General features: G+C 71.2%; 192 protein-coding genes, 10 tRNA genes, 1 other RNA gene, 2 pseudogenes and 1 riboswitch (1 of these 206 running past the window's edge). Of the genes and pseudogenes, 107 read left to right on the top strand and 98 right to left on the bottom strand.

The annotated features are described in order from the left end of the window. Nucleotides 1-70 precede the first annotated feature (70 nt). Together speD and ABZ842_RS13470 are read right to left on the bottom strand one after the other, a co-directional pair. The gene (gene speD / locus ABZ842_RS13475) at nt 71-451 is read right to left on the bottom strand and encodes an adenosylmethionine decarboxylase (RefSeq protein WP_361536361.1); all 381 of its coding nucleotides are present in this window, start codon (nt 449-451) and stop codon (nt 71-73) included. 692 nt (nt 452-1,143) lie between these two features. Continuing rightward, nucleotides 1,144-3,027, bottom strand: a pseudogene (locus tag ABZ842_RS13470) (BTAD domain-containing putative transcriptional regulator); the annotation flags it as partial. A gap of 316 nt (nt 3,028-3,343) precedes the next feature. On the opposite strand from ABZ842_RS13470, the gene ABZ842_RS13465 reads away from it, so the two are divergent. Then, nucleotides 3,344-3,544, top strand: a complete 201-nt coding sequence (locus ABZ842_RS13465; RefSeq protein ID WP_361536359.1) for a hypothetical protein — start codon at nt 3,344-3,346, stop codon at nt 3,542-3,544. A 125-nt stretch (nt 3,545-3,669) separates the two neighbouring features. Here the strand turns inward: ABZ842_RS13465 and ABZ842_RS13460 are convergent, their stop codons facing one another. Continuing rightward, nucleotides 3,670-4,677, bottom strand: a complete 1,008-nt coding sequence (locus tag ABZ842_RS13460; RefSeq protein ID WP_361536357.1) for a hypothetical protein — start codon at nt 4,675-4,677, stop codon at nt 3,670-3,672. A gap of 339 nt (nt 4,678-5,016) precedes the next feature. After that, nucleotides 5,017-5,089, bottom strand: a tRNA-Ala gene (locus ABZ842_RS13455). A gap of 201 nt (nt 5,090-5,290) precedes the next feature. Between ABZ842_RS13455 and ABZ842_RS13450 the strand changes: the two genes are divergently transcribed. Together ABZ842_RS13450 and ABZ842_RS13445 are read left to right on the top strand one after the other, a co-directional pair. After that, nucleotides 5,291-5,839: a DNA-binding protein gene (locus ABZ842_RS13450; protein WP_361536355.1), complete on the top strand. Its 549-nt coding sequence runs from the start codon at nt 5,291-5,293 to the stop codon at nt 5,837-5,839. 135 nt (nt 5,840-5,974) lie between these two features. Then, nucleotides 5,975-7,303 (top strand): serine/threonine-protein kinase, encoded by a 1,329-nt coding sequence (locus ABZ842_RS13445; protein ID WP_361536353.1) that lies wholly within the window; start codon nt 5,975-5,977, stop codon nt 7,301-7,303. A gap of 128 nt (nt 7,304-7,431) precedes the next feature. Here the strand turns inward: ABZ842_RS13445 and ABZ842_RS13440 are convergent, their stop codons facing one another. Beyond that, nucleotides 7,432-7,572 (bottom strand): DLW-39 family protein, encoded by a 141-nt coding sequence (locus tag ABZ842_RS13440; protein ID WP_361536351.1) that lies wholly within the window; start codon nt 7,570-7,572, stop codon nt 7,432-7,434. Between the two features lie 268 nt (nt 7,573-7,840). On the opposite strand from ABZ842_RS13440, the gene ABZ842_RS13435 reads away from it, so the two are divergent. After that, complete coding sequence (locus ABZ842_RS13435; protein WP_361536349.1) at nt 7,841-8,272, top strand: DUF2000 domain-containing protein; 432 nt, start codon at nt 7,841-7,843, stop codon at nt 8,270-8,272. Between the two features lie 167 nt (nt 8,273-8,439). Here ABZ842_RS13435 and ABZ842_RS13430 read toward each other — a convergent pair whose 3' ends face one another. Next, nucleotides 8,440-9,666 carry an amidohydrolase family protein gene (locus tag ABZ842_RS13430; protein WP_361536347.1) on the bottom strand — a complete coding sequence of 409 codons (1,227 nt, stop codon included), beginning with the start codon at nt 9,664-9,666 and terminating at the stop codon, nt 8,440-8,442. A gap of 136 nt (nt 9,667-9,802) precedes the next feature. On the opposite strand from ABZ842_RS13430, the gene ABZ842_RS13425 reads away from it, so the two are divergent. Next, entirely contained in the window at nt 9,803-10,255 is a 453-nt protein-coding gene (locus tag ABZ842_RS13425; RefSeq protein WP_361536345.1) for a DoxX family protein, read from the top strand. A 122-nt stretch (nt 10,256-10,377) separates the two neighbouring features. Then, nucleotides 10,378-11,145, top strand: coding sequence for a fumarylacetoacetate hydrolase family protein (locus tag ABZ842_RS13420; RefSeq protein ID WP_361536343.1), 768 nt, complete (start codon nt 10,378-10,380; stop codon nt 11,143-11,145). Nucleotides 11,146-11,163: 18 nt separating this feature from the next. Here the strand turns inward: ABZ842_RS13420 and ABZ842_RS13415 are convergent, their stop codons facing one another. After that, a complete protein-coding gene (locus tag ABZ842_RS13415) occupies nt 11,164-12,438 on the bottom strand; it encodes a Twin-arginine translocation pathway signal (protein ID WP_361536341.1) in 1,275 nt (424 codons plus the stop codon). Nucleotides 12,439-12,605: 167 nt separating this feature from the next. On the opposite strand from ABZ842_RS13415, the gene ABZ842_RS13410 reads away from it, so the two are divergent. Then, nucleotides 12,606-12,923 carry a DUF6415 family natural product biosynthesis protein gene (locus ABZ842_RS13410; protein ID WP_361536339.1) on the top strand — a complete coding sequence of 106 codons (318 nt, stop codon included), beginning with the start codon at nt 12,606-12,608 and terminating at the stop codon, nt 12,921-12,923. A 261-nt stretch (nt 12,924-13,184) separates the two neighbouring features. On the opposite strand, the gene ABZ842_RS13405 is transcribed toward ABZ842_RS13410, so the two are convergent. The 9 genes from ABZ842_RS13405 to dnaA all read right to left on the bottom strand — a co-directional run bounded on the left by ABZ842_RS13405 (nt 13,185) and on the right by dnaA (nt 26,148). Continuing rightward, nucleotides 13,185-13,258, bottom strand: a tRNA-Ile gene (locus ABZ842_RS13405). Between the two features lie 174 nt (nt 13,259-13,432). After that, entirely contained in the window at nt 13,433-14,062 is a 630-nt protein-coding gene (locus ABZ842_RS13400) for a DUF3566 domain-containing protein (RefSeq protein ID WP_361536337.1), read from the bottom strand. A gap of 3 nt (nt 14,063-14,065) precedes the next feature. Next, nucleotides 14,066-16,726 carry a DNA gyrase subunit A gene (gene gyrA, locus ABZ842_RS13395; protein ID WP_361536335.1) on the bottom strand — a complete coding sequence of 887 codons (2,661 nt, stop codon included), beginning with the start codon at nt 16,724-16,726 and terminating at the stop codon, nt 14,066-14,068. A 41-nt stretch (nt 16,727-16,767) separates the two neighbouring features. Continuing rightward, nucleotides 16,768-18,828, bottom strand: a complete 2,061-nt coding sequence (gene gyrB / locus ABZ842_RS13390) for a DNA topoisomerase (ATP-hydrolyzing) subunit B (RefSeq protein WP_361536333.1) — start codon at nt 18,826-18,828, stop codon at nt 16,768-16,770. A gap of 367 nt (nt 18,829-19,195) precedes the next feature. Beyond that, entirely contained in the window at nt 19,196-19,816 is a 621-nt protein-coding gene (locus tag ABZ842_RS13385) for a DciA family protein (protein WP_361536331.1), read from the bottom strand. Continuing rightward, on the bottom strand, nt 19,813-21,048 hold the full coding sequence (gene recF / locus ABZ842_RS13380; RefSeq protein ID WP_361536329.1) for a DNA replication/repair protein RecF: 1,236 nt from the start codon (nt 21,046-21,048) through the stop codon (nt 19,813-19,815). Before recF ends, ABZ842_RS13385 begins: the two co-directional genes overlap by 4 nt. 31 nt (nt 21,049-21,079) lie before the next feature. After that, nucleotides 21,080-21,958, bottom strand: coding sequence for a phosphogluconate dehydrogenase (NAD(+)-dependent, decarboxylating) (gene gnd / locus ABZ842_RS13375; protein ID WP_361536327.1), 879 nt, complete (start codon nt 21,956-21,958; stop codon nt 21,080-21,082). 131 nt (nt 21,959-22,089) lie between these two features. Next, nucleotides 22,090-23,220 carry a DNA polymerase III subunit beta gene (gene dnaN / locus ABZ842_RS13370; RefSeq protein WP_361536325.1) on the bottom strand — a complete coding sequence of 377 codons (1,131 nt, stop codon included), beginning with the start codon at nt 23,218-23,220 and terminating at the stop codon, nt 22,090-22,092. 1,056 nt (nt 23,221-24,276) lie between these two features. Continuing rightward, on the bottom strand, nt 24,277-26,148 hold the full coding sequence (gene dnaA, locus ABZ842_RS13365) for a chromosomal replication initiator protein DnaA (RefSeq protein ID WP_361536323.1): 1,872 nt from the start codon (nt 26,146-26,148) through the stop codon (nt 24,277-24,279). Between the two features lie 414 nt (nt 26,149-26,562). Here dnaA and rpmH point away from each other — a divergent pair, with 414 nt between their 5' ends. The 9 genes from rpmH to ABZ842_RS13320 all read left to right on the top strand — a co-directional run bounded on the left by rpmH (nt 26,563) and on the right by ABZ842_RS13320 (nt 33,512). Continuing rightward, a complete protein-coding gene (gene rpmH / locus ABZ842_RS13360) occupies nt 26,563-26,700 on the top strand; it encodes a 50S ribosomal protein L34 (RefSeq protein WP_003956500.1) in 138 nt (45 codons plus the stop codon). An 18-nt stretch (nt 26,701-26,718) separates the two neighbouring features. After that, nucleotides 26,719-27,090, top strand: a complete 372-nt coding sequence (gene rnpA, locus ABZ842_RS13355; protein ID WP_361536321.1) for a ribonuclease P protein component — start codon at nt 26,719-26,721, stop codon at nt 27,088-27,090. Next, on the top strand, nt 27,087-27,452 hold the full coding sequence (gene yidD, locus ABZ842_RS13350; RefSeq protein ID WP_361536319.1) for a membrane protein insertion efficiency factor YidD: 366 nt from the start codon (nt 27,087-27,089) through the stop codon (nt 27,450-27,452). The genes rnpA and yidD overlap by 4 nt, the downstream gene beginning before the upstream one ends. Before the next feature lie 3 nt (nt 27,453-27,455). Beyond that, entirely contained in the window at nt 27,456-28,811 is a 1,356-nt protein-coding gene (yidC, locus tag ABZ842_RS13345; RefSeq protein WP_361536317.1) for a membrane protein insertase YidC, read from the top strand. A 16-nt stretch (nt 28,812-28,827) separates the two neighbouring features. Then, a complete protein-coding gene (locus ABZ842_RS13340; protein WP_361536315.1) occupies nt 28,828-29,337 on the top strand; it encodes a R3H domain-containing nucleic acid-binding protein in 510 nt (169 codons plus the stop codon). Nucleotides 29,338-29,451: 114 nt separating this feature from the next. Next, nucleotides 29,452-30,168: a 16S rRNA (guanine(527)-N(7))-methyltransferase RsmG gene (rsmG, locus tag ABZ842_RS13335; RefSeq protein ID WP_361536313.1), complete on the top strand. Its 717-nt coding sequence runs from the start codon at nt 29,452-29,454 to the stop codon at nt 30,166-30,168. A gap of 242 nt (nt 30,169-30,410) precedes the next feature. Beyond that, a complete protein-coding gene (locus ABZ842_RS13330; protein ID WP_361536418.1) occupies nt 30,411-31,487 on the top strand; it encodes a ParA family protein in 1,077 nt (358 codons plus the stop codon). Continuing rightward, nucleotides 31,484-32,590, top strand: a complete 1,107-nt coding sequence (locus tag ABZ842_RS13325; protein WP_361536311.1) for a ParB/RepB/Spo0J family partition protein — start codon at nt 31,484-31,486, stop codon at nt 32,588-32,590. The genes ABZ842_RS13330 and ABZ842_RS13325 overlap by 4 nt, the downstream gene beginning before the upstream one ends. 304 nt (nt 32,591-32,894) lie before the next feature. Then, nucleotides 32,895-33,512 (top strand): GNAT family N-acetyltransferase, encoded by a 618-nt coding sequence (locus ABZ842_RS13320; RefSeq protein WP_361536309.1) that lies wholly within the window; start codon nt 32,895-32,897, stop codon nt 33,510-33,512. 113 nt (nt 33,513-33,625) lie between these two features. Here ABZ842_RS13320 and trxA read toward each other — a convergent pair whose 3' ends face one another. The 7 genes from trxA to ABZ842_RS13285 all read right to left on the bottom strand — a co-directional run bounded on the left by trxA (nt 33,626) and on the right by ABZ842_RS13285 (nt 43,811). Next, entirely contained in the window at nt 33,626-33,955 is a 330-nt protein-coding gene (gene trxA, locus ABZ842_RS13315; RefSeq protein ID WP_361536307.1) for a thioredoxin, read from the bottom strand. A gap of 51 nt (nt 33,956-34,006) precedes the next feature. After that, nucleotides 34,007-34,981, bottom strand: a complete 975-nt coding sequence (gene trxB, locus ABZ842_RS13310; RefSeq protein ID WP_361536305.1) for a thioredoxin-disulfide reductase — start codon at nt 34,979-34,981, stop codon at nt 34,007-34,009. A gap of 127 nt (nt 34,982-35,108) precedes the next feature. Next, a complete protein-coding gene (locus ABZ842_RS13305) occupies nt 35,109-36,086 on the bottom strand; it encodes a zf-HC2 domain-containing protein (protein WP_361536303.1) in 978 nt (325 codons plus the stop codon). Continuing rightward, the gene (gene sigM, locus ABZ842_RS13300; RefSeq protein WP_361536301.1) at nt 36,083-36,787 is read right to left on the bottom strand and encodes an RNA polymerase sigma factor SigM; all 705 of its coding nucleotides are present in this window, start codon (nt 36,785-36,787) and stop codon (nt 36,083-36,085) included. Before sigM ends, ABZ842_RS13305 begins: the two co-directional genes overlap by 4 nt. A gap of 179 nt (nt 36,788-36,966) precedes the next feature. After that, on the bottom strand, nt 36,967-38,853 hold the full coding sequence (locus ABZ842_RS13295) for a protein kinase family protein (protein ID WP_361536299.1): 1,887 nt from the start codon (nt 38,851-38,853) through the stop codon (nt 36,967-36,969). A gap of 120 nt (nt 38,854-38,973) precedes the next feature. Beyond that, nucleotides 38,974-41,307 (bottom strand): murein biosynthesis integral membrane protein MurJ, encoded by a 2,334-nt coding sequence (murJ, locus tag ABZ842_RS13290; protein ID WP_361536297.1) that lies wholly within the window; start codon nt 41,305-41,307, stop codon nt 38,974-38,976. A 44-nt stretch (nt 41,308-41,351) separates the two neighbouring features. Next, on the bottom strand, nt 41,352-43,811 hold the full coding sequence (locus ABZ842_RS13285; protein WP_361536295.1) for a DUF6049 family protein: 2,460 nt from the start codon (nt 43,809-43,811) through the stop codon (nt 41,352-41,354). Between the two features lie 185 nt (nt 43,812-43,996). On the opposite strand from ABZ842_RS13285, the gene ABZ842_RS13280 reads away from it, so the two are divergent. Further along, complete coding sequence (locus ABZ842_RS13280; protein ID WP_361536293.1) at nt 43,997-45,442, top strand: CCA tRNA nucleotidyltransferase; 1,446 nt, start codon at nt 43,997-43,999, stop codon at nt 45,440-45,442. A gap of 112 nt (nt 45,443-45,554) precedes the next feature. Here the strand turns inward: ABZ842_RS13280 and ABZ842_RS13275 are convergent, their stop codons facing one another. The 3 genes from ABZ842_RS13275 to ABZ842_RS13265 form a co-directional block, all read right to left on the bottom strand. Then, nucleotides 45,555-46,838 carry an MFS transporter gene (locus tag ABZ842_RS13275; protein WP_361536291.1) on the bottom strand — a complete coding sequence of 428 codons (1,284 nt, stop codon included), beginning with the start codon at nt 46,836-46,838 and terminating at the stop codon, nt 45,555-45,557. Between the two features lie 131 nt (nt 46,839-46,969). Continuing rightward, nucleotides 46,970-48,052 (bottom strand): inositol-3-phosphate synthase, encoded by a 1,083-nt coding sequence (locus ABZ842_RS13270; protein ID WP_361536289.1) that lies wholly within the window; start codon nt 48,050-48,052, stop codon nt 46,970-46,972. 59 nt (nt 48,053-48,111) lie between these two features. Then, on the bottom strand, nt 48,112-48,825 hold the full coding sequence (locus ABZ842_RS13265; protein ID WP_361536416.1) for a PadR family transcriptional regulator: 714 nt from the start codon (nt 48,823-48,825) through the stop codon (nt 48,112-48,114). Between the two features lie 360 nt (nt 48,826-49,185). Here ABZ842_RS13265 and ABZ842_RS13260 point away from each other — a divergent pair, with 360 nt between their 5' ends. Beyond that, nucleotides 49,186-51,855, top strand: coding sequence for a transglycosylase domain-containing protein (locus ABZ842_RS13260; RefSeq protein ID WP_361536287.1), 2,670 nt, complete (start codon nt 49,186-49,188; stop codon nt 51,853-51,855). A gap of 128 nt (nt 51,856-51,983) precedes the next feature. Beyond that, complete coding sequence (locus ABZ842_RS13255; RefSeq protein WP_361536285.1) at nt 51,984-53,600, top strand: glycosyltransferase 87 family protein; 1,617 nt, start codon at nt 51,984-51,986, stop codon at nt 53,598-53,600. Between the two features lie 39 nt (nt 53,601-53,639). Here the strand turns inward: ABZ842_RS13255 and ABZ842_RS13250 are convergent, their stop codons facing one another. The 3 genes from ABZ842_RS13250 to ABZ842_RS13240 form a co-directional block, all read right to left on the bottom strand. Then, nucleotides 53,640-54,671: an alanine racemase gene (locus ABZ842_RS13250; protein ID WP_361536283.1), complete on the bottom strand. Its 1,032-nt coding sequence runs from the start codon at nt 54,669-54,671 to the stop codon at nt 53,640-53,642. Between the two features lie 169 nt (nt 54,672-54,840). Continuing rightward, nucleotides 54,841-55,959: a peptidoglycan bridge formation glycyltransferase FemA/FemB family protein gene (locus ABZ842_RS13245; protein ID WP_361536281.1), complete on the bottom strand. Its 1,119-nt coding sequence runs from the start codon at nt 55,957-55,959 to the stop codon at nt 54,841-54,843. A 148-nt stretch (nt 55,960-56,107) separates the two neighbouring features. Next, the gene (locus ABZ842_RS13240) at nt 56,108-56,416 is read right to left on the bottom strand and encodes a hypothetical protein (RefSeq protein ID WP_361536279.1); all 309 of its coding nucleotides are present in this window, start codon (nt 56,414-56,416) and stop codon (nt 56,108-56,110) included. Nucleotides 56,417-56,729: 313 nt separating this feature from the next. On the opposite strand from ABZ842_RS13240, the gene rpsF reads away from it, so the two are divergent. The 4 genes from rpsF to rplI all read left to right on the top strand — a co-directional run bounded on the left by rpsF (nt 56,730) and on the right by rplI (nt 58,470). Then, a complete protein-coding gene (gene rpsF / locus ABZ842_RS13235; protein ID WP_003956532.1) occupies nt 56,730-57,020 on the top strand; it encodes a 30S ribosomal protein S6 in 291 nt (96 codons plus the stop codon). Nucleotides 57,021-57,093: 73 nt separating this feature from the next. Beyond that, a complete protein-coding gene (locus ABZ842_RS13230) occupies nt 57,094-57,690 on the top strand; it encodes a single-stranded DNA-binding protein (protein ID WP_361536277.1) in 597 nt (198 codons plus the stop codon). Nucleotides 57,691-57,768: 78 nt separating this feature from the next. Next, nucleotides 57,769-58,005: a 30S ribosomal protein S18 gene (gene rpsR, locus ABZ842_RS13225; RefSeq protein WP_005315025.1), complete on the top strand. Its 237-nt coding sequence runs from the start codon at nt 57,769-57,771 to the stop codon at nt 58,003-58,005. 18 nt (nt 58,006-58,023) lie between these two features. Then, nucleotides 58,024-58,470, top strand: a complete 447-nt coding sequence (gene rplI / locus ABZ842_RS13220) for a 50S ribosomal protein L9 (protein WP_361536275.1) — start codon at nt 58,024-58,026, stop codon at nt 58,468-58,470. A gap of 175 nt (nt 58,471-58,645) precedes the next feature. On the opposite strand, the gene ABZ842_RS13215 is transcribed toward rplI, so the two are convergent. After that, a complete protein-coding gene (locus tag ABZ842_RS13215; protein ID WP_361536273.1) occupies nt 58,646-60,007 on the bottom strand; it encodes an MATE family efflux transporter in 1,362 nt (453 codons plus the stop codon). A 425-nt stretch (nt 60,008-60,432) separates the two neighbouring features. Between ABZ842_RS13215 and dnaB the strand changes: the two genes are divergently transcribed. From dnaB to ABZ842_RS13195, 4 genes are all read left to right on the top strand, one after another. Next, a complete protein-coding gene (dnaB, locus tag ABZ842_RS13210) occupies nt 60,433-61,935 on the top strand; it encodes a replicative DNA helicase (protein ID WP_361536271.1) in 1,503 nt (500 codons plus the stop codon). 340 nt (nt 61,936-62,275) lie between these two features. Continuing rightward, complete coding sequence (locus tag ABZ842_RS13205; protein ID WP_361536269.1) at nt 62,276-63,097, top strand: hypothetical protein; 822 nt, start codon at nt 62,276-62,278, stop codon at nt 63,095-63,097. 182 nt (nt 63,098-63,279) lie between these two features. Then, nucleotides 63,280-64,554 (top strand): MFS transporter, encoded by a 1,275-nt coding sequence (locus ABZ842_RS13200; RefSeq protein WP_361536267.1) that lies wholly within the window; start codon nt 63,280-63,282, stop codon nt 64,552-64,554. 173 nt (nt 64,555-64,727) lie between these two features. Next, complete coding sequence (locus ABZ842_RS13195) at nt 64,728-67,034, top strand: NACHT domain-containing protein (protein ID WP_361536265.1); 2,307 nt, start codon at nt 64,728-64,730, stop codon at nt 67,032-67,034. Nucleotides 67,035-67,070: 36 nt separating this feature from the next. On the opposite strand, the gene ABZ842_RS13190 is transcribed toward ABZ842_RS13195, so the two are convergent. Next, nucleotides 67,071-67,775, bottom strand: coding sequence for a class I SAM-dependent methyltransferase (locus ABZ842_RS13190; protein WP_361536414.1), 705 nt, complete (start codon nt 67,773-67,775; stop codon nt 67,071-67,073). A 6-nt stretch (nt 67,776-67,781) separates the two neighbouring features. Then, nucleotides 67,782-68,210, bottom strand: a pseudogene (locus tag ABZ842_RS13185) (GNAT family N-acetyltransferase); the annotation flags it as partial. Nucleotides 68,211-68,366: 156 nt separating this feature from the next. Between ABZ842_RS13185 and ABZ842_RS13180 the strand changes: the two are divergent. Continuing rightward, nucleotides 68,367-69,752 (top strand): serine hydrolase domain-containing protein, encoded by a 1,386-nt coding sequence (locus tag ABZ842_RS13180; RefSeq protein WP_361536263.1) that lies wholly within the window; start codon nt 68,367-68,369, stop codon nt 69,750-69,752. Nucleotides 69,753-69,865: 113 nt separating this feature from the next. Here ABZ842_RS13180 and ABZ842_RS13175 read toward each other — a convergent pair whose 3' ends face one another. The 6 genes from ABZ842_RS13175 to ABZ842_RS13150 form a co-directional block, all read right to left on the bottom strand. After that, nucleotides 69,866-70,321: a GNAT family N-acetyltransferase gene (locus tag ABZ842_RS13175; RefSeq protein WP_361536261.1), complete on the bottom strand. Its 456-nt coding sequence runs from the start codon at nt 70,319-70,321 to the stop codon at nt 69,866-69,868. A 76-nt stretch (nt 70,322-70,397) separates the two neighbouring features. After that, on the bottom strand, nt 70,398-71,255 hold the full coding sequence (locus ABZ842_RS13170; protein ID WP_361536259.1) for a GNAT family N-acetyltransferase: 858 nt from the start codon (nt 71,253-71,255) through the stop codon (nt 70,398-70,400). A gap of 5 nt (nt 71,256-71,260) precedes the next feature. Next, nucleotides 71,261-71,806: a DUF2269 domain-containing protein gene (locus ABZ842_RS13165; protein WP_361536257.1), complete on the bottom strand. Its 546-nt coding sequence runs from the start codon at nt 71,804-71,806 to the stop codon at nt 71,261-71,263. Between the two features lie 143 nt (nt 71,807-71,949). Continuing rightward, nucleotides 71,950-72,429 (bottom strand): NUDIX hydrolase, encoded by a 480-nt coding sequence (locus ABZ842_RS13160; protein WP_361536255.1) that lies wholly within the window; start codon nt 72,427-72,429, stop codon nt 71,950-71,952. A gap of 139 nt (nt 72,430-72,568) precedes the next feature. Then, entirely contained in the window at nt 72,569-73,459 is an 891-nt protein-coding gene (locus ABZ842_RS13155; RefSeq protein ID WP_361536253.1) for a LysR family transcriptional regulator, read from the bottom strand. A gap of 260 nt (nt 73,460-73,719) precedes the next feature. Continuing rightward, nucleotides 73,720-74,847, bottom strand: coding sequence for a cystathionine gamma-lyase (locus ABZ842_RS13150; RefSeq protein WP_361536251.1), 1,128 nt, complete (start codon nt 74,845-74,847; stop codon nt 73,720-73,722). 192 nt (nt 74,848-75,039) lie between these two features. Between ABZ842_RS13150 and ABZ842_RS13145 the strand changes: the two genes are divergently transcribed. The 4 genes from ABZ842_RS13145 (at nt 75,040) to ABZ842_RS13130 (ending at nt 77,527) form a co-directional block, all read left to right on the top strand. After that, nucleotides 75,040-75,357 carry a cupin domain-containing protein gene (locus ABZ842_RS13145; protein WP_361536249.1) on the top strand — a complete coding sequence of 106 codons (318 nt, stop codon included), beginning with the start codon at nt 75,040-75,042 and terminating at the stop codon, nt 75,355-75,357. 232 nt (nt 75,358-75,589) lie between these two features. Then, nucleotides 75,590-75,808, top strand: a complete 219-nt coding sequence (locus ABZ842_RS13140; RefSeq protein WP_361536247.1) for a DUF5326 family protein — start codon at nt 75,590-75,592, stop codon at nt 75,806-75,808. A gap of 263 nt (nt 75,809-76,071) precedes the next feature. Further along, complete coding sequence (locus ABZ842_RS13135) at nt 76,072-76,851, top strand: helix-turn-helix domain-containing protein (RefSeq protein ID WP_361536245.1); 780 nt, start codon at nt 76,072-76,074, stop codon at nt 76,849-76,851. Between the two features lie 238 nt (nt 76,852-77,089). Then, on the top strand, nt 77,090-77,527 hold the full coding sequence (locus tag ABZ842_RS13130; protein ID WP_361536243.1) for an SsgA family sporulation/cell division regulator: 438 nt from the start codon (nt 77,090-77,092) through the stop codon (nt 77,525-77,527). A gap of 16 nt (nt 77,528-77,543) precedes the next feature. Here the strand turns inward: ABZ842_RS13130 and ABZ842_RS13125 are convergent, their stop codons facing one another. Continuing rightward, complete coding sequence (locus ABZ842_RS13125; protein WP_361536241.1) at nt 77,544-78,932, bottom strand: YibE/F family protein; 1,389 nt, start codon at nt 78,930-78,932, stop codon at nt 77,544-77,546. A gap of 71 nt (nt 78,933-79,003) precedes the next feature. Next, a riboswitch (TPP riboswitch) is annotated at nt 79,004-79,176 on the top strand. Here ABZ842_RS13125 and thiC point away from each other — a divergent pair. After that, the gene (gene thiC / locus ABZ842_RS13120; RefSeq protein ID WP_361536239.1) at nt 79,171-80,964 is read left to right on the top strand and encodes a phosphomethylpyrimidine synthase ThiC; all 1,794 of its coding nucleotides are present in this window, start codon (nt 79,171-79,173) and stop codon (nt 80,962-80,964) included. Its footprint overlaps the riboswitch before it by 6 nt. A gap of 116 nt (nt 80,965-81,080) precedes the next feature. Here the strand turns inward: thiC and ABZ842_RS13115 are convergent, their stop codons facing one another. The 3 genes from ABZ842_RS13115 to ABZ842_RS13105 all read right to left on the bottom strand — a co-directional run bounded on the left by ABZ842_RS13115 (nt 81,081) and on the right by ABZ842_RS13105 (nt 84,713). After that, the gene (locus ABZ842_RS13115) at nt 81,081-81,932 is read right to left on the bottom strand and encodes a hypothetical protein (protein WP_361536237.1); all 852 of its coding nucleotides are present in this window, start codon (nt 81,930-81,932) and stop codon (nt 81,081-81,083) included. Nucleotides 81,933-82,079: 147 nt separating this feature from the next. After that, nucleotides 82,080-83,387, bottom strand: coding sequence for a metallophosphoesterase (locus tag ABZ842_RS13110; RefSeq protein WP_361536235.1), 1,308 nt, complete (start codon nt 83,385-83,387; stop codon nt 82,080-82,082). Between the two features lie 213 nt (nt 83,388-83,600). Further along, nucleotides 83,601-84,713 (bottom strand): LacI family DNA-binding transcriptional regulator, encoded by a 1,113-nt coding sequence (locus ABZ842_RS13105; RefSeq protein ID WP_361536233.1) that lies wholly within the window; start codon nt 84,711-84,713, stop codon nt 83,601-83,603. A 478-nt stretch (nt 84,714-85,191) separates the two neighbouring features. On the opposite strand from ABZ842_RS13105, the gene hisC reads away from it, so the two are divergent. The 6 genes from hisC (at nt 85,192) to ABZ842_RS13075 (ending at nt 96,258) form a co-directional block, all read left to right on the top strand. Continuing rightward, a complete protein-coding gene (hisC, locus tag ABZ842_RS13100; RefSeq protein WP_361536231.1) occupies nt 85,192-86,271 on the top strand; it encodes a histidinol-phosphate transaminase in 1,080 nt (359 codons plus the stop codon). A gap of 290 nt (nt 86,272-86,561) precedes the next feature. Continuing rightward, entirely contained in the window at nt 86,562-88,070 is a 1,509-nt protein-coding gene (locus ABZ842_RS13095) for a cytochrome ubiquinol oxidase subunit I (protein WP_361536229.1), read from the top strand. A gap of 22 nt (nt 88,071-88,092) precedes the next feature. Further along, nucleotides 88,093-89,094 (top strand): cytochrome d ubiquinol oxidase subunit II, encoded by a 1,002-nt coding sequence (gene cydB, locus ABZ842_RS13090; protein ID WP_361536227.1) that lies wholly within the window; start codon nt 88,093-88,095, stop codon nt 89,092-89,094. Between the two features lie 73 nt (nt 89,095-89,167). Further along, entirely contained in the window at nt 89,168-92,842 is a 3,675-nt protein-coding gene (gene cydD, locus ABZ842_RS13085; protein ID WP_361536225.1) for a thiol reductant ABC exporter subunit CydD, read from the top strand. A 69-nt stretch (nt 92,843-92,911) separates the two neighbouring features. Beyond that, nucleotides 92,912-94,786 (top strand): GAF domain-containing protein, encoded by a 1,875-nt coding sequence (locus ABZ842_RS13080; protein WP_361536223.1) that lies wholly within the window; start codon nt 92,912-92,914, stop codon nt 94,784-94,786. A gap of 173 nt (nt 94,787-94,959) precedes the next feature. Next, the gene (locus ABZ842_RS13075; protein ID WP_361536221.1) at nt 94,960-96,258 is read left to right on the top strand and encodes a peptidoglycan DD-metalloendopeptidase family protein; all 1,299 of its coding nucleotides are present in this window, start codon (nt 94,960-94,962) and stop codon (nt 96,256-96,258) included. A 94-nt stretch (nt 96,259-96,352) separates the two neighbouring features. Here ABZ842_RS13075 and ABZ842_RS13070 read toward each other — a convergent pair whose 3' ends face one another. The 6 genes from ABZ842_RS13070 to ABZ842_RS13045 all read right to left on the bottom strand — a co-directional run bounded on the left by ABZ842_RS13070 (nt 96,353) and on the right by ABZ842_RS13045 (nt 102,802). Beyond that, nucleotides 96,353-97,192: a Cof-type HAD-IIB family hydrolase gene (locus ABZ842_RS13070; RefSeq protein ID WP_361536219.1), complete on the bottom strand. Its 840-nt coding sequence runs from the start codon at nt 97,190-97,192 to the stop codon at nt 96,353-96,355. A 308-nt stretch (nt 97,193-97,500) separates the two neighbouring features. Further along, nucleotides 97,501-98,406: an LLM class flavin-dependent oxidoreductase gene (locus ABZ842_RS13065; protein ID WP_361536217.1), complete on the bottom strand. Its 906-nt coding sequence runs from the start codon at nt 98,404-98,406 to the stop codon at nt 97,501-97,503. 10 nt (nt 98,407-98,416) lie between these two features. Continuing rightward, nucleotides 98,417-98,962: an RNA 2'-phosphotransferase gene (locus tag ABZ842_RS13060; RefSeq protein ID WP_361536412.1), complete on the bottom strand. Its 546-nt coding sequence runs from the start codon at nt 98,960-98,962 to the stop codon at nt 98,417-98,419. Nucleotides 98,963-99,085: 123 nt separating this feature from the next. After that, entirely contained in the window at nt 99,086-100,039 is a 954-nt protein-coding gene (locus ABZ842_RS13055) for a MerR family transcriptional regulator (protein ID WP_361536215.1), read from the bottom strand. After that, nucleotides 100,036-101,850 carry an SDR family oxidoreductase gene (locus ABZ842_RS13050; RefSeq protein WP_361536213.1) on the bottom strand — a complete coding sequence of 605 codons (1,815 nt, stop codon included), beginning with the start codon at nt 101,848-101,850 and terminating at the stop codon, nt 100,036-100,038. The genes ABZ842_RS13055 and ABZ842_RS13050 overlap by 4 nt, the downstream gene beginning before the upstream one ends. A gap of 91 nt (nt 101,851-101,941) precedes the next feature. Further along, nucleotides 101,942-102,802 (bottom strand): M24 family metallopeptidase, encoded by an 861-nt coding sequence (locus ABZ842_RS13045; RefSeq protein WP_361536410.1) that lies wholly within the window; start codon nt 102,800-102,802, stop codon nt 101,942-101,944. 478 nt (nt 102,803-103,280) lie between these two features. On the opposite strand from ABZ842_RS13045, the gene ABZ842_RS13040 reads away from it, so the two are divergent. The 4 genes from ABZ842_RS13040 to ABZ842_RS13025 all read left to right on the top strand — a co-directional run bounded on the left by ABZ842_RS13040 (nt 103,281) and on the right by ABZ842_RS13025 (nt 107,031). Further along, complete coding sequence (locus tag ABZ842_RS13040; protein WP_361536408.1) at nt 103,281-104,417, top strand: ABC transporter ATP-binding protein; 1,137 nt, start codon at nt 103,281-103,283, stop codon at nt 104,415-104,417. Beyond that, nucleotides 104,414-105,316, top strand: coding sequence for an ABC transporter permease (locus ABZ842_RS13035; RefSeq protein WP_361536211.1), 903 nt, complete (start codon nt 104,414-104,416; stop codon nt 105,314-105,316). Before ABZ842_RS13040 ends, ABZ842_RS13035 begins: the two co-directional genes overlap by 4 nt. 67 nt (nt 105,317-105,383) lie before the next feature. After that, nucleotides 105,384-106,295, top strand: a complete 912-nt coding sequence (locus tag ABZ842_RS13030) for an ABC transporter ATP-binding protein (protein ID WP_361536209.1) — start codon at nt 105,384-105,386, stop codon at nt 106,293-106,295. Between the two features lie 16 nt (nt 106,296-106,311). Beyond that, entirely contained in the window at nt 106,312-107,031 is a 720-nt protein-coding gene (locus tag ABZ842_RS13025; protein ID WP_361536207.1) for an ABC transporter permease, read from the top strand. Between the two features lie 426 nt (nt 107,032-107,457). Here the strand turns inward: ABZ842_RS13025 and ABZ842_RS13020 are convergent, their stop codons facing one another. The 9 genes from ABZ842_RS13020 to ABZ842_RS12980 all read right to left on the bottom strand — a co-directional run bounded on the left by ABZ842_RS13020 (nt 107,458) and on the right by ABZ842_RS12980 (nt 117,519). Beyond that, entirely contained in the window at nt 107,458-108,273 is an 816-nt protein-coding gene (locus ABZ842_RS13020; protein WP_361536205.1) for an HAD family hydrolase, read from the bottom strand. After that, complete coding sequence (gene serS, locus ABZ842_RS13015) at nt 108,270-109,547, bottom strand: serine--tRNA ligase (RefSeq protein ID WP_361536203.1); 1,278 nt, start codon at nt 109,545-109,547, stop codon at nt 108,270-108,272. Before serS ends, ABZ842_RS13020 begins: the two co-directional genes overlap by 4 nt. 585 nt (nt 109,548-110,132) lie before the next feature. After that, a complete protein-coding gene (pheA, locus tag ABZ842_RS13010; protein ID WP_361536201.1) occupies nt 110,133-111,068 on the bottom strand; it encodes a prephenate dehydratase in 936 nt (311 codons plus the stop codon). Between the two features lie 73 nt (nt 111,069-111,141). Continuing rightward, nucleotides 111,142-112,353, bottom strand: a complete 1,212-nt coding sequence (efeB, locus tag ABZ842_RS13005; protein ID WP_361536199.1) for an iron uptake transporter deferrochelatase/peroxidase subunit — start codon at nt 112,351-112,353, stop codon at nt 111,142-111,144. A gap of 99 nt (nt 112,354-112,452) precedes the next feature. Next, nucleotides 112,453-114,462, bottom strand: a complete 2,010-nt coding sequence (locus tag ABZ842_RS13000; protein ID WP_361536197.1) for a copper resistance protein CopC — start codon at nt 114,460-114,462, stop codon at nt 112,453-112,455. A 19-nt stretch (nt 114,463-114,481) separates the two neighbouring features. After that, a complete protein-coding gene (locus tag ABZ842_RS12995) occupies nt 114,482-115,033 on the bottom strand; it encodes a copper chaperone PCu(A)C (protein ID WP_361536195.1) in 552 nt (183 codons plus the stop codon). Next, nucleotides 115,030-115,680: an SCO family protein gene (locus ABZ842_RS12990; RefSeq protein ID WP_361536193.1), complete on the bottom strand. Its 651-nt coding sequence runs from the start codon at nt 115,678-115,680 to the stop codon at nt 115,030-115,032. Before ABZ842_RS12990 ends, ABZ842_RS12995 begins: the two co-directional genes overlap by 4 nt. A gap of 97 nt (nt 115,681-115,777) precedes the next feature. Further along, nucleotides 115,778-116,533, bottom strand: coding sequence for a YcnI family protein (locus ABZ842_RS12985; protein WP_361536191.1), 756 nt, complete (start codon nt 116,531-116,533; stop codon nt 115,778-115,780). Nucleotides 116,534-116,670: 137 nt separating this feature from the next. Next, entirely contained in the window at nt 116,671-117,519 is an 849-nt protein-coding gene (locus ABZ842_RS12980; RefSeq protein WP_361536189.1) for a hypothetical protein, read from the bottom strand. 192 nt (nt 117,520-117,711) lie between these two features. Between ABZ842_RS12980 and ABZ842_RS12975 the strand changes: the two genes are divergently transcribed. Beyond that, a complete protein-coding gene (locus ABZ842_RS12975; RefSeq protein WP_361536187.1) occupies nt 117,712-118,275 on the top strand; it encodes an ATP-binding protein in 564 nt (187 codons plus the stop codon). A 36-nt stretch (nt 118,276-118,311) separates the two neighbouring features. Here ABZ842_RS12975 and ABZ842_RS12970 read toward each other — a convergent pair whose 3' ends face one another. Further along, nucleotides 118,312-119,769, bottom strand: coding sequence for an aminopeptidase P family protein (locus ABZ842_RS12970; RefSeq protein ID WP_361536185.1), 1,458 nt, complete (start codon nt 119,767-119,769; stop codon nt 118,312-118,314). Between the two features lie 229 nt (nt 119,770-119,998). Next, nucleotides 119,999-121,618 carry a PP2C family protein-serine/threonine phosphatase gene (locus tag ABZ842_RS12965; RefSeq protein WP_361536406.1) on the bottom strand — a complete coding sequence of 540 codons (1,620 nt, stop codon included), beginning with the start codon at nt 121,616-121,618 and terminating at the stop codon, nt 119,999-120,001. Nucleotides 121,619-122,449: 831 nt separating this feature from the next. Between ABZ842_RS12965 and ABZ842_RS12960 the strand changes: the two genes are divergently transcribed. Beyond that, the gene (locus ABZ842_RS12960) at nt 122,450-123,133 is read left to right on the top strand and encodes a bifunctional DNA primase/polymerase (protein WP_361536183.1); all 684 of its coding nucleotides are present in this window, start codon (nt 122,450-122,452) and stop codon (nt 123,131-123,133) included. A 1,341-nt stretch (nt 123,134-124,474) separates the two neighbouring features. Here the strand turns inward: ABZ842_RS12960 and ABZ842_RS12955 are convergent. From ABZ842_RS12955 to ABZ842_RS12945, 3 genes are all read right to left on the bottom strand, one after another. Then, entirely contained in the window at nt 124,475-125,476 is a 1,002-nt protein-coding gene (locus ABZ842_RS12955; RefSeq protein ID WP_361536181.1) for a DUF5926 family protein, read from the bottom strand. A gap of 190 nt (nt 125,477-125,666) precedes the next feature. Next, on the bottom strand, nt 125,667-126,239 hold the full coding sequence (locus ABZ842_RS12950) for an ATP-binding protein (protein ID WP_361536179.1): 573 nt from the start codon (nt 126,237-126,239) through the stop codon (nt 125,667-125,669). Nucleotides 126,240-126,459: 220 nt separating this feature from the next. Then, a complete protein-coding gene (locus ABZ842_RS12945) occupies nt 126,460-127,269 on the bottom strand; it encodes a glycerophosphodiester phosphodiesterase (protein ID WP_361536177.1) in 810 nt (269 codons plus the stop codon). Nucleotides 127,270-127,518: 249 nt separating this feature from the next. Here ABZ842_RS12945 and ABZ842_RS12940 point away from each other — a divergent pair, with 249 nt between their 5' ends. The 4 genes from ABZ842_RS12940 to ABZ842_RS12925 all read left to right on the top strand — a co-directional run bounded on the left by ABZ842_RS12940 (nt 127,519) and on the right by ABZ842_RS12925 (nt 130,757). Beyond that, complete coding sequence (locus ABZ842_RS12940) at nt 127,519-129,123, top strand: trypsin-like peptidase domain-containing protein (protein ID WP_361536175.1); 1,605 nt, start codon at nt 127,519-127,521, stop codon at nt 129,121-129,123. A gap of 524 nt (nt 129,124-129,647) precedes the next feature. Continuing rightward, the gene (locus tag ABZ842_RS12935) at nt 129,648-130,001 is read left to right on the top strand and encodes a DUF4333 domain-containing protein (RefSeq protein ID WP_361536173.1); all 354 of its coding nucleotides are present in this window, start codon (nt 129,648-129,650) and stop codon (nt 129,999-130,001) included. A gap of 117 nt (nt 130,002-130,118) precedes the next feature. Next, nucleotides 130,119-130,203: transfer RNA gene (locus ABZ842_RS12930), tRNA-Ser, on the top strand. Between the two features lie 167 nt (nt 130,204-130,370). Next, on the top strand, nt 130,371-130,757 hold the full coding sequence (locus ABZ842_RS12925; RefSeq protein ID WP_361536171.1) for a hypothetical protein: 387 nt from the start codon (nt 130,371-130,373) through the stop codon (nt 130,755-130,757). A 519-nt stretch (nt 130,758-131,276) separates the two neighbouring features. Here ABZ842_RS12925 and ABZ842_RS12920 read toward each other — a convergent pair. Continuing rightward, entirely contained in the window at nt 131,277-131,765 is a 489-nt protein-coding gene (locus tag ABZ842_RS12920) for an N-acetylmuramoyl-L-alanine amidase (protein ID WP_361536169.1), read from the bottom strand. Nucleotides 131,766-132,171: 406 nt separating this feature from the next. On the opposite strand from ABZ842_RS12920, the gene ABZ842_RS12915 reads away from it, so the two are divergent. After that, nucleotides 132,172-133,056 (top strand): GNAT family N-acetyltransferase, encoded by an 885-nt coding sequence (locus tag ABZ842_RS12915; protein ID WP_361536167.1) that lies wholly within the window; start codon nt 132,172-132,174, stop codon nt 133,054-133,056. Here ABZ842_RS12915 and ABZ842_RS12910 read toward each other — a convergent pair. Continuing rightward, a complete protein-coding gene (locus tag ABZ842_RS12910) occupies nt 133,026-133,637 on the bottom strand; it encodes a GNAT family protein (protein ID WP_361536165.1) in 612 nt (203 codons plus the stop codon). The two genes, ABZ842_RS12915 and ABZ842_RS12910, sit on opposite strands and share 31 nt — an antisense overlap. Nucleotides 133,638-133,829: 192 nt before the next feature. Here ABZ842_RS12910 and ABZ842_RS12905 point away from each other — a divergent pair, with 192 nt between their 5' ends. Then, the gene (locus ABZ842_RS12905; protein ID WP_361536163.1) at nt 133,830-134,630 is read left to right on the top strand and encodes a VOC family protein; all 801 of its coding nucleotides are present in this window, start codon (nt 133,830-133,832) and stop codon (nt 134,628-134,630) included. On the opposite strand, the gene ABZ842_RS12900 is transcribed toward ABZ842_RS12905, so the two are convergent. Beyond that, on the bottom strand, nt 134,593-138,276 hold the full coding sequence (locus tag ABZ842_RS12900; RefSeq protein WP_361536161.1) for a hypothetical protein: 3,684 nt from the start codon (nt 138,274-138,276) through the stop codon (nt 134,593-134,595). The two genes, ABZ842_RS12905 and ABZ842_RS12900, sit on opposite strands and share 38 nt — an antisense overlap. Nucleotides 138,277-138,556: 280 nt before the next feature. Beyond that, nucleotides 138,557-139,546: a bifunctional DNA primase/polymerase gene (locus ABZ842_RS12895; RefSeq protein ID WP_361536159.1), complete on the bottom strand. Its 990-nt coding sequence runs from the start codon at nt 139,544-139,546 to the stop codon at nt 138,557-138,559. Between the two features lie 430 nt (nt 139,547-139,976). On the opposite strand from ABZ842_RS12895, the gene ABZ842_RS12890 reads away from it, so the two are divergent. The 8 genes from ABZ842_RS12890 (at nt 139,977) to ABZ842_RS12855 (ending at nt 148,677) form a co-directional block, all read left to right on the top strand. After that, nucleotides 139,977-140,285, top strand: a complete 309-nt coding sequence (locus ABZ842_RS12890; protein ID WP_361536157.1) for a hypothetical protein — start codon at nt 139,977-139,979, stop codon at nt 140,283-140,285. Nucleotides 140,286-140,534: 249 nt separating this feature from the next. Beyond that, nucleotides 140,535-141,776: an acyl-CoA dehydrogenase family protein gene (locus tag ABZ842_RS12885; RefSeq protein ID WP_361536404.1), complete on the top strand. Its 1,242-nt coding sequence runs from the start codon at nt 140,535-140,537 to the stop codon at nt 141,774-141,776. Nucleotides 141,777-141,880: 104 nt separating this feature from the next. Continuing rightward, the gene (locus ABZ842_RS12880) at nt 141,881-142,939 is read left to right on the top strand and encodes an OB-fold domain-containing protein (protein ID WP_361536402.1); all 1,059 of its coding nucleotides are present in this window, start codon (nt 141,881-141,883) and stop codon (nt 142,937-142,939) included. 1 nt (nt 142,940) lies between these two features. After that, the gene (locus ABZ842_RS12875) at nt 142,941-143,981 is read left to right on the top strand and encodes an acyl-CoA dehydrogenase family protein (RefSeq protein WP_361536155.1); all 1,041 of its coding nucleotides are present in this window, start codon (nt 142,941-142,943) and stop codon (nt 143,979-143,981) included. Beyond that, on the top strand, nt 143,978-144,688 hold the full coding sequence (locus tag ABZ842_RS12870) for a MaoC/PaaZ C-terminal domain-containing protein (protein ID WP_361536153.1): 711 nt from the start codon (nt 143,978-143,980) through the stop codon (nt 144,686-144,688). The genes ABZ842_RS12875 and ABZ842_RS12870 overlap by 4 nt, the downstream gene beginning before the upstream one ends. Then, entirely contained in the window at nt 144,685-145,851 is a 1,167-nt protein-coding gene (locus ABZ842_RS12865) for a lipid-transfer protein (RefSeq protein ID WP_361536151.1), read from the top strand. Before ABZ842_RS12870 ends, ABZ842_RS12865 begins: the two co-directional genes overlap by 4 nt. Nucleotides 145,852-146,278: 427 nt before the next feature. Beyond that, nucleotides 146,279-146,863 (top strand): SigE family RNA polymerase sigma factor, encoded by a 585-nt coding sequence (locus ABZ842_RS12860; RefSeq protein WP_361536149.1) that lies wholly within the window; start codon nt 146,279-146,281, stop codon nt 146,861-146,863. A 161-nt stretch (nt 146,864-147,024) separates the two neighbouring features. Next, nucleotides 147,025-148,677: a long-chain fatty acid--CoA ligase gene (locus tag ABZ842_RS12855; protein WP_361536147.1), complete on the top strand. Its 1,653-nt coding sequence runs from the start codon at nt 147,025-147,027 to the stop codon at nt 148,675-148,677. A 127-nt stretch (nt 148,678-148,804) separates the two neighbouring features. Here the strand turns inward: ABZ842_RS12855 and ABZ842_RS12850 are convergent, their stop codons facing one another. Together ABZ842_RS12850 and ABZ842_RS12845 are read right to left on the bottom strand one after the other, a co-directional pair. Next, the gene (locus tag ABZ842_RS12850) at nt 148,805-152,905 is read right to left on the bottom strand and encodes a PAS domain-containing protein (RefSeq protein WP_361536145.1); all 4,101 of its coding nucleotides are present in this window, start codon (nt 152,903-152,905) and stop codon (nt 148,805-148,807) included. Nucleotides 152,906-153,078: 173 nt separating this feature from the next. Continuing rightward, complete coding sequence (locus ABZ842_RS12845) at nt 153,079-153,585, bottom strand: SSI family serine proteinase inhibitor (RefSeq protein WP_361536143.1); 507 nt, start codon at nt 153,583-153,585, stop codon at nt 153,079-153,081. 352 nt (nt 153,586-153,937) lie between these two features. Here ABZ842_RS12845 and ABZ842_RS12840 point away from each other — a divergent pair. Both ABZ842_RS12840 and ABZ842_RS12835 read left to right on the top strand, forming a co-directional pair. Beyond that, nucleotides 153,938-154,028 (top strand) — tRNA-Ser (locus ABZ842_RS12840). Nucleotides 154,029-154,262: 234 nt separating this feature from the next. Next, a tRNA-Arg gene (locus ABZ842_RS12835) sits at nt 154,263-154,335 on the top strand. A gap of 62 nt (nt 154,336-154,397) precedes the next feature. On the opposite strand, the gene ABZ842_RS12830 is transcribed toward ABZ842_RS12835, so the two are convergent. Further along, on the bottom strand, nt 154,398-155,552 hold the full coding sequence (locus tag ABZ842_RS12830; RefSeq protein WP_361536141.1) for a protein-L-isoaspartate(D-aspartate) O-methyltransferase: 1,155 nt from the start codon (nt 155,550-155,552) through the stop codon (nt 154,398-154,400). Between the two features lie 446 nt (nt 155,553-155,998). Here ABZ842_RS12830 and ABZ842_RS12825 point away from each other — a divergent pair, with 446 nt between their 5' ends. Beyond that, nucleotides 155,999-156,763, top strand: coding sequence for a helix-turn-helix domain-containing protein (locus tag ABZ842_RS12825; RefSeq protein WP_361536139.1), 765 nt, complete (start codon nt 155,999-156,001; stop codon nt 156,761-156,763). After that, nucleotides 156,760-157,233 carry an NUDIX domain-containing protein gene (locus tag ABZ842_RS12820; protein ID WP_361536137.1) on the top strand — a complete coding sequence of 158 codons (474 nt, stop codon included), beginning with the start codon at nt 156,760-156,762 and terminating at the stop codon, nt 157,231-157,233. The genes ABZ842_RS12825 and ABZ842_RS12820 overlap by 4 nt, the downstream gene beginning before the upstream one ends. Here the strand turns inward: ABZ842_RS12820 and ABZ842_RS12815 are convergent. Both ABZ842_RS12815 and ABZ842_RS12810 read right to left on the bottom strand, forming a co-directional pair. Then, nucleotides 157,221-157,802 (bottom strand): HD domain-containing protein, encoded by a 582-nt coding sequence (locus ABZ842_RS12815; protein WP_361536135.1) that lies wholly within the window; start codon nt 157,800-157,802, stop codon nt 157,221-157,223. The genes ABZ842_RS12820 and ABZ842_RS12815 overlap by 13 nt on opposite strands. A gap of 131 nt (nt 157,803-157,933) precedes the next feature. Further along, nucleotides 157,934-158,281 (bottom strand): VOC family protein, encoded by a 348-nt coding sequence (locus tag ABZ842_RS12810; RefSeq protein WP_361536133.1) that lies wholly within the window; start codon nt 158,279-158,281, stop codon nt 157,934-157,936. A 140-nt stretch (nt 158,282-158,421) separates the two neighbouring features. Between ABZ842_RS12810 and ABZ842_RS12805 the strand changes: the two genes are divergently transcribed. Further along, the gene (locus ABZ842_RS12805; RefSeq protein WP_361536131.1) at nt 158,422-159,198 is read left to right on the top strand and encodes a GNAT family N-acetyltransferase; all 777 of its coding nucleotides are present in this window, start codon (nt 158,422-158,424) and stop codon (nt 159,196-159,198) included. Between the two features lie 18 nt (nt 159,199-159,216). Here ABZ842_RS12805 and ABZ842_RS12800 read toward each other — a convergent pair whose 3' ends face one another. Further along, entirely contained in the window at nt 159,217-159,729 is a 513-nt protein-coding gene (locus ABZ842_RS12800) for a hypothetical protein (RefSeq protein WP_361536129.1), read from the bottom strand. A 45-nt stretch (nt 159,730-159,774) separates the two neighbouring features. Beyond that, a complete protein-coding gene (locus ABZ842_RS12795) occupies nt 159,775-161,217 on the bottom strand; it encodes an RICIN domain-containing protein (RefSeq protein ID WP_361536127.1) in 1,443 nt (480 codons plus the stop codon). Between the two features lie 199 nt (nt 161,218-161,416). On the opposite strand from ABZ842_RS12795, the gene ABZ842_RS12790 reads away from it, so the two are divergent. From ABZ842_RS12790 to ABZ842_RS12780, 3 genes are all read left to right on the top strand, one after another. Further along, a complete protein-coding gene (locus tag ABZ842_RS12790; protein WP_361536125.1) occupies nt 161,417-162,265 on the top strand; it encodes a class I SAM-dependent methyltransferase in 849 nt (282 codons plus the stop codon). A 139-nt stretch (nt 162,266-162,404) separates the two neighbouring features. Further along, nucleotides 162,405-163,817, top strand: a complete 1,413-nt coding sequence (locus ABZ842_RS12785; protein WP_361536123.1) for an MBL fold metallo-hydrolase — start codon at nt 162,405-162,407, stop codon at nt 163,815-163,817. Further along, the gene (locus ABZ842_RS12780) at nt 163,814-164,608 is read left to right on the top strand and encodes a sulfite exporter TauE/SafE family protein (protein ID WP_361536121.1); all 795 of its coding nucleotides are present in this window, start codon (nt 163,814-163,816) and stop codon (nt 164,606-164,608) included. The genes ABZ842_RS12785 and ABZ842_RS12780 overlap by 4 nt, the downstream gene beginning before the upstream one ends. Nucleotides 164,609-164,726: 118 nt before the next feature. On the opposite strand, the gene ABZ842_RS12775 is transcribed toward ABZ842_RS12780, so the two are convergent. Beyond that, the gene (locus ABZ842_RS12775) at nt 164,727-165,014 is read right to left on the bottom strand and encodes a metal-sensitive transcriptional regulator (RefSeq protein ID WP_361536119.1); all 288 of its coding nucleotides are present in this window, start codon (nt 165,012-165,014) and stop codon (nt 164,727-164,729) included. 161 nt (nt 165,015-165,175) lie between these two features. Between ABZ842_RS12775 and ABZ842_RS12770 the strand changes: the two genes are divergently transcribed. Next, the gene (locus tag ABZ842_RS12770) at nt 165,176-165,820 is read left to right on the top strand and encodes a rhodanese-like domain-containing protein (RefSeq protein ID WP_361536117.1); all 645 of its coding nucleotides are present in this window, start codon (nt 165,176-165,178) and stop codon (nt 165,818-165,820) included. A 158-nt stretch (nt 165,821-165,978) separates the two neighbouring features. Here ABZ842_RS12770 and ABZ842_RS12765 read toward each other — a convergent pair whose 3' ends face one another. After that, on the bottom strand, nt 165,979-166,758 hold the full coding sequence (locus ABZ842_RS12765; RefSeq protein WP_361536115.1) for a TetR/AcrR family transcriptional regulator C-terminal domain-containing protein: 780 nt from the start codon (nt 166,756-166,758) through the stop codon (nt 165,979-165,981). A gap of 236 nt (nt 166,759-166,994) precedes the next feature. On the opposite strand from ABZ842_RS12765, the gene ABZ842_RS12760 reads away from it, so the two are divergent. Continuing rightward, nucleotides 166,995-168,521 (top strand): MFS transporter, encoded by a 1,527-nt coding sequence (locus ABZ842_RS12760; RefSeq protein ID WP_361536113.1) that lies wholly within the window; start codon nt 166,995-166,997, stop codon nt 168,519-168,521. Nucleotides 168,522-168,644: 123 nt separating this feature from the next. On the opposite strand, the gene ABZ842_RS12755 is transcribed toward ABZ842_RS12760, so the two are convergent. After that, entirely contained in the window at nt 168,645-169,448 is an 804-nt protein-coding gene (locus ABZ842_RS12755) for a lipase family protein (protein ID WP_361536398.1), read from the bottom strand. Nucleotides 169,449-169,691: 243 nt separating this feature from the next. Between ABZ842_RS12755 and ABZ842_RS12750 the strand changes: the two genes are divergently transcribed. Continuing rightward, nucleotides 169,692-171,071, top strand: a complete 1,380-nt coding sequence (locus tag ABZ842_RS12750; RefSeq protein WP_361536111.1) for a DUF1266 domain-containing protein — start codon at nt 169,692-169,694, stop codon at nt 171,069-171,071. A gap of 13 nt (nt 171,072-171,084) precedes the next feature. Here ABZ842_RS12750 and ABZ842_RS12745 read toward each other — a convergent pair whose 3' ends face one another. Next, nucleotides 171,085-172,593, bottom strand: a complete 1,509-nt coding sequence (locus ABZ842_RS12745; RefSeq protein ID WP_361536109.1) for a DUF2252 domain-containing protein — start codon at nt 172,591-172,593, stop codon at nt 171,085-171,087. Nucleotides 172,594-172,878: 285 nt separating this feature from the next. On the opposite strand from ABZ842_RS12745, the gene ABZ842_RS12740 reads away from it, so the two are divergent. The 4 genes from ABZ842_RS12740 (at nt 172,879) to ABZ842_RS12725 (ending at nt 178,378) form a co-directional block, all read left to right on the top strand. After that, complete coding sequence (locus ABZ842_RS12740; protein WP_361536107.1) at nt 172,879-174,120, top strand: helix-turn-helix transcriptional regulator; 1,242 nt, start codon at nt 172,879-172,881, stop codon at nt 174,118-174,120. A gap of 111 nt (nt 174,121-174,231) precedes the next feature. Next, the gene (locus ABZ842_RS12735; RefSeq protein ID WP_361536105.1) at nt 174,232-175,020 is read left to right on the top strand and encodes a toll/interleukin-1 receptor domain-containing protein; all 789 of its coding nucleotides are present in this window, start codon (nt 174,232-174,234) and stop codon (nt 175,018-175,020) included. Between the two features lie 74 nt (nt 175,021-175,094). Next, complete coding sequence (locus ABZ842_RS12730) at nt 175,095-176,966, top strand: hypothetical protein (protein WP_361536103.1); 1,872 nt, start codon at nt 175,095-175,097, stop codon at nt 176,964-176,966. Continuing rightward, the gene (locus tag ABZ842_RS12725) at nt 176,963-178,378 is read left to right on the top strand and encodes a hypothetical protein (protein ID WP_361536101.1); all 1,416 of its coding nucleotides are present in this window, start codon (nt 176,963-176,965) and stop codon (nt 178,376-178,378) included. The genes ABZ842_RS12730 and ABZ842_RS12725 overlap by 4 nt, the downstream gene beginning before the upstream one ends. A 51-nt stretch (nt 178,379-178,429) precedes the next feature. Here the strand turns inward: ABZ842_RS12725 and ABZ842_RS12720 are convergent, their stop codons facing one another. From ABZ842_RS12720 to ABZ842_RS12710, 3 genes are all read right to left on the bottom strand, one after another. After that, a complete protein-coding gene (locus ABZ842_RS12720) occupies nt 178,430-179,326 on the bottom strand; it encodes a phosphorothioated DNA-binding restriction endonuclease (RefSeq protein ID WP_361536396.1) in 897 nt (298 codons plus the stop codon). Nucleotides 179,327-179,359: 33 nt separating this feature from the next. Beyond that, the gene (locus ABZ842_RS12715) at nt 179,360-180,607 is read right to left on the bottom strand and encodes an MFS transporter (RefSeq protein WP_361536394.1); all 1,248 of its coding nucleotides are present in this window, start codon (nt 180,605-180,607) and stop codon (nt 179,360-179,362) included. Between the two features lie 684 nt (nt 180,608-181,291). Further along, nucleotides 181,292-182,776, bottom strand: coding sequence for an MFS transporter (locus ABZ842_RS12710; protein ID WP_361536099.1), 1,485 nt, complete (start codon nt 182,774-182,776; stop codon nt 181,292-181,294). A gap of 142 nt (nt 182,777-182,918) precedes the next feature. Here ABZ842_RS12710 and ABZ842_RS12705 point away from each other — a divergent pair, with 142 nt between their 5' ends. Further along, nucleotides 182,919-183,728: a TetR/AcrR family transcriptional regulator gene (locus ABZ842_RS12705; RefSeq protein WP_361536097.1), complete on the top strand. Its 810-nt coding sequence runs from the start codon at nt 182,919-182,921 to the stop codon at nt 183,726-183,728. On the opposite strand, the gene ABZ842_RS12700 is transcribed toward ABZ842_RS12705, so the two are convergent. After that, a complete protein-coding gene (locus ABZ842_RS12700; RefSeq protein ID WP_361536095.1) occupies nt 183,685-184,779 on the bottom strand; it encodes a helix-turn-helix transcriptional regulator in 1,095 nt (364 codons plus the stop codon). The genes ABZ842_RS12705 and ABZ842_RS12700 overlap by 44 nt on opposite strands. Before the next feature lie 225 nt (nt 184,780-185,004). On the opposite strand from ABZ842_RS12700, the gene ABZ842_RS12695 reads away from it, so the two are divergent. From ABZ842_RS12695 to ABZ842_RS12680, 4 genes are all read left to right on the top strand, one after another. Continuing rightward, complete coding sequence (locus tag ABZ842_RS12695; protein WP_361536093.1) at nt 185,005-187,380, top strand: glycosyl hydrolase family 18 protein; 2,376 nt, start codon at nt 185,005-185,007, stop codon at nt 187,378-187,380. 449 nt (nt 187,381-187,829) lie between these two features. Then, on the top strand, nt 187,830-188,201 hold the full coding sequence (locus ABZ842_RS12690; protein ID WP_361536091.1) for a hypothetical protein: 372 nt from the start codon (nt 187,830-187,832) through the stop codon (nt 188,199-188,201). Nucleotides 188,202-188,504: 303 nt separating this feature from the next. Continuing rightward, complete coding sequence (locus ABZ842_RS12685; RefSeq protein ID WP_361536089.1) at nt 188,505-189,092, top strand: HhH-GPD-type base excision DNA repair protein; 588 nt, start codon at nt 188,505-188,507, stop codon at nt 189,090-189,092. 196 nt (nt 189,093-189,288) lie between these two features. Further along, a complete protein-coding gene (locus ABZ842_RS12680; protein ID WP_361536392.1) occupies nt 189,289-190,806 on the top strand; it encodes a M28 family metallopeptidase in 1,518 nt (505 codons plus the stop codon). Between the two features lie 41 nt (nt 190,807-190,847). On the opposite strand, the gene ABZ842_RS12675 is transcribed toward ABZ842_RS12680, so the two are convergent. After that, nucleotides 190,848-192,470, bottom strand: a complete 1,623-nt coding sequence (locus ABZ842_RS12675) for a helicase HerA-like domain-containing protein (RefSeq protein WP_361536087.1) — start codon at nt 192,468-192,470, stop codon at nt 190,848-190,850. Nucleotides 192,471-192,673: 203 nt separating this feature from the next. Between ABZ842_RS12675 and ABZ842_RS12670 the strand changes: the two genes are divergently transcribed. Beyond that, the gene (locus tag ABZ842_RS12670; RefSeq protein WP_003955420.1) at nt 192,674-192,970 is read left to right on the top strand and encodes a type II toxin-antitoxin system VapB family antitoxin; all 297 of its coding nucleotides are present in this window, start codon (nt 192,674-192,676) and stop codon (nt 192,968-192,970) included. Nucleotides 192,971-193,118: 148 nt separating this feature from the next. Further along, the gene (locus ABZ842_RS12665) at nt 193,119-193,757 is read left to right on the top strand and encodes a LytR C-terminal domain-containing protein (protein ID WP_361536085.1); all 639 of its coding nucleotides are present in this window, start codon (nt 193,119-193,121) and stop codon (nt 193,755-193,757) included. A gap of 97 nt (nt 193,758-193,854) precedes the next feature. Here ABZ842_RS12665 and upp read toward each other — a convergent pair whose 3' ends face one another. Continuing rightward, nucleotides 193,855-194,490, bottom strand: a complete 636-nt coding sequence (gene upp, locus ABZ842_RS12660; protein ID WP_361536083.1) for a uracil phosphoribosyltransferase — start codon at nt 194,488-194,490, stop codon at nt 193,855-193,857. Between the two features lie 85 nt (nt 194,491-194,575). Between upp and ABZ842_RS12655 the strand changes: the two genes are divergently transcribed. The 9 genes from ABZ842_RS12655 (at nt 194,576) to ABZ842_RS12615 (ending at nt 200,569) form a co-directional block, all read left to right on the top strand. Then, the gene (locus ABZ842_RS12655) at nt 194,576-194,887 is read left to right on the top strand and encodes a hypothetical protein (RefSeq protein WP_361536081.1); all 312 of its coding nucleotides are present in this window, start codon (nt 194,576-194,578) and stop codon (nt 194,885-194,887) included. Between the two features lie 148 nt (nt 194,888-195,035). Continuing rightward, nucleotides 195,036-195,563 (top strand): hypothetical protein, encoded by a 528-nt coding sequence (locus ABZ842_RS12650; RefSeq protein WP_361536079.1) that lies wholly within the window; start codon nt 195,036-195,038, stop codon nt 195,561-195,563. Between the two features lie 62 nt (nt 195,564-195,625). Next, complete coding sequence (gene tadA, locus ABZ842_RS12645; protein WP_361536077.1) at nt 195,626-196,054, top strand: tRNA adenosine(34) deaminase TadA; 429 nt, start codon at nt 195,626-195,628, stop codon at nt 196,052-196,054. 137 nt (nt 196,055-196,191) lie between these two features. Next, a tRNA-Ser gene (locus tag ABZ842_RS12640) sits at nt 196,192-196,276 on the top strand. 371 nt (nt 196,277-196,647) lie between these two features. Further along, nucleotides 196,648-196,812 carry a hypothetical protein gene (locus tag ABZ842_RS12635; protein WP_361536075.1) on the top strand — a complete coding sequence of 55 codons (165 nt, stop codon included), beginning with the start codon at nt 196,648-196,650 and terminating at the stop codon, nt 196,810-196,812. Nucleotides 196,813-196,952: 140 nt separating this feature from the next. After that, nucleotides 196,953-197,246, top strand: coding sequence for a Dabb family protein (locus tag ABZ842_RS12630; RefSeq protein WP_361536073.1), 294 nt, complete (start codon nt 196,953-196,955; stop codon nt 197,244-197,246). Between the two features lie 262 nt (nt 197,247-197,508). Further along, a complete protein-coding gene (locus tag ABZ842_RS12625) occupies nt 197,509-198,426 on the top strand; it encodes an RNA polymerase sigma factor SigF (protein WP_361536071.1) in 918 nt (305 codons plus the stop codon). A gap of 235 nt (nt 198,427-198,661) precedes the next feature. After that, entirely contained in the window at nt 198,662-199,618 is a 957-nt protein-coding gene (locus tag ABZ842_RS12620) for an RNA polymerase sigma factor SigF (RefSeq protein ID WP_361536069.1), read from the top strand. Nucleotides 199,619-199,789: 171 nt separating this feature from the next. Continuing rightward, on the top strand, nt 199,790-200,569 hold the full coding sequence (locus tag ABZ842_RS12615; RefSeq protein WP_361536067.1) for a hypothetical protein: 780 nt from the start codon (nt 199,790-199,792) through the stop codon (nt 200,567-200,569). 36 nt (nt 200,570-200,605) lie between these two features. Here ABZ842_RS12615 and ABZ842_RS12610 read toward each other — a convergent pair whose 3' ends face one another. Further along, a complete protein-coding gene (locus tag ABZ842_RS12610) occupies nt 200,606-200,827 on the bottom strand; it encodes a hypothetical protein (protein WP_361536065.1) in 222 nt (73 codons plus the stop codon). A 182-nt stretch (nt 200,828-201,009) separates the two neighbouring features. On the opposite strand from ABZ842_RS12610, the gene ABZ842_RS12605 reads away from it, so the two are divergent. Next, nucleotides 201,010-201,537: a MarR family winged helix-turn-helix transcriptional regulator gene (locus ABZ842_RS12605; protein ID WP_361536063.1), complete on the top strand. Its 528-nt coding sequence runs from the start codon at nt 201,010-201,012 to the stop codon at nt 201,535-201,537. Nucleotides 201,538-201,720: 183 nt separating this feature from the next. Next, nucleotides 201,721-203,304, top strand: coding sequence for an MDR family MFS transporter (locus ABZ842_RS12600; protein WP_361536390.1), 1,584 nt, complete (start codon nt 201,721-201,723; stop codon nt 203,302-203,304). A 48-nt stretch (nt 203,305-203,352) separates the two neighbouring features. On the opposite strand, the gene ABZ842_RS12595 is transcribed toward ABZ842_RS12600, so the two are convergent. The 5 genes from ABZ842_RS12595 to ABZ842_RS12575 all read right to left on the bottom strand — a co-directional run bounded on the left by ABZ842_RS12595 (nt 203,353) and on the right by ABZ842_RS12575 (nt 208,670). Then, on the bottom strand, nt 203,353-204,138 hold the full coding sequence (locus ABZ842_RS12595) for a TetR/AcrR family transcriptional regulator (RefSeq protein WP_361536061.1): 786 nt from the start codon (nt 204,136-204,138) through the stop codon (nt 203,353-203,355). Between the two features lie 160 nt (nt 204,139-204,298). Beyond that, nucleotides 204,299-205,882, bottom strand: coding sequence for an MFS transporter (locus tag ABZ842_RS12590; RefSeq protein ID WP_361536059.1), 1,584 nt, complete (start codon nt 205,880-205,882; stop codon nt 204,299-204,301). Nucleotides 205,883-205,989: 107 nt separating this feature from the next. After that, entirely contained in the window at nt 205,990-206,859 is an 870-nt protein-coding gene (locus tag ABZ842_RS12585; protein ID WP_361536057.1) for a response regulator transcription factor, read from the bottom strand. 24 nt (nt 206,860-206,883) lie between these two features. Further along, complete coding sequence (locus ABZ842_RS12580; RefSeq protein WP_361536055.1) at nt 206,884-207,798, bottom strand: amidohydrolase family protein; 915 nt, start codon at nt 207,796-207,798, stop codon at nt 206,884-206,886. Continuing rightward, on the bottom strand, nt 207,795-208,670 hold the full coding sequence (locus ABZ842_RS12575) for a DUF2797 domain-containing protein (RefSeq protein WP_361536053.1): 876 nt from the start codon (nt 208,668-208,670) through the stop codon (nt 207,795-207,797). Before ABZ842_RS12575 ends, ABZ842_RS12580 begins: the two co-directional genes overlap by 4 nt. Before the next feature lie 257 nt (nt 208,671-208,927). On the opposite strand from ABZ842_RS12575, the gene ABZ842_RS12570 reads away from it, so the two are divergent. Together ABZ842_RS12570 and ABZ842_RS12565 are read left to right on the top strand one after the other, a co-directional pair. Next, entirely contained in the window at nt 208,928-209,254 is a 327-nt protein-coding gene (locus tag ABZ842_RS12570) for a hypothetical protein (RefSeq protein WP_361536051.1), read from the top strand. After that, the gene (locus ABZ842_RS12565; protein ID WP_361536049.1) at nt 209,251-209,736 is read left to right on the top strand and encodes a hypothetical protein; all 486 of its coding nucleotides are present in this window, start codon (nt 209,251-209,253) and stop codon (nt 209,734-209,736) included. The genes ABZ842_RS12570 and ABZ842_RS12565 overlap by 4 nt, the downstream gene beginning before the upstream one ends. A 492-nt stretch (nt 209,737-210,228) precedes the next feature. On the opposite strand, the gene ABZ842_RS12560 is transcribed toward ABZ842_RS12565, so the two are convergent. After that, a tRNA-Ser gene (locus ABZ842_RS12560) sits at nt 210,229-210,316 on the bottom strand. A 72-nt stretch (nt 210,317-210,388) separates the two neighbouring features. Between ABZ842_RS12560 and ffs the strand changes: the two genes are divergently transcribed. From ffs to ABZ842_RS12530, 6 genes are all read left to right on the top strand, one after another. Next, nucleotides 210,389-210,487, top strand: an RNA gene (ffs, locus tag ABZ842_RS12555) — signal recognition particle sRNA small type. Between the two features lie 63 nt (nt 210,488-210,550). Then, complete coding sequence (locus tag ABZ842_RS12550; RefSeq protein ID WP_361536047.1) at nt 210,551-212,815, top strand: DNA polymerase III subunit gamma and tau; 2,265 nt, start codon at nt 210,551-210,553, stop codon at nt 212,813-212,815. 60 nt (nt 212,816-212,875) lie between these two features. Beyond that, a complete protein-coding gene (gene purD, locus ABZ842_RS12545) occupies nt 212,876-214,129 on the top strand; it encodes a phosphoribosylamine--glycine ligase (protein ID WP_361536045.1) in 1,254 nt (417 codons plus the stop codon). A 314-nt stretch (nt 214,130-214,443) separates the two neighbouring features. Then, nucleotides 214,444-216,135 carry a hypothetical protein gene (locus tag ABZ842_RS12540; protein ID WP_361536043.1) on the top strand — a complete coding sequence of 564 codons (1,692 nt, stop codon included), beginning with the start codon at nt 214,444-214,446 and terminating at the stop codon, nt 216,133-216,135. Between the two features lie 504 nt (nt 216,136-216,639). Beyond that, entirely contained in the window at nt 216,640-218,106 is a 1,467-nt protein-coding gene (locus tag ABZ842_RS12535; RefSeq protein WP_361536041.1) for a N,N-dimethylformamidase beta subunit family domain-containing protein, read from the top strand. Between the two features lie 63 nt (nt 218,107-218,169). Next, nucleotides 218,170-219,090 (top strand): phosphoribosylaminoimidazolesuccinocarboxamide synthase, encoded by a 921-nt coding sequence (locus tag ABZ842_RS12530; protein ID WP_361536039.1) that lies wholly within the window; start codon nt 218,170-218,172, stop codon nt 219,088-219,090. 86 nt (nt 219,091-219,176) lie between these two features. On the opposite strand, the gene ABZ842_RS12525 is transcribed toward ABZ842_RS12530, so the two are convergent. The 8 genes from ABZ842_RS12525 to ABZ842_RS12490 form a co-directional block, all read right to left on the bottom strand. Beyond that, a tRNA-Gly gene (locus ABZ842_RS12525) sits at nt 219,177-219,249 on the bottom strand. Nucleotides 219,250-219,271: 22 nt separating this feature from the next. Continuing rightward, complete coding sequence (locus ABZ842_RS12520; protein ID WP_361536037.1) at nt 219,272-219,880, bottom strand: response regulator transcription factor; 609 nt, start codon at nt 219,878-219,880, stop codon at nt 219,272-219,274. Further along, on the bottom strand, nt 219,877-221,148 hold the full coding sequence (locus tag ABZ842_RS12515) for a histidine kinase (protein ID WP_361536388.1): 1,272 nt from the start codon (nt 221,146-221,148) through the stop codon (nt 219,877-219,879). The genes ABZ842_RS12520 and ABZ842_RS12515 overlap by 4 nt, the downstream gene beginning before the upstream one ends. A 28-nt stretch (nt 221,149-221,176) precedes the next feature. Continuing rightward, nucleotides 221,177-221,992: an ABC transporter permease gene (locus tag ABZ842_RS12510; protein ID WP_361536386.1), complete on the bottom strand. Its 816-nt coding sequence runs from the start codon at nt 221,990-221,992 to the stop codon at nt 221,177-221,179. 19 nt (nt 221,993-222,011) lie between these two features. Further along, nucleotides 222,012-222,929 (bottom strand): ABC transporter ATP-binding protein, encoded by a 918-nt coding sequence (locus ABZ842_RS12505; protein ID WP_361536035.1) that lies wholly within the window; start codon nt 222,927-222,929, stop codon nt 222,012-222,014. 162 nt (nt 222,930-223,091) lie between these two features. Beyond that, nucleotides 223,092-223,164 (bottom strand) — tRNA-Gly (locus ABZ842_RS12500). Nucleotides 223,165-223,241: 77 nt separating this feature from the next. Further along, nucleotides 223,242-223,313: transfer RNA gene (locus ABZ842_RS12495), tRNA-Gly, on the bottom strand. Nucleotides 223,314-223,525: 212 nt separating this feature from the next. Then, on the bottom strand, nt 223,526-223,864 hold the full coding sequence (locus tag ABZ842_RS12490) for an Lsr2 family protein (protein ID WP_361536033.1): 339 nt from the start codon (nt 223,862-223,864) through the stop codon (nt 223,526-223,528). 351 nt (nt 223,865-224,215) lie between these two features. Here ABZ842_RS12490 and purS point away from each other — a divergent pair, with 351 nt between their 5' ends. The 7 genes from purS to ABZ842_RS12455 all read left to right on the top strand — a co-directional run. Further along, the gene (purS, locus tag ABZ842_RS12485) at nt 224,216-224,464 is read left to right on the top strand and encodes a phosphoribosylformylglycinamidine synthase subunit PurS (protein WP_006348228.1); all 249 of its coding nucleotides are present in this window, start codon (nt 224,216-224,218) and stop codon (nt 224,462-224,464) included. Then, a complete protein-coding gene (gene purQ / locus ABZ842_RS12480) occupies nt 224,461-225,144 on the top strand; it encodes a phosphoribosylformylglycinamidine synthase subunit PurQ (protein WP_361536031.1) in 684 nt (227 codons plus the stop codon). Before purS ends, purQ begins: the two co-directional genes overlap by 4 nt. Further along, nucleotides 225,141-227,396 carry a phosphoribosylformylglycinamidine synthase subunit PurL gene (gene purL / locus ABZ842_RS12475; RefSeq protein ID WP_361536029.1) on the top strand — a complete coding sequence of 752 codons (2,256 nt, stop codon included), beginning with the start codon at nt 225,141-225,143 and terminating at the stop codon, nt 227,394-227,396. Before purQ ends, purL begins: the two co-directional genes overlap by 4 nt. A gap of 126 nt (nt 227,397-227,522) precedes the next feature. Beyond that, nucleotides 227,523-228,071 (top strand): helix-turn-helix domain-containing protein, encoded by a 549-nt coding sequence (locus tag ABZ842_RS12470; RefSeq protein WP_361536027.1) that lies wholly within the window; start codon nt 227,523-227,525, stop codon nt 228,069-228,071. A gap of 64 nt (nt 228,072-228,135) precedes the next feature. Continuing rightward, nucleotides 228,136-229,008 carry a M23 family metallopeptidase gene (locus ABZ842_RS12465; protein ID WP_361536384.1) on the top strand — a complete coding sequence of 291 codons (873 nt, stop codon included), beginning with the start codon at nt 228,136-228,138 and terminating at the stop codon, nt 229,006-229,008. 14 nt (nt 229,009-229,022) lie between these two features. Further along, nucleotides 229,023-229,835: a sterol carrier family protein gene (locus ABZ842_RS12460; RefSeq protein WP_361536025.1), complete on the top strand. Its 813-nt coding sequence runs from the start codon at nt 229,023-229,025 to the stop codon at nt 229,833-229,835. A gap of 96 nt (nt 229,836-229,931) precedes the next feature. Continuing rightward, nucleotides 229,932-230,686 carry the 5' portion of an META domain-containing protein gene (locus tag ABZ842_RS12455; protein ID WP_361536023.1) on the top strand. The gene runs 82 nt beyond the window's last position, so the window shows 755 of its 837 coding nt (coding positions 1-755); its start codon is at nt 229,932-229,934; its stop codon lies off the right edge, out of view.

Genomic DNA, 230,686 nt, shown 5'->3' with positions numbered 1-230,686 from the left:
AAACCGAGAGAACGGCGCGGAACAGCCGTACGAGCCAGCCGGCCTCAGTGCGTGGTGTCAGTGCACGACGTCAGTGCACGGCGCGCAGCATCCGGGTCACGTTGATCTTCGTGGGGGAGAGCCCGAGCTCGACGCTCTCCATCATCCGCTCCCCGTTGAGCCGACCGTAGGCCAGCAGGTCGACGTTGGCCAGGCTGTACTCGGGCCAGGTGTGAATGCTGAGGTGCGAGGCGGAAAGCAGCAGAATCGCCGTCACGGCCCCATTGGGAAATACGTGGGAAGACTCACCGAGGACCTTTGCGTTTCCCTTTTCCGCAGCAGTACGCAGGACTTCGAGAAGCCGCTGCTCGTCGGTGAGGATGCTGTGGTCACTAACCCATACGTCGACCGCGTAAGAGCACAGGTCGTCGGCGTTTATACCTTCGGTAGCGAGGTCAGACGGGTTATTCATGGCGTTTCAGGGAAGCAGGGGCTTACGGACCCTTACCCCCGTCTCCTTTCACGTGGATGAACTCTGGTCTCCGCCGCCACTAGATGTCCGGCGATACCAGATCTCAGTGCCCAGCCTGACCAGAATAGCATCTGACTAATGTCCTCCGCGCGCCACGAACGTCGGCCCCGGGCCCGGAGCCGACCCGCGCGAGCCCTGGCAACGGCCCCGTAACCGGCGCGTATCGGGCTCAGCTGCGACTCTCGCCACACCCCCTCACAGAGTCCGCACCGACACCCTCCGGCCATGATCAATATGCTCAATCGCGCCGGACGCAGGGGGCGAAACGATCTGCGCCCCTTGCACGCATGATCGCCGACCAAAGGCGGAGAAGAACCTCACGAAACGTTTCCTTGAGCCAGCAGAAGCGGCTTAACGAAGAAGAAAATTTTCCTAACCAAGGAAGCCGCAAAGAGAAATGGCATGGAACTGATGGGGATCATCGGTGATTAAGGCCCGGATTCGGAGCTCATGGACCCGGCATCCATTCCGTTTCACGTCAGGCCCGATGACCGTCCAGACTTCTCGCCGCCCTGGAGACCGAGCCGTTCGGCATCCGCACCGCGCTGATCGAACCGGCCGTGGTGGCCACCGACCGCGCTAGCTGCATCTGATTCGGCAGCACCGGCGCCGGCAGAGAACGAGGAGCCGGACAGTCGCGAGAGCGCGGCTTCGACCTCCTCCGGGGTCTCGTCCCGTTCGGCGCAGGCTCGGGCGTGGAGCCGAACGAGGTCCGGGTACCGGTAGTGAGCGGGGCTCGGCGACTCCAACAGCGATACGTCAACGAGGCTTTCCATCAGGTCCTCGGCCTGCTGGGGCGACAGCGCCAGAGCCGCGGCTGCCGCCGCCAGCGGAATCTCGGGGCCGCGCACCAGACTGGCTAGCCGGAACGCGCGCGCCTGGTCCGGCCGCAGACGCGCGTAGCTGAGTTCAAAGACCATGTTCACGGTGATGTCTCCGGCCTGGAGTTCGCCCAGCCGGCGGCGTCCGTCCGCAAGCCGGGCGGCCAGTGTGGAGACGGTCCAGGTGCGGCGCGCCAGGAGCCGGGAAGCCGCGATGCGGATCGCCAACGGCAGAAATCCGCAGGCCGCCACCACGTCGAGAGCGGCCTCACGCTCCACGGTGCCGCGCTCCTGGCCGACGACGCTCGTGAAGAGCTGCAGAGCTTCCTGAACGGACATGACGTCCAGGTCGACGAGGTGGGCGTTGTCCAGGCCGACCATCCTCGCCCGGCTGGTGACCAGCGCCGCCGAGCCCACCGAGCCGGGCAGCAACGGCCGTACCTGGGCGGCGTCCCGGGCACCGTCGAGCACCACCAGGACACGACGGACCGAAAGGGTCGATCGGTACAAGGCCGTTCGGTCCTCGACGGACTCGGGGATCAGGGCGTCCGGGGTGCCCAAGGCGCGTAGGAACGAAGCGAGCACCGTCCCCGGTGCAGCAGGGCTGGGCCCATCGCCGCGGAGGTCGGCGAAGAGCTGTCCGTCGGGGAAGTGCTGACGCAACTCATGGGCGGTGTGCACCGCGAGCGCGGTCTTGCCCACGCCGCCCAACCCGCTCAGCGCGGCCACGGCCCCGACGGGAGCACCGGCCCCGGTGAACCAATCGGTCAGTTCGCGTATCGATGACGCCCTGCCGACGAAGGGTACCGCTGGCGCAGGGAGTTGAGCCGGTCTGGGCAACGTCTCGAAGAAGGTCACAGTCGGCGAAGGGAGTTGGGACAGCATGGCCGACGCCCCAAGGGGGGACGGATCGCCTTCCCCGGAATGCCCGAGTGCACGGTCGGCTCGCAGGATGCGCACCTGCAAGTGCTCCAGCTCCGGATTGGGATCGACGCCCAGCTCCTCGGCGAGCAACCGTCGGGTGTCCGCGTACACCGCCAGCGCCTCGGCCTGCCGACCGCCACGGTAGAGCGCGAGCATCAGCAGCCCGCGCAACTGCTCCCGCAGCGGGTGCGCCGCGGTGAGCGCGGTCAGCTCGGACACCGCATCCGCATGCGCACCCATCTCCAGGTCCAACTGGATCCGGGTCTCCAGCAGCTGGAGTCGCCACTCCTCCAGCCGGCCACGTTGGGCCTGGGCATAGGGCCCCGGAACACCGGCGAGCGGTTCGCCGTCCCACATCCCCAAGGACTTGTTCAGCAGCCGTCTCGCCTGCGTCAGATCACCCGCGGCACGCACCTTCTCCGCGGCAAGAGCCAGTTCCCGCGCCACGGATAGGTCGAGGACACCCCGCTCCATCCGCACCGCGTAGCCGCCCGCCTCGCCGACGACGATCTCCTCCGAGAGCACCTTGCGCAGCCGCGACGCATACGTACGCGCGACGGCAAGGGCCCGTCGCGGCGGCTCGTCGCCCCAGATCGCGTCGATCAGCTCATGGGAGGTGGCCGTACGCCCGTCCCGCAGCAGCAGCGCCGTGAACAGGGCCCGCTGCTGTGGAGTACCCAACGGAAGCAGCTCCCCGGCACGCCAAGCACGCACCGGCCCTAGCACGCTGAAATGGAAGTCCACGGCATCGTCGCCCACTCCCACCCCCAGCGCCCGAGGAAGATTCCTATGCAACGTATATCGTTCATATATCCCCGGCGGTGACACTTACACACGTGCTTCTTACGGACGTGCCCAGTCCGATGGCACCTGCGCTGACGAGGATCCCAGGATGGCTTCCCGGGAAGCCTCGTCACGCCTTTTCCGGCAACTCTATTGCCAGGAACCCTTCTTGAGCTACCGTCAGAGCAGCTACTGCGTCAGTGGTGTGCCGAGCCCTCTAGCCAAGGGCTGATGACGGTCCTCCACGTCGCCGTGGCCGTTTCCACCATCGGACTGGGCACTGACCGCAAGGAGAAGTTGCTTTATGCAGCTCACAGACGCATCCACCCAACTCCTGGCCGGCGTGTTGATCACGCTGGCCTTCTTCACACTGGTCGCGCACCTGGTGAAAGCGCTGCGCCACACGCTTCGCCTACCGCTCGTGATCGGCGCGCTCGCCAGCCTCGTCGGGGTTCTCCCCGTGATCATCTACGCGCTCGACGTCACGGCCGGCCCCACCGCCTGACTGCCGCTCGCGAAAGGGGCTGGAGTGCGATCGGGTTCCTAGAGACCTGACGGCGACAGCAAGATCGGCAGGGGCTGGCGGATTCCGCGCGGCCCCTGCCGTTTCCGCGTACGGACGCCTCAAGGTCACTCGGTCGGGCGTGAGGTGACGACCAACGTCGTCCCCTCAAGGGGGCTCCCCACGCTCGTCTGAGCCCACGCCTTGAGCACTGCCGGCTCCGCCGAGACCCTGGACAGCAGCGCGGAGAGGACATCGGCGCTCGGAGGTGCGGGCAGCACACACTGAACGAGGTGCTCCCCCGTGGCGCTGCTGTATTCCTCCTCCCCTTCTTCTTCGGGATCATCGGGAACCCACCGGCACACCTCGACATGCCAGGCGTCCAAGCCCTCTCCCTGCGGGTCCGGCGCGGAGACGGTCAGGAAGTGGTGATCCGCGTCGTAGGGCTCGGCGAAGATCTCGGGGTACTCAAGTGAGAACATCCCGTCGTCCGCCTGCTCGGCCGACCACTGGTCAAAGGCAGTGATCAGCAGACGCAGGTCTGCAATCGCCGTCTTCCGCTCCTCAGGGGTGACGCCTTCTTCGAGACGGTCCAAGCCCTTCCGTGTTTCACCGGTCAGCAGGTGCATACCACCGCGGTACGGAACGAACGGGAACCCGGAATCCCAGGAACGCTGGTTCCCCTGAGGCACAGGGATCGCCTCCGAGTACTCGGCGAGCGCATCGCGCAGCTCACGCTGCTCGGTCTCCAGCTCCTCGTCGATCGCGATCCGGATCGGAGGGGGTGCGGCCTCGACCGCCCCGTCCAAGTCGACCAGCGCCTGGTGAAGATCCCAGCAAACCCACTCGTACCAGAGGCTGTGCGCTCCGCGGAGGAGATCGGCCCTCGCGGCCCGGTCGGTGAGCGCCGCCAGATGTCCACTGGGATACCTGGCGATCCGCCCCCTTCGCTCGGCGAAGAGGCCTAGGGGGACCGTGGCGAGGGCCGAGATCCGATTGAGCGCGTCGACGATCGGGGCCGCAAGAGCGGCGGAACTGAGGCTCGTCACGGTCGACGACACCGTGTCGTCCCCTCGCTGGTAGACCGCCAGAATCTGCGTCTTCCCACGGTTCGAGTGCTGACAGTAAATGGTCATGCGGACGCCTTTCGGCCACCGCGGCGCTGACGCCCCGGCGACGGAGGAAGATCCGGAAAAGAGGCGGTGGCGAAGGCGCGTTCCGACGCTCCGTGCCTAGAAGACTTCAGCGGTGGCTCAGGTGCGGTCCCGAACTCCTTGCTCCCGAGCAGGCTAGCCACCTCACACCGCCCCCGACAGCCCTTGAGGCGACAGGGCGACAGGGCGACAGGGCCCCGTGTCACGAAGAGCGCCTCCCGGGGGCGGCTGGTGCGCACGGGTGGGCACCGTGCGCACATACGCGCGCACCAAAAAAGCCCCCCAACTCACGTTCTCGCAGGTCAGAAGGCTTTTCTTGGGTGGAGCCTAGGGGAGTCGAACCCCTGACATCTGCCATGCAAAGACAGCGCTCTACCAACTGAGCTAAGGCCCCGGATCAACGAAGACGGGACCGATGAACGCAGTCATCGCCCCGGCCGTCGCCGCGCACCAGAATACCGGGTCCCCCCGCCCATCCTGCAAAAGGATTGGGACTCCCGATGCGCAACCACTCTCCGTAAGATGCACGGCGTGGTTCGCAGCAGCGAAGCCAGCCGTGGGAAGCCCCGCATGGGGAAGCGATGGGGAGACGCGCATGGACGCCGCTCAGCAGGAGACGACCGCCAGAGCACGTGAGCTGCAGCGCAGCTGGTACGGAGAGCCGCTGGGCGCGCTCTTTCGACGACTCATAGACGACCTCGGGCTGAACCAGGCCCGGCTCGCAGCCGTGCTCGGGCTGTCCGCGCCCATGCTGTCCCAGCTGATGAGCGGCCAGCGGGCGAAGATCGGGAACCCCGCGGTCGTACAGCGGGTGCAGGCGCTCCAGGAGTTGGCGGGCCAGGTCGCGGACGGCAGCGTGAGCGCGGTGGAGGCGACGGGACGGATGGACGAGATCAAGAAGTCGCAGGGCGGGTCCGTGCTGACCGGCACCAGCCAGACCACCAGCAGCTCGGGCGCTCCGACCGTGCGCCGGGTGGTGCGGGAGATCCAGTCGTTGCTGCGGTCCGTGTCGGCCGCCGGGGACATCATCGACGCCGCCGACTCCCTCGCCCCCACCCACCCGGAGCTGGCAGAGTTCCTCCGGGTGTACGGCGCCGGGCGCACCGCGGAGGCCGTCGCGCACTACGAGTCCCACCAGAGCTGACCCGGTCGATCGGTCGATCCGGATCCGCCGGCCGATCGGACTCATAGAAGCTCACAGCAGCAGCTCACAGCAGTGACAAGGCGACGCGGGGCGACGCGAGCGCCTCATGACGGAGCGAGGAGCGGGCACGGCACCATGGGTGAGGTCTTCGCCGCTCGGTACGAGCTGATCGACCCGATCGGGCACGGTGGCGTCGGCGCGGTGTGGCGTGCCTGGGACCACCGGCGGCGCCGCTACGTCGCGGCCAAGGTGCTCCAGCAGGGCGACGCGCACACCCTGCTGCGCTTCGTACGCGAACAGGCCACCCGGATCGACCACCCGCACGTCCTCGCCCCCGCCAGCTGGGCCGCGGACGACGACAAGGTGCTCTTCACCATGGACCTGGTGGGCGGCGGCTCGCTGGCCCACGTGATCGGCGACTACGGCCCCCTGCCCCCGCACTACGTGTGCACCCTGCTCGACCAGTTGCTGTCCGGGCTCTCCGCGGTGCACGCCGAAGGCGTGGTGCACCGCGACATCAAGCCGGCGAACATCCTGATGGAAGCCACCGGTACGGGCCGGCCGCACCTGCGCCTGTCCGACTTCGGCATCTCCATGCGCAAGGGCGAGCCACGGCTTACCGAGGCGAACTACGTGGTCGGCACGCCCGGCTACTTCGCCCCCGAGCAGATGGCCGGCGCCGAACCCGACTTCCCCGCGGACCTCTTCGCCGTCGGCCTGGTCGGGCTCTATCTCCTCCAGGGCCAGAAGCCGGACGCCGGCGCGCTCGTGGACCACTTCGACGAGCACGGCACCCCGAGCGCGCCCCTCGGCATCCCCGAGCCGCTGTGGCAGGTGCTGGCGGGGCTGCTCCAGCCGGACCCGGAGGACCGTTTCCGCTCCGCTGCGGGCGCCCGCAAGGCCCTGCTGGCGGCCGTCGACGCACTGCCGGACCCGGGGCCGGACGACGAGCCCGTGGAGATCTTCGACCAACTGGAGCCGCTGCCTTCGGGCTTCGGAGCGAACGGGCCGACGGGCCGGGTGCCCGTCACGCCCTCCCTCGTCGCACCCTCCCCCGTACCGCCGCAGTCGTCGCCGCTCTCGTCGCCGTCGTCGGGACTCCTGGTGCCACCGCCGCCGAGCCAGCCGCCCACGCCGACTCCCCCGCCTCCGCTCCCGCCCGCGCCCCTGGCCGCGCCGGCTCCGGAGCCCACGCCCACCCCTACGCCCACACCTGCCCCGGCACCGCCCGTACGGCCACCGCCGCCCGTGCCGGCGCCCGTACGGTACGGCGCCGCGTACGAGACGCCGCCCACGCGCCCGTACACCGCACCGCAGCCGCAGGCCCAGCTCTCCCGGGCCGAACGCCGTCGCCGCGAGCGCAGACGCAAACGCACCGGGCCCCCGCCCAAGGTCGCGATCCCGGTGCTGCTCCTCGCCCTGATCTGCTTCGCCGTGGGCTTCTGGGCGCTTGGCCAAGCCTGACAGTGACCGTCACCGCACGTCCGCGGCGGGACGGGCGCGGGGGGCACGGGCACGGGGGCGCGGGGGCAGCAGAAAGCCCCGGTCGCTTCGTAATGAGCAACCGGGGCTTTTCGAAGAACGGCTGTGTGTCAGACACTCGAACCCGAACCTGCGGGCACGGAGTCGGTCGCCTCCGTCCACAGGTCCTGCTCAGCCCGATCCGCCTGGATCTGGCGGTACACGAGGAGCCCGCCGATGGCGGCCAGTGCGACCAGGAGAAGCTTCTTCACCGCGCGACCTCGTCTTTCCTTGACGTATGCGTATGACGAATGAGGACTTCTGGCGCCCGACTATACACACCGACCGATACCGATCGGTGACCTGCGTGCCCTTGCACCCGAGCAGCCGGCCGCCCGAGATACCGCGTTCGACCCCGAGGTGCCGTCCGCGGCCCGGCCGGCGGCGTCGGGAACGTGCGCAACGGGTGCGTACGCATCAGGAACGTACGCGTCAGGAACGTACAAGAAGACCCGGGCCTCCCGTCGGCACGCTGGGCGCATGACGAACGACGACGCCCCCGTGCGCTTCGACACCAAGATCGGCGTACTCCTCCGCACCGACCTGGCCGGCTGGCAGCGGCTCAACGTGACCGCCTTCCTCGTCAGCGGCCTCGGCACGGTCCGCCCGGAAGTGATCGGCGAACCGTACGCGGACGCCGACGACACCCCGTACCTGCCGATGTTCCGGCAGCCCGTGCTGGTCTTCGAAGGCGGGAAGGAGCTGCTGACCGGGGCGCACGAACGGGCCGTGGCCCGCGCGCTGCCGTGCTCCGTCTTCACCGCGGACCTCTTCGCCACCGGCAACGACCGCGACAACCGCGCCGCGGTGCGCGCGGTGTCCCGCGGCCAGCTGGATCTGGTGGGCCTGGCGGTGTACGGCCCCAGGAACGCGGTCGACAAGGTCTTCAAAGGTGCACACATGCACGGGTGAGCGGTGCTCCGCCGCGAGAGCACTGCTCTGTCGTGTGAGCACCACTTCGGCAGGAGAGCACCGCCCTGTCACGAGAGCACCGACCCGATACGAGAGCACTGCTCCACCACGCGAGCACCGCCCCACCACAAGAGCAGCGCTCACGCACCCCCCGCGCTCCCGCCCCCTCACCCCCGGTCAAACGGCAGGTCGAGCATCCGGATCGCGTTCCCCCGCAGCAGCTTGTACGCCACCTCGTCCGACAGCCCGCCGACGTGGTCGGCCGCCACCTCCTTGGTGTGCGGCCAGGTCGAGTCCACGTGCGGGTAGTCCGTCTCGAAGGTCGCGTTGTCCACCCCCACGGTCTCGATCGCCTCGATCCCGTGCTTGTCCCGGAAGAAGCAGCAGAAGACCTGCCGGTAGTAGTACGTGGACGGCGGCTCGGGGATCAGGTCCCGCACCCCGCCCCAGGCCCGGTGCTCCTCCCACACGTCGTCCGCCCGTTCCAGCGCGTACGGGATCCACCCCATCTGCCCCTCGCTGTACGCCAGCTTCAGCCGCGGGAACTTCACCAGCACACCGCTGAAGAGGAAGTCCATCATCGAGGCCATGGCGTTGTTGAAGCTGAGCGACGCCTGGACGGCGGGCGGTGCGTCGGGGGAGGCCGCGGGCATCTGCGAGGACGACCCGATGTGCATGTTCACCACGGTCCCGGTCTCCTCGCAGGCCGCGAAGAAGGGGTCCCAGTACCCGGAGTGGATCGACGGCAGCCCCAGATACGTCGGTATCTCGGAGAACGTCACCGCGCGCACCCCGCGGGCCGCGTTCCGCCGGATCTCGGCGACGGCGAGTTCCACGTCCCACAGCGGAATCAGACAGAGCGGGATCAGCCGCCCGCCGCTGTCGCCGCACCACTCCTCCACCATCCAGTCGTTGTACGCGCGCACGCACGCGAGTGCGACCTCCTTGTCCTCCGCCTCGGCGAAGGTCTGCCCGCAGAAGCGGGGGAAGGTGGGGAAGCACAGCGACGCCTCGACGTGGTTCAGGTCCATGTCGGCCAGCCGCGCCTTCGGGTCCCAGCAGCCGCGCCGCATCTGCTCGCGCGTGATCCCGTCCAGGGTCATCTCGTCCCGGGAGAACCCCACGGCGGCGATGATGCGCTTGTACGGGAAGACCTCGCCCTCGTACCGCCACCAGTCGGTCAGCTGCCCGTCGGGGTCCGTGGTGAAGCGGTACTTCCCGCCCACGTACTCCAACTCCCCGATGCCTGCGGTGAAGGGCTGCGGCCCGCGCTCCCGGTACTTGGCGGGCAGCCAGGTGTCGAAGAGGTGCGCCGGCTCGATCACGTGATCGTCCACGCTGATGACCCTGGGCAGGTCCTTGCCGCCGTTCGCCTTGTCGACCACGCCGATCACACTCCCATCTGACGATCCATCAAATTCAGGCTACGACCCGTCAGATACGAGGGCAAGCACCCCGCCGCCCCCTTGCGAACCCGCCCCGGATCCGCTGAACTGACGACCCATCAGATCCACTGGAAAAGGGGACGGGATGGACACGATCTGGCTCGGCGGAGCCGAATGGCTCGCAGTGCTCCGCATCGGACTCGGCCTGTGGTGGCTGGAGAGCTGGCGCCACAAGGACAAGAAGGAGTGGTTCAAGGGCGGCGGGATCGCCTGGGCGGGCGGCATCGCGGAGAAGCACCGCTGGCCGGTCGTCCGCACCGGCTTCGACACCGTGGTCCGCCCCCGCCCGCGCACGATGGCGTACGTCGTCGCCTACGCGGAACTGGCCCTCGGCCTCGGCCTCGTCCTCGGCTTCCTCACCCCGATCGCCCTCGCCTGCGGGCTGCTCCTCAGCCTGATCTACCTGGTCCTGATGATCCACGACTGGGCGGAACAGGGTCAGAACCTCATGATGGCGCTGATCGCGGTCGTGGCGCTCTTCGGCATGGCCTGGCAGTCGTGGTCCCTCGACGCGGCGCTCGGCCTCTTCTCCTCCTGAATCGTCTCCTCATCCGTCCCGAGCAACGTGCTCCACGGTTCTCGGGATCTCCTTGCTGAACACCCCGCCGCCCTGATGGACTGCCGTCCCGACAACGACGGACGTCCGACGGAGCTGAGTTGATGGAACGCCAGCGGTACGTGCGCTTCGAGCACAAGGGCCGGACGCGGTACGGCCGGGTGGCCCCCACCGTGAACGACGTCACCCCGGTCGAAGTCCTCGACGGCGACCCGGTCCGCACGGACGCGTCCCCGACGGGTGAGCTGCTGGAGATGGAGGAGTTCCGCTTCCTGGCGCCGCTGGCGCCGGGGCGGGTCGTGACGGTGACGGACAACTACGCGAGCGACTACCCGAACGGCGACACGACCAACACCGCGACCAGCGAAGCGACCAGCGAAGCGACCAGCGAAGCGACCAGCGAAGCGAGCGGCGCCCCGCAAGCCCCCCGCTTCTCCCTCCTCTCCGACCCGCCGCCCACGGTCGTCGCCCCGCACACGCCCGTCCCCCCGCCCGCGCGCTACGCGGCCGAACTCGCCGTCGTCATCGGCCGCGGCTCCCACGTCTTCGGCTACACCTGCGCGAACGCCCTCGCCCACGGATCACTGGCCCTCGGCCCGTGGATCGTGACGGGCGTCGACCCGACGTCCCTCAACATCGGCAGCATGGTCAACGGAGTACGCCGCCAGCAGTCGAACACCAGCCGGCTGCTCACCCCGGTCGCGCCCCTCCTCGCCCACGTCACCGCGACGGTCGCCCTCGAACCGGGCGACGTCGTCCTGACCGGCACCCCCGAGGGATCCGGCGAGCTCAAGCCGGGCGACTGGTTCACGGTCTTCGTCGAACACATAGGGACGTTGGGCAACAGCATCCCCGCCGGTCAATCCCACTGAGGTCTCGGCGTTGGCCCGTCACTCCGAGACGGGCTGGAAGGCGTGCTCAAGCTGGGCCGCCAGCGGGCCCTTCTGCCACGGGCTCATGTGGTCGCGCAACACGGCAAGTTCGCCGAGGTGACGCGCTGAGCCGGACTCGGCGGCGATCTGCGCGGACTCCGCGGCCAGCACCAGGGCCTGCTCGGGGTCCCCGAGGGCTACGTGGGCACTGGCCTGTCGTACGAGATAGATGCCGGCCCGCCGCCGGGCGCTGTCGGGCACGGCGGACGTCACGCGCTCCCACAGCGGCTGCGCCTGTGCGTGCAGGCCGAGCCGCCCGTAGCAAGTCGCGCGCTGGATGTCGAAGAACAGCGAATTCGCGATCGCCGCGGTGCGGTTCCACGGGGCGGGGGGCTGCTCGGGCCGGGTCCGGGCGGTGGTCTCGGCGGCGTCGAGGAGGCGGTCGACGGCGCCCCGCTCGCCGAGGAGCGAGTGTCCGTGCGCCTGCTGGTACATCAGCTGCATCCGGGCGATCGGAGGGATCCCGGGAAGGGACAGGCCGCGGGTGCAGAGCGCGACGGCCGCCCGCCCGTCCCCCAACTCCGTATGCAGGTAGGAGAGGTTCGCCAGGGTGTACGCGTGCAGGTCCGGGTCGTCGATGGTCTGCGCGTCCGCCAGCGCGGCGGTGTGCCAGGAGCGCGCCGCGGTCCAGTCGCCGGCGTCCTGGTGGAGCCAGCCGGCGAGTACGGCGTAGGCGGCGCCGACCCGGATCAGGTCGTCGCGCACCGGGCCGTCGGCCGCGCGGGCGAGGCTGGCGATCAGTCGGTGCTGCTCGACGACGGTCCCTATGAGGTCGCGTGGATCGAGGAACATGTCGGCCGCGGCGTGCCCGGTGAGCTGTTGGGTGAAGTAGCCGACGAGTTGGGGTTCGACGCGGCGGTGCGGTACGGCTCCGGCGGGCGCGGCGTTGATCGCGGCCAGCGCGCCCGCCGACCCGGCTGCGAGGAAGTTGCGGCGCTTCAAAGGGTCCTCCCTAGCGTCCGGACCGCAGGGCCGGCCGGCCGACGGCGTGAATCCCAAGTCAGCGGGGCTGCACCCGAACGCCGCGCTGAGGACGGTGGCGGTGTCGGGACGCGGCCAGCCCGGGTTCGCGGACTCCCATCTGCGGTACGTCCGCACGCTGATGCAGAAGTGCGGGTCCTCCAGGATGTTCTGGCCGATGGTGCTCAGGGCTTCGGCCGCCTGCTCCTGGGAGTGCCACCCTTGGTCGATCCGGGCCGTCCGTAACTTCCTGTTGGTGTCTGGGCTCGCCACGTGTCCAAGGTACGCCTCCGCCGACGCCCGCTCCATGCCTGCTTTGGCCGTAGGTGTGCGTCGAGTTGGCGGTGGCCGGTCGATGGCCGGTCGATGGCCCCGCAGTGTCCTGGTCCGCGCACTGCGACGCCGGTTCCATGGATGCCATGGCCGAGGGGCGAGTGGGTGTGAGTCTGGTTGACGTCGTACGCGACGTGCAGTTGGCCTGGACGGTGGCCCAGGCCCTGCCGGAGAAGGAAACGGCCCTGCGCGACCGCCTGCGGGCCCACATCGCCGCCCTCGCCGACCCGGCCGAGGCGTACGCCCGAAGCGTGGCCGACGGCAGCCACCACCTCGCCCTCCTCCGCGACGTCCACCGCGCCCGCACGACCGCGGCGAACGGCCCCGGCGACACCCCGCCCGGCGAGTACCTGATGCAACTCGCCGAACACACGAAGACCCTCGCCCGCTACGCCCTCGCAGAATCCCGCCGCACCGACGCCTAGGCCGTGTCTGACAAATCCCGTCTGGGCCGCGGCCCCCGCCCTCAGGGGCGGACGACACTATTTGTCAGACACGACCTAGGGCCCCTCGCCAGGACGCGAACCGCCCCGGCTACGCGCTCAACGGAACAGCGCCGGCAGGCAGCACCGGCCTCACCCCGAGTGGAAGTGGATCGGACTTCTGGAAGACCCGCTCGTCGGCTGACGTCAGCCGTAAAAATCGAAGACCCCCAACCACGATCGGGTTGAGGGTCTTCGTAAATGTGGGGCTAACAGGATTTGAACCTGTGGCCTCATCCTTATCAGGGATGCGCTCTAACCAACTGAGCTATAGCCCCGCCGCGCTGCGCGCTGACCTCTGAAGATTAGCGCACGTCCGGCGCTGGTCCCAAATCCGTTCCCGAGGGGTCCGCCCCGGGCGGGCCGGAGCGGGTCGGGGAGCAGCACGGGGCGGCTTCGGATGAGGACCGGAACCGCCCCGCGAACCGCTGCGACCAGCGGGTTCGGGCTTGCTACTCGTCTTCCGCGAGGGTCAGCTCCACGCCGCCCACGAAGCCCGCCGACAGGTTGTAGATGAACGCGCCCAGCGTCGCCAGCGCCGTCACCAGGACGACGTCGATCACCGCGATGACCGAGGTGAAGATGAGGACGCGGGGCAGCGACAGGAACGCCTGGAGGTCGAAGCCGTTGTTCTCGTTCGAGCCCGTCGCCTCGCTGATCGTGCCGCCGACCGTCGAGAAGACGCCCATCGCGTCCATGACCATCCACAGCGCCGCCGAGGCGACGACCGTGCAGATGCCCAGCGCGATGGAGAGCAGGAAGCTGACCTTCATCACCGACCACGGGTCGGCCTTCGCCACCCGCAGGCGCGCCTTGCGCGTGCGCGGGGTGGTGCGCGCCCCGGTGCGCGGCATGCGGACCGCGCCGTCCGGGTCCTCTTCCTGGGGCGTCTGGTACGCCTGGGGCGGACGGTACGGGCCCGACGGGCGCGGCTTGGGGCGTTCGCCGCTGAAGACGGGGGACTGGCCGTCACGAGTGTCTGTCACCGCAACTCCCTGGGAGTCCGTGGCAGAGCCACGGGGACCGTTTGCTCCAGTAGCTCCGGCAGCTGCGGCCGGACCGGCTCCCGTGGCTCCACTCACGCTCTACTCCTCGTGCTCACCGGCCGGGGGCGTGGTGCCCTCGGCTGCCGCCTCGGCCGGACCGTCGCCGGCCTCGCCACTGATCCCCCTGACCTCTTCAGAGGTCTGCGGGGCCGCCGCGGTTCCCTCGACGCCGACATCGGTTCCGTCGACTTCCTCGGCCTCGCGACCGGCCTCGGCATTTCTGGCGATGCCCACCACGGCATCGCGCTTGCCCAGGTTGATCAGTTGAACACCCATGGTGTCACGACCGGTCTCCCTGACTTCATTGACTCGCGTGCGAATCACACCGCCGCCGAGGGTGATGGCCAGAATCTCGTCGGACTCCTCGACCACCAGGGCGCCCACGAGCGACCCGCGGTCCTCCACGATCTTGGCGGCCTTGATGCCGAGGCCGCCGCGGCCCTGGACGCGGTACTCGTCGACGGCGGTCCGCTTCGCGTACCCGCCGTCGGTGGCGGTGAACACGAACGTACCGGGCCGGACGACATTCATCGAGAGGAGTTCGTCTCCTTCGCGGAAACTCATCCCCTTGACGCCCGAAGTCGCTCGTCCCATCGGACGCAGCGCCTCGTCCGTCGCGGTGAACCGGATCGACTGGGCCTTCTTGCTGATGAGCAGCAGGTCGTCCTCGGCCGACAGCAGCTCGGCGCCGATCAGCTCGTCGTCGCGACCGTCCTCGGTCTCCCGGAGGTTGATCGCGATCACACCGCCCGAGCGCGGCGAGTCGTAGTCCTTCAGCGGCGTCTTCTTCACCAGGCCGCCCTTGGTGGCGAGCACCAGGTACGGCGCGGCGCCGTAGTCGCGGATCGCCAGGATCTCGGCGATCTGCTCGTCCGGCTGGAAGGCCAGCAGGTTCGCCACGTGCTGCCCGCGGGCGTCCCGGCCGGCGTCGGGGAGCTCGTACGCCTTGGCCCGGTACACCCGGCCCTTGTTGGTGAAGAAGAGCAGCCAGTGGTGGGTGGTGGAGACGAAGAAGTGGTCGACGATGTCGTCTTCCTTGAGCTTGGTGCCCCGCACGCCCTTGCCGCCGCGCTTCTGCGAGCGGTAGTCGTCCGTCTTCGTGCGCTTCACGTAGCCGCCGCGGCTGATCGTGACGACGATGTCCTCCTCGGCGATCAGGTCCTCGATGGACATGTCGCCGTCGAAGGGCACCAGCTGCGAGCGCCGGTCGTCGCCGTACTTCTCCACCAGCACCGCCAGCTCCTCGCTGACGATCGTGCGCTGCTTCTCCGGGGAGGCCAGGATCGCGTTGTACTCGTTGATCTTCGCCTGGAGCTCGTCGTGCTCCTGGAGGATCTTCTGCCGCTCCAGCGCGGCCAGCCGGCGCAGCTGCATCTCCAGGATGGCGTTCGCCTGGATCTCGTCGATCGACAGCAGGTCCATCAGGCCGCCGCGCGCGATCTCGACGGTGTCGCTGCGCCGGATCAGCGCGATGACCTCGTCGATGGCGTCCAGCGCCTTGAGCAGACCGCGCAGGATGTGCGCCCGCTCCTCCGCCTTGCGCAGCCGGAAGCGGGTGCGCCGGACGATGACCTCGATCTGGTGCGTCACCCAGTGGCGGATGAAGGCGTCCAGCGAGAGCGTCCGCGGCACGCCGTCGACCAGCGCCAGCATGTTGGCGCCGAAGTTCGTCTGGAGGTCGGTGTGCTTGTAGAGGTTGTTGAGGACGACCTTGGCGACCGCGTCCCGCTTGAGGACGATGACCAGGCGCTGGCCGGTGCGGGACGAGGTCTCGTCGCGCACGTCGGCGATGCCGCCGATCCGGCCGTCCTTGACCAGGTCGGCGATCTTCTGCGCCAGGTTGTCCGGGTTGACCTGGTACGGCAGCTCCGTGACCACCAGGCACTGCCGGTTCTGGATCTCCTCGACCTCGACGACCGCGCGCATCGTGATCGAGCCGCGGCCGGTGCGGTACGCCTCCTCGATGCCCCTGCGGCCGACGACCAGCGCGCCGGTGGGGAAGTCGGGGCCCTTGATGCGCTCGATCAGCGCTTCCAGCAGCTCCTCGTGGGACGCCTCCGGGTGCTCCAGCGCCCACTGCGCACCGGCGGCCACCTCGCGCAGGTTGTGCGGCGGGATGTTGGTCGCCATGCCGACCGCGATGCCCGCGGAGCCGTTCACCAGCAGGTTCGGGAAGCGCGCCGGCAGGACCGTCGGCTCCTGGTTGCGGCCGTCGTAGTTGTCCTGGAAGTCGACGGTCTCCTCGTCGATGTCCCGGAGCATCTCCATGGACAGCGGCATCATCTTGCACTCGGTGTACCGCATGGCGGCGGCCGGGTCGTTGCCCGGTGAACCGAAGTTGCCGTTGGAGTCGACCAGCGGCATCCGCATCGACCACGGCTGGGCGAGCCGCACCAGGGCGTCGTAGATCGAGGAGTCGCCGTGCGGGTGGTACGTGCCCATGACGTCGCCGACGACGCGGGCGCACTTGTAGAAGCCCTTCTCGGGCCGGTAGCCGCCGTCGTACATCGCGTAGAGCACGCGCCGGTGGACGGGCTTGAGGCCGTCCCGCACGTCCGGCAGCGCACGCGAGACGATGACGGACATCGCGTAGTCGAGGTACGAGCGCTGCATCTCGGTTTCGAGCCCGACGGGCTCGATCCGCATCGTCGGCTGCTGCTCGTCCTCGGCGGTGGTGGCAGGGGTGTTCTCGTCGGCCATTGCTGGTCTCGGGTCCTTTCGTACGGTCAGCGGGGGCCGACTCAGATGTCGAGGAAGCGGACGTCCTTGGCGTTGCGCTGGATGAAGGAGCGCCGGGCCTCGACGTCCTCACCCATCAACACCGAGAAGAGGTCGTCGGCCTGGGCGGCGTCGTCCAGGGTGACCTGGCCGAGGACGCGGTGCTCGACGTCCATCGTGGTGACGCGCAGCTCCTCGGCGTTCATCTCGCCCAGACCCTTGAAGCGCTGGATCGAGTCCTCGCGGATCCGCTTGCCCTGCTGCTTGCCCAGCTCGACCAGGGCGTCGCGCTCGCGGTCCGAGTACGCGTACTCGAAGTCGTCCCGACCCCACTTGATCTTGTAGAGCGGGGGGCGGGAGAGGAAGACGTGGCCCGCCTCGACCAGCGGTCGCATGAAGCGGAAGAGGAAGGTGAGGAGCAGGGTGTTGATGTGCTGGCCGTCGACGTCGGCGTCCGCCATCAAGATGATCTTGTGATAGCGGAGCTTCTCGATGTCGAAGTCCTCGTGGACCCCGGTGCCGAAGGCCGAGATCAGCGCCTGGACCTCGGTGTTCTGCAGGATCTTGTCGATCCGGGCCTTCTCGACGTTCAGGATCTTGCCGCGGATGGGCAGGATCGCCTGGTACATCGGGTTGCGGCCGGACTTCGCGGAGCCGCCGGCGGAGTCGCCCTCGACGATGAAGATCTCGCACTTCGTCGGGTCGTTCGACTGGCAGTCGCTGAGCTTGCCGGGCAGGGACGCCGACTCCAGCAGGCCCTTGCGGCGGGTCAGGTCGCGGGCCTTTCGGGCGGCGACGCGGGCCGTCTGCGCCTGGATCGCCTTGCGGACGATGTCCGCGGCCTCGTTCGGATTGCGGTCGAACCAGTCGGTCAGGTGCTCGTGGGCGACCTTCTGGACGAAGGTCTTCGCCTCGGTGTTGCCCAGCTTGGTCTTGGTCTGGCCCTCGAACTGGGGCTCGCCCAGCTTGATCGAGATGATCGCCGTCAGACCCTCGCGGATGTCCTCGCCGGAGAGGTTGTCGTCCTTCTCGCGCAACAGCTTCTTGTCCCGGGCGTAACGGTTGACCAGGCCCGTCAGCGCGGCGCGGAAGCCCTCTTCGTGCGTACCGCCCTCGTGGGTGTGGATCGTGTTCGCGAACGAGTAGACGCCCTCGCTGTACTGCGAGTTCCACTGCATCGCGATCTCGACCGAGAGCATCCGCTCCTTGTCCTCGGACTCCACGTCGATCACGGTGGGGTGCACCAGCTCGCCCTTGCGCGAGTTCAGGTACTTCACGAAGTCGACGATGCCGCCCTCGTAGTGGTACGTGACCGTGCGCGCCTGGTCCGACTCCGCCTCCTCGGCGGTGTCGGCGCCGGCGGTGGCCCTCGCGGACTCGCGCTCGTCGGTGAGCTTCAGGGTGAGGCCCTTGTTCAGGAAGGCCATCTCCTGGAAGCGCCGCGACAGCGTCTCGAAGGAGTACTCGGTGGTCTCGAAGACGTCGCCGTCCGCCCAGAACGTGACCGAGGTGCCGGTCTCCTCCGTCGCCTCGTGCTGCGCCAGCGGGGCGGTGGGAACGCCGAGCTTGTAGTCCTGCGTCCAGCGGTGGCCGTCCGTCTTGACCTCCACGGCGACCTTGGTCGAGAGCGCGTTCACCACGGAGACGCCGACGCCGTGCAGACCGCCCGAGACGGCGTAGCCGCCGCCGCCGAACTTGCCGCCGGCGTGCAGCACGGTGAGCACGACCTCCAGGGCGGGCTTGTTCTCGGACGGAACGATGCCCACGGGGATGCCGCGGCCGTTGTCGACGACCCGGACGCCGCCGTCGGCGAGGATCGTGACGTCGATGGTGTCCGCGTGTCCGGCGAGCGCCTCGTCGACCGAGTTGTCGACGACCTCGTACACCAGGTGATGAAGCCCACGCTCACCGGTCGAGCCGATGTACATGCCGGGCCGCTTGCGGACCGCGTCCAGCCCCTCAAGGACGGTGATGGCGCTGGCGTCGTACGAGGCGGTGGCCTCGCCGCTGCCGGCGGGGGTGGACGGGTTGATCTCGTTGGGGTTGCCGGAATCGGCCACGAAGCGCCCTTTCTGGCACAGCACAAGCCGTTCTCCGTGCAGACGGGTACGGCTGCGTCGTTTCGACATGTTCCGCAAGGTGGCGGGATTGTCCACCAGTCTACCGGTACCGCTGACATGAATGGGGGTTTGCCGGCGCTTGAGTCCGCATGTGCCGCCCTCGGACCCGCCGGTCCGACTCCCCATATCAGGGGAGGGGCTCCAAGAGGCTCACACGGGCATTGTGGGCTTCGAGCTGTCAAGCGGTGCTCACGGTGTGGGAACACCCGCCCGAGCACCCCCGGCGACGCTCACTCAGGGTGCCCGGGAAGTGAAGGGACCGTACACGGAATGCCGCACAAAAGGGGCGAGTGGGGCGTGGGGAGGGAGGGTTGTACGCGTACGGGGCAGCTCACCCGTAGGTGTCGCCGGCGCCCGTGCTGCCCGGGGCCCGCAGCGGGCCGTACCCCCGCCGGGGCGCCCCCGGCCCCATGACCTTGATCAGCCGTACGGTGCCCTGGCCCAGGTCCTCGTTGAGCCGGGCGACGAGCCGGGGCGCGAGCAGCCGCAGCTGGGTGGCCCAGGCGGTCGAGTCGCACTGGACGGTCAGGACGCGCTCGTCCTCGTCGTACCGCTGGGGCACGCAGTGGTTGGCCAGGCCCTCGCCGACGATCTGCGGCCAGCGGCCCATCACGCCGCCCACCGCGGCGGGCGTCTCCCAACCGCGCTCGGTGATCAGCCGGTTGATCGCCGCGCCCAGCGGAAGCGGATCGCGGCCGTCCGCGCGGGCGCCGGAGCGGAGGCCGCCGCCGCGGCGGGCCTGCTTGCGCTCCTGCGCGGCGGCGCCGCGGGCCCGCGCCTGCTCCTTGGCCGCGCGCAGGGCGACCCGCGCCAGGTCGACGCCGGAGGTCGCGGGGGCCGCGGGAGTAGTGGGAGTCGTGGGGACGGCAGGTGGCGCTGCCGGGGCGGGACCGCCCGGCAACTCCGGCCCGCTTCCGCCTCCGCCTCCGGGGAAGGGCATCGCTCCGTTCACAGCCGCGTCACCTCGCCCCCGGCCACCCGGTACCGCGCCCCGGCCAGCACCGCCGGCACGTCGTCGTCGACCGCCGCCGTCACCAACACCTGCTCGCCCGGCGCGACCAGCTCCGCCAGCCGCTCCCGACGGCGTACGTCCAACTCGGCGAAGACGTCGTCCAGGACGAGCACGGGCTCGTTGCCCTCGGCCCGCAGCAGGTCGTACGAGGCGAGCCGGAGGGCCAGCGCGTACGACCAGGACTCGCCGTGGCTCGCGTACCCCTTCGCCGGCAGCCGGCCCAGCTTCAGCACCAGCTCGTCCCGGTGCGGGCCCACCAGCGTCACGCCCCGCTCGACCTCCTGTTTGCGGGCCGCCGCGAGCGCGTTCATGAGCTGTGCGTACAGCTCTTCCCGGGGTTGGGGAAGCACTTGCGCGCCCCCGGCCGTACCCCCCGCCGTTCCGTCCGCGCCCGCCGCCGCACCGCCCGCGTCACCGGTCGCGCCGTCGCCGGCGGAACGGTCCTCCAGGGCGGAGGAACGGTACTCCATGACGACCGGGCCGCCCCCGGGCGCCAGCGCCTCGTACGCCTTGTCCGCCAACGGCTGGAGCACCGAGATCAGCTCCAGGCGCTGCGCCAGCAGCTCCGCGCCGGTGCGCGCCAGGTGCTGGTCCCACACGTCGAGGGTGGACAGGTCCGCGCCGCCGCCGGAGCCGCCCTTGGCGACGCCGTGCCGGCGCGCCAGCGCCGCCGACTTCAGCAGGCTGTTGCGCTGCTTGAGCACCCGTTCGTAGTCGGACCGCACGCCGGCCATCCGCGGGGAGCGGGCCGTGACCAGCTCGTCCATGAAGCGGCGGCGGTCGCCGGGGTCGCCCTTGACCAGCGTGAGGTCCTCCGGCGCGAAGAGCACCGTACGCAGGATCCCCAGTACGTCACGCGGTCTGACCTGCGAGGACCGATTGATCCTGGCGCGGTTCGCCTTGCCGGGGTTCAGTTCGAGCTCGACCAGTTGAGAGCGCTCGCCCTGGGTGACGGCGGCCCGGATCACGGCCCGGTCGGCGCCGACCCGCACCAGCGGGGCGTCCGAGGAGACGCGGTGGCTGGCGAGGGTCGCCAGATAGCCGACCGCCTCGACGAGATTGGTCTTGCCCTGTCCGTTCGCCCCCACGAACGAGGTGACGCCCGGGTCGAGGGCGACCTCGACCCGGGCGTACGAGCGGAAGTCGGCCAACGACAGATGCGTGACGTGCATGGTTGGAAGCCGACCTCCCCGGCCGAAGCCGTTACTTCTTCTTCTCCACGGCGTGGCCGCCGAACTGGTTGCGCAGCGCGGCGATCATCTTCATCTGCGGGGAGTCGTCCTGCCGGGACGCGAAGCGCGCGAAGAGCGACGCGGTGATCGCCGGCAGCGGCACGGCGTGGTCGATGGCGGCCTCGACCGTCCACCGGCCCTCGCCGCTGTCCTCCGCGTAGCCCCGCAGCTTGTCCAGGTGCTCGTCGTCGTCCAGCGCGTTGACCGCCAGGTCCAGCAGCCAGGAGCGGATGACGGTGCCCTCCTGCCAGGAGCGGAAGACCTCGCGGACGTCGGTGACGGCGTCCGCCTTCTCCAGCAGCTCCCAGCCCTCGGCGTACGCCTGCATCATGGCGTACTCGATGCCGTTGTGGACCATCTTGGCGAAGTGGCCGGCGCCGACCTTGCCCGCGTGCACCGAGCCGTACTCGCCCTCGGGCTTGAGTGCGTCGAAGATCGGCTGGACGCGGGCGACGTTCTCCGCGTCGCCGCCGTACATCAGCGCGTAGCCGTTCTCCAGGCCCCAGACGCCGCCGGAGACGCCGCAGTCGACGAAGCCGATGCCCTTGATGCCCAGCTCGACGGCGTGCTTCTGGTCGTCCGTCCAGCGGGAGTTGCCGCCGTCGACGACGACGTCGCCGGGGGACAGCAGCTCGGCGAGTTCATCGATGGTGGCCTGGGTCGCGGCGCCGGCCGGGACCATCACCCACACCACGCGGGGGCCGGGGAGCTTGTCCACAAGCTCCTGGAGGCTGTGGACGTCGGCGAGGTCCGGGTTGCGGTCGTATCCGACGACGGTGTGGCCGGCGCGGCGAATGCGCTCGCGCATGTTGCCGCCCATCTTCCCGAGGCCGACGAGGCCGAGCTGCATCTCAGTGTCCTTCGCTTCGTTCACGTAATCCGACGTTTCCGTACCTGACCTGGGTCACCTGACCTGGGTCGAGCCTACGACGGAGGGTCCGGTGGGGCTCGACGGGCGCCGGGTGCAGCGGGGCGGCGGCCTCAGCCGGAGAGCCGCACCGGCATGATCAGGTACTTGTACGCGTCGTCCGCTTCGGCGTCCACGGCCGGCTTGCCGCTGAGCAGCGCGGGCTTGGTGGAGGTCGTGAACGAGAGCTGGGCGACCGGGGAGTCGATCGCGCTCAGGCCGTCGAGCAGGAACGTCGGGTTGAAGGCGATCGAGATGTCGTCGCCCTCCAGTTGGGCGTCGAGACGCTCCACAGCCTGTGCGTCGTCGCTGGAGCCGGCCTCCAGGATCAGCACGCCCTGCTCGAAGCTGAGCCGGACCGGGGTGTTCCGCTCGGCGACGAGGGCGACGCGCTTGACGGCCTCGACGAAGGGCGCGGTCTCGATCACCGCGACCGAGTTGAACTCGGTGGGGAACAGCGTCCGGTACTTCGGCAGGTCGCCTTCGAGCAGTCGGGTCGTGGTCCTGCGGCCGGCGCCCTCGAAACCGATCAGCCCTTCGCCGGCGCCCGAGCCGGAGAGGGCGAGCGTGACGGTGTCGCCGCTGGTCAGAGCCTTGGCGGTGTCCAGCAGGGTCTTCGCGGGCACCAGGGCGACGGCGGACGCGTCGGCGTTCTCCGGCTTCCACAGGAACTCGCGGACGGCGAAGCGGTAGCGGTCGGTGGAGGCCAGGGTGACCGTGTCGCCCTCGATCTCGATCCGCACGCCGGTGAGGACGGGCAGGGTGTCGTCCCGGCCGGCGGCGATGGCGACCTGGGAGGCGGCGGCGGCGAAGACCTCGCCGGGCACGGTGCCGGTGGCGGTCGGCATCTGGGGCAGCGCCGGGTACTCCTCCACGGGGAGGGTGTGGAGGGTGAAGCGGGAGGAGCCGCAGACCACGGTCGCCCGTACACCGTCTGTGGAAATCTCCACCGGGCGGTTGGGGAGGGCGCGGCAGATGTCGGCGAGCAGGCGGCCGGAGACGAGGACCGTGCCGTCCTCCTCGACCTCCGCGTCGACGGAGACCCGGGCCGAGACCTCGTAGTCGAAGCTGGAGAAGCTGAGCGCGCCGTCCTCCGCCTTCAGGAGGAGGCCCGCGAGCACGGGCGCGGGGGGACGGGCCGGGAGGCTCCTGGCCACCCAGGCCACCGCCTCCGCGAGTACATCGCGCTCAACCCGGATCTTCACCGGAACCGCCTCCTGCTGTCGCCGTCTCGCCTTGCTGGACTTCGTGTCGGCTGTGTCGCCGGGGACCAGTCTGACGTACGGCACCGACAGTAGGTGCGGCTCGGGGTCAAGTCGTGGCGGCGGGCGGATCGGGCTCCGGCGTCGAGTTGTGCACAGGCCCCGCTTCGAAACGGATTCACCGGTAACTCTAAGTGGGAGTAGTAGTAGGGCCTGTGGAAACCGTGGAAAACCTCGTTTTCCCAGCTCAGGCACGGTTTTTTGTCCACCGGTCCTGTGGGTGACGCCAGTGGATAACCCGGGGTCCCTGTGGACGCCGGAAAGTTCTGCACAGTCGATGCACAGCCCGAGGGGAGTTCTCCCCAGTCCTGTCCCCAGCTTTACCCAGGTTCCCCACAGCCCAACCCGCCTCCCCGGTGTGACGGCTTTCACTCGACCCGGTGAGAGCGGGTGTTTCGTTGCCGAACAGTGGACAGCGGTGTGGAGAAGCTGTGGGCAACCGCCCCCAGCCTGTGGGTCGCCGGTGGACAACGCTCGCGGCGCCCTGTGGACGGAGCGGCTGTCCACAGTCTGTGGATAGCGGTTGGCCACAATTCCACAACCGGTTGACCTGCTGCGATCATGAGGTCATCGGTCTGCCTGTGGACGGAGTTGGGACAACTTCGCAGTCCCCAGCCTGTGGACGGCCGATTGTCCCCGAATCTGTGGAGAACGCGCCTTCCCGGGCCGGTATTCGAACACCGGCCGCGGCCGTCGGCGCCGCTCCACACCGCCCGAAGGCTCCCCGCGCAGGTTTGGGGCCGCCCGGATACGCGCAGAAGCGCCCCCGGGAGCGGTTCTCCGGGGGCGCTTCTACGGCAGCTGCGTACGGGTAGGGGCGTGACGGCAGGGCCAGCGGACGGCGGGGCGGTCCAGCAGGTCCGGCAGACCCGGCAGGGCCAGGGCAGGGCCGGCAGGGCCAGGGCAGGGCCGGCAGGGCCAGGGCAGGGCCGGCAGGGCCAGGCAGGGCCGGCAGGGCCGGCAGGGCCAGGCAGGGCCGGCAAGGGCCGGCAGGCGGCCTCAGCCGTTCTTGATGCGGTTGGTGAGCTCGGTGACCTGGTTGTAGATGGAGCGGCGCTCCGCCATCAGCGCGCGGATCTTCCGGTCCGCGTGCATCACGGTCGTGTGGTCCCGGCCGCCGAACTGCGCACCGATCTTCGGCAGCGACAGGTCCGTCAGCTCCCGGCACAGGTACATGGCGATCTGCCGGGCCGTGACCAGCACCCGGCTGCGGGAGGAGCCGCACAGGTCCTCCACCGTCAGACCGAAGTAGTCCGCGGTCGCCGCCATGATCGCGCCCGCCGTGATCTCGGGCGCCGAGTCCTCGCCGCCGGGGATCAGGTCCTTCAGCACGATCTCGGTCAGCCCGAGGTCGACCGGCTGCCGGTTCAGCGACGCGAACGCCGTGACCCGGATCAGCGCGCCCTCCAACTCGCGGATGTTGCGGGAGATCCGGGACGCGATGAACTCCAGCACCTCCGGCGGCGCGTTCAACTGCTCCTGCACCGCCTTCTTGCGCAGGATCGCGATCCGGGTCTCCAGCTCGGGCGGCTGGACGTCCGTGGTCAGCCCCCACTCGAAGCGGTTGCGCAGCCGGTCCTCCAGCGTCATCAGCTGCTTGGGCGGCCGGTCGGAGGAGAGCACGATCTGCTTGTTGGCGTTGTGGAGGGTGTTGAAGGTGTGGAAGAACTCCTCCTGCGTCGACTCCTTGCTCGCCAGGAACTGGATGTCGTCGACCAGCAGGATGTCCACGTCCCGGTAGCGCTTGCGGAAGGTGTCGCCCTTGCCGTCCCGGATCGAGTTGATGAACTCGTTGGTGAACTCCTCGGAGCTGACGTACCGCACCCGCGTCCCGGGGTACAGGCTGCGCGCGTAGTGCCCGATGGCGTGCAGCAGGTGCGTCTTGCCGAGCCCGGACTCCCCGTAGATGAACAGCGGGTTGTACGCCTTCGCCGGCGCCTCCGCGACCGCGACGGCCGCGGCGTGGGCGAACCGGTTGGACGCACCGATGACGAAGGTGTCGAAGAGGTACTTGGGGTTCAGCCGGGCGTGCGGTTCGCCGGGGCCGGCCGTGGACGAGGACTGCGGCCCGGGTCCGCCGGGGGACGCTCCGCCGGGTCCCCCCGGCCCGCCGTGGCCGGCGCCGGACGGTCCCGTCGGCCCGGCAGGACCGACGCGGTGCGGCGGTTGCGGCTCGGGCAGTTCGTGGCGCTCCGGGCGGGCCGATTCGTACCCCTGGCGCTCCGGCGGCTGCGGCGCGCGGTAGTCGCGCGGGGGCTGCGGCCGGGCGGTGGCGTACGGATCGCGGTCCTGGAAGCCGCCGAGGCGCGGCTGCTGCCAGGACAGGTCCTCCTGGGTGCGCGGCCAGGCGCCGGGCTCGGGCCGCTGCTGGGTGTAGTCCGGGTACGCGGGGCGGACCTCGGGCAGGCCGTCGTCCGCGGGCCGGTGGCCGTACCCGTACGGGTCGCCCTGCTGGTAGCGGTCCTCCGGTGCGTACCGCTCGTCCTGCGCGTACTGACCGTCCGGTGGGTACGGGCCGTCCTGCGCTTCGTCGCGCCCTTCGTAATGAGGGACGGGGGAGGACGCCGGCTGCTGCGGGGCCGCGGGGGCGGGGCCGGTGACCGAGTCGTCGACCGTGATCGCGATCCGGATGGGTCGGCCGCACTCCCGGCTCAGGGTCTCGCTGATCAGCGGCGCGAGCCGGCCTTCGAGGACCCGCTTCCCCCACTCGTTGGGGACGGCGAGCAGCGCGGTGTCCGCGACCAGCGCCAGCGGCTGGCAGCGCTCGACCCACTGTTTGTCCTTGGGCTCGACCCCCTGCGCGCCTTCGGCGAGGAGCTGCTCAAGGACCCGTGGCCACACTGCGGCAAGATCGGCAGGTACGTCAGCCACAAGGCACGCTCTCTCGCAGGTCCCGCGGCGTCCCACGAATGTGTGGTTCCGGGGACGGTGGGGGAAGGAAGGACAGTCGAGGACAGAAAGGAAAAGATTCGGAGTTCAGCCACGGTAGTCAGCGCGACCCGCGTGGTTCAAGTTGTTGTCCACAGCCTGTGCACAGCGGGCCGTCTTTGTCGGGCGGGCGACGGGCGACCGGGGGCTGGTTTGACCGGATGGCGCAGCCCCGCGTACCGTGACCAGGTCGAGTTGTCGATGGCTGCTGCCGCCTGCCTCCGATGGGCAAAGATCACGACGTTACTGTCCGTGGTCATGAAGCGGTGCACTCGGGCGAAACGCGAGCTTCTCGTGGGCGCACGGTGACAGCCAGGCGATGCCCCGCCATCTACGAATCATTTCTGGAGCCCCCGAGTGAGCAAGCGCACCTTCCAGCCGAACAACCGTCGTCGGGCCAAGACCCACGGTTTCCGTCTGCGCATGCGTACCCGCGCCGGCCGCGCGATTCTCGCGTCTCGCCGTAGCAAGGGTCGCGCTCGCCTGTCCGCCTGATCGCGCACAGGTCATGACGTGCTGCCTACCGAGAATCGGCTGAGGCGGCGCGAGGACTTCGCGACCGCGGTACGACGAGGACGCAGGGCCGGACGCCCCCTCCTGGTCGTCCACCTACGCAGCGGTTCAACGGACCCGCACGCGCCTGGGGAGAGCGCTCCCCCGACGTGTGCGGGTTTCGTCGTGAGCAAGGCAGTGGGTGGCGCGGTCGTTCGCAACAAGGTCAAGCGCAGGCTGCGGCATCTGATACGCGACCGGCTCGCCGAGTTTCCCCCCGGTAGCCTGGTGGTCGTACGGGCGTTGCCCGGAGCGGGCGACGCCGACCAACCACAGCTGGCCCGAGACCTGGACGCCGCCCTCTCGCGGCTGCTGGGAGGGGGCACGCGATGAAGTACCCGCTGCTGGCTCTGATCAAGCTGTACCAGTGGACGATCAGCCCCATGCTGGGCCCCGTCTGCCGGTACTACCCGTCGTGTTCCCACTACGGATACACGGCCATCGACAGGCACGGTGCAGTGAAAGGCACGGTGCTCACCGCCTGGCGGATCCTACGGTGCAATCCGTGGTCGCCGGGCGGAGTGGATCACGTGCCGCCACGAAAGCGACCGAGGTGGCACGAGATGCTGCGCGACGCCCTACGGGGCAAGGACGCCGACGGCGGCAAGAAGGGCGGGCACCCCACGGACGTGCCTTCCCGGGGTAACCCCCCGAGCACGGCCGCAGACACCTCGCCCAATGCTCAAGGAGCCTGATTAGTGGACACGATTGCCGGTCTCTTCAGTTTTATCACCACGCCCGTCTCGTGGATCATCGTCCAGTTCCACAGTCTTTACGGGGCGATGTTCGGCCCGGACACGGGCTGGGCCTGGGGACTGTCCATCGTGTCGCTGGTGGTCCTCATCCGCATCTGTCTGATCCCGCTCTTCGTGAAGCAGATCAAGTCGATGCGGAACATGCAGGCGCTCCAGCCGAAGATGAAGGCGATCCAGGAGCGCTACAAGAGCGACAAACAGCGTCAGTCCGAAGAGATGATGAAGCTGTACAAGGAGACGGGCACCAACCCGCTCTCCTCGTGCCTGCCCATCCTCGCGCAGTCGCCGTTCTTCTTCGCGCTCTACTACGTGCTCTCCAAGATCGCCTCCGGTGACGTCGTCGGCGTGATCAACGAGCCGCTGCTCGCCAGCGCCCGTCAGGCGCACATCTTCGGTGCCCCGCTGGCGGCGAAGTTCACCGACAGCTCCGCCAAGGTCGCCTCGCTCGACGCCTCGCTCACCGACGTCCGCGTCGTCACCGCCATCATGATCATCCTGATGTCGGCGTCGCAGTTCTACACGCAGCGCCAGCTGATGCAGAAGAACGTCGACCTGAGCGTGAAGACCCCGTACATGCAGCAGCAGAAGCTGCTGATGTACATCTTCCCGATCATCTTCGCCGTGATGGGCATCAACTTCCCCGTCGGCGTCCTCGTCTACTGGCTGACCACCAACCTCTGGACCATGGGTCAGCAGATGTACGTGATCAACCAGAACCCGACCCCCGGCAGCAAGGCCCAGGACCAGTACCTCCAGCGGCTGCTGAAGGGCGCCACCCAGCACGGTGAGATCCGCTCGCGCCGTAAGCGCAAGGTCGTGCAGACGCTCGTCGCCAAGGGCTCGGACCGCAACGACAACGAGCGCAAGTTCATCAGCAGCCTGGCCAAGGCCGGCTACGCCGCCCAGGCGGACGGCACCGTGATCAAGAGCGAGACCGTCGCGGCCGAGGCCGAGGGCGGTGCCGCCCAGCGTCGCCAGCAGCCCAAGCGGCAGACGAAGTCCAAGCGCCAGTCCGGTGGTGGCCAGCGCGGAGGTGCCGGCAGCGGCGGTGCCGACGGCAAGTCCTCGTCCGACCCGTCGGACCCGTCCGACTCCTCGGACCCGTCGGACTCGTCCGACTCTTCGGCGGATCCTTCGTCCGAGACTTCGGAGTCCACGACGTCCTTGAAGAAGGACGCCTCCCAGGGCGCCAAGCCCAAGTCCAAGCAGGCCGGACGGGCCAACTCGGCCCGCCAGCAGCCCAAGTCGGGGCAGCGCAAGGGCCAGCAGCGCCCCAAGCACCCGTCGTCCAAGAAGTAGTAGAAGGAGTCCATCCGTGACGGAAGGCACCATCCCCGCCGCTGAGGAGAGCGACACCCTGACCCGCCTTGAGCAGGAGGGGGAGATTGCCGCCGACTACCTGGAGGGCCTGCTCGACATCGCCGACCTCGACGGTGACATCGACATGGACGTCGAGGCCGACCGGGCCGCGGTCTCGATCATCAGCGACGCCAACAGCCGGGACCTCCAGAAGCTCGTCGGTCGGGACGGCGAAGTCCTGGAAGCCCTCCAGGAGCTGACCCGGCTCGCCGTGCACCGCGAGACGGGCGACCGCAGCCGGCTGATGCTGGACATCGCGGGCTTCCGGGCCAAGAAGCGCACCGAACTCGCCGAGCTGGGGGCCAAGGCCGCCGACGAGGTGAAGAACTCCGGCGAGCCCGTGAAGCTGAACCCGATGACGCCCTTCGAGCGCAAGGTCGTGCACGACGCGGTCGCCGCGGCGGGGCTGCGTAGCGAGTCCGAGGGCGAGGAGCCGCAGCGGTTCGTCGTCGTACTCCCTGCCTGACCTCGATCGTTCCGTCGGCCCCGTCTGTTTCGCAGGCGGGGCCGATCTTTGTCAGCCTGATAGTCAGCCACCCCCGTTCGATGAACGACAGTGCGGTACGGAAGGACGGTCCCCGTGACGGAGGCAGCAGAGCTTCCCCAGGCGCCCGATGCGGCGCGGACGGCATTCGGAGAGTTCTTTCCGGAAGCCGTGCGGTACGCGGAGCTGCTCGCTGACGCCGGAGTCAAGCGTGGCTTGATCGGCCCCCGTGAAGTCCCCCGGCTCTGGGAGCGGCACCTGCTGAACTGCGCGGTGCTCTCCGAAGTGGTGCCCGAGGGGGTCACGGTCTGCGACGTCGGCTCCGGCGCCGGTCTGCCCGGCATCCCGCTGGCCCTGGTGCGTCCGGATCTGAAGATCACGCTCCTGGAGCCCTTGCTGCGGCGGACCAACTTCCTCCAGGAGGTCGTCGAGCTGCTGGGGCTGGACCATGTGACGGTGGTCCGCGGGCGGGCCGAGGAAGTGCTGGGCAAGCTGCCCCCGGTGCACGTGGTGACCGCCCGGGCCGTGGCGCCGCTGGATCGGCTCGCAGGCTGGGGCGTTCCGCTGCTGCGGCCCTACGGGGAGATGCTGGCCCTGAAGGGCGACACCGCCGAGGAGGAGCTGAAGGGCGCCCGCGCTGCGCTGAGCAAGCTCGGTGTGGTGGAGACCTCGGTGCTGCACGTCGGTGAGGGGCTGGTCGATCCGTTGGCCACCGTGGTCCGGGTCGAGGTCGGCGAGAGCCCGGGCGGAGTCCGCTTCGCTGCCAAGCGGGCGAAGGCGGCCCGGGTCAGCCGTGGCCGTCGACGTCGCTGAGCGTTTCAGCCGTCGAGTAGTTCCATACGTACGTATTTCGGAGTGTCGTCCGGATGTCGTTTCACGTCCCGGGCATCGTGTTTCACGTGAAACGTCGCTCACTGCTGCACGGAATCATCAGCCGCGGGCGTGCTGCCGCCCCGCTTCGGAACCGTAGACCCCTCGCAGGGGTCACGAAGTTGTCCACAGACGTGGATTCATCCACAGAAGCACGGGCCTCGCTGGTTCACGACCCCGAAAGCATGGCAGGCTCTGTTCATCGCGAGCCTGAAGTCGAGGAGAGTGAATCCTTGCGGTCCGACGCCAACATCGCGGGACCGATGACCGATCCGGTCCCCGGTCCCCGTACCGAGTCGCCGGGAGACGATGTTTCACGTGAAACACCGCCCCCTTTGGACGACACCCCCATCGGCCGTGCAGCCCAGCTGGCCATGGAGGCACTGGGGCGTGCCGGCGAGGGGCTGCCCCGACCTGAGCAGACGCGCATCGTCGTCGTCGCCAACCAGAAGGGTGGCGTGGGCAAGACGACGACCACCGTCAACCTTGCCGCGTCGCTGGCGCTGCACGGCGCACGTGTTCTTGTGATCGATCTGGATCCGCAGGGCAATGCCTCCACGGCACTGGGGATCGATCATCACTCCGAAGTTCCCTCGATCTATGACGTCCTGGTGGAGAGCAAGCCGCTCTCCGACGTGGTCCAGCCCGTCCCGGACGTCGAAGGTCTCTTCTGCGCCCCGGCCACCATCGATCTCGCCGGTGCGGAGATCGAGTTGGTGTCGCTGGTGGCGCGGGAGAGCAGACTCCAGCGTGCGATTCAGGCGTACGAGCAGCCCCTGGACTACATCTTCATCGACTGCCCTCCGTCGCTCGGGCTGCTGACGGTCAATGCCATGGTGGCCGGGGCCGAGGTCCTGATCCCCATCCAGTGCGAGTACTACGCACTGGAAGGCCTGGGGCAGTTGCTGCGGAACGTCGACCTGGTGCGCGGTCATCTGAATCCCGTGCTGCATGTGTCGACGATCCTCCTCACCATGTACGACGGTCGGACCCGGCTTGCCTCCCAGGTGGCCGACGAGGTCCGCAGTCACTTCGGTGAGGAGGTCCTACGGACGAGCATTCCGCGCTCCGTCCGCATCTCGGAGGCACCGAGCTATGGACAGACGGTGCTGACCTACGACCCGGGGTCCAGCGGATCCCTGTCGTATCTGGAAGCGGCACGAGAAATCGCCTTGCGCGGTGTCGGCCTCCAGTACGACCCGCATCACGCCCATGTGGGCGTACAGAACAGTCAGAAGAACGTCTCGGAGGGGATCCAGTGAGTGAGCGACGTAGAGGGTTGGGGCGTGGGCTCGCCGCCCTGATCCCTGCAGCTCCCCAAGAGAAGCCGGTGCCTGCCGGTGGTGCAGGGGGGACTCCTTCGGGGGGATCCCCCGTGCAGACCGTGGACCGTGGTGTCACGACGCCCACGTCGCTGAAGCTCCCGTCGGCCGCCCCGGCACCCGATGCGGTGCTGGTGGAACCCGAGCCGGAGCCGGAGGCTGCTGCTCAGCTCCTGACGCCGGTCGGCGCGTTCTTCGCGGAAGTGCCGCTGGACTCGATCAGCGGCAATCCCTTCCAGCCGCGCAAGGTCTTCGACGAGGACGATCTCGCCGAACTGGTCGTCTCCATCAAGGAGGTCGGACTCCTCCAGCCGGTCGTCGTCCGCCAGACGGAGCCGGAGCAGTATGAGCTGATCATGGGTGAGCGTCGTGTGCGGGCCTGCCGTGAGGCCGGCCTGGAGACGATCCCCGCCATCGTCCGGCACACGGACGACGAGAAGCTGCTGCTGGACGCGCTCCTGGAGAACCTGCACCGCGTACAGCTGAACCCGCTGGAAGAGGCTTTCGCCTACGACCAGTTGCTCAAGGACTTCAACTGCACCCATGACCAGCTCGCCGACCGGATCGGCCGCTCCCGTCCTCAGGTCTCCAACACCCTGCGTCTACTGCGGCTGACGCCCGCCGTTCAGCAGAAGGTGGCGGCCGGAGTGCTGATGGCCGGGCACGCCCGGGCGCTGCTGGGCGTCGAGGACCCGCAGGCGCAGGAGGAGCTGGCTCGGCGGATCGTCGCCGAGGGGTTGTCGGTGCGCTCGGTCGAGGAGATCGTCAAGCTGTACGAGTCCGATGAGCAGGGCCCGCCCAAGCAGAAGAAGGGCCCGCGGGCCGGTGCTCGGGTTTCCCCCGCGCTCACCGATCTGGCGTCCCGTCTCTCCGACCGCTTCGAGACCCGGGTGAAGGTCGACCTGGGGCAGAAGAAGGGGAAGATCGTCGTCGAGTTCGCCTCGATGGAGGATCTGGAGCGGATCCTCGGCACGCTCGCCCCGGGCGAGGACCGGGCCCTGGAGAAGGGCCTGACAGGCACGGGCGAGGACGACGAGGACTGACCTTCCCGCGCGGTCGACGGGGGCGGGCCGTCCCGGTGAATCACCGGTGACGGCTCGCCTTCTGCATGACATCGGTGTGCGCTTCGAAGCCAGATGGATACGATGCGTTGGGTAGGGACGCATCCTCGGTGTGTGCCGCCTCGGAGGAGGACAGGGCCATGCGATCGGTCAGCCGCAGTCAGTGGGTGACGGCCGGGTTGGGCCTGGGAGCGTTGGGGGGCTTCGTCACCAGCCTGCTCCTTGAGCGGAGCGTCCTGGCAGCTGCTCGGAGCGCGGCCGGGGAAGGAAGCGAGGAACGGCCTTCATGGGGCGTCGGCTTGTACCCCTCACCCTGGACAACCTTTCGGACCTCCCCCGGCGATGCCGCTCGTGCGTCTTCTGGGAACTCGATCCGGTCAGTGGAGAAGCAGCGATAAAGGCGGGCACGCCCGAGCTGGAGAAGGAAGCGTGGATCTCCGCTGTGCTGTTGGAGTGGGGTTCCTGCGGACGGGTCGTCTACGTCGACGAGGTGCCGGTGGGCTTCGTCCTCTACGCGCCTCCCGCCTATGTGCCGCGCTCGCTGGCCTTCCCCACGAGCCCGGTGTCTGCAGACGCGGTTCAGCTGATGACCGGATGGATCGACCCCGGGTACCAAGGGCAGGGGCTCGGCAGGGTCATCGTCCAGACGGTGGCCAAGGACGTACTGCGCCGGGGCTTCAAGGCGATCGAAGCCTTCGGGCAGGTGCGGTGGCAGGAACCCGTCTGCGTTCTCCCTGCTGACCATCTGACGGCCGTGGGCTTCAAGACGGTCCGTCCCCATCCGACGTATCCGCGGTTGCGGCTGGAGCTGCGGAACACGCTCTCCTGGAAGGAGGACGTGGAACTCGCGTTGGACCGGCTGCTGGGGGCGGTGCAGAAGGAACCGGCGTTACGTCCCCTGTAGACCTTGGTGGCTCTCTGCCACGGTGGAACACCAAGGGCCCGCCCCCGGATGGGGACGGGCCCTGGCGCATGTTTCACGTGAAACAACGCAGGCGCATCGGCGCCGTGGTGTCGTCAGCCGAGGAAGTTCTCAAGGTCGCGCTCGATCGCGGCCTTCGGCTTGGCGCCAACGATGGTCTTGGCGACCTCGCCGTTCTGGTACACGTTCAGCGTCGGGATGGACATGACCCCGTACTTCGCGGCGGTGGCGGGGTTCTCGTCGATGTTGAGCTTGACGATCTCGATCTTGTCGCCGTGCTCGGCCGCGATCGCCTCAAGGGACGGCGCGATCTGGCGGCACGGGCCGCACCAGGCAGCCCAGAAGTCCACCAGAACGGGCTTGTCGCTCTTGAGGACCTCCTCTTCGAAGGTGTCATCCGTTACGTTCTTCAGCGCGCCGGCCACGGCGGCCTCCTTAGTCTTCTGCGGGGTGGCGGGGAAGTTGGTGGGGCGGGCTCAGACCGCGGCGGTCTGCTCGGCCTGGGCCGCCTGCTCACCGTCGGCCAGCGCGGCGAGGAAGCGCTCGGCGTCCAGCGCGGCGGAGCAGCCCGTGCCGGCGGCCGTGATGGCCTGGCGGTACGTGTGGTCGACGACGTCACCGGCGGCGAACACACCGGTGAGGTTGGTGCGGGTGGACGGGGCCTCGACCTTCAGGTAGCCCTCGTCGTCCAGTTCGAGCTGACCCTTGAAGAGCTCGGTGCGCGGGTCGTGGCCGACGGCGATGAAGAGTCCGGTGGCCGGGAGGTGCGAGGTCTCGCCCGTCTTGGTGTTCCGCAGGGTCAGACCGGAGAGCTTCTGGTCTCCGTGGATCTCCGCGACCTCGCTGTCCCAGGCGAAGGAGATCTTCGGGTCGGCGAAGGCCCGGTCCTGCATGGCCTTCGAGGCGCGCAGGCTGTCACGGCGGTGGACGATGGTGACCGACTTGGCGAACCGGGAGAGGAAGGTGGCCTCCTCCATCGCGGTGTCGCCGCCGCCGACCACGGCGATGTCCTGGTCCTTGAAGAAGAAGCCGTCGCAGGTGGCGCACCACGAGACGCCGCGTCCGGAGAGTGCGTCCTCGTTCGGCAGGCCGAGCTTGCGGTGCTGGGAGCCGGTCGTGACGATGACGGCCTTGGCCTTGTGCACGGTGCCCGCAGTGTCGGTGACGGTCTTGATCTCACCGGTGAGATCGACGGAGACCACGTCGTCCGGCACCAGCTCGGCACCGAAGCGCTCGGCCTGGGCCCGCATGTTGTCCATGAGGTCCGGGCCCATGATGCCGTCGCGGAAGCCGGGGAAGTTCTCCACATCGGTGGTGTTCATCAGCGCGCCACCGGCGGTCACGGCACCCTCGAACACCAGCGGCTTCAGCGATGCACGCGCGGTGTAGAGCGCCGCCGTATAGCCGGCGGGTCCGGAGCCGATGATGATCACGTTACGGACGTCGCTCACGGATTTCTTCCTCGTCTCTGCAGGCTGCCTGCTGACTGTTGGGCCCGGGGTCGTTGCCTCTCACCCCACCCAACGGATCCTAAGGGGCATGCATTCCCGTGTTGTCAGCGCAGCGCTGTGGAAAGGGTCAACGACGAGGATAGGTGCGGTTCAGCAGGACCTTCCCGGAGGTGCTGGAGGAGTCCGAGGTGCAGCTCGCGTCGATCACGAACGCCTCGACCTGCTGCAAGTCCCCGAGGTGTGGAAGCACCAGGAGGTAGGCGGTGGCACCCTCGTAGCGGCCCTGTTCCGAGGCGAGCGGGGGGTCGGTGCGGCCGGTGCCCAGCTGGACACAGGGCGGTACCGAGGCGCCGGCCTCCGTACCGCTTCCGATCTCGGTACCAGGCGCCCGGGTCCCGGGCTCCCCCTCCGTGCGCAGGGTGTTCCCCTGGTTGCCGTTCGGGCTGAGCGGACCGGAGGAGGTGGAGATCAACTCCTGAACCTGTCCCTTGAGGGCGGAGGCGGAGAACTCCTTCGATCCGTCGACCGAGGAGGTGACGTGCACCTCGGCGGACTTCGGTGGATCTTCCATCGCTTGGTAGGTCTGGAGGACGAGCACACTCACCCCGGCGACGGCGACGCCGGCGACGGCACAGAGGACCGCGCGCCGCTTCCGCCGGAGCTGGGGGGATCGACCGGGCCCGGTGGCGCCACGTGCATGGCCGCTCGGTCGATCGGCTCCCTTGGTCGCACCGTGAGCAGGTCCGGTGGGGCGAGGAGCGTCGCTCGCGTCGGGGGTGGTCGTCGGAGGCGCTGTTTCACGTGAAACATTCGCATGGGCCGAACCGTGTGCGCCGTGCTCGGGGGCGCTGGAGTCCAACAGCGCCTCGGCGGCGAGCGCCGCGTCGATGCGGCCGGCGACGTCCGCGGGCATGCGCGCGGCCCCGGGCAGGGTGCCCAGCAGGCTACGGATCTCCTCCAGGGACGCTTGGACGTCGGCGCACAGTTCGCAGCCGTCGAGGTGTTCGCGGAGATCGGCGCTCTGAGAAGGGGAAAGCAGGCCCTCCGTGAGGTCGGAGATCTCCGAGACGTCCGGATGCTGAGTCATGTCGGCCGTGGATGTCACGCGCGTCCACCTCCGCCCTTCACAGCAGCAGGATCACTCGGCCCTGCGTCCTTTTGGTCCTTCGCCGGTGGGACGGCTGTCCCCGGCGTCCGGTTCCTTCCCCTTCTGTGATCGTGGCTATCCCCCTGGTCGCCGCGCAGATGGGTGACCATCGGCAGCAGCCGCGCCCGCCCCCGGGCACAGCGGCTCTTGACCGTGCCGACGGGTACGTCGAGGATCTGGGCCGCCTCCGCGACCGAGTAGCCCTGCATGTCCACCAGCACCAGAGCGGCCCGCTGATCGGTGGGGAGCTTCGCGAGCGCGGCCAGCACTTCCCGGTTCAGATCGTGCCGCTCGACGGGTGCCTCGGCGGACTCGTGCGGTTCGAGGAGCTGTTCCAGGCGCTCGGTGTCGTCGACGGGAGCGGTCTTGCGGGTGGCGGCCTTACGGGCGCGGTCCAGACAGGCGTTCACCGTGATGCGGTGGAGCCAGGTGGTCACGGCCGACTGCCCCCGGAAGGTGTGGGCGGCCCGGAAGGCGGAGACCAGCGCGTCCTGGACGGCGTCCGCTGCCTCTTCCCGGTCCCCCAGGGTGCGTAGGGCAACGGCCCAGAGCCGGTCGCGGTGTCGGCGGACCAGTTCGCCGAAGGCGTCGGGGTCGCCCTCGACATGGCGGGCGAGGAGTTCGGAGTCACTGAGTGTGTGGGACGCCCCCGTCGTCACGGCCTCCACCCTCTGGTCAGTCGCATTCCGTACCTGATCGAATCGGCTGTGGCTCGGTCTGTCTATCACGATTCAGACGGGCAGAGGCAGGGGGAAAGCGCAATAACGTCGCCCGTGGCCGACCCGTGTCCGGTGCGCGTCCGGGCCGGCGACGGGACCTCCCGCCGCCGGCCCGGCGCTCAGCGACCGAGGACCTTGATCTCCGTGATGCCGCCGCGGTACTTGTTCCCGAACTCCAGCGGGAGTTTGGAGACGTGGACCAGGACGTAGCGGGTGCGGGTGGGCTTGTCGAAGGTGGTCTTCACATTCGCCCCCACCGTCTGCCGAGGTGTCAGGCTCTTACCGAACTCCGAGAGCGACGTCGGGTCGGACGCGTTCTCCCCCGCCGCGAACACCTGGACCTCGTGACCGGCGCGGTACATGTCGATGTCGAGGCCGGACACCTCCTGCACGCTGCCGAGGTCGACGATGATGCCGCTCCCCTGCTTGCGATCGGGCAGGTTCCCGAAGTTGGGGTAGTTGTGGTACTCGGGCGTGACCCAGGACGTGCCCGGATCGCCGTCGACCGTGTTCGGGGCCTGCTGTTCCTTGATGCCGTCGCCGTTCACCGTGAACTCGTCGGCGTCCTTGATGGTCAGGGGCTCCGCCGGGGCCTTCGGCTTCTCGTCGTTCTTCTCGGGCGGCGTCTGTGTGCTGGAGCCGGGGTCGTCGTCCCGTTCGAGGAGCTCCTCCGCGATCTGCCAGCTGCCCAAGCCCAGGGCGGTGATCAGGAGGGCCGCCACGATCCACTTGAGGACCTTGCCGGCCCGGCTTTCCAGCGGGGCGGGCGGAATCGGCACCGTGGACGAGATCCCGCCGTTGGGCGGTCCGGCGGGGCGGCCGTAGGTGCCCTGCTGGTAGGTGGTGCGCCGGTACTCCGGTGGAGTGGCGAAGGTGGGCTCCGGGGGCCGGATCCGCGGCATCTCGCCGACGGCCTTGGCCAACTCCTCCGGCGTCGTGCAGGGCGGCTCCTGGCGGGAGGCGGTGGCGCCGTCGTTCACCAGGGCGCGCATGGCCAGCTCGGAGAGCCCCCGGTGCACGCCCGCCCGGACCTGGTCCGGTGGCAGCAGCCCGGCGCCCTTGGGCAGCCCGGACAGGCCATAGGCGTTCGTCTCGTACGGCCAGCGCTGGGTGAGGGCGGCATACAGGAGCGCGCCGATCGCTTCGGTGTCGGTGCGCTGGGGCCGTTCGGTTGCGATGCCGCGCAGGGCGGCGTTCACGGCGAGGCCGCGGATGCGGTACTGGCCGGTGGAGGTCCGCAGGACGGCGCCCGGGGTCAGCTTGAGGTGGGAGAGCCCTTCGCGGTGGGCGGCGGCCAGGGCCTGGGAGAGCTGGTCGACGAGTTTGTACGCCTCGTGGGGCTCCAGCGGCCCCATCGCGAGCAGCGCGGTCAGCTCGGTGGCGTCGGGAAGCCACTCGTGGACGACGTAGACGAGGTCGTTGTCCTCAACGGCGTCGAGCACCATGACGAACCGGGCGTCGCCGAGGAGGGCCGCGGAGCGGGCCGCGGCGAGCACGGAGCGGGCCCTGGGGTGGTCGGCGGGGAGCACGTGCACCCCGACGGCGCGGCGCAGCTTCTCGTCCACCGCACGCCAGCTGCTGAATCCGTCCAAACGGGTGATGCACTCTTCGAGGCGGTAGCGTCTGGCGAGCTTGTGGCCGCTGTGCAGCTCGGGCGTGGCGATGGTCGAATCGGCGGCCTTCGCCTTCTTTTCGGCCTTCGGGGGCCGCGTGGTCTCGTCGTCCGGTGCGGCGCTCCCCGCCCGCTCGGTCTGCTCGGACTCTTCGGTCTGCTCGGCCCGAGCAGGCTCTTCGGCCGGCGCAGGCTCTTCGGACCGCTCGGCGCGTTCGGGCTCGTCGCCCCGCTCGCCCTTGGACCCGTTGTCTTCCCCGCCCGAAGAGCTCTTCGCCTCCGGTGCGGGGGTTTGGGACGCCCCGTCGGCCGTGGCCTCGTCCGCCTGCGCGGTCAGCGGTTCGTCTCCGCCGTTGTCGGCCACGTCGACGGCAGCCGTGCTACGTTCCGCCACCGTCGTTCCTGCCTCCCCATCCGTTGCGCATAACCAACAGCCATGCCAATTGTGCCCACAGTCCGCTGCTATGCACGACACACGGCACCTGGCGATGGTTGTGCGCGGCGGTGCGCGGTCCTACCTGCCGAGACGCCCGCGCACCATGCCGACCATGGAGTTCAACTCCTCGATGCGCATGCGCTTGGCCGCGACGAAGAAGACGCCGAGGAGCACGATCCCACCGCCCAGGAGGGCGGCGAGGGAGCCGCTGGCGCCGTTGCCGAGGACCTTGATGATCCCGAAGGCCGCCGCGCCGCCGACCAGCGCCGCCGGCAGCGAGGCCATGCACAGGCGGGTGTACGTCCGCATGACGTGCGGTCCGTCCAGATCGCCGCCGAGCCGCCGCTTCAGCCGGCGCCAGGCGACCCCCACGCCGATCATGTATGCCAGGCCGTAGGAGGCGGCCATGCCGACCACGGCCCAGCGGGCGGGCAGCAGCATGAAGCTGATTCCGGCCGCGCTCGCGTTGACGATCGCGACGATGACGGTGTTGTAGAAGGGCGTCCGGGTGTCCTCGTAGGCGTAGAAGCCGCGGAGCACGACGTACTGGACGGAGTACGGGATCAGGCCGAGGCCGAAGGCCATCAGGGTGAAGCCGATGTTCCGGGCGCCCTCGGCGCCCGAGCCGGCGTACATCAGGCCCGCCATCGGCACGCCCAGCGCGAAGAAGGCGAAGGCGGAGGGCACGATGGCGACGGCGGAGGTGCGCAGGCCGTAGGAGATGTCGTCGCGGACCGCGGCGGCGTCCCCGTCGTGGGCCGAGCGGGAGATCCTGGGCAGCACCGCGGTCATCACGGAGACGGTGATGATGGCCTGGGGGAGCTGCCACAGCAGCAGCGCGTAGTTGTACGCGGTGATGCCGGTGCCGGTGAAGCCGTGCTTCTCGGCGGTCGCACCGGCGGAGGTCGCCAGCTGGGTGACGACGATCATGCCGAGCTGGTTGGCGAGCACGAAGAAGAGCGTCCACTTCGCCAGGCCGGCGGCCTTGCCCAGGCCCTGGCCCCGCCAGTCGAAGCGCAGCCGCATTCGGAAGCCCGCGTCCCGCAGGTAGGGGAGCATCGCCAGCGCCTGGACGACGAGGCCGAGCATGGTGCCGAGGCCGAGGAGCCGAACGCCCTCGGGGGTGATGGTGGCGGTGTTGACCCCGGACTCGGTGAAGCTGCCGAACGCCCAGATGAACGCGGCGAACGAGGCGATGATGACGACGTTGTTGAGGACCGGGGTCCACATCATCGCGCCGAAGCGTCCGCGGGCGTTCAGGATCTGTCCGAGCACCACGTGGAGGCCCATGAAGAAGATCGTGGGGATGCAGTAGCGCGCGAAGGCGACCGCGACGTCCTTCTTCTCCGGGTCGGCGGCGATGGTCGGCGACATCATGGTCACCAGCAGCGGGGCCGCCACCACGCAGATCACGGTGACGCCGGCGAGCAGCACGACGACGAGCGTCAGCAGGCGGTTGGCGTACGCCTCGCCGCCGTCCTCGTCGTTCTTCATGGCCCGGACGAGTTGGGGGATGAAGACCGCGTTCAGCGCGCCGCCGCCGACCAGGACGTAGATCATCGTCGGTAGGACGTTGGCGACCTGGTAGGTGTCGCTGAGGACGCCGACGCCGATGGCCGCGGCCATCACGAGGTTCCGCAGGAAGCCGGTGAGCCGGGAGACGATCGTTCCCGCGGCCATCACCGCGCTGGACTTCGCCAGGCTCGCGACCCGGCCGCCGGACTTCTTCGACGGCGGGGGCGCCGCGGCCGGGGCGGGCTCCGGAGCGGGTGCCGGCACGGTCTGGCCGGGGCTCTGCTGGTCGCGGTAGAGGTGTGCGAACGCGTCCTGCGCCGGCGGCTCCTCGCCGGCGTTGCTGACCAGGTCGTCGACCCCGGTGTACTGGGTGGTCCGGGCGTCGTCGCCGTACGGCAGGTGACGGGAGGGGCCGGCCGGCTCCGGGGGCGGGGTGTGCGCCCAGACGCGCGGGTCCGGCGCGTACTGCGACACCGGGGGCTGCTGGTAGAGCGGCTGGGCGTCCGGGTACGTGCCCGGGGGCGGCGGCGGGTGCGAGGCACGGTCGTACAGCGCCTCGGCCACCGGGTCCTGGGCGGAGAGGTCCTGCGCCCGGTAGGGGTCCGGGGCGTAGGCGTCCCGCAGGTACGGGTCCTGGGCGTAACCGTTCTGCTGGTACGGATCCTGCTGGTACGGGTCGTGCGGATAGTGCTGCTGCTGCGCGGGGTCCTGGGCGTAGTGCTGCTGCTGCCCGTGTTCCGGCGCGTACGGGTGCTGGGTGGGATCCTGCGCGTACTGCTGTTGCTGGTGCTGCTGGCCGGGGTCGTGGGGGTAGGGAGGCTGGTGCGGGTGCGGCGGCTGGGCCGCCGGGTCCATGCCGGCGCCTTGACCGCGGTCACCGTCGTACGGCGCGTTCATTGCTACCCCACCTCATCGTCCCCGGCCGGCGGCCACGACATCGCTCAACGGTCCACTTTCTCACCCGCGACCGACCGGTTGCCGCTTTCCTGCCGGGTGTCCGGCGTCGGGTCACTCGGCTGCCCGGGATCCGGGGCGTCCTGTTCGGGATCCCGGGCCTCGACGTCGTCCTCCGACGGCTGTGCCCCCTCGGGGGAGGCGTCCCCCCGGGCGTTCCCCTCGGGGTCCCCCGCGGGCGTCGGTTCGGGGCCGTCCTCCGGCGTGGAGCCGTTCTCGGTGGCGGGGCCGTCGCCGCCCGCCCGCTTGCGCTGCGTGTACATCCGCACCCCGGCGAGGACCAGGAGCAGCACACCGCCCGCGATCACCAGCAGGACGGTGGGGGTGGCCTCGGAGACCTTCACCGTGAACTGCATCTTCTCGCCGTACGGCTTGTTGTCCTCGGTGTAGAGCTGCGCCGTCATCCGCACCTGGCCGTTGGCGTTGGCCAGGGCGTCGAACTTCACGGACTGGCTGTGGCCCGCCTTGACCTCGATCGGGCGCTCGGCGACGCCCTTGTCGCCGTCGAGGCTGAGGCGGGCGGCGTTGTCCGAGCTGAGCCGCAGGACCAGGTTGTCGACGTCCTGGAGCAGCCGGTTCTGCACGGTCACGGGGATCGTGGCGCTCCGGCCCGAGAGCGTGATCTGCGACTTCTCGATCAGCTGCACCTCGCCGGTGAGGGCCTGCAGGCTCTCCTCCACGTCGGTGCGGTACTCCTCGGCGGCCGTGCGGTTGCCGCGCCAGGAGTTCGACATCTCCCGGTCGATCGCCCGGGAGAACGGCGTCTCGACCCGGTCCCGGGCCGTGAGGATGACCGTGAACTTATCGAGGGCGGTCTGGGTGGCGCGGATGTCCTCGAACGTCCGGACGGTCAGCTCCTGCTTGCGCAGGTGGGCCGGGTAGCGCGAGGTGGACGGCACCTGTCGGGACGCGCTTTCGTCCGGCTTGACCTCGGCGGCGGCGACCAGGTCGACGGGCTGGGTCCAGCGCTCGTCGGAGAGCTGCTTCACGGCGTGCGCCATGGCCTGCGCCTGGGCCGCGGTGGGCACCCGCTGGGGGGCGACGACGATGCTGCGCGGGCCGTCGGCGTCCTGGCGGGCCACTGCCAGCGACTGGGCGAGGAACTGCTGGACGGCGAGGGTGGACGCCTCGCCGTGGACCATGGAGCTCTGGAACGCCTTCGACAGCCGCGCGTCGGTGACCACGGCGGTCGTGCCGCCGCCGATCGGACGGGCCGCGGAGGCGGTGTACTGGAGGTCGTCCTCCAGGCTGTCGCTCCGGGCGATCACGTTGCTCGCGCCCGCCGAAGTGGCGACGTCCACGATGGAGGAGTCGATCGCGCCTTCGACGGGCCAGGCGAAGTCCATCGACGGCTCGACGTGCAGGACCGTCTCCACGGTCCGCTTGGCCACCTCGGTGGCCTGCTGGAGGTGGCTGAGGGAGCCGGAGACGTTCTTGCCGCGGTGCGCCAGGGACGCCAGGTCCGGGTCGGCGTACGGCAGCGCGATCACCTTGTCGTCCTGGATCGCTGCCTGGAGGGAGCTCAGCCACTGCTTGGCGAGCGCCTGGTTCTTCCCGGGGACGGTCTCCGTCCCGTTCATCACCCGGTAGTTCCTGGTCATGGCGTCGACGGTGGCCAGGAGGTCCGGATCGACGACCCAGGTGACGGGCAGCTCGCTGCCGAGCGAGACGAGCTGTCCCAGCCTGCCGCCGGGAGCGAGCTCCTTCGCGAGCTCCTCGTCCTCGAACACCGGGGTCCGCTGCTCGTCCGTACCCACGTCCGACGTCAGATGGGCCGAGGAGATCAGCGGCCAGAGGAAGGTGAACTGGGGCTTCTCGCTCAGCGGGTCCGGCTGCCAGGGCAGGAACGTGCGCTGGAACCCGAGGACGTCCTTGTACGGGTCGCTGGGCGTCTGGCCCGACAGGGCCACCCCGACGGGATAGACGCCGTCCGCGCCGAGGTCGAGGTCGTCGACCGGCACGGAGATGCTGAAGTCGTGGCTGATGCCGGGGGCCAGCGCCGGCAGCTTCACGGTGTACTTGCCGTCGATGGCGGAGCCGTCGGTGCCCGGGTCGTAGCCGGGGCGCTTGGCGGCGCGGTCGATGGCCGTCCGCCCGCTGAGGGCCGGCCCCACCCGCAGCCCGACCTCGGACTGCTTGACGGTCTGCTTCCCCTTGTTGGTCACCGTGCCCGTGACGGTCAGGGTGTCGCCCTCGCGCGGCGCGCTCGGCGTCAGGGCGTTCAGCGACACGTCCACGGTCCGCGAGTTCTTGGCCGCCGGTGCCGTCTGGGGCGCGCTCCGGGCGGCGGGCGCGCCCATCGGCTCCGCCGCCTGGGACGCGGACGCCAGCGGTCCGGCGAGGATCCCGGCGGCCAGGGGTGCGACGGCCAGCCAGGCGCCGGTCCGACGTAGCCAGCGGCGGGCGGGAGAGCGGGTCGTCCTCCGGAATGCTGCCGCCTCGGCCACGCCCTCGTCCGTCCCTCGTCGTCGGTTGGTCGTCAGTTCGTCGTCTGTTGCATCGGGGCGCTGTCGCCCAGTGCATCCACGCATGGTAACGAGGTGCGCCGGCTCTGAGTGCCGCGGAGTGGCCAGCACGATCATGACGGCCTTCCGGGCACCCCCGTCGGCCAGGCCACGTACCCTCTTCTGTTGTGCCGAATCCGAATGAAGAGACCCCCACCGCACTGAGCCAGGTGCAACGCCGTGCAGTTGCAGAACTACTGCGCGTAGCGCCCGTTGCGGACGATCTTGCCCGTCGCTTCCAGGAGGCCGGGTTCCGCCTCGCCCTGGTCGGCGGCTCGGTCCGGGACGCACTGCTCGGTCGGCTCGGCAACGACCTGGACTTCACGACGGACGCTCGCCCCGAGGACGTACTGAAGATCGTCCGGCCTTGGGCGGATTCGGTGTGGGACGTCGGGATCGCGTTCGGCACGGTGGGCGCGCAGAAGAGCGGCTACCAGATCGAGGTCACCACCTACCGCTCGGAGGCGTACGACCGGACCTCCCGCAAGCCCGAGGTGTCCTACGGCGACTCGATCGAGGAGGACCTCGTCCGCCGCGACTTCACCGTGAACGCGATGGCCGTCGCGCTGCCGGAGAAGGAGTTCATCGATCCGCACCACGGGCTGGAGGACCTGGCCGCGAAGGTGCTGCGCACGCCCGGCACCCCGGAGGCGTCCTTCTCGGACGACCCCCTGCGGATGATGCGGGCGGCCCGCTTCTCGGCCCAGCTCGACTTCGAGGTGGCGCCCGAGGTGGTCACCGCCATGACGGAGATGTCGGCGCGCATCGAGATCGTCTCCGCGGAGCGGGTCCGGGACGAACTGAACAAGCTGGTCCTCTCCGCCCACCCCCGCAAGGGCCTCGCGCTGCTGGTGGACTCCGGGCTGGCCGCCCACGTGCTGCCGGAGCTCCCGGCGCTGCGGCTGGAGAGCGACGAGCACCATCGGCACAAGGACGTGTACGAGCACTCCCTGACCGTGCTGGAGCAGGCCATCGACCTGGAGGAGGAGGGCCCGGACCTGGTGCTGCGGCTGTCCGCCCTGCTCCACGACATCGGCAAGCCGCGCACCCGGCGCTTCGAGAAGGACGGCCGGGTCTCCTTCCACCACCACGAGGTGGTGGGGGCGAAGATGACCAAGAAGCGGATGATCGCGCTCAAGTACTCCAACGAGCTGGTCAAGGACGTCTCCCGGTTGGTGGAGCTGCACCTGAGGTTCCACGGGTACGGGGACGGCGAGTGGACCGACTCGGCGGTCCGCCGCTACGTGCGCGACGCCGGCCCGCTCCTGACCCGGCTCCACAAGCTGACCCGCTCGGACTGCACCACGCGGAACAAGCGCAAGGCCGCAGCCCTCTCCCGGACCTACGACGGCCTGGAGGAGCGGATCGCCCAGCTGAAGGAGCAGGAAGAACTGGACGCCATCCGGCCCGACCTCAACGGCAACGAGATCCAGGAAGTCCTGGACATCGGCCCCGGGCCGGCCATCGGCAAGGCGTACGCCCATCTGCTGGAGCTGCGCCTGGAGAACGGGCCGATGGAGCACGACGCCGCGGTCGCCGCGCTCAAGGAGTGGTGGGCCACCCAGCAGGACTGAGCGTCCCATCGGTCACGCACACATCGTCCACGCACACACGGCTCCGTACACACGGCTCCGTACACAGGGCTCCATGTTTCACGTGAAACATGGAGCCCTGTCGGTTCCACGGTCATGTTTCACGTGAAACATGACCCGCGGTCGAGCGGCTCCAGCGCTTCAGCAACAGGGCGGTCGCCGCGTAGATCGCCGCGACCAGGACGACGAGGGTGGCCGAGCGGCCGTCCGGGGGCAGCATTAGCGCGGCCACGCCCGCTGCGCCCACGAAGGCGACGTTGAACAGCACGTCGTAGAGCGAGAAGACCCGACCGCGATAGGCGTCGTCCACCGACGTCTGGACGACGGTGTCTGCGGTGATCTTCGTTCCCTGGGTGACCAGTCCCAGGACGAAGGCGGCGACCAGTATCGGTCCCGGGTGGAAGAACAGCCCGAGGGCCGGCACCAGCAGGGCCGCCGACCCGGCGCAGGTGATCATCCAGCCGTACCGACCGAGTCGGTCGATGGCCCAGGGGGTGATCACGGCCGCGGTGAAGAACCCGGCCCCCGACACGGCGACGGCCACCCCGAGCAGGGCGAGGCCGTCCTGTTCGTCGGTGTACCAGGCGTAGCGGCAGAGCATCAGCACGGTCACCGTCAGGGCGCCGTAGCAGAAGCGCATCAGGGTGATCGCCGTGAGCGCACGCGTCGCCGTCGGCCGCTCGGCGAGGTGGCGCACTCCGCTGACCAGACCGCGCGCCGTGGAGGCGACGGCGGTGAGCAGCCGCGGCTGCACCCGGTCCGGGTCGGGGCCGAGCAGTTCCCGGCTCATCCGGAGCGAGGCCAGCGCGGAGCAGAGATAGAGGGCGGCGCCCAGCAGGACGACCGCGGCGTCGGAGTCGGCCGAGACCAGCCGCACGACGAAGGCGAGCCCTCCGCCGGCGAACGCGGCCAGGGTGCCCGCGGTCGGCGACAGCGCATTGGCGATGACCAGCCGCTCGTCGTCCACCACCCGGGGCAGGGCCGCCGAGAGACCGGCGAGCACGAAGCGGTTGATGCCGGTGACCAGCAGGGCGGAGAGGTAGAAGAGCCAGTCGGGCACCGAGGCCAGGATCAGCAGCGCGGTGCCGCAGGCCAGCAGCGCCCGCAGCAGATTGCCGTAGAGGAAGACCTGTCGTCGCCGCCACCGGTCCAGGAGGACTCCGGCGAAGGGGCCGATCAGGGAGTACGGCAGCAGCAGGACGGCCATGGCGGAGGCGATGGCGGCGGGTGAGGTCTGCTTCTCCGGCGAGAAGACCACATACGTGGCGAGCGCGACCTGGTACACGCCGTCGGCTGTCTGGGAGAGCAGTCGAACGGCCAGGAGCCGGCGGAAGTTCGTCAGGCGCAGGAGTACGCGCAGATCACGTACGACGGGCATGCGGTCAAGAGTCACACACGGGGTTCCCGTACACGCGGAGGGTCCCCGGGCGGACACCCGGGGACCCTCCGTGATCACCGCCGTGCGCCGCCCCGAGGGGCGGCCGGCACGGAGCTCGGCTCAGCGTCGACTCAGCGCTCCAGCTCGCCCTTGATGAACTTCTCGACGTTCTCGCGGGCCTCGTCGTCGAAGTACTGGACCGGCGGGCTCTTCATGAAGTAGCTGCTCGCGGAGAGGATCGGGCCGCCGATGCCGCGGTCCTTGGCGATCTTCGCAGCGCGCAGCGCGTCGATGATGACGCCGGCCGAGTTCGGGGAGTCCCAAACCTCCAGCTTGTACTCAAGGTTCAGCGGGACGTCGCCGAACGCACGACCCTCCAGGCGGACGTAGGCCCACTTGCGGTCGTCGAGCCACGCGACGTAGTCGGACGGACCGATGTGGACGTTCTTCTCGCCCAGCTCGCGGTCGGGGATCTGCGAGGTGACGGCCTGCGTCTTCGAGATCTTCTTGGACTCCAGCCGCTCCCGCTCCAGCATGTTCTTGAAGTCCATGTTGCCGCCGACGTTCAGCTGCATCGTGCGGTCCAGGATGACGCCCCGGTCCTCGAACAGCTTCGCCATCACGCGGTGCGTGATCGTGGCGCCGACCTGCGACTTGATGTCGTCGCCGACGATCGGGACGCCCGCCTCGGTGAACTTGTCGGCCCACTCCTTGGTGCCGGCGATGAAGACCGGGAGGGCGTTGACGAAGCCGACCTTGGCGTCGATGGCGCACTGGGCGTAGAACTTCGCCGCGTCCTCGGAGCCCACGGGCAGGTAGCAGACCAGCACGTCGACCTGCTTGTCCTTGAGGACCTGGACGATGTCGACCGGGGCCTCGGCGGACTCCTCGATGGTCTCGCGGTAGTACTTGCCCAGACCGTCGAGGGTGTGGCCGCGCTGCACCGTGACGCCGGAGTTGGGCACGTCGCAGATCTTGATGGTGTTGTTCTCGCTGGCGCCGATGGCGTCCGCCAGGTCCAGGCCGACCTTCTTGGCGTCCACGTCGAAGGCGGCGACGAACTCGACGTCACGGACGTGGTACTCGCCGAACTGGACGTGCATCAGACCCGGCACCTTGCTGTCCGGGTCGGCGTCCTTGTAGTACTCGACGCCCTGCACCAGCGAGGCGGCGCAGTTGCCCACGCCGACGATGGCTACGCGAACCGAACCCATTCCGGTTGCTCCCTGTGTCATTTCGGTATTCCGGATGAGACCCTGCGGACCGCGGGGTCTCAGTTGGCGGTGTCGTCGGACGGATCCGGCGCGGAGCCGGGGCCGGGAGGAGTCCCCCCGGACCCCGTGCCCCCGTGCCGGGGCAGGCCGTCCTGCGAACCACGTGTGTTGTTCTCGCGAGGCGCTTCGTCAGGGGAGGAGCTTCGCTGGTCCCGCCCCGTCCGCTCGCTCTCGATGAGCTCGTTCAGCCAGCGCACTTCGCGCTCCACGGACTCCATTCCGTGGCGCTGGAGCTCCAGGGTGTAGTCGTCGAGGCGCTCCCGGGTGCGGACGAGGGAGGCGCGCATCTTCTCCAGGCGCTCCTCCAGCCGGCTGCGGCGGCCTTCCAGCACCCGCATCCGTACCTCGCGCTCCGTCTGCCCGAAGAAGGCGAAGCGAGCCGCGAAGTGCTCGTCCTCCCAGCTGTCGGGGCCGGTGTGCGAGAGCAGTTCCTCGAAGCGTTCCTTTCCTTCCGCCGTCAACCGGTAGACGATCTTGGCCCGGCGCCCCGCCAGGGACGCCGCGAGGGCGTCCTCGGGGGCGCTGCCCGGCTCCTCCGTCAACCAGCCGTTGGCGACCAGCGTCTTCAGGCAGGGGTAGAGGGTCCCGTAGCTGAAGGCCCGGAAGATCCCCAGCGAGGTGTTGAGCCGTTTCCGCAGCTCATACCCATGCATCGGGGCTTCGCGAAGCAGGCCGAGCACGGCGAACTCAAGGATCCCCGAGCGCCTGCTCACCATCGCCTCCCTCGTCCGCCCTGACCGATTGTCTCGTGCTGATGTATCGACTCGATACATCAGCACGATAGGGCGGCGATGCCCCTGCGACAAGGGGGGGTGCGGTGAACGGCGTCACATAACCAATTCATTCCGAGCAACTTGCCTGTTTTGGGATGAACTTCAGTGTCGGGAGGGATTTGGCCGTGCGTAGTCTGTGCGGATGCAGACCGCCGGGAACCATGGGCCGTCGCCGGACGTCATCGCCGTGGATGCACAGCGGACGAGCCTTTTGTGCCGGCCGGTCCGCATCCGTGTTGGGGGGACCGGAAGTCAACTGCCACTTCCAGGCATTTCGCCTGCCCGAGGAGTAGTCGTTCGATGAGCGAGCACCGTCGCAAACCGCCGCAGCCACAGAGCGGCGGGCGGGCGGCTGCCAGGCGCGCCGCCCAGCAGCCGTCCGGCCGCCGAGCCCCGTCCCATGGATCCGAGCCCGCAGCACACGGCGAGGAGCGGCCCTACGGCGGCCGTGCCGAGGCCCGTAGAGCGGCCCAGCGCGGTGGACGTCGACGTGGGGACGGCGCCGCGGGCGGCGGCCGGGGCGGTCGCGGCGGCGGGCGCCGCGGCGCGGGCGCCGGCGGCCACCAGGACCCCGGTCACGGCGGGCGCCCCGGCAAGAAGCGCCTGATCGACTACCCGCGCCGGTACAAGGACGGCTGGCGTCGCTGGGTGCCGTCCTGGAAGCTGGTCAGCGGGCTCTCGCTGGCCTTCCTCGGCGTCCTGATGGGGGCCGCGACCCTCGCGTACGCGATGGTGGGCATCCCCGACCCGGACAAGATGGCCAAGGCCGAGAACAACGTCTACTACTGGGACGACGGCACGCCGATGGCCGCGACCGGCGGTGAGGTCAACCGTCAGAACGTCGACATCAGCCAGATCCCGGAGCACATGCAGAAGGCCGTGATCTCGGCGGAGAACAAGACCTTCGAGACGGACTCCGGCATCGACCCCAAGGGCATCTCCCGGGCCCTGGTGAACATGGCCAAGGGCGAGCAGACCCAGGGCGGCTCCACCATCACCCAGCAGTACGTGAAGAACGCGGTGCTGGCCGACCAGTCGCAGACCCTGAGCCGCAAGGTCAAGGAGCTGTTCATCTCCATAAAGGTCGGTGCGGAGGAGGAGAAGTCGGACATCATGGCCGGCTATCTGAACACCTCGTACTACGGCCGCGGTGCCTACGGCATCCAGGCCGCCGCCCGGACCTACCTGGGCAAGGACGCCATCAAGATGGACGAGAGCGAGGCGGCGTTCCTCACCACGCTGCTCAAGGGCGCGACGTACTACGACCCGGCCGGCTCCGTGGACATCGACGCCGCCGCCACTCCCGAGGCCAACCTCAAGCGGGTGACCAAGCGCTGGGCGTGGGTCCTGGACGAGATGGTCAAGGACGGCCACCTGACCAAGGAGAAGCGGGCGACGTTCACCGCGCTGCCCAAGATCGAGCCGGTCACCAAGGGCGCCAAGCTCGGCGGCCAGATCGGCTATCTGGTCGACCTCGCCAAGGCCAACTTCATCAACAACAACAAGCAGGGCATCACCGGCGACGACCTGGCGCTGGGCGGCTACGAGATCCACACGACCTTCAACAAGAAGAAGGTCCAGCAGCTCGAAGCGGCCGTGAAGAAGGCGTACGACGAGAACATCGACCCGAAGAAGCGCCCGGAGACGGACACGCACGTCCAGTTCGGCGGGGCCTCGATCGACGTCGAGTCGGGCAAGATCGTCGCGATCTACGGCGGTGCCGACGCCACGAAGCACTTCACCAACAACGCCAACAACACCGGTGCCCAGGTCGGCTCGACCTTCAAGCCGTACGTACTGGCCGCGGCGATGCGCGACGGCGTGCGCGACCCCAGCAAGCCCGCCACCCAGTCGGACGCCGACCGCACCAAGGTCGACCCGGACAAGGGCGGCTACAGCGGCAAGAACCGGCTCAAGATCAAGCAATACGACGGTTCCACCTGGCGCAACGAGAAGGGCGAGGAGTGGCTGCAGGTCAACGACGGTGATCAGTCGTACGACGAGATGACCATGCGCGAGGCCATGATCGAGTCCGCGAACAGCCCCTTCGTCCAGATCGGCATGGACATCGGCATCCCCAAGGTGCGCGAGGCGGCCATCGACTCGGGTCTGCTGGAGGAGTCGCTGAACAAGGCGAACGTGCCCTCCTTCTCGATCGGCATCTCGACCCCGAGCGCCATCCGCATGGCCAGCTCGTACGCCACCTTCGCGGCCCAGGGCGAGCAGCGCGAGCCGTACTCCGTCGAGCAGGTCAAGAAGAAGGGCCAGGTGATCTACAAGCACAAGGACGATCCCAAGGGCGCCTTCGACCCGGCCGTGGCGAACAACGTCACCGATGTGCTGAAGGACGTCGTCACCGAGGGCACGGGTAAGAACGCCCAGGTCAAGGGGCATGAGATCGCCGGCAAGACGGGTACGACCGACGGCAACAAGTCGGCGTGGTTCGTCGGCTACACGCCGAAGCTGGCCACCGCGATCGACATGTACCGCCTCGACGACGACGAGACGAAGAAGAACCGGGCCTTCCTGGAGATGTTCGGCACCGGCGGCCAGAAGAAGATCCACGGTTCGTCGTTCCCGTCCGACATCTTCGCGGACTACATGGGCGACGCACTTGAGGGCCAGAAGTCGCTGAAGTTCCCGAAGCCGGAGCCGATCGGCGAGGCCGTCTGGGGCGGTGGCGCCTCCAGTCCGCCGCCGTCGCCGTCGACGACCCCGTCGAAGAAGGAGTCGGAGAAGCCGTCGGACGAGCCGTCGAAGGAGACGACCAGCAGCGGCCCGCCGAAGACCTCCAGCAGCGCCTCGCAGTCCTGTGACCCCTGGGACGACTGGAACTGCAACGGCAACGGGAACAACGGCAACGACAACAACGGGAACGACAACGGCGGCCCCGGCGGAAAGCCCAGCGGCACCGAGAGCAGCGGACGCCCGAGCACCGGCATCATCGCCGGCCGGGACGGCTGGGAGTAGTACCCGAGGCGCCCTGCGGCACCCGAGCCGGCCCACGAGGGCCGTCGCATCCGGACAGCACCGGATGCGACGGCCCTCGTGGCGTACTCCCCCGCGTGCGGTCCCTCACGTACGGCAGGATGTGCACCATGCCCAGCGCAGAAGAGACGAGCGTGCACCGGGACGACCGAGCCGAGGCAGGGCCGGACGCGGCGCCGGACGCGGGACGAGCCGCGGCTTCGGACGTGCGGCCGGACGTACGGCCCACCCGGCGCGATTCCGTCGCGGCGGCCGGCAGCGAGCTGATCGGCGGTCCGGCGGGCCGCTACGCGCTGCGCGTCCGCGGCGGGTACCTCACCCCCGTACGCGTTGTCGCCCTCACCGCCATCGGGATGTTCGCGCTGGGCATGGTGCAGAAGCTGCCCTGCTACAACTGGGCCTGGTTCAGAGGCACCAGCTCGCAGTACACCCGCGCCTGCTACTCCGACATCCCCCACCTCTACCTGGGCCGGGGCTTCTCGGAAGGGCTCCTGCCGTACTTCGACCGGCTCCCCGGGGACATGGAGTACCTGGAGTACCCCGTCCTGACGGGGCTCTTCATGCAGGTGGCCGCCTGGCTGACGCCGTCGGACGGCTCCATCCAGCACCAGGAGCAGGTGTACTGGCTGGTCAACGCCGGCATGTTGATGATCTGCACCGCGGTCATCGCCGTCTGCGTCTCCCGCACCCACCGCCGTCGCCCCTGGGACGCCCTCCTCGTCGCCCTGGCGCCCGCCTTCGCCCTGACGGCCACCATCAACTGGGACCTGCTCGCCGTGGCGCTCACCGCCGCGGCCATGCTGATGTGGTCGCGCAGCCGCCCGCTGGCCTTCGGCGTACTGATCGGACTGGCGACGGCGGCGAAGCTCTATCCCGTGCTGCTGCTCGGCCCGCTCCTGCTGCTGTGCTGGCGCGCCGGGAAGTGGCGGGAGTTCGGCACCGCCGCCATCGGGGCCGCCGGAGCGTGGTTGGTGACGAACCTGCCGGTGATGCTGGCGGCGCCGGAGGGGTGGAAGAAGTTCTACACCTTCAGCCAGGAGCGACAGATCGACTTCGGCTCCTTCTGGCTGGTCATCTCCCAGCGCACGGGCGAGTCGTTCGAGGTCGAGTCGGTGAACACGGCCGCGACCCTGCTGATGGTCATCGCCTGCGGTGGCATCGCGGCGCTGGCGCTGGCGGCCCCGAGGCGACCGCGCTTCGCGCAGCTCGCCTTCCTGGTGGTGGCCGCGTTCATCCTGACGAACAAGGTGTACTCGCCGCAGTACGTGCTCTGGCTGATCCCGCTGGCCGCGCTGGCCCGACCGCGCTGGCGGGACTTCCTGATCTGGCAGGCGTGCCAGGTCGCGTACTACCTCGGCATCTGGATGTACCTCGCGTACACGACCAGCGGCAAGCACCAGGGCCTGCCGCCGGAGGGCTACCAGCTGGCGATCGCGGCCCATCTGCTGGGGACGCTGTACCTGTGCGCGATGGTGGTGCGGGACGTGTTGCGGCCCGAGCGGGACGGCGTACGGCAGGACGGGTCGGACGACCCCTCGGGCGGGGTGCTGGACCGGGCGCCGGACGCCTTCGTGCTGGGCGGCCGTCGTACGGAGCCCGCCGGGGCGCCCGAGGAGCAGGCGCGGGGGGCCAGGGTGGAGTGGGGCACCGCGCCGCCCACGACGGCACCTACGCCCGCACCCACGACGGCACCTACGAAGGCGCCGCCGCGCGACGACGAGGGCTGACGGGCCGGCGCCGGCGCCGACCCCTGCCCGGTTCCGCGGTCAGCGGTCGACGATGCGGTCGAACTGGGTGGTGGTGTGGCGCAGGTGCGCCACCAACTCGTCGCCGACCCGGGGCTCCTGCGCCTCCGACGGCACGAACAGGATCGACACCTGCATGTGCGGCGGCTCGGCGAACCAGCGCTGCTTGCCCGCCCAGACGAAGGGCGACAGATTGCGGTTGACGGTCGCGAGGCCGGCGCGCGCCACGCCCTTCGCGCGCGGCATCATCCCGTGCAGCGCCTTCGGGGCCTCCAGGCCCACCCCGTGGGACGTGCCGCCCGCGACGACGACCAGCCAGCCGTCCGACGCCGTCTTCTGCTGCCGGTAGCCGAAGCGGTCGCCCTTGGCGACCGGCGTGACGTCGAGGACGGAGCCGCGGTACTCGGTCGAGTCGTGGTCGCCGAGCCAGAGGCGGGTGCCGATGCGGGCGCGGAAGCGGGTCTGCGGGAACTGCTGGCGCAGCCGGGCCAGCTCCTCGGCGCGCAGATGGCTGACGAACATGGTGTGCAGCGGCAGTCGGGCGGTCCGCAGCCGGTCCATCCAGCCGATGACCTCTTCGACGGCGTCGGAGCCGTCCGTGCGGTCCAGCGGCAGGTGGATGGCGAAGCCCTCCAGCCGTACGTCGTCTATGGCGCCCGTCAGCCGGGCCAGGTCCTGCTCGGACACGCCGTGGCGCTTCATGGAGCTCATGCACTCGATGACCACGCGCGCGCCCACCAGGGCGTGCACGCCGTCCACCGAGGACACGGAGCGGATGACGCGATCGGGCAGTGGAACGGGTTCCTCGCCCCGCCGGAAGGGGGTGAGGACCAGCAGGTCGCCGCTGAACCAGTCCTTGATCCGGGCCGCTTCGTACGTCGTGCCGACCGCGAGGATGTCGGAGCCGAAGCGGGTGGCCTCCTCCGCCAGCCGCTCGTGGCCGAATCCGTAACCGTTGCCCTTGCAGACGGGCACCAGGCCCGGGAACTGGTCGATCACGGACTTCTGGTGCGCCCGCCAGCGGTTGGTGTCGACGTACAGGGAGAGCGCCATGGCCGGCCCGGGACCTTTCTGGTGGCTGCGAGAGGGTTCTGCGGGGTTCCCGCGGTGTACGGGGGTGTACGGGAGTTACGAGGTTGATCTACGAGGTTACGGTGCGGGCGCCGGGGCCGTCAGAGGCGTGTCGGCGGACGACGGACGGCCGCCGGCGACCCGGCGCACGTCAGCGGCGCGACATATACATGTCGAGCGCCTTGTGCAGCAGCTTGTTGAGCGGGAAGTCCCACTCGCCGACGTACTCGACGGCCTCGCCGCCGGTGCCGACCTTGAACTGGATCAGGCCGAAGAGGTGGTCGGTCTCGTCCAGGGAGTCGCTGATGCCGCGCAGGTCGTAGACGGTGGCGCCCATCGCGTACGCGTCGCGCAGCATCCGCCACTGCATCGCGTTCGAAGGCCGGACCTCGCGGCCGATGTTGTCGGAGGCGCCGTACGAGTACCAGACGTGGCCGCCGACGACGAGCATCGTGGCCGCGGAGAGGTTCACGCCGTTGTGGCGGGCGAAGTAGAGCCGCATGCGGTTGGGGTCCTCGTTGTTGAGGACGGTCCACATCCGCTGGAAGTACGAGAGCGGGCGCGGCCGGAAGCGGTCGCGGACCGCGGTGATCTCGTACAGCCGCTGCCATTCCTCAAGGTCGTGGTAGCCGCCCTGGACGACCTCGACACCGGCCTTCTCGGCCTTCTTGATGTTCCGTCGCCACAGCTGGTTGAAGCCCTTGAGGACGTCGTCGAGCGAGCGGTTGGCGAGGGGCACCTGGTAGACGTACCGGGGCTGGACGTCGCCGAAGCCGGCGCCGCCGTCCTCGCCCTGCTGCCACCCCATCTTCCGCAGCCGGTCGGCGACTTCGAAGGCGCGCGGCTCGATGTGGGTGGCCTCGACGTCCCGCAGGCGCTTCACGTCCGGGTCCTGGATGCCGGACTTGATGGCCGGGGCGTCCCAGCGGCGGATGACGACCGGGGGGCCCATCTTCACGGAGAAGGCGCCCTGCTGCTTGAGGTGGGCGAGCATGGGTCGGAGCCACTCGTCCAGGTTCGGCGCGTACCAGTTGATGACCGGGCCCTCGGGGAGGTAGGCGAGGTACCGCTTGATCTTGGGCAACTGCCGGTACAGCACCAGACCCACGCCGACCAGCGCGCCGTTCCTGTCGAACCAACCGAGGTTCTCGGAGCGCCATTCGGTCTTCACGTCGGACCACGCCGGCACCTGGCAGTGGCTGGCCGACGGCAGGGACTGGATGTACGCCAGATGCTGCTCTCGGCTGATGGTCCTCAGTGTCAGGCTCATGTGGGGCGCTCCTCAGCAGGTGTGTCCCCATGGGTCAGGGGCTCCGGCTCTCGCGCCGAAGCCTACTGCGCTGGGGGAGCGCCCCGAATGGGCGTGTGGAAAGCGGCGGTCGGGACCGCCGCCCGGCACCGGGCCGGCCCGCCCTCGGTCAGCCGATCAAGCCGCCGAAGAGGCCGCCGTGCGCCATGCCCAGGAAGAACCCGGCGGCGGACGCACCGAGCCCCAGGATCAGGACGAACCGCTCCCGGGTCGTCTCGGAGATGAACTGTCCGTACGCGCCGGTGAGGATCCCCACCAGGCCCGTCCACGAGCTGAGCAGGTGCAGGCTGGAGAACATCGACGTCACGAACGCGACGATGCCGAGCACCAGAGTGACTCCGGCCAGGGTGTCCTGGAGGGGGTGGGGCTTGCCGTCCGTGGCGAAGAGGCCGGTCTGACGTCGCACTGCCTGTGCCATGTGGCACCTCCTGGCGTTGCGGAGCGCGGCGCACCGTAGTGCCGCGCACACCCGATGTGTACAGATTGCGGCCGACGGCCACCGGATTTCAACCGGAAGGGCCTGTGCGGGTACTCTGTACGGTCTGCACCGGTGTCTGCTCGGGCCCCGTCAGGCCCGGGTCCGCCCCACGATGATCGTTCCGACGGTCGTCGGGAAACGGCCAGGGGACTGTCAGTGGGTCCTGCTTTACTCGACACCGTTGCATCACGCATCACGACCCTCCTGTCACGGAACGACCGTGACCGCTGAGTCCAAAGGAGGTGGGTTCCACATGCGTCACTACGAGGTGATGGTCATCCTCGACCCCGATCTGGAGGAGCGCGCTGTCGCCCCCCTGATCGAGAACTTCCTCTCCGTCGTCCGTGAGGGCAACGGAAAGGTGGAGAAGGTCGACACCTGGGGCCGTCGTCGTCTCGCTTACGAGATCAAGAAGAAGCCCGAGGGCATCTACTCGGTCATCGACCTGCAGGCCGAGCCTGCGGTCGTCAAGGAGCTCGACCGCCAGATGAACCTGAACGAGTCGGTCCTCCGGACCAAGGTCCTCCGTCCCGAGACCCACTGAGCACCTAGCTCAGAGGTCTTCGGGTTCGAGTAGCAGCAAGCAGCCAGAAGCACCCCGCCGAGAGGTTCCCCCAATGGCAGGCGAGACCGTCATCACGGTCGTCGGCAATCTCGTCGATGACCCCGAGCTGCGCTTCACCCCGTCCGGTGCGGCGGTCGCGAAGTTCCGCGTCGCGTCCACTCCCCGCACCTTCGACCGGCAGACGAACGAGTGGAAGGACGGCGAGAGCCTGTTCCTGACCTGCTCGGTCTGGCGGCAGGCGGCGGAGAACGTCGCCGAGTCGCTCCAGCGCGGCATGCGCGTCGTCGTGCAGGGCCGACTGAAGCAGCGGTCCTACGAGGACCGCGAGGGCGTTAAGCGCACGGTCTACGAGCTGGACGTCGAGGAAGTCGGCCCCAGTCTCAAGAACGCCACGGCCAAGGTCACCAAGACCACCGGTCGCGGTGGTCAGGGCGGCTACGGGGGCGGCCAGCAGGGTGGCGGCAACTGGGGCGCGGGCCCCGGTGGCGGCCAGCAGCAGGGCGGCGGTGCGCCGGCCGACGACCCGTGGGCCACCAGTGCCCCCGCGGGTGGTCAGCAGGGCGGCGGCGGTGGAGGCGGCGGCGGCTGGGGCGGAAGCTCCGGCGGCGGCAACTCCGGCGGCGGCTACTCGGACGAGCCCCCCTTCTAGGACCCCTCGGGTTCTAGGGCCCATTCGGGTCTTCGGGGCGTTCGATACCCCACTTCTTGATCACACAGGAGAAACACCATGGCGAAGCCGCCTGTGCGCAAGCCGAAGAAGAAGGTCTGCGCATTCTGCAAGGACAAGACCGCGTACGTGGACTACAAGGACACGAACATGCTGCGGAAGTTCATTTCCGACCGCGGCAAGATCCGTGCCCGCCGCGTTACCGGCAACTGCACGCAGCACCAGCGTGACGTCGCCACGGCCGTGAAGAACAGCCGTGAGATGGCGCTGCTGCCCTACACGTCCACCGCGCGATAAGGGAGGGGTGACAGCAATATGAAGATCATCCTCACCCAGGAAGTCACCGGCCTCGGTGCTGCTGGCGACGTCGTCGAGGTCAAGGACGGCTACGCTCGCAACTACCTGGTCCCGCGCGGTTTCGCGATCCGCTGGACCCGCGGTGGCGAGAAGGACGTGGCGCAGATCCGCCGCGCCCGCAAGATCCACGAGATCGCGACCATCGAGCAGGCCAACGAGATCAAGGCCAAGCTCGAAGGCGTGAAGGTGCGTCTGGCTGTTCGCTCCGGCAACGCCGGCCGCCTCTTCGGTTCCGTGACTCCGGCCGACGTCGCCTCGGCGATCAAGTCCGCCGGTGGCCCGGACGTCGACAAGCGTCGTGTTGAGCTCGGCTCGCCGATCAAGACCCTGGGCGCGCACCAGGTGTCCGTGCGTCTGCACCCCGAGGTGGACGCGAAGGTCGGCATCGAGGTCATCGCCGCCTGAGTGGCGGGTTGACCCGGCCGGTTCGACCGAGCCAAGAAGTGGGCCGTACCCCCTTGAGGGTGCGGCCCACTTCTCGTTTCACGTGAAACAGCGGGTTCGCAGCGGGTTCGCAGCAGGTTCAACAGCGGGTTCAGCGTGTTTCACGTGAAACAACGGTCAGACTGGGGCGGCGGCCTCAGCGGGTCGCGCCGGTGACGATCCAGCGCCCGGAGCGGGTCCGCCACCAGAGGGTGGCCATGCGGACGGTCATCATCAGGGTCATCGCCCACCACAGGGCGGTGAGCCCGCCGCCGAGCGCGGGCACCAGCAGGGCGACCGGGGCGAACGCGGCCAGCGTCACCAGCATGGCGCCGGCGAGGTACCGGCCGTCGCCCGCGCCCATCAGAACGCCGTCGAGGACGAAGACGACACCGGCCACGGGCTGGGTGAGGGCGATCACCAGGAGCGCCGGGAGCAGTGCGTTGTGAACCGCAGGATCGCTGCTGAACAGCGGGAGGAAGAGCGGGCTGGCGGCCAGCAGCAGTACGCCGAGCACCACGCCGGAGGCGATACCCCACTGCACCATGCGGCGGCACACCTGACGGGCGCCCTCGGCGTCACCGGCGCCGAGGTAGCGGCCGATGATCGCCTGTCCCGCTATCGCGATCGCGTCGAGGGCGAAGGCCATCAGGCTCCACAGGGAGAGCACGATCTGATGTGCGGCGATCTCGGTGTCGCCGAGGCGGGCGGCGACCGCGGTGGCGATCATCAGGACCGCGCGCAGCGAGAGCGTACGGATCAGCAGGGGCACCCCGGCTTGGGCGCTCGCCCGTATCCCTGCTGCGTCGGGGCGGAGGGAGGCGTTGTGCCGCCGTGCGCCGCGGATGACGACGACGAGGTACGCGGCGGCCATGCCGTACTGGGCGATGACGGTGCCCCAGGCGGACCCGGCGATGCCGAAGCCGGCGCCGTACACGAGCAGGACGTTGAGTGCGGCGTTGGCGGAGAAGCCGCCGACGGCGACGTACAGCGGGGTGCGGGTGTCCTGGAGGCCGCGGAGCACACCGGTGGCTGCCAGCACGATCAGCATCGCGGGGATGCCGATGCTGGAGATGCGGAGATACGTGACGGCGTACGGGGACGCGGTGTCGGAGGTGCCGAAGACGTCGACGACCCAGGGCGCGAGGGGGAGGGTGACCGCGACCACGGCCGCGCCGAGGAGGACCGCGAGCCAGATGCCGTCCATGCCCTGGCGGATGGCGCCGGCGAGGTCGCCCGCGCCGACCCGGCGGGCCACGGCGGCGGTGGTGGCGTAGGCGAGGAAGACGAAGACGCTCACGGCGGTCATCAGCAGGGCGGCGGCGACGCCGAGCCCGGCGAGTTGGGGGGTGCCCAGGTGGCCCACGACGGCGCTGTCCACCATCACGAAGAGGGGTTCGGCGACGAGGGCGCCGAAAGCGGGGACGGCGAGGGCGACGATCTCCCGGTCGTGACGCCGGTCGCGGCGTCGGTCGCGGCGTCGCCGCTGGAGCTTCGGTGCCGCGGGGGCCTGGGTCATCGCATCAATGTAATCGTCCACAGGTAAGAGATGCAAATGCCCTGTGATCCTTACTTGTACTGAGGGTGACGGCTCCGTGCTGGGCCGTTTGTTCTGATCTTGGCCCGGTCGGGAAATTTTTTCTTCCCCACAGCCGGTGGATGGGATAATTGCAGGTCAGGCCCTGTGGATAGCGGAGGCGGCGACTTTGTCCACAGTGCTGTCCCCCGGTCCGTGCACAGGTTCTGCGGAGTTCTCCACAGCATCTGGTCGCTCATCCACATGGCCTGTGGATAACCAGATTGGCTGACGGTGCTGAGCGGCCTAACGTGGACCGTCGCTCGACGCGCCGGAAGCCGGGTCGGGCCACTCGGTTTGTCGGTGCTGTGCCGTAGAAAAGTGGGGCACGGCGAGGTCCGCTGCGCGGACGGGAGGAGGTGGCCCGGGTGAGCATTTCCGAGCCCTTGGACGACCCGTGGGCGGCCGACGGCCCTCCCGGAGACCGTCTTCCCGTCTCCCGACCCCGTCGCACGGACCGCCGGGGTGACGACCGCCGTGGCGGCGGCCGGGAGGACCAGCACGAGCGCGGCCGGGACGACGACGGCTGGTCCGGCTCGTCCGGCGGGTTCGAGCGCGTGCCGCCCCAGGACCTGGACGCCGAGCAGTCGGTCCTCGGCGGCATGCTGCTGTCCAAGGACGCCATCGCGGACGTCGTGGAGATCATCAAGGGCCACGACTTCTACCGCCCCGCCCACGAGACCGTCTACACGGCCATCCTCGACCTGTACGCCAAGGGCGAGCCGGCCGACCCGATCACCGTGGCCGCGGAGCTGGTCAAGCGCGGCGAGATCACCCGCGTCGGCGGCGCCTCCTACCTCCACACCCTGGTCCAGTCCGTCCCCACCGCAGCCAACGCCTCGTACTACGCGGAGATCGTCCACGAGCGCGCGGTGCTGCGCCGTCTGGTGGAGGCCGGCACCAAGATCACGCAGATGGGATACGCCGCCGACGGCGACGTGGACGAGATCGTGAACTCCGCGCAGGCGGAGATCTACGCCGTCACCGAGCAGCGCACCAGCGAGGACTACCTGCCGCTCGGCGAGATCATGGAGGGCGCGCTCGACGAGATCGAGGCGATCGGCTCGCGCAGCGGCGAGATGACCGGCGTGCCCACCGGCTTCACCGACTTCGACTCGCTGACGAACGGCCTGCACCCCGGCCAGATGATCGTCATCGCCGCCCGTCCCGCGATGGGAAAGTCCACGCTGGCGCTGGACTTCGCCCGGGCGTGCTCCATCAAGAACAACCTCCCGAGCGTGATCTTCTCCCTGGAGATGGGGCGCAACGAGATCGCGATGCGCCTGCTGTCGGCGGAGGCGCGCGTCGCGCTGCACCACATGCGCTCAGGCACGATGACGGACGAGGACTGGACCCGGCTGGCGCGCCGCATGCCGGACGTCTCGCAGGCACCGCTGTACATCGACGACTCCCCGAACCTGTCGATGATGGAGATCCGCGCCAAGTGCCGTCGGCTCAAGCAGCGCAACGACCTGAAGCTGGTCGTCATCGACTACCTCCAGCTGATGCAGTCCGGCGGCTCCAAGCGGGCCGAGAGCCGGCAGCAGGAGGTCTCCGACATGTCGCGTAACTTGAAGCTGCTGGCCAAGGAGTTGGAGATCCCCGTGATCGCGCTCTCCCAGCTGAACCGTGGCCCCGAGCAGCGCACGGACAAGAAGCCGATGGTCTCCGACCTGCGTGAGTCCGGCTCCATCGAGCAGGACGCGGACATGGTGATCCTGCTGCACCGCGAGGACGCGTACGAGAAGGAGTCCCCGCGCGCGGGCGAGGCGGACCTGATCGTCGCCAAGCACCGTAACGGCCCCACGGCGACGATCACGGTCGCGTTCCAGGGCCACTACTCCCGCTTCGTGGACATGGCCCAGACCTGATCCGGCCCGCGCGCGGGCGTTGAGCCCCTGGCCACGAGACCGAGGACGTCCGTGGCCCGCTGGAGCGCGCCCTGAACGACGCTTCCGTCGCTGCACGGGGAGTCGACCGCGACGTGGTCGATGCCGATCCGTTCGCCCACGTCCCTGATCGCCGTGGCCGCATTCGGCCTGCCCGCCCGCCTGCCCGCCCGCCCGGTCGTCGGCCGACCGGGCGGCCCTTTGGACCCCTCTCGAAATTTCCGCCTTCAGGGCTCGCCTGCATACCCCCCGGGGGTATATAGTCTGGATCACGTCCTGAGCGGACGGGCGCCGGTAGGCGCATCACAACCAGGGAGATGCCATGCAGAACCACTCCGGTCACCACCAGGCCAACCACGGTGCGCACGGCGGCCACGCCGGGCACGGCGGAGCCCAGCCCGGTGGGCTGTCGGTCTCCCAGCACGGGTACGGCCTTGAAATCGATTCGACGATCCGCACCGCCGGTGTGCAGCCGGTCAGCTTCCGGGTGATCGGCCCCGACGGGGCGGCGGTGACCGAGTTCACCCCCGAGCACGAGAAGGAGCTGCACTTCATCGCCGTCCGGCGCGACACGGCCGGGTTCCAGCACGTGCACCCGGTGAAGGACGGGGAGGGCACCTGGAGCGTCGAGCTGGCGCTGGAGCCGGGGGACTGGAGGTTCTTCGCCGACGTCCACCCGGTCGGCCACGACGGGACCATGACGCTGGGGATCGACGTCGCGGTCGCCGGGGTGTACGACCCGCAGCCGCTCCCCGAGGCCACCGGCATCGCGCAGCTCGGTGAGTACGCCGTCGCACTCGACGGCGAGCTCGTGCCCGGCGAGGCGAGCGAGCTGACCCTCACCGTCAGCCGGAACGGGCGCCCCGTCACCGACCTCCAGCCCTACCTCGCCGCGTACGGACACCTGGTGGCGCTGCGCGTCGGCGACCTGGGCTACCTCCACGTCCACCCGGAGGGCGAGCCCGGCGACGGCACCACCGCACCGGGGCCCGAGGTCGCCTTCACGGCCGTCGCGCCCTCGGCCGGCACGTACCGGCTGTACCTGGACTTCCAGCACGAAGGCGTCGTCCGGACGGCCGAGTTCACGGTGCCGACCACCACCCCCAAGCACGCGGGCGGCCACGACCACCACGCGCACCACTGACCACTCCGAAGGGAGGAGCGTCATGTCACGCCTGACCCGACACGGCGATCGCCGCCCCACCCGCCCGCCTCACACCGTGGAGCGACGCCGGTGACCAGGAACAACGACCCCGCCTGTACCCGCGGGCCACGGCCTCCACCCCGGGGCCGTGCCCCGCCGCATGGACACGGAAGGAACCCGCCATGCGACTGTTCGCCATCCGCGACTACCGCCATCTGTTCGGCGCCCAGGTCATCGCACTGTTCGGTACCGGGCTGACCACGGTGGCCCTCGGACTCCTCGCGTACGACCTCGCCGGCCCGCGCGCAGGCGTGGTGCTCGGCACCGCCCTGACCATCAAGATGGTCATGTACGTGGTCATCGCCCCGCTGGCCGCCGCGTACGTCGACCGGCTCCCCAGAAGAACCCTGCTGTTCCTCCTCGACGTGGTCCGTGGCGCCGTGGTCCTGGCGCTGCCGTTGATCACCGAGGTCTGGCACGTGTACGTGCTGATCGGCCTGCTCCAGGCCGCCTCCGCGGCCTTCACCCCGACGTTCCAGGCCGTCATCCCCGACATCGTCACCGACGAGGCCGACTACACCCGCGCCCTCTCCGCCTCCCAGGTCGCCTACACCATGGAAAGCCTGCTCAGCCCCGTCCTGGCCGCCGTCGCGCTGACGTTCATGAGCTTCAACTGGCTGTTCCTGGGCACCTCCGCCGGATTCCTCGTCTCCGCCCTCCTCGTCCTGTCGACCCGCATCCCCGAGGCCCGCCCCAGCGCCCACACCAAGGCGTGGGACAAGGCGGCGGCAGGCATCAGGACCTTCTTCAGGACGCCGCGGCTGCGCGGCATCATGGCGCTCAACCTCGTGGTCGCGGCGGCCGGGTCGATCGTGGTCGTCAACACCGTCAACTACGTACGGGACGAACTCGGCGGCTCGCAGTCGCACGTCGCCTGGATGCTCGCCGCCTCCGGCACCGGCACCCTCCTGGCCGCCCTCGCACTCCCCCGCGTACTCGACCGGATCGCCGCCCGCACCGTCATGACGACCGGCGCCGGAGTCCTCGTCGGCGGCACCGTCGCCGCGGTGACGCTGGTCGCGGCCGGCCTCACCACGTGGATCGGCACGGCGGTCATCTGGACCGTGATCGGCGTCGGCATGGCGCTGATCGTCACCCCGACCGGCAAGGTCCTGCGCGCCTCCGTCGAGCGGAACGCGATCCCCGAGGCGTTCGCGGCCCAGTTCTCGCTGTCGCACCTGGCCTGGCTGATCACGTATCCCGTGGCGGGATGGCTCGGCACCAGTGCCGGCTTCGCCCTCGCCTGGTCCGTCCTCGCGGTACTCGCCGCGGCGGGCGCGGTCGGCGCCCTCCTCCTCTGGCCGCGGCACGACGGACCGAGCGTCGTGACCAGCGCGGTGACGGCCGCCCGGCAGGTGGCCGGCGAGGACCGGTCCACCCTGTCCAAGGCGGCGTGAAGCGCCGCGCGCACCGCTTCCGACGAGCCGGCCCGGGCACAGCGCCCGGGCCGGCTCGCTCGCTGTCACGACCGCGGGCGTGACCGCGTGCAGGACCGGGTGCGCCGGGTGACCGGGCGATCAGGTGACCGGGCCGCGTGCGGGGTCGTTGGGGGAGTATGCGTGGGCGCTGGATGGTGGCATGGACGCTGTGCGCTGCGGTCGCCGGTGGGCTGGTGTGGCTGTCGGCCGCGGGGCGCACGGACCAGGCGTCCGCCGCGGCCTCCGTGCTGGGCACCGTGACGGGACTGATGGGGCTGCTCACGGTGTGGGCGTGGCGCGGCGCACCCGGCCGCCGCGGCGCCGGCTCCGACACCGGACAGATCGACGAGACGGCGCGGGCGCTCGCCCGCATGGTCCGGCGCCAGTGGGAGGACGAGGCCGTCCTACGGCAGCTCTTCGCGCCGGCGCCGCTGCCCGTGCGCTGGGCACCGCGGCTGCCCCGGGACCCCGCGGACTCCCACGGCCCGACGGCCACGGCGGATTCGGCCCGGGCGGACGACCCCGAAGCGCTGATGCGGCTCTTCCGCGGGGTCCCGGGCCGACGGCTCGTGGTCCTCGGGCCCGCCGGCTCCGGCAAGACGACCTTCGCCGTGCTGTTGACCCTCGCACTGCTGCGAACCCGCACCCCGGACGAACCCGTGCCCGTCCTCTGCCCGTTGGCCACCTTCGACCCGACGCGCGAGAACGCCCGCGACTGGCTGCGGCGCCGCGTCACCGAGGACTACCCGGCGCTCGGCGACGTACCGCGCTACGGCACCGAATCCATCGTCGACCTGCTCACCGAACACCGGCTGCTGCCCGTGCTCGACGGGCTCGACGAGGTGCCCCGGCCCCGTCGCGCCGCGGTACTGGCAGCACTCGACGACACCCTGCCGACGGACGCGCCGCTCGTGCTGACCTGCCGCACCGACGACTACGCACGGATCGTGCGGCACTCCGCGCCCCTGGCGAACGCCACCGTGCTGGAGCCGGTGCCGCTGCGCGTGGCCGACGCGCTCGCCGCGCTGCGCCACACCTCCCCCGCCGACCGCCGGGCAGCCTGGGACGACCTGTCCGAGCACCTCGAACGGCACCCCGAGTCCCCGCTCGCCCGCGTCCTGACCGGCCCCCTGATGGCGACTTTGGTCCGCTCCGTGTACGGCGGCGGCGACCGCGACCCCCGCGAACTGACCGACCAGCGGCGCTTCCCCACCGTCCCCGCCCTGGAGCACCACCTGCTGGACGCGCTCGTGCCGACGCTCTACGCCCGCTCCCGACGGCAGGACCCCACCCGCAGATGGGGGCCGGACCGGGCCCACGGCTACCTCACCTTCCTCGCGCGCGGGCTCAGCCGGCACGGCACGTTCGACCTGGCCTGGTGGCAACTCCACACGTGGAGCCCTGCGCTGGCGGGGCCCTGGCGGCGGGCCGCCGTGTGGACCGGGGTCGCCCTCATCGGGCACCTCGTCACCAACCCGTTCCTGGTGCCTCTGGGGGCGCCGGTGCGGTTCGTGCCGCTCTCCGTCGCACTGGCCTTCGTGGTCGGGCCCGTGGTCGCCCTCAGCAGCCGGCTGGCGCCGGCCGCGACGACGCCGGTGCGACGGGCCGCCGCGAGCACTGCGGTGGCCGTCGTCGGCGGCCTGGCCTCGGTGCCGGCCGTCGCCCCCTTCCTCCCCGCCGGGAACGGGGTGCAGCGGACCCTCGTGGCCGTCGCGTTCGCGGCGCCGTGCCTGATGCTGGTCGTCCTCGCCGCGGGCCTGCCGGTGCCGCCCGGGCTGCCGAGCCGCGGTCGCCCCAGCACGGCGCACTGGCGCCGGCGCCTGCCGCGCGCCCTGCTCGGTGTGGCCTGCACCGCCTTCTGCTGCGGGGTGAGCTTCGCGAGCTATTCGGCGTACGTACTGCGCGGCGGGGAGCCGCACTTCGCCACCAGCCTGCGCGACGGGCTGGTGGTCGGCGCCGCCCTGGGCCTGTTGCTCGTCTTCTTCCGCTGGATCCGCGCGCCCCACCCCTCCGACGAGCACGAGACCGTCGAGGGCACCCTGCGCGCCGACCGGCTGATCGCGCTGCTGAGCGGAGCCGCGGGCACGGCCCTGCTGGTGGTCCCCGACGCCGGCGTCCGTACCAGCGTCTGGTTCACGAGCACGCTGGGCGACTTCGCGATCGTGGCCGCAGTACGGCTCCTCGACGTCGGGGCCACCGGCTTCGTCCTCGCGCTGGCCACCTGTGCCTGGCCGTACTACGTCGTCGCGCGCTGCCAGTTCGCCCTCGGGGGCCGACTGCCCTGGCGACTCCAGGGCTTCCTCGCGGACGCGCACCGGCTGGGGATCCTGCGGCGGGTGGGCTCCACCTACCAGTTCCGGCACGCCAGGCTCCAGGACCACCTCACCGAGCGGGTCCACCTGCCGGAGCCGCGCCCGTGCGCCGACCTGCCGGGCCGGCACACGAGCGCCGCGCCTTAGCTCCGTTCACGTGCCGTTCAGCGCCGGTTGGCGCGGTCAGTGCCGACGCAGCAGCAGGTGGCCGCGGCGGAAGCGTTCGTCCTCGACCGGCTCGCGCAACATCCGGCCCACCTCGACGAACCCGGCTTCGCCGGCGAGCCCCGCCACCTCGTCGACGGGCCAGCGGTACGCCTCGACCACCTTGTGGTCGAAGGAGGCGAGCGGTCCGCCCTCGGACTCGAAGAAGGCGAGCGCCAGATGACCGCCGGGCGTCAGCAGTCGACGGAACTCGGCGAGGTAGGACGGCAGGACCGCGGGCGGGGCGTGGATCGTCGAGTACCAGCAGACGATGCCGCCCAGCGCGCCAGCGGGCAGGTCCAGCGCGTCCATGGAGCCCACGTCGAAGCGGACCCCGGGGTACGTCGCACGGGCGATGTCGACCATCGTCGGCGACAGGTCGACGCCGAAGACGTCCAGCCCCCGGTCCGCCAGGTGTGCGGCCACGTAGCCGGGGCCGCACCCCAACTCGGCGACCTTCCCGGCGCCGTTCGCCAGCACCGTGTCGGCGAAGGCGTCGAGGAACGCACGGTCCAGGGGCATCGTGGCGAGCACGCCGTGGACCAGCTCCGCGTACTGGACCGCGACGGCGTCGTAGGCGTTCGCCGTGGCGGTCAGATGGGTCGCGGAGGGGGAGACCCCGGGCGACGCCCCCCAGACCGTCTCGTAGTAGCGGACGCGGTCGTCCGTGCCGACCAGCCGCATCCCGGCGGAGGCCATCACCCGGTGCGACGCGACGTTGCGGTGGTCCGCGTCGGCCTTCACCCGTGCGATGCCGGAGCGCTGTGCGAACGCGAGGAGTTCCCGCAGCGCCTCGGAGGCGTAGCCCTTGCCGCGGGCCGACGGGACCAGCCCGTAGCCGATGGTGACGGTGCCCTGCGCGTCCGGGGGCCCGTGGAAGTCGGCGCCGCCGATGGCGGATCCGTCCTCGCGGAGCCGGATCTCGAAGGCTCCGGGATGCGGGGCGTCGGGGTCCGCGGTGAGGCTGTGCAGATAGCGCCGGGCCGCCGACTTGTCGTCCTCCATCGGGTACTCGGGCGCCCACCGGGCTCCTACGCCAGGGGAAGCGGCGTTCAGCCGCTCCGCCTCCTCGGCGGTCAGCGGGTGCAGCACCAGACGCTCCGTTACGAGATCGCTCATGGCGAGGTTGTCTAGCACGAGCCGCGAGGCGTCCGCACCGCATTTGCGAACAGCGCCCGCGGGGGCGGGAGTCGGGAACCCTCTGCGTACGGGAACCTCCTCTGCGTACGGAAAACCCTTTGCTTACGGGATGCGGCGGTGCGATAGACCTGCTGCATGACCTCACCGCTGACGGAGCGGCTGCTCCCCTCCACCGAACGCACCTTGCTGCACCACGTCGCCACCGCCCAGACGGAAGGGCGCACGCCTTCCCTCGTCGCCGGGGTCGCCCGCGAGGGGCGGCTCGTGTGGAGCGCCGCCCGCTCCGCCGCCGACGGACCCGAGCAGGGCACCGACACCCAGTACCGCATCGGCTCGATCACCAAGACCTTCACCGCGGTGCTGGTGATGAGGGCGCGCGACGAAGGGCTGCTCGACCTCGAAGACCGCTTGGAGCAGCACCTGCCGGGCACCGGAGTCGGGGAGGTGACGATCGCCCAGCTCCTCGGCCACGGCGCCGGCCTGGGCGCCGAGACGCCGGCTCCTTGGTGGGAGCGGACCCCGGCCGCGCTGCGCCCCGGGCTCGCCGACGTCCTCGGCGAGGAGCCGGGCAAACACCCCGTCGGCCGTCGCTTCCACTACTCCAACCCCGGCTACACGCTCCTCGGATCGCTCGTGGAGGCGGTGCGCGGGAAGCCGTGGGCCGAGGTGCTGGAGCAGGAGGTCCTTCGGCCGTTGGGCCTGGAGCGCACCGGCGTACGGCCCGTGGCCCCGTACGCGGAGGGCTGGGCGGTGCACCCGTGGGCCGACGCCCTGCTGCCCGAGCCGGTCGAGGACCTCGGGCTGATGGCTCCGGCCGGCCAGATGTGGTCGACCGTCGGTGACCTCTGCCGGTTCGGCTCCTTCCTCGCGGAGGGCGACGAGCGGGTGCTGAGCGCCCCGTCCGTACGGGAGATGGCGGTGCCCGCCACGCCCCTGGAGGCCGGTGACTGGGGCGGCACCTACGGGCTCGGGCTCCAGGTCCTCCAGGTGAACGGGCGCACGCTGATCGGGCACTTCGGCTCGCTGCCCGGATTCCTCGCGGGACTGTTGGTGAGCCCGGCCGACGGGGTCGTTGCCGCGGCCCTCGCCAACGCCACCTCGGGGCCCCAGCCCTGGGCCGTCACGGCGGAACTCGTACGGATCGTGGCGGAGGCCGAGCCGCGGATCCCCGCGCCCTGGCGACCGCTGAAGGAGGTCGACCCGGAGCTGCTGGCGCTCACCGGGACCTGGTACTGGGGGACCAAGCCCTACGGGCTACGGCTGCACCCCGAGCAGGCAGTGGAACTCCAGCCGCTGAACGACTACGGCCGCGGGGCACGGTTCGAGGCCCGGGCCGACGGCACGTGGATCGGTCAGAACGGGTACTACGCGGGGGAGACGCTGCGCGTGGTGCGCCGGGAGGACGGTTCGGTCCGCCATCTGGATCTGGCCTCGTTCGTCTTCACACGCGAGCCCTACGAGCCGGATGCGGGCGTACCCGGTGGTGTCGACCCCAAGGGCTGGCGGGGGCTCGCCGGCTGACGCCGAGGATGGCCGTGTCGGGCGGAGTGCCGTGTTTCACGTGAAACGTGCACTCCGCCCCTGCCTGCCGACCCCGCGGCCCGCCCGCGGCCGGTCTCGTAGGACCCCGTATCTCAGAGGGGGAGCTTGAAGCCGAGGTGCGAGGCTTCGAAGCCCAGCCGCTCGTAGAAGCGGTGGGCGTCCTTGCGGGTGGCGTCCGAGGTCAACTGGACGAGCTGGCAACCCTGTCGACGGGATTCTTCGACGGCCCACTCGATCAGTCGGCTCCCCAGCCCGCTGCCACGTTCGTCCGCGTGGACGCGGACGCCCTCGATGACGGAGCGGGTTGCCCCGCGGCGGGACAGCCCTGGGATGACGGTGAGTTGCAGGGTGCCGACGACGCGCCCTGCGCGTACGGCCACCATGAGGTGCTGGTGGGGATCGTTCGCCAGCCGCTCGAAGGCGGTGAGGTACGGGCCGAGATCATCAGGGGACTCCCGCTGGGCACCCAGTGGATCATCGGCGAGCATCGCCACGATGGCCGGGACGTCGGTGGTCGCTGCGGGGCGTATCTCCAGGTCATCGCTCATGGTCCGCAGGGTACGCGCGGCTGGCCCCTGGGCCTCGCCAGGGGCCATCGTCGAGCCGGCCAGCCCGTCGAGCCGATCAGCCCGTCGCCAGGGAGAGCGGGGAGAAGCAGCGCCGCCAGTCGCTCGGGAGGTCGCCGCCGCCGTGGGTCATGATGACGGTGCCTTCGGCCGACTCCAGACCGCTCTCCCGTGCCCAGTCCAGCAACTCCTTGTGCCGGACGTCGATGTGCATCCGGAGGGGGCCGGCCGTGTTGCGGGCGAGCGAGGCGATGAGGGCCCGGGCCGTACGGCTGTCCCGTGCGGTGACCGGAGCGATGGTCGAGCTGGCGCCCGGCCAGCTCGCCGCGTAGCCGACGAGTGAGCCGTCCTCCTCCGCGACCCATAGTTGGTCCATGGCGGCGGGCAGCCGGGTGATCAACGAGGTGCGGTCCACCCCGAAACACTCGGCGTCCAGCCGGACGACCTCCGGGATGTCCTCGGCCATCGCCCGTCGTGTGACGAGGCCCGCCGGTGCGTCCACCGCCGTGTCGCGCAGTCGCCCGTGGAACCGCTCGACCCGTCCGACCTCGATGAACCCCAGCTTCTGGTACAGCGGCTGGCCGTACGCGGTGGCGTACAGCAGCAGCTGGGTCTCGCCGGCGGCCTCCAGCGCATGGCGCATCAGCCGACCGCCGAGGCCTCGGCGCTCGTACGCCGTGGCGACCAGCAGTTTGCCGATGGCGGCGAGCCGGGGACCGTAGGACGTCACCACGTAGCAGGCCGCCAGCCCCTTCCCCGTGGGGTCGTCGATGCCGAATCCCGTGCCCGCTGCCAGCAGCAGGCCCCACCCGCCCTCGTCGCGCGCCCAGCCCCGTCCCTCGGAGAGGTCGGCGCAGAGTGTGAGGTCGTCCCTGGTGAGGCGGCGGATCGGAAGCTCGGGCAGCGCTGTCGACATAGAAGTCAGACTGTCTGCCTCGGTGATCGCTCGTCCAGTGTTTTCCTGGAACTGATCTCGGCCCGCAACCGTCGACCGCGGCGAGTGAGCCCCCAGGGCTTGAGGATCGAGATCACGGTCATGAACAGATAGGCACTGAGGGAGACGATCGGGCCCATCACCAGATCCGTGGGGGAGGCGAGGGCGGCGTGCTCGGAGACGGCGTCCACGGCCTCGTTGACCCCGGGCCGTAGGGCGAAGGTCGAGGCGACGACGGTGGCCAGGGTGATCCAGAACTTGATGACCACCCAGCGGTGCCGGGCCAACCCCCAGGGCGTGCCGAGCGCCAGGACGAGTCCGCTCAGCAGCGTCAGTAGGGCGAGCGGCAGCACCAGCCAGTCCGTGAACACCTTCATCGACCGGGCGGCGGCCCCGACCGTGGTGGCGGACTCGGTGGTGGTCGCCGTGACGGCCAGGGCGAGCAGACCGAGGGTGAGTCCAAGCCAGCCGGCCGCCGCACAGACGTGGACGACGAGAAGGCTCCGGCGTACCGGGCGTTTGAGTGGTTTCACGTGAAACACCGTGCCGCGGACGTCCCGCGCATCGCGTCCGACAGCGGGAGTAACCGCCCGTACGAGCCTGGGCGTACGCACGGCCCGCCTGCTGCTCCACCAGAAGGCCTGCGACCCGCCCCGGGGCGGGCCGCAGGCGGGGCTCAGCCCAGGTCGGGCGCGTGCATCGCCCGTACCCCTTCGATGTTGCCGTCGAGGTAGTGCCGCAGGGAGAGCGGTACGAGATGGACCCCGGCGATCCCCATCCGGCTGAAGGGCACCCGGACGATCTCGTACGTCCCGATGGGGTCGTCGACCTCGGGGCCGTGTCGTCGGGCGGGATCCATGGACTCCAACCGGCAGACGAAGAAGTGCTGGACCTTCACTCCGGCCACTCCGCCGCCCGCGATGTGCTCCACGGTGTCGACGAAGCAGGGGACCACGTCGGTGATCTTGGCGCCCAGCTCCTCGTCCACCTCGCGGTGCAGGGCGTCGACGACGGTGGCGTCCCCAGGCTCGACCCCGCCGCCGGGCGTCAGCCAGTACGGATCGACGCCGGGTTTGGTCCGCTTGATCAGGATCAGATCGTCGCCGTCGAGCAGAATGGCGCGTGCGGTGCGCTTGACCACGGGCCGTTGGGTCATGTCTGGACCATGGCCCGTGTCGACCGCTCTGAAACTCCCGGAGCACCCGGTCAGCGCGCGGTCGCGGACGGTCACTGCTCTCGGACGGTCACCACTTGTGGACCGTCACCGCTCGTGGAGCTTCACGGCTCGTGGACCGTCACCACTCGTGGGCGGCGCGCATCAGCCACTCGTGGGCCCGTGCGATGTGCGGAAGTGCGAGCGTCCCGGTGCGCACGACGAGGAAGTACGTCCGCAGCGGCGGGACCGGGGGGTCGAGCAGCGCCACCACCCGGCCGCTCTTCAACGCGTCCTCGCACAGATAGCGCGGCAGCACGGCCAGCCCGGCGCCGGAGACCGCGGTCTCCAGCACGGCGCGCAGATCGGGCACGATCACCGTCCCCGCGGCGGCGGGCCGGGACTCGAACACGGCGGACCAGTAGCGCGAGACCAAGGGCAGGGACTCGTGGACCTCGACCACCGGCAGCTGCTCCAGCACCACGTGCCCGCCGCGCAGCACGTCGGGGCCCAGCCGGGCCGCCCAGCGCGGGGAGGCCACCAGGACGTGTTCCTCGTCGCAGAGCGGAGTCGAGGTCAGCAATTTCCCGCGTGGCCGGGCCGTGGTGATGGCCAGATCGTGGTGCCCGGCGGCCAGCCCGTCCATCGCGCCCTCGGCGTTCCCGAACGACGCGCGCAGGGCGAGCCCCTGGGCTATCAGCGGGGTGAGGGCGGGCAGCGCCCGTATCGAGGTGAACTCCGGGGGCCCCACGAGGTGCAGGGTGCGGACGCCGGACTCCTCGTCGAGACCGGCCTCGGCGATCTCCACCAGGGCGTCCAGGTGCGGTGCCGCGCGATGAGCGAGCTCGTCCCCGATGGTGGTGGGGGTGACGCCTCTGGCCTGGCGCAGGAACAGCGGTTTCCCGAGCTGGCGTTCCAGCGTGCGTATCTGACCGGTCACGGCGGGCTGGGAGAGTCCGAGGAGGGCGGCGGCACGGGTGAACGAACCGGCCCGGTGCACCGTGACGAAAGTGCGCAGCAGCGCCAGATCCATGCCGAGCGCCTCCTGACCGACTGCGTCCGTGGACGACGGTGTCCGCGGACCGGACAACTATAAATAAGTCGATAGGGTGCTGTCGCTACTGTGATTGGACACTGACGCAGAGTCAACTAGCCTTGTTCGGGCGGTTCTTCGGGGGGATGAACCGGGGCGGTCCGAGCCATGAGGGGGGAGGCTCGGACCGCCCGCCCGGTGTGCCCGGGCAGGGGGGAACACGCTCCGGGCACACCCCGGACCCGCCCTGAGGGCCTGCCCTAAGCCGCTGCTTCGTCCAGCGCCCGCAGTACGTCGGCCACCAAGTCATCGGTGTCCTCCGCGCCCGCGGACAGCCGGATGAAGCCCTCCGGCACCGCGTCCCCGCCCCAGCGCCCGCGTCGCTCGGCCGAGGAGCGCACCCCGCCGAAGCTGGTGGCGTCGTCCACCAGCCGCAGTGCGTCGAGGAAGCGCTCCGCGTGCTCGCGGTCGGGCAGGACGAACGAGAGCACCCCGCCGTACCGGCGCATCTGCGCGGTGGCGAGCCGGTGCGAGGGGTCGTCCGGCAGGCCCGGGTAGCGCAGCCCGGTCACCTCCGGCCGTCCGCCCAACGCCCGGGCGACGGCCAGTGCGTTGGTGCACTGGCGCTCGATCCGCAGGTGCAGGGTGGCCAGCGAGCGGTGCGCCAGCCAGGTCTCCATCGGGCCGGGGATCGCCCCGACGACCTTGCGCCAGTGCCGCACGCCGGCCGCCAGCTCCGCGTCCCGGCAGGTCACATGGCCGAGCAGCAGATCGCCGTGGCCGGTCATGCCCTTGGTGTCGCTGGCCACGGAGAAGTCGGCGCCCAGGGCCAGGGGCCGCTGGGCGAGCGGCGTCGCCAGGGTGTTGTCCACGGCGACCAGCGCGCCCGTCGCGTGTGCGGCGGCCACCAGCCGGCGTACGTCGCACACGTCCAGCTCGGGGTTGGACGGGGTCTCGATCCACAGCAGCCGGGCCCCCTCCAGCGCCGTGAGCTGGGCGTCGCCGCCGGTCCGCGCGGTCCTGACCTCGATCCCGTACGCCTCCAACTGCTCGCGCACCAGGGGCAGCGCCTGGTAGCCGTCGCTGGGCAGCACCACGGTGTCCCCGGCGCGCAGCCGGGAGAAGAGGACGGCGGAGATCGCCGCCATCCCGGAGGAGAAGACCACGGTCTCCACGGCTTCGCCCGGCGCCTCCAGCTCCCCGATGGCCTGTTCCAGATGGGTCCAGGTCGGGTTGGTGTCGCGGCCGTAGGTGTACGGCCCGGTCGGCTCGCCCGGCAGGTGGTAGTGGGCGGCGAAGACGGGGCCCGGAAGGGGCGGCTCGTACTTCACCGGCTTGGGCAGCCCCGCCCGTACGGCCCTCGTACCGTCGCCGATGCCTGTGTCCATGGCTCCCACGGCCCGTCACGCTCCTCTCACCGCTCCGCGCCCGTGCGCTCTTCCGCCATCCTGCGGGACGGCGCCGCCGACCGGGACCACGGGGGTCGCCTCCGGGTCCGTCGGGGCCCGTCTTGACGGCGCATCCCTTCCTGTGTCTGATCGTGGCTGACGTGATCGGACACGACAGCAGGGCGGAGCACGATGAAGGCATTCCGGCTGGACGAACTGGAAGCGGAACGCGCCGCGAACGACGGTGCGTACCTCCAGTTCCTGCGGGAGCGGAACATGTCGGTCGGGTTGTACGCGCTCGACGCGGGCACCGTCGACCCCCAGCAGCCCCACCGCCAGGACGAGGTGTACTTCGTGGTGAGCGGTCGCGCCTCGATCACCGTCGGCATGGAGACCACCGCGGTGGCGCGCGGCAGTGTGATCTACGTTCCGGCCGGAGTGGCACACAAGTTCCACCACATCACCGAGGACCTACGGGTCCTGGTCGTCTTCTCTCCGCCTGAGAGCTGAGACGCCCCTCCGGGATGCCCTAAGGGACGGGTCAGGGGAGATCAAGGGCCACGGACCGCCCGCGACGCACCCGGCCCGCCTAGCATCGAAGGCGGCAACCCCCAGCGGGACGAACACCCGCGCGGGATGAACACCCGAGTGGGACGAACCCGAGTGGGACGAACCCGAGTGCAATGAACGCCCGAGCGGGACGAACACCCGAGCGGGACGAGTAGGAGAGGCAGGGACGACGATGGCGGTACGGGAGATCTTGACCGGTTTGCCGTGGTGGGTGAAGTGGGTCGCGGTCCCGCTGGTCGCGCTCGCGGTCTTCGGCGGTCTGATAGCGAGCGTCGTCGGCTTCGTGATCGGCCTGCTCTTCAAGATGTTGGCGTTCGTCGCCCTCGTCGGCGGACTCGTCTTCGTCGTACGGAAGTTCAAGGGATCATCGAACTCCCGCGGGGACTGGTAACCACTGCGCGGTACAGCTTTAACCCAGGCGAGGGAACCCCGGGCCAACGCAGGGTCTCATTGGTTGAATGGCCATTACAGTGGCAGTCCGCCGCTGGGCATCCGGTTTCACCACCCCTAGTGCGCCCTGTCGTGCGCCCGTGAGCGCTCCCCCGTCAGGGGAGACGTGGGAACCGGGCGGCCCGGCACGGCGGATCCACGGGGACGGCCCCCGCGGACGGGCGAGTCGCCCGTCACCACGTCAGGACATTCTGGGGGTGATTCGTGGCCACGGCGGCGAGCGAAGGCGCTCCCCCCACCCTGATCACATCCGTGCAGCGGGCGCTCAGGCTGCTGGAGGCGGCCTCCCGGCACCCGGGGGGCGCGCCGGCGAAGGTGTTGGCCCGGCAGGCGCGCCTCCCCCTCCCCACCGCGTACCACCTGCTGCGCACCCTGGCGCACGAGGGGTATCTGCGCCGGGAGAAGGGGGTGTTCCTGCTCGGGGACGCCCTTGAGCGGCTGAGCCCGGTCGGCGGGGCGACGGTGCAGAATCGTCGCAGCAAGCTGGAGGAGTCGTTGGAGCACTGGCGGGACGCCATCGGCGTGCCCGTCTACTTCGCGGTCTACCGCGAGGGCGAGATCGACATCGCCGGCATCGCCGACGCACCGCAGACCCCCGCCGTCCGCGAGTGGGCCGACTTCCGCGCGACCGGGCACGCACACGCCCTCGGTCAGTGCCTGCTCGGCCAGCTCGGCGAAGCGGCCCTCCACGACCACCTCGACCGGTATCCGGTGCGGCCCCTGACGCCCCACTCCGTACCGGACCGGCGCACCCTGCTGGACCGGTTCGCGGCGACGGGGCGCACGGACCCCGTGGTCGAGCGACAGGAGTACGCGGTCGGCACGGTCTGCGCCGCCATCCCCATCACGGCGGGCTCCGGTGCCGCGGCGATGGCGATATCCCTCCCGCTCGATCAGGAGGAACGATTGCTCCCGGCGATCGAGCAACTGAGGACGGGTATAGGCCGCTTGCTGAGCTCCCTCGCCTTCTCCATCAGCATCTGAGCCACCCTCCCGACCTGCTCCTTCTCCATCTGCACTCCATCTGCTCACCAGCTCTCAGCCAACCGATTCACCTGATCTATCAGTATCTGAAAAATCACTCCTTGTAGTCCTCTGGTCGCATACAGCACGATTGTGGGAAGAGGTTCAGGGGTATCCTTCCTGACCCGTTTTCTGCTGACTTCATCCAGAAGGCTGCCAACCAGGCCCGATCCGGGCCTCCTTCATTGCGGGGTACACGATGCGCGACGAGTCGGTCCAGGCCGAGGTCCTGATGAACTTCCTTGTCTCCGAGGAGCTCTCGTTCCGGATCCCGGTGGAGCTGCGCTACGGGATCGAGGACCCGTACGCCGTGCGGATGACCTTCCACCTGCCCGGCGACGCCCCGGTGACCTGGGCCTTCAGCCGCGATCTGCTGCTCGACGGGATCGTCGGCCCGAGCGGGGACGGCGACGTGCACATCGCGCCGATGGGCCCCGGAGACCTCGCCGACCTGGGCATCCGGCTCCAGGTCGGCGGCGACTGTGCGTACTTCCAGGTCAGCGCGGCCCCCGTGGTCGCCTTCCTCGACCGCACCGACCGCCTGGTCCCGCTCGGACAGGAGCGGGCCTTCGGCGACTTCGACACCGAGCTGGAACAGGTGCTCAGGTCCATCCTCACCGGCGAGAACGCCGGCTGAACGGAGCCCGCGCCGGCTACTTCTTGCGGCGCCGGCCCCGGCCCGAACCACGGCTCGCGGGGATCGCCGCACCCGTCTGCGGACGGTCGGCGGAGACGACCAGCGCCGCGAGCGCGGTGGTCACCGGGACCGAAGCGACCAGACCGATCGACCCCACGAGGGTCCGTACGATCTCCTCCGCCACCAACTCGCTGTTGGCGACCGTCGCCACCGGGCTCTGCGCGATGGTGAAGAGCAGCAGCAGCGGCAGCGCGGCACCCGCGTAGGCGAGCACCAGCGTGTTCACCACGGACGCGATGTGGTCGCGGCCGATCCGGATGGCCGCGCGGTACAGCGCCCGCGGCCCCATGCCCGGATCCGCCTGCCGCAGCTCCCACACGGCCGAGGTCTGGGTCACCGTCACGTCGTCGAGCACGCCGAGCGAGCCGATGATGACGCCGGCGAGCAGCAGACCGCTCATGTCGATCTCCGGGTACAGCCCGTGGATCAGCCCGGTGTTGTCGTCGGTGTTGCCCGACAGCACCGCCCACTCGATGAAGACCGAACCGAGCAGCCCGATCAGCAGCAGCGAGATCAGCGTCCCGAGGACCGCGACCGAGGTGCGCGCCGTCAGCCCGTGACACATGTAGAGCGCGATCAGCATGATGGCGCTCGCCCCGACCACCGCGACGACCAGCGGATTGGACCCTGCCAGGATCGCCGGCAGGATGAACAGCGTCAGTACGGCGAACGAGATGACCAGCGCAATCAGCGCCATCACCCCGCGCATCCGCCCCACCAGCACCACGGCGAGGGCGAAGATCCCGGCCACCACCGCCAGCGGGACCTTCCGGTTCACGTCGACGACGGCGTACTGGAGGTCCGGCGGCGCGTCCGGGGCGTACGCCACCACGACCTCCTGGCCCTTCTCCAACTGCCGCACCGCGTCCGGCTGGACGACCTCCGCGAACACCCGGCCCTTGTGCTGTCCGGAGTCGATCTCGATGGTGGCCTTCTTGCACTCGCCGTCCTGCGCGGCGATCGCCTCGCGGCCCTGGGGCGTGCCGGCGTCCCCGGTCGGCGGCACCTGGGCGGAGTTCACGGACTTGCAGTCGATCCGCTCGATCCGGGTCACCGTGGCCTGTTCGGTCTGCCGGTCGAAGCCCACGCCGGTGCGCTCGTGGCCGGGGGCGGAGCCGGGCCACAGGACGGCCAGCCCCACGACGACGGCCGTGGCGAAGGGAATCAGCACCGCGGCGATGACCCGGCGCAGATGCCGGGAGACGGGAGCGGCCGGCCCGTGCGAGTGGCTGTGCCCGTGTCCGTGGCCGTGTCCATCTCCATGACCGTGGCCGTGGCCATGGCCTTGGTCGTGCGCGGGCTGGGGAGCAGGGCCCTGCTGGGGGCCGGGCGGTGGTGAAGTCACCGACCGATCATCGCAAGAACGGCAGGGGCCCCCTGGTCAGCACGCCAGAAATGACGCTAGCGTGGTGCCACCTTTGCACACGCGGGAGCTCGGAGCACCGGGCTGAGAGGGCGCTGACCTCCGTAGACGCACTGCCGACCGGCGCGAGAGCGCGCCGGCACGCAACCCGTCTCGGACACCGCTGCGTCGACCGCCGAACCTGTTACCGGGTAATGCCGGCGTAGGGAGTAGGTCTTCCATGACCGTTCAGGACGCACGCACGCCTGCCGTCGAACCCGCTGTCGACGGCGCCCGCACACCGGGCTGGCACAAGGCGCACATCGAGGGCTCCCGCCCCGACCTGCGGGTGCCGGTCCGTCAGGTGCACCTCACCAACGGCCGGGACGTGACGCTGTACGACACCTCCGGCCCGTACACCGACCCCACCGTCGAGACCGACGTGCGCCGCGGGCTGGCACCGCTGCGCGAGAGCTGGATCGTCGCCCGCGGCGACACCGAGGAGTACGCGGGACGCCCCGTGCGCCCGGAGGACGACGGGATCAAGCACACCTCGCCCCGCGGCGGGCTGCGCAATCTGGACGCGGTCTTCCCCGGTCGGCCGCGCCAGCCCCGGCGCGGCCGGGACGGTCGGGCGGTGACCCAACTCGCGTACGCCCGGCGCGGCGAGGTCACCCCCGAGATGGAGTTCGTCGCCCTGCGCGAGAACGTCTCCCCCGAGGTCGTACGGGAGGAGATCGCGGCCGGCCGCGCCGTGCTGCCGGCCAACGTCAACCACCCGGAGATCGAGCCGATGATCATCGGCAAGCGGTTCCTGGTGAAGGTGAACGCCAACATCGGCAACTCCGCCGTGACCTCCTCCATCGAGGAGGAGGTGGAGAAGATGACCTGGGCCACCCGCTGGGGCGCCGACACGGTCATGGACCTGTCCACCGGCCGCAACATCCACACCACCCGCGAGTGGGTGCTGCGCAACTCCCCCGTACCGATCGGCACCGTGCCGCTGTACCAGGCGCTGGAGAAGGTCGACGGCCGGGCGGAGGAGCTGACCTGGGAGATCTACAAGGACACCGTGATCGAGCAGGCCGAACAGGGCGTCGACTACATGACGGTGCACGCCGGCGTGCTGCTGCGGTACGTGCCGCTCACCGCCCGGCGCAAGACCGGCATCGTCTCGCGCGGCGGCTCGATCATGGCCGCCTGGTGCCTGGCGCACCACAAGGAGTCGTTCCTGTACGAGCACTTCGAGGAGCTGTGCGAGATCCTCGCCGCGTACGACGTGACGTACTCCCTCGGCGACGGGCTGCGGCCCGGCTCGATCGCGGACGCCAACGACGCGGCGCAGTTCGCCGAGTTGGAGACGCTCGGCGAGCTCAACAAGATCGCCAAGCGGATGAACGTGCAGACCATGATCGAGGGCCCCGGGCATGTGCCCATGCACAAGATCAAGGAGAACATCGACCTCCAGCAGGAGATCTGCGAGGAGGCGCCGTTCTACACGCTCGGCCCGCTCACCACGGACGTGGCACCGGCGTACGACCACATCACCTCCGGCATCGGTGCGGCGATGATCGCCTGGTGGGGCACGGCCATGCTCTGTTACGTGACGCCCAAGGAGCACCTGGGGCTGCCCAACCGGGACGACGTGAAGACCGGGGTGATCACGTACAAGATCGCGGCGCACGCGGCGGACCTGGCCAAGGGGCACCCGGGGGCGCAGGAGTGGGACGACGCGCTCTCCGACGCGCGGTTCGAGTTCCGCTGGGAGGACCAGTTCAACCTGGCGCTCGACCCGGACACCGCGCGGGAGTTCCACGACGAGACGCTGCCGGCCGAGCCGGCGAAGACGGCGCACTTCTGCTCGATGTGCGGGCCGAAGTTCTGCTCGATGAAGATCAGTCAGTCCATCTCGGAGCAGTTCGGCGGTGACGCGGCGCCCGACGCGACGGCGCAGGAGATCACCGAGGGGATGCTCCAGAAGTCCAAGGAGTTCGCGGCGAGCGGCAACAGGGTGTACCTGCCGATGGTCGAGTGACATGAGTGATGGACCGGCTGACTGACCTGTCCGGACAGTCGCGACAGTCCGGACAGGTCAGTCCGGGCGGTCAAGTTCGGGCGATCGGTCAGTTCGGTCGGGTCGGTCCCGGCGGGTCAGTCCGGGCGGTTCTCGGGGCCGCCGAAGTCCGGGCTGGTGAAGTCGGGGCTGGTGAAGGTGGGCCGCTGACCCGCCGACTTGCCCTCGCTCGGACTGGAGTAGTCCGGGCTGTTGTACCCCACCTTCGGTATGCGGGTCACGGGCCGCGGCGGCGCCCCGGACATCGGGTCCGCCGCCGGGTCCTCCAGCGCGATCCGGAGGAACGGCAGTACGCCGCGCTCCAGCACCGCGTGGAGCCAGGCGTCCTTGGCGCGCGCCACCTCGTCGGGGAGTTCGTTCGTCAGCTCTTCCGCCGGAAGCTGCGTGGCGCTGTTGCGCAGCGCGGTGCGCAGCAGTCCGACCCCCGCGTACAGGATCGCCGCCGCGGTGAGGGCGGCGAAGAACCAGCCCGCCGACACCATGGTCTGGGCGAACGACGGGGGCGGGTCGAGCATCTTCAGGACGTAGCCGACCAGCAGGAACAGCAGGGCGGCTATGCCGGCGAGGACCGGGGCGAGGACCGCGACCACGGCCGCGAAGCCGGCCCCGCTGCCGTCGCCGTCGACCCCGGTCGCGCCCGCGACGCGGACGGACCCGGTGATTCCGCTGTCTCCGGTGGCCGGATCGGAGCCGCCGGGCGAGCGGGCCTCTTCACGGATCCTGACGTAGTGCTCGTACTCGGGCGCGGCGGACGCGGTGATCAGCGCCGTGGCGTTCAGGGCCATCGTGCGCAGCTGTGCCGCGTTCAGCCGCTGCCCCACGGTGGCGAGATCGGGCCGTTTGTGGGCGTTGCGCAGTGCGTCTTCGAGGAGCCGCTCGAACTCGGCGCGGTCCTCGTTCTGCAGGTGCGGAGCGCTGTTCATGTGCATCCCCCGATGCTCCGTAAGGCCGGAACCACCCGTACCGGACGGGCGGTTGGGCGTTGGTGGAGGAGTGCCTGCGTCGGATAGCCCGATGGTAGAGCGGTTACGGCACGGAGTGACAGAGGTTTAGGTAAAACGCGTACCCGGCTTGCGTCAGGCGGGTAGCGGAAGCTGGACGACTAGGAGCTTTCCGGCCATCGTGACTCCGCCGTCCATGGCGATCGCCAGCCCGTCCGCGTACACGTGCGGCCCCTCGACGACCGGGCGGTCGCCGTCCTCGCCGTCCTCCGTGCCGACCTCGCCGAGCAGATACGGAATCGGGCTGTGGCCGTGCACGATCCGGCTGCCGCCGTAGGCGGAGAGCAGTTCGCGCACCGCGAGGGGGCCCGCCTCGTCGTCGCGGAAGGCGAACCGCTTGGTCATCTTGCGGAAGAGGTCCCAGCACTCGTCGGCGTCGTTGCGGGTGAGGATCTCGTGGACGGTGTCGTTCACGTCCTCGATCGTCTCGCCGTACTCCAGGTACGCGGTGGTGTCGGAGTGCAGCAGCAGGTGGCCGTCCTCCTCAACGACGGCGTCCAGCCGGGACATCCACTGGAGGTGGACGTCCTGGAGGCGGTCCATGTCGTTCTTCTGGCCGCCGTTGAGCAGCCAGGCCGCCTGGAAGGTGGCGGTGCCGGCGCCGGAGTTGACCGGGGTGTCGGAGAACCGCTTGGCGCCGAGGAGCAGCAGTTCGTGGTTGCCCATCAGGGCCTTGCAGTAGCCGCCGGCGGCGGCGGCCTCGGCGGAGAGCCGCATCACCAGGTCGATGACGCCGATGCCGTCGGGGCCGCGGTCGGTGAAGTCGCCGAGGAACCAGAGGCGGGTGTTGCCGGCGGCCCAGTTGCCGTCGGCGTCGATCAGGCCCTGGGCGGTGAGGGCGGCGACGAGTTGGTCGAGGTAGCCGTGGACGTCGCCGACGACGTAGAGCGGGCCGAGGCCGTCGGGGGCGGGGGGACCGTTCGCACCGGTCTGGAGCTGGATGGTGGGGTCGCTGGGCCCGCTGCGGCTGATGATCGGGAGGTCGCGCTCGGTGGGGGTGTAGCCCTCGGGCACCTCGTCCTCCGGCACGGCGTTGCCGGGGTGGTCTCCGGGGCGTACCTCAGGACGGTCTTCGGGGCGGACCTCGGGGTGGACCTGAGGACGAACCTCGGGGTGGACTTCGGGGCCGGTCTCGGGACGGACCTCGGGGTGAGTGGCGTGGGGCGGGTGTTCCACGGGGTACGCCGGAGCCGGGTGCTGCTCCTGCTGCTGGTAGTGCTCCTGCGGTCCCTGCTGCTCGGGCTGCTCGAGCTGCTCCTGGTGCACGGGAGGCTCGGGCGGCGACGCCTCCTGCTGCACGGGCATCTGTGCGTACGGCGGAACGCGGAAATCGCGCAACGTCGCCGTACGCACCACGGGTCCCTGACCGGCCCCCTGAGTCATCGACCCCTCCACCACCGTCGCGCCGCCGTTCACCTTTCGGCCCAGCCTGGTCGGGGTGGTCCGCGGTGTCGTGCGCCCATCATAGGAATGAGCTCCGCGCTGTGTGATGCACCAGGGGTGCTGAATCCAGCCGCACCCCTGACACGTCGGCTGTTTCGCCCCAATAGGGCCCTAATTGGGGACGCTCGGCGGATCCCGATTCCTCGGGCCGTCCTAGTCGGGCGACGGCGAGCGCGGTGCGCTCACGGTCGTCCGCGGGGAGCGGCGCTGCGAGGACGTCCGGATGATCAACTCCGTTGGTATCACCTGCTCGACCGGCCGGTCCTCGTCGATGCCCTCGATGGCGTCGATGAGGAGCTGGACGACCGCGGTGCCGATGCGGCGCGGCTTGAGGGAGAGCGTGGTGATGGGCGGCTCGGTGGTGGCGTACACCGTCGACTCGCTGCAACAGACGAGCAGCAGGTCGTCGGGGACGCGCAGGCCGTAGCGGCGGGCCGCGGCGAGCAGGTCGGTGCCGTTGGGGTCGAAGAGGCCGTAGACCGCGTCCGGCCGGTCCGGGCGGGCGAGCAGCCGGTCCGCCGCGACGGCGCCCGCGCAGGGGTCGTGGGCGGGGTACGACTCGTACACCGGGTCCTGGCCGACGCGTTCGCACCAGCTCAGGTAAGCGGTGGTGGAGAGCCGGGTGTAGGTGTCCGTGGTGGTGCCGGTGAGCAGGCCGATCCGGCGGGCGCCGGCGTCGGCGAGGTGGTCCAGCAGATCGAGGACGGCGGCCTCGTGGTCGTTGTCGACCCAGGCCGTGACCGGGAGGGTGCCGGCGGGTCGGCCGTCGGAGACGACGGGCAGGCCCTGGCGGACCAGCTCGGTCACGACGGGGTCGTGGTCGGAGGGGTCGATGACGACGGTGCCGTCCAGCGCGACGTTCGACCAGACGTCGTGCCGGGAGGTCGCCGGGAGGATCACGAGGGCGTAGCCGCGGGCCAGTGCCGCGGAGGTCGCGGCCCGCGCCATCTCGGCGAAGTAGGCGAACTCGGTGAAGGTGAAAGGTTCATCCCCGTACGTCGTTACGGTCAGGCCGATGAGGCCCGACTTCCCCGTACGGAGGGTGCGGGCCGCCGCGGACGGGCGGTAGCCGAGCCGGTCGGCCACTTCGCGGACGTGTCTGCGGGTGGCGTCCGGGAGTCGGCCCTTTCCGTTCAGCGCGTCGGAGACGGTCGTGATGGAGACACCGGCGGCGGCGGCGACGTCTCGAATGCCCGCCCGACCTTGCCGGCTTCCCCGGCGGGATGTGTCCGTCCGGCTCACCTGGTGCTTCCCTGCTGCTGTCATGGCGAGCCGATATTAGGGCTCGCGTGGGGGGTCGGGCTGATCGGGCATTCAGTCGTTGACAGGCACGATTCTGCATGATCATAAACCATGAACTGCCTTGGAAAATAAGGGACTTGCCAGGTAACTGTGTGGCGTATGCAGTGTTCTACGGGTCTGACTTGTCGGTGGTTCCTCGTGCCGGAGAGGTCTCAACTCACCTCTACGGGGGACGCGCGACACGGAGCGAACCGCGGGCGCGCGCCCGGAAAACGAGCGCTCCCCCCGCTTCGGGGCGGTCCGCGGCGGGGTCGGGCGCGCGGCGGACGGGGTCGCGGAGGGATCGATCCGGGGCGGGACCGGGCGCGCGGCGGGATCGAGGCCGGGTCGAGATCGGTTCGCAGTGACCCGTTCGCAGCGGAGGCGAATCCTCATAAGGTGTGGAGCATTGGTTGCCGGACGGGTTTCCGGACAACGGTCGGACGGTCGAGGAGGACCTGCGGTGAGCGAGACGAGCCCGAAGCTGCGCGCCGAGCTGGACGGCATCCCCACCTACAAGCCGGGCCGGCCCGCGGCCACCGGCGGCCCCGTCGCGTACAAGCTGTCGTCCAACGAGAACCCCTACCCGCCGCTGCCGGGCGTGCTGGAGAGCGTCCTGGCCGCGGCGCACGAGTTCAACCGCTACCCGGACATGGCCTGTTCGTCCCTGATGGAGGAGCTGGCGAACCGGTTCGGGGTGCCCGCCTCGCACCTGGCGACCGGCACGGGGTCCGTCGGGGTCGCGCAGCAGCTGCTGCAGGCGACCGCCGGCCCCGGCGACGAGGTGATCTACGCCTGGCGCTCCTTCGAGGCGTACCCGATCATCACGCAGGTCAGCGGGGCGACGTCGGTGCAGGTGCCGCTGACGGCCGGGGAGGAGCACGACCTGGACGCGATGGCCGACGCGATCACCGACCGGACCCGGCTGATCTTCGTCTGCAACCCGAACAACCCGACCGGCACGGTGGTGCGCCGGGCGGCGCTGGAACGGTTCCTCGACCGGGTGCCGTCGGACGTCCTGGTGGTGCTGGACGAGGCGTACCGGGAGTTCATCCGGGACGCCGAGGTGCCGGACGGCGTCGAGATCTACCGGGAGCGGCCCAACGTGGCGGTGCTGCGCACGTTCTCCAAGGCGTACGGGCTCGCCGGGCTGCGCGTGGGCTTCGCGATCGCCCACGAGCCGGTGGCGCTGGCGCTGCGCAAGACGGCGGTGCCGTTCGGTGTGACGCAACTCGCACAGAACGCGGCGGTGGCCTCGCTGCGGGCCGAGGACGAGCTGCTGGGGCGGGTCGGGTCGCTGGTCTGCGAGCGGACCCGGGTGTACGACTGCCTGGTCAAGCAGGGGTGGACGGTGCCCCAGACGCAGGCCAACTTCGTCTGGCTGCGGCTCGGGGAGCGGACGGTGGACTTCGCGGCGGCGTGCGAGCGCGCGGGGGTGACGGTGCGGCCGTTCCCGGGCGAGGGGGTGCGGATCACCATCGGCGAGCCGGAGGCCAACGACCTGTTCCTGCACGTGGCCGAGGTCTTCCACCGGGAGATGTGACGGCGGTCGGCGGGTGATGTGACGACGGTCGACAGCGGCCCGGGTCCCCATCGGGGGCCCGGGCCACTGCCGTTTCCTGGCCGGTTCCACCCCGGGGCGGCCTGCGCGCCCTAACCTCCGGGCGGCTGTCACGTCAAGAGGTACCCCCCGGTCATCAGTGTGGATTTCGTATGAGACATAATCTCATGTGAATGTGAACGCTTTCACAAGCGTGTCCCGTTCATCCCGCAATGACTGGGATTAACCAGGCAAACTGCCGATCGACCTCGTCGATGTAAGGAGATGACGACGTGGACTTGGCTCTGGCGCCGGAGACCTTGGCGCGATGGCAGTTCGGCATTACGACCGTGTATCACTTCCTCTTCGTCCCGCTGACGATCTCCCTCGCCGCCCTGACCGCGGGGCTCCAGACCGCCTGGGTCCGGACGAACAAGGAGAAGTACCTCAAGGCGACCAAGTTCTGGGGCAAGCTCTTCCTGATCAACATCGCCATGGGTGTCGTCACGGGGATCGTGCAGGAGTTCCAGTTCGGCATGAACTGGTCCGACTACTCCCGCTTCGTCGGCGACATCTTCGGCGCACCGCTCGCCTTCGAAGCGCTGATCGCGTTCTTCTTCGAGTCCACCTTCATCGGGCTGTGGATCTTCGGCTGGGACAAGCTGCCGAAGAAGATCCACCTGGCCTGCATCTGGATGGTCTCGATCGGCACCGTGCTCTCCGCGTACTTCATCCTGGCCGCCAACTCCTGGATGCAGCATCCGGTCGGCTACCGCATCAACGAGGAGCGCGGACGGGCCGAGCTGACCGACTTCTGGCGGGTGCTGTCGCAGGACACCGCCGTCACGCAGTTCTTCCACACCATCACCGCCGCCTTCCTCGTCGGTGGCGCGTTCATGGTCGGCATCGCCGCGTACCACCTGGCCCGCAAGAAGCACGTGCCGGTGATGCGCACCTCGCTGCGGCTCGGCCTGGTCACCGTGATCGTGGCCGGACTGCTCACCGCGATCAGCGGCGACTTCCTCGGCAAGGTCATGTTTAAGCAGCAGCCGATGAAGATGGCCGCCGCCGAGGCCCTGTGGGACGGCGAGGCGCCCGCGCCGTTCTCCCTCTTCGCCTACGGGGACGTGGACAAGGGGCACAACGAGGTCGCCCTGGAGATCCCCGGGATACTGTCCTTCCTCGCCAACGGCGACTTCGACTCGTACGTCCCCGGGATCAACGACGTCAACAAGGCGGAGCAGGAGCGGTTCGGGCCCGGTGACTACCGGCCCAACATCCCGGTCGCGTACTGGGGCTTCCGCTGGATGATCGGCTTCGGCATGGCGTCCTTCGCCATCGGACTGCTGGGGCTCTGGCTGACCCGGAAGAAGTTCCTGCTGCCACCGGCGCTGCGGACCGGTGAGGACGAAGTGCCGAACCTGGTGCTCTTCCGGAAGAAGCCCCTGGGCGCCCGCTTCAGCCGCTGGTACTGGATCGTCGCGCTCTGGACCATGACCTTCCCGCTGATCGCCACCTCCTGGGGCTGGATCTTCACCGAGATGGGCCGTCAGCCGTGGGTCGTCTACGGCGTGCTGCGCACGAAGGACGCGGTCTCCCCCGGGGTCTCCCAGGGCGAGGTGCTCACCTCGATGATCATCTTCACCCTGCTCTACGCGGTGCTCGCCGTGATCGAGGTCAAGCTGCTGGTGAAGTACGTCAAGCTCGGCCCGCCCGAGCTGACGGAGGCCGACCTCAACCCGCCCAAGAAGATCGGCGGCGACGATCGTGACGCCGACCGGCCGATGGCCTTCTCGTACTGAGGCCGCAAGGAGCTGCTGAGGCATGGAACTTCACGACGTCTGGTTCGTACTGATCGCCTTCCTGTGGATCGGCTACTTCTTCCTGGAGGGCTTCGACTTCGGGATCGGGGTGCTCACCAAGCTGCTCGCCCGGGACCGCAAGGAGCGCCGCGTACTGATCAACACGATCGGTCCGGTGTGGGACGGCAACGAGGTGTGGCTGCTGTCTGCGGGCGGTGCCACCTTCGCCGCCTTCCCCGAGTGGTACGCCACCCTCTTCTCCGGCTTCTACCTGCCGCTGCTGGTGATCCTGCTCTGTCTGATCGTGCGCGGCGTCTCCTTCGAGTACCGCCACAAGAGGCCCGAGGAGCGCTGGCAGACCAACTGGGAGCACGCGATCTTCTGGACCTCGCTCATCCCCGCGTTCCTGTGGGGCGTCGCCTTCGGCAACATCGTGCGCGGCGTGAAGATCGACCAGGACCTGGAGTACGTGGGCAACGTCGCCGACCTGCTGAACGCGTACTCGATCCTGGGCGGACTGGTGACGCTGACCCTCTTCACCTTCCACGGTGCGGTGTTCGCGGCGCTCAAGACCGTGGGGGACATCCGGGTACGGGCCAGGGCGCTCGCCACCAAGCTGGGCGTGCTCACCGCCGTGCTGGCGCTGGGCTTCCTGATCTGGACCCAGGTCTCCCGCGGTGACGGCAGCAGCCTGGTCGCGATGATCGTCGCGGTTGCCGCGCTGGTGGTGGCGATCGCCACCAACATGGCGGGGCGCGAGGGATGGTCGTTCGCGTTCTCCGGGGTGACCATCGTGGCCGCGGTCGCGATGCTCTTCCTCACGCTCTTCCCGAACGTGATGCCGTCCTCGCTGAACGACGCCTGGAGCCTGACCGTCACGAACGCCTCGTCGACCCCGTACACCCTGAAGATCATGACCTGGTGCGCCGGTATCGCCGCCCCGCTGGTGATGCTGTACCAGGGCTGGACCTACTGGGTGTTCCGCAAGCGCATCGGTACGCAGCACATCGCCGACGCGCACTAGTACGACCTGGGCCGGGGCCCGGACACCACGTTCGGGCCCCGGCCCCCAGCCACCCGCCTCTCGTCCGTAGGGGATGTTTCACGTGAAACCGATCGACCCGCGTCTGCTGCGATACGCCCGGACCACCCGCCGCTTCCTGATCGCGGTGGTGCTGCTCGGCCTGGTCGGGGCGGCGTTGGTCATCGCCCAGGCGATGTTGATCGCCGAGGTGGTGGTCGGGGCCTTCCAACAGGGGCTCTCGGTCTCGGACGTGCTCACCCCGCTGATGTTGCTCGCGGCGGTGGCCGCGGCCCGGGCGCTGGTCTCCTGGCTGACCGAACTCGCCGCCCACCGGGCGAGCGCGGCGGTCAAGTCGGAGCTGCGGGGACGGCTGCTGGAGCGGGCGACCGCGCTCGGCCCGGGGTGGTTGAGCGGACAGCGCACCGGCTCCCTGATGGCCGTGGCGACCCGGGGCATCGACGCCCTCGACGACTACTTCGCCCGCTATCTGCCGCAGCTCGGCCTCGCGGTCGTCGTGCCGGTGGCGGTGCTGGCGCGGGTGGTGACCGAGGACTGGGTCTCCGCGGCGATCATCGTGGGCACCCTGCCGCTGATCCCGATCTTCATGGTTCTGATCGGCTGGTACACCCAGACCCGGATGGACCGGCAGTGGCGGATGCTGTCCCGGCTCTCGGGCCACTTCCTCGACGTGGTCGCGGGGCTGCCCACCCTCAAGGTCTTCGGCCGGGCCAAGGCCCAGGCCGATTCGATCCGCTCCATCACCGCCGAGTACCGGCGGGCCACCATGCGGACGCTGCGGATCGCCTTCGTCTCCTCCTTCGCGCTGGAGCTGTTGTCCACGCTGTCCGTGGCCCTGGTCGCGGTCACCATCGGCATGCGGCTCGTCCACGGCGGGATGGACCTCTACACCGGGCTGGTCATCCTGATCCTGGCGCCCGAGGCGTATCTGCCGATCAGGATGGTGGGCACGCAGTACCACGCAGCCGCCGAAGGGCTGGCCGCCGCCGAGGAGATCTTCGAGGTACTGGAGGAGGAGCGGCCCGCCGCCGGCACCCGGCCCGTCCCGGCCGCGCTGCGGCTGGAGCTGGACGGGGTGACCGTGCGGCACCCGGGGCGTACCGAACCCTCGTTGGACGCCGCGTCCCTGACGGTTGCGGAGGGGGAGACCGTCGCCCTGGTCGGCCCCAGCGGCATCGGCAAGTCCACGCTGCTCGACGTGGTGCTCGGCTTCCGGGCCCCCAGCGCGGGGCGGATCAGCGTCGACGGCGTCGAGCTGTCGGAGCTGGACCCGGCGCGCTGGCGGGAGCGGATCGCGTGGGTGCCCCAGCGGCCGTACTTCTTCGCCGGCACGATCGCGGAGAACGTACGGCTGGCCCGGCCGGACGCCGAGGACGAGGCGGTGCGGACGGCGCTGCGACAGGCCGGGGCGTACGACTTCGTGGCCGCGCTCCCCGCCGGCGTCGAGACCCGGCTGGGCGAGGACGGCGCCGGGCTCTCGGCCGGTCAGCGCCAGCGGCTGGCGCTCGCCCGGGCGTTCCTGGCGGACCGGCCGCTGCTGCTCCTCGACGAGCCGACGGCCGCGCTGGACGGGGAGACCGAGGAAGGCGTGGTGGAGGCGGTACGGCGGCTGGCGGCCGGCCGGACCGTGCTGCTGGTGGTGCACCGCCCGGCGCTGCTGGCGGTCGCGGACCGGGTCGTCACCCTGACCCGTACCTCTCCCGTCGACGACGTTCCGGCGGCGGAGCCGGAGACGGCCACCGTGCGGGAGCGGGCCGCCGTGCGCGCGGCGGGCCGCGGCGACCGGGTGGAGTGGCTGGAGGAGTCGTCCCGCCCGACGGGGACCGCGCGGGACACGGAGGACGCGAAGGACGCCGAAGGCGCGGCGGGCGCGGCGCAGGGCGACGCGTACGACTTCGATCCCGCCGGTGACGATCCCGCCGGGGACGGACAGAAGCGGGTGCCGGTGCTCACCCGGGTGCGGCGCGCCGCCGAGCAGCAGCGGGGCCGCTTCTGGCTCGCCCTGCTGCTGGGCAGTCTGGCGCTGGCGTCCTCGGTGGGCCTGATGGCCGTCTCCGGCTGGCTGATCTCCCGGGCCTCCGAACAGCCGCCCGTGCTCTATCTGATGATGGCCGTCACCGCGACCCGCGCCTTCGGCATCGGGCGGGCCGTGTTCCGCTACGCGGAGCGGCTCGTCTCCCACGACGCCGTGCTGCGGATGCTCGGCGAACTGCGGGTCGCCGTCTACCGGCGCCTGGAGCGGATCGCCCCGGCCGGCCTCGGCGCGCGCCGCCGCGGCGACCTGCTGGCCCGGCTCGTCAACGACGTCGACGCGCTCCAGGACTACTGGCTGCGCTGGCTGCTGCCGGCCGGCTCCGCGGTCCTGGTCAGCGTGGCCGCCGTCGGGTTCACCGGCTGGCTGCTGCCGGAGGCCGCCGCGATCCTCGCGGCCGGGCTGCTCGCCGGCGGCCTCGCCGTGCCGCTGCTCAGCGGCGCGCTCGCGCGGCGGGCGGAGCGCCAACTCGCGCCCGCCCGCGGCAGGCTCGCCGCACGCACCGTCGACCTGCTGCGCGGCACGGCCGAGCTGACCGTGGCGGGGGCGCTCGGCGCCCGGATCGCCGGCACCCGCGAAGCGGACCGGGAGCTGACCCGGATCGCGCAGCGCGGCGCCGCCGCCACCGCGCTCGGCGCCGGGCTCTCCGCCCTGGCCTGCGGGCTCACCGTCGTGGCCGCCGCCGCCGTCGGCGTCCAGGCGGTGCGGGACGGCCGGCTCGACGGCGTCAACCTCGCCGTCGTCGTCCTCACACCCCTCGCCGCCTTCGAAGCCGTCACCGGCCTGACGCTCGCCGTGCAGTACCGGCAGCGGGTCAAGCGGAGCGCGGAGCGGGTGTACGAGGTGCTGGACGCGCCCGTGCCCGTACGCGAGCCCGAGCAGCCGGCCGCCGCGCCGGACACCGCGTTCCCGCTCCGGCTGACCGGGATCCACGCCCGCTACCCGGGCGGGCGGCTGGACGCGCTCGACGGTCTCGACCTCACCGTCACGGCCGGCAAGCGGATCGCCGTCGTGGGCGTCTCCGGCTCCGGAAAGACCACGCTGGCGCAGGTGCTGCTGCGCTTCCTGGACGCCCGGGAGGGCACGTACGAACTCGGCGGCGTGCCCGCGCACCAACTCGACGGGGAAGCCGTCCGCGGCTTCGTCGGACTCTGCGCCCAGGACGCCCACATCTTCGACAGCTCGGTGCGGGAGAACCTGCGGATCGCCCACACCGAAGCGAGCGAGGACGAGTTGCGGCGGGCGCTCGCCGGCGCCCGGCTCCTGGAGTGGGTCGACGCGCTGCCGCAGGGCCTGGACACCCTCGTCGGCGAGCACGGCGCCCGGCTCTCGGGCGGCCAGCGGCAGCGGCTCGCCCTGGCGCGGGCGCTGCTCGCGGGCTTCCCCGTGCTCGTGCTCGACGAGCCGGCGGAGCACCTGGACGTGGCGACCGCGGACGCGCTCACGGCTGACCTGCTGGCGGCCACCGAGGAACGCACCGCGCGCGGGGCCGCGACCGTGCTCATCACGCACCGTCTGCACGGGCTCGACGCCGTGGACGAGGTCGTCGTCCTGGCGGAGGGCCGGGTCGTCCAGCGCGGTCCGTACGCCGACCTGGTCGCCGTCGACGGGCCGCTGCGCGCGATGATGGAGCGCGAGCGCGCGACGGACGCGGCGGCGGAGCTGGTGGGGGAGCCGGTGGGGGCCGGCAAGGGCTGAGCGGCGCGGCGCCGGGCCGCCCGCGGAGCCGACTTTCCTCGCTAAATAGGAATTACTAGGCTCAAGGCCATGACAGTGCCCGAACCGAAGGACGCGGTGGAACCGACCGGATCCGGGGATCCGCGGCCGACGGAGCCGAGTGACGGTGCGGGGGGCTGGGACGCAGGGCCTGCGGGGCCGGACGACGGGTCTGCTGGGCAGGGCGTCGGGGCTGCGGGCTCGGGTGGGGGGCCGGCCGAGGCGTCGTCGGTCGTACGGGATCCGCTGGAGGCCGCGACGCGCGCCACCCGCAGCCTCCAGGGCCTGTCCACCGAGCTGACCGCCCGGGTGCCCCAGCTGCTGGAGGCGATGCGCTCCGTCGGCACCGGCCTGGAGCTGCACACCACCCTGGACCGGATCTGCGAGACCGCGGCCGAACTCGCCGACGCCCGCTACGCCGCGATCGGCGTCGTCGACGAGGAGCGCCGGGGCCTGTCCGACTTCGTCACGCACGGCATCGGCGACGACGTCGCCGCCCGGATCGGCCACCGCCCCGACGGCCACCGGGGGCTGCTCGGCGCGCTCATCCACGACCCCGTACCGGTGATGCTCGCGGACCTGACATCCGATCCGCGCGCCGCCGGCTTCCCGCCCGGCCACCCGCCGATGCGCACCTTCCTCGGCGTGCCGATCCGCGTCCAGGGCGAGATCTTCGGCAACCTCTACCTCGCGGAGAAGCGCGGCGGGGCCGAGTTCAACGACGACGACCTGCACATGGTGCGCGTCCTCGCCACCGAGGCCGGCATCGCCATCGGCAACGCCCGGCTGTACGAGGCCGCCCGGCAGCGCGAACGCTGGATCGACGGCTCGGTCGCCGTCACCACCGCCCTGCTCTCCGGCGGGGACGCCGAGGACGCCCTCACCGTCGTCGCCGAACAGGCCCGCAGGCTCGCCGACTCCGCGGCCGGCATCGTGCTGCTCCCGGCCGAGGACGGCGGGCTGGAGATCGCCGCCGTCGCCTCCGACCAGCCCACGACGTTCCTGGGCGAGGTGATGCCCCCGGAGAGCCCGGTGATCGCGCAACTGCTCTCCGGCGAGCCGGTCTTCGTCGCCGACGCGGCCAGCGATCCACGGATCATCACCAAGGTCGCCGGGCGGTACGGGCCGTGCATGATGCTCCCGCTGCAGAGCGGCGGACGGGTGCTGGGGGCGCTCGCCACGCCGCGGCGGCGCGGCGGGAAGCAGTTCACGGAGGCCGAACGCACCCTCGCCAGCCAGTTCGCCGCGCAGGCCGCACTGGCGCTGATCATGGCGGAGGCCCAGCGCGACCGGGAGCGGCTCGCCGTCTTCGAGGACCGCGACCGGATCGCCCGCGACCTGCACGACCTCGTCATCCAACGGCTGTTCGCGACCGGGCTGATGCTGGAGGGCGCCCAGCGCCGCTCGGTCGTGCCCGCGCTCCAGGACGGCGTCGGCAAGGCGGTCGACGAGTTGGACGTGACGATCCAGGAGATCCGCACGGCGATCTTCGCCCTGCAGCAGAGCCCGGCGGAGGCGCCGTCCGGGCTGCGGACGCGGGTGCTGCGCGAGATCAACATGGCGGCGGTGCCGCTGGGGTTCAAGCCGGGGCACCGGTTCGTGGGCGCGGTGGACGCGCTCGTCGGCGAACTCACCGGGAAGAACCTGATCGCGGCGTTGCGGGAGGCGCTGTCGAACGCGTTCCGGCACGCGGACGCCTCGCGCATCGAGGTCGTGGTGGACGCGACCGTACGGCTGCCGGACGGCGCGGACGGCGTACGGCTGACGGTGGCCGACGACGGGGTCGGCATCCCGGACGGCGGCCGGCGCAGCGGGCTGCGCAACCTCGCCCGTAGGGCCGAGTCACTGGGCGGGTCGAGCACCTGCGGGCCGGGCGTCGGGCCGGACGGCCGGGGCACGACGGTCCGGTGGGAGGCGCCGCTGTAGGGGTTGCCGGGGGACTGCTGCAGGGCACCGCCGTAGGGGGCCGCCCGCGGCCGGGTCGACTCCGCCGACCGTGGGCGGGTTGTCCGTGGCCTGGGGGTTTTTGCTGGGCCGGGTGGCCGTACGACCTCCCTCGGTCCGTGGAATCGGGCGGGGACGGGGTGACCATCCCGAGCATGTCCCGTTGTAGACGCCGGTCGCCGCTGCTCGCCCTCGTGGTGGTGCCGTACGCGCTGCTGACGCCTGCCGGGGCTGCTGGGTCTGCGACGGCAGCGACGGCTGCTGGGGTCTTGGCGGTCGACGAGCTGCCGCCCCCCTCCCCCGTCGCTTCCGCACCGTCGCTCACGCCGGCACCGTCGGACGGTCTGGTCCGGCAGGCGCAGGCGGTGCTGGCCCCGGTCGCGGCCTCCCCGTCCAAGGACGCGCCGAAGCCCCCGGCACCGTCCCGGAAGCCGTCGGGGAAGACGTCCGGGACGGCGTCCGGTGAGCCGTCCCGAGAGCCGTCGCACGGGCCGGCCACCGGCACCACCGCCGAGGTGGCCCGGCTGTTCGAGGAGGCGGCGGAGGTCACCGCGGCGTACGAGAAGAGCCTGCGGGAGGCCGAGGAGCGCCGGACGGAGGCGATCCGGCTCCAGGGCGAGATCAAGCGGCAGCGCAAGGAAGTGGACGCGATCCACGACGCCGTCGGCGCGGTCGCCCGCGAGCAGTACCGCTCCGGCGGTCAGCTCACGGCGACGGCACAACTGCTGCTCAGCCGGAACCCCGACGAGCTGATGCGGCTGCGGCGGCTCGCCCGCCAGGCCGAGAACGCCGTACGCCAGCTGCTCGGCACCGCCCGGCAGGCGGAGCAACAGTTGGTGGCCGCGGAGGAGCGGGCGCGCCGGGCCTGGCACGACCTCGACGAGCGCAAGGAGAAGCTGGCGAAGGTCAAGGCGGGTCTTGAGGCCAAGCTGGAGAAGGCGCGCTGGGCGCTCCAGGGCGCGGCGGACGGTCGGGTCGCCGCGGGCAACTGCCCCGGGGCGGTCCGCTCCACGCACGAACCGGCCGCGGACCCGCCCGGCGGGGGTGCGCAGTGGGTGGCGCCGGTGGAGGGCTACGAGCTGTCCGCCAGCTTCGGCAGCGGGGGCGCCCGCTGGGCGAAGCGGCACACGGGCCAGGACTTCGCCGTGGACATCGGCACCCCGGTGCGCTCCGCGGGCGTCGGTCGGGTGCACTCCGTCTCCTGCGGGGGCGCCTTCGGGATCGAGATCGTCGTCGAGCACCCCGGGGGCTACTACACGCAGTACGCGCACCTGTCGTCGGTCGCCGTGGACCAGCGCGAGCCCGTGACCACCGGCCAGTTCATCGGCCTCGCGGGCTCCACGGGCAACTCGACCGGGCCGCACCTGCACTTCGAGGTGCGACTCACTCCGTATCTGGGCTCGGGCGTGGACCCCGCGGCGTGGCTGAGGGAGCGCGGGGTGCGGCTGGGCTAGGGCAGGTCCCCGTTTCCCTGCGCGAACAGCCACAGATGGGCCGCAGACGCCATCACGGCAAGCCGTCACGGCGCTATTGCTTCTCGGGCACGACCTAACGCATGCCTTGGAGGATCCGTTCGATGACGACGGCGACGCCGTCCTCGTTGTTGGCCACGGTGCGCCCGGACGCGGCGGCGAGCACGTCGGGGTGGGCGTTGCCCATGGCGTACGAGGTGCCGGCCCAGCGCAGCATGTCCACGTCGTTCGGCATGTCCCCGAAGGCGACGACCTCCGCGGCGGAGATGCCGCGCTCGGCGCAGCACAGCGCGAGGGTGCTGGCCTTGCTCACGCCGGGACCGCTGATCTCCAGCAGCGAGCTGGGGCTGGAGCGGGTGAGGGAGGCGAGCGAGCCGGCGTGCGTACGGGCCAGGTCGAGGAAGGCGTCGGGGGCGAGCTCGCGGTGGTGGGCGAGCAGCTTGAGCACGGGGGCGCCGGCCCCGGTCTCGGCGTGCAGCAGCTTCTCGGCCGCGGCGACGATGGTGCCCGCGTCATGGCTGAACAGCGGCGGGTAGGACGGTTCGTGGTGGAACCCCGCGGTCGTCTCGACGGCGAAGGTGGTGCCGGGCGCGGCGGTGCGCAGCGCGGCGACGACGTCGAGCGCGGTGGGGCGCTCCAGGGGGTGTGCCTGCAGCAGCCGTCCGCCGTCGTGCAGGTCGACGACGGCGGCGCCGTTGGCGCAGATCGCCAGGCCGTGGCCGTGGACGTGGGCGCTGACGACCTCCATCCAGCGCGCCGGCCTGCCGGTGACGAAGAAGACCTCGATGCCGGCGTCCTCGGCCGCGGCGAGCGCGGCGACGGTGCGGGCGGACACGGACTTGTCGTCGCGCAGCAGCGTGCCGTCCAGATCCGTGGCGATCAGCCGGGGCGTGCGGGGGTCGGTTGCAGGGGTCACACACGCATTCTTGCGCACGAACCGCACGGGCGTGCGATGCGCTGCGGCGAGCTCCGCTGCGGGCTCCGCTACGGTGCGCCCTCGCCGCTGCGACCGGGTCTGCGTCCTCGCGCAGTTCCTCCCCCTGTGCCCCTGACACACCCGCCGTTTCCCTGCGGGAGCATCGGTCTCTGCCGCAAGCCACAGAGCAGCCGCAGACGCCACGGTTGCCCGAGCAGCTACGGCGCTTTGGCGCAGCCAGACGCAGCCAGACGCAGCCAGACGCAGCCAGACGCAGCCAGACGCAGCCAGACGCAGCTGGGTGCGGCCTAGGTGAGTTGTGCCAGGGCGTCCGTGGCGATTTTTTCGAAGACTGCCTCGTCCGTGGCGAACTCCGAGTCCGCGATCGGCGCGTGGATCACGATCTCGTCGATCCCCAGCGCGAAGTATCCGCCTGCGAAGTCCACGAACGCGTCCAGGGACCCCAGCATCCGGCCGTGCTCCGGCGTGAAGCCGGTGAGCAGGACCTTGTCCAGGTCGCGCACGTCCCGGCCGTCCTCCTCGCACGCCTCGCCGAGGCGTCGCACCTGCGCGCCCACCGCCAGGAGGGACTCCTCGGGCGTGCCGCCCGTGCGGCCGATCTTCGGGTCGCCCGTGGTGACCCACGCCTGCCCGTGGCGCGCGGCGAGCCGCATGCCGCGCGGCCCGGTCGCGGCGACCGCGAACGGCACGCGCGGACGCTGCACGCAGCCGGGGAGCGCCCGCGCCTCCTGCGCGGAGTAGTGGGTGCCCTCGTGGGTGACCGCCTCCTCCGTGAGCAGGCGGTCGAGGAGCGGGACGAACTCCGCGAACCGGTCGGCCCGCTGCCGCGGGGTCCACGGCTCCTGCCCGAGCGCGGTCGCGTCGAAGCCGTCGCCGCCCGCGCCGATGCCGAGCGTGAGGCGCCCGCCGGAGACGTCGTCGAGCGTCATCAGCTCCTTGGCGAGGGTCACGGGGTGCCGGAAGTTCGGCGAGGTGACGAGGGTGCCCAGGCGCAGCCGCTCCGTGGCGGTCGCGGCGGCCGTCAGGGTCGGTACCGCGCCGAACCACGGGCCGTCGCGGAAGGCGCGCCACGTCAGGTGGTCGTAGGTGTACGCGGTGTGGAAGCCCAGCGCCTCGGCGCGGGTCCACTGCTCCCGCCCGCCCTCGCTCCAGCGGCGTACGGGCAGGATCACGGTGCTCAGGCGCTGACTCATGGCACCGAGGCTACGTCCCGGAGAACCGCAGGAACTCCGGGGGCACCGTGTCCGTCAGCCAGACGCCGTTGGCGCTGATCCGGAAGACGTGGCCCGCGCGGTGCAGCGCGCCGGAGTCCACGGGGAGCACGACGGGACGGCCGCGTCGGGCGCCGACGCGGGTCGCGGTCTCGCGGTCCGGGGAGAGGTGCACGTGGTGGCGGCGCATGGGGCGCAGCCCCTCGATGCGGATCGCGGGGAGGTTGGCTGCCACCGTGCCGTGGTAGAGGTACGCGGGCGGGGTGGCCGCGGGCAGGTCGAGGTCGACCGGGACCGTGTGCCCCTGGTTGGCGCGGATGCGGCTGCCGTCGATGGCGAAGCGGCGCTTGTCGTTGACGGCGACGACGTGCTCCAGTTCGGCGCGGCTGACCGGGAAGCGGTGCGCGGCGAGCGCCCGCAGCAGCTCGTCTATCTCCACCCAGCCGTTCGCGTCGAGGGCGATGCCGATCCGCTCCGGTTGGTGGCGCAGGTGTTTGGCGAGGTGCTTCGACACCTTCACGGTGCGTCTTTCGTCCATGTTCATGCCACTAGGGTGGCGCGCTTCCGGCTCGCTCCGCCACTGAGAAACTTTCTTCGCGCAGAGGTTTGATCCACAGCCAACAAGACTTATCCACAGGGTAATTGGCGAATCTGTGGACAACTACTCTGTGTCGACGTCGTTTTGGGTAACTTTGTGATCAGTAAGGGATCTTGTGGCCAGCGCGTCCAACGTCCTCGCCTGCACCTCCCGTTCGGTGGCCGCAGTGACGAACGCCGCCACGTGCTCCGCACCAACCAGGCTCTGCACGGCTCGGATCGTCTCCGGCGGAAGGGCGACGGTCCGCGGTGCATCCGCTTCCGACGACTCCGACGTCGGGGCGTTCGCCGTCAGATGGTGATGGAGGTGGCGGGTGGCGAACGTGCGCATCGCGCGAGCGAGTTCGGCGTCGACGGTCTGTTGGGCGAGCGGGCGCAGGCGACGGACCAGGGACGCGGCTTCTGCCGCGTCCGCGTCGTTCGGCGGGCGATGGCCCAGGTAGCGGGCGAAGACGTGCTCCGTCGTGAACTCCAGGAAGCGCGACGCTATGTGCTCGACCTGGCCGCGAAGCTCCCGCAGATGGCCGGAGATTGCGGACAGCGGGACGCCCGCGGCGTGCAACTCGGCCGCTACGGCGAGCTCCTGGGGGCTCGGCACCAGGAATTCGTCGTCCCGGCCCGGGACCGGCTCCAGTACGCCCAGCTCGACCGCCTCCGCCACGGCGGCCTCGTCCGGGCCTTCGCCGAACGTCGCGGCGAGTTCGGTGCGGGTGATCCGTGCGGCCTGTTCGTCCGTCCAGGGGCCGTGCACCTCGGCGACGAGCCCCAGGACCCCGCCGAGGCCGCGGCCGGTGTCCCACGCCTCCAGCAGCTCCTTGATGGAGGCGAGGGTGTAGCCGCGGTCGAGGAGGTCGGCGATCTGCCGCAGCCGCGCCAGGTGGGCGGAGCCGTACACGTTGGACCGGCCCCGCCGCTCGGGCTTCGGCAGCAGGCCGCGGTCCTGATAGGCGCGGATCGTGCGGACCGTGGCACCGCTGTGGTGGGCCAGGTCCTCGATCCGGTACTCACCGGGTCTCACAGCGGCGGCTCCAATCGGGCGACCCCGCGCAGCGCCCGCGGGGTGAACCGGGACATCCACAGCGCACCCCGCGCCTCCGGCGTCACCGGCACCACCGCCTGGTTGCGCACCACCGCGGCGAGGATCGCTTCGGCCACCTTCTCCGGGGGGTAGTTCCGCAGGCCGTACAGCCGGGAGCTGCGCCGCTGCCGTCGCTTCTCCTCCGCCTCGTCGACGCCGGCGAACCGCGCGGTGGACGTGATGTTGGTGTTGACGATGCCGGGGCAGATCGCGGAGACGCCGATGCCGCGGCCCGCGAGTTCGGCCCGCAGGCACTGGCTGAGCATCAGCACCGCCGCCTTGGAGGTGCTGTACGCGGGCAGCGCCTTCGACGGCTGATAGGCCGCGGCCGACGCGACGTTGACGACGTGGCCGCCCTGGCCGCGCTCCGCCATCTGCCGGGCGAAGAGGCGACAGCCGTGGATGACGCCCCACAAGTTGACGTCGAGGACCTTGCGCCAGTCCTCGGGCGAGGTGTCCAGGAAGGAGCCCGACAGGCCCACGCCGGCGTTGTTGACCAGGACGTCCACCACGCCGTACTCGACGGCGACCCGCTCCGCCAACTTCTCCATCGCCGCCTCGTCTCCGACGTCGACCGCCTCGCCCCAGGCCGCGGGCGAACCGATCAGCCGGCACATCTCGGCGGTCCGCACCGCGCCGTCCGCGTCCCGGTCCACGGCCACGATCCGCGCGCCCGCCTCCGCGAAGGCGAAGGCCGTGGCCCGCCCGATGCCGCTGGCCGCACCCGTCACCAGCACGAGCTGGCCGCCGAACCGCTCTCCGTACGCCCCGCGGACGACGGGCGCAGCGGCGGTGCCCACCGCCGTCCCCGCGGTGCCCGTGGGGCTGTCCTCGTGGGCGTGGACGAAGTCGGAGATCCACGCGGCCAGTCGGTCCGGACGGGAGCGGGGGACCCAGTGCCGCCCGGGCAGGGTGCGACGGGTCAGCCGCGGCGCCCACTCGCCCAACTCGTCGTACAGCCGGGGGGACAGGAAGACGTCGCCGGTCGGGGTGATCAGCTGGACCGGCACGTGCGCGTACGCGTCGGAGCGGGGGCGCAACAGCCGCGCCCGGATGTTGTCGCGGTAGAGCCAGGCGCCGTGCGCCGCGTCCTCGGGCAGGGAGGAGGTCGGATAGCCGGCCGTCGGCGGCTTCTCCATCCGCTCCAGGACCTTCGGCCACGTGCGGCCGAGTGGACCGCGCCACAGCAGCTCCGGCAGCGCCGGGGCGTGCAGCGCGTACACGTACCAGGACTTGGCGCCCTGGCCCAGCAACTGGCCCACCCGGCGCGGGGTGGGGCGGCGCATCCGCTTCTTGATCCACTGGCCGAAGTGGTCGAGCGACGGGCCCGAGATCGAGGTGAAGGAGGCGATCCGGCCCTCGGTCCGCGGGACGGTGACGAACTCCCAGGACTGCACCGAGCCCCAGTCGTGCCCCACGAGGTGCACCGGGCGGTCCGGGCTCACCTCGTCGACGACGGCGAGGAAGTCGTCCGTCAACTTCTCCAGTGTGAAGCCGCCGCGCAGCGGCTTCGGCGCGGACGAGCGGCCGTGGCCCCGCACGTCGTACAGCACCACGTGGCAGCCGTGGTCGTCGACGAGCCGGCGGGCGACCTCGGACCAGACCTCCTTGCTGTCGGGGTAGCCGTGCAGGAGCACCACCGTGGGCTGCGTCGGCTCGCCCAACTCGGCGACGCACAGCTCGATCCCGCCCGTACGGACCCAACGCTCACGGGCGCCCGGGATGCCCGCGCCCACCGCCTCGTCGCTCATGCGCTCCACACTTCCCTCGGTGTCTTCCCTCAGTGCTGTGCCGTGTGCTGTGCCGTGTGCCGTGCTCTGCGATCGGTGGTGCCGTGTCCGCTCACGCAGCCCAGCGGCGTACGTGCGGCAGGTCGTCGTCCAGCCAGAAGGCGCTCTCCTGCCGGTCCTTGGAGTCGGTGACCACCAGCAGCTCCTCGAACTTCGCTCCCGTGCCCCGGAATCCGAGGTGTGGCTCCACGGCCCACAGCCCCGGCTGCGGCGGGTGGTCCGAGAAGCGGTACGGGCTCCAGAGCGGGGACCAGCCCTCCCGGTGCCCGTGGACCGCGTCGCTCAGCAGGCCCTTCAACGCCTGTGTACCGAACCCGAAGACGGTGGGCGACCAGCGCCGCTCCCGCACCCGGTCCACCTTGTGGGCGATCACGCCGAACGGATAGGCGCGGTGGCGATTGGCGTAGCCCTGGCGGACCATGAGGCGGTCCACGTCCTCGTAGATCTCCCGCAGCGAGCGGCGCTCGCGCACCTCGCGCAGGATCAACTCGCGGTGCTCGCGCAGGTCCGTCACCAGCTTGTCGTGCAGCGGGCTGGGGCCCAGACAGCCCGAGTAGCCGACGTCGGCGGTGAAGCCGCGGTGCACCGGGGCCATGTCGAGGATGAACGGCATCCCCGGCTCCAACGCCCGGTCCGTGGGGAAGAACTGGAGCGGTATCCGGAAGCCGGTGAAGGCCGTGCGGTCGCCGAACCAGGCGAAGGGGAGGTGGAACCAGTCCCGCACGCCGCGCCGCCGCAGCCACTCCCGCTGCATCCGGGCCGCCTCCCGCTCGGTCACCCCCGGCTTCAACTGGGCGGCCACCGCCTCGGCGCAGTCGTACGCCAGGCGCTGCACCTCCTTGAACCCGCGCAGATCCGCGCCCGGTCCTCCCGCCGACGTCGCCCGCGACGCCCCGGATGCCACCGACGCCATCACCGAAGCCATGGCACAGCCCCCTCGTCCATTCGAGACGCCCCGAAGGACAGCCGACGACGGCCGTCGCTCTACGCGTCCGTAACGTGACCCACACCCTGCCACTGACGAATGTGACAATGCTCGACGGCTGCGTCAAGTGCCCTGCACCAGCCTGTGGAAAACTCCCCGGACCGACCCCCGGACCGACCCCGGCCGGCCTTCGGCTGCCCCGAACCGAGCCCCGGACTGACCCCCGGCCGACGTCCGGCCCACCCCGACCGATCCCGGCTGCCCCCGGCCGACCCCCGGGCCCGGCGCCTGACCGACGTCCGTACGACGTCCTTCGGATGACAAACGGCCCCGCCCGCACCGCCCCGGCCGTCCACTTTCGTATGCCACCCCTACGGGCCGCTCCCCCTGGAGTCGGATGCCGAACCAACCGCCCAGGCTGACGACCGCCGCGTCCCGCACCACTACGGTCGAACCCGTGACGAGTGTGATCGCGACCAAAGGTCTGAGCAAGCGGTTCCCCAAGGTGACCGCGCTTGACCGGCTCTCCTTGGACATCGGCCCCGGCGTGACGGGGTTGGTGGGCGCCAACGGAGCCGGCAAGTCCACGATGATCAAGATCCTGTTGGGTCTTTCCCCGGCCACCGAGGGGAGCGCCGCCGTGCTCGGCCTCGACGTGGCCACCCACGGCAGCGCCATCCGGGAGCAGGTGGGCTACATGCCCGAACACGACTGCCTGCCCCCGGACGTGTCGGCCACCGAGTTCGTCGTGCACATGGCGCGCATGTCCGGCCTCCCGCCGACCGCCGCCCGTGAACGCACCGCGGACACCCTGCGCCACGTCGGCCTCTACGAGGAGCGCTACCGCCCCATCGGCGGCTACTCGACCGGCATGAAGCAGCGGGTGAAGCTCGCCCAGGCCCTCGTCCACGACCCCAAGCTGGTGCTTCTGGACGAGCCGACCAACGGCCTCGACCCGGTCGGCCGGGACGAGATGTTGGGGCTGATCCGGCGCGTCCACACCGACTTCGGCATCTCGGTCCTCGTCACCTCGCACCTCCTCGGCGAGCTCGAACGCACCTGTGACCACGTCGTCGTCATCGACGGCGGCACCCTGCTGCGCTCCAGCTCCACCAGCGACTTCACCCGCACCACGACCACCCTCGCGGTCGAGGTCACGGACTCCGACGAGCACCCCGACGGCACCGCGGCCCTGCGCGAGCGCCTCGCCGCCGTCGGCGTCCGCCTGCACGCGCACACCGAGGACGGACTGCCCGGCGCCGGCCACATCCTGCTGCTCGAAGCGGAGGGCGAGCAGACGTACGACGTCGTCCGCGACACCGTCGCCGACCTCGGCCTCGGGCTCGTACGGATGGAACAGCGCCGCCACCACATCGCGGAGGTCTTCCAGTCCGGACCGGCGACCGCAGCCGTCCCCGCGACCGGAACCGCAGCCGCGCCCGCCGCGCCCGCCGCGTCCGCAGCCACGCCCGCCGCATCCGCATCCGCAGCCATGCCCGCCGCGTCCGCAGCCGCGGCGACCGACGCCACGGTCACCACCGACGCGATCGACGCGACCGACACGACGGCTTCCACCGCGAACACGATGGGGCGGCCCCGATGAGCACCCACACCCCCGGCGCGGCCCCCGAGTCCGCCCGCATCCACAACATCGGCTACCGCCACTACGACGGCCAGCGCCTCGGCCGCGCCTACGCGCGCCGTTCGCTCTTCTCGCAGTCGCTGCGCGGCGCCTACGGACTCGGCCGCTCCGCCAAGTCCAAAGTGCTGCCGATGATCCTCTTCGCGGTGATGTGCGTCCCCGCGGCCATCATCGTCGCCGTCGCCGTCGCCACCAAGGCGTCCAAGCTGCCGCTCGAATACACCAACTACGCCCTGGTCACCCAGGCCGTCATCGGGCTCTTCCTGGCCGCCCAGGCACCCCAGTCCGTCTCCCGCGACCTGCGGTTCAAGACGGTCCCCCTGTACTTCTCGCGCCCGATCGAGCGGGTCGACTACGTCCTCGCGAAGTACGCCGCGATGGCCTCGGCCCTCTTCGTCCTCACCGCCGCACCGCTGCTGGTCCTCTACGCGGGCGCGCTGCTCGCCAAGATGGACTTCGCCGACCAGACGAAATGGTTCGCCCAGGGCATGGTCTCCGTCGCTCTCCTGTCGGTCCTCTTCGCCGGGCTCGGCCTGGTGATCGCCGCCCTCACGCCGCGCCGCGGCTTCGGCGTGGCCGCGATCATCGCCACCCTGACGATCACCTACGGCGCCGTCTCCACGGTCCAGGCCATCGCCCACACCACCGAGTCCACCGGCACGATCCAGTGGTTCGGCCTGTTCTCCCCCATCAGCCTGATCGACGGCGTGCAGACCGCGCTGCTCGGCGCCTCCTCCGGCTTCCCCGGCGGCGAGGGCCCGAGCACCGCCGTCGGCCTGCTCTACCTGCTGGTCGTCCTGGGGCTCGTCGCCGGTTCGTACGCCGTGCTGATGCGCCGCTACCGGAGGGCCGGCCTGTGACCGCGACCGCCGCCAACCGCCCGGGGCACACCGAGCCCCTAGAGCCTCAAGAGAATGGGCCGCGCCCGTGAGCACTATCTCGATCGAGCACGCCTCCCGGTGGTTCGGGAACGTGGTCGCCGTCAACGACGTCACCATGGACATCGGCCCCGGGGTCACCGGACTGCTCGGCCCCAACGGCGCCGGGAAGTCCACCCTCATCAACATGATGGGCGGCTTCCTCGCCCCCTCCACGGGCGGCGTCACCCTCGACGGTCAGCCGATCTGGCGCAACGAGTCCGTCTACCGGCACATCGGCGTGGTGCCGGAGCGGGAGGCGATGTACGACTTCCTCACCGGCCGCGACTTCGTCGTCGCCAACGCCGAACTGCACGGCCTCGGCGAGAAGGAGGCCCGGCGGGCGCTGGCCACCGTCGAGATGGAGTACGCGCAGGACCGCAAGATCGCCACGTACAGCAAGGGCATGCGGCAGCGCGTGAAGATGGCCTCCGCGCTCGTCCACGAGCCGTCCGTACTACTGCTCGACGAGCCCTTCAACGGCATGGACCCGCGCCAGCGCATGCAGCTGATGGAGCTGCTGCGGAGCATGGGGGCCGCGGGCCGCACGGTGCTCTTCTCCTCCCACATCCTGGAGGAGGTCGAACAACTCGCCTCGCACATCGAGGTGATCGTCGCCGGCCGGCACGCCGCGTCGGGCGACTTCCGGAAGATCCGCCGGCTGATGACGGACCGTCCGCACCGCTACCTGGTGCGCTCCAGCGACGACCGCGCGCTCGCCGCCGCGCTCATCGCGGACCCGTCCACCGCGGGCATCGAGGTGGACCTCACGGAGGGCGCACTGCGCATCCAGGCCGTCGACTTCGGCCGCTTCACCGAACTGCTGCCGCGCGTCGCCCGGGACAACGGGATCCGGCTGCTGACGGTCTCGCCGTCGGACGAGTCCCTCGAATCCGTCTTCTCCTACCTCGTAGCGGCCTGAAAGGAGCTGTGACGCCATGTACCACCCCACAGTCGCCAAGCTCACCTATCGGGCCGTGCTCGGCCGCCGCCGGGCCGCGATCCTGTTCATCCTGCCCGGTCTGCTGCTGCTCATCTCGATCGCCGTACGGGCCTTCCAGGGCGCGGACGACCAGGTCGCCAACGACCTGCTCGCGGGCTTCGCCATCGCCACGATGGTGCCCCTCGTCGGAGTGATCGCGGGCACCGGCTCGATCGGGCCCGAGATCGACGACGGCTCGATCGTCTACCTGCTCGCCAAGCCGGTGAAGCGGCACACGATCATCTGCACCAAGCTGATCGTGGCGATCGCCGTCACGATGGCGTTCTCCGCGATCCCCACCCTCATCGCCGGCTTCATCCTGAACGGCAACGGACAGCAGATCGCGATCGCCTACACCGTCGCCGCGCTCTTCGGCTCGATCGCCTACAGCGCGATGTTCCTGCTGCTGGGCACGGTCAGCCGGCACGCCGTCATCATCGGACTGATCTACGCACTGGTGTGGGAGGGCATCTTCGGCAGCCTGGTGTCCGGCGCCCGCACGCTCAGCGTGCAGCAGTGGTCGCTGGCGCTCGCGGAGAAGATCGCGGGCGAAGGGTTCGTCGGCTCGGCCGTCGGACTGCCGCTCGCCGTGGTGCTGTTGTCGGTCGTCACCGTGGGCGCGACCTGGTACGCGGGGCAGAAGCTGCGCGTGCTGAAGCTCGCCGGCGAGGAGTGAGACGGCCACCGGCCCTCGGTCCCGGCGCCCAGCCCCAGAGCCCAGCCCGTACCAGCCCCAGAACCTAGCCCGTACCAGCCCCAGAGCCCAGCCCCAGAGCCCGTCCCCGATCCGGAAATAAGGTGACGGCACAGGGTTGTTGGGAGAGAGTGAAGACACCGGGCGCACATCAGTGCGGGCGGTGCACCTACCGGGAGCGGAGCGGGACGTCGACCTCAGAAGGTCCGTCCCGTTCCCGACTGGGCGCCGGTGGACCGGCCGTGGAGCAGTCTCACCCGCTGCTCGCGCCGCGCCGGTGCCCGAGGGGGCGGTCGCTTCGAGCGCGCGCAAGCGCGGACCGCCCCCTTCCCCGGTGCGTACGGACCACCGGTACGTACGGAAAGCACCACAAGCAGAGGGCGGCCAACACGGCGGCCGGACAGGAACTCAGCCCGCGAGCAGGGCTTCCAGCTTCGCCGCGATGCCGTCCTCGTCGTTCGACAGGGTCAGCTCGTCGGCCACGGCCTTCAGCTCGGTGTGGGCGTTCGCCATCGCCACGCCGTACGCGGACCAGCCGAACATCGGCACGTCGTTCGGCATGTCCCCGAAGGCGATCGTGTCCGCGGCCCGCATCCCCAGCCGGCGCGCGGCCAGCGAGAGGCCCGTCGCCTTGGTCAGCCCCAGGGGGATGATCTCCACGACGCCCGGCCCGGCCATCACCACGTCCACGAACCCGCCGATCGTCTCCTTGCCGATCAGCGTCAGTGCGTCGTCGTCGAGCGTCGGGTGCTGTATGTAGATCTTGTTCAGGGGCTGCGCCCACAGCTCGTCCACGTCGGTGAGCGGCACGTACGGCAGCGGGCCGTCGTGCGCCGCGTAGTCCGGGCTCACCAGCACGTCGCCGTCGAGCCCGTCGCGGCTGGCCGCCAGCGCCAGCGGCCCGACCTCGGCCTCCAGCTTGGCCAGCGCGATCGCGGCGATCTTGCGGTCCAGGGTGAGCGAGGTCAGCAGTCGGTGCTCGCCCGCGTGGTACACCTGCGCGCCCTGGCCGCAGACCGCGAGGCCCCGGTAGCCCAGGTCGTCGAGTATGTAGCGGGTCCAGGGCACGCCGCGGCCGGTCACGACGATGTGCGCGGCGCCCGCCTCCGTGGCCGCGGCCAGCGCGGCGCGCGTGCGCGCGGAGACGGTGCCGTCCTCGCGCAGCAGCGTGCCGTCCAGGTCGGTGGCGATCAGCCGGTACGGGAAAGCGGTCGCGGCGCTCACCGGGCGATCGGCTCCAGGGTCTCCCGCCCGCCGAGGTAGGGGCGGAGCACCTCGGGCACCCGCACCGAACCGTCGGCGAGCTGGTGGTTCTCCAGGATGGCGACGATGGTGCGCGGGACGGCGCACAGCGTGCCGTTCAGCGTCGCGAGCGGCTGGACCTTCTTGCCGTCCCGCATCCGGACCGACAGGCGGCGCGCCTGGAAGCCGTCGCAGTTCGACGCGGAGGTCAGCTCGCGGTACTTGCCCTGGGTCGGGATCCACGCCTCGCAGTCGAACTTGCGCGAGGCGGACGAGCCCAGGTCGCCCGAGGCGACGTCGATGACCTGGAAGGGCAGCTCAAGGGAGGTCAGCCACTGCTTCTCCCAGTCCAGCAGCCGCTTGTGCTCGGCCTCCGCGTCCGCCGGGTCGACGTACGAGAACATCTCGACCTTGTCGAACTGGTGCACCCGGAAGATGCCGCGGGTGTCCTTGCCGTACGTGCCGGCCTCGCGGCGGAAGCAGGGCGAGAAGCCGGCGTACCGCAGGGGCAGCTTGTCGGCGTCGATGATCTCGTCCATGTGGTACGCGGCGAGCGGGACCTCGGAGGTGCCGACCAGGTAGTAGTCGTCCTTCTCCAGGTGGTACACGTTCTCCGCGGCCTGGCCGAGGAAGCCGGTGCCCTCCATGGCGCGCGGACGGACCAGCGCGGGGGTGAGCATCGGGGTGAAGCCGGCCGCGGTGGCCTGGGCGATCGCCGCGTTCACCAGGGCCAGCTCCAGCAGGGCGCCGACGCCGGTGAGGTAGTAGAAGCGCGATCCGGACACCTTCGCGCCGCGCTCGACGTCGATGGCGCCCAGCGCCTCGCCCAGCTCCAGGTGGTCCTTGGGGGCGAAGCCCTCGGCGGCGAAGTCGCGGACGGTGCCGTGGGTCTCCAGGACGACGAAGTCGTCCTCGCCGCCGACCGGGACGTCCTCGTGGACCAGGTTCCCGAGGCGCAGCATGAGCTTGCGGGTCTCTTCGTCGGCCTCGTGCTGGGCCGCGTCGGCGGCCTTGACGTCGGCCTTCAGCTGCTCGGCCCGCTGGAGCAGCTCGGCGCGCTCCTCGGGGGTGGCCCTGGGGATCAGCTTGCCGAGCGCCTTCTGCTCGGAGCGCAGCTCGTCGAAGCGGACGCCGGACGACCTGCGCCGCTCGTCGGCGGAGAGCAGGGCGTCGACGAGTTCGACGTCCTCTCCACGGACGCGCTGGGAGGCGCGCACTCGGTCGGGGTCCTCACGGAGCAGGCGAAGGTCAATCACCCCACCAGGCTACCGGTGCCCGCCCGGCGCCCGGCCACTCGATATTGCGTTGCGCCGCCCTTTGTCCCTATTTGGAGGTTTTGGTGGAGTATGGGGTGGGCCCGCCCTAAGCCCGCTCTGTCGTCAATCGCGGCGGTTTCGTTCCCCGGAAAGAAGCATCTTGGGGCGGCTGGAATTGACCCATGTCCCTTGTGGGCTGCGGGACTTGGTCCTTCGTTGTCCACAGGGGGGTTCATGAGGGAAAAAGTTATCCACAGGCTGTGCGAAGAAACTGTGGATTACGGAATCGATCATTCCTCGATGCGGGGCCGTCTTGTCGGATTCTTCTCTCAAACCTCTCCGACCCACTCATTCGGGTGGGAATTGCTCGCTCCAAAGAGTTGATCGATGAAACGTGGGTGACGGGAAGATGGCAGGGCCACATACCGGTCCTGTGGAGAGGGGCGGGTCGAGTGCAGCGATTTGTCGACCGGGATGGCGGGCGATGTCGACTTGTCCCCAGGGTGGAGTCATCGCCTGTGGATAACTGTGGATAACTCCGATGGCCCTGTGGATGGGGAAAGTCAGCAGGTAGGACAGTTCCGGTCAGGGACGGCCGTCCTGGCAGCGGGCCAGCCACTCCGCCGCCGAGGTGAACTCGGTGTCCGACGTCCCCGTCCGCGGCCCCGCGACGTCCGCCGGCAGCACCCCGGCCCGCGGATACGAACCGAGGAACCGCACCTCGGGACAGATCCGCTTCAGGCCCATCAGCGCCTCCCCCACGCGCCGGTCGGAGATGTGCCCCTCCGCGTCGATCGCGAAGCAGTAGTTCCCGATGCCCGCACCCGTCGGACGGGACTGGAGCAGCATCAGGTTGACGCCGCGCACCGCGAACTCCTGCAACAGCTCCAACAGCCCGCCCGGGCGGTCGTCGTGCTGCCAGATGACCACCGACGTCTTGTCCGCACCGGTTGGCGCGGCGGGCCGCGCCGGGCGCCCCACCAGCACGAACCGGGTCTCCGCGTTCTGCGCGTCGTGGATGTCCTTGACCAGCGGCTCCAGCCCGTACGTCGCCGCCGCGAACTCGCCGGCGAAGGCCGCGTCGTACCGCCCCTCCTGCACCAGCCGCGCACCGTCGGCGTTGGAGGCGGCCGACTCCCACAGGGCGTCCGGGAGGTTCGCCCGCAGCCACTTGCGCACCTGGGGCTGGGCGACCGGGTGCCCGGTCACGGTCGCGACGTCGGAGAGCTTGGTGCCCGGCCGCACCAGCAGCGCGAACGCGATCGGCAGCACCACCTCGCGGTAGATCATCAGCGGCTCGCCCGCCGCCAGCTCGTCCAGGGTCGCGGTCACCCCGCCCTCGACGGAGTTCTCGATCGGTACGAGGGCCGCCGCGGCGTCCTCGTTGCGTACGGCGTCGAGTGCGGCCGGGACCGAGACCATCGGGACGAGCTCCCGCGTGGCGGCTTCCGGCAGCGTGCGGAGGGCGGCCTCGGTGAAGGTGCCCTCGGGACCCAGATAGGTGTACCGCGTGGCTGACATACGGTCACCCTAGAACGTGTCGGCCCCGGGCCGCCGCCGGCTGATCGATCACGCACGGGCCCGGCGCCACGGGTCAGGCCTCCAGCAGCCGCTGGCCCACGTACTCGCCCTCGCCGGGCCCGCCCGGCACCGCGAAGAGCCCGCTGGCCTCGTGCCGTACGAACGCCGACAGCGCGTCGCCCCGGTCCAGCCTGCGCTGCACCGGCACGAAGCCCCGCAGCGGATCCGCCTGCCAGCAGACGAAGAGCAGCCCGGCGTCCGGCGCCCCGTCCGCGGCGGCGCCGTCGTGGTACGAGAAGGGGCGGCGCAACATCGCCGCGCCGTTGTTCTGCTCCGGCGCCGAGATCCGGGCGTGGGCGTTCGACGGGATCACCAACTGACCGTCCGCCCCCCGCTCGTCCAGCGCCAGCGGCGTCGTCTCCGAGCCGCCCGTCAGCGGGGCGCCGTCGGACTTGCGCCGCCCGATGACCCGCTCCTGCTCGCGCGGCGACAGCCGCTCCCAGGGGTCGAGCAGCATCCGGATCCGGCGTACGACCGCGTACGAGCCGCCCGCCAGCCACTCCGACTCCGGCCCGCTCCCGGCGGCGGGGACGAAGATCCGCTCGTCGAAGTCCGGGTCGGCGGGCTTGGGGTTGTTGGTGCCGTCGACCTGGCCCATCAGGTTCCGCGCGGTCATCGGGCGGCTGGTGGCGCCCGGCGTGCGGTTGAAGCCGGCCATCTGCCAGCGCACTCGCGCCGCCGCGCCCGCCTCCCGCTGGAGCGCGCGCACCGCGTGGAAGGCGACGAGCGCGTCGTCCGCGCCGATCTGCACCCAGACGTCGCCCTCGGAGCGCCGCGGGTCGAGCTGGTCCGAGGAGAAGGGCGGCAGCGGGTCGAGGCCGGCCGGGCGCCGCGCCGTCAGCCCCGTGCGGTCGAAGAAGGTGCGGCCGAAGCCGAAGGTGAACGTCAGCGAGGACGGCCCGGCGTCCAGGGCCACGCCCGTGTCGGCCGACGGGGCGGGCTCGCCGGCCATCAGCGCCGCTGCCAGCGTCGACCAGCGGCGCAGCAGGGCCGCGGCCTCCTTGCGGCCGGCCCCCGCCGCCAGGTCGAAGGCGAGCAGCTGGCCGTGGGCCTGCATGGGCGTGGTGATGCCCGCCTGGTGGGCGCCGTGGAACGGCACCGAGCTCGCGCCGACCGTCGTCAGGGCGGTCGGCGCGTCGTCGGCGGCGACGGCGTGCGCGACCGCGCCGCCCGCCCCGCCGAGCGCGAGCCCGGTGGCGCCGGCCGCCGCCGCGGTCGACAGCACCCGCCGCCGCGACGGCCCTTCAGCTGCGGAGGGTTCGGTAGCGGGGGGTGCGGCCGGTTCGACCGGTTTGCGGGGGGAGTCCAGGGGTGCCACGGTCGCTCAGCCGATCCTCACGTGCTCGTCGACGGTCGTCTGGTCGATGTCCGACGTCCGCACGGTCACCTTGACCTGCCATTCGCCGGGCATCGGAATCTGTACGGAAGCCGCGCTCCAGTGGCCGGCCGCCACCTTCGCGAGGGTGACCGGCAGCGGGCCGATCTGCTTGTCGGCGAGGGTGAAGGACACCCGCACCTCGGGTGCGTCCAACGGCTTGCCGTCCGCCGCCGCGACCCACACGTGCAGCTCGTTCCCGCCGGGGGCCGCGGGCCCCAGCGTGAGCCGTACGGTGCCCTTGCCGTTCGCGGCGCCGGTGTCGAAGGGGACCTCGACCTCGGCCGGTCCTTCGGACCGGGACGGAGCACCGCTCTGGCCCGCGGACGCGGCCGGCGAGCGGCCCGCCTCCTGCTCCGTACGGCCCGGTTCGGTGGCCGTCAGCACGGTCGTCACGGCCAGCACGACCGCGGCGACGCCCGCCTCGACCAGGACGGAGCGGCGCAGCCGGGTCCGTACGGGGTCGGCGTCGCGCGCCTTCTTGCGGCGGACGGTGGCCATCGCCGCCCGCTGCCGGGCGAGTTGGGCGGCGCGTACGGGATCGTCGCCGGCACCCGTCCCGTCCGACTCCTGCGCCTCCCCAGGCGCATCGGCTCCGTCGGTTTCATCGGGCCCGTCGGCTTCATCGGCCTCGTTCACGGGCTCGGCCAGTTGCGCGGTCCAGCGCCGCGACGCCCGGGCGATCGCCACCAGCGCGGCCACCAGCACGACCTTCGCGATCAGCAGCCGCCCGTAGTCCGTCCCCGTCAGCGCCGACCAGGAGCCGACCTGCCGCCAGGACTGGTAGAGCCCGGTCACCGCGAGGACGACGACGCAGACGAAGGCGGCCCGGGAGAACTTCCGCACCGCCGACGGGTCGAGGGCCGGCGCCCGGTGCAGCGCCGTCAGCAGCGCCGCGAGCCCGCCGAGCCAGCCCGCGACGGCGAGCAGGTGCAGTACGTCCACCGGCATCGCCAGGCCGGTCTGGATGCCCGTCGACGCGTGCTCCGACAGGGCCCAGGTCGCGGCGATCCCCGCGGAGACCACCGACCCGCCCACGGCCAGCCCGAAGGTGAGGTCCTTCCGCCGCGCGTCGCGCCCCTCACCTCCGTTCTCGTCGCGCCCGTTCTCGTCGTCCCCGCTCTCGTCATCCGCGGGATCGGCGTGCTGGCGCTGTGCGTACGCCCCGAACAGCACCGCGACGAACAGCGCCGCCACGCCGAGCAGCAGCAGCCGGGAGACGAGCGCCGTGCCCGTCTTCGTCTCCAGGACGTCCTGGAGCCCGCCCAGGTCGAAGGCGTCGGCGAGTTCGCCCGAGCCCGTGTACGGGGAGCGCAGCATCAGCATCGCCAGCGTGGCCGCGGTCAGCGCGACCCAGCCGTACGCGACCAGCCGCTGCACGGGCCGTACGGACGCCCCCCGGGGCCAGCACAGCAGCACGAACGCGGCGCCGCCGACGAGCAGCACGAAGCCCGCGTAGGCGACGTACCGGGCGACGTCGTAGAGCACGCCGACGGCACCGCCGCCGGCCGCCCCGTCGGGCAGGGAGACCGAGGTCGCCGACGGTGCGCCGATGGAGAAGGTGAACGCGCCGGAGATGGGGTGGCTGTCGGCGGAGACCGCCTGCCAGGCCACGGTGTAGGTGCCGTTCGGCAGGTCGGCCAGCAGGTCGACCGCGTAGGAGACCTTGCCGCCGGCCGACGTGTCACGGACCTTCGCCGCGTCCGCCCGCTTGCCGCTCGGTTCGAGGACCCGGATCGAGTCGTCCCCCATGGCGATGTGCTCGGAGAAGCCGAGCGTCACTTCCCTGGGAGCGGTGGCCACCACCGCCCCGTCGGCGGGGCTGCTGCCGGTGAGGGCCGCGTGCGCGCTCGCGGGGCCGGCCGCGGTCAGCAGCGCGGCCAGCACGGTGCCGATGAGCACGGCAGCGGCGAGCAGCGGCCGGAGCGGCGCCCGTCGGGTCGGGGCGGTGGTTGCCATGTGTCGTCGCGTCCTTCGCTCAGTGGTGCCCGGACGTGGAACCGGTACCGGTCGAGCCGCCGTCGTGCGACGCGTCCGCCTTCTCCTTCGGCGGCACGTACGTCGGCTCCATGACGGGAAGCTCGACCCGGATCGGGTCGGACTTCTCGAAGCGCAGCTCGACGGTGACCTTCTCGCCCTTCACCGGCCGCTGCTTCAGCCGGTCGAGCATGATGTGGCTGCCGCCGCGCTTGAGGGCCAGCTCCCCGTCGGCGGGGACGTCGAAGCCGTCGACCTTCCGCATCGTCTGCCCCTTCGACTCGTGGATCGTCACCTCGTCGGAGAGGGGGCTGGACACGGACGTCAGCCGGTCGGCCGCGCCGCCTTCGTTGCGCACGGTCAGGAAGCCGGCGGCCATGTCGCTGACGGGCTGCGGCATGAAGGCACCGCTGACGCTCAGCTCGGGGCCGCTCGCCTCGCCCTTCGCCCCGCCCTTCGTCACGCCGTCGTCGGAGCCCGACGAGCAGCCGGCGAGCGCCAGCGCCGCCGCGACCGCACCGGCTATCCAGGGCAGTCGGGTGCGGCGGCTCACGGCTTCTCCCCGCGCACCAGCTTCGGCAGGTCCTTCTTGTAGTCGTCGGGGGTGGTGTCCTCGCCGTAGACGACGTATCCCCGGTCCGTCTTCGGGGAGAACGCCATCACCTGGGCGCCGTGCATGGAGACGACGGCGTCGCCCTCCTTCTTGGCCGGGTCGATGCCGATGCCGATCGACTTGGCCGCGGCCTGGATCTTCGTGAAGTCGCCGCTGAGGCCGACGAAGGAGGGGTCGCCCGCGCCCGGCAGCCACTTGGCGAGCTGGGCGGGGGTGTCCCGCTCCGGGTCGGTGGTGATGAAGACGACCTGCAGCTTCTCCTGGTCGGCCGCGGAGAGCTTCTTCTCGGCCATGGCGATGTTGCTCATGGTCAGCGGGCAGACGTCCGGGCAGTGGGTGTAGCCGAAGAAGATCAGGGTCGGCTTGCCCTTCGTCTCGGCCCGCAGGTCGTACGGCTTGCCCTTGGTGTCCGTGAGCACGAGGTCCGGCTTCTCGAAGGGCTGGTCGAGCACGGTGCCCGGCTTGGCTTCCGGTACGGAGACCTCGGCGACGGAGCTCTTACCGCTGGTGCTGCTGCTGGAGCAGGCGGAGAGGGTGAGCGCTGCGGTCGCGGCGAGTGCTGCCGCCAGGGCGGTCTTCTTGCGCATGGAGGGAGTCCTGGTTCGAGGAGTTCGAGGAGTTCGAGGAGTTCGAGGAGTTCGAGGAGGGGTGCTGTTCTGGTTCGTACGGTCGGTCGGGGAGGCGTCAGGAGGCGCGCCGGCGGCCGGCCAGCACGCCGAAGGCGACTCCCGCGGCCCCCACCAGGATGCCGACCACGCCGAGGACCCGTGCAGTCGCATCCGTCCCGTCGTCCGAGTCGCCCTTCGCGGCCTGGTCGGACCCCTTGTCGGCGGACTCGTTGCCGGCCGCGCCGTGGCCGTGGCCCTGCGCGGCGGTGAGCTTCAGCACGGGCGCGGGCGACTCGGGCTCGGCCCCGTCCTCAGCCGGGGCCTCGATCCAGCGCACGACCTCCTTGTTGTCGTACGTCTGGAGCGCCTTGAAGACGATCTGGTCGGCCTTCTCGGGCAGCGGCCCGAGGGAGAGCGGGAACTGCTGGAACTGCCCCGGGCCGATCTTGGAACCGTCCGCGGTCCAGGTGACCTTGGAGACCGCCTCGGTGACCTGCTTGCCGTGCACCGTCAGCGGCTCGGCGAGCTTCGTCTTGGTGACCTCGGCCTGCCAGCCCGGCACGGGCTGCGGCATCACCGAGGTCATGGGGTGCTCGGCCGGCAAGTTGAGCTCCAGCTTCACGGTGGAGGCGTTGTCGCGCTCGTTCGGCACCTTGACGAAGACCGTGGCGTAGCCGCCGCGGGCGGCCTCGCCCTGCGGCTGGACGCCGACGTGCGCGGCGGCGGGCCCGGCCAGCAGCAGCGAGACGACCCCGGCACCCGCCGCGACGGCCACGCCCTGCAACGCGCGGGACGAAAGGGACTTACGGGACAGGTAAGAAGAAGCGTTCATGATGACGGCACTCCACGGTGTGGGAGGAACGGTGGGCGCGCCCGGGCGTACGCGGCAGGGCACTCCTCAACCCAGGGGGCGCGGAGGCGCGCGAGGTGCGCGGGCACCGCGGTCGCACTCCCGTCGAGCGGACCGCGTCAGGCGGCGAGGGCGTACGGGGCCGGCGGCCCGCGCCTGATCACCGCGTGCTGGAGCGCCTCGGCCGCGGCGGGCGGCGGCGGGTCGTCCACGGCGCGCGGGGTGCGCGCCCCGGGTGCCGGCAGCCGTACGAGACCGGAGCACAGCGCCCGTACGAGCGTGAGCGCCGCCCGCAGCGAGCGCAGCCGGGCCGCCTCGTCCACCAGCTCCCGGGCCTCCTGCGCGGAGGAGGCGGACAGCCGGATCAGCCGGAGCAGCGCGAGGTCGCCGCGGCGCAGCAGCCAGCCCGTCGCCACCGCGGCCAGCAGGTGCGCCAGCAGCATCGGCAGGGAGGGCAGCAGCTCGGGCTGGCCCAGGGCCTCCTGCGTCGGGTGCGCGGGGTGGCCGGGCGCCGTCGGCGGGGCGATCCCGGCCGAGGTCACGATCTGCCGGGCCTCGTCGGGGGAGAGGGGCGCGGCGCCGACGCCGCACACCAGCTTCGCGGCCATCCTCAGCAGCGCGTCGTCGGCCGTGGGGCCGAGCCGCACCTCGTGCTGCTGGCCCGCGCCGAAGAGCGCGTGCAGCGCGAGTTGGCCGATGCCCAGCGCGACGGCGACGGCCGGCAGGGAGCGCGCCCGGCCGGCGAAGGGCAGCACGAGGGCGAACGTCCCGGCGAAGCCCACCGCCACGGTCCACCACGGGACGCCGGCACAGGCGGCGACGGCGTGCCCCGTCGCGGACAGCGCGACGCAGACCGCGGCGAACACCGCGGCCCGCAGCAACCGGACACCGCCGCCGGTGCGCTCACCGGGGGCTCCGGTCGGAGCGGCAGCACCGGGCGCGCCGGGTGGGTACGACAGGGACGACATGGCCGCCCCATCATCCCACCACGCCCCCCCGGCGCAGTACGGCAGGCCCTTGCAGAAGCGCAAGCCTCCTACACCTTCGCGCCACTGGCGCGCTTCCGCCGAATGAGCGCAATCACAGCAACTCCGCGCTTACGGACCGTGTCTTGGGGCAATACGTATCGGTATGTCGAGCCGCAGCCAGGAGGCTAGAGCATGAGCATCTGGTGGTCTCTGCACTTGCGGCGCGAAGCTGCGAGCATCCCGCTCGCCCGGCGACTGCTCATCGGCGCGATGGAGACCGCGGGTGTGGATCCCGACATCTCCTTCGACCTTTCGGTGGCGCTGAGCGAAGCATGTGCGAACGCCGTCGAGCACGGCGGCGGGCCGGCCCCGGGCGATCCTTCGGGAGCCTCGGGGGCTTATCGCGTCACGGCGTATTTGGACGGCGAGAGGTGTCGCATCGAAGTGGCCGACTCCGGGCCGGGCTTCCCCGCCAGGGCCGCGCGGCACGGCGGCTGCTCCCACGCGGCGGGTCTGCGCCAGGACGGCAGGGAGGGGAGAGACGTGAGAGACACGAGAGACGCGAGAGACGCGAGGGAGGGCCGGGAGAGACCGGAGCGGCAGTCCGTGGCCCTCGCGGAGAGCGGGCGCGGGCTCTGTCTGATCGAGGAGCTCGCGGACCACGTCGACTTCAGCAACCGCCCGGGCCGGGGCGCCGTCGTCAGCTTCGACAAGGTCCTGAAATGGCGGGAGGACGCGCTCCTCAAGGTCTCCTGAGAGACCCCGGTCGCGCGCCCTCCGCTTGGCCCCGGCTCAGCCCTTGAGCGAGGCCATCCACGTCTCGATCTCGTCGGCCTGCCGCGGCAGCGAGTCGGAGAGGTTCCGGTTGCCGTCCTCCGTGACGAGGATGTCGTCCTCGATCCGGACGCCGATGCCGCGGTACTCCGCCGGCACGGTCACGTCGTCGGCCTGGAAGTACAGCCCCGGCTCGACGGTCAGGCACATGCCCGGCTCCAGGGTGCCGTCGACGTACGCCTCGGTGCGCGCGGCGGCGCAGTCGTGCACGTCCAGGCCGAGCATGTGGCCGGTGCCGTGCAGCGTCCAGCGGCGCTGGAGCCCCAGCTCCAGGACCCGCTCGACCGGCCCCTCCACGAGGCCCCACTCCACCAGCCGCTCGGCCAGCACCCGCTGGGCCGCGTCGTGGAAGTCGCGGTACTTCGCGCCCGGCTTGACCGCCGCGATGCCCGCCTCCTGGGCGTCGTACACCGCGTCGTAGATCTTGCGCTGGAGCTCGGTGAAGCGGCCGTTGATCGGCAGGGTGCGGGTGACGTCCGCGGTGTAGAGGGTGGTGGTCTCCACGCCGGCGTCCAGGAGCAGCAGGTCACCGGAGCGGACCGGGCCGTCGTTGCGGACCCAGTGGAGCGTGGTGGCGTGGGGTCCGGCGGCGCAGATCGAGCCGTAGCCGACGTCGTTGCCCTCGACGCGGGCGCGCAGGAAGAACGTTCCCTCGATGTAGCGCTCGCTGGTCGCCTCGGCCTTGTCGAGGACCTTGACGACGTCCTCGAAGCCGCGGGCGGTGGAGTCGCACGCCTTCTGCAGCTCGCCGACCTCGAACTCGTCCTTCACCGCGCGGGCCTCGGAGAGGTACACCCGCAGCTCTTCGTCGCGCTCGGCGGTGACCTTGTCGGTCAGCGCCGTCTCGATGCCGGCGTCGTGGCCGCGGACGACGCGGACCGGGCCGGTCGCCTCGCGCAGCGCGTCCGCCAGCTCCCGCACGTCCGCGGTGGCCAGGCCCAGCAACCGCTCGGCCTCGCCGAGGGAGGTGCGGCGGCCGACCCACAGCTCGCCCTGGCCGGAGAGCCAGAACTCGCCGTTCTCGCGGTTGGAGCGGGGCAGCAGGTAGACCGTGGCCTCGTGGCCGTCGGCCGTGGGCTCCAGCACGAGGACGCCGTCCTCGGTCTGGTCGCCGGTGAGGTACACGTACTCGGTGGAGGCCCGGAAGGGGTACTCGGTGTCGTTCGAGCGGGTCTTCAGCTTCCCGGAGGGGACCACCAGGCGCTCGCCGGGGAACCGCTTCGACAGGGCCGCGCGGCGGGCCGCGGTGTGCGGGGCCTGCGGGATCGGCGCCAGGTCGTGGCGCTCGGTGTCCGCCCAGCCGCTTGCCATGTTGGCGGCAAGCTCATCGGAGACATCCGGGTAGAGGCCGTTCTTGCGCGGCTTGACCGGCTGCTCTTCTTCTTCCGGAGTGCTCGGGTTGAGCTCCTCGGCCACGTCTGCCTCCTCGATACGTCATCGGACCGGAGTCCATCGTATGTGCCATGTGAAGACACTCTCCACGGGTGTGAGGAGCACGACATTTGGGGCGTACTGCCCTGGCTCGGGGCGGGCGGGGCCGAGGTCGGCCGGGTGTGGCCGATCGTGTGCGGTCGGTCGTGAGTGGCCGGCGGTGAGTGGCCGGTCCTGTGTCGTCGGTCGTGTGCGGTCGGTCGTGTGCGGTCGGTCAGTCGAAGCGCGCGGCGAGTAGGACGACGTCAGCGCCGTCCGTGTCGTCAGTGCCGTCAGCGCCTGCGGGCACCATGGCGCGCAGGACGTGGTCCGCGATCGCCCCCGGGTCCTCCCGGGCCGCCCTCGGCACGCTCGCCGCGGCGGCGTGCAGCCGGGCGAACGCCCGGTCCATGGGGTCGCCGCCGCGCCGCAGCAGCCCGTCGGTGTAGAGGAGCACCGTTTCTCCCGGCTGCGGGCACAACTCGGTGCTCGGCGCCTCCCAGCAGGACAGCATCCCCAGCGGCGCCGACAGCGAGGTCTCGACGAACTCCGTGCGCCGGTCGCCGATCACCAGCGGCGGGGTGTGCCCGGCCCCGGCCAGCACCACCTTGCCGGCGGCGGGCTCGGCGTACGCGAAGAGCGCGGTGGCGGTCCGCGCCGGCTCGGTCAGCCGGAGCAGCAGTTCCAGGTCGGACAGTACAGCGACGGGGTCCTCGCCCTCCATGACCGCGTACGCCCGCAGGGAGGCCCGCAGCCGCCCCATCGCGCCGAGCGCGCTCGGCCCCGCCCCGCTGACCGAGCCGACCGCGAGCCCCAGCGCGCCGTCGGGCAGCGGCAGGGCGTCGTACCAGTCGCCGCCGCCGAGGGGGCCGGTGCGGTGCCGGGCCGCCAGCCGTACGCCGGGCACCCGGGGCAGCCGGCTCGGCAGCAGTTCCTCGGCGATCGTGGCGACGGTCTGCCGGGCGCGGGCCACCTCGATCAGCCGGGCCAAGTGCTCGGTGGCGTACCGCACGTAAAGGTGCATCAGATGGCGCCGCCGTTCGACGGGGGCGGCGGGTTCGTCGTAGAGCCAGACGGCCGCGCCGAGGGTGCCGGCCGCCTCCGAGGCGAGGGGCTGGGTGTAGGCGGCGGCGCAGCCGAGGCGCAGGGCGACCTCCCGGCGCACGGGGTCGAGCGTCGCGTCACCGAGGATGTCGGGGTGGGCGACGGCGTTCGGCACGGCGCTCGGGGCAGGGGCGGCGTTCGGGGCGGAGTGCGCGGCGTAGTGGGCGGCCGGGTCGCGGCGGCCCTCCAGGATCCGGCCGTACGCGGTGAGGGCGCGCGGCACGGTCTCGATGTGGCCGAGTTCGGCGTGGGACAGCCCGTATCCCCTCGTAAGGCTCGTAAGACTCGTGAGGTTGGTGAGGTTGCCGGGGCCGGTGGGCGGTTCGAGGACGGCGAGGCCGCGACGGGCGCCGATGAGCGCGGCGCCGGCGCGCAGCAGTTCGTCGAGGGCGGCTTCGAGCGAGCGGGTCGCGGCCAGGCGTTCGGTGAGTTCGTGGAGGGTGGTCAGTTCGGAGACCCAGCCGGCGAGCCGGTCGTGGAGCGCGGTGCCGCGCGGGGCGCCGTGCGCCGAGCCGTCTTCGGCTGCGTCGTCGCTGCCGGCCTTTGCGGCGGGTGCGGCGGATTCGGCTGATTCAGCGGATGCGGTGTCTTCGTCGGGAGCGGCCCGGTCGGACGGTGTCGCCGTGACGCCTTCCGCGAGGGCCGCCGAGGGCGCCGCAGTGTGCGGGGAGTGAGGACTCGAAGAGTCGATTCCGGCCACTTTCGGAAAGTGAGGGGCGCTCACGAGAGTGGTCTTTCCAATGGGCGCAATTCATGCAATAGCATCGCAAACCCCCATGTCAATTCGCGCGCCTGGCAATGGGTCCACATCTACACGCAGATGTAAGGGGATGTCCAGCATTGCACCAGTGGGATTGATGGTGTCTACGGGTCTTTGGGAAGGCTTTGGGCTGTTCTTGACGGAGAGTTTCGCTCCTCGTCGCACCGCCGCTTCCAGGCATGCATGTATCGCGAACTTGGCTGGAAATTGCACCTCGTTGCCGTTCTTTGCGATCGACTGAGCGCGCTTGACAGTGATCCTTCAGCGGATCCCCCGGGGCGCGACGCCCGGGCGGGCGTCGCCGAGGGCGACTGCACGGGCGCGTCATACCGAACGTGGTGGGTACGAAAAGGGTGACGTCCGGCGGTCAGTTGGCATCGTCCGGAACCTGGCGACGGGCTCCGACGTCCTACTGTCCGTAGGGCCGAGACGGAACCCGGGAAAGAACCCCGGGCAGACCCCCGGGGTGTGGGGAAGTGCCGGATCGACCCGTCTGTGCGGGTTTGACTCGGTGGTGTCGGTCACGGGACACGCAAGCGCCGAGCGCGCATTCCCCGTCGTGCGTTTAATGGAGTAGGGCCCACGTTGGACCCTCGGGCGGCGATCCTGCCGCAGGCCACCGAGGGACGTCCGTGCCGACGGCACGGGCGGTGACGCGCCGACCAGCCGATCCGTACGTACGCGTACCCGCGTCACATGCGAAGGACGACGTACGTACACGCACGCAGTAAGTACATGCAGGGCGTATTCGTACGCACAGTGAAAAGCTGCACACATGGTGTGATGTGGACCTCGGCGTTCAACGGAAAGGAACGAGCGCTCATGCGCGAGATCCTCGGAAGGCGACGCAGGCTCCGGTTGTGGCGCAAGAAGGGGCCGGCACAGCCTGCACAGCTGGAAGCGGCGCTGACCTGCGCCGCATGGCGGTGGCCCGTCATCCCCGGGGTGGGACTTCCCGCGGCGGGCGCCGGCAACGGGCGGCGCTGCGCCTGCCCGGACCCCGAGTGCGTCGTCCCCGGCGCGCACCCCTTCGACCCCTCCGTCCTCGCGGCGACGACCGACGAGCGCATGCTGCGCTGGTGGTGGACGAACCGGCCGAACGCGCCGGTCGTGCTCGCCACCGGCGGCGCCGCGCCCTGCGCGGTGAGCCTGCCGGCGCCGGCCGGTGCGAGGGCGCTGGCCGAGCTGGACCGGATGGACATGCGGCTCGGGCCCGTCGTGGCGACGCCCACGCGGTGGGCGCTGCTGGTGGCCCCGTACACCCTCGAACAACTCGGTGAGCTGCTCTTCGCGAAGGACTGCGTGCCCAGCTCGCTGCGGTTCCACGGCGAGGGCGGCTACGTGGTGCTCCCGCCGTCGGAGACGGGCACGGGGCAGGTCCGCTGGGAGCGGGCGCCGCTGCCCGGCTCGGCCGCGCCGTGGCTGCCGGACGTGGAGGCGGTCGTGGACGCGCTGGTCGAGGCGAGCACGAGCGCTCCGGACGAAGGAAGCCGGCTGGCTTACTGAGCCAGGGAGACCGGGTCGACGACCGGATGACGACTGATTGAGGGCGCGCGGCGAGGAAGCGGCGCGCCCTCCTTCATGTCCCCGCGAGCCGTGTCCCCGCCGGCGATGTCCCTGTCAGTCATGTCGCCGTCGGCCGGTCGTCGTGCGGCGGGTGGGGTCGGGTCACCCGATCGGGTAGGAGTGGGCCCGAGTTGTACGGGAATCGGGTGTGCGGCTGGCCTCGTGCCCGTACTTCCGTCGCTATCGTCGCCCCACCGTCGCCCCGCGGACGTGCCCCCGGCACGGCGTCGGGGCAGTTCCCCGCGTCCCGCGCCTTCGCGCGATCGGCAGGTGGCCATGTCCGTGTACGTCCGTGTGGTCGGGCTCGCTTCCGTCGTGATGGCCGCGGTGCTGCTGCCGCTGGCGGCCTGGGGCCAGGTGGCGCCGGGCGGCGCGGAGCGCGGGTACGGGGTCGTACGAGCCGACGCTTCTCGAAGCACGCACGACGCTCAGGGTGCAGAGCCCACTGAGATCACTCAGCCCACCAAGCCCACTCGGTCCACTCGGTCCACTCGGTCCACTCGGTCCGCTTGGCCCACTCGGTCCGCTCGGGCCACTCAGGGAACTGAAGGAACACAGGTCGCCCGTGTGCACTGCGGACCGGAACTCTCCTCGCCCGAAGGAGTGGAAGCGCAGACGTGTGTACTGGCCGATGGCCTTGCCACATGGGCACGTACGTACTACCGGAATGCCACGGGCGCGGAATTGACTTCCGTACTGACTCTGATGGCCCCGGCGGGGCGCACGCTACAGATCAACTGCACCGTCGAAGCAGGTGATGAGCCTGGCGTCTGCGAGACCCCGCGAGAGCGTTCCCGGGGCGGTGCCGGCTATTCGGCGGTGGCGGAGTTCGCGGGGGCCGAAGCGGCACGTGACGCGGTGGTCGACGCGGCGAACGGGGCGACGACAGGACCGGTGGCGAACGGACTCGGGGGCGGTCGACTGCTACTGCGGGCCGGGAGCAACTCCGCGCGGTCCGGCGGGGGTTGAGAGGAAGTCACGGTTTCGGTCGGGACGGGCGATCCGTCCCCCGAAAACGGAGAGGCCCGGTCGCTGGCGACGGGGGATGCACCAGCGACCGGGCTCTAAGAACGGTAACAAGAGATCTGCGGTTCGCAAATTCGATCTCGGTTATTCGGACACGGAAACGGCTGACAGTGGCGGGAGTTGTGACTGGAGTCACCCGGTAATGCCGCGCGGTGTACCGAGCTCAACCGCGGGTCCCGGGCCCGAAGACGGCCCGGGATTCCAGCCGACGTCGCGTTCCGGCCAGTTTCCCGGCGGTCTCGATATTTGGCGTGTTCAGCTCAGGGTGACCTGACGGTTGGTGAGGCCGCCGCGCGCCCGGCGCTCGTCGGCGCTGAGCGGAGCGTCAGCTTCCAGGGCCTCCGCCAGTCGCTCGGCGAACTCGGCGGCGGGCTTCTCGCACTCCTCGGCGCCCATTCCGCTCGGCAGGTCCCAGACCGGGACCACCAGACCGTGCGCCCGGAACGAGCCGACGAGCCGCGTCCCCTCGCCCAGCGAGCTGCGGCCGGCGGCGTGCAGCCGGGCGAGCGCGTCGAGGAGCTTCTCCTCGGCGTGCGGCATGACCCAGCGCAGGTGGTTCTTCTCCGGGGTCTCGCACCAGTACGCGGCGTCGACGCCGGCGAGCTTCACGGTCGGGATCGCCGCGGCGTTCGCCCGCTCCAGGGAGGCGACGACGTCCGGCGTCGAGGACTCCGCGTCCGGCACCCAGAAGTCGAAGCCGGAGTGCACCACCGGGGCGAACGGCGCGTCCGCTGCCAGCAGGTCCTGGAGCCGTACGCCCTCGTCGGACACGGCGCGCTCAGCGCCGACCGGGCTGCCGGGCTCGGCGCGCAGCGCGCGGGTCAGCGTGTCGCCCAGGTCGCGGCTGAGGTCGCCGGACGAGCCGTCGTTCTGCAGACCGAGCAGGACGGAGCCGTCGTCGCGGCGCAGCGCGGGCCAGGCCATCGGCAGCACGGTCGCCAGCGTCACGGACGGCACGCCCTCGGGCAGCCCGCCCTTGAGGGAGAGCTCCACGGTGGCGGCGGGGACCAGCTCGCGCAGGGCCACCCAGTCGCACTCGCCCGGCAGCCCCTCGAAGGGCCGCTGCACGAGCTCGGTCACGGCATGCGCGGCGGCGCGGCCGTGGCACGCCTTGTAGCGGCGGCCCGAGCCGCAGGGGCAGGGCTCGCGGGCGCCGACCACGGGCACGGACTCGGCCGCGCCCGTACTGCCGGCGGACTTGCCCCGGCCCTGGGGCTGGTGCTTGGCGGCCTTGGTCTGGGGGCGCTTCTTGGCCATGGTGCGGCTTCTCCCGGATGCGGCGATGCGTGGTGCGGTGCTTGGGCGAGCCTAGTCGTCCGTTCGACCGGCGGGGGCGCGGCACCCGAGACCGGGGTGCGAGCCGCTTGACCCCCGGTCTTTCGAAGAGCCCCCGGCCTTACGTGCGGTGCGCTGACGGTTCTCCCTCTGGCCCCCGGAGCGCCTTCGATCAGTTGTGTTCGTCGTGTGTGACGCGCGTAGCGAAATGGTCGTGGCGCTGCCCATCCGTAACGAGCGCCCACACGGTGACCTCGCCGGCTGGGTCGTCGCGGACGCCCCACTCCTTGGCCAGGGCCGTGATGATGTTCAGCCCGCGACCGCCGCGCGCGGTGACCGAAGGCGTCGACGGCACCGGCCGGGTGGGCCCGCCGCCGTCCGTGACCTCGACCATCAGCCGGCCGTCCAGATCGACGCGCCACGCGGCGCGCACGTCCCCGTCGCCCACTTCCGTACGCCCCAGTGGCCTGCCGTGCCGGCAGGCGTTGCTGAGCAGTTCGGAAAGGATCAGAATCGCGTCGTCGACGACCGATTCGGGCACTCCGCCCAGACGCAATTGCTCGCGCATGCGGTGTCGCGCCTCGCCCACGCCCGCAGGGCCATGGGGTACGGCCATGCTCGACGACGTGGGCACTTCTTGTGCCACCACCAACGCCACCCCCGAGACCTCCTTTGCCCCACGCCACCGTCTGAATGCCCCCCTGGACTGGACCGGAAACCGGACCGGCGCAGCCCGGTGGGGCACAACTGACCGGTGAGTACGTTACGAATGCGCCGGTGCACTCCCCGTAGTGGTTGCCATGGCCAAGCATCGCGGGGCGGAGGGTGGTGAACCGGACCGTAGGCGTACGAATGCGACCGTACGGGTCGGCCGCGAGCGCCCCGTGTGTGCTTCGTCTCTCCGCGGTTCTTCTTTTGTTCGGCCGGCCCTTCTTGTAGCCCTGCGGCCCTTCTTGAGGCGTGCCCTAGGAGCGACCGAGTTGGGCGAGGACCTGGCGCGGGCGGTTGGTGATGATCGCCTCCACGCCGAGGCGGGCGCACAGCTCCACGTCCTCCGGCTCGTTCACCGTCCACACGTGGACCCGGTGGCCGGCCCGGTGCAGCCGCTCGACGTACCCGGGGTGGTTGCGCACCAGCCGGATGCCGGGCCCGGCGATCCGCGAGCCCGCCGGCAGCCGTCCGTCGCGCAGCCGGGGCCCGATGAACTGCATCAGGTAGACGGTGGGCAGGGCGGGCGCCGCCGCCGCGACCCGGTTCAGGGAACGGGCCGAGAAGCTCATGATCCGCACCGGGGAGTCCGCCGGGTCCGCGGGCGCCGCGAGCCCGAACCGGTCGAGGAGCTGGAGCAGCTTCTCTTCCACCTGTCCGGCCCAACGCGTCGGGTGCTTGGTCTCGATCGCCAGCTCCACGCGCCGCCCGGAGTCGGCGACGAGCTCCAGCAGCCGTTCCAGCGTCAGTACGGAGGTGAGCGACGGGTCGCCCCAGTCGGGGCTCTCGGCGGAGTCCTCGCGCCCCTTCCAGGTGCCGAAGTCGAGCGCGGCCAGGTCGGCGAGCTCCAGCGCGGAGACGGCGCCCCGGCCGTTGGACGTACGGTTGACGCGGCGGTCGTGGACGCAGACGAGGTGTCCGTCGGCGGTGAGCCGCACGTCGCATTCGAGCGCGTCGGCGCCGTCCTCGATCGCCTTCATGTACGCGGCCAGCGTGTGCTCGGGGGCGTCCTCCGACGCACCGCGGTGGGCCACGACCTGGATGTTGGGGTGCCGTGCTGGGGTCACCGCGTCATGGTGTCACCGGGGCGGGTCGGGGCAGGCGCGGGGGTGTCGGCACGGCTGACCCCACGGCTGAGGCACGGCTGACGGCACGCCCATTATGTCCGTTGTAAGGGAATGCTGGAATACGCACAGGTCCTGCTTACAGTGGCCTGACGGGTTGTGGGAAATGCTTACCTGAGACCGCTGCGGAGCGGATTTTCCGGCCGACCAGAACTTGCCGACCAGAGCTTGTGGACCTCAGAGGAGAAAAGCGTGAGCACCGAGAACGACGGCCACGAGGGCACTGCGCAGCCGGCCGCCCCGTCCGCGCCTCCCGTGCCGGCAGCCGCTCCTCAGGGCCCGCCCCCGCCGCCTGCTCCGCCAGCGGCCCCCGCACCTCCCGCACCGCCGGCGCCTCCGGCGTACGGCGACCAGGACACGACGCGGGTCCAGGACGCCGCGCAGGCGCAGGGCGAGACGCAAGCACCGGCGCAGGCCACGACGCCCGAGCAGCAGCCTGCGGCGTACGGCCAGGCGGCACCGCACGGCCAGCCCGCGGCTTACGGGCAGGACACGGCGTACGGCCAGAGTTCGGGTCACGGGTATGACACCGCTGCGGGTCACGCACAGGCCGGCGCATGGCCCCCGCCGCCGCACACCGCGGCCCCCGGCAGCGGGGACGGCACGGCCTGGGGCGCCCCGGTCCAGCCCGGCGCCAAGCCCCCGCGCAAGCGCCCCGGCGCGCTGGCCGCAGCCGTCCTGGTCGCCGCCCTGGTGGCGGGCGCCGTCGGCGGCGCCGCGGGCTTCTGGGCCGGCGGTCGCGAGGACGGCCCCGACGACTCCACGACCGTCACCGCCTCCGAGATCCCCAAGGACCTCAAGCGCGAGCCCGGCACGGTCGCCGCGGTCGCCGCGAAGGCGCTGCCCAGCGTCGTCACGATCGAGGCCAAGTCGGGCGGCGGCGAAGGCTCCGGCGACATCGGCGGCCGACCCGACTCCGGCACGGGCACCGGCACCGGCTTCGTCTACGACAAGCAGGGCCACATCCTCACCAACAACCACGTGGTCGCCACCGCGGCCGAGAACGGCACGCTCTCCGCCACGTTCTCGAACGGCAAGACGTACGACGCGGAGGTCGTGGGCCGCGCCCAGGGCTACGACGTCGCCGTCCTGAAGCTGAAGAACGCCCCCGCCGGGCTGACCCCGCTCGCCATCGGCGACTCCGAGAAGGTCGCCGTCGGTGACTCGACCATCGCCATCGGCGCCCCCTTCGGGCTGTCCAACACGGTCACCACGGGCATCATCAGCGCGAAGAACCGCCCGGTCGCCTCCGGCGACGGCAGCAGCGGCAAGAACTCCTACATGAGCGCCCTCCAGACGGACGCCTCGATCAACCCCGGCAACTCGGGCGGCCCCCTCCTCGACTCCCGCGGCTCGGTCATCGGCATCAACTCCGCCATCCAGTCCACCGGCGGCGGCCTCGGCCAGTCCCAGGCCGGCTCCATCGGCCTCGGCTTCGCCATCCCCATCAACCAGGCGAAGAACGTCGCGGAGCAGCTCATCAAGGACGGCAAGCCGGTCTACCCGGTCATCGGCGCCACCGTCGACATGACCGAGACGACCAACGGCGCCAAGATCGCCGCCGACGGCACCAACGGCACCCCCGCGGTCCCGCCGAACGGCCCCGCGGCCAAGGCCGGCCTGAAGTCGGGCGACATCATCACCAAGCTCAACGACAAGCCCATCGACAGCGGCCCGACCCTGATCAGTGAGATCTGGAACCACAAGCCCGGCGACCAGATCACCCTCACCTACGAGCGCGACGGCAAGGAGTCCACGACCCCGGTCACCCTCGGCTCCCGCACCGGCGACAGCTGACGCCGCACCCTGGGGCCCCGTCGACGCACTGTCGGCGGGGCCCTGCGCGTTCTCTGAAGAGGAGAGGCCCCACGGCTCCTCCGCCGTTCGCCATGCGGCCGGCCGCCCGGGTGCTCGGCACCAGGTCCGTTTCCAGGTAGCCCGCCGCCCGCTTCTTGTCGCTCGACGAACTGGCAAGCGTCTGCTCGACAGAGCGTCCGGATCCCATGGCAACCCCCGCTACGGTCGTGCTTCACCCGTCGCGCCCCCAACAACCCTGCATGCAACCTTGTTCGGGGGCGCCAGCGACTTCTCATCGAGCCTTGGTGCGCATTCCGATATCCGCGCAAAATCGCGTACAAGCCGTACCCATTTGAGGCCCGTTGGCGGCCATCGGCACGGCCGGTGCGAGCCGCGGGGCTCGTGCAGCAGGCGACGTGTGCCCTTCCCGCGTACCGGCACCCCACGAGAATGAGGCCAACGCGCCGAGTAGGCTTCCTGCTTCATTCCTGCTTCCCGCCCAGATCCCCGGACCGGAGTCCATCATGACCGCAACCCGGTTGACCGCAGCAACGTCGATCTTCACGGCAGTGGCCGCCGGTGCACTGCTCGTCGGGTGCTCGGCCGAGGCTGAGGTCAGAACGTCCGAGCCGAAGATGTCCGCGGACAAGCTGGCCGACACCGTGGCCGAGAAGCTCGCCGAGACGACGGGCCAGCCGAAGCCGAAGGTCACCTGCCCCGACGACCTCGCCGGCAAGGTTGAAACCACCACTCGGTGCGAACTGACGGCGGGCGACGGCAGCACCCTGGGCGTGACGGTCAAGGTGACCTCGGTCGAAGGCGACCAGATCAACTTCGACATCAAGGCCGACGACACGCCCACCCCGTCCCCGAACTGACCCTCACCCCCAAGCTCCCTCCCCGAACCGCCCCCATCCGCCCTCCGACCACCACTCCGCACCCCAGCCGTCCAGCCGGTACGCTGTAGCCGCTCCGCCGCCGCCGGCCGGAGCGAGGGTGGGTTGCCCGAGCGGCCTAAGGGAACGGTCTTGAAAACCGTCGTGGCGCGAGTCACCGTGGGTTCAAATCCCACACCCACCGCGCAAGGCGAAGGCCCCTGACCAGCAAATTCGGTCCGGGGCCTTTGCCGTGTGTGGTGCCTGTCGGTGACCGCTATTCTCCGTGAGTTCCCGGTCTATCGGGCACGGATGGGGCACGGCTGCTCTGAGCCCCTCCCGTCGTCCGGAGGCGCGTGGCAAGATCGGTTGATGGCAGTCGAGTATGTGCGGTTTCAGTCGGCCACGTCCGATGAACGAGGCCAGTTCAAGGGCGTGTTCGGTTTGGTCAATAACCTCGCCCGCGATGGACGGCTGACGGCTGAGCAGAATCGGTTCCGAAGCGAGAACAATGCCTGGTACGACGCTGCATATACGGACCCATCCACCGTTGACTCGAGCGTGTATGACCCAGCCGTCAACGCTGGAGCCACGGCTTGGTTCAAGCCTTCGGCTTCCCATCTCATCGAGCGCGTGGCGGGCTACCTGGAGATCCTCGCTGCGCACGGTGTGGACTGCCACGCAGTGAAGTCGACTGACCCCGGGCGGGTGATCTACGAAGACGATGTGCAGATCGTAGTTATCCCTCACGTGTGCTGATGCGGCAGGTGCACGGCTCCGGGGCTCGCGTGTGACCCCAACCGGAACCCACCACTCAACCCCGACTCCCATCCCGTCTGCCGTCGGCCCACACGCCGTGGAGCAGGCGCGGTGCCGGCGCGCGGGGACGACATGCCGAGGATCGGTACCACGGCTTCGACGCCCGGAACACCCCCGCAGGCGCGGGGCCGACACTTCCTGACCTGGGGTTCTTTCAGCAGGCAACGCGGATTTCATTTAGTTGGAACGCGTGGTCACGGCTACCAGCCGAGCCCGTGTGGCGGGCATCAGGTAACACCGTGGTCATGATCACCGAAGCGCCTCCGGAGGAGTTACGAGGCACTCGGCTCCTCCCTCGTCGCGGAAAGGCCGAACAGCCTCGCCATCGTTCCCGACGTCGCCCTTCGCCGTCCAGCACACCACGGACCCTCAGAAGGAAGGCCATTCTCCTCTGATTGGTCGCTGCCACGCCGTGGAGCAGCGGTTGTCGACGGGCGAAGGCCAGCGGGCGCGGTGGCGTCAGGCTCGTAGGGATTGGCGTGCGCGCTTCATGATGGTGTCGCGTTGGGTCGCGCGGCGTGTTCCGGGGCAGGCGTGGCCGCCCCAGGCGGCGCCGCCCATGGAGTGGGTGCCGAGGCCGCGGCCCTGGGGGGAGTCCGTCACTTCGAGGGGCCAGTCGTGCACGCGGGCGCCCCAGGCGTAGACGCGGGCGACGGCTTCGATTTGGGCCGTGGTGAGTGGTTTGCCGGTGAAGCCGGACGTCTCGATCGAGGCCCAGTCGGTGTTGCCTGCGCGTTGTGTCCAGGCGCGGTCGTGGATCGATACGTACTGCTCGATCTCGCCGGCCTGCGACACCCAGAAGTGGGCGGAACTCCGTGTCGTGGGGGAGGAGAAGCGTTCGAAGAGCGACCCTTCACCCTCCTGCACGTGCAGTATCAGGCCCCGTTGGACCTCCCGGCCGCCCGGGGTGAAGTTCGCTTCGATCGGTTTTCGGACGACGTCGTCCATCCATCCGGGAGGTTGGGCGGTGGGTGAGGTCGACGTCAGGCGGACGCCCCGTGACGGCGGAGGTGCAGCAGGTGCTTCCTGGGTTGACCGGTCCGTTCGGAGGAGGAGGACCGCCGACAGGGGCGCCAGGGCGAGCCCTCCGCCGAGGGCGAGTACGCCGCGCCGCCTCGGTCGGCGGTGGGCCGGTGTCACGGACGCCTCGTACCGGAGTTGGTCGTCGCACCGCGCTTCCTGGAGGTCAACATGGCGACGAGAGTGCCCCCGCAACATGATCGCCACTGCATGAGCATGTGATGGGACGGCAACATCGGACCTCAAGGACGGTCCCGTTGGCTTCGGCGTCGGCACCGCTGAGGCTCCCCGGAAAACCGCTGGCGTCCGCCCTCCGCCTGGAAAAGGATGCAGGATGCTCTCAGACCAGTGGCTCCTCACCGACGACGTCGACGACCACCTCGCCCGCGCCGGCGACTTCCTGCGCTCCGACCCCGTCCTGCACACCACGGCCCTGTCGGTGGCCGAAAAGGTGCGTACGCTCGGGTCGACTGCGTACGGTCCCCAAGCTCCCGTCTTCGGCCGGTTGGAGTCGGACGGCGAGGTTCGCGCCGCCTTCCACCGCCTCCCGGGTGGCGGCCTCAGCCCCACCGCCCTCACCCCCGAGCAGGCCGACGGCCTCGCCGCGCACCTGCTGTCCCTCGGGCACGCCCTCCCGCACGTCACCGCGGAGGAGAGCACCGCGAACGTCTTCGCCGAGGCGTGGCAGCGGCATACGGGCGCGGCGTACTCGCCCCGCGTACGGCTCCGGCTGAACCGGCTGGGCACGCTCACCCCGCCGGACCCCTTCCCCGAGGGACGCGGCCGGCTGGTCGGAGAGCCGGAGCACGAGCACCTGATGCAGTGGTGTCGTGAGTTCGCCGCGGACGTCGAGGAGGACGTCACCATCGACGCCGACACCTGGGCCGGCACGCGCTTCGCGGAGAAGCACTACACGTACTGGGAGACGCCGGACGGCACGCCCGTCTCCATGGCCGGGGTGAATCCGCTGGTCGGCGGCCAGGTCCGGATCGACCCCGTGTACACCCCGGCCCACCTGCGCGGGCGCGGCTACGCCGGCGCCGTGACGGTCGAGGTCAGCCGCGCGGCGCGGGCCGCGGGCGCGCAGGAGGTCGTGCTGTACACGAACGCGGCCAACCCGACGAGCAACGCGCTCTACCAGCGCGTCGGATACGTCCCCGTGGCCGAAATCGTCGTGTACGACTTCGCTTACCCGGCGGCGCCGGACGTCGCCGGGTAAGCGTCGCAGGTGCTGGACTCGCCGGCGCTGAACTCGTCGGCGAGCATGCCCATCAACACCAGGTCGTGGTACCGGCCGGCGGCGAACACGTGGTCCCGCAGTCGTCCCTCCTCGACGAAGCCGAGTCGTCGGTGGAGCGCCAGCGACGGCTCGTTGTGGGCGAGGATCCGCGCCCGGCACTTGTGGAAGCGCCGCTCGGCGAACATGTAGCGCAGCAGCAGTACGACGGCTTCCGACGCGTAGCCCCGGTGCCGGTGGGCGGCGCCGATGGTGACGCCGTGTTCGAACCAGCCGGCGCGTGCGTCGGCGTGGTGCGACCCCACCGCGCCGACGACCACGCCGGTCTCGACGGCCTCCACGGCCAACTGGAACCGGTCGCCGTCGGACGCCCCGGCAACGGCCAGTTCCCGTGCCCGGGTTCGGTGCTCCTCGGCGGATCGAGGGGGGCGTACGAGATCGCCGAGGCCCTCCTCGTCGGCTGCGAAGCGCATGAACGCCGTCCAGTCGTCGGGCTCGACGCCGCGCAGCCGTACGCGTGTCCCGGTCCAGAAGGAAGCCGTGTTCAAGGAAGCCGTGTTCATCGAGGTCATCCCCTATTTGATCAGCTGCCACGGACCGGACGGGTGCTGTGGGCCGGGGGCTCGGCCGGGCACCGCGCTGAGCGTTGTAATCGAATGAGAGTTCGGATTCGGCGCGCGCTCCGTGCCACGAGTGACTAGCGTGAAGAAGGAGGAAGCACCGGACGGCCCCAGCGATCGGAAGGCAGCGCAGTCATGACCGTGAAACCCCAGGGGACCCCCGTGTGGGCCGACGCGATGTTCACGGACGTCGAGGGGGCGAAGCGCTTCTACGGCGCCGTCCTCGGCTGGACCTTCGGCGAGGCGTCGTCGGAGCACGGAAACTACACGCAGGCGTACGCGGACGGGAAGGCGGTCGCCGCTGTCGTTCCGCCGATGCCGGGCTCGGAGGAAGCATCGCGGTGGTGTCTGTACCTGGCCTCGCCCGACGTCGCCGCTACCGCGGCCGAGGTCCGGAGCAACGGCGGTCGGGTGCTGCTGGAGCCGATGCAGGTCGGCGACTTCGGATCGATGTGCATCGTCAGCGACCCCGACGGCGTCGTCTTCGGTGCCTGGCAGGCCGGGGCGCACGAGGGCTTCGAGGCGACGAAGGAACAGCCCGGCGCCTTCTGCTGGGCCGAGGTCTTCACCCGCGAGCCGGCCCATGCGGACGCCTTCTTCCCCGCCGTCTTCGGGTACGCCTCCCAGCAGATGGACGACCCGAACGTGGACTTCCGCATCTACAACGTCGAGGGCGAGCCCGTCCTGGGGCGGATGAAGATGACGGAGGACTTCCCGCCCGAGGTGCCCCCGTACGTCAACGTCTACTTCAGCGTCTCCGGCTGCGACGAGGCCGTGGCGCGGGCGACCGGGCTCGGTGCCGTGCTCCGGTACGGGCCGGTGGACAGCCCCTTCGGGCGGTACGCCTCGCTCACCGACCCGCAGGGTGCCGACTTCTCGATCCTGGACGTCAACCACCTCACCGGCGAGGCCCCGGAACTGGCCGACCTCCCCTGATCCCGTCCGGCGCAGACGTACCAGGTGCCTCAGAGGTACCTGAGGCACCAGGTACCTCTGGTGTACCTGAGGCGTCGGACGTACCCGACGCATCCACGGCCTCCGCCGCCGTCAACCACGCCAACAACTGCCTCAGCCGCAACCGCCGCGGCGCATACGTACTCGGGTCCGCGATCAGCTCCCGTATCCACCCTGACGCCTCGGACGCCGCCTCCGCCCGCTCGATGTCCATCAGCAACCGCAGCTCCGACTGCTGCGGCGGATACTGCATCCCGATGGCGTGCCGCCACAGCTCCAGCGCCGCGGCGCGCTCCCCCAGCGCCGCCAACCCCTGTGCGATGTCGCAGATGTGCTGCCAGTTGAGCTCGGTGTGCTCCTTCGCCGTCTGGACGACGTACGGGATGGACGCGCGCCCTTCGAGCTCGCCCAGGGTCTCCAGGGCCAGCAGCACGTCCGTGCTCTGCACCGTGCCCAGGTCGATCAGCTCCCTGGCGAAACGGCAGGCCGCGGCGGAGAGGCGCGGCGCCTCCTCCTCGTAGCCGGCACAGGCGTCCAGGACGCCGTGCAGCCAGGCGCTGTTGATCCCCAGGCCGGGGCACTCGTCCCAGATCGTCCGCAACAGCTCGGCCGAGTCCTCGCCGGCCACCTTCAGCAGCACGTCCACCGACTGCTGGTAGCGCTTGTGGGACAGATTGGGCGTGCGCAGCGCGCACTCGGCCAACTCGCCCGCCTCCGCACGGGCGCCCGCGTCGAGCAGCACTTCCGCCGTCTCCGCCCGCGCGTACCCCTCAAGGAGCCGGCCGCGGTCGATCCTCGCCATGACCTCCTCGACCACCGCCGGACCGCCGGACGCCAGCCAGGTGGACACCACGCTGCCGCCCTCGAACGTGCCCCAACGGTGCTTGGTCAGGACGTCCTTGGCCCACTCCGCGATCTGCGACTCCGCCGCGAAGACGGCGACCGACGAGAGGAGCGCGGCCGGGGTGTCCAGGTCGTGGCCCTGGTCGGCGCTGCTGGCGACGAACGCCTCCAGCACCGTCGCCACGGCCTCCGTGCCGCGCACCTTGACCCAGGTCCTGGCCGCGGACGTGAGCGCCGCGGAGTCGGGCGTGCCCGAGCGCAGCACCTCGCCGGCCAGGAGCGCCGCCGCCTCCGACTCGCCGGCCTCCTCCAGCACCTTCGCGACGGTGGCCCTGCCCTGCTGGTCCACGGCGGGGCGCTGCTGCGCCAGCTGCGCCACGGTCGCCGCCTCGGTCGGGATCGCCTTCGTCCAGGCTTCCGCCGCCTCCTTCAGCTGGGGCGAGCCGGCCAGCGGGTCCGTCAGCACGTCGCGCGCCAGCGTCGCCGCCTCCTCGGGCTGGCCCAGTCTCTCCAGGGCCACGGCGGACCGGGCCCGCAGGAACACGTTCGACTCCGGTCCCTGCGCTAGGGCCCAGGCGCGCCGGCGCACCGCCTCGCGCGCGCCGTCCCCGATCGAGCAGGCGACCTCGGCCGCCCGCGGCACGGCCCCGTAGATCCACCCCAGCACCGGGCCGAGCAGCCGCTCTGCCTCCTCCGCCTCCCCGGCCTGGCTGTACCCCTCGACCGCGTAGAGCCGCAGCATCGGGCCCAGCGGCTCCGACGAGGCCATGCGCTCCAGCCGCTCCAGGACGCTCGGCCGGCCGCCGAGGCCGCCGAGGACCTCCAACGCCTCCTCGCTGTCGTCCGTGTCGGCGTTGCGCGCGACCGCTTCGAGCCGGTCCAGGACCAGGGTCTCCTCCGCCGCCCCCAGGGACACGCCCTCCGCCAGCAGCAGCCCGGCCAGCAACGACCGCTCGTGGCCGCCGCGCGTACCGGCCAGCAACTCGCCCGTGATGCGGTCCCCCGCGCACTGCGGGCGCTCGGACCACATGCAGAACACGAACATCACGAACGTCTGCTCGTCGTCCTTGTAGGCCCGTCGGATCCAGTCCTCGACGTCCGGGAAGTCCGGCGGGATCTCCAGGGCGTACGACCGGGCGGCCATGAACTCCGCGAAGGAGTGGTGCAGGAAGCGGTAGTCGTCGTCCGCAGGCACCAGCAGCCCCGTGCCCTGGAGGAACTCCCGCACCTCCGTCTCCCAGCCCGCCGGCAGCGGGCGCTCGGCCGCGTGCTCCGGCACCCAGCGCAGGGCCGCCTCCGACAGGGAGCCCTCGCCCTCCATGCGGCACCGGCCGAGCACGCCCAGCACCTCCTGCTTGTCCTCCTCCAGCCAGAGGTGGAAGTCGCGCCGCTCAGGGTCGTCGCGATGGCGCCGGTACAGCTCGGCGCGGACGGCCGCAGCGCTCTCGCCGCGGGTCAACAGGTGTTCGCAGAAGCGCTGGTAGAGGCTGAGCCGGCTGGTGGGCAGCGGGCGCGAGCGGTCGACCGTGGCGTTCACCGCCGCGATCGTGGCGAGCAGCGGATTGCGGACGAGTTCCTGGAGGCGGCCGTCCCGGGTCTCTTTGAGGAACCGGTCGGCGGCGGCCCGGGCCCGCTCCTTGTCCCCCTCGTACTGCGCCGCGAACCACTTGCCGGCGAAGTCCCGCAACTCGGCGTCGCGGAAGGGCTCCATGCCGTACGCGCCGACGAGCGGGGTGCGCAGTGGCGCGAGTTCGGACTCCGGCAGGGGGCGGGTGGTCACCACGAAGCGGTAGTCGCTGCCCGCGCGCGCGTGTTGGGCGATCGTACGGATCACTCCCGTACGCGCGTCGTGGTCCGCTATTTCGTCCAGCCCGTCCACCATGACCAGCCAGCGCGCGCCCTGCACCCGGCCGGCGAACAGCGTCGGGTCCGGATCGGCGACCAGGCTGCGGCCGAGGCTGCGCCGGGCCGCCTGGCACAGCACCGCGCTCCACGACCCGGCCTGGTCGACCAGGGTGCGGGCGGCGATGCGCAGGGGGATGACGGGCTCGGGGACCGGTGCTTCCAGGCTGGTGTCCTGGCGGAGCCAGATCCGGGAGAGCGTCCAGGCGAGGTGGCTGGAGAGGGTCGACTTGCCGGCGCCGGGCTCGCCCGTGATCAGCAGGTGGTCGTGGCGGGCGAGGGCGTCCGGGACGGGCAGCACCGCATCCAGCGCGGGACCGTCCTCCCGGCCGGAGTCCGGCGAGCGCCGGGCGCCGTCGCCGGCGGTCCGCACGTCCCGCGGGGCGTGGCCGTGTCCTTCGCCGGTACGGGCGGAGGCGCGGATCCGAGGGCGGACGTAGACCGCGGACATCGGCGGCTCCTCCACGGCGAGCCGATCGTACGGAAGGCGCTCCACCGCCTTGCTCTGGGCCTCCACCAGATTGCGCAGGGCGAGCTCGGGCAGGGGGAGCTCCGCCCAGGAGGTGAGGTGCGGGGTCCGGTCCGCGAGGTGGTCAGCGGCGGCGCGGTCGACGGCCTCCTTCGCCCGGGTCCACAGCGGCTCGACCTCGGCGGGGTCGCGTCCGAGGCCCACCGCGAGGGCGCGCACGACGTCCAACTTCAGGAAACGGGCGGCTCCGTGTATTGCGTAGACGACGTTCTTATGGGCGATCTCGGCGCGCACGACCGCGTTCGGGCTGGGGTAGCCGGCGTCCGCAATGGCCTGGCTGAACCAGGTGGCCAGCTCCTCCAACTCCGGGTAGCGCTTGGGTGCGTCGTCCTTCGGCGGGCGACCTCCGGCCATGGAATCCCCATCCCCCTCCGCTGCTGCGGTCCGGTACCCGGTGCCCCGAGTTTCCCGGTGTTTCTTCAGCCTAGAGGGAAATTGACGGCGGGTCGGAAGGTTGTGGACAGGCCGCGGTCGAGCAGCCGTCGCCACCACCGCTCATCCACAGGAGATCGCCATGGGAGCGTCGGGACTGATGGGTCTAGCTGGGCTTTTAGCGGAGCGGCAGCCAATGCTGCCGGTTGTTCTGATTGTCCTACCAGCGATCGCGGCCCTGCGTGGCGGCGGGCGGACGTGGTCACGTGGCAGTCATGCGACGGGCGGAGTCGATCGTCGCGCGGGCTTCGCGTTCGGTGAGGCCCGCGCGGACGGCCGCGTTCACGAGGGCGTCGGCGAGCGCGTCCCCGAAGCCGTTCTCGTACGCACGGCAAGCGGCCCAGAAGAGCCGGGTGTTGCGCTGGCCCTCGTGCGCGGCGAGGACGAAGTGGACGAGGCCCTGCCCCTGGGCGCGACCGGGGCCGGCGGCGCGGGCGGTGGCGGGGGAGGGGTGGTGAGGGCGCGCGGGGGGCGCGACCAGGTGCAGAAGAGCGCGGGGGCAGGGTGCCGGGGTCAATCGGGCGCTCCCGGGCGCGAGCCGGTACCTCCCCTGGGGAGTCACCGAACCTGGTCCGACGAGGTAACCCCCAGCTCCGCGTACGTCGATGCCGGGTGCGAGCCGGCTCGCGGAGTTGGGGACGACGACGTCGGCGGGGCCGGTCAGCCAGAGATGCCGGCCGCCGCTCGGGGTCAGGACGGTGACCGTCTCGGGGATCGTGAAGAGGTGCCGTAGGGCTATGTCCTGGAGCGATGACAAGGAATCGGCCAGTGCGCGATCGGCGCCGGCGCCGTCCACGCTGCTGTGATCGGCGCCACCGCCGCTGTTGCTGCGAGGGCCACCGGTGCCCCTGTCGCCGCCCCCGCCGTCGGGCCCGTGCGCTCCGAATACGTCCAGGTCGATGCCGATCAGATGGTGCGGGGGCCGGCCGCAGGCGATGCCGTACCCCGTGGCCCAGGGCGCAGCGGCGAACAGCGCCCGTACGGCCGCAGGGTCCGTGGTGGCGTCGTGGACGCCGTGTCCCGGGAACCCGCACTCGCCGCGGCACCGGGTCGGCAGTGCGTCCTTGCGGTGCGGCGAGCGCAGGGCCGGGAGCTTGGTCGCGGACAGCGGAAAGACGGGGAACCCGCGCTCAGCAGCGGAGAGGGCGTGGGCCAGGGCCAGGGTGGCGGTCTGCCGATCGGTGATGGCCATGGCTTCAGTTTCGTACGAATGTTCGAAGAAGGGAAGGGTGCCATGTTGGCCAAAACGATGCCGAAACGGTTCACCTCTTGCGCTGCCCCGGTTCCGTCATGCGGCTTCGATGGCTGGACGTCCTGGTGTGCGGTTTTGCGGGGGTGAAGGGGGTTTATCTGCTTGTCCTCACGCTTGAGGGGGAATCGCTACGGGACGGGTGGTTCGCCGGTGGTTCACTGGGCAACTGTGACTGCGCGACGTCGTGTTCACGATCCGGGCGGTCGGCCAGCCGCCCGGGCGATTGAGCGGAGTGCGAGCTCCGCAGTGGTGTGCAGCGCAGTAGCCCGTCCGTACGTGCTCCTGCTCCTCGCTCCTGCTGCTTCTGCTGCTTCTGCTCTTGCTTCTGCCTTCCTAGCTTTCGATCTTTGTGATTCCTGGAGGAAATGACATGGCAAGCGTCCGTACCGCCCGCGTTCTGGCCGCCGTCGCCGCGCTGCCCCTGACGGCCGCCCTCTTCACGGGCGTCGCCGCGGCCGACAACGGCGCCCTGGCGGGCGAGGGGTCCAATGCGTCCGTGGGCTCGATCATCGGCAGTGGTGTCGGTGGCAACAACCTGGGCAACTCCACCACCAGCCAGCAGGTGGCCAGTGGCGCCGGAGCCTCCAACCAGAACAACAACGCCAGCGTGAACGGCTCCGCCTTCACCGCCATCGACCAGGACAACGTGGCGGTGAACTTCACGCACCTGTGGTGGTAGGGGCCGGCCCGATGGGGGTGTGAGCAAGGGGTGAACGACCGCCTGTGCGGCGGTGCTTCGGCGCCGTCGCACGGGCGGTTTCGTGCGTGCGGCGATGACCTTGACAGAGGTCTGTTTCTGACGGACAGTCAGAAATTCAGAAGCGCCGGAACTGGTGTCCATACAGCTCAACCACCGGCACGTCCGCACGTTCACGCGCCCATGCCTTCACGCCTTCACGCCCTTGCACCCGCCCGGGAGGCCGCCGCCGTGCACCTCGCCCCGACCGAGCGCCAGCGAAAGCTGCGCGCCGAACTCCGCTCCTACTTCCGGGACCTGATGCCCGAAGGGCCCCCGCCCGCCACCGACGCACCTCGGCAGCGCGCGCTGCTGCGCCGCATCGGCGACGACGGGCTGCTCGGCCTGGGCTGGCCCGTCGAGTACGGGGGCCAGGGCCGCGGCCCCGACGAGCAGTTCGTCTTCTTCGACGAGGCGTACCGGGCCGGTGCACCCGTCTCGATGGTGACCCTGAACACCGTCGGCCCGACCCTGATGCAGTACGGCACCACGGCACAGAAGTCCCACTTCCTCCCCCGCATACTGCGCGGCGAACTCGTCTTCGCGATCGGTTACAGCGAGCCCGAGGCCGGGACCGACCTCGCGGCGCTCCGCACCCGAGCCGTCCGGGCGCCGTCGACCGCCCCCCGTAGCGCGCCGGCGGCCTCCCCCGACGAGGGCTTCCGGGCCGACTCCCCGGACGAGGGCACCTGGGTCATCGACGGCCAGAAGGTCTTCACCAGCAACGCCCAGAACGCCGACTGGATCTGGCTCGCCTGTCGCACGGATCCCGACGCTCCCAAGCACCGGGGCATCTCCATCGTGCTCGTGCCCACCGACGACCCGGGGTTCTCCTGGACGCCGATCCACACCGTGGGCGGGCTGACCACCACGGCGACGTACTACGACGGCGTACGGGTCCCCGCCGCCAACCTCGTCGGCGCGGAGAACGACGGCTGGCGGCTGATCACCAACCAGCTCAACCACGAACGCGTCGCCCTCGCCGCCATCGGCATGCAGGCCGAGGACGTCTTCGCGTCCGCTCTCGCCCGCGCCCGCCGGCCCGACCCCGTCACCGGCACGCGCCGCGTCGACGAGCCGTGGGTACGCATCCGAGCCGCAGAAGCACACGCCCGGCTCGCCGCGACCCGCCTCCTGAACTGGCGTTTGGTGGGGGACGTGGGCGCGGGGCGGCTGGCGCCGGGCGACGCCAGCGGCGTGAAGTTCGCCGGTACCGAGTCCGCGGTGGAGGTGTACCGCATCTGCCAGGAGATCGCGGGCGACGAGGGCTTGATCCGTGCAGGTTCACCGGGAGCGCTGGGAGCGGGGGAGCTCGAAAGGGGGAACCGGGCCGCTCAGATCAACACCTTTGGGGGAGGCGTGAGCGAGGTGCAGCGCGAGATCGTGGCAACGATGCGACTCGGCATGAAGAGCATGAAGAGGGGGAGCCGATGACGACGCAGACGACGCAAGGGACGACCGTGACTTCGGGATCGGCGCCGGCGGGGGACCCCGCCGACTTCACCGCGCCCGCCGACCCCGTTGACGTATATGCGCAGTTGAAGGAGTTCGAGGGCCGGCCCGCCGTCATCGGCGGTGTCGGCAAGGATTTGATCAACGAGCCCATGATCAGGCACTGGTGCGAGGCGATGGGCGACACCAACCCGGCGTACCGTGGCCCGGACGCCGTCGCCCCGCCCACGATGCTCCAGGCGTGGACGATGGGCGGGCTGTCCGGACACACCCGCTCTCAAGTCCCAGACGCTGGCGCGGACGTGGATGTGAACCCGGACGTGGACTCGGACCACGGCAGCGCCCACGACGAGATGTTCGCGCTGCTCGACTCGGCCGGTTACGGATCGGTCGTCGCCACCGACTGCGAGCAGGAGTATCTGCTTCCGCTGCGCCCCGGGCAGCGGATCACCTTCGACGCGGTGATCGAGTCCGTCTCCCCGCGCAAGCGGACCGCCCTGGGCATGGGCCACTTCATCACGACCCGCATGGACGTGCGCGCCGACGGCCAACTGGCCGGGACGCACCGCTTCCGCATCCTGAAGTACGCCCCCGCGAAGCGCCAGCGCCGACCAGGGGACACCCCCGGGACCGCACCGCCCCGCGGCGCGGGCGTGGCCCGCCGCCCCCGTCCGGTCGTCAACCGCGACAACGCCGGATTCTGGCAGGGCGTTGCCGCGCACCAGTTGCTGATCCAGCGCTGTACGGCCTGTGCGCGGCTCCGCTTCCCCTGGCTGCCCGGGTGCAACGCCTGCGGTTCGGACGCCTGGGACGCCGTTCCCGCCGCCGGCACGGGCACCGTCTTCTCGTACGTCGTGATGCACCACCCCCCGTTCCCGGCCTTCGACCCGCCCTACGCCGTCGGGCTGGTCGAGTTGGCGGAGGGCGTGCGGATCGTCGCCGGGCTGACCGGGGTTTCGTACGACCGGGTGCGCGTCGGGATGCCCGTGGAGTTGGAGTTCCACCGGGTCGCAGACGCGGCGGACGGTGCAGACGCCGAGAACGGGGCGGGCAGGGCGGACAGCGCGGACGACGCTCTGGTGCTGCCTGTCTTCCGCGTCGTCGAGGAGCCGACGGCAGCAGCGGCCCAGTCTGAGGGGAGCTGACATGGACTTCACCCCCACCGAGGAGCAGGCCGCCGCGCGGGATCTCGCGGCCACGATCTTCGGGGACCTGGCCACCCCCGATCGCCTCTCCCGCCTCGGCAGCGGAAGCGATCCCGAGCTGTGGCGTGCCCTGTGCGCGTCCGGGCTGACCGGCGCGGCCGAGGACGTGGGGCTGCTGGGCCTGGTGCTGCTGCTGGAGGAGCAGGGACGCCGGACCGCCCAGACGCCCCTGGCCGTGACCGCGGCGTACGGCCTGCTGCCGGTCCTCACTCACGGCACGGAGGACCAACGCGCCCGCCTGCTCCCCGGGCTGCGCGACGGCACCCGGATCGCGACGGGCGCCCTCACCGCGGGCGCCGGCGCGGTGCGGAGTTCGGACGCGGGCCGGCTCACCGGCACCGTCCCCTGGGTCCCCTGGTTGCGCGACGCCACGGACGTCCTGGTCGCGGACGCGGCGCAGGCCCTGTGGTGGGTACGGGTCGCGGACGCGCCGGCCGTCGAGGACGTGGAGACCACGGCACCGTGGTCGGCCGGCCGGCTCGCCCTGGATGCCACCCCTGCAGAACGGCTCGGCGCCGGCCCGGCTGCGTACGAGGACGTACTCGCCACCGTGCGGGTGGCCTTCGCCGGACTCCAGGCCGGAGCGTGCGCCGGCTCCCTTGCCCGCGTGGTCGAGCACACCGCCGTCCGGGAGCAGTTCGGCCGGCCGCTCTCCACCCACCAGGCGGTCCTGATGCGCGCGGCCGACGCGTATATGGACACGGAAGCGATCCGGGTCACGGCGTACGAAGCCGCCTGGCGCCGTGACGAGGGCCTGCCGTACGACACCCACGCGCTCACCGCTGCCTGGTGGGCCTCCGAGGCGGGCAAGCGGGTGGTGCACACGGGCCAACACCTGCACGGCGGACTCGGCGCCGACCTGGACCACCCGGTCCACCGGCACTTCCTGTGGGGGCGGCAGTTGGACGCGTACCTGGGCGGTGGCGCCGAAGTCCTGGCGGAGCTGGGCACCCTGCTCGCACGCGAGGAGGAAGCGGCATGACCACGACGACCCCGGACACCGACGGCTCACGCGATGACTCGCACCACGACTCGCACCACGGCGCGCGCGACAGCCCGCGCCGTGACCCGGGCCCTGGCGTGGACAGCGTCCCGGACAGTGGCGTCGACCCCGGCCCTGACCTCGACCCCGCGCCGTTGCGGCCCGGGGACGAACTGGCCCCGCTGGAGATCCCCGTCACCCGCACCCTGATCGTCTCCGGCGCGATTGCCTCCCGCGACTACCAGGACGTGCACCACGACGCGGAGCTGGCGCGCCGGAAGGGCTCCCCGGACATCTTCATGAACATCCTGACGACGAACGGTCTGGTCGGGAGGTACGTCACCGACCGCATCGGGCCCCGGGCCGTGCTCCGCAAGGTCGCCATCCGCCTCGGTGCGCCCAACTATCCCGGGGACACCATGGTGCTGCGCGGCACCGTGACCTCGATCCGTGACGACGACGGAGGTGGTGACGGAGGTGGCGGCAGGAGCAAGGACGGCAGGAGCGGCGAGAGCGGCGGCAGCGTGGCGGAGATAAGGATCACCGGCGCCAACGGCATCGGCACCCACGTCACCGGCACGGTCACGGTCACCCTCCCCGCCTCAGCTGCCCCGGCTGCCCTGCCTGCCCCGGCTGCTCGGGCTGACCCGACCGACCCCGGCACGAGCGCCACCCACTCCCCATGCGAAAAGGAGGGTCCCCGATGAGCCTGCACACCAAGGACGCCCTCGGCGGTCGCGCGGCCGTCGTCGGCATCGGGGCCACCGAGTTCTCCAAGGACTCGGGCCGCAGCGAGCTGAAGCTGGCCGTCGAGGCGGTGCGCGCGGCGCTGGACGACGCCGGTCTCTCCCCCGACGACGTCGACGGGCTCGTCACCTTCACCATGGACACCAGCCCCGAGATCACCGTCGCCCAGGCGGCCGGCATCGGCGAGCTCTCCTTCTTCTCCCGCGTCCACTACGGCGGCGGCGCGGCCTGCGCCACCGTCCTCCAGGCCGCCCTCGCCGTCGCCGCCGGCATCGCCGAGGTCGTCGTCTGCTACCGCGCCTTCAACGAACGGTCCGGCCGCCGCTTCGGTGCGGGCGTACAGCAGCGGGAGCCGTCGGCAGAGGGCGCGGCCCTCGGTTGGAACCTGCCGTCCGGCCTGCTGACCCCGGCCTCCTGGGTCGCCATGGCCGCCCGGCGCTACCTCCACGCGTACGGCCTCACCCCGGAGGCGTTCGGCCACGTCGCCGTCACCGACCGCCGGCACGCGGCCCGTAACCCCGCCGCGTACTTCCACGGTCAGCCGATCACGCTCGCCGAGCACGCCGCGTCGCGGTGGATCGTGGAGCCGCTGCGGCTGCTGGACTGCTGCCAGGAGACGGACGGCGGTCAGGCGTTGGTCGTCACCAGCCGGGAGCGCGCCCGGGACCTGCGCCATCCACCGGCCGTGGTCGTCGCGGCGGCCCAGGGCGCCGGGCGGGCGCAGGAGCAGATGACCAGCTTCTACCGTGACGACCTGACCGGCCTGCCCGAGATGGCCGTGGTCGCCCGCCAGCTCTGGCGCACCTCGGGGCTCCGCCCCGACGACATGGACGTCGGCATCATCTACGACCACTTCACGCCGTTCGTGCTGATGCAGTTGGAGGAGTTCGGCTTCTGCGGCCCGGGGGAAGGCGCGGATTTCGTCGCGGCGGACGCCCTGCCGCTGAACACTCACGGCGGGCAGCTCGGTGAGGCGTACCTGCACGGGATGAACGGCATAGCGGAAGGGGTTCGACAGATCCGCGGCACTTCCGTGAACCAAGCGGCGGGCGCGAAGCACACCCTGGTGACGGCGGGCACGGGCGTTCCCACCTCGGGCCTGATCCTGGGAGCGGATCGATGAGACCCGCCGCGGACCGTGGAGACCCGCCGCGGGCCGAAGAGACGGCGTCGTGGACCGATGAGACCCGCCGCGGACGCCTGCCCGCACCCGTCCCCGGTACCGAAGGAGTACGACCCCGGGAATCCCCGAGGGCGATGTCCACCTGGAGTCGTACGGGGTCTCCACCCTGGTCGTACGACTCGGACGCGGGCCCTCGTTGGCCGGTTTACGGCAGTTCTGTGCTCGGTCCACGGTTACGAACGGCATGCGGGGGCACCCGTTCCGTAGGGCCGTCCGCGTCTCTCCCCGAGGGCGGTGTCATCGCTCCTGAGGGTCGTCTCCACCTTCAGGAGGTGGGGTTGACGCCACCACTACAACCTGAGGGGGAGATGCCTTCGGGACCTCTGGCCGATCCGCTGGAGCCGCCTCCGCTCCTACGTTGGAGGCTATGACCACGCCAGTCTGCACAAGCGCTTCGAAGGCCGCCCGGTCGGTGCCTCCGTCGTACGGAGCCGACGCACGGTATGCGACCTACGCCCGTTACCCGTCGTTCTCGTCGTACGTACGGGCACGGGGGCCCGTGCTGCTGCGCACCGCCCGCTCCCTCACGGCGAACCCGAGCGACGCGGAAGACCTGCTCCAGACCGCGCTCACGAAGACGTACGTCGCATGGGAGCGCATCGAGGACCACCGCGCCCTCGACGGTTACGTCCGCCGCGCCCTGCTCAACACCCGCACTTCGCAGTGGCGCAAGCGCAAGGTGGACGAGTTCGCCTGCGACGAGCTGCCCGAGCGCGAAACCTCGCCCACGCCGGACCCCGCCGAGCAGCAGGTGCTGCACGACGCGATGTGGCGCGCCGTGATGAAGCTGCCGGACCGCCAGCGCGCCATGGTCGTCCTGCGGTACTACGAAGACCTGAGCGAGGCCCAGACCGCCGAGGTGCTCGGGGTCTCGGTGGGCACGGTCAAGAGCGCCGTGTCCCGCGCGCTCGGCAAGCTGCGCGAGGACCCCGAGCTGACCCCGGTCCGCTGACCTGGTCCGCTGATCCCGGTCCGCTGATCGATCGGCACGACGGGCACGAGCAGCACGAAGCGATTGCGCTTCCCTAGGGGTGGTGGCATCCCGGGGTGCACATGCAGAATCTGCACACCCTTACTGCCACGTAGCGCGCCAGCGCCCACCAGGAGGACGCCGTGCTGAGCACCATGCAGGACGCACCGCTGCTGACTTCACGGATTCTGGAGCACGGACGCCGAATCCATGGGAAGTCCCAGGTCATCACGTGGACCGGGGCCCCCGAGCCGGATCGCCGCAGCTTCGCCGAGATCGGCGACCGCGCGGCCCAACTGGCGAACGCGCTCCGTGACGAGCTGGGCGTCGACGGAGACCAGCGGGTCGCCACGCTGATGTGGAACAACGCCGAGCACGTCGAGGCGTATCTGGCGATCCCGTCCATGGGCGCCGTACTGCACACGCTCAACCTCCGCCTCCCCGCCGAGCAGCTGGTGTGGATCGCGAACCACGCCGCCGACGGCGTCGTCATCGTCAACGGCTCCCTGCTGCCGCTGCTCGCCCCCCTCCTCCCGCACCTGCCGACGGTCGAGCACGTCGTCGTCTCCGGGCCGGGCGACCGCAGCCTGCTCGACGGCGTCGACTCCCGGGCGCAGGTGCACGAGTACGAGGAGCTGATCGCGGGCCGCCCGACCACCTTCGACTGGCCCGAGCTGGACGAACGCACCGCCGCCGCCATGTGCTACACCTCCGGCACCACCGGCGACCCCAAGGGAGTGGTCTTCTCCCACCGCTCCGTCTATCTGCACTCGATGCAGGTCAGCATGGCCGAGTCGATGTCGCTGACGGACCGGGACACCACCCTCGTCGTCGTGCCGCAGTTCCACGTCAACGCGTGGGGGATACCGCACGCCACGTTTATGACCGGCGTGAACATGCTGATGCCTGATCGTTTCCTCCAGCCCGCCCCCCTCGCCGAGATGATCGAGAAGGAGCGGCCGACCCACGCCGCCGCCGTCCCCACCATCTGGCACGGCCTGCTCGCCGAGGTCACCGCGAATCCCCGCGACCTGAGCTCCATGCGGATGGTCACCATCGGGGGCTCGTCCTGTCCGCCCGCGCTGATGGAGGCGTACGACAAGATCGGCGTACGGCTCTGTCACGCCTGGGGCATGACGGAGACCTCGCCGCTCGGCACGATGGCCCACCCGCCGGCCGGGCTGACGCCCGAGGAGGAGTGGTCGTACCGCGTCACCCAGGGTCGCTTCCCGGCCGGCGTCGAAGCCAGGGTCGTCGGGCCCGGCGGGGACGTGCTGCCCTGGGACGGCGAGTCGGCGGGTGAGCTGGAGGTGCGCGGGCCGTGGATCGCCGCCGCGTACTTCGGCGGCGTCGACGCCGAGCCCGTCAGGCCGGCGGACAAGTTCAGCGAGGACGGCTGGCTGAAGACCGGTGATGTCGGCGTGATCAGCGCCGACGGCTACCTCACCCTCACCGACCGGGTGAAGGACGTCATCAAGTCCGGCGGCGAGTGGATCTCCAGCATCGCGCTGGAGAACGCCCTGATGGCGCACCCCGAGGTCGTCGAGGCGGCGGTGGTGGCCGTGCCGGACCAGAAGTGGGGCGAGCGCCCGCTGGCGACCGTCGTCCTCGCGGAGGGCGCGAGCGTGGACTACGCGGCGCTGCGGGCGTTCCTCGGCGAGAGCCTCGCGTCGTGGCAACTGCCGGAGCGGTGGGTGCTGGTGCCCGAGGTGCCGAAGACGAACATCGGCAAGTTCGACAAGCGGGCGATCCGTCGGCAGTACGCGGACGGCGAGCTCGAAGTGACGAAGCTGTAGCCGCCACCTCGTGAACGAACGGAACGAACGGAACGAACGGAACGGGTCCGGGACCGCCGTGGTCCCGGACCCGAACCGACTTCGGCCCGTGTCCGTTCTCGTTCGTACTAGTTCGCACCAGTTCGTACTAGTTCGTGCCGATCTTGGCGAGTAGATCCACGATCCGTGACTGGACCTCGGCGCTCGTCGACCGCTCCGCGAGGAAGAGCACCGTCTCGCCGGACGACAGCCGCGGCAACTCGGCGCGGTTGAGCCCGGCCGACGTGTAGACGACCAGCGGCGTACGGTTCAGCTGCCCGTTGGCCCGTAGCCAGTCGATGATCCCGGCGCGGCGCCGACGCACCTGCATCAGGTCCATCACGACGAGGTTCGGCCGCATCTGGGCCGCGAGCGAGACCGCGTCCGCGTCCGCGGCGGCGCGCGCGACCTGGAGGCCGCGACGCTCCAACGCCTCCGTCAACGCCAGTGCGATCTCCTCGTGCTCCTCGATCAGCAGTACGCGCGAGGGGTGCTGTTCGCTGTCGCGCGGGGCGAGCGCCTTCAGCAGGACCGCGGGGTCGGCGCCGTACGCGGCCTCCCGGGTCGCCTGCCCCAGGCCGGCCGTGACCAGCACCGGAACCTCCGCCGCCACCGCCGCCTGGCGCAGCGACTGGAGCGCGGTACGCGTGATCGGGCCGGTGAGCGGGTCGACGAACAGCGCCGCGGGGAAGGCGGCGATCTGCGCGTCGACCTCCTCGCGTGAGTGCACGACGACGGGACGGTAGCCGCGGTCGCTGAGCGCCTGTTGGGTGGAGACGTCCGGCGCGGGCCAGACCAGCAGCCGGCGCGGGTTGTCCAACGGCTCGGGCGGCAGTTCGTCGTCCACGGGCTGGGGGAGCGGCCGGTTGGTGACCTCGACCGCACCGCCCGGGCCGTCCAGCGGCTCGGGGCCCTCGGCGGCGCCCTCGTCGGGGGCGCCTATGGCGTACGCGCGCCCCTGCTCTTCCTGCTCGCGCTCCCCGGGTGTGGGGAGCCGGAGCGCGGACTGGGTGTGACCGCTCGGCTGAGGTTGCTGCTGTTGCTGCGGTGTCGGTTCGGGGCGGTCCGCGGTGGGCGGGGTGGCCAGTTTGCGACGGCGGCCGGAGCCGGAGTTGGGGGCCTGCGCCGCCTGACCCGGTTGCCCCTGCTGTGCCTGCTGCCCTTGTGCCTGTGCCTGTGCCTGTGCCTGGTTCTGGCTCTGGTTCGGTGTGAACGGGACGCCCTGTCCCAGGGTCCGTACGCTGAACGCCCGTCCCTGCGAGGCGTCCGCCGGCATCGGAGCCTCGGCCGGCAACGGCTGGGAGAGGGACCGCGGCCCCTGCTCCAGCGACCGTACGTCAGAGGGCTGAGCCGCCTGCGCCTGCTGTGCGGCCTGCGCCTGCTGTGTGGCCGGAGCCGTGCCCTCCGTCGGCTGGTCCTTGTGCTCGCCCTGGGCCCCCGGCCCGGCCTGGCCCTCGATCTCCCGACGCGCCCTACGGCGCCCCGTCGGCCCCGGCGGCACCACGGGGTGCGGCTGCGGCGGCGTGAACTCGTCGCCGTCGGGCCCGGTGCGCGCGGCCTCGTGCTGCGCCGCGTCCCCGGCGGACAGTGCGAAGGGCGGACGCGCGGCGGCCTGCGGCGCCGGGTCCTCGGCGGGCGCGGGCGCGAGCGCCCGACGGGCCCGCCGCCCCGCGACGGCCTCCGCCGCGGCCGGTACGGGAGCCTGCGCCTGCGCAGGTACGGGCGCCGGCACCGCACCGCGCGGCGGCACCGGCTGCGGTACGGACCCCTGCGGAGGCACCGGCAGCTGCGCCGGCACCGGAGCCTGCGGCGGTACGGGCACCTGCGGTGGTACGGGCTGCGGCGCGACCCCCTGCGGAGGCACCGGAGCCTGCGGTGGCACCGGCACCCGGGCCGGCACCGGAGCCTGCGGCGGTACGGGACCCTGGGCCGGCACCGGCACCTGCCCTTGGGCCGCGCCCGGCCCACCGGCCAGCGGCCCACCGGCCGGCAGCTCCGGAACCCCGCCGTGCCGTGCACGTCGACTGCCACCGGCAGCCGCTTCGGCCGGTACGCCCTGCGGCGGCACCGCCTCGCCCAGCGCGGGCCGCCCGCCCTGCGCCGCGCCCTCGGCGGCGGACACCACCGAACCTTCGGCCGGAGCACCGCCCTCCGCAGGGCTCGGCCGCCCGCGCCGACGCCCGGTCCCGCCCTCGGCACCGCCGTCGCCACCGGCGCCGCCCTCACCAGCGGCCGACTCCGCCTCCAGCGGGCTCGCCAGGAACGCGTCCGTCGACCCCCGACGGGCCCTGCGCCGCCCGCCGCCCGGCGCCGGATCCCCCGACGCCTGCTCCGGCAGAGCCAGCGCCCGCCCCTCGGCGGCCTGCTGAACGCCCCGCTGCACGCCCTCCGTCACACTCTGCTGAGGTCCGCCCTGCTGAGGTCCGCCCTGCTGGGCGCCGCCCTGCTTACGGGCCTCCTGCGCCGCCGGAAGTTCCAGCTCGCGCCCGACCACCGGCGCCGCGGCGGCCACGGCCCCCGCGCCCTCGCCGAGCGGCACCTCCACCACGTACGCACTGCCGCTCATCCCCGGCACCTCGTGCGTCTGCACCACCCCGCCGTGCGCCGCCACGATCCCGCGCACGATCGGCTGGTGCACCGGATCGCCGCCGGGGAAGGGCCCGCGCACCTCAAGCCGTACGACGTCACCGCGTTGCGCCGCCGCGACCACGACCGTGGAGTCCACGTACGCCGCACCAGCACCAGCACCACCGCCAGCACGAGCCGCCGGAGCACCCGTAGCCGTGCCCACACCCGTACCCGCTTCGGGAGCCGCCACCGGACGGGTCTTCCCCGTCGAGTCGACCCCGGCCACGTCCGCGATCAGATGCGCCAGCGCCGTCGCCAGCCGACCCGCGTCCACCTCGGCCTCGATCCGCGGCGCGTGCACCGCGAACTGCACCCGCCCCGGCCCGATCAGCTCCACCGCACCCTCGACACCGGCCGTCACGACCGCGTCGAGCAGCGACTTCGACTTGGCCAACTCCTCCCCGCCCGCGTCGAGACGCTGGAAGCCGAGGACGTTGTCGATCAGCGTCGTCATCCGGGAGTACCCGGCGGCCAGGTGGTGCAGGATCTGATTCGCCTCGGGCCACAACTGCCCCGCCGGATCGGCCGCCAGCGTCCCCAACTCGGCCCGCAGCTCCTCCAAGGGCCCGCGCAACGCGTCCCCGAGCACCGCAGTGAGCTGCTCCTGCCGCCCCGCCAGCGCGAGGAACCGCTCGTCGCGCCCCTCGATCTCGACGGTGTACCGCTCGGCCTTGTCGGCGAGTTCGGCCGCGTGCTGCTCCCGCGCCTGCTCCAGCTCGCCCGTCAGCCGCTCCGTCGTCCCCGTCAACTCGGCCGCGTGCTGCTCGACCAGCTTCTCGATCGGTCGGCGATCGGTGAACGTCATCACCGCGCCGACGAGCTGGTCCCCGTCCCGCACCGGCGAGGTCGTCAGGTCGACCGGCACCCGCGAGCCGTTCTTCGCCCACAGCACCTGCCCGCGGACCCGGTGCTTCCGCCCCGACCTGAGCGTGTCCGCGAGCGGCGACTCGTTGTACGGGAACGGCTTGCCGTCCTCGCGCGAGTGCAGCACCAGCGGGTGCAACTCCTGCCCGCCCAGGTCGCTGGCGCGGAACCCGAGGATCTGCGCCGCGGCCGGATTGACGAGGACGACCCGGCCCTCGGTGTCCGTACCGACGACGCCCTCGGCCGCGGCCCGCAGGATCATCTCGGTCTGTCGCTGCGATCGCGCCAGCTCCGCCTCGGTGTCCACCGTCCCCGACAGGTCCCGCACCACCAGCATCAGCAGTTCGTCGCCGGTGTAGAGCGAGTGCTGCGCGTCGTACGCCTCCCGCCCGTCCTCCAGACTGGCGCTGGTGACCTCCACGGGGAACTCGCTGCCGTCCGTGCGCCGCGCCATCATCCGCGTCGGCTTCGTACGACCGCGCGGGCCGGCCGCCTCCGGGCGGCGCATCGACCCGGGGATGAGCCTGGAGTCGAACGCGGGCAGCAGATCCAGCAGCCCGCGTCCGACCAGTGCGGTGCCCGGCGCCTCGAAGAGTTCGAGCGCGATGGTGTTGGCGTTGACGACCGTGCCGTTGCAATTCACCAGCACGAGCCCGTCGGGGAGCGCGTCGAGTATGGCTGCGAGGCGAGCAGCGCCTCGGGATGGCCTGCTGCTCACGACGACGGTTCCTCCCTGCTGCCCTTCAGCCTGTCACTGGGAGGGAGTCTAAAGGCAGCGGCTGCGCGGGGGCGGGGGAAGAGGGGCAGCTCTCATCCGGGTTGTGTGTGCAAGAGGTGCGTTTCCGGTGACCGTACGACGTACGCGACCCCCTGCGAGCTGCCCGTGGGCCACTATGCGCCGGCGCTCGGGAGGATCGGCCGCATCAGGTTCCAGCGGGAGATCTCACATCCGTTCTGCCGGGTGAACGTGGAGTCCACCCGCTGCCCCTGCCAGGTCCCGGTGACCCGAGCGGTGGCCGGCCCGCCGGCCTGCTGGGTGCACAGCGCGTCCCGCGGCACGGGCGCGAACGGGTTCTCCCCCTCCCGCGCCATCTCGTCGAGCCGGGCACACGCCCCCACCGCCGCGGGGTGCGTCCCGCCGGGGATCCCGAGTGCGCCCTTCGCCCCGGCGGGGCTGCAGTCCAGCTCGTACCGCCCGTCGGTCCGCGGGTTCCCGGTCTCCGACACGACGACCGTCAACCGGTCCTGCGGCTCCTCCCCGAGCAGCGACGCCAACGGCACCGGCAGCGGCACGGGCAGCCCGGTCGCGGCGCTGGCGGTGCCCGTGAGAGCGGTGCCGGTGAAGGCGGTGAGGACGGCGGCGGAAGCGGAGGCGGTGAGGACGATGCGGCGCAGCATGAACGCTCCTGTTTGTTCTCCGTGACGCGCACGAGGACGTGGTGCCGTCCTGACGTCGTGCCGTCGTACGGATGCGAATCCGATCCGACCGGCACCCGGCGGCCCCGCACGGGACCCACCCGGCGCCGGCTCGGGGCCACGCGGCCCCACCGCGTCTAACGCTCCCCGCGCCCGTCCGTTGCGCACCCCGCCGGGTGGGGACGTACCGCGGACGCCCCGTGAAGGCGCCCGGACGCCCCCGGATGTGCTTTGCCCTCGGCCCGGCGCGCCTAGTACCGTGGTCAGCGATTGGTGACACCCCGCGTGGCTGTGTCATCATCTGCACACCACTCGCGCTTGCGCGGGGGGTGCTGGAGGCGTCGCCTAGTCCGGTCTATGGCGCCGCACTGCTAATGCGGTTTGGGTTTTACCGCCCATCGAGGGTTCAAATCCCTCCGCCTCCGCTTCAAGACCACGAGAGCCCTCGGCCATCACTGGCCCGGGGCTCTTGTGTTTCCCCCACGGCCTGTGTGTGGCCCCGGTCACCCACCCCTGCGGGGCCATGTCGCGCCCTGACCCCTCTGAGCGGAGTTTTCGCAGGTCAGGCCCGGTGTGATGAATGGATTTCGCCTGACGCCGCAGGTCATGTAATGTTGTTCCCGCAACGCCGACCGGGAAGAAAAGCCCGAGAAGCACAAGCACTCGTAGCTTAACGGATAGAGCATCTGACTACGGATCAGAAGGTTGCAGGTTCGAATCCTGCCGAGTGCACAGCAGGCCAGGAGCCCCGGAGAGATCCGGGGCTCTTTGCGTTGTGGTGGTGTGTGTGCTGGCTAGGGGTGGTCGAGCCAGACGGTTTGCCCTTCCGTCGTGACGGTGAGCCCGAACCGTTCGAAGCCGGGTCGTCCTGCGTCTCGCCACCAGTGCAGTGCTTCTTCTACTTCGTCCCAGAGGTGTCGTGGTCCGGCTTGGCGGACGGTGGCGAGTCCGGTGCCGTTGCGGAAGAGGACCACTGCCCAGGACTTGTCCGTGAGGCTGTAGAACCAGACGGGTTGCACGCCGCCGCGGGCGGGTGCGGGGGCGTGGACGCAGTCGGGGACGCGGGTGCCGACGGCGAGGTGGGAGGGCTCGAACCGCCCGGTGCCCAGCTCCGCAGCGGTGACCGAGGTGAGGGATTTCGCCGCGCTGCCGAAGCTGTGCGCGGCCAGGTGGTCGGCGTGGTTCGGCCAGGTGAGGCGGTGGGCGCGGAGCTTGGTGAACTCCACCAGTCCGAGGAAGCGCCCGGACGCGGAGCGGCCGTCGTCTGCGACGGTGAGGAGGACGTTCATGTCCAGGGGTGCGTAGTGGGTGCCCCAGGGGACCAGGATCAGCCCGCCGGGGCGGGACTGTTCCACCCACGCGTACGGGATCGCCCGTACGCCGCAGGTCGCGATGGTGCGGTCGTACGGAGCGCCGGCCGCGTGCCCGAGGAGTCCGTCAGCGCTGACGACGGTTACGGGCAGCCCGAAGCGCCGGAGGACGACCCGGGCCCGGGCTGCGATGGGGGCGTCCACTTCCATGCTGATCACGTTGCGTCGGCCGAGGCGGTGGGCGAGGAGTGCGGTCGACCACCCGGTCCCGGTGCCGATCTCCAACACACGCGAGCTGGTGCCCACGTCCAGGTCGCGGAGCATGGAGAGGGTGATGCTGGGCATCGATGACGAGCTGGTGGGTTCGGTGAGGGGTGTGTGGGCGTCGCTGTTCTCGTCCCACTGGGTGACGATGGGGACGTCACAGTGCGCGTACGTGGACCAGGCGCCGGGTTCGTTGAACCGGGAGACACGGACGTGGTCGCCGCGCCCGGGGTCGTACGGCCAGATGATGTCCGGCAGGAACGCGGAGCGCGGTACGGCGGCGAAGCCGGGCACCCAGTCGGACGTCAGATCCTGGCGCGCGAACAGGGCGCGGGCCAGGGCCGACCACACGGCATCGGTCGCGGAGGCGCTCACGCCAGCACCTCCGGGGCGGGCCGGTCGCTCGTGCCGCGGCAGCGTGCGCACTGGCAGGGCGGAAACCGGATGGGGTCTGCCGGTAGGTCCTTGGGGTCGACGCAGCACACGACTGTGGTCGGGCCCCAGGTCCGGCCCGAGTCCCGCGACACCCGCAGCGTCATCCGGGCCCGGTCTTCATCACCTGGCGGCGGGCCGGGGCGCGTCATTCGTCCCACCTCGGAGCGGCTGCTGTGGCGTTGGCGCGAGGGCGACTTGATGGTTTACGCAGCGGCATGACGCGGCTCCTCAACAGGGGTGACCAGGCCCGACGATGAGCGGGCAGCAAGTTGCGGAGATCCTGGCTCGCGTCATCAGGACGGGGGAACCTCCTTCGAACCTCACTTGGGGACGTTCGTCTCCGGTAGAACGTCCCTAGAGCCGTCCCGAGCCCGAGGGGGAAAGCCGTGCCGAATCAGAGACTTCGAGCCGCGCTGGCGGCGGGAGGCTGGACGTACGCCACACTCGCGAAGGATGTCGGCATCGACCCCAAGTCGGTGGAGCGCTGGGTCAACCTCGATCGCACGCCGCGCCGGACCACGGCAGCGTTGGCGGCGGAGGCGCTGGGGGAGAGTGCGTACGCCCTCTGGCCCGCTCTGAGAGAGACGCGGGCGGCGCGTGCCAACAGCCCTGAACTGGTGGCGTTCTACGAGCGGCGGTCCGATCTGCCCGTATCGGCGTTCGTCGACCTCATGGTGCAGGCGAGGGAACGGATAGACGTGCTCGTGTACTCCGGATTCTGGCTGACGGAGGACGCGACGTTTCACCGGGTGGTCGGGGAGAAGTCCGCTGCCGGTGTGCAGATCCGATTCCTGCTGGGCAGCCCTGGCAGTGATGCGGTGGCGGTTCGTGGCGCGGACGAAGGCATCGGTGCGGCTCTGGCCGGCAAGATTCAGAACGCTCTGGTCAACTACAGGTCGTTCTTCGGGCTGCCTGGCGTGGAGTTCAGACTGCACGCAACGACGCTGTACAACTCCATCTACCGGGCGGACGACGAGATGTTCGCCAATGGCCACCTCTACGGGATGGGGGCCTATCTGGCCCCGGTCCTGCACCTCCAACGGGTTTCTGGAGGCGGGATGTTCGACTCGTACGCCGAGAGCGTCGAGCGAGTGTGGGAGTCGGCACGGCCCATCTCCTCGCCCACTGACCTGGGAGGTCTCCAGACATGAGCCGGATCGACCACTTCCGTGATCCCGATGCCCCGGAGGCGAACTCCGTCGTCCCCTCCGTCACGGCCGTCGTCAGGGACGAAGCCGGGCTGCTGCTGCTCATCCATCGGACCGACAACGACCTGTGGGCGCTGCCCGGCGGCGGCCACGACATCGGAGAGCGCATCGGTGACACGGCGGTGCGCGAGGTGGAGGAGGAGACCGGCATCCGGGTCGAAGTGGACGGCATCGTGGGGCTGTACTCCGACCCCGAGCACGTGATCGCGTACGACGACGGCGAGGTCCGCCAGCAGTTCTCGATCTGCTTCCGGGCACACCCGGTGCGAGGGTCCCTGCGAACCAGCAGCGAGTCCAAGGACGTCCGCTGGGTCGACCCGGCTGACCTGGACGGACTGGACATCCATCCGTCCATGAGGCTGCGCATCCAGCATGGCATGGACGCATCGCGGCGGGAGCCCTACATCGGCTGAGCGCGGTACAGGGGCTCGGCCTCGGACTCGGCCAGACGACGCTCGATGCGATGCACCGCGGCGTACATCTCCGGTGTGGCCCGCTGGATGAAGCGGCTGACGAGGGTGTCCGGACCGTACCGCTGGACGATCTCCGCCAGCCGGGCGGTCGGTGTCGTGAGCTTCCCGTACGGCGTCGTCGTCATATCGCAGAAGGTCAGGGCGTCCCGCAGCACGGGCCGCTCCTGCGCGAACTCGGTCTCCAGGTCGTGCCGGAGGCCCCGCTCCTCGGCCTCCAGGACCGCGCAGGAGTGGTGTGCCACGAGGCTGACGACGCGTTCGTCGGCGTACTCCGAGTGCCGGAGGAACCGGGCTCCGTCGAGCGGGTGGAAGCCCGTGGTGGCGATGGACGGTGCGTAGCCGATGTCGTGGAGGACGGCTGAGGCTTCCAGCAGCTCGGCGTCGGCACCGAGTATCGGAGCGAGTGAGCGGGCCCGCTCGGCCACACCGAGGGAGTGGGCCCAACGGCGCGGGAGCGGCGCGGACAGTAGGGATTCGGAGAGCGCGTAGGCCCATCGAGTCAGCTCCATGGGGAGCAAGGCTACGGCGGGGGAGAGCGGGCGCAGCTTCGTTCGGCGCGGGCCTGAGTGCCGCTCACGAGGAGTGCGCTGCACCGTCCCGCACCCGGTGTTGGCGCTGAGCGGGGCGGCGCGGAGGGCCGTCAGCGGTGGGCCAGGACGTTGACCACCCGTCCGTTGGGGTCGCGGACGAAGAACCGTCGTACGCCCCACGCCTCGTCCTGCAAGGGGTGGACGATCTCCGCACCGCTCTGCTGGATGGTGGCATAGGCCGCGTCCACGTCGTCCACCTCGATGCTCATGTCGGGGGTGACGGGTGCCGTCTTGTCGGCGGTCATGACGCTGATCTGCGCTGTCGGGCTGGACGGGGAGGCGAGCGTCATGATCCAGCCGTGGTTCATGACCTCCTCGAAGCCCAGGAGGCCGTAGAACTCCCGGCTCTCCTGCGCGGCCTCCGAGCGGATGTTGGGGACGACGCGGCGAACGGTCATCGGTGACTCCAAACGGGAACGAACCTGTCCTTGTGCCTCCTCAGGAGTACTACGGATATGCGTCCGGGGCTCGTGCCGGCGTCGGCGGTGGTGGAATTCTGGCGCCCCCGCGCGGGCGCGGCGGTACGTAAACTGCGGGCATGCCAGTCGAAGTGCTCCAGCGCATAGCCGACTTCCGTTTGGCCTTCGCGCGGCGGCAGGCCGCGGTGGTGGAGGAGGTGGCCGGTGGGGTGGCGGTGTTGGATCCGCGGTACGCCGCGTCGTACGAGAACAACCAACTCGTCGTCGACGGGGCACCGGACCCCGACGGACTGCCCGCGCTGGCCGACAGCGTCCTCGGGCACCTGAAGCACCGGCGGATCACCGTTTTGGACGACGTCGTCGGGGGCGGGTGCGCGTCCGTGCTCACCGCGGCGGGGTACGGGCACGAGACCGAGCTGGTCATGGCGTACGCCGGCAATGTCGGCCGCCCGGAAGAGCCCGCTCGGACGGTCCGGCTCGGGGAGCTGCGGGACGCGGTGGTGCGGCAGCTCAGGGTGTGGATGCCGCGGGCCGAGGAGCACGTGGTCCAGCAGTTCGCCGACCGGAGGGCGGCACGGCTGCGCGGGGCGGACGAGGTGCGGTTCCTCGCCGTGCGGGACGCGGACGGTGTCGTGGGGTCCTGGGCCGACCTCTATCTCGACGCCGTCCGGGGGGTCGCCCAGATCGAGGACGTCGTCACCGCCGACACCCACGTCCGGCGCGGCTACGCGGACACCGTCCTCGCCACCGCGCTCCAGCACGCCGAGGGCTGCGGGCTCGTCTTCCTTCTCGCCGACCCCGGCGACTGGCCGCGGCAGTGGTACGCCCGTCGGGGCTTCGTCGCGATCGGGCGCTCGCACGTCTTCACCCGGGCGCCGGGGCAGAGTCGTCGGTGAACCGCGGGTAGGCGCAGGTCAGTCGAGTGTGCCCAGGTCCTCGCGCATGATTCGGCGCATCGCGGTGAGTTTGGGTTCCGCGGCCTTCAGGGCGAGCAGGGCGCGGGGGGCGTCCTCGCCCTCGTGGGCCAGGCCGCGGTCGATGCGTTTGATGACGGCGTCGGCGCCGGCCAGGACGGCGTTCACCTCGCGGGAGGCGTCGAGGACCGCTTCGGGGACGATCATCTGGGCCTCGGCGTAGCGGTCCCGGTACTCGCGGCGGGCCTCTTCGACCTGGAGGCGGTCCTCGTCGGCGTACACGCCGTCCCGCAGGCGGTGCAGGGCGTCCTTCAGCATGGTGTGGAAGTGGCGGGAGGCGCGGTTCATCGCGGTGTACGCGGTGCGCCGGTCGTCGAAGTGACGCCGGCGCTCCTCTGTGCGTAGGTCCTCCGCCCGTTGGCGCTTGGTGGCCCAGACCGTGATCAACGGGGCGAAGAGGGTGCCGAGCACCCCGACGACGGCGGCGATCATGGCGGCGGTGGTGGCGCTCATGGCCATGACACTACGTTCGTTCGCGCCACGCCGGGGGCTCTGACGTCAGGGTGCCAGCGTCCACCGCTGGCTGTCGCTGTTGTCGCAGGTCCAGACGCCGAGCGCGGCGCCGTACCGGGACGCGGTCAGACAGCCGCCGTCATGGCCGACGATCTCGTACCGGCCGCCGGCGATCTGACGCAGCGTCCACTTCTGGTTCTCGCCGCCGCCCGAGCTCCAGATCTGGGCGAAGTGGCTCGTGCCGTCGACCACCCGGGAGCGGTCGGTGTTGGAGTCCAGGGCCTTGCCCGTGTCCAGGGCCGGCGCGATGCGGTAGCGGCCGTCGGCGAGGCGGTCCAGGTTCCAGCGCTGGGCCTGGTGGGCGCTGGCCATCTCGGCCTTCACCTTGGTGCCGTTGGCGGTGTTCCCCATGTCGACGTCGGCCGCCCAGCCGCCGACCGCGCTCCGCAGCTGCGCCTTGGCCGGCACCGGGTTCGTGGAGCCGCCGCCGCGGATCAGGAAGCGGCTGTTGGCGATGTTCCAGTTGCGGTCGAGGTAGCTGCCGGGCTGGGGCTTCGGGTTGAAGTACATGTTGCGGTTGCAGTCGATGACGTCCCGCTCCGGGTAGTCGCAGGGGACGAGCCGGCCCGGCGGGTTGGGGATGTTCCCGTCGTCGTAGCACATCAGGTCGCCCTGGACGTAGCAGTGGGCGCCGTTCCCGGTCGACTTGGGCGCGTTCGGCTGGACCGCGCCCATGGTGTGCAGGAGTTCGTGCACGTCGACGTTGGGGTCGCTGAAGCAACCGCGCGGCCCCATGCCGATCATCGGCCAGGCCGAGTTGGTGTTGTTGACGTTCTCCTGCCCGGGGCGCTGGTCGACGTTGTAGCCGAAGCCGAGGCCGCAGACGTTGTTCTCGGCCCAGATCAGGTACTTGCGGTCGTTGCTGGTGTGGCCCTGGGCCATCACCGCGCGCCAGGTGGGGTCGCCGTCGCCGTCGATGGCGGACTGGGGGACCACGACCCGGGTGATGGTCGGACGGCAGTTCGCGTCGTGGACGAAGCGCACCTCGCGGCGCTCCCCCATCCGCTCCGAAGCCTCGACGAACTTGGTGTTGAGGTTGACGGCGTGGGCCTGGAACTGCTCGCGGAACTGGTCGAACCGGTCGGGCTGCCGGTCCCCGCGGACGTACATGAGCTGGACGCGGGGGCCGCTGGCGCCGTCGCCGTCGCAGCGGGGGGCGGAGGCGATCCCCGCCGAGGCGCGGGCCTTGGCCCGCAGCAGGGGCAGGCTCTTGTCCTCGATGACCCGGAACCTCGGGTCGGCGTCGGGGGAGGTGGAGGGGCGGGGCTGTGCGGCGGGGCGGGGTTCGGCGGTGGGGCGGGCCGTGTCGGTGGCCTGCGCCGCTCCGCCGGTTGCGACGAGGGTCGAGAGGGCGGCGGTGGCGACGGCCAGGGCGGCGGCGCCGCGTATCCGCGAGGTCAGACGCTTCGGTCTTGGTCGGAAGATCATGCCGCGGAGCGTGCGGGGCGCACGTCAATTTCTGATCAACGGCCGCACACCGCCGACGCAACGCCGACCGACGCAACGCCGACCGACGCAACGCCGACCGACGCAACGCCGACCGACGCAACGCCGGCGGGGGACGGCGCCCGGAGGGACAGCGTCCGTACGACGTGCGGTGCGGGCCCCGCGTACCTAGGGTCGAGATATGGGCGAGGGCGCCGCGCGAGGTTTTCGGCTCACGCAGGGTGACGCCCCCGATCGGTACGACCGCTACGTCGCGCCGGTCATGGGGCCCTTCGTCGAGGCCCTGCTGGACGTCGCCGGGCTGCGGCCCGGGCTCGCGCTGATCGACGTGGCCTGCGGCACCGGCTTCGTGGCGCGGGGCGCCGCCGTGCGGATGGCCGGCTGGGGCAGCCGCGTCGTCGGGGTCGACCTCGTGCCGGGGATGTTGCGGACCGCCGCGGCCCGCGCCGCCGACGACGGGGTCGTCGTCGAGTGGCAGGAGGCCGAGGCGGGCGATCTGCCGTACGCGGGCGGCGCGTTCGACGTCGCCCTGTGCCAGCAGGGGGTGCAGTTCTTCCCCGACCGGGGCGCCGCCGTCGCCGAGTTCGTACGGGTGCTGCGGCCGGGCGGACGGGTCGCCGTCACGGCGTGGGTCGAGGCGGCCCGCTCCCCGTTCTTCGCCGCGCAGCAGCAGGCGTACGAGGAGGTCGGCGGGGTGGAGCTGGGCGAGTGGTGCGGGTCCGCCTTCGGCTGTTCCGCCGACGAGCTGACCGGGCTCTTCGGGGCGTACGGGCTGCGCGACGTGGCCGCGCGCGAGGTCGTCGCGGAGGTCCGGCTGCCCGCGCTGACGGCGTACGTGCCAGGGTGCCTCGCCGCGACGCCCTGGGGGCAGGCCCTCGCCGAGACCCGGCCGGACGCCCTGGCCCGCGCCGGGGAGCTCGTCCGCGGGCTGCTCGCGCCGTACGCGACCGCCGACGGCTCCGTCACCCTGCCGTTCGTTTCCAGCCTCGTCACGGGGGTGCGCGCCGACACCGCGGCAGCCCGCGACTGAGCCCGGTCCGAACCCCGTCTGAACCCTGCGTACCCGCTCTGAGCAGGATTTTTGCTGCAGGCTTGTATACCCCCGGGGGTAATTTGGTACGGTCCACATATACCCCGGGGGGTAAACAGTCAGGGAAAGGATCAGGGCAGTGTTCTTCATCGACACCGTTGAGGTGCCGGGTCTCGGCAACCGCAGCTATCTCGCCGGCGGCACCCGTACCGCCGTCGTCGTCGACCCGCCCCGGGACATCGACCACGTCCTGGAGGCCGCCGCCCGGCGCTCCGTACGCATCACGCACGTCGTCGAGACCCACGTCCACAACGACTACGTGACCGGCGGCCTCGAACTCGCCCGCGTCACCGGCGCTGCCTACCTGGTGCCGGCCGGCGCCCGCGTCGCGTACGAGCGGACGCCCGTCGCCGACGGGGACCGCACCGACATCGACGCGGACCTCGTGCTGCGCGCCGTCGCCACCCCGGGGCACACCCCGCACCACACCGCGTACGTGCTGGAGGAGGCGGGCGCGCCCGTCGCCGCTTTCACCGGCGGCTCGCTGCTCATCGGCACCGTCGGGCGGCCCGACCTCGTCGAGCCCCGCCTCACCGAAGGGCTCGCGCGGGCGCAGCACGCCTCCGCGCACCGGCTCGCCGACGAGCTGCCCGACGAGACTGCCGTACTGCCCACGCACGGCTTCGGCAGCTTCTGCTCCTCCGCCCAGAACGGCGCGGTCGGCGGCGGCAGCACCATCGGCGCGGAGCGCACCGGCAACGAAGCGCTGGTCAAGGACGTGGACACATTCGTCGACGAGCTGCTGGCCGGGCTCGACGACATCCCCGCGTACTACACGCACATGGGGCCGCTGAACGCCCGCGGGCCGCTCCCCGTCGACCTGGCCCCGCCCGCGATCGCCGACGCCGACGAGATTGCGGCGCGGCTCGCGGAGGGCGAGTGGGTCGTCGACCTGCGCAATCGGGTCGCGTTCGCCGCGGGGCACGTCGCGGGCGCGGTGAACTTCGAGGCGGACGGGCAGCTCGCCACGTACCTGGCGTGGCTGGTGCCGTGGGGCAAGCCGATCACGCTGCTCGCCGAGTCGCCGGAGCAGCTCGCGGATGCCCAGCGGGAGCTGGTGCGGGTCGGGATTGACCGGCCGGCCGCGGGGGCGACGGGCGCGGTGGAGAGCTGGCTGCGGGACGGCGAACAGCCGCGGTCCTTCCGGCGGGCGACCTTCGCGGAGCTGGCGGATTCGCCAAAGGACGGGGTCGTCGTGGTGGACGTGCGGCGGGACTCCGAGCGCGCCGCGCAGGGGTGGCTCACCGGCTCCGTCCACGTACCCGTGCACCACCTGCGGTCGCGGCTCGGGGAGATACCCGACGGCGTGGTGTGGGTGCACTGCGCGGGCGGGATGCGAGCGGCGATCGCCGCGTCCCTGCTGGACGCCGCGGGTCGGGAGGTCGTCGCCGTCGACGACGGCTTCCCGGCGGCTCGGGCGGCGGGGTTGCCGTTCACCGACGGCGCCAGTGCCGGTGACGGCGGCACGACCGCAGACGACGCCACCGCATGACCGCGCTCGTACTCGCGCTGCTCGCCGGGGCCGTCGTCGGGCTCGCGCTCGGCGGCCTCGGGGGCGGCGGCAGCGTCCTCGCCGTCCCCGCGCTGATCTATCTGCTCGGCTTCAGCCCGGCCGCGGCCACCACCGCGAGCCTGGTCATCGTCGCCGTCACCTCCGTGACCGCGCTCGTCGCGCACGCCCGAGAGGGCAACGTGCGCTGGCGCACCGGCGGCCTCTTCGCGGCGGCGGGCCTCGTGCCCGCGGCGCTCGGCGGCGCGCTCGCCGGGCGGCTGCCGGAGGCCGTGCTGACCGGGGCGTTCGCCGTGATCGCCGCCGTGGTGGCGGTCCGGATGCTGCGGCCGGCGAAGGCCGACGACGGTGCGGCGGAAGCGGGCGCGGAAGCGGGCGCCGAAGAGGTACGGCCCGGGCGGCCCGGTGCCGCGGCCGGCGCGGGCGCCGGGCTCGGCGCGGTCACCGGCGTCCTGGGCGTGGGCGGGGGCTTCCTCGTCGTACCGACCCTCACCGGCACGCTCGGGCTGCGCATGCGCGCCGCCGTCGGCACCAGCCTGCTGGTGATCAGCGTGAACGCGCTCGCCGCGCTCGCCACCCGCTCCGGGACGGCCGAAGGGCTGGACTGGGGGCTGATCGCGCCGTTCGCGGGCGCGGCGGTGCTGGGGGCGTGGGACGGCAAGCGGCTCGCCGGGAAGGTGCCCGCCGAGACCCTGCGGAAGGTGTTCGCGTGGGGGCTGGCGGCGGTGGCGGCCGTGATGCTCGTGGACGCGGTGTGGTGGGGCGCGTGGTGAGCGGCGCGCCGGGCGCCCGCGACGTGCGCGGGGATACGAGAAGGGGGCGTCGTACGACGTACGGCACCCGACACTTCAGGCCGGGCCGGCACCCCGGCGCGTCACGCCAGCGGGCGCGTCACGCCAGCGACAGGAACAGCTTCTCCAGCCGCGCCCGCATCTTCTCCGGGTCCTCCTCGCGCTTCGCACCCGACTCGATGTCGGTCATGCACTGCTGGAGCCCGGTGGCGATGATGGCGAACCCCGCCCGGTCGAGGGCGCGCGACGCCGCGGCGAGCTGGGTCACGACGTCCTCGCAGTCGCGCCCCTCCTCGATCATGCGGATGACTCCGGAGATCTGCCCCTGCGCACGGCGCAGGCGGTTCAGCACGGCCTTCAGTTCGGCCGCGGCCATGTCCAGCTCCACGAACGACCCTCCTCGACGGATCCCCGGAGACCTCTGGCGAGACCTCCGGTGAGACCTCTGGCTGTGTCCAGATACCCCTGGGGGTAATTTACCCCCATTTGGCGCCCGACCGCGAACACCGAGGTCGGTGCCGTGCGACAACGGAAAGGAATGAAGAAGAGATGACCACGAACACGAACACGAACACGAACGCCGACGCCGGCATAGGCGCGCGTCTCGACGTCGACGGGGCGCACGCCCGGCTGTCCGAGCTGGCCGTCGTCGACGTCCGTACGCCCGGTGAGTACGCCTCCGGGCACCTGCCCGGCGCCGTCAACGTCCCCCTCGACCAGCTCCGCCGGGCCCTGCCCGAGCTGACCGGGGCCGCCGGGCGGCGACCGCTGCTGATGGTGTGCGCTTCGGGCGCGCGCTCGGAGCGGGCGTGCGCCGCGCTGGCCCGCCACGGGGTGCGGGCCGCGACGCTCGTCGGCGGCACGTCGGCGTGGGCGGACCGCGGGCTGGCGCTGGAGCACCCCGAGTCCGGCGCCGATGCCGAAGCCGGCACCGTCTGCGCGGTGCCCCGCCGCGCCTGGGCCATGGAGCGCCAGGTCCGGCTGGCCGCCGGCACGCTCGTGCTGACCGGCGTGGGGCTCGGCGCCCTGGTGCACCCCGCCTGGCTGCTGCTCGCGGGGGGCGTCGCCGGCGGGCTGGTGTTCTCCGCGCTCACCAACACCTGCGGGATGGCCGCGGTGCTGGCGAAGCTGCCGCACAACCGGCCGGCGCCCGCGGACCTCACGGCGGCGCTGGAGCGCCTGCGGGCGCTGTGAGCGGTGCGCGGTTACGCCGCCGCACGCGCGCGCGTCCGCGCAACGGAGGGGCCGGGCCCGGGTCGTACGCGCACCCCGGCGCCCGGCCCCTCCGTACCTCCGCCCCTCCGTACATCTGCCGTACTTCCGCCGCGCGTCCGCCGTACCGCCGACTCCGCTCAGCGCAGCCGCGCCGCCACCCCGTCCAGCACGCACGCCAGCCCCTCGTCGAACGACGAGCCCCGCACGCTCGTCGCGTTCGTGTCCGTCACCGCCTCGTACCGCCGCTTCAGCCGGGGGAACGGCTCCGCCGCCGCCAGCGCCGCCGGCACCACCTGGTCGGCCCACTCCTGCTCGGTCCGTCCGCTGCGCGCGAGCGTCGTGACGAACGCCGCCTCGGTGAGCGCGGTTCCGACGACGTAGGCGATGACCGCGCTCATCAGGACGTCCGCCTCGTTCGGGTCGTCGAACCCCGCGGCCTCGAAGACGCCGAGCGCCCGGTCCGAGAAGCGCATCATGTGGGGCCCGAGGGACGACATGCCGAGTTCGCCGAGCACGGACGCCATCCACGGGTGCCGCAGGACCGCGGCCCGCAGGCTGTGCGCGAGGTGCTCGACCGCGGGGCGCCAGTCGTCGGGGCCGGTCGCCTCCGGGACCTCGACCTCGCCGTACACCTCGTCCACGACGAGCTCGATCAGCTCCTCCTTGTTCGTGACGTGCGAGTACATCGAGGTGGCGCCGACCTGGAGGTGGGTGCCGAGCTTCCGCATGCTCAGGGCCTCGACCCCGTCGCGGTCGAGCAGGGCGAGGGCGCCCGCCACGATCTGGTCCCGGCTGAGCGTGGGCTGCTCCCGCTTGCGCCGCTGCGGGCGGGTCCACACCGAGGGGAACCCCTCGCCCTGCTCGCCGCCCGCCGTCTTCGACGCGTCTGACGTGTTGGACCGCTCGTCGACCGCCATCTGCGCGGCTCCCTTCGTCCCTGATCGTTTCGTCGCTGATCGTCCCGGCATGTGATCTTTCCGGCTCTCCCGGGCAGCGTAGCGCACCTTCCGCACACCGTACGTTCCGATCGAACGACGTACAGCTGTTGCGAACAGTGTGCGGTGGCCGTACAGTGTTCGACGAAGCGCACGCCGTACGGCGCAGCGGGCGACGGATGACGGAAGCGCCGTACGACTCACGAAGGAGCCGGCTCATGCAGCAGGAACAGCTCGGACAGCAGCAGGGGCGCCATCCGCGGCGCTGGCTCATCCTGATCGTGCTCTGCCTGAGCACGCTCGTCCTGGTGATCGACAACATGGTGCTGACGGTCGCGGTGCCGCCGATCACCGACGACCTCGGCGCCAGCGCCCAGGACATCCAGTGGATCATCGAGTCGTACATCCTGGTCTTCGCCGGACTGCTGCTGACGGCCGGCAGCCTCTCCGACCGCTACGGGCGGCGGAAGGTGATGGTGATCGGGCTGGCCCTCTTCGGACTCGCCTCGCTCCTCGCGACCTGGGCCGGCAGCCCGGAGCAACTGATCCTCGCCCGGGTGCTGATGGGCGTGGGAGGCGCGCTGGTGATGCCGAGCACGCTCTCCATCCTGATCACGGTCTTCGACGAGGACGAGCGGCCCAAGGCGATCGCGGCCTGGAGCACGGTGGCGATGGTCGGTCTCGTCGGCGGTCCGGTCCTCGGCGGTGCGCTGATCGCCGAGTTCTGGTGGGGCGCGGTCTTCCTGATCAACGTGCCGATCGCGGTGCTGGCGATCGTCGCCGCGCTGGTGCTGATGCCGGAGTCCAAGGGGCCGTGGCGCAAGCCCGACTACGTCGGTGCGGTGCTGTCGGTGGCCGGCATGACCGCGCTCGTGTGGACCATCATCGAGCTGCCGAAGACCGGGCTGGCCGACCCGGTCACGCTGACCGCCGCCGTCACGGCCGTCGTCGGGCTGGTCGGCTTCGGGGTCTGGGAGGCGCGCACGGACACGCCGATGGTCCCGATCGGGCTCTTCCGGAACAAGGTGTTCACCGGCGCCAGCTTCTCGCTCGTCCTGTTGACCTTCGCCAACGGCGGTCTGATGCTGGTGCTCACCCAGTACCTCCAGTACGTCCTCGGCTACTCCCCGACCGAGACCGGTCTTGCCTTCGCGCCGATGGCCGTCGCCGTGATCGCCTTCAACGCCGTCGGGGCCGCGCTGATCGCCAAGACGGGCAACCGCGTCGTGGCGGTGGTCGGACTCCTCGTCATCGCCGCCGGCTTCGGCACCCTCGCCACGCTCTCCACGGGCGACGGCTGGGGACTGCTCTCCGTGGCCATGGTGCTGATGGGCGCCGGCAGCGGGCTGGCGATGCCCGCCGCGATCGCCGCGCTGATGGGGGCGGTGCCGGAGGAGCACGCCGGGGTCGGCTCCGCGCTCAACGACACCATCCAGCAGGCGGGCGCCGCGCTCGGCGTCGCGGTCCTCGGCGCGGTGCTGTCGAGCACGTACACCCGTGAGATGCCCGAGGGCGCCGCGGACGCGGCAAGGGAGTCCGTCTCCGCGGCGCTCCAGGACGCGACGCTGGTGGAGACCGCGCGGGACGCCTTCACCCAGGCGATGTCGTACAGCTTCCTGGCGGGCGGTGCGGGCGTGGTGGCCGCGGCGGTGCTGGCGGCGCTGCTGCTGAAGGGGCGCAGCGGCGGCGCGGCGGAGGCGACGACGCAGGAGGACCGGGTCGAGGAGGTGCCCGCGGGGCGCTGAGGACGCGTACGGAATGCGGCGGTGGGGCTGCCCGAGGAGATCGGGCGGCCCCACCGCCGTTCTGCGCGTGACCGGCGTGACCGGCGTGACCGGCGTGACCGGCATGACGGTCGTGGCCTCAGCTCAGGTCAGGTTCTTCTCCAACACCGCGATGTAGTTGGTGATGAAGTGGTCCCGCACTCCGTCGCTCGCCGGTGCGAACGCGTCCGCCGTCAGCCCCCGCGCCCGGTCCGCAAGGCCCGGCAGCAGCGGCATCGCGGTGTGCAGCTTCCCCTTCGCGTCGAAGTAGCGCAGCGCCTCGACGTGCGTGTACGCCGGCTCCGGCGGCAGCTGCGGCACGATGTCGTTGTTGTTCACGAAACGGTAGAAGCGGTCCTTGAAGCCCTGGTTGGCCGCCAACGCCAGGATCCGGTCGCACGTCCGCGGCTGCCCGAAGGTGTACACCCCGTCCGCACGCAGCTTCGGCTTCTCCAGGAACAGCTGACAGCTCGCGAGCATCGCCAGCGCGCCGCCCAGGCTGTGCCCGGTGAACCACACCGTCTGCTCGCCGTCCCGGAACTCCGCGATGGCGTCCCTGACCTCCGGGTACACCGAGTCCAGCGCCGCGCCGAAGCCGTAGTGCACGTAGCCGGTCATCGCCGGCCCCGGCCAGGGCGGGGTGTTGGCGTCCGAGAGCCAGTCCCGGATCTGCGTGGGCTCCGTCCCGCGGAACGCCGTGACGATCATCCGATCGCTGGCCAGCGTGTACGCCTGGGTGTCCTCCAGCGCGAACGGCGGCTCGAACAGCGACTCGTGGTGGCGCACGCGGTCGAAGCCCCACTCCTGCGCCTGCCTGCGGACCTCGTCCGGGGTCTCGTACGCCAACTTCGCGGCCCGCGCCATCCAATAGGCGTGCGGAAGGCTGTAGCCGGTGGCTCGGTGATCCATCGTGGACGGTACGGGCACGAACGGGTTCCCTTCTTCTTCGGTCTTCTTCCGGTCTTCTTCCGGCGCCGACTCCTCGTCCGTGGACGCCTGGTCACGCGTATCCGTCACTCGTACCGACGTCGACCGGTGAACGACCGCCGACACGGCGGGGCCGCGCCGTCGTCACCCGGCCGCGCCCCGCGCACCGTTCGACCGGCCCACCGCACCGCCGGGCTCCGAACACCCGCTCGGTAGAGTCCTCCCATGGGGAACGGGGAGGACGTGACGACCGGATCGGGGCCCACATCGGGGCTCGGACCGGTGCCCGCACCAGGGCCGGGGCCAGGATCGGGGCCCGCACCGGCATCAGGATCAGGACCTGGATCAGGACCTGGATCAGGGCCAGGAGCCGGAGCCGGAGCCGTACCTTCCTGGCAAGCCCCCAGCCACATCGAGCGCGAGCTGTACGAGGCGAAGACGCGCGGCGATTGGCCCGCCTACTTCGACGTACTGGGCCGCAACTGGCTGTACGCGGCCGAGTCCCGCGCCTTCGTCGACGCCAACCCCGACCGCATGAAGCTGCTGCCGCACTTCTCGCCCCAGGTCGGCGCCCAGTGCCTCGCCCTCGTCACCGAGGGCATGTTGCCGGTGCCGACCCAGGACCCCGTCTACACCTCCGGCTCCCTCGGCTGGTTCGCCCGGGAGTGGAAGCCGCAGGACCCGCCCTGGATCGTGATCAACCCCGGCTCCCCGTGCGAGGCGTACTTCCCCACCACCCCCGCCCACCGCGCCCAGTGGCTGCGGCACGCCCTGCCGTCCGAGGACGGCTTCGGGCTCAACGGCCGGCTGCGCGCCCTGCACGTCGGCGGCCCGCTGCACGGCCCGGTGGCGCACGGACTGGCCTGCGGGGCACTGCTGTTCGTCGGCAACGGCGAGTTCTGGAACGCCGTCGGCTACCACGGCGGCGGCTACCTGCGCGAACGCAACCGACTGCGGGAGTGGTGGGGCATCGACACCCGTACGGACTGGCAGCGGGCCCTGGAACGCCTGCTGCGCGCCGAGATGGTCAGCCCCGTCTGGGAGTTCGCGCTCCAACTCCGCCGCTCCCTCGCCCTGGACTTCGCCGGCGCCGTCGAGGTCGACCACTGGCGCGCCGTCGCCGAACGCGTCATCCGCGCCAACGCCGCCCGCGCCGCCGAGCCGCGCATCACGCCCGAGGGCGTCGCCCCCGGCGAGGTGCGCCCCGAGTCCGAGGTGGCCGCGCAGGTCGCCGGGGTGCAGCGGCTCATCGGCCGGATCGCCCGCTACGAGGCCCGGTTCCGCGCCGACGGGCTGCTGCCGGAGGGCGGCTTCATCCGCTCCGTCGAGGCGTGGGACTACGGCCGGGCCTCCTGCATGGCCCGCTGGGGGCTGGGCGCCCGCTACTGCACCGTGGCGGAGACGGAGGACGGCCTGCTGCGCGCGGGCCGCGCCTGCCGCACCAACTACCGCTCCTGGGAGGAGCTGTCGGCGGCGTACGTACTGGGGCGCTGCCTCCACTTCGACGAGGAGGAGTTCGGCGAGTGGTACGAGAACGCGCTCGCCTCCCACCGCACCCTGACCACGGACCCGGCGAGCCCCTGGCTCAACATCCCCTGGAAGTGACCGCAGCGGCCGGTCACGGCTGTTCGGCCCGTACCCGCCCGGTCCGCACCGCGTCCACCAGCGCCCGGTGGTCCCGCTCGTTCTGGTCGGCGTACCGCTCGGCAAAGGTGACCAGCGCGGTGTCGAAGACGTCGGCGCCGCCGAGGTACGTGGCGATCGCGATCCGGTCGCCGGAGCGGGCGTGCGCCCGGGCCAGCGTCGCGCCGCAGAGCTCCGCGAAGAGGCGCATGCCGCGGGGGACCATCGCCTGCGGGACGACGATGCCCTTCCAGTCGTGCAACTGCCTTACGTAGAAGTCGCGCTGCGGCACGTCGATGTCCTGGATCCGCTCCCAGCCCAGGAACACGTCCCCCACGGCCTGCATCAACCGCTGTCCCGCCACCACCCGTTGTCCCTGGTTGTCGTACGCGCTCTCGCCGGCGAAGGCGGCGAGCACCGAGCGGTCGGCCTCCTTGGCCTGGAGGATCAGCGGATCGGCGTCGTCCCGGCCGAGCAGCAGCAGGATCCAGCAGCGGGTGCCGACGCTGCCGACGCCCACCACCTTGCGGGCGATGTCGACGACCCGGTACTGCGCGAGCAGGTGCCGGCGCTCCATGGGCAGCGAGCGGGCGTACCGCTCGACCAGGTCGTGGATCTCCTGGACCAGCCGGTCCAGCTCCGCACCCTGCATGAGTTCGTCCACGGGCACGACGAGCGGCGGATCGGCGACGAACCGGCGCCCGTCGTCACGCATCTCGGTGAGCTTGTGGAACGCCTGGATGCTGTCGCGGGTCCGCGCCTTCGCCATCGCGTCGGCCAGCTGCATCCGCCCGCGCTGGTCCAACCGCTCGTCGGCGAGCGCCTGGACCTGCTCCATGTCGCCGTGGTCGTACCAGACCTCCAGGTGCCCCATCCCGGCGTACGCCCTGATCCGCTGCCGGTACGTGCGCACCGCCGCGCGCACGACGCCGGCCCGCTCCTTCTTCGAGTAGCCGTTCTCCCGGCCGGCGATCACCAGGCTGGTGGCGAGCCGCTTCACGTCCCACTCCCACGGCCCCGGCAGCGTCTCGTCGAAGTCGTTGATGTCGAAGACCAGCCGGCGCTCGGGGGAGCCGAGCAGCCGGAAGTTCATCATGTGGGCGTCCCCGCAGAGCTGCGCGGTGAGCCCGGTGCTGGGCGTGGCCGCGGCCAGGTCACCGGCCATGATCGCTGCGGCGCCGCGGTAGAAGCGGAACGGGGACTCGACCATCCGCCCGTACCGGATGGGCACCAGCTCCGGCACGCGCGTCGCGGACTGCTCCTCGACGACGTCCACGGGGTCGCGCCGCTGCGCGTCCGGCGCGTACTCGGCGTGCTGCGACCGCGGCACGCCCTTCCGCGCGGCCCGCCCCCGCTCCCCCCGCTCCCGCGGCGACAACGCACCGCGCCGCCCGCGCCGCAACAGCCCCCCGTAGGCCAGCTGCTCCTTCGCGGCCTTCTTCACCGGCTTCTTCGCCGACTTCTCCGCTGGCTTCGACTTCGTCGTCCGCTGCTTGGCTGCCATGCCCGCTGCACCTCCGACCGGAAGCCGCACCACGGCGCCAAGGGCCCGTGGCACTGGCCCCACCTGCCATTATTCTCCGCCCGGCGGCGCGCGCACCCCGGCGGAACCGTGCTGAGGGACATCATGTTGTGCAACTGCGAAGTCTTGGATCGAAGAAAGAGGCAACAGGAAACATCCGCGAGCCCGGGACGTCACCTGTCAGTTGCATGCCAAAATTTCCATGGGGAACCGGGCTTTGCTCCCCGGTTTCCGATCTGGGCTTTGCTTTGGAGAAGGAGGACGTGCGTGGAGGTCCCGTTAGGCTTCGGCGCGGAACTCCGCCGGCTGCGGCAGGAAGCCGGCATCACGCTGCAGGAACTGGTCACTGCCATGAACTACAGCAGAGGACACCTGAGCAAGATCGAGAAAGGACGGAGGGCCCCCTCGACGGCGCTGGCCCGTCGCTGTGACGCCCACTTTGCGGCACGGGGAACTCTGAGCAGCATCGCAGAGGCCCCGGATGGCGGCGAGGGGCGCGGCGTGGCGGCATCGACGACGGCGCTTCGCGACGTGATCGCCACCGGCACGGCTCCAATCATCGGGATCGCTGTTGGTGACGTTACTGAGGAGTACGGCCGCGACGGTGACACGGCTGTACCGGTCCTCAAGACGTTCCAGGACCGGTTCCGCTTGATGCGGGCATTGGGCCAGATCACACCTCCCCAGGAGTTGTTACCGCTCTCGCGGGCACAGGCGTCCACGATCACGGCGCTGGCCGCCAGATCCAACGGGAAGACCCGGACCGACCTGCTGGTCATGGCGGCGCGGTTCGCCGAGTACACGGGTTGGGTGGCCCAGGAAGCCGGTGACGAGGCGGCTGCCTTGCAGTGGACGGCGGACGCCGTGGAACTCGCCGACGCGGGAGGCGATCGGCACTTGGCCGGCTACGCGTTGGTACGCCGTGCGCTGGTCACCTTCTACAACGGCGTGGCGCGCGAGACGGTCGCCCTGGCACAGCAGGCCCAGCGGGGCTCCCTGCCCCGTCGGATCCGCGGGCTGGCCGCACAGCAAGAGGCGCAAGGGCACGCACTTGCGGGGCTGGAAAGGCCCTGCGTGCGGGCGCTTGAGCGGGCACGCGAACTTCTCTCCTCCGACGCCGGGGCAGCCGAGGACTCCGGAACGCCCGTTCTGGGAACCACTCACCTTCTCGACCCCATCTCGATGGTCACCGGCTGGTGCCTCTACGACCTTGGATGCCCGGCGAGGGCGGCGGAGGTCCTGGACCGCGAATGCCGGTGCATCGCCCTTGAGGCCACACGCACCCGGATGCGCTACGGAGTGCGTAGGACGCTGGCCCACGCAGCGTTAGGCGAGATCGAGCACGCCTGCGGGCCGGCGCGCGAGCTGCTGCTCTTCATTGACACCGTGCCGTCCGCAAGGGTCCGGGCCGACGTGCGCCAACTCGACCGCGAGCTCTCCCGCTTCCGTTCTCAGCGAGCCGTTCGCGAGTTGCAGCCGTCGCTGGCGCATGCACTTGGAGGCAGCTAACTGCTGCGTGCTCCGACACGCCCCCGCGGTCAGCGTGCCCTTGGCCGTCGCACTGAGCACGCGCCATCCACCACTTTCTGGTGTCACGAATCGACAGGAGGAGATGTCGGCATGCCCTTGATCTTCGTGAACTACCGAACGGGCGACGAGGAAGCCACCGCGACGCTCGTCGAGCGGGAACTTTCTCGCAGGTTCGGTGATGAGAACGTGTTTCGCGCCAGCAAGTCGATCTCGCCGGGTAGCCGCTACCCCCAAGAGCTGGTCGCGGCGGCGCGCAGTTGCCGCGTGCTGCTCGCCGTCATCGGACCTCGGTGGACAGAAGCGACGGGCGCCGGACAGAGGCCGTCGGACAGCGCCGAGGACTGGAGCCGGCGGGAGATCCTGGAAGCGTTTGAGTATGGCGCGATCGTCATCCCCGTCCTCGTGGGGCGTACGACCCGGCTCCGACCGGAGGAACTGCCGCCGGTCCTAGCCGAACTGGCCGACTGCCAGTACCGACGGCTCGACCACCGCAACGCCGAAGCCGACCTCGCGCGGCTCGCCGACGACCTGGAGGAGCTGGTTCCCGAACTGGCCGAGGCGGCGGCACGCCAGGGCCACGAGGGCAGGGCGTCACTCATCGCGGAAGAGGAGGACGGCGGCGGAGCCGCACGGGTACGGGCCCGGGTGATCAAGCACCGGCAGCGCGGCGGCATCGGCAACCTCAACGGAGACTTCTCCGGCACCTTCGTCAGCGAGCCCCAAGGTCCGGTCCACACGGGCAGCGGACACCTCTACCAAGTGGGTGAACTGCATCTGGAGCCGCGTTGCTGGGGCGACGGTGCGGATGCCAACTACGACGCCGGCATGACGCCATGGAAGCCGGGCCGAGGTGAACATCCGCAGGGACGGTCCAAGTGACGGGGCCCGGGGACACGACGGTCAGTGCATCCCAAGGCCCAGTCCACACGGGCAGCGGAGACCAGTACAACTACGTGTGGAGGCTCGGTAACGAAGGTCTGATCAGGTCAGGGATCACCAGGATCCGGATCGGACGGCAACACCGACGCCGGCTGAAACAGTGCTTCGTCCATCCCCGTCACTACGGTCAGGCCGCCGAGCGCCTTGAGCCGCCCGGCTCCGTCGTCCTCCTGGGCGGCGCCGCGGGCAGCGGGCGGCGCGCCGCGGCCACCATGCTCCTGGACCGGGCAGCGGTGGCGGGGAGCCGCTTCGAGGAACTTCCGCTGACCTGGGAGGAGGACTCACTCGAAGCCGCCGCGAACGACTGCTACCTGCTGGACCTGTCGAGCGTGACCGACGCCGACTATCCCAAGGCGCAGCGCGCCCTGGCGCAGTACCGGTCGGTCGTCGAGCAGTGCGGTGCGCGCATGGTGGCCGTGCTCCCGGCGGGGCTGGACTGGATGCTGGATTCGGACCTCTCCGCGCTGCGGGTGGGCTTGGGCCGACCCGACGGGCGGGCCGTGTTTAGGAGGCACCTGCTGGTCAAACGGGTGGCCTTCGGCGACGACGACCTGAAGACCGCCATCCTCACCCGCATGTTCGCCGGATCTCCCATGGAGGAGCTGGAGCGCCTGGCCGATCTCGTCGCCCAGGCCCGGGACAGCCATGCGTACGGCGACGACTTCCCGGCCTGGATCGAGGTGGCGACGGCCGCCGTCACCAACTGGTCGGACCAGGTGGCGAAGCAGCTGAGGGACCACCGCGACGGTACGGACCGGGCCCTGCTGCTGACCGCTGCCATGGTCAGCGGCGCAGCGGGCGAGGCGGTGCTGAGCGGCGCCAACAGCCTGTTGGAGCTCTTGCAGCACGAGCCGGACGACACTCCGAGGCTCTCCCAGGCCGACCTGGGCGAGCAGTTCGAGCGGTTGGACATCGACCGTGGGGACGACGGACGGGTGGGGTTCACCCGTCTCGCGTACGACGGCGCGGTCCGACGGCACTTCTGGCAGAACTTTCCCGACCTCCGCCCCGCCTTCCGCGACTGGGCGGGCCAGTGCATGGAGTTGCCCGAGCTCAGGGGCGATGACCGGATGCAGTTGGTGGCCCGGTTCGCAGAGTTGGCGCTCGCCACTGGACGGCCCGATGACCTCTGCTCCCTCGTGGAGAGGTGGACCCGTCCGTCGGCTGCGGGCCGGCTGCGCGCCGAGGCGGCTGCTGCGTTGGAGCTGGGCCTCAGCCACGACCGGTACGGGGCCCTCATCCGTTCCCGGATGTACGACTGGGCGGCGGTCCGACGCCCGGCGCCGGACCTCGTGCGGGTCCTGACGGACGTGTGCCACCAGGTGATGGCGGCGACCCACCCCGACCAGGCGTTGGTCAGGCTCCGTCATCTCGCCCTGCGCCACCCGGGCGCGGAGGGGGCGGCGGCCCGCGCCGCGTTGCTGGACCTGGCCCGGGGGAGCGGCAAGCTGTTCCGGCGGCTCGTCGACGCACTGCTCGGGCTCGGTCCCCGGCACGAGGCGGCGCTGAACCTCCTGCTGGACCTCCTGGAGCCGGCCGCGCTGCGGGTCCTACCGCCGTGGCAGGCGGTCACGTTCGCCTGGCGGGCCGTCATGTCCGAGAGGCCGGCGCCGATGTGGACGCCGCTGGTCTGGCGCTGGCTGACGGCGTTGGCCCGCTCCCCCGAGCGGGACCGGATGCTGGGCGTCCTCGTCGTCGCGGCCTGCGGCGACGACGTGTTGCTGAACGACCTGTACGTGGCGGCGTGCCAGTGGTCGGCGGCGGTGCCGAGGACGCCCGACCAGTACGGCACGGCCGAAGAACTCTGCCACAAGATCGACCTGTTGCAGGGCATCGACGGCGCCGGAACGACCCCAGGAACGCGGCCCACGAGGGAGGAATCATGAGTTCCCGCACCACGACCCGACTGATCCTGACGACGGTCGCCGTCGTCGTAGACCTCGCCCTAGGGGCTTCGTACGGCTGGCCGGTCTGGGGATGGATGTTGTTGCCGACCCTGGTGGCGGGGGTGCTCCTGCTCACCATGTACTGGCCGGGCGACGCTGCGGCACACCACGCTGATCCCGTGCCTTCGGGACCCGACGAACCCGAGCCACCGGTGGAGGCACCGTATTTCACGAATCTGCTGACGGGCGTGCCCGTGCCCAGCGCCGTCGAGGACTATCCGTTCCTGTTCTCCGCCACGGTCTGGTGGCGTACGACCGCGGAATGCACCCCCGTTGCCCACGGCAACCCGGCCAGTCTGGCCGTCAGTTTGCTGCTCCGGCGGGTGCAGAACGCCACGGTGGCCGAGCACCCGAGCCGTAGCGGCTTCCTTGAGCGGTGGCTGGAGGGCACCTTGGGCGCTCCCACGACGGATGGCTCCGGGCTCGTCACCGCCTTCGCCACGGACGTACGGCTGACGCTGCGGCCGGCGGACCGGGAACGCCTCGACGAGCTCGACGGATTGCGGAAGTCCGTCAGCGTGTGGGAGGGCCGCCGACGGTTGGAGCGCGACCGGCGCGAGTACCTGGGTGAGGACGTGCTGCGTACGCCGGGGAGCGCGGTGGTCTGGTGGCTGGCCCGGCACGACGACGAGGTCGAGCGCGCGGTGGAGATGATCGGCCCGTTGGCGTGTCTGTCCGCGGCGGCCAACGACCAAGAGGTGCCGGAAGCCTTCCGCCACCTGTGCGTTCCGGCAGGGGCCGCGGTCGAGGAGGAGCCGGCGGGCGGGTACGGGCATCCGGAGCCGCTGGACGGGAGCGAGGCGGCGGGGGAGCCGCGGGACCCGGTGCGCGGGGAGCGCGCGTGGGCGCCGGGCGAGCGGGTCTCCGCGCTCCTGGACGACATGGGACTGTCCTACGGGTCGCCGGCCCGCACCGCGTTCGTCCATCGCATGGCGCGCATGTCGGAGCGGGAGGGGCGCCCGGACGTGGCGGCCAGCATCCGGCAAACGCTCCTCGACGACCGGGACGACCCCGGCGACACCGGCGACAACGGCGACACCGGCGCCGCGGACACCGCCGATGCAGCCGATGCAGGCGGCCCGCGCGCTCAGGAACCGTCGCCGTTCGGCGAAGGACCCTTCGGACCTACGGGGCACGTTCCGCGACCGCCGGAGCCGGGGCGCGTTCCGCAGCGGGGTGCGCCCGAGCAGCCGGAAGACGGGTGGTGGGCGACCCCGGGCCGGTGGACGGGGCCCGATGCCGACACGCCCCCTGGCCCTGAGCACCCCGACCGCACCGAGCACCCCGACGGAGCCGACCGCACCGAGCGCACCGACCGCGATGACGCGAGCCGTCCTGACGCCGACGTCTGAACAGGACCCGCGGTGGTGCGCGACGCCTCCCGTTCACCGCAGCGGGCCCATTCACCCGCCGGCCGCCGGCTCCCTCGGCTTGCCGTGGAAGACCTGCTTCTCGTGCCACTCGCGGTGCTCGGCGGCGATCCGTGGGTTACCCGGTTGCGGGCCCAGGAGGGGGCGGGTGGAGAGGGCGAGGACGTGGGTGCGGGCGGCTTCGCTGTGGGAGACGAAGGACTGGGAGACCATGACGCGGTGGGCGGGCGTGACGCCGAGGACGCCCTTGTCGAAGAGCTTGTGGTGCAGGGAGCACAGGCACAGCGCGTTGTCGACCGCGTCCGGGCCGTCCAGGGCCCACCAGCGGACGTGGGCGGCCTCCAGCCCGACCGGGACCGTACCGATGCGGCCGTCGTAGCCGCAGAAGGCGCACTGGTACTCGTACGCGGTGAGCACCAGCTCGCGCAGTTGGCGGTCGCGGCTGCGGCGGCGGGCCGAGACGGTCGCGGTCTCCGCGAGTTCCAGTTCCAGGCCGACGGCTTCGCAGAGTTCGCCGTGCAGGGACGGCGGGAAGTGCAGGTCGAGCAGGACGCGGGCGATCCGGCCCAGCAAGGAGGCGTCCCGGCGCAGGGCGCGTTGCAGGTCGGGGGCGAGGCGGCCGACGGCGTTCGTCGTGCGCAGTTGCGTCACGCCGCTGCCGGGGCTGCCGGGGCCCCGGTCCGTGCTGACCTCCCACACGCCGTCGCTGGCCAGGTGGTGGAAGGGGTAGTTGGGGGACTTCCTGTTGCGCGGCGCGTACTCCCCCAGCAGGCGCTTGAGGTCGTCCTCGACCGCGCTGTACGCGAGCGCGGCATCAGGGTCCGCCTGGAAGCGGCCCAGGGCGTACAGGAACAGCAGGGGCTTGTGGGGCGCCCGCATGCCGTTCTGGGTCCATTGTCGTAGTTTGCCCGCCTGTTCCACCCAGTCCATGGCCATGGGGAGTGATCGTACGATCCGACACCGTCAGCGTTCTCTCGTCTCCGGCAGCAGCAGCACGCACACCAGCGACACCAGCGCCATCAGGCTCACGTACCAGCCGACCGCCCACGAACCGAGTTGGTCCTGGAGGCGGGTGGAGACCAGCGGGGCCACGGCGCCGCCGAGGACCCCGCCGAGGCTGTAGGCCGAGCCGGCGCCGGAGTAGCGCAGGTGGGCGGGGAAGAGCTCCGGCAGGAAGGCGCCCATCGGGCCGTAGACGATGCCCGAGATGAACAGCGTGCCGCCGATGCCGAGCACGATCATCGCGAAGTGGCCGGTGTCCAGCAGGGGGAAGAGCAGCGGGCCCCACAGCACCGCGGCGGCCGTGCCGACCAGCACCATGCGGCGTCGGCCCAGCCGGTCGGAGCGGGTGGCCGCGTACCAGGTGGCGACGGCGAGGAGGACCGCCGCGACCATCTCGGCCAGCAGCATGTTGGTGCGGCTGATGCCGAGGGTCTTCGTGCCGTACGCGAGGCAGTAGGTCGCGGCTGTGTAGAACAGGCCGTACGCCACCACCATCCCGCCCGCGCCCAGCAGCAGTTCCCGCGGGTGGTGGCGCACCACGTCGACGAAGGGGTTGCGGCTGGTGCGCCGGTCCGCGACGACACGGCGGAAGGCCGGTGTCTCGCTGATCCGCAGCCGTACGAACAGCCCCACCGCCACCAGCGCCAGCGACAGCAGGAACGGCACCCGCCACGCCCACCCCTCGAAGGCCGAGTCGCTCAAAGCGCTGGTCAGGAGGAGGAAGACGCCCGTGGCGGCGAAGAAGCCGAGTGCCGGGCCGAGTTGTGGGAACGCGGCGAACCGGCCGCGCCGGTCGGCGGGGGCGTGCTCCACCGCCAGCAGGGCCGCGCCGCCCCACTCGCCGCCCAGCCCGATCCCCTGGAGGAAGCGCAGCGTCACCAGCAGCGCCGGCGCCCAGGCGCCCCAGGTGTCGTACGTCGGCAGCAGGCCGATCGCCGCCGTGGACAGGCCCATCAGCAGCAGCGACGCCACGAGCATCGACTTGCGGCCGAGCCGGTCGCCGAAGTGTCCGAAGAGGACCGAGCCCACGGGGCGGGCGATGAAGGCGACGGCGTACGTGGAGAAGGAGGCGAGCACGCCGTTGACGGGGGAGAGGTGTGGGAAGAACGCGTCGTCGAGGACGAGTGCGGCGGCGGTGCCGTAGATGTAGAAGTCGTAGAACTCGATCGCCGTGCCGACGAAGCTCGCCGTGGCGACGCGCCGCCGCATCTCGGGCGAAGGGGTCGGGTCGGACGCGTTCTCGGTGGACGTGTTCTCGTCGGACCCGTTCTGGCAGGACGTGTTCTCGTCGGACCCGTTCTCGCTGGGCGCTTTCTGCTCGGACTCGTCCCGTCTGGACTCTTCCTGTCTGAACGGCATGCGATCCCCCTGGCGGTGTCAGTGTCGGGGCAGCGGCTTCGGTGCGATGCGATGCGATGCGATGCGGTGCGGTGCGGTGCGCCGTGGCGGGTAGGTACTGCCCCGGGTCGCGCCGAAATCAACCGGCGCGGCCGGCGGGCGTACGACTTGCGCCAACCTCGCCCGACATTGGCCGAAGAACCCCCGCCGGGGCGCCCGCGACGCGGGCCGCTCCCTTGTGCGTCTGGACCTGGCCGCCGTTTCCCTGCGGGAGCGTTGGTCTCTGCGGCCCGGTGGTGGGCTTGTCGCGCAGTTCCCCGCCTAAAAGCCTGTTCTCCGGCCCGCAGAGAAATGACGGGGGCAGCGAAACAGGTGGCGCTGGGGCCCCCGTGCCCGCAGGGCACAGGTGGGGGTCCCCCACGCCCTTTAGGCGTAGGGGAGGAACTGCGCGAGCAACACACCACCGGGGCGCGGGCGCCATCGTCGCGGACTCGCCACGGCGCTGTCGCGCCAACCGCGCAGAGGGAAGGCCGGAGAGGAGGGCCGTGGTGGCGGTCAGTGGGCGTGGGGGACGCCCGTCGTGTCGGGGCGGCCCCGGGGGACCAGGGCGACGGACACCAGCGCGCTGATGCCCGCGACGACGGCCAGCAGCGCGTACGCGTCCGTGAAGCCGGCCGTCGCACCGGCACTCGCACCGGCGCTCGCACCCGCGCCGATGCCCGCCGCTGCCACCGTGGAGACCACCGCGACGCCCACCGAAGCGCCCACCTCGTGGAAGGTGTTGACGACTCCGGACGCCAACCCGGCCTCCTCGTGCGCGACCATCGCGAGCGCCGTGGTCGTCGCCGTCACGAACACCGCGCCGACGCCCAGCGACGCCACGACCAGCCCGGGTACGAAGACGCCGGACACGGAGGAGTCCTCGGAGAGCAGCGCCAGCGGCACCGCGCCCGCCGTCGCGACGGCCGTGCCGCCCACCGCGCACGCGCGGCTGCCGATCCGGCCGACCAGCCGGGAGCCCAGGTGCGCGCCCAGGCCGACGCCGACCGCGACCGGGAGGAAGACGAGCCCGGTCTTCAGGGGGCCGAAGCCGCGCACGTGCTGGAGGTACGTCGAGCCGAGGAAGAAGAAGGAGATCAGCAGCGCGGTGGCGACCAGCATCAGGAACGAGCCGGCGACCACCGGGCGGCGGGTGAGCATCCGCAGGTCCATCAGCGGTGCGCGGGAGGCGCGTTCGACCGCCGCGAAGGCCGCGTACAGCGCCGCCGAGCCGACGAGGGCGAGCAGGGTGACGGCGTCGCTCCAGCCGTCGTCGCCGGCGCGTACCAGCCCGTAGATCAGCGAACCGGTCGCGGCGGTGACGAGGAGCGCGCCGGGCACGTCCAGCCGGGCGGCGGCGCCGGCGGTGTTGTTCACCGCGGGGTCCTTCGGCCCGACGGCCGGGACCAGCGCCGGTATGGCGGCGAGGACCGCGAGGCCGACGGGCACGTTCACGTAGAAGACCCACTGCCAGCCCGGCCCCTCCGTCAGCGCGCCGCCGATCAGCACGCCGAACGCCGAGCCGGTGCCGCCGATCGCCGCCCACACGCCGAGCGCCCGGTTGCGCTCCGGGCCGTGGAAGGAGGTGGTGACGACCGCGAGCGCGGCGGGGGAGAGCAGCGCCGCTCCGACGCCCTGCGCGAGCCGGCCGCCGATCAGCAGCTCCGCGCTCTGCGCGAGCCCGGTGACCAGGGACGCGGCGGTGAAGACGGCGAGGCCGGCGAGGAGGACTCGACGGGTGCCCAGGGCGTCGGCGAGCCGGCCGCCGAGCAGCATCAGACCGCCGAAGGCGAGGGTGTACGCGGTGACGACCCAGGTCAGGGCGGCGCGGCCGAGGTCGAGTTCGGCGGCCAGGTCGGGGAGCGCGACGTTCACCACCGTCACGTCCAGGACCAGCATGAACTGCGCCAGGCAGATGACGGCGAGCGCGGCCCAGCGGCGGGGTGGCGGCGGCGGGTGGTGCGCGGCGCGGTCGTGCGGGTGCGCGTCGGTTGCGGACATGGCTGCTCCTTGGGGGGCGGCGAACGGGGAAGAGGGCGCCTGCGGACGGTCAGGGGCGCTGAAACTGAACCGTACCGTTCAGTTCATATGAACTCAACCGTACAGTTCAGATCGATGGGTGCGGATGGGTACGATCGAGGGCGTGGACACCGTGGACGCCAACCGCCCCAGCGAGCCGCACGAGCCGCGTGAGTCGTATGAGCAGCACGAGCCGCGTGAGTCGTATGAGCAGCACGAGCAGCACGAGCAGCACGAGCAGCACGAGCAGCACGAGCAGCGCGGGCCCCGCGGCCCTCGCGCCGAGCGCAAGCGGCAGGCCATCGTCACCGCCGCCCGCACCCTCTTCCTCCGCGACGGCTTCGGCGTCGGCATGGACGCCATCGCCGCCGAGGCGGGCGTCTCAAAGGTGACGGTCTACAACCACTTCGGCAGCAAGGAAGCGCTGTTCACCGCGGTCGTCGCGGGCGCGGTCGACAAACCGGTGACGGACGCCGGAGCCGGAGTCGGCGCCGGAGCTGCCGGCGGGTCGGCGGGCGTCCCCGCCGCCGCGGTCGCCCGCCTCGACGGCCTGGTCGAAGCGGACGACCTGCGCGCCGCCTTCGTCGAGACCGCCCGCGCCTGGGTCCGCGCCGTACGCGAGGACCACGAACTCGCCGCCCTGCGCACCCTCGTCGCCGCCGAACTGCACCGCTTCCCCGACCTGGCCCGCGCCTGGCGCGAAGGCAGCCCCACCAGCCACCACCCGGAGGTCGCCCGGGCGCTGTCGGCCCTCGCGGAGCGCGGGCGGCTGGTCGTCCCCGACCTGGAGGTGGCCACGATCCAGCTCCACGCGCTGCTGGTCCATCCGCACCTGGTCTTCGGGCACTACGGCGCGACCATCGACGACGAACTGACGGAGCGGCTGATCGTCAGCGGTGTGGACATGTTCCTGGACCACTACGCGCCGCGCTGATCCCGTGGCCCGCGGCCTGGAGCCCCGCCTGGAACCGGGTGCGGGCGCCCAGCGCGTTCATGATCCGCCGCATCCGGCGCTCCACCGTGCGCTGCGCGACGCCGAGGCGGCGGGCGATGGCCCGGTCCGTCAGACCCGCCGCGGACAGCGTCAGCAGCTGCTGGTCGGCGGCGGACAGCGGCCCTTGTGCCCCCTCGTCGCCCGACGGTACGGAGCGCTGCCACAGCAACTCGTACAGCGTCAGCAGCCCGTCGAGCAGCGCCGAGGTGCGCAGCAGCAGGGCGTTCTCGGCCGCGTCCCGGCCCTGCCCTGATCCCCGGCCCTGCCCTGATCCCCGGCCCTGCCCTGATCCCCGGCCCTGCCCTGATCCCCGGCCCTGTTCCTGCGCCGGGCCGCGCACCAGCGCGGTGCGGCGGTCCGCGACCACCAGCGCGAGCGGTGCCGGTTCGACGAGCGACCGGCCGTCCACCCCGGGGTGCGCCGGCGCCGGTCCGGGGTCGTAAAGGGCCCTGAACCGTACGCCCGGGTACGCCCCCGGCGCCGGGGCGGCCACCCCCAGGGTCAGCACCTCCTCGCGCGCCACCGACTGGAGGCGCTGGGCCATCCGGTCCAGGGATTCGCCGTCGCCGCCGAGCCGTTGCAGCGCGGGGCCCGCATCCGGGCCGGCCGCACGGAACGCGTCGGTGAGCGCGACCGCGGCGAGCCTGGCCCGGGCGATCTCCTCCTCGCGCTGGCGCGCGAGCGCGTCGAGCACCACGTCCGGCGGGGCGGGGGTGAAGCGCGCCGGGCGGCAGGCCGTCCGCAGCAGCATGCCGCGCCGCTCCAACTCACGGGTGCGACGGCGGACTCGGGCGGCGTTCCAGCCGGTGGCGGTGGCGAGTTCGGCGACGGTCGCCCGGGGGTGCGTCAGCAGGGCGCGGTACAGGAACTCCTCGTCGGGCGGTACGCCGAGCGCAGTGAGCCCACCCGGGCGCTGCGCCCCCGCCCCCGGACTCGTGCCCGTGGCCGCGTCCGCCCCCGTACCCGCGTCCGTGCCCGTCGTGCCGCTCATGTCGTGCCGCCCATGACGCCTCCCGGCGAAACCCGGTCGAGCCCGGTCAGGAGTACGCAAGGAAAGGTACAGACCACTGCGCCCGCCCACTACCCACCGGCGACGGAATGCCGACAGTGGCGGAAAACCGATGCTTCCGCCCGTCTTCCCGATTGGTCCAGACCAGGTACTTTGAGCGTTCGATCGTCATGAGCACGGCCACGCACCCCTACCGCAGGGAGAGCCATGTTCACGAGAACCCACCCCCACGAACCCCCCCACCCGAAACCCCGCAGATCCGCGCACCGCACCGCACTCCGGACCGCGCACCGCAGCGCGCGCAAGCTCCGCAACCGCATCGCCGCGGCGCTCGCCGCCCTCGTCCTCCCCCTCGCCACCCTGACCGGCCTCGCCGCCTCCCCCGCGCAGGCCGCCGGCACCCTCACCGCCACCTTCTCCACCGAGAACAACGGCTCCTGGTGGCGCGGCATCTACACCATCCACAACAGCGGCACCACCGCCGTCAACGGCTGGACGCTGGAGTTCGACCTCCCCGCCGGCGTCACCGTCACCGGCCATTACCACGGCGACGCCACCGTCAACGGCCGCCGCGTCACCGTGAAGAACGCCCACTACAACGGCGCGATCCCGGCCGGCGGCACCAGCAACCCCTGGAGCTACTGGTTCATCGGCAACGGCCCCGTGGGCACCCCCACCGCCTGCACCGTCAACGGCGACAAGTGCGACGGCACCCCGGACAAGCCGCCGACCGCGCCGAGCGCCCCGCGCGCCACCGCCGTCACCGCCCGCACCGCCGCCCTCGCCTGGGACGCGGCGTCCCCCGGTGACTACCCCGTCGCCTCGTACGACGTGCTCAACGGGACCACCGTGGTGGGGAGTTCCACCGGAACCGCCACCGAAGCCACCGTCACGGGGCTGACCCCGGCGACCGCGTACTCCTTCACCGTCCGTGCCAAGGACACCCGCGGCAACCTCGGCCCGCCGGGTCCGGCGCTGGCGCTGCGCACCGTCGACCCGGCGAGCGACCCGACCCCGCCGACCGCCCCGGGCAACCTGCGCACCACCGCGAAGACCGCCTCCTCGGTGAGCCTCGCCTGGAACGCCTCCACCGACAACGTCGCCGTCGCCGCGTACGACGTCTTCCGCGGCGCCGCCCTGGTCAAGACGGTCACCACCACCGCGGCCACCGTCACCGGGCTCTCCCCGGCGACCGCGTACACCTTCACGGTCAAGGCGCGCGACACCGCCGACAACTCCTCGGCCGCGTCGGGCGCCCTCGCCGTCACCACGGACGACGTCGCCGGCCCCGGGAACCACCTCAAGGTCGGCTACTTCATCCAGTGGGGCCTGTACGGGCGGCAGTACTTCGTCAAGAACCTCGACACCTCCGGCGCAGCCGCGAAGCTGGACGTCGTCAACTACGCCTTCGAGAACATCGACCCGGTCAACCTGACCTGCCAGGCCGGCGTCACCAAGGGCGTCTCCGGCAATCCGCAGGACCCGGACGAGGGCACCGGCGCGGGCGACGCGGACGCCGACTACGCCCGGCCGTTCTCCGCCGCCCAGTCCGTGGACGGCGTCGCGGACGACGGCTGGGGCAAGCTGCGCGGCAACTTCAACCAGATCAAGAAGCTCAAGGCCAAGCACCCGCACCTGAAGTTCGTGGTCTCGCTCGGCGGTTGGACGTTCTCCAAGTTCTTCTCGGACGCCGCCGCCACCCCCGCGTCGCGCGAGAAGTTCGTCCGCTCCTGCGTGGACGTCTGGATCAAGGGCAACCTGCCCGTCTACAACGGCGCGGGCGGACCCGGCACCGGCGCCGGCGTCTTCGACGGCATCGACATCGACTGGGAGTGGCCGGGCGCCGAGGGCCACCCCGGCAACCACTGGAAGGCCGCCGACAAGGACAACCTCACCGCCCTGCTGGCCGAGTTCCGCAAGCAGCTCGACGCGCTCGGCGGCGAGCACCGGCTGCTGACCGCCTTCACCCCCGCCGACCCGGCGAAGATCACGGCCGGCTGGGACATCTCCAAGATCTTCGACTACCTCGACTTCGCCAACGTCCAGGGCTACGACTTCCACGGCTCCGGCAGCGACAACTCGTGGGAGCCGCTGCGCACCGGCCACCAGGCCAATCTGCACCGGGACGCCCAGGACCCGTACCCCTTCGACTTCAGCGTCGAAAAGGCCGTGCAGACCTACCTCGACGCCGGCGTCAACCCGCGAAAGCTCACGGTCGGCTTCCCCTTCTACGGCCGGGGCTGGAAGGACGTCGCCGCGGGCGGCGCCGGGGTGAACGGCGAATGGCAGACGGCGAACGGCGCGGCCCCCGGACAGTTCCCCGAGGAGGCGGGGATCAGGGGCTATCACAACATGATGACCAGCTACCCGAACATGACCGTCCACCACGACCAGCAGTCGATTTCGACGTACGGTTACACCGGCCCGGGCGGGCAGTGGTGGAGCTTCGACGACACCTGGTCCATCGGCAAGAAGACCGAGTGGATCAAGTCCAAGGGGCTGCTCGGCGCCATGGTCTGGGAGATGTCCGGTGACACCCCGACCGGGACGCTGATGAACGCCCTGCACGCAGGGCTGCCCTGAGCCGCCGAGGCGGCGGGTGAGCCCGGCCCGTGAACGCGGTGGTCGTGCGTCCGTGCGGGACGCACGGCCACCGTCCCCTTCCCCGCGGACGGCCACCGTCCGCCCTTCCCTCCGCATGGCCGGCATGGCCCGCATGACACTGTCCCCCCGCTCTTCCACCCAGACGGCCGGCTTACAGCGCCGCCCCGTCCGCGCTATCAACGCACCATGACCGTGCACAGCCGCGTCCGGACAAGCCGTACGAAACGGCCACGGCCGCCCCGCGCCCCGTGCCTGTCTGACTCGCCCCCTCCCGCACTAGTGCGTCCGGGTTTTTCTTATCGGCCGAACGGGTGAATTGTGTGCTCGCTCTGTTTACCGCCGTGACCTCCTGGCCGGTTTGGCGGATACACCCCGCGAGCACAGCGTTCCGACTCCTACGACCCGATCCCACGCAGGCGGAGGCGACATTGACCAGGACCACGCACGCCCGGCTCATACTGACCGCACTCGGCGCGACGGCGCTCGCCGCCACGTTCCCCACCGGCACCGCCGCCGCCGACGAGACCCGCAACGGCCACCAGCTCACGCTGATCTCGATCGGCCAGATCGACGACCCGGCGGAAGACGTCCTGGAACACGCCGTGATCCTCAAGAACGCTCCGATCCTCTCCCCGACGCACCACCACCATCACCCCGGCGCCGCCGCCGAACCGGCCGCCGAGGGCCCGGCCGCGGAGCCCGTGGAGAGTCCGGCCGCGGAGGCTCCGGAGGCCGCGGAGCCCGCAGAAGCCGCGGAGGCCGCGGAGGCTCCGGCCGCCGAGCAGCCCGCCGGGCAGTGATCTGAGCGCGGGCGCGGACCACGCGCCCCGTATACCCACCGGGGTCCCCGCTGTACACGGCGGTGGGGGCCCCGGTGTCCTGTGCCCGTCCTGTCCCATCCCGTCCTCCTCCCGTGCCTTTCCCGTCCCCTGCTCTTCCCGTCCCCTGCTCTTCCCGTCCCGTGCCTGGCAGTCCCGCACCTGCCGGTCCTGCTTCCGTTCCGTACCTTCCCGGCCCCGGTCCGCGTACGCCGGCGTGGCGAGTACTCGCCGCCCGGACGCGGATCGCTGGCGTGCCGCCCCCGCCCGGGTGACCATCGGAACATGAGTCCCACGATCCACCTCGCCCAGCAGCCCGATGCGGACGCGCTGCTGGGCCGCAGCCCGCTCGCCGCGCTCGTCGGCATGCTGCTCGACCAGCAGGTCCCGATGGAGTGGGCGTTCTCCGGCCCGTACACCATCGCCAGCCGCATGGGCCGCGACGACCTGGACGCAGCCGAGATCGCGGCGTACGACCCCGACGCCTTCGCCGACCTGCTGAAGGAGAAGCCGGCTGTCCACCGCTACCCGGGCAGTATGGCCAAGCGGGTGCAGACCCTCTGCCAGTACCTCGTCGACACCTACGACGGCGACGCGACCGCCGTCTGGCGCGACGTCCCCGACGGGGGCGAGCTGCTGGCCCGGCTGAAGGCGCTGCCGGGGTTCGGCGAGCAGAAGGCGCGGATCTTCCTGGCCCTGCTCGGCAAGCAGTTCGACGTACGGCCCGCGGGGTGGCGGGAGGCGGCCGGCGCGTACGGCGAGGCGGGGTCGTACCGGTCGGCGGCCGACATCACGGGTCCGGAGTCCCTGGCCAAGGTCCGCTCCCACAAGCAGGAGATGAAGCGTGCGGCCCGGGCGAAGAAGGCGCCCTGATAAGTCCCGGTCCGTCAGTTTCCGTACAGGGCGGGCCCGTCGGGGCATCACGCGGCGTCGGAGGTTGCCGAAGACGTGAGTTGGGGCACAAGCGTTCCCAGAAGAGGCCGGCCCCCGCTAGCTTCCGGTTTCGACATGTTCATTACGTGACGTCCACGACGGAAGGAATCAGGTGAAGGCAACTCGTCACAGAGCCGTGGCAGCGCTGGCCGCCGCCGCACTCGCGACACCGCTGCTGCTGGCCTCCGCTTCCCCCGCTTCGGCCGACCGCCACTCACCGGCGGAGCGCGACGGGCGCAGCGCCGCCAAGCTCGCGGCGAAGCTGGTCAAGAAGTCCTCCGCGGACGACGCCCACGAACACCTGGAGAAGTTCCAGCAGATAGCCGACTCCACCGGCAACCGCGCCGCCGGCACCCTCGGGTACGACGCCTCCGCCGGGTACGTGTACCAGCAGTTGAAGAAGTACGGCTACGACGTCTCGTACCAGCCGTTCCAGTTCCCGTACATCGAGACCCGGGCCGAGAAGCTGGCCGTCGTCTCGCCCTCGCCGCGCTCCGTGCAGGTCACCGCGATGGACTACACCAAGTCCACCCCGGTCGGCGGCATCACCGCCGACCTCGCGGCCGTCCCCGTGGACGACACCACCGGCTGCGAGCCCGCCGACTACGCGGCCGGCGCCTTCACCGGGAAGATCGCCCTGATCAAGCGCGGCGGCTGCACCTTCGCGCAGAAGCAGGCCACCGCGGCGGACGCGGGCGCGGTCGCCGCGCTCGTCTACAACAACGCCGAAGGCTCGATGGGCGGCACCCTCGGCGACCCGGCCGGCGTGAAGATCCCCACCGGCGGGCTGATCCAGGCCGAGGGCGAGAAGTTCGCCGGCGAGCTGGCGAACGGCCCGGTCCGGATCACCCTGGAGCTGCGGCAGCTCCAGGAGACCCGCACCACCCGGAACGTGATCGCGGAGACCAAGCACGGCAACGCCGCGAACACGATCGTGCTCGGCGCCCACCTCGACAGCGTCTCCGAAGGCGCCGGCATCAACGACAACGGCTCCGGCTCGGCCGGTCTGCTGGAGGTCGCCGAGGAGCTGGCCAAGGCCGAGAAGCGGCCCACGAACAAGATCCGCTTCGCCTGGTGGTCCGCCGAGGAGAACGACCTGCTCGGCTCGAAGGCGTACGTCGCCGGCCTGAGCTCCCTCGGCAAGAAGGAGATCAAGGCGTACCTGAACTTCGACATGATCGCCTCGCCGAACTACGGCATCTTCATCTACGACGGCGACGACTCGGACGGCGTCGGCGCCGGCCCCGGCCCCCAGGGCTCGGCGCAGATCGAGCGCGACATGCAGAAGTTCCTGGACGGGCGGGGCACCCCGCACGAGGGCTCGGACTTCACCGGCCGCTCGGACTACGGCCCGTTCATCGCGGCCGGCATCCCCTCCGGCGGCCTCTTCACCGGCGCGGAGGTCAAGAAGACCCCGGCGCAGGCCGCGAAGTTCGGCGGCACGGCCGGGATCTCGTACGACCCGAACTACCACAGCGCGGGCGACGACCTGAACAACGTCAGCATGAAGGCGTTCGGGATCAACATCGGCATCATCGCCAACGCGGTCGGCACCTACGCCCACGACATCAGCTCGCTGAGCAAGCCGGTCGCCCCGGCCGCGAGCACCGGCGAGGGCACCACCAACGGCGGCCACTCCGCGGTGACGGAGTAACAGCAGCGGCGACCGCCCGGCGGGGGCGCGGGGCACAAGACCTAGCGCTTCCGCCGGGCGGTTCCGAACAGGGAGCGGGTGATCTCCCGTCCCATCTGCGTGCCGACCGACCGCGCCAGCGACTTGAAGGCGCTGCTCCCCATCACCTGGGAGACCAGGGACTCCTGCTCCTTCGGGGTGGGCGCCTTCGCCTCCGCGGGAGCCGGAGCCGGAGCTGGAGCTGGGGCCGGCGCCTGAGCCCGAGTCTGGGCCGGCGCCGGTGCCGTTCGCGCCGCGAGCTTCTCGTACGCCGACTCCCGGTCCTCCTCCTGCGCGTACTGCCCGTACAGCGGCGAAGCCCGCACCGCCGCGTCCAGCGCCGCCGCGTCGACCGGCCCCATCAGCGACTGCGGCGCCCGCAGCCGGGTCGCCGCGACCGGCGTCGGCGCGCCCGACTCGCTGAGCACGGTCACCACCGCCTCGCCCGTACCGAGCCCGGTGAGGACCTCCTCCAGGTCGTACGGCGAGTTCGGAAAGGTCCGCACGGTCGCCTTCAGCGCCTTGGCGTCCTCCGGGGTGAAGGCGCGCAGCGCGTGCTGCACCCGGTTCCCCAACTGCCCCAGCACGTCCGACGGCACGTCCTTCGGCGTCTGCGTGACGAAGAAGACCCCGACGCCCTTCGACCTGATCAGCCGCACGGTCTGGGTGATCGCCGCCAGGAACGCCTTCGTCGCACCGTTGAACAGCAGGTGCGCCTCGTCGAGGAAGAACACCAGCTTCGGCCGCTCCACGTCGCCGACCTCCGGCAGGTCGTGGAAGAGGTCTGCCAGCAGCCACATCAAGAAGGTGGAGAAGAGCTGCGGCTTGTCCTGCACGGCGGCGAGCTCCAGCACCGACACCACGCCCCGCCCGTCGTCGGCCGTGCGCAGCAGCTCCCGGGTGTCGAACTCGGGCCGGCCGAAGAAGCTGCCGGCGCCCTGCTGTTCGAAGGCGGTGAGGGAGCGCAGGATGACGCCGGCCGTCGCCGCCGAAAGACCGCCGACGGTCCTCAGCTCCGCCCGGCCCTCGTCGGACACCAGGAAGGCGACCACCGCCCGCAGGTCCTTGAGGTCGTCCAGCTCCAGGCCCTTGGCGTCCGCGTAGTGGAAGATCAGCCCGAGTGACTGCTCCTGGGTCTGGTTGAGCTGGAGCACCTTGGCCAGCAGCACCGGGCCGAAGCTGGTGACGGTCGCCCGGACGGGGACGCCGGGGCCGATGCCGCCGAGCCCGTAGAACTCGACGGGGAAGCCGCGCGCCGTCCACTCCTGGCCCACCTCGGCGGCGCGTTGGCGCACCCGGTCGCCGGGCTGGCCGGGCGCGGCGATCCCGGACACGTCGCCCTTCACGTCCGCGAGGAAGACGGGGACGCCGGCGGTCGAGAGCTGCTCGGCGAGGAGCTGAAGCGTCTTCGTCTTGCCCGTGCCGGTGGCGCCGGCGACCAGCCCGTGGCGGTTGAGCATCGCCAACGGGACGCGGATCGGGGCGTCGGCGAAGCAGCGGCCGTCCCACAGCAGCGCGCCGAGGTCCAAGGCGGCGGGCGGGGCGGCGGACGTGCCCGCGGCGGACGGGGCGTATCCCGCGGCGATGGTCCGGGCCGGCTCCGGGAGTTCCCCGTCGCCGCCGGCGCTGCTCGTGCTCTCGGCCATACGGTCCCCAGCTCTCCCGGTCGTCCCGCTGATCGACGGCCCTCGACGGCTCTCGACTGCTCCAGGAGACTCCCGGAGGCTTCCGGAGTGCTTCCGGATGGCCCGTCGCCCACTGATCGAAATCTGCTTTGTCAGGCTTCGCCCAGGATCGCACCGGCCCGCCATGGCTGCGCCCGGAGGGGCTTGACCGGTAGGCTTTCCGTGTGATCTTCAAGCGCATCGGAAACGGCCGGCCTTACCCCGACCATGGCCGGGAATCCACCCGGCAGTGGGCGGACGTCGCACCGCGCCCGGTCCGCCTCGATCAGCTCGTGACCACCAAGGGGCAGCTCGACCTGGAGACGCTCCTCGCGGAGGACTCGACGTTCTACGGCGACCTCTTCGCGCACGTCGTGAAGTGGCAGGGCGACCTCTACCTGGAGGACGGACTGCACCGCGCGGTGCGCGCCGCCCTCCAGCAGCGCCAGGTGCTCCACGCCCGCGTGCTCGAACTGGGCTGACGCCCGCCGAGCCGTTGCCCCGCCGAGCCGGCTTCCCGGCTGATCGGCGGCGCCCCACTGATCCTTTCGGGCTCATTCCAGGGCCGTACGGGGGGCACGCGTTGATCATCTTGTAGGCACGGCGGGCCGGTCGCACTACGCTGCGCCCATGAGCATGCTGACTCCTCCCGGGATGGGGGGAAAGTACCGCGTCACGGGCGACAAATACCCCCGGATGCGCCGCCCCCGCAACCGCCGCAGGATCGTCACGGCGGCCGTCGCCGGCGTGGTGGCCCTCGGCCTGGCCGGATGGGGAACGGTCCAGCTCATCGACGCCTTCACCGGCGGCTCCGACAAGGAGACCACCGCGTCACGCAAGGCCGGCTGCCAGCCGGCGAAGAACAGCGCGTCCCCGTCCCCGCCGGCCGCGCCGGTGACCCTCAAGCCGGCCCAGGTGACGGTGAACGTCTACAACGCGACCCCGCGCGGCGGGCTCGCCAAGGCCGCGGCCGACGAGCTCAAGGCCCGCGGCTTCACCATCGGCAAGGTCGGCAACGCGACGGCGGAGTACGACAAGAAGGTGCCGGGGCCCGCGGTCCTGCTGGGCGCGCCCGGGGCGACGAAGGGGCCGTTCTCCGTACTGTCCACGCAGCTGTCCGGCGCGGCGACGAAGACGGACGCGCGGACGACCGGGGACGTCGACCTGATCCTCGGCACGTCCTTCACGGCGCTCGCCCCGAAGCCGACGGCGGATCAGGCGCTGGTGGCCCTGGCGAAGCCGGCCCCCAAGCCCAAGACCACCTGCTGAGCCGCCCGGGCCCGGCCGCGGGGCCGGGCCGTAAGGACAGGTCGTAGAGACGTGTTGTAGGGACAGGTCCTCAGGACGGGACGCTAAGGAACGGGCCCTAGTCCGCGGTGCCGTACATGCGGTCGCCCGCGTCGCCGAGCCCCGGCACGATGTAGCCGTGCTCGTTCAGCCGCTCGTCGACGGCCGCGGTGACGACCGTCACGGGAGTGCCCTCCAGCTCGCGCTCCATGAGCTCGACGCCCTCGGGCGCCGCGAGGAGCACCACCGCGGTCACGTCGTCGGCGCCGCGCGCGATCAGCTCGCGGATCCCCGCGACGAGCGTGCCGCCGGTCGCGAGCATCGGGTCGAGCACGTACACCTGCCGCCCGGACAGGTCCTCCGGCATCCGCGTGGCGTACGTGGACGCCTCCAGAGTCTCCTCGTTGCGGATCATCCCGAGGAAGCCGACCTCGGCCGTCGGCAGCAGCCGGACCATGCCGTCCAGCATGCCGAGCCCCGCCCGCAGGATCGGCACGACCAGGGGGCGCGGGTGCGACAGCTTCACCCCGGTGGTCCTGGTCACCGGCGTGTCGATGTCGACCTGCTCGGTGCGCACGTCCCGGGTCGCCTCGTAGGCGAGCAGGGTGACCAGCTCGTCGGCGAGCCGCCGGAAGGTCGGGGAGTCGGTGCGCCTGTCGCGCAACGTAGTGAGCTTGTGCGCCACCAGGGGGTGGTCGACAACGTGGATCCGCATGCCGTCCACAGTAGCCCGGCTCGCATCAAGCGAGGTGAGCGAGGGAAGGTGGAGGCTTACGTAGAGCCGTGGGGTGGTGAGGCACGTGCCGGAGCCCGAGGACGTCGAGCACGCGCGGACGGAGCGCGAGGAGGCGCGCGAGGAGCAGGAGGAGCCGCGGAACGAGCGGGGCGAGCGGGACGATCGCAGCGAGCGGGACGGGCGGGACGATCGAAGCGATCGTGATGGGCGGGACGGGCGGGACGAGTCCGAAGAGGACGCCGAACGCCGCCGGCGCCGCGCCGCCTTCCTGCGCGAGCTGAACGAGGCGAAGGCGCTGCGGGACCGCGTCCAGCCCCGGCGCGCCAGGGCCGCCAGGATGCGCCAGCAGATGCGCATGCGCACCTTCCGCTGGTAACTCCGATGGAGCGCGCAAAACAACTGGTGGCCGACGCAACGACGGAAGACCTCTCGCAAAGCTCCGGTTTCTGCCACGATTCCGATTGGGCGGGGCACTCATGCCGCGCCGCCCGGTCGTCACACCTCTGATCAGTGGGAGAGTCACGGTGTACTTCGCCGCACTGCTCGCGCGCACTCAAGACGGGTGGGAAGCGAGCGACACAGAGCTCGACGATGTTGAGACCCTTTCGGACCTGGCCGACCTGGCCCGGGACGCCTCGATCGACGAGGACACGGTGATCCTCTTCATCGAGCAGGAGGGCGCCTGGTTCGCCCTCGTCCGGGTGGAGGGCGAGGACGACCCCCGGGTCTTCGTCTCCAACGCGGCCTCGGCCGCGCGCTCCTCGTACGGGGAGATCCTGACCAACGAGCTGCTCGGCGGGGACGATGACGACCCGGCCGGGGACCTCGACGCCCTCGACCTCGACGGCACCGAAGACGGTGAGCCGGACCCGGAAGACGACGACGCCCCGCCCGGCACCGACGGCGCCGTCCCCGCGGGACCGGCCGGCGACGGCGACGTCCTCGCCGACTTCGGCCTGTCCCAGACCGACCTGCTGACCCTGGACACCGACGTCCTGGGCGAGATCGCCGAAGCGCTGGGCGCGGGCGAAGTCCTGGAGGCCGTGCGCTAGTGACGGAGGTGGCACCGGCGCCCGGGGGGCGCGACCCCGTGCGGGACCCCTGGGTTCCGCCGATGCGCACCGCGCTCGCCGAGGCGGTGCGCGCCGCGCGCTCGGGTGACGTACCGGTCGGCGCCGTCGTACTCGACGGCGCCGGCGCCGTGCTCGCCAGCGCCCACAACGAACGCGAGCTCACCGGCGACCCCACCGCCCACGCCGAGGTCCTCGCGATCCGCCGCGCCGCGGAACGGCTGGCGGGCTGGCGACTGACCGACTGCACCCTGGTCGTCACCCTGGAGCCGTGCACCATGTGCGCGGGCGCGATCACCCAGTCACGGGTGGACCGGGTGGTCTACGGTGCGCGCGACGAGAAGGCCGGCGCCGTCGGCTCGCTGTGGGACGTCGTCCGCGACCGCCGGCTGAACCACCGCCCCGAGGTGATCGAGGGCGTCCTCGCCGACGAGTGCGCGGCGGCGCTCACGTCCTTCTTCCGCACCCGCTGACCGCCACCGCCCCGACCGCCGACCCGACCGCCGACCCCGCCGCGCGGGCGCCGGTGCGGCCGGCGCTGCGAGTGGCGCTGCGGGCGGTGCGAATACGGATTTCAGACCTCGGCCCACCTTGGGCTAAGCTCTCTCCCGGTAGCGTGTCCGAGCGGCCGAAGGAGCTCGCCTCGAAAGCGAGTGTGGCGCAAGTCACCGAGGGTTCAAATCCCTCCGCTACCGCTCTTGTACGAAGGGCCCGGTTCACAGAACCGGGCCCTTCGTTTTGTGCCGTGCCGCAGGTCAGGGAGAGGTGACGGGGCGGGCTTCGAGGTCGGGGGAAGCGGCTACGGGGGGACGGCCGCTTCCCCCGTGGCGCGGCCGGCCACAGGCCCGTGCCGCGTCGGGGGAAGCGCGCGGCACGCGGCCCTGCAGTGGGGGCCGGTCGCCGGGCCGCGGGATTCCTGCCAGATCCGCGCGGTCCGGTGCCCATACTGCTCCTCGCGCGGGCGGAAACCGATCGGCAAAGGGCCTCGATGGTCGGGCCCTTGGTCCATAAACGCTCGGTTAGACTTCCGCGATCGCTCACGGGGAACGTCGAGAGGCAAGGGGCTATGGCACAGGCGAAGAAGGTCGTGCTCTGGATGCTCGTCGTTTTCGTGCTGTACACGATCATCAAGACCCCGGAAAGAGCAGCGGACCTGGTCCAGATAGGCTTCCAGGGCATATCGGACGCGGCCGACAGCATCGGCGAGTTCATGACCGAGCTGATCAGCTAGGAACCGGCGAGGAACCAGCTGGGAGCCAGCGAGGAACCAGCTGGAAATCAGCCGGGAAGACGCGGCCAGGACGCCAGGGCGTGTCCGTGAAGTCCCGTCCGGTCGGCCGAGCGGCCGGCCACGCATCGGAGGAGCGCCCCATGATCCGCCACCTGGTCCTGTTCAAGCTGAACGAAGGCGTCGAGCGGGACGAGCCGCGCGTCGTCGCCGGGGTCGAGGCATTCCGGGCGCTGGAGGGGCAGGTGCCCGAGCTGGTGCAGTGGGAGTGCGCCTGGAACATCTCGGACCGGCCCATCGCGTACGACTTCGCCATCAACTCCGCCGTCGCCGACCGCGATGCGCTGAAGCGCTATCTGGAGCACCCGGCCCACCAGGCAGCCGCGGGCCAGTGGCGGGCGTTCGCCACGTGGGTGATCGCCGACTACGAGATCTGAGGGAGATCCGAGCGGGACGCGAGAAGGATCCGGGCGGGATCCTGCCGGGATCCCGGCGCCGTTCAGCAGCACGTTCGATCTCGTTCGAGCCCGTTCGACGGCCCCTTGCCCCAGAGGCAAGGGGCTTTTTGAGGTTTGAGGCCCAACTTGCCCTCAACACGGTGTTATCTGGTGCTTGCACACAGTGGACATGTCTTGTGATGCTATGACCGCTTTTGACGGATGAGTTGACCGTAGTTGACCGCAAAGGGGTGGCGTCATCGTGCCGGCCAGTACCGCGCCTCATCAGGCGCCGCCTCAGAACGAGCGCCCGGCCGTGCCACCGTCCGCCCCGGCGGACCGGTCGGCGGACGGGCCCGCGGACGCGTCCGCTGAAGAATCCGAGAACGAGGGGGGCGCACCCGTCCGCCCCCAGAGCCGGGGCGCCGACACCCGCGCGCTCACCCAGGTGCTCTTCGGCGAGCTCAAGGGGCTCGTGCCCGGCACCCCGGAGCACTCGCGCGTCCGGGCCGCGCTGATCGAGGCGAACCTGCCGCTCGTGCGGTACGCGGCGGCCCGGTTCCGCAGTCGCAACGAGCCGATGGAGGACGTCGTCCAGGTCGGCACCATCGGGCTGATCAACGCGATCGACCGGTTCGACCCCGACCGCGGTGTGCAGTTCCCCACCTTCGCGATGCCGACGGTCGTCGGGGAGATCAAACGATACTTCCGGGACAACGTGCGCACCGTGCACGTCCCGCGCCGGCTGCACGAGCTCTGGGTCCAGGTGAACGGCGCCACGGAGGACCTGACGACGGCTCACGGCCGTACCCCCACCACCGCCGAGATCGCCGAGCGGCTGAAGATCGGCGAGGACGAGGTGCTCGCCTGCATCGAGGCGGGCCGCTCCTACCACGCGACCTCGCTGGAGGCGGCGCAGGAGGGCGACGGGCTGCCCGGGCTGCTCGACCGGCTCGGGTACGAGGACCCCGCGCTCGCCGGCGTCGAACACCGGGACCTCGTACGGCACCTGCTCGTCCAGCTCCCGGAGCGCGAGCAGCGGATCCTGATGCTGCGTTACTACAGCAATCTGACGCAGTCGCAGATCAGTCAGGAGCTCGGCGTCTCGCAGATGCACGTGTCAAGGCTCCTCGCCCGAAGCTTCGCACGATTGCGATCCGCAAACAGGATCGAAGCGTAGTCGGAACGGGTAGAGACCTTTCGGAGGCCCTACCGCGGGACGTCGCACGCGTACCTGCTGCTTCCTGCATCGTTTCCTTCATCACTTGTCGACATGTCACTTCAGCGCGTTGCCGACATGTGACATTCTGCGGATGACGCGTTTGCGGCAGGCCCTGTGCCGGTATCTCAGGGGCAGGCTGCGTTCCTCCGTTGGTCGCGGCCACCGCGACCGACCGCGACCTCAAGGGGGTGGCATGTCCGTAGAACAGGGCAGCTCGAAGGTGCTCACGCTCACGCCCGCGCCCGTGCTCTCGCCCACGTCAGAGCAGTTGTCACCGATGTCGGAGACGGGCGGGACGCTGCCGAAGCCGTCGGATTCGCTGTCCGCGGCCGACTCCCCGCCCGAGCCGAGCGCCGACGCGGGCGACGGCGGCGGGGCCATCGACACCCGTACGCTCTCCCGCTCGCTCTTCCTGCGGCTGCGCGCGCTGGACAACCAGCAGGCCGGTGACAGCCCGGAGCGCACGTACGTCCGCGACACCCTGATCGAGCTCAATCTGCCCCTCGTGCGGTACGCGGCGGCCCGGTTCCGCAGCCGGAACGAGCCGATGGAGGACATCGTCCAGGTCGGCACGATCGGGCTCATCAAGGCCATCGACCGTTTCGACTGCGAACGCGGCGTGGAGTTCCCCACGTTCGCGATGCCGACGGTCGTCGGGGAGATCAAGCGCTTCTTCCGCGACACCTCGTGGTCGGTGCGGGTGCCGCGCCGCCTGCAGGAGCTGCGTCTCGCGCTGACCAAGGCGAGCGACGAGCTCTCCCAGCGCCTCGACCGCTCGCCGACCGTTCCCGAACTGGCCGCCGTGCTCGGGGTGTCGGAGGAGGAGGTCGTCGACGGCCTCGCGGTGGGGAACGCGTACACCGCCTCCTCGCTCGACTCCCCGTCCCCGGAGGACGAGGGCGGCGAGGGCTCGCTCGCGGACCGCCTCGGCTACGAGGACTCGGCGCTCGAAGGCGTGGAGTACCGCGAGTCGTTGAAGCCGCTGCTGGCCAAACTGCCGCCCCGTGAGCGGCAGATCATCATGCTCCGCTTCTTCGCGAACATGACGCAGTCGCAGATCGGCGAGGAGGTCGGCATCTCGCAGATGCACGTCTCCCGGCTGTTGACGCGCACGCTCGCGCAGTTGCGCCAGGGCCTGACCGCGGACTGACGCCCGCCGAAGCGACGGACCGACGCCCGCTCTGCGCCGACCGGGCGGTACGGTCAGATCGGCTCGACGTGAGCGGCCGACACCGCCGGTGCGACGGGCACTTCCGCCGTCCGCGCCGCGGACCTTCGCCGACGGCTTCCTTATTGACGCAGCGTCAGACAGACTGGCGCGATGCGACGACGACGTCAGAGGGCAGTCCTCGCGGCGGCGGCGCTCTGCCTCGGTGGAGCGCTCACCGCATGCGGCGGGAGCGGTGACGACGACGGATACGCGGCGGTGGGTGCGGGGACCGAAGGGTCCCCCGAAGGCGCGGTCCCGCCGAAGGGCGAGATCAGGCTGATCCCGCTGGAGCCCGGAAGTTCGTCCGCCGCACCCTCTACGGGGCCGGGGTCCGGCTCCGTAACCCCGCCGTCCACCGGCTCGGGCTCGACGTCCGCGCCGTCGAACGGCGGATCCGGTACGTCCTCTTCCGGTACGGCTCCCGGTGTCCCTGGTGCATCCGGCGTCCCCGGTACGTCATCGGGCGCACCCGGTACGAACGGCGGCTCGGGCAGCGCACCCGGCGGTCGGCCCACCCCGGAGCAGCCCGGCGCACGCCCGCCCTCGACCGCCCCCGCTCCCGCGCCGTCGCGCCCCCCGGCCGCCCCCGCCGTGCTGGCGGTCGGCGACCCGGTCCGCAAGAAGCTGGACAAGAGGTGGTGCGAAGAGGTCACCGTCGAGTTCCGCAACTCCGGTGGCACGGCGGTCGCGTCGGGCACGGCCACCTTCGAGACGCACGTCATCGGGGCCCTCGGCGTCGACTGGGCCACCATCGCGACCAGCCAGCCGCTGCCCGCGCCGATCGCGGCCAGGGCGAAGCGCTCGCAGGCGTACACCGTGTGCGTGGACGCCTGGCGCGTACCGCTGGGGATGCGCATCGAGACCCAGGACGTCACGGCCGTCTGGAAGTAGCGAGCTTCCCGAGTCGGCCCGCCGGCCCCCGTGGGCTCAGCCCAGGGCGAGCCAGACGACCGCGCCGAGGGCGACGACCGCCGCGACGACCCCGAGGACCAGCCCGACGCGCGGGCCGGACTGCGGCTCGGCGGCCCGCCGACGCCCCTGGGGCGCGCCGCCCTCGTCGACGAACGCACGGAACATCTGCGTGCTGCCCGCGGGGTCGTGACCGCCGTCGTGGCCCTGGCCGTGGGGACTCTGGGGATTGTGTGCCATAGCGCACGACCCTAGTCAACGAGCCCCGGTCGCCCAACCCCCGACCGCGCCGGACCGTGCCCGCCCGCGACGAAGGCTTTGGGGTTCCTTTACTCCCGCAAGCACCATTTCATTTGCCTAGAGCAACCAAATAAATCTATGGTTGCTCTAAGCAACAACATCGAGGGGGAGGATCCCGGGTCATGGCCGCTCAGGCGCTGTACGCGGAACTGGCCCGTCAGCTCAACGCGATCGGCATCCTGCGCCGCGGTCTGCTGCGCGCGCTGCCCGTCGACTGTCCCTCCGGCCCCGCGGCCACCCTCTCCCTGCTGCACCGGCACGGTGAGATGCGGATGGGGCGCCTGTGCGAGCTGCTGGCCATCGACATGTCGGTGACCAGCAGACACGTCGCCCACGCCGCCGAGCGCGGCTGGGTCGAGCGCGTCCCCGACCCCGCGGACCGGCGCTCCCGGATCCTGCGGCTCACCCCGGCGGGCGCGGTCAAGCTGACGGAGCTGCACGACCGCACGGCGGAGATGTTCTCGCACCGGCTCGACGGCTGGTCCGACGGCGAGGTCGAGCAGCTGATCGCGATGCTGACGCGGCTACGGGACTCCTTCGGCGCGGACTGCCGCGTTCCGTTGCTGGCGCATTCCGTGCCCGCTGTGTCCGCAGCCGTACCCGCCTCCGTATCTCCAGCACCTCCCGAACTCCCGCACGACCACGCGTGACGCACGACCATGCGTGACCACGCACGACCACGCACGAAAAAAGGGGCGCCACCGCACCGGACGTTCCCAGGACGACGTACGAGAAGGACTGACATGGCTTCGACCTCACGGGTCGGTACGGGGGGCGACGGCCGCCCCGTGCCGGCGCAGCCGCACGCCGCCGACGACGCCGACACCGCCCCCATGAGCCACCGGCAGATCATGGAGGCGCTGTCCGGGCTGCTGATCGGGATGTTCGTCGCCATCCTGTCGTCCACGATCGTCTCCAACGCGCTGCCGCAGATCATCACCGACCTCGGCGGCGGCCAGAGCGGCTACACCTGGGTCGTCACCGCCGCCCTGCTCGCGATGACCGCGACCACCCCGCTGTGGGGGAAGCTCGCCGACCTCTTCAGCAAGAAGCTGCTGGTCCAGACGTCCCTGGTGATATGGATGGTCGGCTCGGTCGCCGCCGGCTTCTCGACGAGCACGGGCATGCTGATCGCCTGCCGGGTCGTCCAGGGCATCGGCGTCGGCGGGCTGACCGCGCTGTCCCAGATCATCATGGCCGCGATGATCTCCCCGCGGGAGCGCGGCCGTTACAGCGGCTACCTCGGGGCGACCTTCGCGGTGGCGACCGTGGGCGGCCCGTTGCTCGGCGGAGTGATCACCGACACCGAGTGGCTCGGCTGGCGCTGGTGCTTCTACGCCGGTGTCCCCTTCGCCCTGCTCGCCATGGTCGTCCTGCAGAAGACCCTGAACCTGCCCGTCGTGAAGCGCCGGGTGAAGGTCGACTGGGCCGGCGCCGGCCTGATCAGCGCGGCCGTGTCCCTGCTGCTGGTGTGGGTGACCTTCGCCGGCGACCGGTACGCGTGGGCGTCCTGGCAGACCGCCGCGATGGTCGGCGGCACGCTGCTGCTCAGCGCGGCCTTCCTGTACGTGGAGTCCCGGGCGGACGAGCCGATCATCCCGCTGCGGCTGTTCGGCAACAGCACCATCTCGCTGGCGGCGCTCGCCTCCCTCTTCGTCGGCGTCGCGATGTTCGCCGGCACGGTCTTCTTCAGCCAGTACTTCCAACTCGCCCGGGGCGAGTCGCCCACCATGTCCGGGGTGCTGACCATCCCGATGATCGCGGGCCTCTTCCTCTCCTCCACCGTCTCCGGCCTGGTCATCACCCGGACGGGACGCTGGAAGGCGTGGCTGGTGAACGGCGGCGTCCTGGCCGCGGCCGGCCTCGGTCTGCTGGGCACGATGCGCTACGACACCCCGTACTGGCACATCGCCGTGTACATGGCCGTACTGGGCCTCGGCATCGGCATGATGATGCAGAACCTGGTGCTGTGCACCCAGAACCAGGTCTCCGGGCGGGACCTGGGCGCGGCCTCCTCCGTGGTGGTCTTCTTCCGCTCACTCGGCGGTGCGATCGGGGTCTCCGCGCTGGGCGCGGTCCTCGGCAGCCGGGTCAACCACTACGTCGAGGACGGGCTCGCCGAACTCGGCCCCGAGGCGGCGGGCGCCGGATCGGGCGCGACCTTGGGCGGCGGGATCCCCGACCTCGACCTGATCCCGGAGCCGGTCCGCACGGTGGTGGAGAGCGCGTACGGGCACGGGGTGGCCGACGTCTTCCTCTACTCGGCCCCGTTCGCCCTGGTCGCCTTCTTCGTCACCCTCTTCATCAAGGAAGTGCCGCTGAAGTCCCGGACGGTGACGGCGGAGCGGGAGCCGGGCGCGGGGCCCGGGGCCACGGCGGAGGACGCCCGCACGCGCACCGCGGACCAGCCGGCGTGACCGGTCGCCCGCGCGCGGTCAGCCGCGCGGTCCTCAGCCGCGAGGTCCTCAGCCGCGTGCGCCTTGTGCCGTGCGTGCCGCCAGCGTCTCGATGCCGATGATCAGCAGGTCCAGCGCGTACTCGAAGTCGCGGTCGCGCATCTCGGCGACGGTGCCGCCGCCGCGCGCGTTCATGATGCGGACGCTGTTGTCCAGGTAGTCCGAGAAGTTCGGTTGGGTGTTGAAGGCGCCCATGGAGAGCTGGAAGTACTCGTCCTGGGTCATCCCGGCCGAGGAGCACCGTTCGACGTAGTGCCCCTCGATCGTCCCGAAGCCGTACACGAACTGGAAGACGGAGGCGATGCCGGCCGTCTGGCGCTCCTCCGGCAGACCGGAGTGCGCGATGGCCTTCTGCGCCGTCGCGGCGAACGTGAGGGACCTGGGGCCGATGTTCAGGAAGTGGCCGACGAGGGGCGAGACCCAGGGGTGGCGCACCAGGAGTCCGCGGTACTCCACGGCCAGCGTGCGGACCTGCTCGCGCCACTGCTCCGGGTCCGAGACGTCCGGCAGCCGCATGCTGTCGAAGACGTGGTCGAGGGCGTACTCCAGGAGGTCGTCCTTGGTGTCGACGTACCAATAGACCGACATCGCGGTGACGTCGAGCTCCGCGGCGAGCCGGCGCATGGAGAACTTCGCCGCGCCCTCCGCGTCCAGCAGCCGCACCGCCGCCTCGACGATCTTCGTGCGGTCGAGCGAGGAGGGCTGTCCGGACCTGCGGACCCGTTCGGGCTTCCCGCTGTCCAGCCAGACGCTGGGTCGTGCGGGACGCTCCGCCCGGCCGGTCGCGTTCGCCATCGCGCCACCCCTCTCGCTCGCCCTCGCCGGTGGCCGCCGGCGCGTCGTCCGCGGCGGCCACCGGGTCATGTCAGCACTTCGTCGGCTTCATCAGTTTCATCGGTTTCGCCGGCTTCATCGGCTTCGCCACTTCAGCGCCCACGTGTCACCGATGACGATGCTATGCCGAGGCCGGTGTCTCGGGGACGGCGCCGTCCGGCTTCTGCGGCTTCTCCTTCTGCTCCGGCTTCTGCGTCTTCTTCTCCGACTGCTCGGCCCGCCACAGCAGCACGGCGGCCAGCAGTCCGCCCGCCAGCACGGCGACCGCGCCCACGAGCTGGCTGGTCTCAAGACCCGACGCGAAGGCGTCGGAGATCGCCGCCCGCTCCTCCGGCCCGCTCGCCGAGGCGAGCGCGGCCGGCAGCGACGCGGCGCCGACGGCGCCCGGCACGAGCGCGGCGAAGCGGGCGTTCAGCACCGCGCCGAGCACGGCGACGCCGAGGCCGTTGCCGAACTCCGCGAGCGTGCCGTTGATCCCGCCGCCCACGCCCGCCTTCTCCGGCGGGATGGCGCTCATGATCGTGTTGGCCATCGCCGGCATCGAGAGCGCGACACCGGCACCCATCACGACCAGGCCGAGGAGCATGCCGCCGTAGCCGTCGCCGCTCATCAGCGCGATCGCGGCGAGGCCGGCCGAGACGAGCGCCATGCCCGCGGCGATGGTCAGCGGGGCGCCGATCTTCAGCAGCACGCGCGGGCCGAGCCCGGTGAGGTTGAGCAGGACGACCATGAGCGCCATCGGAGCCGTGCGCAGACCCGCGTCCAGCGGCTCGTACCCGAGGACGAACTGGAGGTGCTGGGTGAGCAGGTAGAGGGACCCGGTCATGCCGAAGGCGACCAGGATCGCGCCGGCGACGGCCCCGACGAACTTTCGGTTCTGGAAGAAGTGCATGTCGAGCATCGGGTACGGGATCTTCAGCTCCCACAGCGCGAAGCCGACGAGGACGAGCACGCCGACCGCCGCCGAGACCAGCACCCGGCCGGAGCCCCAGCCGTGTTCGGGCCCGGAGATGATCGCGAAGACCACCGCGGTCATGCCGATCGTGGACAGCAGGGCGCCGAGCAGATCGGGCCGGTCGCCCTGCTTGCTCTTGGACTCCGGTACGAGCGCGGCGACCGCGAACAGGCCGAGCGCCGCCACCGGCAGGTTGATCAGGAAGATCGCACCCCACCAGAAGTGGTCCAGCATGACGCCGCCGAGCAGCGGCCCCATGGCGAAGCCGAGGGAGCTGACGGTCGACCAGATCGCGATCGCCTTGACGCGTTCGGTGTCCGAGAAGATCTGGACGATGACGGCGAGGGTGGTGGTGAGCAGCAGCGCACCGCCCACGCCCATGCCGGCGCGGGCGGCGATGAGCTGGGCGGACGTCTGGGAGAGCCCGGCCGCGAGCGAGCCGATGCCGAAGATCGCGAGCCCGGCGAGGAGCAGCTTCTTGCGGCCGTAGCGGTCGGCGGCGTTGCCCGCGGTGAGCAGCAGTCCGGACTGGACCAGGGCGTACGCGTTGATCATCCACTGGACGTCGGAGGTCGAGGCGTCCAGCTCGCGGGTGAGGGACGGGATCGCCACGTTCAGCACGGTGTTGTCGATCAGCACGACGAGCTGGGCCAGGCAGATGACCCCGAGGATCAGCCAGCGTTGGGGGTGCCCACCGGTGGGGGCGAGCGGTGGCGTGCCGGATGCGGCGTCGGTGGCGGGCGCTGCCACGGGCACCTCCTTGTACGGTGTACGGGGACAAGTTCCCGTACACCGTACAAGGCTCTGCTATACGCTGTACAACTAGTTTTCGACGGCCCTAGGGGCGGGCGCGCGGGCTATTCGCCGGGCTTGATGAGGTAGCCGGCGCCGCGCCGGGTGTGGATCATCGGGGTCCGTCCCGCGTCGATCTTCTTCCGCAGGTACGACACGTACAGCTCGACCACGTTCGCCTGGCCGCCGAAGTCGTACGACCACACCCGGTCCAGGATCTGCGCCTTGCTGAGCACCCGGCGCGGATTGCGCATCAGATAGCGCAGCAGCTCGAACTCGGTCCCCGTCAGATGGATCGACTCGCCCCCGCGCCACACCTCGCGGCTGTCCTCGTCCAGCACCAGGTCGCCCACCGTGAGGACGCAGTCGCCGCGGGCGGCCACCGCGCCGTCCGGGCGCAGGCCGTTGCGCAGGTCGGCGCGGAGTCCCGTACGGCGGATCAGCCCCCGCAGCCGCGCCACCACGTCCTCCAGCGAGAACGGCTTGGCCACCAGGTCGTCGCCGCCGGCCGTCAGCCCGGTGATCCGCGCGCCGGCCGTGCCCCGTGCCGCGAGGAACAGCACCGGCACGTCGGGCAGCTCGCGCCGCAGCTCCTTCAGGACGGCGAGCCCGTCCATGTCCGGCAGCGTGGCGTCCAACACCACGGCGTCGGGCTCGAACTCGCGGGCGCAGCGCACCGCACCGGCGCCGTCGTCGGCGCTGCGCACCTCCCAGCCCTCGTACCGCAACACCAGCGACAGCAGCTCCGTGACCGGCTGCTCGTCCTCGACGACCAGGACGCGCGCCGGGCTGCCGTCGGCTCTGACCAGGGCGGACGGCGGGGCGTCGGGCTGCCGGCCCCGGGGCTGCCCCGTCGGTGGAGCCGGTGGAGCCGACGACTTCGTCGACTGCTTCGTCGGTGGCGGCGTCGGTCGCGTCGTCGGCGTCAGCGTCATGCCGGCGACGCTAAGGAGCCCTCCTCAAAAGGACCTTGCCTCCGGATGGGAATTGTCTGAGAAAAGCGCGGCGGCGTTGTCGTGACAGACCGCCCGCAACCAGGCGTCGCCCAGGTCGAGCCGTTCCAGCGCGCGCAGTTGGTGGACGTACGGATACGGGATGTTGGGGAAGTCGCTGCCCAGCAGGATCCGGTCGCCGAGCGCGGCCAGCTCCCCGCGCCGCTCGCGCGGGAAGGGCGCGAACCGCTCGGAGAAGTCGGTGAACGCCATCGTCGTGTCCAGCCGCACCTCGCCGTACCGCTCGGCCAGCGCCAGGAACTCCCCGTACTCCGGCATGCCCAGGTGCGCCACCACCAGCCGCAGCCGGGGGTGGCGGGCGAGCAGCCGGCCCGTCGGCCCGGGTCCGGTGAACCGCCCCGGCGCAGGCCCCGAGCCGCAGTGCGTGACCACGGGGACGCCGGCGTCGGACAGCAGCCCCCAGACGTCGTCGAGCAGTGGGTCGTTGGGGTCGTACTCCCCGACCTGGAGGTGCGCCTTGAAGACCCGGGCGCCCTGTCGGACGGCGCGTTCGACGTACTCGCGGGCGCCGTCCTCGGGGAAGAAGGTCGCCGTGTGCAGGCAGTCGGGCGTGCGCGCGGCGAAGTCCGCGGCCCAGGAGTTGAGCCAGGCCGCCATGGCGGGCTTGTGCGGATAGAGCATGGCGGTGAACGTCCGGACGCCGAACTCCCGCAGCAGGGCGATCCGCCGCTGCTCCTCGTGCCGGTAGGCGATGGGCCAGTCGACGCCGGTGAGCGAGCCGGCGGCGTCGAAGTACGACCAGACCTTGGCGAGGACGCGGTCGGGCATGAAGTGGGTGTGGACGTCGACGAGCCCGGGAAGCCCGAGACGACGCCAGAAGTCCGCTACCTCGACGCTCTCCCGGCTCTCCGGTGAGTTCAAAACAACCCTTCCTGTACGCCGTCGTCGTCGTTCCGGGCGTCGACGACGGGCACGGAGACCCCGGCCGTCGGCTCGGCGCCCACCAGGGACCACCCCACCAACAGCCGGCTGTCCAGGACGACGTGCCGCTCCGCCGCGTCGACGAGGTGGAGGTCGGGCCCGGCGACGGCCAGCAGCGTGCCGGCGACCGCACCACCGTCGACCAGCTCCCGCACCACGGCTCCGGCGCCCGGCAGCCGCTCCAGACCGAACGCCGCGGCGTGGTCCACGGCCTCGTACGCCAACGGCTCCAGCGTCTGGGTCCACTCCCCGACGGCCAGCGCCCGCCGGTGCACCTCCTCGACCTCGGCGGCCCGCTCGACCGCCCGCTCCGGCAGCGCCGCCCGCACGGCCCGCTTCTCGGCGTACGGAATCCGGTCCGGCACCCCGAGCGCGGCCCGCAGCAACTCCTCGGTCCGCCGCGCGGCCATCAGCGGCCCGCGCCCCAGCCAGCTGAACACCACCGCACCCTGCTCCAACAGCCGCGCCGAACCGCGCTCCTCGGCCGTGATCCCCACCTTCACCATGCCGGGCCCGAACCAGGCCAAATACACGCGGTACGTCCGAGGGTCGTCCGGCACCCCGTCCGCGGCCACCGAGTGCGCCCGATCCAGCCGCGCACACTCGGCACAACGCGCCCGGGTCGTGCGCCCCGGCACCAGGGCACCCAGCGGACAGACGTGTCCCCGGGCCCCCACACAGCCCCGCTCACCCTCGGCGCGCAGCCCCAACCGCTTCCCGGCCGTCAACGGGCTGACCCGCCCGCCCTCCCACCCCAACACCGCCAGCTGCGCCCCCTGCGGCCACGCGATCCCGGTGCACCGCCACGACATACCCACCTCCGGGCCCACGCCCCTCAGACCAAAACGCGGAGGGTACAGGAGCCCACCACCCCCCTGCCCGGCCCACCACCCCATTCCAGCCGAACCCCCCGCCCCCGACTCCAGCGCCCTATTCCGGCCGAGCAGCACGTCGCCTGACGAAGGGGCATGGGGCAGGATCGCTGTTCGCGGCTGTACGGGCCGCGGGCCTTCGCCTGGCTCCCCGGAATCGCCCGACAGGTCCGTAATACGTGTCATACACTTCCGGTGTGGCTAAGACAAGGATCAGCATCAGCCTGGACAGTGATCACGCTGAGCGCATTCGTGCTCATGCGGAACGGGCCGGTATGGACGTGTCCGCCTACCTCGTCAACGCGGCTACTCGCCAGATGGCCGAGGCGGAAGCTTCCGAAGCGCAGTTCGCCCGAATCGACGCGGTGATTGCGGCAGCGGAGACGGAGGCAGCTGCGTTGCCGCCGCTCGCGGAAGTGGTTGACGGCGATCTCACGGAGCAGGAGCGGAAGGAAGTGGAGGAGGCCCTGGGGCTCATCTATGGGCCCGACGGCCCCGCCACCCGATCCGGTAACGCCGCGTGACCATCCGGGTGCCGATCTATGACGCTGGCATGTTGATGGCGCTTGCCGACCGCAAGGCGAAGGCGGTGCGTCTGCATGCCGGTCTTCAAGACGCGCCACACCGAGCGCTCGTGTTGGGTCCGGTTCTGGCTCAAGTCTGGCGGCCCAGCCCTGCCGTGGTGCACGCCTTGGCCGGAGTCATGAAGGAGTGCACGATCCCGCAGGCCCGTAGTTCGGCCCCTGCCATGCGCCCCACCGTCGTGGGGCAGACGGCCTGCATCATGTGCGCCACCGGTCCGGACATCACCGAATGGCAGCGCATCGGCAGCTCCCTCGGTGCGGCGGAGCTGCCTCCGAAGAAGCGCCCGGACGCGGTGGACGCCCTGGTGGCCCTGACTGCGGCCCGACACGGCAGCGCTGTTGTCTTCACCAGCGATCCAGCCGATCTCAGCGCCTATCTGAAGGCATTGAACGCGCAGGATGTGCACGTAATCCAGATCTGAAGTCCCCGAGCGGGCGGGTACCCGCCGTCTTGGAAGCGCAGGTCTTGGCTCGCCGGCGATTTGCCGACGCGGTCTCACGGTCCCGTACGGAACTCGCTGAACGCCTGATGGTCGCTTCGGCGGGTCCGGAGTGAACGCGAGCGGTCCCGCTTACCCCGTCATCTCGCTGAAAGGGAACTCGCTCGTGTGCGCTTCACAACCGCCGCCACCGCCACCGTCACGGGACTGGGCCCTGTGGCTGGTGATTGCTGCTCTGTTCTCGCTGGTGATCGCTCTGGCGGTAGTCATCCCGAAGACCATGCGGGTGCTGACCTGGTCGAGGCCGTGCTGGCGGCAGGCGCTGCGTTCGCCACATCGATGGCACTCCGCCTCGTGGCACCGACCGCGGTCAGAGAGCTGAGGGCGCGTCGCTGACTCGACCTGAGACGGAGAACGTCGAAGGGCCCCACCGCAAGCGGTGGGGCCCTTCGACGTTAGTGCCCGGTGAGGCACTGGCGGAGGATACGAGATTCGAACTCGTGAGGGGTTGCCCCCAACACGCTTTCCAAGCGTGCGCCCTAGGCCACTAGGCGAATCCTCCGCGGCAAACAATACAAGACGTTGAGGAGTGCTCGCGAACTCGTTCCCACCCCCGCTCATCAGGTACCCTGTGCGGAGCCCCTCACGTGGCGCTATCTGACTGAACTCCCCCAGGGCCGGAAGGCAGCAAGGGTAGGTCGGCTCTGGCGGGTGCGTGAGGGGCGCTTGCGTTGTGGGAGGGGGCGGGGGAGCGGGTGGGGGACGGTTGTCGGTGGGGGCCGATAACCTCGTAGGTGTGTCGTCCCTTGCGTTGTACCGCCGTTACCGCCCGGAGTCGTTCGCCGAGGTCATCGGGCAGGAGCATGTCACCGACCCGTTGCAGCAGGCCCTGCGGAACAACCGGGTCAATCACGCGTACCTGTTCAGCGGTCCGCGCGGGTGCGGGAAGACGACGAGTGCGCGCATCCTGGCCCGCTGTCTGAACTGTGAGCAGGGGCCGACGCCCACGCCGTGCGGCGAGTGCCAGTCGTGTCGGGACCTCGCGCGGAACGGGCCGGGGTCGATCGACGTCATCGAGATCGACGCCGCTTCGCACGGTGGTGTGGACGACGCGCGTGACCTGCGGGAGAAGGCGTTCTTCGGGCCGGCGAGCAGTCGGTACAAGATCTACATCATCGACGAGGCGCACATGGTCACCCCGCAGGGCTTCAACGCCCTGCTGAAGGTGGTCGAGGAGCCTCCGGAGCACCTCAAGTTCATCTTCGCGACCACCGAGCCCGAGAAGGTCATCGGGACGATCCGGTCGCGCACGCACCACTACCCCTTCCGGCTGGTGCCGCCCGGCACCCTGCGGGACTACCTGGCCGAGGTGTGCGGGCGGGAGGCGATCCCCGTGGCGGACGGGGTGCTTCCGCTGGTGGTGCGGGCGGGGGCGGGGTCCGTGCGGGACTCCATGTCCGTGATGGACCAGCTGCTGGCCGGCGCCACCGAAGAAGGTGTGACGTACGCCATGGCCACCGGCCTGCTCGGGTACACCGACGGGTCGCTGTTGGACGCGGTCGTGGACGCCTTCGCCGCGGGGGACGGTGCCGCGGCGTTCGAGGTGGTGGACCGGGTCATCGAGGGCGGCAACGACCCCCGGCGGTTCGTCGCCGACCTGCTGGAGCGGCTGCGGGACCTGGTGATCCTGGCCGCAGTGCCGGACGCGGCGGAGAAGGGTCTCATCGACGCGCCCGCGGACGTGATCGAGCGCATGCAGGGGCAGGCGTCCGTCTTCGGCGCGGCCGAGCTGAGCCGCGCCGCCGACCTCGTCTACGCCGGACTGACCGAGATGCGGGGGGCGACCTCGCCGCGGTTGCAGCTGGAGCTGATCTGCGCGCGGGTGCTGCTGCCCGCCGCGTTCGACGACGAGCGGTCGCTCCAGGCCCGGTTGGACCGGCTGGAGCGCGGTGCCGCCGCGGTCGCCTTCTCCGGGCCGCCGGCCGGGAGCCCGCCGGTGGGGTACGTGCCGGGGGCCGAGGCCGCCGCGCACATGCCGGGCCCGGACGGGCCCGTCGTACGGGAGCCCGTGCAGCCGGTTCAGCAGGTGCCGCCCGCGCCGCCGGCCGTACAGACGCCCCCGGCGGCACCCGCGGCACCCGCGGCACCCGCGGAAGCTCCCCCCGCGCAGCGGCCCGGTGCCTGGCCCACCGGCGGTGGGGACACCGGTCGGCGGCCCGGCGGCTGGCCCGCCGCGACCGCACCCGGTGCCGGCGCCCGGCCCGCGCCCGCCGCGCCCGCTGCCGCCCCGTCCGCTCCGGCCGGACCCCCGCAGCCCGACCAGGCCGCGCCGCCCGCCCAGGCGCCGGCCCCCGGCATGGCCCAGGGCGCCGTCCAGGTGCGGAACATGTGGCCCGACATCCTGGAGGCCGTGAAGAACCGCCGTCGCTTCACCTGGATCCTGCTCAGTCAGAACGCGCAGGTGGCGGGGTTCGACGGCACCACGCTCCAGATCGGCTTCCTCAACGCCGGCGCCCGGGACAACTTCGCCAGCAGCGGCAGCGAGGAAGTCCTGCGCCAGGCGCTCACCGAGCAGTTCAACGTGCAGTGGAAGATCGAAGCGATCGTCGACCCCACGGGCGGCGCCGGCGGCCCCGGCAGCGGCGGCTACGGAGGCCCGGGCGGCAGCCCCGGCAGCGGCGGCTTCGGCGGCGGTCGACCGCCCCAGGCCCAGCCCCACTCCCAAGCCGCAGCCCCCGCCGCCCGCCCCGCGCCGCCGTCGCCCACGGCGCAGCCACCGGCCTCCGGGCCGTCCGCCCCGCCCTCCGGACCGGGCGCCTCCGCCGCGCCCCAGGGCTCCCCGACCCCGCCGAGACCGACCGGTGGCTCCGGCCCGGCCCAAGGCTCGGGCCCGTCGCAGCCGCCCGCCCCGCCGGCGTACTCGGGACCGCCCCCCGTCCGCCCCGAAGACGACATTCCGGAGGACGACGACCCCGACCTGGTCGACTCCGCGCTCTCCGGGCACGACCTGATCGTCCGCGAGCTGGGCGCCACGGTCCTGGAGGAATACACGAACGAGTAGCGCGGGCGCTTTCAGAGGCCCGTACAGGCACTTCGGCCCGCGGCGGTTAGGCTGGCGCCCGTGAAGGTCCTCGTCATCGGCGGCGGCGCCCGCGAACACGCCCTGTGCCGCTCACTCTCCCTCGACCCCGACGTCTCCGCTGTGCACTGTGCGCCCGGCAATGCGGGCATCGGCGAGATCGCCGAACTCCACCCGGTGGACGCGCTGGACGGCGCCGCCGTCACCCGCCTCGCCACCGACCTCGCGGCCGACCTGGTCGTCGTCGGCCCGGAGGCCCCGTTGGTCGCCGGCGTCGCGGACGCCGTGCGCGCGGCCGGCGTCCCCTGCTTCGGACCGTCCCGGGAGGCGGCGCAGCTGGAGGGCTCCAAGGCGTTCGCCAAGGACGTGATGGCGGCGGCCGGCGTGCCGACGGCCCGCAGTTACGTCTGCACGAACGCGCAGGAGGTCGACGAGGCGCTGGACGCCTTCGGCGCTCCGTACGTCGTCAAGGACGACGGCCTCGCCGCGGGTAAGGGCGTCGTCGTCACCGACGACCTCGCCGCCGCCCGCGAGCACGCCCTCGCCTGCGAGCGCGTCGTCATCGAGGAGTACCTGGACGGCCCCGAGGTCTCCCTCTTCGCCATCACGGACGGCGAGACCGTGGTGCCGCTCACCCCCGCGCAGGACTTCAAGCGCGCCCTCGACGGCGACGAGGGCCCCAACACCGGCGGCATGGGTGCGTACTCCCCGCTGCCCTGGGCGGACCCCAAGCTGGTCGACGAGGTCATGACCACGGTCCTCCAGCCGACCGTGAACGAGCTGCGCCGCCGCGGCACGCCCTTCTCCGGGCTGCTCTACGCGGGCCTGGCGATCACCTCGCGCGGCGTGCGCGTCATCGAGTTCAACGCGCGCTTCGGCGACCCGGAGACCCAGGTCGTCCTGGCCCGGCTGCGCACCCCGCTGGCGGGCGTCCTGCTGAACGCCGCCAAGGGCACCCTCGACGACGAGCCGCCGCTGCGCTGGCACGAGGACGCCGCCGTGACCGTCGTCATCGCCTCCCACAACTACCCGGACACGCCCCGCACCGGTGACCCCATCGAGGGGCTGGCCGAGGTCGCGGCGCAGGATGCGCCCCATGCGTACGTCCTGCACGCCGGGACCAAGCGGGACGGCGACGCCGTGGTGAGCGCGGGCGGGCGGGTGCTTTCGGTCACCGCGACCGGCGAGGACCTCACGCAGGCGCGGGAGCGCGCGTACGCCGCGGTCGGCCGCATCAGGCTGGACGGCTCCCACCACCGCACGGACATCGCCCGCAAGGCGGCCCGGGAGCAGTAGCGCAACGGCCCCTGAACGTGCCCGGGTGCAAGTGCGCATCCGGGCACGCGTGCGTGTGCGGACGGCCGGAGAACGGCTTGTTCACACCACCTCCACACGGAACTCACGGCACCCCCTCACTCGTCATCACCTTTAGCCAAAGCCATTCCATCGAGTGACGCTGAGCCATCCGGATGACGCTCGACGGCGCCCCAACTAGGGTGCGGCGCATGTGTTCCGGCACTTGGCCCACCGGCATTGCGATGTGGGTGGCGGGTGCCACAGTGGGGGAGTGCAGACAGTCCGTCGCAGGCTAGAGGGGGTGAGGACCGGCCGTGTCCAGTACCGGAGTCGGTGAGTCTCTTGGCGCGCAGGCCGCGCACGCACGAGCGCTGGCCGTGCTGCGGATCCGTGGTCGGGCCGTCGCCGCCGCCGTGCTGCCCGCTGCGGTCGCCGTCGTGCTGTTCGCCGGCGACGCCACCGGCCACATGCGCGGCGCCGGCTGGGACGCCGCCCGTACGGTCGTGCTGACCGTCGCCGTCGTCGTCGCCGTGCTCGCCTGCGCCGTCGCCCTGGTGATCGCCCGCGCCCGCCCCGCGCTCAGCCCCACGGTCGAGCTCTCCGAGCGCGCCGCCCCCGATCTGTACCGCCTGGTCAGGGAGGTCGCCGAGCGCCTCGACGTGCCCGCGCCGTCCGCGCTCGCGCTCACCCCCGACTGCGACAGCTGGCTGGAGGACCGCACCCACCGCGGGCTGCGCAGCGGGCCGCGCGGCGTGCCCGAGGCGCCCGTGCTGGTCATCGGGTCCCCGTTCCTGTGGTGGATGCGGGTCGCCGAGTTGCGGGCGCTGCTGGCCCCCGTGGTGGCCGGCACCGTGTCCGCCGCCCAACCGGACATAGCCGCGGCCCGTCGGTTCGTCCGGGGTCTCGACGCGGCGCTCGCCGTCGCGGCCGGGCCCCCGCCCGGGCTCATACGCCCGCTGGGGCCCCTGGGCCCGCTGCGCAGGCTCGCGCTCGGCTTCGTCGGGCAGGTCGCCGGGCTGCTGCTGCGCGGCTGCCGCGGATACGCGGTGGAGATGGAGCGCGGCGTCGCCGCCGCCGCTTCCGAGCGGGCCCAGGCGGTCGACTACGGACTGCGGATCGTCGCCCAGGAGCAGGTCGGCCTCGCGTATGCGGGCTGGGACCGGCTGCTGACCCGGGTCGCGCTGCCCGCCTGGCGGATGGGGCGCTGGCCCTCCCGGCTGGACGCGGGCGTCGTTTCGGCCCTCACCGAGTTGTCCCGCCGCGACCGCCTCGCCGAGGGCTTCGCCTCCAGGCTGGGCGAGCGGCCCGCCTGTGACCTGCTGGAAGAGCCCGGTGCCATCGACGAGGCCGCGTCCCTGCTGGCCGCGCGCCTCTTCCACGGCGGCCCGGCGGCACCCGGCCCGGACTGGTCCCCGGTCGACTGGCGCGCGTATCCGGACGAGGTCGTGGACCGCAAGTGGCGTACGGAAGCGGCCCGGCTTCATCGCGTACTGGACGAACTCTCCGTCGCTCCGCCCCTCAGGCCGGAGGGCCCCGGCGGTCGCGACGGCGCCGCCGACGGGCCGACCCTCGACCGGGTCATCGGACACCTCACCGGCCGCCACCCGGAGGCCGCCGACACCCTCGCGGCCGGCATCGGCGCCGACGTCGCCCGGGCCGAGGCCCGCGCGGAGGCGCGCACGGAGCAGGGGGCCGCGGCCCGCAGCGGCGGGGACGGCTGGGGGCCCGAGGCCCTGCCCCTGTTCCCGTTGCAGCCGCCGCGCACCGGCCGTGACCTGCTCGCCGACCACGTCACGGCGATGGTCTGCTGCGCGGCCGTGGACACCGCGGGGGCGAACCCCGGGCTCGACTGGCTGGACGGGCCGGTGCTCCTGCTGCACGGGGAGCGCTGCGCCGACCTCGGCCCGCGGGTGCTCGCGCTCACGGAGGACGGCGATCCGGGGCCGCTGCGGGACTGGCTCACCCGGGTGGGCATCCGTACGGAGAAGCCCGTACGACTCGTCTGACCGCGCCCCGCGGACCCGGCCCGGCCCGTAACGCCCCGCGGAGCCCGCCCGTCCCGTAGCGCCCCGCGGACCCGTCCCGTACCAACCCCCGGCCCGTCCCGTACCACCCCGCACGCCTCCCACGCCTCCCTCACCACCCCGCGTGCATCGGGACGGTTCCCGCGCGCCCGCGCCCCCTGGCCAAAAAGGCGCCGTCCCCTTCCCCTGGAAACCCTGACAAAACCACCGTGCACCGGCGCGTCCGGGCCGTCATTCGCGACGAAGGGTGACGGTGCGAGCGCGTTATGTGATGTGCTGGGCTCCGGCGTCGATCGGGCGACGCGGGTCGGCCGCAATCCCACCGCAATCCCACGGCAGTCCCACCGGAGTCCGACCGTCCAGCAGGGAACCGGGACCCGACCGGGCCGCCCGGATCCGCCAGGAAACCTAACCTGACCAGGCAGAATCGCCGCCCGCCGGACCGAAAACCCGGGCCGTGCGGGCACGACGAGGAGGGGCGCGACGATGATGGGGGCCAGTGCGGAACGGATTCACCGCTGGGAGTCGGGCGCCCTCGCGCACGCCGTGTCGGACCCGTTCGGCCAGGGCCCCCTCCCCTGGCTGCGCAGCAGCGAGCAGTACATCGACGACACCGGCCAGGCCGTGCCCTGGTACGCGGACCCCGACCGCGGACGCAGCGCCCGCGCCCCCCGTACCGCCGACGACGTGCACCGCCAGATCAAGGGCTTCGCCTCCACCGGCGCGGTCGCCCCCGGCAACGCGATCGACTTCCACGTCACGGTCGACCCGCCCCAGCAGTTCCTCGTCGACGTGTACCGCATCGGGCACTACGCCGGCCACGGCGCGACCAAGTTCACCACCAGCCCCCGGCTGTCCGGCATCGCCCAACTGCCCCCGCTGATCGCCGGCCGCACGGTCTCCTGCCACCACTGGTGGCTCTCCTGGCGCCTCCAGGTCCCCTCCTACTGGTCGGTGGGCGCCTACGTCGCCGTGCTGACCACTGCCGACGGCTACCGCTCCCACATCCCCTTCACCGTCCGCGACGACCGCCCCGCCGACCTGCTGCTCCTGCTGCCCGACATCACCTGGCAGGCGTACAACCTCTACCCGGAGGACGGCCACACCGGCGCCAGCCTGTACCACGCGTGGGACGAGCACGGCCGGCTGCTCGGCGAGCGGGACGCGGCGATCACGGTCTCCTTCGACCGCCCCTTCGCGGGCGCCGGCCTGCCGCTGCACGTCGGCCACGCGTACGACTTCATCCGCTGGGCCGAGCGGTACGGCTACGACCTCGCCTACGCCGACACCCGCGACCTGCACGCCGGCCGCGTCGACCCGAGCCGCTACCGGGGCCTGGTCTTCCCCGGCCACGACGAGTACTGGTCCGTACCCATGCGCCGCACCGCGGAGGCCGCCCGCGACCAGGGCACCTCCCTCGTCTTCCTCTCCGCCAACACCCTGTACTGGCAGGTCGAGCTGGGCCCGTCCCCGTCCGGAGTGCCGAACCGCCTGCTGACCTGCCGCAAGCGCCGCGGCCCGGGCAAGTCCGCGCTGTGGCGGGACGTCGAGCGGGCGGAACAGCAGCTCCTCGGCATCCAGTACGCGGGCCGGGTCCCCGAACCGCACCCCATGGTCGTGCGCAACGCCGACCACTGGCTGTGGGAGGCGACCGGCGCCGGCGAGGGCGACGAACTCCCGGGGCTGGTCGCGGGCGAGGCCGACCGCTACTTCCCGCGCGTCCCGCTGCCCGAGCACCAGCGCCGCATCCTGCTCGCGCACTCCCCGTACCGCGACGCCGAAGGCGCCGGGCGCCACCAGGAGACCTCCCTGTACCGGGCGCCGTCCGACGCGCTGGTCTTCGCCTCCGGGACGTTCGCCTGGTCACCGGCGCTGGACCGGCCCGGCCACGTCGACCCGCGGATCCAGCGCGCCACCGCCAACCTCCTCGACCGCATCTGCAAGCGTGACTGAGAGGGCCGGGGCGGCGGCTGCGAGAATCGGTCGTACGCACGTCGGAAACCACGAGGAGCAACCGTGTCCGGATTCGTCGAAAAGCCCGAGGCGCCCCAGGTGCCGGGGCTGATCCACCTCCACACCGGAAAGGTGCGGGAGCTGTACCGGAACGAAGCCGGGGACCTCGTCATGGTCGCCAGCGACCGGATCTCCGCCTACGACTGGGTGCTGCCGACGGAGATCCCCGACAAGGGCAAGATCCTCACCCAGCTCTCGCTGTGGTGGTTCGACCTCCTCCAGGACCTCGTGCCGAACCACGTGCTCAGCACCGAGCTGCCGCCCGGCGCGCCCGCCGACTGGGCCGGCCGGACCCTGATCTGCAAGTCGCTGCGGATGGTCCCGGTGGAGGCCGTGGCCCGCGGCTACCTCACCGGCTCCGGACTCGCCGAGTACGAGCAGACGCGCACGGTCTGCGGGCTGGCGCTGCCCGAGGGGCTGACGGACGGCTCCGAGCTGCCCGCGCCGATCTTCACCCCCGCGACGAAGGCCGCGGTCGGCGACCACGACGAGAACGTCAGCTACGAGGAGGTCGCCCGGCAGGTCGGCGCGGAGACCGCGGCGCTGCTGCGGCAGACCACGCTCGCGGTGTACGGCCGCGCCCGGGACGTCGCACGGGAGCGGGGCGTCATCCTCGCCGACACCAAGTTCGAGTTCGGCTACGCCGCCGACGCCGCCGAGGACGACGCCGCCGCGCTCGTCCTCGCGGACGAGGTGCTGACCCCCGACTCGTCCCGCTTCTGGCCGGCCGACCAGTGGCAGCCGGGCCGTCCCCAGCCCTCGTACGACAAGCAGTACGTGCGCGACTGGCTGACCTCCCCGGCGTCGGGCTGGGACCGCCGCGGCGAGCTGCCCCCGCCGCCGCTGCCGCCCCAGGTCGTCGAGGCGACCCGGGCGAAGTACGCGGAGGCGTACGAGCTGCTGACCGGCACGGCCTGGTCCTGACGCACCCCCCGACGCCAGGTGCCAGGTGCCAGGTGCCAGGCGAAAGGCCCCGGTTCTCTCCTGAGAGAACCGGGGCCTTTCCACTGAGCGGACGACCAGGTTCGAACTGGCGACCTCAACCTTGGCAAGGTTGCGCTCTACCAACTGAGCTACGTCCGCGTGCGCCGTTGCGCGCAGCCCACTATACCCAACCGCGCTCCCGGGCGAGACGGGCCGCCGCATGCCGGTTCTCGGCACCCAGCTTCGCCGCGGCGGAGGAGAGGTAGTTCCGCACGGTCCCCTGCGACAGCGCGGCGCGCCGGGCGATCTCCGCGACGGGCGCCCCGTCCCCCGCGAGCTCCAGCACCTCGGCCTCCCGCGCGGTCAGCGGGGAGTCCCCGGCGGAGATCGCGTCGGCGGCCAACTCCGGGTCCACGTAGCGGTTTCCCGCGTGCACGGTACGGATGATCTCCGCGAGCCGCTGCGCACTGACGGTCTTCGGCACGAAGGCGCGCACCCCGGCGGTCAGGGCCCGCTTGAGGTGCCCCGGCAGCCCGTGACTGGTGACGATCATGGTCCGGCACTCCGGCAGCTCGGTGCGCAGGGATGTGGCCACACTCACACCGTCGGCGCCGGGCATCTGCAGATCCAGCACGGCGACGTCGGGCCGGTGCGCCAGCGCCATCGCGAGCGCCTCGGTGCCCGAAGCGGCCTCGGCGACGACCTCCAGATCGTCCTCCAACGCGAGCAACGCGGCGAGCGCCCCCCTGATCAGGTGCTCGTCGTCCGCGAGCAACACCCGCACGGTCATGCGACGACCTCCCCGGCCGGGCTGAACCCCGCCCCGTCGCCCTCGGACGACGTCGCCCCGGAGCCCCGAGCGCAAGCGACCCGCGCCGTCACCCGGAACCTGTCGCCCCGCACCAGACCCGCCTCCAGCTCCCCGTCCACCGCCGCCAACCGCTCCCGCAGCCCCGCCAGCCCCGAACCGCCCCCGCCCTTGCGGAGCGTCGGCGCGTCCGCGCGGTCGTTCTCGATGACCAGGACGGCCGTGTCGTCCTGCACGCCCACGGAGATCGTGCAGCGCTGGGCGTCCCCGTGCCGCAGCACGTTCGTCGTCGCCTCCCGCACCACCCACCCCAGCGCCGAGCGCGCCTCGGCCGTCAGCCGGTCCAGCTCCCCGGCGACGACGGTGCAGGCGATGCCCGCCGCGCCGAGCACCGACCGCGCGCCCTCCAACTCCACCCGCAGGTCCGCCTCGCGGTAGCCGCGCACCACCTCGCGGACCTCGCGCTGCGAGTCCTGCGCGATCTTCTGCACCTCGACCATCTGGTCGACCGCCTCGGCGCGCCCGCGCCGGGCGAGCTGGACGGCGAGTTCGGACTTGAGCGCCACGACGGCCAGGTTGCGCCCGAGCACGTCGTGCAGATCGCGCCCGAACCGCAACCGCTCCTCCGCGACCGCGAGCCGCGCCTGTACGTCCCGCGCCTCCCGCAGCTCCCACATGACCTTCAGCATCCACATCGAGACCCGGCCCGTGAAGGCCAGCCACCCGGCGACGAAGCCGACGAAGAGCAGGATCGCGAGCAGCGCCCGCCCGGTGTAGCCGATCGCGAACAGCGCCGTCCCCACCCCGGCCAGCAGGGCGAGCTGGACGGTGACGGTGGTCCGGAGCGGGACGAGGAGGCCGTGCGCGGTCAGTACGGGAGCCACCGCAAGACCGGGCAGGTACGCCACGGCCTCGCCCATCTCGGAGGCGAAGCCGGAGCCGGCGAGCGCCAGCGCCAGCGCGAGCGCCGCCGCGGTGACCGCGACGGCCGCCCCGAGCAGCGACCGGCCGACCGTGCCCGACCCCAGGTAGGCGTCCATGGCGCGGGTGGTCAACCGGTGGCAGACGAGCCCCAGGGCGAGCCCGATCACCGGCCCGACCACCGCGACCTCGGGCCGGTTCTCGCGCACCGGCTCGATCAGCGTCAGCAGTACGTAGCCGATGACGACGAACCACTGGATGACGTAGACGGTGCCGCGGCTGTACAGGTCCACCTTGGCGAGCCCGCTGCGCCGGCTCCAGCTCTTCATCCGCACGACGACCTCCCTGTGGCCCGCCTCAGCGACGCGGCTCCCAGCGGAACCACCGTCGCACAGCAAACACCGACACCAGCACCCACACCAAGGCGGTCACCGCGGCGGCCGTCACTTCCTTCGCGTCGACCCCGCCGAGCCAGCCGGCCCGCACCAGCGTCATCGCGCCCGTCATCGGCAGCCGTTCGCACACCGTCGCGACCTTCTCGGGCAGCAGGTCCAGCGGCACGAACAGGCCGGAGCCCAGGAAGGACACCGTCAGCAGCGGCAGGGTGGTGAGCTGGGCGCTCTCCACGGTCCTGGTGCCCGCCGCCACGACCGCGGCCAGCGCCACCATCAGTACGAGACCCAGTGCGACGCCCGCCACCAGCAGGTCCGGCCGCTTCGGCGCGCTCACGTCGAAGACGGCCACGGACACCGCGGCGATCAGCACGCACTGCGCCACCGCCAGCGCGACGGCCGGCAGCGAGGTGCCGATCAGGATCTCCCGGTCGGAGACCTCGCCCGTGCGCAGCCGCTTGAGGACCAGCTCCTCGCGCCGGGCCACGTAGGCGGAGACCAGGTTCGCGTGCACCACGAAGAGGAGCACGAACCCGATGCCGGCGACGACCGAGGCTTCGGCCACGCTCATCGCGGCCTTGTCGTAGTCCAGCTCCTTGGCCCAGCCCTGCATCGCCCCGACCATCATCACGGGCATCAGCAGCGCCACGAACAACATGGCCCGGTTCCGTACGAGCAAGGTCAGCTCGGCCCGGCCGAGCGCCGCCAGCCGGCCCGCCGGGGTGCTGCCGGACGGCGAACCCGCCGCTCCCGCACCCCTGCCCGTGCCCTTCTCCGTCACACCGGTCGTCGTCGCCACGTCACACACCCGCCATTTCCGTCTGCGCGATCTCAAGGAACGCCTCTTCGAGCGAGGCGGCGCGGGCGTCGAGCCCTTCCAGTCGTACGTTCGTCTCCCGGGCCCACCGCAACAGCAGCTCCAGGGACTCCTGGAGCTCGTGGGTGCGGATCTCCACCCGACGTCCGTCGGCCCCGGCCGCGAGCGAGAGCGGCAACTGGCCCGGGGACACGTCCGGGGGCAGCGTGAAGCGGATCCGGGCCGGCCGCGCCGCGGTCACCTCGGCGGGGGTGCCGGCCGTGACGATCACCCCCCGGTGCATGATCGCCAGCCGGTCGGCCAGCGCCTCCGCCTCCTCCAGGTAGTGCGTGGTCAGCAGCACGGTGGTGCCGGTGTCGCGCAGCGCCCGCACCAGGTCCCAGGTGTCGCGCCGGCCCTCCGGGTCGAGACCGGTGGTCGGCTCGTCGAGGAAGAGGACCTCGGGCCGGCCGATCAGCGCCAGCGCCAGGTCGAGCCGGCGCCGCTCGCCGCCGGAGAGCTGCTTGACCCGCACCCGGGCCCGCGCGCCGAGCCCGACGAGGTCGAGCGCCTCGGCCACCGGACGGGCGCCGCTGGTGCACCCGGCCCACATGCGCGCGGTCTCCACGACCGTCAGATCGGAGGGGAAACCGCCCTCCTGGAGCATCACGCCGATCCGGGGGCGGACCGCGGCGCGCTCCCGGTGCGGGTCGTGGCCGAGGACGCGCACGGATCCGGCGGAGGGGGCGGCGAGCCCCTCGACGAGCTCGACGGTGGAGGTCTTGCCCGCGCCGTTGGTGCCGAGCAGCGCGAAGATCTCACCGCGCGCCACGGAGAAGGAGATGCCGCTCACGGCCTCGAAGCCACCGGCGTAGCTGCGCCGCAGGTCCTCCGCCGTGATCACGTACTGGTCTGTGGTCATGTCCCAAGGCTTCCGCGGCCCAAGGACCGCGGGCAGTGCGCGCTGTCACCGGCCCCGATGACATTTGTCATGACCCGTCACCGCAGGCCGCACGGACGAAGACTCGGACGAAGCCGCACGCACGAAGAAGGCCCTGGTCTTCGACCAGGGCCTTCTTTACCGAGCGGACGACGAGATTCGAACTCGCGACCCTCACCTTGGCAAGGTGATGCTCTACCAACTGAGCCACGTCCGCATTGCTACCGATGGGCTTTCGCCTGCGGTGCGAACACCACTGTACCTGATCGACTGAGCTGATCGGTAAGCGATGAGAGCGGGTGACAGGAATCGCACACTGCGCCTTCCCCCTGGAAGGGGGATGTTCTACTACTGAACTACACCCGCACGCTGCTGAGGTGGGCCTTTCGGCCTTGCCCCTCGGCGTGCTCCAGACTTTAGCCGACGATCAGGGGGGTCGTGCAACTCCGGCCCCGCCGAAGGTGATCCGGGCCGTCGGATCCGGCCGGCACGGCGCTCCCGTGACGCGTCCATGCTGCGTCCGTGACGCGCCGGCACGCGGCCCCCGCGGGCCCACCCGCCCGCGGGGTGCGCCGTGCTCAACTCGCCTTGCGGAAAGCCTCGTACACCGCCTTCGGGATCCGGCCGCGCGCCGGCACGTCCATCTTGTTGGACTGGGCCCAGGCGCGCACCGCGGCGGGCGAGGGCTCCAGCGAGGTGTGCTTGTACGCGGTGCGGGCGAGGCGGGGACGCTTGCCGGCGGCGGACTGCTTGCGGCCCGCGGCCAGGTACGGCGCCAGTGCGTTGCGCAGTTTCTTTGCGTTGGCCGTATTGAGGTCGATCTCGAACGACTTCCCGTCCAGACCGAACTTAACCGTTTCCGCCGCTTCGCCGCCGTCGATGTCGTCGAAGAGTGCGACCACTACTCGCTGAGCCACGGATATCGGTCCTTTCCCGCGGTATCACCCGGCCCATAGGGCGCGGAAGGCCAGCCGCCGGTTCCGTCACCGGCGCCGGTGGTGGTGATGCCGACTTTTCGGCAATGAGGGTTACGTATTCCTTTGTACAGCGGCGGGTGGCCCATTGTGAAGCCCGCGCAATTATCCGCGCGTCCCGTCATGCGGGACGGGCGGGGTCCTGGCAAAGACGTCCGGGATATTCTCCCGGATTTTCAACCTCTGACGCCTTCTGTGTTCCATGTTGCGCAGATGAGATATCTACGCGGGTAGATTTTCGGGCCGGGTACGCTGAGGGAACCGCCTTCGCACCACATCACCCCGGGAGTGCCCGTGGCACGCGTCGTAGTCGACGTCATGCTCAAGCCCGAGATCCTCGACCCGCAGGGACAGGCGGTGCAACGCGCACTGCCCCGCCTCGGATTCGACGGCATCGCGGACGTACGTCAGGGAAAGCGTTTCGAGTTGGAGGTCGAGGGGCCGGTCGACGACGCCGCCCTCGCCCGTATCCACGAGATGGCCGAGACCTTCCTCGCCAACACCGTCATCGAAGACTTCGTTGTAAAGGTAGACGAGTCGTGACAACTCGTATCGGAGTCGTCACTTTCCCCGGCACGCTCGACGACCGGGACAGCCTCCGGGCGGTGCGCCTCGCCGGCGCCGAGCCCGTGTCGCTGTGGCACCGTGACAAAGATCTCCACCAGGTGGACGCAGTGGTCCTCGCCGGTGGCTTCTCGTACGGCGACTATCTGCGCGCCGGCGCCATTTCCCGGTTCTCCCCGGTGATGGAGACGATCATCGACCAGGCCCGGGCCGGCATGCCGGTGCTGGGTATCTGCAATGGCTTCCAGATCCTCACCGAGTCGCATCTGCTGCCGGGCGCGATGCTGCGCAACAACCACCTGCACTTCGTCTGCCGCGACCAGAAGCTGCGGGTGGAGAACGCCGGCACGGCCTGGACCGCCGACTACGCCGAGGGCCAGGAGATCTCCGTACCCCTGAAGAACATCGACGGACGGTACGTCGCCGACGAGCGGGTGCTGGACGAGTTGGAGGCGGAGGGCCGGGTGGCCTTCCGCTACCTGGACGGCAACCCGAACGGCTCGCTGCGGGACATCGCGGGCATCACCAACGCCGCGGGCAACGTGGTCGGTCTGATGCCGCACCCCGAGCACGCCGTGGAACCCCTGATCGGCACCGGCCGCACCGACGGCCTCCCGTTCTTCACGTCGGTCATCAAGAAGCTGGTGGTCACCCAGTGAGCAAGAACCTCGACACGGTCAAGCACGCCGAGGGGACGCCCGAAGCCGAGCAGCCCTGGGCCGAACTCGGCCTCAAGGAGGACGAGTACGCCCGGATCCGCGAGATCCTGGGCCGCCGGCCGACCGGTGCCGAGCTCGCCATGTACTCGGTCATGTGGTCCGAGCACTGCTCGTACAAGTCCAGCAAGGTGCACCTGAAGCAGTTCGGCGAGAAGGCGCCCGAGAACGATGCCATGCTCGTCGGCATCGGCGAGAACGCCGGCGTCGTCGACGTCGGCCAGGGGTACGCGGTGACCTTCAAGGTCGAGTCGCACAACCACCCCTCGTACATCGAGCCCTACCAGGGCGCGGCCACCGGCGTCGGCGGCATCGTCCGCGACATCCTCGCGATGGGCGCGCGCCCGGTCGCCGTCGTCGACCCGCTGCGCTTCGGCGCCGCGGACCACCCCGACACCCGTCGGGTGCTGCCCGGCGTGGTCGCCGGCATCGGCGGCTACGGCAACTGCCTGGGCCTGCCGAACATCGGCGGCGAGGTCGTCTTCGACCCCTGCTACCAGGGCAACCCCCTGGTGAACGCCGGCTGCATCGGCGTGATGAAGCACGAGGACATCCACCTCGCCAAGGCTTCCGGGCCGGGCAACAAGGTCATCCTCTACGGCGCCCGCACCGGCGGCGACGGCATCGGCGGCGTCTCCGTGCTCGCCTCGGAGACCTTCGAGGACACCGGCCCGGCCAAGCGCCCCGCGGTCCAGGTCGGCGACCCCTTCCAGGAGAAGCTGCTCATCGAGTGCACCCTGGAGATCTTCGCCGAGAAGCTGGTCGCGGGCATCCAGGACCTCGGCGGCGCCGGGCTGTCCTGCGCCACCAGCGAGCTGGCCAGCGCTGGTTCCGGCGGCATGCGCGTCGAGCTGGACTCCGTGCCGCTGCGCGACGCGACGCTCTCGCCCGAGGAGATCCTCATGAGCGAGTCGCAGGAGCGCATGTGCGCGATCGTCGAGCCCGACAAGGTCGACCGCTTCCTGGAGATCTGCGAGAAGTGGGACGTCATCGCCACCGTGATCGGTGAGGTGACCGAGGGTGAGCGGCTGGAGATCTTCTGGCACGGCGAGCAGATCGTCGACGTGCCGCCGCGCACGGTCGCGCACGAAGGTCCGGTCTACGAGCGGCCGTACGCGCGCCCCGAGTGGCAGGACGCGCTCCAGGCCGACGACGCCGGCGCGCTGCCCCGCCCGAAGACCGGGGACGAGCTGCGCGAGCAGGTCCTGCAGCTGGTGGCCTCGCCGAACCAGGCGTCGAAGGCGTGGATCACGGACCAGTACGACCGCTTCGTCCAGGGCAACACCGTGCTCGCCCAGCCCGAGGACGCGGGCGTGGTCCGGATCGACGAGGAGACCAACCTCGGCGTCGCCCTGGCGACCGACGGCAACGGCCGGTACGCGAAGCTCGACCCGTACGCGGGCGCGCAGCTCGCGCTGGCGGAGGCGTACCGCAACGTCGCCGCCACCGGCGCCAAGCCGCTCGCGGTCTCCGACTGCCTGAACTTCGGCTCGCCCGAGGACCCGGGCGTGATGTGGCAGTTCGCGGAGGCCACCCGCGGTCTCGCCGACGCCTGTCTGCACCTGGGCACCCCGGTCACCGGTGGCAACGTCTCCCTCTACAACCAGACGGGGGAGACGGCGATCCACCCGACGCCGGTCGTCGCCGTGCTCGGCGTGATCGACGACGTCAGCCGGCGCACCCCGATGGCCTTCGCCGAGGAGGGGCAGCTGCTGTACCTCCTCGGGGAGACGAAGGAGGAGTTCGGCGGCTCGGCCTGGTCGCAGGTCGTCCACGACCACCTCGGCGGGCTGCCGCCGGCCGTGGACCTGGACCGCGAGCGGCTGCTCGCCGAGATCCTGATCTCCGCCTCCCGCGACGGCATGGTGGACGCGGCGCACGACCTGTCCGACGGCGGTCTGGTGCAGGCGGTCGTGGAGTCCTGTCTGCGCGGCGGCAAGGGCGCGCGGCTCGTCGTCCCGGACGGTCTGGACGCCTTCACGTTCCTGTTCAGCGAGTCGGCGGGGCGTGCGGTGGTGTCGGTGCCGCGCAGCGAGGAGCTGCGCTTCACCGACATGTGCGGTGCGCGCGGGCTGCCCGTGACGCGGATCGGCGTGGTGGACGGCGACGCGGTCGACGTCCAGGGCGAGTTCACGCTGTCGCTGGCGGAGCTGCGCACGGCGCACGAGGAGACCATCCCCGGTCTGCTGGTGTGATCCGTACCCTGCTCTGAATCCGAGCGGTCTTCGGGCCCCCGTTCGCACTCCGGTGCGGGCGGGGGCCCGACGCGTTGCCGGACCGCACTTGCATGGAATTACGTAACTACGTAGATTGGCTGTACGATGGATCTGGAACAGCGGGTGGCCGAGCTGGAACGTCGGCTGGCCGCCCTGGAAGCGGGGCGGTCGGCCGACGCCCCGGCCGCGCCGGAGGCCCCCGCCGGCGAACCCGACGAGGACTTCTGGGCCCTGCAGGAGCTCAAGCGACGACTGCCCGGGCTCGACGGCGGGGCGACTGAGGCGAGCGGGGAGGCGGGCGGGGCCGTGGTCTTCACCGGGGCCGTGCGCCTGCCGACGGGCGAGTGCTACGAGTGGCAGTGGGGCAAGTTGACGTCGGCCCTGCTCGCCGTCAACTGGGCCGACGCGTCGGACGCCTTCGCCGCGCTGGGGCACCCGGTGCGGCTGCGGCTGCTGAGCGAGGTGCTCGGCGGGTGCCGGACCGTCGCCGAGCTGGCCGAGCTCGACGGGCTCGGCACCACCGGCCAGATCTATCACCACCTGCGCCAGCTCACTGCCGCCGGCTGGCTGCACACCGCGGCCCGCGGGCAGTACGAGGTGCCGCCGCCGCGGGTCGTTCCGCTGCTGGTGGCCCTGACGGCGGCGCGACCGTAGATCCGCCGTAGATCCGCAGACGACGCCCGACCGCGTCCGACACCAGGGGGAGCACACCATGCGGTTGTCCGCACGCACACACAAGGCGCTGGCGATGATCAGCCGGGTCTGTTGGCCCGTCCTGTTCGTCGCGGTGGTCCTCGGGTTCCGCTACGACTTCCCCTTCTGGGCGGTGGTGGGACCGGGCCTGGTGATCGTCGTCGTGGACGTCGTCCGGCTGAGCGCGACGGGCACCGCGCACCGCGCGACACCGCAGCGCGAGCCGATCGAGGTCGACGCGCCCTTCGCCGGCCGCTGGCTGGCGCACAACAGCCCGGCCGACAAGGTCCCGAGCCACGGCACGCACGTGTACGGGCAGACGTACGCCGTCGACGTCATCGCCGAGCCGGCGGACGGCCCCGCGCGACCCCCGTTCTCGCCGCTGTGGCCGCTGGCCCGCAAGCCCGGCGAGTACCCGGCCTACGGCGCCCCGCTCCTCGCGACGGCCGACGCCACCGTCGTGCACGCCTCCGACGGCCAGCGCGACCACCTGAGCCGCACCTCGTGGCCCGGGCTGATCTACCTGATGACGCTGGAGAGCTTCGTACGGAGCCTCGGCGGCCACGCGACCATCTTCGGCAACCGCGTCGTGCTCGACCTCGGTGACGGTACGTACGCGGCGTACGCCCACCTCAAGCGCGGCTCCCTGCGGGTGCGGGCGGGCGACAAGGTCACGGCCGGCCAGCAGATCGCCGAGTGCGGCAACTCCGGCAACTCCTCCGAACCGCACCTCCACTTCCAGCTGATGGACGGCCACGACCTGGAGTCCGCGGTGGGCCTCCCCTTCACCTGGCGGGGCGTGGGCCTGCCCGCGAACGGCGAGCACTTCACGCCCCCGGCCGCGGCCGAGTCCGCGGAGCCCGCGGCGGGAATTCCGCCCGTCGGCACCAAGAGCTGATTAATCTCGGGCCCATGCCACCGGCCAAGAAGCGCGCACGCAGCTACGACCCCGCCAAGACGCGAGCCGCGGTGCTCGCCCAGTTCGACCACGTGCGCGCGGCCGTCGGCGCCCTCACCCCCGAGCAGTCGGCCCTGCCCACCCGGCTCGGCGCCTGGACCGTACGCGAACTGGCCGCGCACCTCGCGACGGTGGCGACGGGCGTCGTCCGCAGCGCCGACGCACCCCCGGCGACCGGGCCCGAGCTCGCCCTGGAGCGCTGGCCCGCCGCCACCCGCGCCTTCGCGCAGCCGGTCGCCGACGACACCCGCGAACCGGCGGACCAGGGCCCCCTCGACGAGCTGTACGCCCGTACCGCCGACGCCCTCGCCCGGGCCCTCGCGGCCACGCCCGACGACCGCCCGGTCACCACCGACGTCGGCACCCTGCGCTTCGCCGACTTCCTCGTCACCCGCACCGTCGAGCTGATCGTGCACACCGACGACCTGAACGACGCGCTCGCCGCCGCGCCGGACGCCGGGCCGGGGCCCGTGCCGTACGACCGCGGAGCCCTCGCCGCCTGCACCCGGCTGCTGCTCGACGCGCTCGCGGCGGCGGCGCCCGGCGGCTCCGTGGAGGTGCGCGTCCCGCCGTACGCGGTCGTCCAGTGCGTCGAGGGCCCCCGGCACACCCGCGGCACCCCGCCGAACGTCGTCGAGACCGCCCCGCTGACCTGGGTCAGGCTTGCCACCGGCCGCGTCCACTGGGCCGACGCCGTCAAGGAAGCCGAGGTCAGCGCCAGCGGCGAGCGCGCCGACCTCTCCGCGCTGCTGCCGATCACCGGCTGAGCCGCGCGGCCCCGGGGGGCGTCGACGGCGAAGCGTTCGGCGCCGACCCCGTGGAAATGACGGGAACCGGTCAAGAGGCTGCGCCGTCCCAGGGGCATGCGAAGGCTGCTGTACATCCCCGCGACCGTCCTCACGCTCCTCGCCACCGCCGCCTGCGGCTCGGACGGAACCGATGGTTCCGGCGACTCGGGGGCGCCCGGACAGCCCGACGAGGTGACCATCCAGGGCGTGCACTGGAAGGTCGACAGCGTCACCGTCGACGGCGCCACCCTCCCCGCCCCCTCCAGCGCCAACCTGGTCCTGCGCAAGGGCGACCGGCTGGAGGGGAACTACGGCTGCAACAACTTCGGCGCCGACGTGGAGCTGACGGGCGACACCCTCGTGGTGAAGGGCTCCGAGGCCACCGCGAAGGGCTGCGCCGCCGACGTCTCGCGGTTCGAGGCGGCGATGCAGTCGACCCTCGCCGACCGGGTGTCGATCGAGATGTCCGCCGACCGCAAGAAGGCCACGCTCACCCAGCGCGGCGCCGGGGCGAACAAGGGCGGCACGCTCGTGCTCAGCCGGGACGCCGGAGCGACCAAGATCCTCCCGCTCACCGGCACCACCTGGACGGTGAACTCCCTGGTCACCGGCGAGACCGCGGCCTCCCTGCCCACCGGCACCGAAGGCGTGGCCCAACTCGTCTTCACCAAGGACGGCACGGTCCGCGGCAAACTCGGCTGCAACAGCTTCTCCGCCCCGGTGACGCTGTCCGGCGCGACGGTCAACATCGGACGGGTGGCCAGCACCAAAATGCTGTGCGAGGGCGACCGGAACAAGGTCGAGCAGCACCTGCTGAAGGTCCTCACCGG

Source organism: Streptomyces sp. NPDC047315 (assembly GCF_040643215.1).
In the GTDB taxonomy this organism is placed as follows: domain Bacteria; phylum Actinomycetota; class Actinomycetes; order Streptomycetales; family Streptomycetaceae; genus Streptomyces.
The sequence above is the reverse complement of the archived record's forward strand: the minus strand, read 5'-3'. Positions and strand labels throughout refer to the sequence as shown.

Coding starts and splice junctions, on each gene's coding strand:
- ABZ842_RS12895 (WP_361536159.1), bottom strand. CDS start 139,546: ATGGCCATCACCGATCGGCAGACCGCCACCCTGGCCCTGGCCCACGCC.
- ABZ842_RS13025 (WP_361536207.1), top strand. CDS start 106,312: ATGTACCACCCCACAGTCGCCAAGCTCACCTATCGGGCCGTGCTCGGC.
- ABZ842_RS12820 (WP_361536137.1), top strand. CDS start 156,760: ATGAGCCGGATCGACCACTTCCGTGATCCCGATGCCCCGGAGGCGAAC.
- ABZ842_RS13465 (WP_361536359.1), top strand. CDS start 3,344: ATGCAGCTCACAGACGCATCCACCCAACTCCTGGCCGGCGTGTTGATC.
- tadA (WP_361536077.1), top strand. CDS start 195,626: ATGCGCACCGCGCTCGCCGAGGCGGTGCGCGCCGCGCGCTCGGGTGAC.
- ABZ842_RS13130 (WP_361536243.1), top strand. CDS start 77,090: ATGCGCGACGAGTCGGTCCAGGCCGAGGTCCTGATGAACTTCCTTGTC.
- cydD (WP_361536225.1), top strand. CDS start 89,168: ATGTTTCACGTGAAACCGATCGACCCGCGTCTGCTGCGATACGCCCGG.
- ABZ842_RS13170 (WP_361536259.1), bottom strand. CDS start 71,255: ATGTCGACAGCGCTGCCCGAGCTTCCGATCCGCCGCCTCACCAGGGAC.
- ABZ842_RS12700 (WP_361536095.1), bottom strand. CDS start 184,779: ATGAGCGGCACGACGGGCACGGACGCGGGTACGGGGGCGGACGCGGCC.
- ABZ842_RS12915 (WP_361536167.1), top strand. CDS start 132,172: ATGCTCTCAGACCAGTGGCTCCTCACCGACGACGTCGACGACCACCTC.
- ABZ842_RS13270 (WP_361536289.1), bottom strand. CDS start 48,052: ATGGGTTCGGTTCGCGTAGCCATCGTCGGCGTGGGCAACTGCGCCGCC.
- ABZ842_RS12745 (WP_361536109.1), bottom strand. CDS start 172,593: ATGGCAGCCAAGCAGCGGACGACGAAGTCGAAGCCAGCGGAGAAGTCG.
- ABZ842_RS12755 (WP_361536398.1), bottom strand. CDS start 169,448: ATGGATCACCGAGCCACCGGCTACAGCCTTCCGCACGCCTATTGGATG.
- ABZ842_RS13450 (WP_361536355.1), top strand. CDS start 5,291: ATGGACGCCGCTCAGCAGGAGACGACCGCCAGAGCACGTGAGCTGCAG.
- ABZ842_RS12905 (WP_361536163.1), top strand. CDS start 133,830: ATGACCGTGAAACCCCAGGGGACCCCCGTGTGGGCCGACGCGATGTTC.
- ABZ842_RS13180 (WP_361536263.1), top strand. CDS start 68,367: ATGACCTCACCGCTGACGGAGCGGCTGCTCCCCTCCACCGAACGCACC.
- gyrA (WP_361536335.1), bottom strand. CDS start 16,726: ATGGCCGACGAGAACACCCCTGCCACCACCGCCGAGGACGAGCAGCAG.
- ABZ842_RS13160 (WP_361536255.1), bottom strand. CDS start 72,429: ATGACCCAACGGCCCGTGGTCAAGCGCACCGCACGCGCCATTCTGCTC.
- upp (WP_361536083.1), bottom strand. CDS start 194,490: ATGCGGATCCACGTTGTCGACCACCCCCTGGTGGCGCACAAGCTCACT.
- ABZ842_RS13260 (WP_361536287.1), top strand. CDS start 49,186: ATGAGCGAGCACCGTCGCAAACCGCCGCAGCCACAGAGCGGCGGGCGG.
- ABZ842_RS13060 (WP_361536412.1), bottom strand. CDS start 98,962: ATGGACGAAAGACGCACCGTGAAGGTGTCGAAGCACCTCGCCAAACAC.
- ABZ842_RS12955 (WP_361536181.1), bottom strand. CDS start 125,476: ATGGCCAAGAAGCGCCCCCAGACCAAGGCCGCCAAGCACCAGCCCCAG.
- ABZ842_RS12810 (WP_361536133.1), bottom strand. CDS start 158,281: ATGACCGTTCGCCGCGTCGTCCCCAACATCCGCTCGGAGGCCGCGCAG.
- ABZ842_RS12975 (WP_361536187.1), top strand. CDS start 117,712: ATGAGCATCTGGTGGTCTCTGCACTTGCGGCGCGAAGCTGCGAGCATC.
- ABZ842_RS13150 (WP_361536251.1), bottom strand. CDS start 74,847: ATGGACACAGGCATCGGCGACGGTACGAGGGCCGTACGGGCGGGGCTG.
- ABZ842_RS13330 (WP_361536418.1), top strand. CDS start 30,411: ATGGCAGGCTCTGTTCATCGCGAGCCTGAAGTCGAGGAGAGTGAATCC.
- ABZ842_RS12520 (WP_361536037.1), bottom strand. CDS start 219,880: ATGACCGTGCGGGTGTTGCTCGCGGACGACGAGCACCTGATCAGGGGG.
- ABZ842_RS12795 (WP_361536127.1), bottom strand. CDS start 161,217: ATGATCTTCCGACCAAGACCGAAGCGTCTGACCTCGCGGATACGCGGC.
- ABZ842_RS12665 (WP_361536085.1), top strand. CDS start 193,119: ATGAGCATGCTGACTCCTCCCGGGATGGGGGGAAAGTACCGCGTCACG.
- ABZ842_RS12990 (WP_361536193.1), bottom strand. CDS start 115,680: ATGCGCAAGAAGACCGCCCTGGCGGCAGCACTCGCCGCGACCGCAGCG.
- ABZ842_RS12630 (WP_361536073.1), top strand. CDS start 196,953: ATGATCCGCCACCTGGTCCTGTTCAAGCTGAACGAAGGCGTCGAGCGG.
- ABZ842_RS13000 (WP_361536197.1), bottom strand. CDS start 114,462: ATGGCAACCACCGCCCCGACCCGACGGGCGCCGCTCCGGCCGCTGCTC.
- ABZ842_RS12575 (WP_361536053.1), bottom strand. CDS start 208,670: ATGTCGTGGCGGTGCACCGGGATCGCGTGGCCGCAGGGGGCGCAGCTG.
- pheA (WP_361536201.1), bottom strand. CDS start 111,068: ATGTCAGCCACGCGGTACACCTATCTGGGTCCCGAGGGCACCTTCACC.
- ABZ842_RS13255 (WP_361536285.1), top strand. CDS start 51,984: ATGCCCAGCGCAGAAGAGACGAGCGTGCACCGGGACGACCGAGCCGAG.
- ABZ842_RS13445 (WP_361536353.1), top strand. CDS start 5,975: ATGGGTGAGGTCTTCGCCGCTCGGTACGAGCTGATCGACCCGATCGGG.
- ABZ842_RS13240 (WP_361536279.1), bottom strand. CDS start 56,416: ATGGCACAGGCAGTGCGACGTCAGACCGGCCTCTTCGCCACGGACGGC.
- ABZ842_RS12585 (WP_361536057.1), bottom strand. CDS start 206,859: ATGACGCTGACGCCGACGACGCGACCGACGCCGCCACCGACGAAGCAG.
- ABZ842_RS13435 (WP_361536349.1), top strand. CDS start 7,841: ATGACGAACGACGACGCCCCCGTGCGCTTCGACACCAAGATCGGCGTA.
- ABZ842_RS13155 (WP_361536253.1), bottom strand. CDS start 73,459: ATGGATCTGGCGCTGCTGCGCACTTTCGTCACGGTGCACCGGGCCGGT.
- ABZ842_RS12805 (WP_361536131.1), top strand. CDS start 158,422: ATGCCAGTCGAAGTGCTCCAGCGCATAGCCGACTTCCGTTTGGCCTTC.
- ABZ842_RS12605 (WP_361536063.1), top strand. CDS start 201,010: ATGGCCGCTCAGGCGCTGTACGCGGAACTGGCCCGTCAGCTCAACGCG.
- ABZ842_RS12800 (WP_361536129.1), bottom strand. CDS start 159,729: ATGAGCGCCACCACCGCCGCCATGATCGCCGCCGTCGTCGGGGTGCTC.
- ABZ842_RS13045 (WP_361536410.1), bottom strand. CDS start 102,802: ATGGCGTCGGTGGCATCCGGGGCGTCGCGGGCGACGTCGGCGGGAGGA.
- ABZ842_RS12535 (WP_361536041.1), top strand. CDS start 216,640: ATGATGGGGGCCAGTGCGGAACGGATTCACCGCTGGGAGTCGGGCGCC.
- ABZ842_RS12505 (WP_361536035.1), bottom strand. CDS start 222,929: ATGACCACAGACCAGTACGTGATCACGGCGGAGGACCTGCGGCGCAGC.
- ABZ842_RS12985 (WP_361536191.1), bottom strand. CDS start 116,533: ATGAACGCTTCTTCTTACCTGTCCCGTAAGTCCCTTTCGTCCCGCGCG.
- ABZ842_RS12770 (WP_361536117.1), top strand. CDS start 165,176: ATGACCACGAACACGAACACGAACACGAACGCCGACGCCGGCATAGGC.
- ABZ842_RS12765 (WP_361536115.1), bottom strand. CDS start 166,758: ATGGCGGTCGACGAGCGGTCCAACACGTCAGACGCGTCGAAGACGGCG.
- ABZ842_RS13140 (WP_361536247.1), top strand. CDS start 75,590: ATGGCGGTACGGGAGATCTTGACCGGTTTGCCGTGGTGGGTGAAGTGG.
- ABZ842_RS13320 (WP_361536309.1), top strand. CDS start 32,895: ATGGGGCGTCGGCTTGTACCCCTCACCCTGGACAACCTTTCGGACCTC.
- ABZ842_RS12615 (WP_361536067.1), top strand. CDS start 199,790: ATGCGACGACGACGTCAGAGGGCAGTCCTCGCGGCGGCGGCGCTCTGC.
- ABZ842_RS12760 (WP_361536113.1), top strand. CDS start 166,995: ATGCAGCAGGAACAGCTCGGACAGCAGCAGGGGCGCCATCCGCGGCGC.
- ABZ842_RS13215 (WP_361536273.1), bottom strand. CDS start 60,007: ATGACCCAGGCCCCCGCGGCACCGAAGCTCCAGCGGCGACGCCGCGAC.
- cydB (WP_361536227.1), top strand. CDS start 88,093: ATGGAACTTCACGACGTCTGGTTCGTACTGATCGCCTTCCTGTGGATC.
- ABZ842_RS12780 (WP_361536121.1), top strand. CDS start 163,814: ATGACCGCGCTCGTACTCGCGCTGCTCGCCGGGGCCGTCGTCGGGCTC.
- ABZ842_RS12750 (WP_361536111.1), top strand. CDS start 169,692: ATGGGGAACGGGGAGGACGTGACGACCGGATCGGGGCCCACATCGGGG.
- murJ (WP_361536297.1), bottom strand. CDS start 41,307: ATGAACGCGCCGTACGACGGTGACCGCGGTCAAGGCGCCGGCATGGAC.
- ABZ842_RS12675 (WP_361536087.1), bottom strand. CDS start 192,470: ATGGCCGAGAGCACGAGCAGCGCCGGCGGCGACGGGGAACTCCCGGAG.
- ABZ842_RS12900 (WP_361536161.1), bottom strand. CDS start 138,276: ATGGCCGGAGGTCGCCCGCCGAAGGACGACGCACCCAAGCGCTACCCG.
- ABZ842_RS13110 (WP_361536235.1), bottom strand. CDS start 83,387: ATGACTCAGGGGGCCGGTCAGGGACCCGTGGTGCGTACGGCGACGTTG.
- speD (WP_361536361.1), bottom strand. CDS start 451: ATGAATAACCCGTCTGACCTCGCTACCGAAGGTATAAACGCCGACGAC.
- ABZ842_RS12925 (WP_361536171.1), top strand. CDS start 130,371: ATGGCAGTCGAGTATGTGCGGTTTCAGTCGGCCACGTCCGATGAACGA.
- ABZ842_RS13275 (WP_361536291.1), bottom strand. CDS start 46,838: ATGCCCGTCGTACGTGATCTGCGCGTACTCCTGCGCCTGACGAACTTC.
- ABZ842_RS13145 (WP_361536249.1), top strand. CDS start 75,040: ATGAAGGCATTCCGGCTGGACGAACTGGAAGCGGAACGCGCCGCGAAC.
- ABZ842_RS12610 (WP_361536065.1), bottom strand. CDS start 200,827: ATGGCACACAATCCCCAGAGTCCCCACGGCCAGGGCCACGACGGCGGT.
- ABZ842_RS12735 (WP_361536105.1), top strand. CDS start 174,232: ATGCCCTTGATCTTCGTGAACTACCGAACGGGCGACGAGGAAGCCACC.
- ABZ842_RS12515 (WP_361536388.1), bottom strand. CDS start 221,148: ATGAAGAGCTGGAGCCGGCGCAGCGGGCTCGCCAAGGTGGACCTGTAC.
- ABZ842_RS12710 (WP_361536099.1), bottom strand. CDS start 182,776: ATGTCCGCAACCGACGCGCACCCGCACGACCGCGCCGCGCACCACCCG.
- ABZ842_RS13250 (WP_361536283.1), bottom strand. CDS start 54,671: ATGGCGCTCTCCCTGTACGTCGACACCAACCGCTGGCGGGCGCACCAG.
- ABZ842_RS13230 (WP_361536277.1), top strand. CDS start 57,094: ATGGCAGGCGAGACCGTCATCACGGTCGTCGGCAATCTCGTCGATGAC.
- thiC (WP_361536239.1), top strand. CDS start 79,171: ATGACCGTTCAGGACGCACGCACGCCTGCCGTCGAACCCGCTGTCGAC.
- ABZ842_RS13200 (WP_361536267.1), top strand. CDS start 63,280: ATGCGACTGTTCGCCATCCGCGACTACCGCCATCTGTTCGGCGCCCAG.
- rplI (WP_361536275.1), top strand. CDS start 58,024: ATGAAGATCATCCTCACCCAGGAAGTCACCGGCCTCGGTGCTGCTGGC.
- ABZ842_RS13205 (WP_361536269.1), top strand. CDS start 62,276: ATGCAGAACCACTCCGGTCACCACCAGGCCAACCACGGTGCGCACGGC.
- ABZ842_RS12865 (WP_361536151.1), top strand. CDS start 144,685: ATGAGCCTGCACACCAAGGACGCCCTCGGCGGTCGCGCGGCCGTCGTC.
- ABZ842_RS12920 (WP_361536169.1), bottom strand. CDS start 131,765: ATGGACGACGTCGTCCGAAAACCGATCGAAGCGAACTTCACCCCGGGC.
- ABZ842_RS12715 (WP_361536394.1), bottom strand. CDS start 180,607: ATGCGGCGGCGCGTCGCCACGGCGAGCTTCGTCGGCACGGCGATCGAG.
- ABZ842_RS12890 (WP_361536157.1), top strand. CDS start 139,977: ATGGCAAGCGTCCGTACCGCCCGCGTTCTGGCCGCCGTCGCCGCGCTG.
- ABZ842_RS12470 (WP_361536027.1), top strand. CDS start 227,523: ATGGATCTGGAACAGCGGGTGGCCGAGCTGGAACGTCGGCTGGCCGCC.
- ABZ842_RS12910 (WP_361536165.1), bottom strand. CDS start 133,637: ATGAACACGGCTTCCTTGAACACGGCTTCCTTCTGGACCGGGACACGC.
- ABZ842_RS12695 (WP_361536093.1), top strand. CDS start 185,005: ATGTTCACGAGAACCCACCCCCACGAACCCCCCCACCCGAAACCCCGC.
- ABZ842_RS12600 (WP_361536390.1), top strand. CDS start 201,721: ATGAGCCACCGGCAGATCATGGAGGCGCTGTCCGGGCTGCTGATCGGG.
- ABZ842_RS13425 (WP_361536345.1), top strand. CDS start 9,803: ATGGACACGATCTGGCTCGGCGGAGCCGAATGGCTCGCAGTGCTCCGC.
- ABZ842_RS12595 (WP_361536061.1), bottom strand. CDS start 204,138: ATGGCGAACGCGACCGGCCGGGCGGAGCGTCCCGCACGACCCAGCGTC.
- ABZ842_RS13080 (WP_361536223.1), top strand. CDS start 92,912: ATGACAGTGCCCGAACCGAAGGACGCGGTGGAACCGACCGGATCCGGG.
- ABZ842_RS12720 (WP_361536396.1), bottom strand. CDS start 179,326: ATGGACTGGGTGGAACAGGCGGGCAAACTACGACAATGGACCCAGAAC.
- ABZ842_RS12635 (WP_361536075.1), top strand. CDS start 196,648: ATGGCACAGGCGAAGAAGGTCGTGCTCTGGATGCTCGTCGTTTTCGTG.
- rpsR (WP_005315025.1), top strand. CDS start 57,769: ATGGCGAAGCCGCCTGTGCGCAAGCCGAAGAAGAAGGTCTGCGCATTC.
- ABZ842_RS13195 (WP_361536265.1), top strand. CDS start 64,728: ATGGTGGCATGGACGCTGTGCGCTGCGGTCGCCGGTGGGCTGGTGTGG.
- ABZ842_RS12935 (WP_361536173.1), top strand. CDS start 129,648: ATGACCGCAACCCGGTTGACCGCAGCAACGTCGATCTTCACGGCAGTG.
- ABZ842_RS13460 (WP_361536357.1), bottom strand. CDS start 4,677: ATGACCATTTACTGTCAGCACTCGAACCGTGGGAAGACGCAGATTCTG.
- ABZ842_RS13245 (WP_361536281.1), bottom strand. CDS start 55,959: ATGAGCCTGACACTGAGGACCATCAGCCGAGAGCAGCATCTGGCGTAC.
- ABZ842_RS13420 (WP_361536343.1), top strand. CDS start 10,378: ATGGAACGCCAGCGGTACGTGCGCTTCGAGCACAAGGGCCGGACGCGG.
- ABZ842_RS13075 (WP_361536221.1), top strand. CDS start 94,960: ATGTCCCGTTGTAGACGCCGGTCGCCGCTGCTCGCCCTCGTGGTGGTG.
- ABZ842_RS13105 (WP_361536233.1), bottom strand. CDS start 84,713: ATGACAGCAGCAGGGAAGCACCAGGTGAGCCGGACGGACACATCCCGC.
- ABZ842_RS13035 (WP_361536211.1), top strand. CDS start 104,414: ATGAGCACCCACACCCCCGGCGCGGCCCCCGAGTCCGCCCGCATCCAC.
- ABZ842_RS12870 (WP_361536153.1), top strand. CDS start 143,978: ATGACCACGACGACCCCGGACACCGACGGCTCACGCGATGACTCGCAC.
- gnd (WP_361536327.1), bottom strand. CDS start 21,958: ATGCAGCTCGGCCTCGTCGGCCTCGGGAAGATGGGCGGCAACATGCGC.
- ABZ842_RS12725 (WP_361536101.1), top strand. CDS start 176,963: ATGAGTTCCCGCACCACGACCCGACTGATCCTGACGACGGTCGCCGTC.
- ABZ842_RS13065 (WP_361536217.1), bottom strand. CDS start 98,406: ATGAGTCAGCGCCTGAGCACCGTGATCCTGCCCGTACGCCGCTGGAGC.
- ABZ842_RS12620 (WP_361536069.1), top strand. CDS start 198,662: ATGTCCGTAGAACAGGGCAGCTCGAAGGTGCTCACGCTCACGCCCGCG.
- ABZ842_RS13175 (WP_361536261.1), bottom strand. CDS start 70,321: ATGAGCGATGACCTGGAGATACGCCCCGCAGCGACCACCGACGTCCCG.
- ABZ842_RS12860 (WP_361536149.1), top strand. CDS start 146,279: ATGACCACGCCAGTCTGCACAAGCGCTTCGAAGGCCGCCCGGTCGGTG.
- ABZ842_RS12980 (WP_361536189.1), bottom strand. CDS start 117,519: ATGTCGTCCCTGTCGTACCCACCCGGCGCGCCCGGTGCTGCCGCTCCG.
- ABZ842_RS13050 (WP_361536213.1), bottom strand. CDS start 101,850: ATGAGCGACGAGGCGGTGGGCGCGGGCATCCCGGGCGCCCGTGAGCGT.
- ABZ842_RS12845 (WP_361536143.1), bottom strand. CDS start 153,585: ATGCTGCGCCGCATCGTCCTCACCGCCTCCGCTTCCGCCGCCGTCCTC.
- ABZ842_RS13190 (WP_361536414.1), bottom strand. CDS start 67,775: ATGCGGCTGGTCGGCACGGACGACCGCGTCCGCTACTACGAGACGGTC.
- ABZ842_RS12960 (WP_361536183.1), top strand. CDS start 122,450: ATGCGCGAGATCCTCGGAAGGCGACGCAGGCTCCGGTTGTGGCGCAAG.
- ABZ842_RS12685 (WP_361536089.1), top strand. CDS start 188,505: ATGAGTCCCACGATCCACCTCGCCCAGCAGCCCGATGCGGACGCGCTG.
- ABZ842_RS12875 (WP_361536155.1), top strand. CDS start 142,941: ATGGACTTCACCCCCACCGAGGAGCAGGCCGCCGCGCGGGATCTCGCG.
- recF (WP_361536329.1), bottom strand. CDS start 21,048: ATGCACGTCACGCATCTGTCGTTGGCCGACTTCCGCTCGTACGCCCGG.
- ABZ842_RS12815 (WP_361536135.1), bottom strand. CDS start 157,802: ATGGAGCTGACTCGATGGGCCTACGCGCTCTCCGAATCCCTACTGTCC.
- yidD (WP_361536319.1), top strand. CDS start 27,087: ATGAAGTACCCGCTGCTGGCTCTGATCAAGCTGTACCAGTGGACGATC.
- ABZ842_RS12790 (WP_361536125.1), top strand. CDS start 161,417: ATGGGCGAGGGCGCCGCGCGAGGTTTTCGGCTCACGCAGGGTGACGCC.
- rpsF (WP_003956532.1), top strand. CDS start 56,730: ATGCGTCACTACGAGGTGATGGTCATCCTCGACCCCGATCTGGAGGAG.
- ABZ842_RS13115 (WP_361536237.1), bottom strand. CDS start 81,932: ATGCACATGAACAGCGCTCCGCACCTGCAGAACGAGGACCGCGCCGAG.
- ABZ842_RS12460 (WP_361536025.1), top strand. CDS start 229,023: ATGCCACCGGCCAAGAAGCGCGCACGCAGCTACGACCCCGCCAAGACG.